211 protein-coding genes and 1 tRNA gene (1 of these 212 cut by a window edge) are annotated in these 224725 nt (G+C 56.0%); 103 read left to right on the forward strand and 109 right to left on the reverse strand.

Annotated elements, in window-relative coordinates; translation table 11 throughout:
• From Q1K07_RS02295 to Q1K07_RS02305, 3 genes are all read right to left on the reverse strand, one after another.
• Positions 1–189 carry the beginning of an ABC transporter permease gene (locus Q1K07_RS02295; RefSeq protein ID WP_300307193.1) on the reverse strand. It extends 654 nt beyond the left edge of the window, so 189 of the gene's 843 nt are visible here — the first part of the coding sequence; it begins with the start codon at positions 187–189; the stop codon falls past the left edge of the window.
• A complete protein-coding gene (locus Q1K07_RS02300) occupies positions 189–1820 on the reverse strand; it encodes a polysaccharide biosynthesis/export family protein (protein ID WP_300307196.1) in 1632 nt (543 codons plus the stop codon). The genes Q1K07_RS02295 and Q1K07_RS02300 overlap by 1 nt, the downstream gene beginning before the upstream one ends.
• 92 nt (positions 1821–1912) lie before the next feature.
• Entirely contained in the window at positions 1913–2323 is a 411-nt protein-coding gene (locus Q1K07_RS02305) for a DVU3141 family protein (protein WP_300307199.1), read from the reverse strand.
• A gap of 1618 nt (positions 2324–3941) precedes the next feature.
• On the opposite strand from Q1K07_RS02305, the gene ahpC reads away from it, so the two are divergent.
• Positions 3942–4505, forward strand: coding sequence for an alkyl hydroperoxide reductase subunit C (gene ahpC, locus Q1K07_RS02310; RefSeq protein WP_149286953.1), 564 nt, complete (start codon positions 3942–3944; stop codon positions 4503–4505).
• A 189-nt stretch (positions 4506–4694) separates the two neighbouring features.
• The gene (gene ahpF, locus Q1K07_RS02315; protein WP_300307206.1) at positions 4695–6251 is read left to right on the forward strand and encodes an alkyl hydroperoxide reductase subunit F; all 1557 of its coding nucleotides are present in this window, start codon (positions 4695–4697) and stop codon (positions 6249–6251) included.
• 242 nt (positions 6252–6493) lie between these two features.
• Here ahpF and fliE read toward each other — a convergent pair whose 3' ends face one another.
• Positions 6494–6817, reverse strand: coding sequence for a flagellar hook-basal body complex protein FliE (gene fliE, locus Q1K07_RS02320; RefSeq protein ID WP_300307209.1), 324 nt, complete (start codon positions 6815–6817; stop codon positions 6494–6496).
• A gap of 234 nt (positions 6818–7051) precedes the next feature.
• Between fliE and fliF the strand changes: the two genes are divergently transcribed.
• From fliF to fliR, 13 genes are all read left to right on the forward strand, one after another.
• Entirely contained in the window at positions 7052–8782 is a 1731-nt protein-coding gene (gene fliF / locus Q1K07_RS02325; RefSeq protein WP_300307212.1) for a flagellar basal-body MS-ring/collar protein FliF, read from the forward strand.
• Positions 8769–9773, forward strand: coding sequence for a flagellar motor switch protein FliG (gene fliG, locus Q1K07_RS02330; RefSeq protein ID WP_300307215.1), 1005 nt, complete (start codon positions 8769–8771; stop codon positions 9771–9773). The genes fliF and fliG overlap by 14 nt, the downstream gene beginning before the upstream one ends.
• Before the next feature lie 27 nt (positions 9774–9800).
• The gene (locus Q1K07_RS02335) at positions 9801–10532 is read left to right on the forward strand and encodes a flagellar assembly protein FliH (RefSeq protein WP_300307218.1); all 732 of its coding nucleotides are present in this window, start codon (positions 9801–9803) and stop codon (positions 10530–10532) included.
• A gap of 4 nt (positions 10533–10536) precedes the next feature.
• Positions 10537–11946 carry a flagellar protein export ATPase FliI gene (gene fliI, locus Q1K07_RS02340; protein WP_300307221.1) on the forward strand — a complete coding sequence of 470 codons (1410 nt, stop codon included), beginning with the start codon at positions 10537–10539 and terminating at the stop codon, positions 11944–11946.
• Positions 11943–12401 (forward strand): flagellar export protein FliJ, encoded by a 459-nt coding sequence (gene fliJ / locus Q1K07_RS02345; protein WP_300307224.1) that lies wholly within the window; start codon positions 11943–11945, stop codon positions 12399–12401. Before fliI ends, fliJ begins: the two co-directional genes overlap by 4 nt.
• Before the next feature lie 17 nt (positions 12402–12418).
• Entirely contained in the window at positions 12419–13795 is a 1377-nt protein-coding gene (locus Q1K07_RS02350; RefSeq protein WP_300307226.1) for a flagellar hook-length control protein FliK, read from the forward strand.
• Between the two features lie 134 nt (positions 13796–13929).
• Positions 13930–14421, forward strand: coding sequence for a flagellar basal body-associated FliL family protein (locus Q1K07_RS02355; RefSeq protein ID WP_300307228.1), 492 nt, complete (start codon positions 13930–13932; stop codon positions 14419–14421).
• A gap of 12 nt (positions 14422–14433) precedes the next feature.
• Positions 14434–15468 (forward strand): flagellar motor switch protein FliM, encoded by a 1035-nt coding sequence (fliM, locus tag Q1K07_RS02360; protein ID WP_300307231.1) that lies wholly within the window; start codon positions 14434–14436, stop codon positions 15466–15468.
• Position 15469: 1 nt separating this feature from the next.
• Positions 15470–15979 (forward strand): flagellar motor switch protein FliN, encoded by a 510-nt coding sequence (gene fliN, locus Q1K07_RS02365; RefSeq protein WP_300307233.1) that lies wholly within the window; start codon positions 15470–15472, stop codon positions 15977–15979.
• Positions 15976–16419: a flagellar biosynthetic protein FliO gene (fliO, locus tag Q1K07_RS02370; protein ID WP_300307236.1), complete on the forward strand. Its 444-nt coding sequence runs from the start codon at positions 15976–15978 to the stop codon at positions 16417–16419. Before fliN ends, fliO begins: the two co-directional genes overlap by 4 nt.
• Before the next feature lie 65 nt (positions 16420–16484).
• Positions 16485–17186 (forward strand): flagellar type III secretion system pore protein FliP, encoded by a 702-nt coding sequence (fliP, locus tag Q1K07_RS02375; RefSeq protein ID WP_300307820.1) that lies wholly within the window; start codon positions 16485–16487, stop codon positions 17184–17186.
• Positions 17187–17255: 69 nt separating this feature from the next.
• On the forward strand, positions 17256–17525 hold the full coding sequence (gene fliQ, locus Q1K07_RS02380) for a flagellar biosynthesis protein FliQ (protein WP_149286940.1): 270 nt from the start codon (positions 17256–17258) through the stop codon (positions 17523–17525).
• 68 nt (positions 17526–17593) lie between these two features.
• Entirely contained in the window at positions 17594–18388 is a 795-nt protein-coding gene (gene fliR / locus Q1K07_RS02385; RefSeq protein WP_300307243.1) for a flagellar biosynthetic protein FliR, read from the forward strand.
• 132 nt (positions 18389–18520) lie between these two features.
• Here the strand turns inward: fliR and flgL are convergent, their stop codons facing one another.
• From flgL to flgB, 11 genes are all read right to left on the reverse strand, one after another.
• Positions 18521–19780, reverse strand: a complete 1260-nt coding sequence (gene flgL / locus Q1K07_RS02390) for a flagellar hook-associated protein FlgL (RefSeq protein ID WP_300307246.1) — start codon at positions 19778–19780, stop codon at positions 18521–18523.
• Between the two features lie 28 nt (positions 19781–19808).
• Entirely contained in the window at positions 19809–21458 is a 1650-nt protein-coding gene (flgK, locus tag Q1K07_RS02395) for a flagellar hook-associated protein FlgK (protein WP_300307249.1), read from the reverse strand.
• Between the two features lie 72 nt (positions 21459–21530).
• Positions 21531–22730, reverse strand: coding sequence for a flagellar assembly peptidoglycan hydrolase FlgJ (flgJ, locus tag Q1K07_RS02400; protein WP_300307252.1), 1200 nt, complete (start codon positions 22728–22730; stop codon positions 21531–21533).
• Entirely contained in the window at positions 22730–23866 is a 1137-nt protein-coding gene (locus Q1K07_RS02405) for a flagellar basal body P-ring protein FlgI (RefSeq protein ID WP_300307255.1), read from the reverse strand. Before Q1K07_RS02405 ends, flgJ begins: the two co-directional genes overlap by 1 nt.
• A 14-nt stretch (positions 23867–23880) precedes the next feature.
• Entirely contained in the window at positions 23881–24555 is a 675-nt protein-coding gene (locus tag Q1K07_RS02410) for a flagellar basal body L-ring protein FlgH (RefSeq protein WP_300307258.1), read from the reverse strand.
• A 12-nt stretch (positions 24556–24567) separates the two neighbouring features.
• Positions 24568–25350, reverse strand: coding sequence for a flagellar basal-body rod protein FlgG (gene flgG, locus Q1K07_RS02415; RefSeq protein WP_300307261.1), 783 nt, complete (start codon positions 25348–25350; stop codon positions 24568–24570).
• Between the two features lie 42 nt (positions 25351–25392).
• The gene (gene flgF / locus Q1K07_RS02420) at positions 25393–26151 is read right to left on the reverse strand and encodes a flagellar basal-body rod protein FlgF (RefSeq protein WP_300307264.1); all 759 of its coding nucleotides are present in this window, start codon (positions 26149–26151) and stop codon (positions 25393–25395) included.
• A gap of 14 nt (positions 26152–26165) precedes the next feature.
• On the reverse strand, positions 26166–27407 hold the full coding sequence (flgE, locus tag Q1K07_RS02425; RefSeq protein ID WP_300307267.1) for a flagellar hook protein FlgE: 1242 nt from the start codon (positions 27405–27407) through the stop codon (positions 26166–26168).
• A gap of 47 nt (positions 27408–27454) precedes the next feature.
• A complete protein-coding gene (gene flgD / locus Q1K07_RS02430) occupies positions 27455–28150 on the reverse strand; it encodes a flagellar hook assembly protein FlgD (protein ID WP_300307270.1) in 696 nt (231 codons plus the stop codon).
• Positions 28150–28554, reverse strand: a complete 405-nt coding sequence (gene flgC, locus Q1K07_RS02435) for a flagellar basal body rod protein FlgC (RefSeq protein WP_300307272.1) — start codon at positions 28552–28554, stop codon at positions 28150–28152. Before flgC ends, flgD begins: the two co-directional genes overlap by 1 nt.
• A 58-nt stretch (positions 28555–28612) precedes the next feature.
• Entirely contained in the window at positions 28613–29029 is a 417-nt protein-coding gene (gene flgB, locus Q1K07_RS02440; RefSeq protein WP_300307275.1) for a flagellar basal body rod protein FlgB, read from the reverse strand.
• A gap of 241 nt (positions 29030–29270) precedes the next feature.
• On the opposite strand from flgB, the gene flgA reads away from it, so the two are divergent.
• From flgA to Q1K07_RS02480, 8 genes are all read left to right on the forward strand, one after another.
• The gene (flgA, locus tag Q1K07_RS02445) at positions 29271–29993 is read left to right on the forward strand and encodes a flagellar basal body P-ring formation chaperone FlgA (RefSeq protein WP_300307278.1); all 723 of its coding nucleotides are present in this window, start codon (positions 29271–29273) and stop codon (positions 29991–29993) included.
• 85 nt (positions 29994–30078) lie between these two features.
• Positions 30079–30363: a flagellar biosynthesis anti-sigma factor FlgM gene (gene flgM, locus Q1K07_RS02450; RefSeq protein ID WP_300307281.1), complete on the forward strand. Its 285-nt coding sequence runs from the start codon at positions 30079–30081 to the stop codon at positions 30361–30363.
• Complete coding sequence (locus Q1K07_RS02455) at positions 30360–30809, forward strand: flagella synthesis protein FlgN (RefSeq protein ID WP_300307283.1); 450 nt, start codon at positions 30360–30362, stop codon at positions 30807–30809. Before flgM ends, Q1K07_RS02455 begins: the two co-directional genes overlap by 4 nt.
• Positions 30810–31312: 503 nt before the next feature.
• The gene (locus Q1K07_RS02460) at positions 31313–31840 is read left to right on the forward strand and encodes a fimbrial protein (protein ID WP_300307286.1); all 528 of its coding nucleotides are present in this window, start codon (positions 31313–31315) and stop codon (positions 31838–31840) included.
• A gap of 309 nt (positions 31841–32149) precedes the next feature.
• Complete coding sequence (locus tag Q1K07_RS02465) at positions 32150–34663, forward strand: fimbria/pilus outer membrane usher protein (RefSeq protein WP_300307289.1); 2514 nt, start codon at positions 32150–32152, stop codon at positions 34661–34663.
• Positions 34664–34727: 64 nt separating this feature from the next.
• Positions 34728–35462, forward strand: a complete 735-nt coding sequence (locus Q1K07_RS02470; protein ID WP_300307292.1) for a fimbria/pilus periplasmic chaperone — start codon at positions 34728–34730, stop codon at positions 35460–35462.
• A 153-nt stretch (positions 35463–35615) separates the two neighbouring features.
• The gene (locus Q1K07_RS02475) at positions 35616–36521 is read left to right on the forward strand and encodes a fimbrial protein (protein ID WP_300307295.1); all 906 of its coding nucleotides are present in this window, start codon (positions 35616–35618) and stop codon (positions 36519–36521) included.
• Between the two features lie 487 nt (positions 36522–37008).
• Positions 37009–37770, forward strand: a complete 762-nt coding sequence (locus Q1K07_RS02480; protein ID WP_300307298.1) for a fimbrial protein — start codon at positions 37009–37011, stop codon at positions 37768–37770.
• Between the two features lie 103 nt (positions 37771–37873).
• Here Q1K07_RS02480 and Q1K07_RS02485 read toward each other — a convergent pair whose 3' ends face one another.
• On the reverse strand, positions 37874–38971 hold the full coding sequence (locus Q1K07_RS02485; protein ID WP_300307301.1) for a FliC/FljB family flagellin: 1098 nt from the start codon (positions 38969–38971) through the stop codon (positions 37874–37876).
• A 346-nt stretch (positions 38972–39317) separates the two neighbouring features.
• On the opposite strand from Q1K07_RS02485, the gene fliD reads away from it, so the two are divergent.
• The 22 genes from fliD (at position 39318) to Q1K07_RS02595 (ending at position 60751) form a co-directional block, all read left to right on the forward strand.
• Complete coding sequence (gene fliD / locus Q1K07_RS02490; RefSeq protein ID WP_300307304.1) at positions 39318–40697, forward strand: flagellar filament capping protein FliD; 1380 nt, start codon at positions 39318–39320, stop codon at positions 40695–40697.
• A 54-nt stretch (positions 40698–40751) separates the two neighbouring features.
• Positions 40752–41168 (forward strand): flagellar export chaperone FliS, encoded by a 417-nt coding sequence (gene fliS, locus Q1K07_RS02495; protein WP_300307823.1) that lies wholly within the window; start codon positions 40752–40754, stop codon positions 41166–41168.
• Between the two features lie 28 nt (positions 41169–41196).
• Positions 41197–41553, forward strand: a complete 357-nt coding sequence (fliT, locus tag Q1K07_RS02500) for a flagellar protein FliT (RefSeq protein ID WP_300307307.1) — start codon at positions 41197–41199, stop codon at positions 41551–41553.
• Complete coding sequence (locus tag Q1K07_RS02505; protein ID WP_300307310.1) at positions 41550–42563, forward strand: flagellar hook-length control protein FliK; 1014 nt, start codon at positions 41550–41552, stop codon at positions 42561–42563. Before fliT ends, Q1K07_RS02505 begins: the two co-directional genes overlap by 4 nt.
• On the forward strand, positions 42550–42906 hold the full coding sequence (locus Q1K07_RS02510; protein ID WP_300307313.1) for an EscU/YscU/HrcU family type III secretion system export apparatus switch protein: 357 nt from the start codon (positions 42550–42552) through the stop codon (positions 42904–42906). Before Q1K07_RS02505 ends, Q1K07_RS02510 begins: the two co-directional genes overlap by 14 nt.
• Positions 42907–43251: 345 nt before the next feature.
• Entirely contained in the window at positions 43252–43569 is a 318-nt protein-coding gene (locus tag Q1K07_RS02515) for a flagellar transcriptional regulator FlhD (protein ID WP_300307316.1), read from the forward strand.
• A gap of 11 nt (positions 43570–43580) precedes the next feature.
• Positions 43581–44129 carry a flagellar transcriptional regulator FlhC gene (gene flhC, locus Q1K07_RS02520; RefSeq protein WP_300307319.1) on the forward strand — a complete coding sequence of 183 codons (549 nt, stop codon included), beginning with the start codon at positions 43581–43583 and terminating at the stop codon, positions 44127–44129.
• 113 nt (positions 44130–44242) lie between these two features.
• Positions 44243–45115, forward strand: a complete 873-nt coding sequence (gene motA, locus Q1K07_RS02525; protein ID WP_300307322.1) for a flagellar motor stator protein MotA — start codon at positions 44243–44245, stop codon at positions 45113–45115.
• Positions 45112–46041: a flagellar motor protein MotB gene (gene motB / locus Q1K07_RS02530; RefSeq protein ID WP_300307325.1), complete on the forward strand. Its 930-nt coding sequence runs from the start codon at positions 45112–45114 to the stop codon at positions 46039–46041. The genes motA and motB overlap by 4 nt, the downstream gene beginning before the upstream one ends.
• A 12-nt stretch (positions 46042–46053) precedes the next feature.
• Entirely contained in the window at positions 46054–48141 is a 2088-nt protein-coding gene (cheA, locus tag Q1K07_RS02535) for a chemotaxis protein CheA (RefSeq protein WP_300307328.1), read from the forward strand.
• Entirely contained in the window at positions 48138–48641 is a 504-nt protein-coding gene (locus Q1K07_RS02540) for a chemotaxis protein CheW (protein WP_300307331.1), read from the forward strand. Before cheA ends, Q1K07_RS02540 begins: the two co-directional genes overlap by 4 nt.
• Positions 48642–48739: 98 nt before the next feature.
• Positions 48740–50443, forward strand: coding sequence for a methyl-accepting chemotaxis protein (locus Q1K07_RS02545; RefSeq protein WP_300307334.1), 1704 nt, complete (start codon positions 48740–48742; stop codon positions 50441–50443).
• A gap of 2 nt (positions 50444–50445) precedes the next feature.
• On the forward strand, positions 50446–51396 hold the full coding sequence (locus Q1K07_RS02550) for a CheR family methyltransferase (protein WP_300307337.1): 951 nt from the start codon (positions 50446–50448) through the stop codon (positions 51394–51396).
• Between the two features lie 100 nt (positions 51397–51496).
• The gene (locus Q1K07_RS02555) at positions 51497–52555 is read left to right on the forward strand and encodes a chemotaxis response regulator protein-glutamate methylesterase (RefSeq protein ID WP_300307340.1); all 1059 of its coding nucleotides are present in this window, start codon (positions 51497–51499) and stop codon (positions 52553–52555) included.
• Between the two features lie 124 nt (positions 52556–52679).
• Complete coding sequence (locus tag Q1K07_RS02560; protein WP_300307342.1) at positions 52680–54356, forward strand: methyl-accepting chemotaxis protein; 1677 nt, start codon at positions 52680–52682, stop codon at positions 54354–54356.
• Positions 54357–54394: 38 nt separating this feature from the next.
• Positions 54395–54784, forward strand: a complete 390-nt coding sequence (gene cheY, locus Q1K07_RS02565) for a chemotaxis response regulator CheY (protein ID WP_149286908.1) — start codon at positions 54395–54397, stop codon at positions 54782–54784.
• A gap of 24 nt (positions 54785–54808) precedes the next feature.
• On the forward strand, positions 54809–55492 hold the full coding sequence (cheZ, locus tag Q1K07_RS02570) for a protein phosphatase CheZ (RefSeq protein ID WP_300307347.1): 684 nt from the start codon (positions 54809–54811) through the stop codon (positions 55490–55492).
• A gap of 119 nt (positions 55493–55611) precedes the next feature.
• The gene (gene flhB, locus Q1K07_RS02575) at positions 55612–56772 is read left to right on the forward strand and encodes a flagellar biosynthesis protein FlhB (RefSeq protein ID WP_300307350.1); all 1161 of its coding nucleotides are present in this window, start codon (positions 55612–55614) and stop codon (positions 56770–56772) included.
• Positions 56769–58859: a flagellar biosynthesis protein FlhA gene (flhA, locus tag Q1K07_RS02580; RefSeq protein ID WP_300307353.1), complete on the forward strand. Its 2091-nt coding sequence runs from the start codon at positions 56769–56771 to the stop codon at positions 58857–58859. The genes flhB and flhA overlap by 4 nt, the downstream gene beginning before the upstream one ends.
• On the forward strand, positions 58859–59308 hold the full coding sequence (locus tag Q1K07_RS02585; RefSeq protein ID WP_300307356.1) for a flagellar protein FlhE: 450 nt from the start codon (positions 58859–58861) through the stop codon (positions 59306–59308). The genes flhA and Q1K07_RS02585 overlap by 1 nt, the downstream gene beginning before the upstream one ends.
• Positions 59309–59338: 30 nt before the next feature.
• A complete protein-coding gene (locus tag Q1K07_RS02590; RefSeq protein WP_300307826.1) occupies positions 59339–60040 on the forward strand; it encodes an RNA polymerase sigma factor FliA in 702 nt (233 codons plus the stop codon).
• 243 nt (positions 60041–60283) lie between these two features.
• Complete coding sequence (locus Q1K07_RS02595) at positions 60284–60751, forward strand: Lrp/AsnC family transcriptional regulator (RefSeq protein ID WP_300307359.1); 468 nt, start codon at positions 60284–60286, stop codon at positions 60749–60751.
• 24 nt (positions 60752–60775) lie between these two features.
• Here the strand turns inward: Q1K07_RS02595 and Q1K07_RS02600 are convergent, their stop codons facing one another.
• Complete coding sequence (locus tag Q1K07_RS02600; protein ID WP_300307362.1) at positions 60776–61822, reverse strand: PLP-dependent cysteine synthase family protein; 1047 nt, start codon at positions 61820–61822, stop codon at positions 60776–60778.
• Between the two features lie 421 nt (positions 61823–62243).
• Between Q1K07_RS02600 and Q1K07_RS02605 the strand changes: the two genes are divergently transcribed.
• The 3 genes from Q1K07_RS02605 (at position 62244) to Q1K07_RS02615 (ending at position 65554) form a co-directional block, all read left to right on the forward strand.
• Positions 62244–63113: an MBL fold metallo-hydrolase gene (locus Q1K07_RS02605; RefSeq protein ID WP_300307365.1), complete on the forward strand. Its 870-nt coding sequence runs from the start codon at positions 62244–62246 to the stop codon at positions 63111–63113.
• Between the two features lie 56 nt (positions 63114–63169).
• A complete protein-coding gene (locus tag Q1K07_RS02610; protein WP_300307366.1) occupies positions 63170–64432 on the forward strand; it encodes an FAD/NAD(P)-binding oxidoreductase in 1263 nt (420 codons plus the stop codon).
• Between the two features lie 210 nt (positions 64433–64642).
• Complete coding sequence (locus Q1K07_RS02615; protein WP_300307369.1) at positions 64643–65554, forward strand: MBL fold metallo-hydrolase; 912 nt, start codon at positions 64643–64645, stop codon at positions 65552–65554.
• A gap of 105 nt (positions 65555–65659) precedes the next feature.
• Here Q1K07_RS02615 and Q1K07_RS02620 read toward each other — a convergent pair whose 3' ends face one another.
• From Q1K07_RS02620 to Q1K07_RS02630, 3 genes are all read right to left on the reverse strand, one after another.
• Positions 65660–66448: an META and DUF4377 domain-containing protein gene (locus Q1K07_RS02620; protein WP_300307372.1), complete on the reverse strand. Its 789-nt coding sequence runs from the start codon at positions 66446–66448 to the stop codon at positions 65660–65662.
• Positions 66449–66555: 107 nt separating this feature from the next.
• Positions 66556–67461 (reverse strand): cation transporter, encoded by a 906-nt coding sequence (locus tag Q1K07_RS02625; RefSeq protein ID WP_300307375.1) that lies wholly within the window; start codon positions 67459–67461, stop codon positions 66556–66558.
• 194 nt (positions 67462–67655) lie between these two features.
• Positions 67656–68972, reverse strand: coding sequence for a 2-hydroxycarboxylate transporter family protein (locus tag Q1K07_RS02630; RefSeq protein WP_300307378.1), 1317 nt, complete (start codon positions 68970–68972; stop codon positions 67656–67658).
• A gap of 262 nt (positions 68973–69234) precedes the next feature.
• On the opposite strand from Q1K07_RS02630, the gene dcuS reads away from it, so the two are divergent.
• Positions 69235–70872 carry a DcuS/MalK family sensor histidine kinase gene (gene dcuS / locus Q1K07_RS02635; RefSeq protein ID WP_300307381.1) on the forward strand — a complete coding sequence of 546 codons (1638 nt, stop codon included), beginning with the start codon at positions 69235–69237 and terminating at the stop codon, positions 70870–70872.
• Positions 70873–70882: 10 nt separating this feature from the next.
• On the forward strand, positions 70883–71605 hold the full coding sequence (locus Q1K07_RS02640) for a response regulator (RefSeq protein ID WP_300307384.1): 723 nt from the start codon (positions 70883–70885) through the stop codon (positions 71603–71605).
• Positions 71606–71747: 142 nt separating this feature from the next.
• On the opposite strand, the gene Q1K07_RS02645 is transcribed toward Q1K07_RS02640, so the two are convergent.
• Together Q1K07_RS02645 and Q1K07_RS02650 are read right to left on the reverse strand one after the other, a co-directional pair.
• Entirely contained in the window at positions 71748–72113 is a 366-nt protein-coding gene (locus Q1K07_RS02645) for a cupin domain-containing protein (protein ID WP_300307387.1), read from the reverse strand.
• A gap of 292 nt (positions 72114–72405) precedes the next feature.
• The gene (locus tag Q1K07_RS02650; RefSeq protein WP_300307390.1) at positions 72406–72831 is read right to left on the reverse strand and encodes a helix-turn-helix domain-containing protein; all 426 of its coding nucleotides are present in this window, start codon (positions 72829–72831) and stop codon (positions 72406–72408) included.
• 79 nt (positions 72832–72910) lie between these two features.
• Between Q1K07_RS02650 and Q1K07_RS02655 the strand changes: the two genes are divergently transcribed.
• A complete protein-coding gene (locus Q1K07_RS02655) occupies positions 72911–73846 on the forward strand; it encodes an aromatic alcohol reductase (protein WP_300307393.1) in 936 nt (311 codons plus the stop codon).
• An 85-nt stretch (positions 73847–73931) separates the two neighbouring features.
• On the opposite strand, the gene Q1K07_RS02660 is transcribed toward Q1K07_RS02655, so the two are convergent.
• Positions 73932–74008: transfer RNA gene (locus Q1K07_RS02660), tRNA-Arg, on the reverse strand.
• 254 nt (positions 74009–74262) lie between these two features.
• Between Q1K07_RS02660 and Q1K07_RS02665 the strand changes: the two genes are divergently transcribed.
• On the forward strand, positions 74263–74811 hold the full coding sequence (locus Q1K07_RS02665) for a c-type cytochrome (protein WP_300307396.1): 549 nt from the start codon (positions 74263–74265) through the stop codon (positions 74809–74811).
• 159 nt (positions 74812–74970) lie between these two features.
• Here the strand turns inward: Q1K07_RS02665 and Q1K07_RS02670 are convergent, their stop codons facing one another.
• On the reverse strand, positions 74971–75660 hold the full coding sequence (locus Q1K07_RS02670) for a GntR family transcriptional regulator (RefSeq protein ID WP_300307399.1): 690 nt from the start codon (positions 75658–75660) through the stop codon (positions 74971–74973).
• Positions 75661–75801: 141 nt separating this feature from the next.
• On the opposite strand from Q1K07_RS02670, the gene Q1K07_RS02675 reads away from it, so the two are divergent.
• From Q1K07_RS02675 to Q1K07_RS02685, 3 genes are read left to right on the forward strand one after another with little or no spacing between them, the layout of a single operon-like run.
• The gene (locus Q1K07_RS02675; protein WP_300307402.1) at positions 75802–76866 is read left to right on the forward strand and encodes an aromatic ring-hydroxylating dioxygenase subunit alpha; all 1065 of its coding nucleotides are present in this window, start codon (positions 75802–75804) and stop codon (positions 76864–76866) included.
• Positions 76863–77828 (forward strand): PDR/VanB family oxidoreductase, encoded by a 966-nt coding sequence (locus tag Q1K07_RS02680; RefSeq protein ID WP_300307405.1) that lies wholly within the window; start codon positions 76863–76865, stop codon positions 77826–77828. The genes Q1K07_RS02675 and Q1K07_RS02680 overlap by 4 nt, the downstream gene beginning before the upstream one ends.
• Positions 77829–77885: 57 nt before the next feature.
• The gene (locus Q1K07_RS02685; RefSeq protein ID WP_300307407.1) at positions 77886–79226 is read left to right on the forward strand and encodes an MFS transporter; all 1341 of its coding nucleotides are present in this window, start codon (positions 77886–77888) and stop codon (positions 79224–79226) included.
• 115 nt (positions 79227–79341) lie between these two features.
• Here Q1K07_RS02685 and rep read toward each other — a convergent pair whose 3' ends face one another.
• From rep to pyrE, 3 genes are read right to left on the reverse strand one after another with little or no spacing between them, the layout of a single operon-like run.
• The gene (rep, locus tag Q1K07_RS02690; RefSeq protein ID WP_300307410.1) at positions 79342–81417 is read right to left on the reverse strand and encodes a DNA helicase Rep; all 2076 of its coding nucleotides are present in this window, start codon (positions 81415–81417) and stop codon (positions 79342–79344) included.
• Positions 81414–81902, reverse strand: coding sequence for a tRNA (uridine(34)/cytosine(34)/5-carboxymethylaminomethyluridine(34)-2'-O)-methyltransferase TrmL (gene trmL / locus Q1K07_RS02695; RefSeq protein ID WP_300307413.1), 489 nt, complete (start codon positions 81900–81902; stop codon positions 81414–81416). The genes rep and trmL overlap by 4 nt, the downstream gene beginning before the upstream one ends.
• Positions 81903–81917: 15 nt before the next feature.
• Positions 81918–82616: an orotate phosphoribosyltransferase gene (gene pyrE / locus Q1K07_RS02700; RefSeq protein ID WP_300307416.1), complete on the reverse strand. Its 699-nt coding sequence runs from the start codon at positions 82614–82616 to the stop codon at positions 81918–81920.
• Positions 82617–82827: 211 nt separating this feature from the next.
• Between pyrE and Q1K07_RS02705 the strand changes: the two genes are divergently transcribed.
• Positions 82828–83595, forward strand: coding sequence for an exodeoxyribonuclease III (locus tag Q1K07_RS02705; RefSeq protein WP_300307419.1), 768 nt, complete (start codon positions 82828–82830; stop codon positions 83593–83595).
• Positions 83596–83705: 110 nt separating this feature from the next.
• Here the strand turns inward: Q1K07_RS02705 and rph are convergent, their stop codons facing one another.
• On the reverse strand, positions 83706–84446 hold the full coding sequence (rph, locus tag Q1K07_RS02710) for a ribonuclease PH (RefSeq protein ID WP_300307421.1): 741 nt from the start codon (positions 84444–84446) through the stop codon (positions 83706–83708).
• Positions 84447–84612: 166 nt separating this feature from the next.
• Here rph and Q1K07_RS02715 point away from each other — a divergent pair, with 166 nt between their 5' ends.
• A complete protein-coding gene (locus tag Q1K07_RS02715; RefSeq protein ID WP_300307423.1) occupies positions 84613–85476 on the forward strand; it encodes a YicC/YloC family endoribonuclease in 864 nt (287 codons plus the stop codon).
• Between the two features lie 124 nt (positions 85477–85600).
• Here Q1K07_RS02715 and Q1K07_RS02720 read toward each other — a convergent pair whose 3' ends face one another.
• The 10 genes from Q1K07_RS02720 to Q1K07_RS02765 form a co-directional block, all read right to left on the reverse strand.
• Entirely contained in the window at positions 85601–86365 is a 765-nt protein-coding gene (locus Q1K07_RS02720; RefSeq protein ID WP_300307426.1) for an SDR family oxidoreductase, read from the reverse strand.
• Positions 86352–87689, reverse strand: a complete 1338-nt coding sequence (gene hisD, locus Q1K07_RS02725) for a histidinol dehydrogenase (RefSeq protein ID WP_300307429.1) — start codon at positions 87687–87689, stop codon at positions 86352–86354. Before hisD (Q1K07_RS02725) ends, Q1K07_RS02720 begins: the two co-directional genes overlap by 14 nt.
• Positions 87690–87750: 61 nt before the next feature.
• A complete protein-coding gene (locus tag Q1K07_RS02730) occupies positions 87751–88557 on the reverse strand; it encodes an aldolase/citrate lyase family protein (protein WP_300307432.1) in 807 nt (268 codons plus the stop codon).
• Positions 88558–88686: 129 nt separating this feature from the next.
• Complete coding sequence (gene hisD / locus Q1K07_RS02735; protein ID WP_300307435.1) at positions 88687–90009, reverse strand: histidinol dehydrogenase; 1323 nt, start codon at positions 90007–90009, stop codon at positions 88687–88689.
• A gap of 351 nt (positions 90010–90360) precedes the next feature.
• The gene (locus tag Q1K07_RS02740) at positions 90361–91368 is read right to left on the reverse strand and encodes a LacI family DNA-binding transcriptional regulator (protein WP_300307437.1); all 1008 of its coding nucleotides are present in this window, start codon (positions 91366–91368) and stop codon (positions 90361–90363) included.
• 56 nt (positions 91369–91424) lie between these two features.
• Positions 91425–92522, reverse strand: a complete 1098-nt coding sequence (gene ugpC / locus Q1K07_RS02745) for a sn-glycerol-3-phosphate ABC transporter ATP-binding protein UgpC (RefSeq protein WP_300307440.1) — start codon at positions 92520–92522, stop codon at positions 91425–91427.
• A gap of 6 nt (positions 92523–92528) precedes the next feature.
• A complete protein-coding gene (locus Q1K07_RS02750; protein ID WP_300307443.1) occupies positions 92529–93419 on the reverse strand; it encodes a carbohydrate ABC transporter permease in 891 nt (296 codons plus the stop codon).
• Positions 93416–94462, reverse strand: coding sequence for a carbohydrate ABC transporter permease (locus Q1K07_RS02755; RefSeq protein ID WP_300307445.1), 1047 nt, complete (start codon positions 94460–94462; stop codon positions 93416–93418). Before Q1K07_RS02755 ends, Q1K07_RS02750 begins: the two co-directional genes overlap by 4 nt.
• A gap of 96 nt (positions 94463–94558) precedes the next feature.
• A complete protein-coding gene (locus Q1K07_RS02760; protein ID WP_300307448.1) occupies positions 94559–95893 on the reverse strand; it encodes an extracellular solute-binding protein in 1335 nt (444 codons plus the stop codon).
• Positions 95894–96084: 191 nt separating this feature from the next.
• Positions 96085–97251 carry an ester cyclase gene (locus Q1K07_RS02765; protein WP_300307449.1) on the reverse strand — a complete coding sequence of 389 codons (1167 nt, stop codon included), beginning with the start codon at positions 97249–97251 and terminating at the stop codon, positions 96085–96087.
• 313 nt (positions 97252–97564) lie between these two features.
• Here Q1K07_RS02765 and Q1K07_RS02770 point away from each other — a divergent pair, with 313 nt between their 5' ends.
• From Q1K07_RS02770 to Q1K07_RS02790, 5 genes are all read left to right on the forward strand, one after another.
• Entirely contained in the window at positions 97565–98536 is a 972-nt protein-coding gene (locus tag Q1K07_RS02770; RefSeq protein ID WP_300307452.1) for a cupin domain-containing protein, read from the forward strand.
• Positions 98524–99246 (forward strand): alpha/beta fold hydrolase, encoded by a 723-nt coding sequence (locus Q1K07_RS02775; protein WP_300307455.1) that lies wholly within the window; start codon positions 98524–98526, stop codon positions 99244–99246. Before Q1K07_RS02770 ends, Q1K07_RS02775 begins: the two co-directional genes overlap by 13 nt.
• On the forward strand, positions 99239–100606 hold the full coding sequence (locus Q1K07_RS02780; protein WP_300307457.1) for an amidase: 1368 nt from the start codon (positions 99239–99241) through the stop codon (positions 100604–100606). Before Q1K07_RS02775 ends, Q1K07_RS02780 begins: the two co-directional genes overlap by 8 nt.
• A 282-nt stretch (positions 100607–100888) precedes the next feature.
• Positions 100889–101965, forward strand: a complete 1077-nt coding sequence (locus Q1K07_RS02785) for a porin (RefSeq protein WP_300307460.1) — start codon at positions 100889–100891, stop codon at positions 101963–101965.
• Positions 101966–102584: 619 nt separating this feature from the next.
• Complete coding sequence (locus Q1K07_RS02790) at positions 102585–103352, forward strand: hypothetical protein (RefSeq protein ID WP_300307462.1); 768 nt, start codon at positions 102585–102587, stop codon at positions 103350–103352.
• Between the two features lie 114 nt (positions 103353–103466).
• Here Q1K07_RS02790 and Q1K07_RS02795 read toward each other — a convergent pair whose 3' ends face one another.
• From Q1K07_RS02795 to Q1K07_RS02810, 4 genes are all read right to left on the reverse strand, one after another.
• A complete protein-coding gene (locus Q1K07_RS02795; protein WP_300307464.1) occupies positions 103467–104981 on the reverse strand; it encodes a tripartite tricarboxylate transporter permease in 1515 nt (504 codons plus the stop codon).
• Between the two features lie 60 nt (positions 104982–105041).
• Positions 105042–105548 carry a tripartite tricarboxylate transporter TctB family protein gene (locus tag Q1K07_RS02800; RefSeq protein ID WP_300307467.1) on the reverse strand — a complete coding sequence of 169 codons (507 nt, stop codon included), beginning with the start codon at positions 105546–105548 and terminating at the stop codon, positions 105042–105044.
• Positions 105549–105682: 134 nt separating this feature from the next.
• Positions 105683–106633 (reverse strand): tripartite tricarboxylate transporter substrate binding protein, encoded by a 951-nt coding sequence (locus tag Q1K07_RS02805; protein ID WP_300307468.1) that lies wholly within the window; start codon positions 106631–106633, stop codon positions 105683–105685.
• A 73-nt stretch (positions 106634–106706) separates the two neighbouring features.
• Entirely contained in the window at positions 106707–108047 is a 1341-nt protein-coding gene (locus Q1K07_RS02810) for an enolase C-terminal domain-like protein (RefSeq protein ID WP_300307470.1), read from the reverse strand.
• A 427-nt stretch (positions 108048–108474) separates the two neighbouring features.
• On the opposite strand from Q1K07_RS02810, the gene Q1K07_RS02815 reads away from it, so the two are divergent.
• Positions 108475–109905 (forward strand): FAD-linked oxidase C-terminal domain-containing protein, encoded by a 1431-nt coding sequence (locus Q1K07_RS02815; protein WP_300307472.1) that lies wholly within the window; start codon positions 108475–108477, stop codon positions 109903–109905.
• A 48-nt stretch (positions 109906–109953) separates the two neighbouring features.
• Here Q1K07_RS02815 and Q1K07_RS02820 read toward each other — a convergent pair whose 3' ends face one another.
• From Q1K07_RS02820 to Q1K07_RS02835, 4 genes are read right to left on the reverse strand one after another with little or no spacing between them, the layout of a single operon-like run.
• Positions 109954–111249, reverse strand: coding sequence for an aminotransferase class V-fold PLP-dependent enzyme (locus tag Q1K07_RS02820; protein ID WP_300307475.1), 1296 nt, complete (start codon positions 111247–111249; stop codon positions 109954–109956).
• Between the two features lie 27 nt (positions 111250–111276).
• A complete protein-coding gene (locus Q1K07_RS02825; RefSeq protein ID WP_300307478.1) occupies positions 111277–112770 on the reverse strand; it encodes a tripartite tricarboxylate transporter permease in 1494 nt (497 codons plus the stop codon).
• Positions 112771–112794: 24 nt separating this feature from the next.
• Positions 112795–113229, reverse strand: a complete 435-nt coding sequence (locus tag Q1K07_RS02830; protein ID WP_300307481.1) for a tripartite tricarboxylate transporter TctB family protein — start codon at positions 113227–113229, stop codon at positions 112795–112797.
• Positions 113226–114269, reverse strand: a complete 1044-nt coding sequence (locus Q1K07_RS02835) for a tripartite tricarboxylate transporter substrate binding protein (protein ID WP_300307484.1) — start codon at positions 114267–114269, stop codon at positions 113226–113228. Before Q1K07_RS02835 ends, Q1K07_RS02830 begins: the two co-directional genes overlap by 4 nt.
• Before the next feature lie 127 nt (positions 114270–114396).
• Between Q1K07_RS02835 and Q1K07_RS02840 the strand changes: the two genes are divergently transcribed.
• Positions 114397–115317: a LysR family transcriptional regulator gene (locus Q1K07_RS02840; protein WP_300307487.1), complete on the forward strand. Its 921-nt coding sequence runs from the start codon at positions 114397–114399 to the stop codon at positions 115315–115317.
• Positions 115318–115349: 32 nt separating this feature from the next.
• Here the strand turns inward: Q1K07_RS02840 and Q1K07_RS02845 are convergent, their stop codons facing one another.
• On the reverse strand, positions 115350–116123 hold the full coding sequence (locus Q1K07_RS02845) for an aspartate/glutamate racemase family protein (RefSeq protein ID WP_300307490.1): 774 nt from the start codon (positions 116121–116123) through the stop codon (positions 115350–115352).
• A gap of 61 nt (positions 116124–116184) precedes the next feature.
• Entirely contained in the window at positions 116185–117090 is a 906-nt protein-coding gene (locus Q1K07_RS02850) for a LysR family transcriptional regulator (RefSeq protein WP_300307493.1), read from the reverse strand.
• 115 nt (positions 117091–117205) lie between these two features.
• On the opposite strand from Q1K07_RS02850, the gene Q1K07_RS02855 reads away from it, so the two are divergent.
• From Q1K07_RS02855 to Q1K07_RS02865, 3 genes are all read left to right on the forward strand, one after another.
• On the forward strand, positions 117206–117895 hold the full coding sequence (locus Q1K07_RS02855; RefSeq protein ID WP_300307495.1) for a pirin family protein: 690 nt from the start codon (positions 117206–117208) through the stop codon (positions 117893–117895).
• 278 nt (positions 117896–118173) lie between these two features.
• Complete coding sequence (locus Q1K07_RS02860) at positions 118174–119637, forward strand: oligopeptide:H+ symporter (RefSeq protein ID WP_300307498.1); 1464 nt, start codon at positions 118174–118176, stop codon at positions 119635–119637.
• Positions 119638–119646: 9 nt separating this feature from the next.
• Complete coding sequence (locus tag Q1K07_RS02865) at positions 119647–120936, forward strand: alpha/beta fold hydrolase (protein WP_300307501.1); 1290 nt, start codon at positions 119647–119649, stop codon at positions 120934–120936.
• A 54-nt stretch (positions 120937–120990) separates the two neighbouring features.
• On the opposite strand, the gene Q1K07_RS02870 is transcribed toward Q1K07_RS02865, so the two are convergent.
• Positions 120991–121185: a 2-hydroxymuconate tautomerase gene (locus Q1K07_RS02870; RefSeq protein ID WP_300307503.1), complete on the reverse strand. Its 195-nt coding sequence runs from the start codon at positions 121183–121185 to the stop codon at positions 120991–120993.
• Positions 121186–121703: 518 nt separating this feature from the next.
• On the opposite strand from Q1K07_RS02870, the gene Q1K07_RS02875 reads away from it, so the two are divergent.
• The 3 genes from Q1K07_RS02875 to Q1K07_RS02885 are packed head-to-tail and all read left to right on the forward strand — an operon-like array spanning position 121704 to position 125225.
• On the forward strand, positions 121704–123134 hold the full coding sequence (locus Q1K07_RS02875; RefSeq protein WP_300307506.1) for an AbgT family transporter: 1431 nt from the start codon (positions 121704–121706) through the stop codon (positions 123132–123134).
• 28 nt (positions 123135–123162) lie between these two features.
• Positions 123163–124347: an acetylornithine deacetylase gene (argE, locus tag Q1K07_RS02880; protein ID WP_300307509.1), complete on the forward strand. Its 1185-nt coding sequence runs from the start codon at positions 123163–123165 to the stop codon at positions 124345–124347.
• Between the two features lie 23 nt (positions 124348–124370).
• On the forward strand, positions 124371–125225 hold the full coding sequence (locus Q1K07_RS02885) for a phytanoyl-CoA dioxygenase family protein (protein ID WP_300307512.1): 855 nt from the start codon (positions 124371–124373) through the stop codon (positions 125223–125225).
• Between the two features lie 36 nt (positions 125226–125261).
• Here Q1K07_RS02885 and Q1K07_RS02890 read toward each other — a convergent pair whose 3' ends face one another.
• Entirely contained in the window at positions 125262–126203 is a 942-nt protein-coding gene (locus tag Q1K07_RS02890) for a zinc metalloprotease (RefSeq protein ID WP_300307515.1), read from the reverse strand.
• A 25-nt stretch (positions 126204–126228) separates the two neighbouring features.
• Positions 126229–126597, reverse strand: coding sequence for a hypothetical protein (locus Q1K07_RS02895; protein ID WP_300307518.1), 369 nt, complete (start codon positions 126595–126597; stop codon positions 126229–126231).
• 403 nt (positions 126598–127000) lie between these two features.
• Between Q1K07_RS02895 and Q1K07_RS02900 the strand changes: the two genes are divergently transcribed.
• Complete coding sequence (locus Q1K07_RS02900) at positions 127001–128218, forward strand: MFS transporter (protein ID WP_300307520.1); 1218 nt, start codon at positions 127001–127003, stop codon at positions 128216–128218.
• 35 nt (positions 128219–128253) lie between these two features.
• Here Q1K07_RS02900 and Q1K07_RS02905 read toward each other — a convergent pair whose 3' ends face one another.
• Genes Q1K07_RS02905 through Q1K07_RS02920 form a run of 4 tightly spaced genes read right to left on the reverse strand, consistent with a single transcriptional unit; the run spans position 128254 to position 130937 of the window.
• Complete coding sequence (locus Q1K07_RS02905) at positions 128254–128922, reverse strand: CDP-alcohol phosphatidyltransferase family protein (protein WP_300307523.1); 669 nt, start codon at positions 128920–128922, stop codon at positions 128254–128256.
• Complete coding sequence (locus Q1K07_RS02910) at positions 128909–129316, reverse strand: hypothetical protein (protein ID WP_300307526.1); 408 nt, start codon at positions 129314–129316, stop codon at positions 128909–128911. Before Q1K07_RS02910 ends, Q1K07_RS02905 begins: the two co-directional genes overlap by 14 nt.
• Positions 129313–130272, reverse strand: a complete 960-nt coding sequence (locus Q1K07_RS02915; protein ID WP_300307529.1) for a phosphatidate cytidylyltransferase — start codon at positions 130270–130272, stop codon at positions 129313–129315. The genes Q1K07_RS02910 and Q1K07_RS02915 overlap by 4 nt, the downstream gene beginning before the upstream one ends.
• The gene (locus tag Q1K07_RS02920; RefSeq protein ID WP_300307532.1) at positions 130269–130937 is read right to left on the reverse strand and encodes a 1-acyl-sn-glycerol-3-phosphate acyltransferase; all 669 of its coding nucleotides are present in this window, start codon (positions 130935–130937) and stop codon (positions 130269–130271) included. The genes Q1K07_RS02915 and Q1K07_RS02920 overlap by 4 nt, the downstream gene beginning before the upstream one ends.
• 154 nt (positions 130938–131091) lie before the next feature.
• Between Q1K07_RS02920 and gmk the strand changes: the two genes are divergently transcribed.
• The 5 genes from gmk to thpR all read left to right on the forward strand — a co-directional run bounded on the left by gmk (position 131092) and on the right by thpR (position 135600).
• A complete protein-coding gene (gene gmk, locus Q1K07_RS02925) occupies positions 131092–131709 on the forward strand; it encodes a guanylate kinase (protein ID WP_300307535.1) in 618 nt (205 codons plus the stop codon).
• Between the two features lie 207 nt (positions 131710–131916).
• A complete protein-coding gene (rpoZ, locus tag Q1K07_RS02930; RefSeq protein ID WP_149286848.1) occupies positions 131917–132174 on the forward strand; it encodes a DNA-directed RNA polymerase subunit omega in 258 nt (85 codons plus the stop codon).
• Positions 132175–132238: 64 nt separating this feature from the next.
• The gene (locus Q1K07_RS02935; RefSeq protein ID WP_300307540.1) at positions 132239–134374 is read left to right on the forward strand and encodes a RelA/SpoT family protein; all 2136 of its coding nucleotides are present in this window, start codon (positions 132239–132241) and stop codon (positions 134372–134374) included.
• Between the two features lie 92 nt (positions 134375–134466).
• The gene (locus Q1K07_RS02940; protein ID WP_300307542.1) at positions 134467–134856 is read left to right on the forward strand and encodes a RidA family protein; all 390 of its coding nucleotides are present in this window, start codon (positions 134467–134469) and stop codon (positions 134854–134856) included.
• Between the two features lie 213 nt (positions 134857–135069).
• Positions 135070–135600, forward strand: a complete 531-nt coding sequence (thpR, locus tag Q1K07_RS02945) for an RNA 2',3'-cyclic phosphodiesterase (protein ID WP_300307545.1) — start codon at positions 135070–135072, stop codon at positions 135598–135600.
• 62 nt (positions 135601–135662) lie between these two features.
• Here the strand turns inward: thpR and Q1K07_RS02950 are convergent, their stop codons facing one another.
• Positions 135663–136538 carry an SDR family oxidoreductase gene (locus Q1K07_RS02950; protein WP_300307548.1) on the reverse strand — a complete coding sequence of 292 codons (876 nt, stop codon included), beginning with the start codon at positions 136536–136538 and terminating at the stop codon, positions 135663–135665.
• An 81-nt stretch (positions 136539–136619) separates the two neighbouring features.
• Between Q1K07_RS02950 and Q1K07_RS02955 the strand changes: the two genes are divergently transcribed.
• Both Q1K07_RS02955 and recG read left to right on the forward strand, forming a co-directional pair.
• Entirely contained in the window at positions 136620–137537 is a 918-nt protein-coding gene (locus Q1K07_RS02955; RefSeq protein ID WP_300307551.1) for a hydrogen peroxide-inducible genes activator, read from the forward strand.
• Positions 137538–137625: 88 nt separating this feature from the next.
• A complete protein-coding gene (recG, locus tag Q1K07_RS02960) occupies positions 137626–139707 on the forward strand; it encodes an ATP-dependent DNA helicase RecG (RefSeq protein WP_300307554.1) in 2082 nt (693 codons plus the stop codon).
• Positions 139708–139948: 241 nt separating this feature from the next.
• Here recG and Q1K07_RS02965 read toward each other — a convergent pair whose 3' ends face one another.
• The 3 genes from Q1K07_RS02965 to Q1K07_RS02975 all read right to left on the reverse strand — a co-directional run bounded on the left by Q1K07_RS02965 (position 139949) and on the right by Q1K07_RS02975 (position 142078).
• Positions 139949–140305 carry a hypothetical protein gene (locus Q1K07_RS02965; RefSeq protein ID WP_300307557.1) on the reverse strand — a complete coding sequence of 119 codons (357 nt, stop codon included), beginning with the start codon at positions 140303–140305 and terminating at the stop codon, positions 139949–139951.
• 137 nt (positions 140306–140442) lie between these two features.
• Complete coding sequence (locus Q1K07_RS02970; RefSeq protein ID WP_149286840.1) at positions 140443–140718, reverse strand: HU family DNA-binding protein; 276 nt, start codon at positions 140716–140718, stop codon at positions 140443–140445.
• 199 nt (positions 140719–140917) lie between these two features.
• Positions 140918–142078 (reverse strand): FAD-dependent oxidoreductase, encoded by a 1161-nt coding sequence (locus Q1K07_RS02975; protein WP_300307561.1) that lies wholly within the window; start codon positions 142076–142078, stop codon positions 140918–140920.
• A 161-nt stretch (positions 142079–142239) separates the two neighbouring features.
• Here Q1K07_RS02975 and Q1K07_RS02980 point away from each other — a divergent pair, with 161 nt between their 5' ends.
• The 4 genes from Q1K07_RS02980 to phoR all read left to right on the forward strand — a co-directional run bounded on the left by Q1K07_RS02980 (position 142240) and on the right by phoR (position 146101).
• Entirely contained in the window at positions 142240–142761 is a 522-nt protein-coding gene (locus Q1K07_RS02980; protein WP_300307564.1) for a chorismate lyase, read from the forward strand.
• Positions 142762–143026: 265 nt separating this feature from the next.
• Positions 143027–143917 carry a 4-hydroxybenzoate octaprenyltransferase gene (gene ubiA, locus Q1K07_RS02985; protein ID WP_300307567.1) on the forward strand — a complete coding sequence of 297 codons (891 nt, stop codon included), beginning with the start codon at positions 143027–143029 and terminating at the stop codon, positions 143915–143917.
• Positions 143918–144053: 136 nt separating this feature from the next.
• Positions 144054–144743 (forward strand): phosphate regulon transcriptional regulator PhoB, encoded by a 690-nt coding sequence (gene phoB / locus Q1K07_RS02990; RefSeq protein WP_149286837.1) that lies wholly within the window; start codon positions 144054–144056, stop codon positions 144741–144743.
• 35 nt (positions 144744–144778) lie between these two features.
• The gene (gene phoR, locus Q1K07_RS02995) at positions 144779–146101 is read left to right on the forward strand and encodes a phosphate regulon sensor histidine kinase PhoR (RefSeq protein WP_300307572.1); all 1323 of its coding nucleotides are present in this window, start codon (positions 144779–144781) and stop codon (positions 146099–146101) included.
• A 98-nt stretch (positions 146102–146199) separates the two neighbouring features.
• On the opposite strand, the gene cysZ is transcribed toward phoR, so the two are convergent.
• From cysZ to hexR, 9 genes are all read right to left on the reverse strand, one after another.
• Positions 146200–146934, reverse strand: coding sequence for a sulfate transporter CysZ (gene cysZ / locus Q1K07_RS03000; RefSeq protein WP_300307575.1), 735 nt, complete (start codon positions 146932–146934; stop codon positions 146200–146202).
• A gap of 144 nt (positions 146935–147078) precedes the next feature.
• Complete coding sequence (phoU, locus tag Q1K07_RS03005; protein ID WP_149286834.1) at positions 147079–147810, reverse strand: phosphate signaling complex protein PhoU; 732 nt, start codon at positions 147808–147810, stop codon at positions 147079–147081.
• Positions 147811–147831: 21 nt separating this feature from the next.
• Positions 147832–148605 carry a phosphate ABC transporter ATP-binding protein PstB gene (gene pstB / locus Q1K07_RS03010; protein ID WP_300307579.1) on the reverse strand — a complete coding sequence of 258 codons (774 nt, stop codon included), beginning with the start codon at positions 148603–148605 and terminating at the stop codon, positions 147832–147834.
• A 94-nt stretch (positions 148606–148699) separates the two neighbouring features.
• A complete protein-coding gene (gene pstA / locus Q1K07_RS03015; protein ID WP_300307582.1) occupies positions 148700–150265 on the reverse strand; it encodes a phosphate ABC transporter permease PstA in 1566 nt (521 codons plus the stop codon).
• Entirely contained in the window at positions 150262–151470 is a 1209-nt protein-coding gene (locus tag Q1K07_RS03020) for an ABC transporter permease subunit (protein WP_300307585.1), read from the reverse strand. The genes pstA and Q1K07_RS03020 overlap by 4 nt, the downstream gene beginning before the upstream one ends.
• 279 nt (positions 151471–151749) lie before the next feature.
• Positions 151750–152796, reverse strand: a complete 1047-nt coding sequence (locus tag Q1K07_RS03025) for a phosphate ABC transporter substrate-binding protein (protein ID WP_300307588.1) — start codon at positions 152794–152796, stop codon at positions 151750–151752.
• Complete coding sequence (locus Q1K07_RS03030; RefSeq protein WP_300307591.1) at positions 152796–153893, reverse strand: TRAP transporter substrate-binding protein; 1098 nt, start codon at positions 153891–153893, stop codon at positions 152796–152798. Before Q1K07_RS03030 ends, Q1K07_RS03025 begins: the two co-directional genes overlap by 1 nt.
• Before the next feature lie 181 nt (positions 153894–154074).
• On the reverse strand, positions 154075–156276 hold the full coding sequence (uvrD, locus tag Q1K07_RS03035) for a DNA helicase II (protein WP_300307594.1): 2202 nt from the start codon (positions 156274–156276) through the stop codon (positions 154075–154077).
• Between the two features lie 247 nt (positions 156277–156523).
• Positions 156524–157384 (reverse strand): transcriptional regulator HexR, encoded by an 861-nt coding sequence (gene hexR, locus Q1K07_RS03040; RefSeq protein WP_300307596.1) that lies wholly within the window; start codon positions 157382–157384, stop codon positions 156524–156526.
• Positions 157385–157753: 369 nt separating this feature from the next.
• On the opposite strand from hexR, the gene Q1K07_RS03045 reads away from it, so the two are divergent.
• Positions 157754–157960, forward strand: a complete 207-nt coding sequence (locus tag Q1K07_RS03045; RefSeq protein ID WP_149286826.1) for a PA3496 family putative envelope integrity protein — start codon at positions 157754–157756, stop codon at positions 157958–157960.
• 285 nt (positions 157961–158245) lie between these two features.
• Here Q1K07_RS03045 and Q1K07_RS03050 read toward each other — a convergent pair whose 3' ends face one another.
• Together Q1K07_RS03050 and Q1K07_RS03055 are read right to left on the reverse strand one after the other, a co-directional pair.
• Complete coding sequence (locus tag Q1K07_RS03050) at positions 158246–159586, reverse strand: sodium-dependent transporter (protein WP_300307601.1); 1341 nt, start codon at positions 159584–159586, stop codon at positions 158246–158248.
• A gap of 308 nt (positions 159587–159894) precedes the next feature.
• The gene (locus Q1K07_RS03055) at positions 159895–160809 is read right to left on the reverse strand and encodes a DUF72 domain-containing protein (RefSeq protein WP_300307604.1); all 915 of its coding nucleotides are present in this window, start codon (positions 160807–160809) and stop codon (positions 159895–159897) included.
• A gap of 40 nt (positions 160810–160849) precedes the next feature.
• On the opposite strand from Q1K07_RS03055, the gene Q1K07_RS03060 reads away from it, so the two are divergent.
• Positions 160850–162277, forward strand: coding sequence for an MATE family efflux transporter (locus tag Q1K07_RS03060; RefSeq protein WP_300307607.1), 1428 nt, complete (start codon positions 160850–160852; stop codon positions 162275–162277).
• A 151-nt stretch (positions 162278–162428) separates the two neighbouring features.
• Here the strand turns inward: Q1K07_RS03060 and Q1K07_RS03065 are convergent, their stop codons facing one another.
• The 26 genes from Q1K07_RS03065 to erpA form a co-directional block, all read right to left on the reverse strand.
• The gene (locus Q1K07_RS03065) at positions 162429–163409 is read right to left on the reverse strand and encodes a fimbrial protein (protein ID WP_300307610.1); all 981 of its coding nucleotides are present in this window, start codon (positions 163407–163409) and stop codon (positions 162429–162431) included.
• A gap of 162 nt (positions 163410–163571) precedes the next feature.
• Positions 163572–166010, reverse strand: a complete 2439-nt coding sequence (locus Q1K07_RS03070; protein ID WP_300307614.1) for a fimbria/pilus outer membrane usher protein — start codon at positions 166008–166010, stop codon at positions 163572–163574.
• A 318-nt stretch (positions 166011–166328) separates the two neighbouring features.
• Positions 166329–167063 carry a fimbria/pilus periplasmic chaperone gene (locus Q1K07_RS03075; protein WP_300307617.1) on the reverse strand — a complete coding sequence of 245 codons (735 nt, stop codon included), beginning with the start codon at positions 167061–167063 and terminating at the stop codon, positions 166329–166331.
• Positions 167064–167136: 73 nt separating this feature from the next.
• On the reverse strand, positions 167137–167685 hold the full coding sequence (locus Q1K07_RS03080; RefSeq protein WP_300307620.1) for a fimbrial protein: 549 nt from the start codon (positions 167683–167685) through the stop codon (positions 167137–167139).
• A gap of 450 nt (positions 167686–168135) precedes the next feature.
• A complete protein-coding gene (gene glmS / locus Q1K07_RS03085; RefSeq protein WP_300307623.1) occupies positions 168136–169974 on the reverse strand; it encodes a glutamine--fructose-6-phosphate transaminase (isomerizing) in 1839 nt (612 codons plus the stop codon).
• Positions 169975–170061: 87 nt separating this feature from the next.
• Entirely contained in the window at positions 170062–171429 is a 1368-nt protein-coding gene (gene glmU / locus Q1K07_RS03090) for a bifunctional UDP-N-acetylglucosamine diphosphorylase/glucosamine-1-phosphate N-acetyltransferase GlmU (protein ID WP_300307626.1), read from the reverse strand.
• A gap of 70 nt (positions 171430–171499) precedes the next feature.
• On the reverse strand, positions 171500–172585 hold the full coding sequence (locus tag Q1K07_RS03095) for an FAD:protein FMN transferase (RefSeq protein ID WP_300307629.1): 1086 nt from the start codon (positions 172583–172585) through the stop codon (positions 171500–171502).
• A gap of 26 nt (positions 172586–172611) precedes the next feature.
• A complete protein-coding gene (locus Q1K07_RS03100; protein WP_300307632.1) occupies positions 172612–173409 on the reverse strand; it encodes an undecaprenyl-diphosphate phosphatase in 798 nt (265 codons plus the stop codon).
• Positions 173410–173530: 121 nt separating this feature from the next.
• Positions 173531–174907, reverse strand: coding sequence for a magnesium transporter (mgtE, locus tag Q1K07_RS03105; protein WP_300307635.1), 1377 nt, complete (start codon positions 174905–174907; stop codon positions 173531–173533).
• Positions 174908–175112: 205 nt separating this feature from the next.
• The gene (locus Q1K07_RS03110) at positions 175113–175541 is read right to left on the reverse strand and encodes a F0F1 ATP synthase subunit epsilon (protein WP_300307638.1); all 429 of its coding nucleotides are present in this window, start codon (positions 175539–175541) and stop codon (positions 175113–175115) included.
• Between the two features lie 66 nt (positions 175542–175607).
• On the reverse strand, positions 175608–176984 hold the full coding sequence (atpD, locus tag Q1K07_RS03115) for a F0F1 ATP synthase subunit beta (protein ID WP_149286813.1): 1377 nt from the start codon (positions 176982–176984) through the stop codon (positions 175608–175610).
• A gap of 91 nt (positions 176985–177075) precedes the next feature.
• Entirely contained in the window at positions 177076–177951 is an 876-nt protein-coding gene (atpG, locus tag Q1K07_RS03120; RefSeq protein WP_300307642.1) for a F0F1 ATP synthase subunit gamma, read from the reverse strand.
• A 71-nt stretch (positions 177952–178022) separates the two neighbouring features.
• A complete protein-coding gene (atpA, locus tag Q1K07_RS03125) occupies positions 178023–179567 on the reverse strand; it encodes a F0F1 ATP synthase subunit alpha (RefSeq protein WP_300307645.1) in 1545 nt (514 codons plus the stop codon).
• 16 nt (positions 179568–179583) lie between these two features.
• Positions 179584–180123: a F0F1 ATP synthase subunit delta gene (locus Q1K07_RS03130; protein WP_300307648.1), complete on the reverse strand. Its 540-nt coding sequence runs from the start codon at positions 180121–180123 to the stop codon at positions 179584–179586.
• Positions 180124–180133: 10 nt separating this feature from the next.
• Positions 180134–180604, reverse strand: a complete 471-nt coding sequence (locus Q1K07_RS03135; protein WP_300307651.1) for a F0F1 ATP synthase subunit B — start codon at positions 180602–180604, stop codon at positions 180134–180136.
• A gap of 63 nt (positions 180605–180667) precedes the next feature.
• Positions 180668–180916, reverse strand: coding sequence for a F0F1 ATP synthase subunit C (gene atpE / locus Q1K07_RS03140; protein WP_013334203.1), 249 nt, complete (start codon positions 180914–180916; stop codon positions 180668–180670).
• A gap of 88 nt (positions 180917–181004) precedes the next feature.
• Positions 181005–181868 (reverse strand): F0F1 ATP synthase subunit A, encoded by an 864-nt coding sequence (gene atpB, locus Q1K07_RS03145; RefSeq protein ID WP_300307661.1) that lies wholly within the window; start codon positions 181866–181868, stop codon positions 181005–181007.
• Between the two features lie 13 nt (positions 181869–181881).
• Positions 181882–182268: an ATP synthase subunit I gene (locus tag Q1K07_RS03150; RefSeq protein ID WP_149286807.1), complete on the reverse strand. Its 387-nt coding sequence runs from the start codon at positions 182266–182268 to the stop codon at positions 181882–181884.
• A gap of 336 nt (positions 182269–182604) precedes the next feature.
• Positions 182605–183516, reverse strand: a complete 912-nt coding sequence (locus tag Q1K07_RS03155; protein ID WP_300307698.1) for a ParB/RepB/Spo0J family partition protein — start codon at positions 183514–183516, stop codon at positions 182605–182607.
• Positions 183517–183565: 49 nt separating this feature from the next.
• Positions 183566–184336, reverse strand: a complete 771-nt coding sequence (locus Q1K07_RS03160) for a ParA family protein (protein ID WP_300307701.1) — start codon at positions 184334–184336, stop codon at positions 183566–183568.
• 180 nt (positions 184337–184516) lie between these two features.
• The gene (gene rsmG / locus Q1K07_RS03165) at positions 184517–185176 is read right to left on the reverse strand and encodes a 16S rRNA (guanine(527)-N(7))-methyltransferase RsmG (RefSeq protein ID WP_300307704.1); all 660 of its coding nucleotides are present in this window, start codon (positions 185174–185176) and stop codon (positions 184517–184519) included.
• The gene (mnmG, locus tag Q1K07_RS03170) at positions 185173–187086 is read right to left on the reverse strand and encodes a tRNA uridine-5-carboxymethylaminomethyl(34) synthesis enzyme MnmG (RefSeq protein WP_300307707.1); all 1914 of its coding nucleotides are present in this window, start codon (positions 187084–187086) and stop codon (positions 185173–185175) included. The genes rsmG and mnmG overlap by 4 nt, the downstream gene beginning before the upstream one ends.
• A 562-nt stretch (positions 187087–187648) precedes the next feature.
• Positions 187649–188437 carry an amino acid ABC transporter ATP-binding protein gene (locus Q1K07_RS03175; RefSeq protein ID WP_300307710.1) on the reverse strand — a complete coding sequence of 263 codons (789 nt, stop codon included), beginning with the start codon at positions 188435–188437 and terminating at the stop codon, positions 187649–187651.
• A gap of 49 nt (positions 188438–188486) precedes the next feature.
• On the reverse strand, positions 188487–189155 hold the full coding sequence (locus tag Q1K07_RS03180) for an amino acid ABC transporter permease (protein WP_300307713.1): 669 nt from the start codon (positions 189153–189155) through the stop codon (positions 188487–188489).
• A gap of 118 nt (positions 189156–189273) precedes the next feature.
• Positions 189274–190029, reverse strand: coding sequence for a transporter substrate-binding domain-containing protein (locus Q1K07_RS03185; protein WP_300307716.1), 756 nt, complete (start codon positions 190027–190029; stop codon positions 189274–189276).
• 142 nt (positions 190030–190171) lie between these two features.
• Positions 190172–190525 carry an iron-sulfur cluster insertion protein ErpA gene (erpA, locus tag Q1K07_RS03190; RefSeq protein ID WP_300307719.1) on the reverse strand — a complete coding sequence of 118 codons (354 nt, stop codon included), beginning with the start codon at positions 190523–190525 and terminating at the stop codon, positions 190172–190174.
• Positions 190526–190548: 23 nt separating this feature from the next.
• On the opposite strand from erpA, the gene Q1K07_RS03195 reads away from it, so the two are divergent.
• Complete coding sequence (locus tag Q1K07_RS03195) at positions 190549–190671, forward strand: hypothetical protein (RefSeq protein WP_300307722.1); 123 nt, start codon at positions 190549–190551, stop codon at positions 190669–190671.
• Here Q1K07_RS03195 and argC read toward each other — a convergent pair.
• Entirely contained in the window at positions 190661–191695 is a 1035-nt protein-coding gene (gene argC / locus Q1K07_RS03200; protein WP_300307725.1) for an N-acetyl-gamma-glutamyl-phosphate reductase, read from the reverse strand. The two genes, Q1K07_RS03195 and argC, sit on opposite strands and share 11 nt — an antisense overlap.
• 96 nt (positions 191696–191791) lie before the next feature.
• On the opposite strand from argC, the gene Q1K07_RS03205 reads away from it, so the two are divergent.
• Genes Q1K07_RS03205 through Q1K07_RS03225 form a run of 5 tightly spaced genes read left to right on the forward strand, consistent with a single transcriptional unit; the run spans position 191792 to position 197626 of the window.
• Entirely contained in the window at positions 191792–193735 is a 1944-nt protein-coding gene (locus Q1K07_RS03205) for a chloride channel protein (RefSeq protein WP_300307728.1), read from the forward strand.
• A gap of 9 nt (positions 193736–193744) precedes the next feature.
• Positions 193745–194176 (forward strand): protoporphyrinogen oxidase HemJ, encoded by a 432-nt coding sequence (gene hemJ / locus Q1K07_RS03210; protein ID WP_300307731.1) that lies wholly within the window; start codon positions 193745–193747, stop codon positions 194174–194176.
• A gap of 11 nt (positions 194177–194187) precedes the next feature.
• Positions 194188–195024: a hydroxymethylpyrimidine/phosphomethylpyrimidine kinase gene (locus Q1K07_RS03215; RefSeq protein ID WP_300307734.1), complete on the forward strand. Its 837-nt coding sequence runs from the start codon at positions 194188–194190 to the stop codon at positions 195022–195024.
• 55 nt (positions 195025–195079) lie between these two features.
• Complete coding sequence (gene hemL, locus Q1K07_RS03220) at positions 195080–196366, forward strand: glutamate-1-semialdehyde 2,1-aminomutase (RefSeq protein ID WP_300307738.1); 1287 nt, start codon at positions 195080–195082, stop codon at positions 196364–196366.
• An 18-nt stretch (positions 196367–196384) separates the two neighbouring features.
• Positions 196385–197626 carry a bifunctional aminoglycoside phosphotransferase/ATP-binding protein gene (locus Q1K07_RS03225; RefSeq protein WP_300307741.1) on the forward strand — a complete coding sequence of 414 codons (1242 nt, stop codon included), beginning with the start codon at positions 196385–196387 and terminating at the stop codon, positions 197624–197626.
• Between the two features lie 144 nt (positions 197627–197770).
• Here Q1K07_RS03225 and Q1K07_RS03230 read toward each other — a convergent pair whose 3' ends face one another.
• Positions 197771–198445 (reverse strand): LuxR C-terminal-related transcriptional regulator, encoded by a 675-nt coding sequence (locus Q1K07_RS03230; RefSeq protein ID WP_300307744.1) that lies wholly within the window; start codon positions 198443–198445, stop codon positions 197771–197773.
• Positions 198446–198785: 340 nt separating this feature from the next.
• Between Q1K07_RS03230 and rdgB the strand changes: the two genes are divergently transcribed.
• The 4 genes from rdgB (at position 198786) to rlmJ (ending at position 202489) form a co-directional block, all read left to right on the forward strand.
• Positions 198786–199409, forward strand: a complete 624-nt coding sequence (gene rdgB / locus Q1K07_RS03235) for an RdgB/HAM1 family non-canonical purine NTP pyrophosphatase (protein WP_300307747.1) — start codon at positions 198786–198788, stop codon at positions 199407–199409.
• Between the two features lie 28 nt (positions 199410–199437).
• Positions 199438–200625 carry a radical SAM family heme chaperone HemW gene (hemW, locus tag Q1K07_RS03240; RefSeq protein WP_300307750.1) on the forward strand — a complete coding sequence of 396 codons (1188 nt, stop codon included), beginning with the start codon at positions 199438–199440 and terminating at the stop codon, positions 200623–200625.
• Positions 200626–200702: 77 nt separating this feature from the next.
• Positions 200703–201401 carry an OmpA family protein gene (locus tag Q1K07_RS03245; RefSeq protein WP_300307753.1) on the forward strand — a complete coding sequence of 233 codons (699 nt, stop codon included), beginning with the start codon at positions 200703–200705 and terminating at the stop codon, positions 201399–201401.
• A gap of 230 nt (positions 201402–201631) precedes the next feature.
• Complete coding sequence (rlmJ, locus tag Q1K07_RS03250; RefSeq protein WP_300307757.1) at positions 201632–202489, forward strand: 23S rRNA (adenine(2030)-N(6))-methyltransferase RlmJ; 858 nt, start codon at positions 201632–201634, stop codon at positions 202487–202489.
• A 90-nt stretch (positions 202490–202579) separates the two neighbouring features.
• Here rlmJ and Q1K07_RS03255 read toward each other — a convergent pair whose 3' ends face one another.
• The 6 genes from Q1K07_RS03255 to rpmH form a co-directional block, all read right to left on the reverse strand.
• Entirely contained in the window at positions 202580–202933 is a 354-nt protein-coding gene (locus Q1K07_RS03255; RefSeq protein ID WP_300307760.1) for a DUF1428 domain-containing protein, read from the reverse strand.
• Between the two features lie 308 nt (positions 202934–203241).
• Positions 203242–203373: a GDCCVxC domain-containing (seleno)protein gene (locus Q1K07_RS21250; protein ID WP_366945021.1), complete on the reverse strand. Its 132-nt coding sequence runs from the start codon at positions 203371–203373 to the stop codon at positions 203242–203244.
• Between the two features lie 131 nt (positions 203374–203504).
• Entirely contained in the window at positions 203505–204875 is a 1371-nt protein-coding gene (mnmE, locus tag Q1K07_RS03260) for a tRNA uridine-5-carboxymethylaminomethyl(34) synthesis GTPase MnmE (protein WP_300307762.1), read from the reverse strand.
• A 121-nt stretch (positions 204876–204996) separates the two neighbouring features.
• Positions 204997–206673 carry a membrane protein insertase YidC gene (gene yidC / locus Q1K07_RS03265; RefSeq protein WP_300307764.1) on the reverse strand — a complete coding sequence of 559 codons (1677 nt, stop codon included), beginning with the start codon at positions 206671–206673 and terminating at the stop codon, positions 204997–204999.
• A 228-nt stretch (positions 206674–206901) separates the two neighbouring features.
• A complete protein-coding gene (gene rnpA, locus Q1K07_RS03270; RefSeq protein WP_300307767.1) occupies positions 206902–207312 on the reverse strand; it encodes a ribonuclease P protein component in 411 nt (136 codons plus the stop codon).
• A 14-nt stretch (positions 207313–207326) separates the two neighbouring features.
• Positions 207327–207461, reverse strand: coding sequence for a 50S ribosomal protein L34 (gene rpmH, locus Q1K07_RS03275; RefSeq protein WP_023005112.1), 135 nt, complete (start codon positions 207459–207461; stop codon positions 207327–207329).
• 624 nt (positions 207462–208085) lie between these two features.
• Here rpmH and dnaA point away from each other — a divergent pair.
• The 4 genes from dnaA (at position 208086) to gyrB (ending at position 214309) form a co-directional block, all read left to right on the forward strand.
• A complete protein-coding gene (dnaA, locus tag Q1K07_RS03280) occupies positions 208086–209561 on the forward strand; it encodes a chromosomal replication initiator protein DnaA (protein ID WP_300307770.1) in 1476 nt (491 codons plus the stop codon).
• 63 nt (positions 209562–209624) lie between these two features.
• The gene (gene dnaN / locus Q1K07_RS03285; RefSeq protein ID WP_149286779.1) at positions 209625–210728 is read left to right on the forward strand and encodes a DNA polymerase III subunit beta; all 1104 of its coding nucleotides are present in this window, start codon (positions 209625–209627) and stop codon (positions 210726–210728) included.
• 33 nt (positions 210729–210761) lie between these two features.
• On the forward strand, positions 210762–211877 hold the full coding sequence (gene recF, locus Q1K07_RS03290; protein WP_300307775.1) for a DNA replication/repair protein RecF: 1116 nt from the start codon (positions 210762–210764) through the stop codon (positions 211875–211877).
• Between the two features lie 11 nt (positions 211878–211888).
• Complete coding sequence (gene gyrB, locus Q1K07_RS03295; protein ID WP_300307778.1) at positions 211889–214309, forward strand: DNA topoisomerase (ATP-hydrolyzing) subunit B; 2421 nt, start codon at positions 211889–211891, stop codon at positions 214307–214309.
• 220 nt (positions 214310–214529) lie between these two features.
• On the opposite strand, the gene gmhB is transcribed toward gyrB, so the two are convergent.
• Together gmhB and Q1K07_RS03305 are read right to left on the reverse strand one after the other, a co-directional pair.
• The gene (gene gmhB / locus Q1K07_RS03300) at positions 214530–215096 is read right to left on the reverse strand and encodes a D-glycero-beta-D-manno-heptose 1,7-bisphosphate 7-phosphatase (RefSeq protein WP_300307781.1); all 567 of its coding nucleotides are present in this window, start codon (positions 215094–215096) and stop codon (positions 214530–214532) included.
• A 202-nt stretch (positions 215097–215298) separates the two neighbouring features.
• Positions 215299–216210 carry a LysR family transcriptional regulator gene (locus Q1K07_RS03305; protein ID WP_300307784.1) on the reverse strand — a complete coding sequence of 304 codons (912 nt, stop codon included), beginning with the start codon at positions 216208–216210 and terminating at the stop codon, positions 215299–215301.
• A 144-nt stretch (positions 216211–216354) separates the two neighbouring features.
• On the opposite strand from Q1K07_RS03305, the gene Q1K07_RS03310 reads away from it, so the two are divergent.
• On the forward strand, positions 216355–217455 hold the full coding sequence (locus Q1K07_RS03310; RefSeq protein WP_300307787.1) for an NAD(P)-dependent alcohol dehydrogenase: 1101 nt from the start codon (positions 216355–216357) through the stop codon (positions 217453–217455).
• 257 nt (positions 217456–217712) lie between these two features.
• On the opposite strand, the gene glyS is transcribed toward Q1K07_RS03310, so the two are convergent.
• Together glyS and glyQ are read right to left on the reverse strand one after the other, a co-directional pair.
• Positions 217713–219779 carry a glycine--tRNA ligase subunit beta gene (gene glyS / locus Q1K07_RS03315; RefSeq protein WP_300307790.1) on the reverse strand — a complete coding sequence of 689 codons (2067 nt, stop codon included), beginning with the start codon at positions 219777–219779 and terminating at the stop codon, positions 217713–217715.
• Positions 219780–219781: 2 nt separating this feature from the next.
• Positions 219782–220780, reverse strand: coding sequence for a glycine--tRNA ligase subunit alpha (gene glyQ / locus Q1K07_RS03320; RefSeq protein ID WP_300307793.1), 999 nt, complete (start codon positions 220778–220780; stop codon positions 219782–219784).
• Positions 220781–220888: 108 nt separating this feature from the next.
• On the opposite strand from glyQ, the gene rfaD reads away from it, so the two are divergent.
• Genes rfaD through Q1K07_RS03340 form a run of 4 tightly spaced genes read left to right on the forward strand, consistent with a single transcriptional unit; the run spans position 220889 to position 224274 of the window.
• Positions 220889–221845 (forward strand): ADP-glyceromanno-heptose 6-epimerase, encoded by a 957-nt coding sequence (gene rfaD, locus Q1K07_RS03325; protein ID WP_300307796.1) that lies wholly within the window; start codon positions 220889–220891, stop codon positions 221843–221845.
• Positions 221838–222893 carry a lipopolysaccharide heptosyltransferase II gene (gene waaF / locus Q1K07_RS03330; protein WP_300307799.1) on the forward strand — a complete coding sequence of 352 codons (1056 nt, stop codon included), beginning with the start codon at positions 221838–221840 and terminating at the stop codon, positions 222891–222893. The genes rfaD and waaF overlap by 8 nt, the downstream gene beginning before the upstream one ends.
• Positions 222894–223586 (forward strand): YafY family protein, encoded by a 693-nt coding sequence (locus Q1K07_RS03335; RefSeq protein WP_300307802.1) that lies wholly within the window; start codon positions 222894–222896, stop codon positions 223584–223586.
• A 55-nt stretch (positions 223587–223641) separates the two neighbouring features.
• Positions 223642–224274 carry a glutathione S-transferase family protein gene (locus Q1K07_RS03340; RefSeq protein ID WP_300307805.1) on the forward strand — a complete coding sequence of 211 codons (633 nt, stop codon included), beginning with the start codon at positions 223642–223644 and terminating at the stop codon, positions 224272–224274.
• Positions 224275–224282: 8 nt separating this feature from the next.
• On the opposite strand, the gene Q1K07_RS03345 is transcribed toward Q1K07_RS03340, so the two are convergent.
• The coding region (locus Q1K07_RS03345) for a VOC family protein (RefSeq protein ID WP_300307808.1) at positions 224283–224725 on the reverse strand (443 nt) is incomplete at its 5' end.

Consider the following 224725-nt stretch of genomic DNA (forward strand, 5'->3'; position numbering starts at 1 on the left):
GGTGAAGGCCATAGGTTCGGCAAGCATCCAGAACCAGCCCATGCGGTCCGACATGGTGCGGGAGATAGCCTCCCGCATGAACATGGCGTACCACACACTGCACGTGACAGCGAAGGAGGGGCGTGCGCCCCTCATCATGGCTCCCTTGCCATCGTGCATCACGCCGGATCGAGCCTGTTGCTGAGACATCAGAGATCGATCGCAACTTTGGTCGCAACAGCGATTTGATACAGGATCTGGCTGATGCTGGTGGCTAGCTGAATGTTCTTGGTGGGAACTTTCGGCATCACCAGAATTTCATCACCCGGACGCAGAACAACATCATCGGCATTACGCACCTCACCACTCTGGCGTACTACCAGAATATTGTCATCGTCAGCACGCTGGGTCAGGCCTCCTGCACCGTCGATGTAGTCACGCACACGTGAGCCGGGGCGGAATACTGCCGCCTGAGGAACGGTCACCTCTCCACTGACCAGTATGGAGTCGGTCACTTCTGGCAGGGTGACGACATCTCCATCCTGCAACCGGATATCTCTTATTTCCTGATCCGAGGCCACCACCAGGCGTCCACTGGGTTCCAGTACACGAGCACGCTCGACAAATTTCTGAATAAGCTCCGCCTCGCGCACACGAATCTCGGCCTCTTCCGGTGTCGAAGAAGATGCCCCAAGGTATGTAGTTTCCAGGCGCCTCAGACTTTCCTTCAGCGCTTCTCCCTGCTGTTTGGCCACGCTTTCACGTTTGATGGAGACGCTTTCCACCGCCGTCATATTGGCTGGGGTGGCAATGGCATCCAGGAATTCTCCCAAGCGCGCATCTCGAGGTAACGCATAGCGAGAAGGCCCAAAGTAGCTGCCCTCGAGGCTGACAACGATGGTCCCTGCACGAGCATCAGCACTGAAGGACACCTCATCGCCGCTATACACGTTCATCGCAGAAAACTGGCTAACCGGCACGTATGTTGCGAACGGGCCAGTGCTACGTGTTCCTCTCACTAGAACGTGAGACACACCACTTTTCAAACGCGCAAGCCTGACAATCTCGGAGCCTATCAGGTGGCTGCCCAACAGCTCGTAACGGTATTCACGATCGACATCCCCGGTGACCGCAATGGCTGGCCCACGTTCACCAACAACGATCGTATCTCCATCCCTGAATTGCTGTTGAGGGAGTTGGCCATGCAGTAGAAAGTCATAGAGATCGACATTGGCAACAAGGCTGCCACCACGCATCACGCGTACATTGCGATAACTGCCGAGTGAGTTATCGATCCCCCCCGCCTGATCAAGAAAATAGAGTACCGAGTCCGAGGGAGTACCGGCATAACGACCGGGATTAGTGACATAGCCAGTGACGAAGACACCGACCGGCTGCACACCCTGCAGGTTGGTATAGACATTCACTTGATCCGGGTAGACCCCCTGAATGGCCTGACGAACCTGGCCATCCAGCTCTGAATTACTCAAGCCCTGCACATGGAGCGGACCCACCGAAGGGATGAAGATATTGCCCTGGGCATCCACAGGCATCACACCATCAAACTCTACCGCTCCCCACGCTCGCACAGTGATCTGGTCGCCAGGCTTGATGCGATAGCTGGAATTCAGACCATCGGCCATGGTGCCGCGAAAGCCCCCTTCAAAGAGGTTGGCACCGAAAGGCGGCAGTGAGTCGATATTGACCTGGGGAGAAGAAGGTACCGGGCCATAACGATCATTGCTCCAGTCGGCTCGAGGCGACGTATCAATGGCGGTGGTTGGCGCTATTTGCTGTTGTTGCGGCAAAACTTCACCTGGCAGCGATAGGCTTTGTGCCATGACTGATTCGGACAAAAGCATGGCGGCAACAAAAATAATAAGACAGGCCGCTTTGCCGGCAATATGCGTACCGTACTGGTGTTGTCTTCCCTTCACCGGATGCCCTCCGCACCATTCATCAATGCAGTCACTCGACGGCGATAAACCCAACCGGTAGAGGCTTCACACACAACAATGGCTTGGCTTGTAGGGCTGCCCTGTCGCCAGACATCGGCATGACGACAAGTACGACCACTACCTGCATGATAAGGAGCACCAACGAGCAACCTGACATTGGGTCCCCATGGGCTGGACACCAGATTGAGTGCCTCACCAGCAGTCGCTCGTGCGATTGCGTCACTGAGCTCGACATCCAGAGGATATCCCTGTTGCCCTCCAACGATGATGACTGAGCCTTCCTGGTTCCCATTGTGAGGGCCGGGCACCACACAGCCACTTAACAGCAGTGCCAGTGCACTGGCCCAAGAGAGCTGGTGACGTGCAAGTGATCGGATGTAAGACATGTGGCTCCCTGAATGCACTGTCTGAACAAGGTATCTAGGCGTTATGTGGACACGACAGGAGCAGTGACATGGCGACTCCTTCCAGCCTTTGGAGTCGGCCTACCAGTACTGCAGTTGTTACCAGCGATTCTGCCAACGGCATCATGCCGTTGATGGTGATTACATCACGCTACCGCCCCAGGATTATGTCCGGGCGATTCCCTTACCCTGCACTTCGCCAAGATCAAATGTTGCCGAAGTTACCTGGAAACCTTTCTTCTGGTTATAGAGTCAATCCACAGAGGGATTTTTAGAGAGTCTCTAGTTTTATCTTCGGCTTAAAGCGCTTATACCAAGAAATTACAGCATAAAAAAATCACCCACATCCGAGTGACATTTATCGAAATTGATATACATAAAAAACAAAAAATTTCTTTAATTGCTCACCTTCTCCATACGATATACTAAGTATATTTAGTAACATGGATCTCCATTACTAGCAAAGAAATATATTAAATATCAGTCACTTATGATTTTTTCGCTTATGATTTTAGTTAATTCGATACTTTTTTTTCAGATAATTCTCACAGAATGTTAAAAATTCACCATGACTTGGAATTGGCTTTGGTTATTAATAATATATTAAAGATACCTCTTATCTTTTTGCTGAAAAACGCAAAAAGGAGGAAATTTATTTTTTGGTCATTAAATGTGAAAAATACATTAACATCAGCAATATATTACAGAAATATTTTCCGTATATGCGAGGAAAAATCAAAAGAAACATGATTTAAAGTATAATAAATACTATTTTGTGTTCTCCACGACATAAATTACGGCTTCTCATTAATGTATTTGTATTGCATATGTTCTATCACCAAAGGTCTATGGGTTTTCAAGAATAAAAAAACAAAATATCGAATCTAGAACACGACCATCCATGCCTTTTAATATTTATTAAAAATCAATCACATATGGAAAATTTCTGTGGTATCGGTTGTCTGCATGGCACTCGAAAAATGGCTATCGCCATGATGGTGCACCGACGTCGCTACTAAATTTGCATCATATTTGAGGCCACATGACGCACATGCATGATCATGAAGGCGGGGTGTCTGATCTAGCAAAATTTCCAATCAAATAAGGAGAATGAGCTGCAATAAATATGAGAAATGAGATAGCTATAATTGAAAGGCCGCATTTCAGTGAGACTTCTTTTTTACTGATGATCAGCCCATCGATTTCGGATGCCAGAAAAAGCATATTTTGCTCAAAAAAGAAAAAAATACATGGGAACCAACTCGTAACTTCGTCTAATCATGACGTATGGAATGCATGATATTTCCTGACGAAGCAAAGAAAAAAGCCCCTAAAAAGAATGAAAATTTTCTCATCCTGTAACCGAGATATGCCCCATAGCAGCTCGAATTCGCACAATTTATTCTTGACTTACCTCTCTTGTCAGAATTTTTCCTGGCGCCTCATACCAGGAAACAGGATTCGGCATGCTAATGGCAGAGATCGTGGCGATAGAGTCTAATTATCACAGCCATCATGTCACTCAATTTAGACTATCAGTACCAGAGCGATAAAGTGTCTTCCGTCTACGACACAAACTTACTGGTCTAAGGAGATGGGCATGTCCCTGATCAACACTCAAGTCAAGCCATTCAAGGCAACTGCTTTCCACAATGGCGAGTTCATCGATGTCAGCGAAGAAAGCCTGAAAGGCAAGTGGAGCATCTTCTTCTTCTACCCAGCCGACTTCACTTTTGTCTGCCCGACCGAGCTGGGTGACCTGGCTGACAACTATGCCGAGTTCCAGAAGCTGGGTGTTGAAATCTACAGTGTCTCCACTGACACCCACTTCACGCACAAGGCCTGGCACGACAGTTCAGAGACCATCTCCAAGCTGCAGTTCCCCATGCTGGCCGACCCAACGCTGCAGATTTCTCGTAACTTCGAAGTTCTGATCGAAGAAGATGGCCTGGCCGAGCGCGGTACCTTCGTCATCGATCCGGAAGGCACTATCCAGATTGTCGAGATCAACGCAGGCAACATCGGCCGCAACGCTGAAGAGCTGCTGCGCAAGGTGAAAGCCGCACAGTATGTGGCTGCTCACCCGAATGAAGTCTGCCCGGCCAAGTGGAAAGAAGGCGAAGAAACGCTGGCACCGTCTCTGGACCTGGTTGGCAAGATCTAAGCACCACCGTTATTTCCCATCTGAGTGTACTTGCCGTTCGACCTACCAGTCGTTCACGCGGGAACGGTATTCCTTTCACTCAGATGGGGATTCTCATCACCCCATACGATATTGAATGCAGACGCCGGCTGTCCGCACGGATGGCGTTCGTCTGTTCTCATTCCCCGAACATGAAGGATTGTCGCTGTCATGTTGGACGACTCTCTGAAGCAACAGCTGAAAGCCTATCTGGACAAGGTCACGCAACCGTTTGAGCTGGTCGCCACACTGGATGACGGCGCCAAGTCCAAGGAACTCCACGGTCTGTTGAGTGATATCGCCTCACTCTCAGACAAGATTGCCTTTTCCACGGAAGGTAACGACAAGCGCGTACCGTCCTTTGCCATACATCGTGATGGCAAACCCAGCGGAGTAGTGTTTGCCGGCATTCCCATGGGCCATGAGTTCACCTCTCTGGTACTCGCTCTACTGCAGGCTGGAGGCCATCCTCCCAAGACAAGCCCAGAGGTTCTCGAACAGATCCAGGCACTCGATGCGGATCTGCATTTCGAGACATATTTCTCGCTGTCCTGTCAGAACTGCCCGGATGTGGTTCAGGCTCTCAACCTGATGGCGATTTTCAACCCACGGATCTCTCACGACGCTATCGATGGTGCTCTGTTCCAGGACGAAGTCGAAGCTCGAGAGATCATGTCTGTTCCCAGTGTCTACCTCAACGGTCAGCTGTTCGACCAGGGCCGCATGAGCCTCGAGCAGATTCTGGCCAAGGTGGACACCGGCGCCGAAAAACGCGAAGCCGAGAAGCTCAGTGCCAAGGAAGCCTTCGACGTTTTGACTATCGGCGGAGGCCCTGCTGGCGCCGCTGCCGCTATCTATGCTGCCCGCAAAGGCATTCGCACTGGTGTTGCTGCGGAACGCTTCGGTGGCCAGGTCCTCGATACCATGGCAATAGAGAATTTCATCTCTATACCCGCAACCGAAGGCCCGAAACTGGCGACGGCACTTGAGGAGCACGTCAAGGAATACGACGTGGATATCATGAACCTCCAGCGAGCTGTCGAGCTGATTCCAGCTTCCCGCCCGGGTAGCGAGCACGAAGTACGCTTCGCATCCGGCGCCAGCCTCAAGACCAAGACGCTGATACTCGCCACTGGTGCACGCTGGCGCGAGATGAACGTTCCCGGTGAAGCCGAGTATCGCAACCGAGGTGTCGCCTACTGCCCTCACTGCGATGGCCCTCTGTTCAAGGGCAAGCGTGTTGCTGTCATTGGTGGTGGCAACTCTGGTGTCGAGGCCGCCATCGACCTGGCGGGTATCGTGGCACATGTAACACTGTTCGAATTCATGGACGAGTTGCGGGCCGACGCCGTACTGCAAAAGAAACTGTCCAGTCTGCCCAACGTTGACATCATCAAGGGAGCCCGGACTACCGAGATCCATGGCGATGGCAATCGAGTCAATGGCATCAGCTATGAAGAGCGCGCCAGTGGTGAGATGAAGCGTGTGGAGCTGGAAGGTGTCTTCGTCCAGATAGGCCTGGTGCCCAATACAGAGTGGCTCAAGGACTCCCCGGTAAAGCTGAGCGAGCGAGGGGAAATCATCACGGATAGCCACGGAATGACCAGCGTCCCCGGTATTTTCGCTGCGGGAGATGTGACGCACGTGCCCTACAAGCAGATTGTCATTGCGCTTGGCTCCGGTGCTACTGCTGCGCTAGGTGCTTTCGACTACATGATTCGTCAGTAACCTGCTGACACGCTCACCTCTCTGTGGAATACATCCCATTGCACAGAGCAGCGTGAGGAGGAGAAAGAAAATAATAACCAGCAAGACAAGCCAAAAGGCCTGCGATATCTCGCAGGCCTTTTTTATATACACTTTTTATATGCACCTTTCATATACGATTGTCACTTACATACGATTTCCATTTATATCAATAGCCACGTATATCAATAGCTACGTATATTAATAGCTACAACGCTGAACTCTTACACTTGCATATTCATCACATCATGATAGGCGCTGATCAGACGATTGCGCACCTGTTGCCCCATTTGAAAGGCCAGGCTGGCTTTCTGCATATTAACCATGACGTCATTCAGCTCTACACCAGGCACACCCACCTGGAAAGCCTGAGCCTGTGCATCGGCATTTACCTTCAACTCATTGATGCGCCGAATCGAGGAAACCAGTGCATCAGCAAAACCAGAATCAGGCTCTCCAGCATGCTGCTGCCTTCCTCCTATCTGACTGGCCTGATGGGACAGAACCTCCATCTGGGTAAAGGCTGACTGCATTGCGGAAGTAGCCATGACAATTTCCTGGAAGATCAAAAAGACCTGCTCAGCCTAACAGGCTCCTATCCTGACCATCGCCCCAATTGGCCACCAAAATCGTGGCTATTTCAACCTTTCACCTCAGTGATGCTGCGGATAATGGGTATCGTCATTGAACCCGATCCAGGGAACGGCCTACCGCACACGGACTGCCTCCATGTCATCCGAACATTCACAAGACCACTGCCTCCCCGCTATCAGGAGTGCCCGATGAGCACCGTGATTCAATCAGCGGGATCAGCACCATTGTCAAAGCTCATCACCAAGCTGCGAAATAATCCGCTGCTCGCTCTGATCATCGGTAGTGCCATGGCTATCGCTCTGATCGTTGCCCTGGTCATGTGGGCCACGCGCCCGCCATATCGAGTGCTGTTCAGCAACCTCTCAGAGACTGATGGTGGAGCCATCATCAATGAGCTGGACAGCCGCGGTGTCCCCTACCAATTTGCTGCTGGTGGGAACGCACTGCTGGTGCCCGGCGATCAGGTCCACACCCTGCGCCTGCAACTGGCGGAGAAAGGCCTGCCCCATGCCGGCAATGTTGGCATGGAATTGATGGAGCACCAGGCCTTTGGCATCAGCCAGTTTGCAGAACAAATCAATTATCAGCGTGGCCTTGAAGGTGAGCTGGCCCGCTCTATCTCCTCTCTCGGCCCTGTGGCCAACGCCCGAGTACATTTGGCTCTGGCCAAGGACTCAGTATTCGTTCGCGACAGAAAGCCAGCAAAGGCCTCAGTGGTGTTGACCCTGGAACCCGGCCGCACCCTTGGCGATGGGCAAATCGCAGCCATGATCCATCTGGTCTCTTCCAGCGTCCCGGACCTGACTGCCGAGGATGTCACGGTGATAGACCAACTCGGGCACCTACTCTCTTCCCCTGCGGGTCAAGGCAAGGGGCTTGACAGCACGCAGCTCGACTATGTCGCCACGGTGGAAAGCACGCTTCGTCAGCGCATCGAAACGATTCTGGCCCCTATCGTGGGATCCCATAACGTACGGGCCCAGGTGACCGCCCAGGTCGATTTTTCTGCCCATGAAGAAACTGCCGAGCATTTTGCCCCCAATCAACCCCCTAACGAAGCGGCTGTCCGTAGTCGCCAGACAAGCCTTGATGTCGACGGCAAGGGGAATCTGGCCAAAGGTATTCCTGGCGCCCTAAGCAACACGCCACCCGGCACGGCACCTTCTCCTGTCGAAAGCTCTCCAACCGAAGCATCCAAGGACGAGGCCACTGCCAATCAGCAAGGCACAGCCAACTCTCAGTCTGAACGCATGCGCCGTGATGACGTGATCAACTATGAATTGGACCATCAGGTATCACATATACAGCATCAGCAGGGGCAAATTGAGCGCCTGACAGCAGCCGTGGTCATCAACTATATCCTCGACGAGGCTCCTGCTGAGGCCAGCGGTAATACAGAAACACAGAAACCACATCCTTTGGACGATGCACAGCTAGCCCAGATCGAGAAACTGGTACGCCAGGCCATGGGGTATTCAGAAGATCGAGGCGATGATCTCGTGGTGGTCAACCGTCCCTTTATCACTCCTCCTGAAGAAGCTCCTCTACCCTGGTGGCAAAACTCCGATCTTCAACGCTTGGCCATGGAGATCGGGCGCTACTTGTTGATCGGTCTGGCTATCCTGTTCGTGTATCGTCGCCTGCTTCGCCCAGTGGTACGCCACTATCTGGAAACCACCGCGCCTCAGGCAAACCTGCAAACACAGGTGGGAGCAGGGGATGACTCCGAGATAGAGCAGACGGACGATGGAGAAGCCCCAGAGGAAGATGACGCCACTTATGCCAGGGCCCCATCGCACCGGCGCAAAGCCACGACCTATGAACAGCATCTCAATGAACTGCGCGAAATGGCTCAGGAGGACCCTCGCCTGGTCGCCATGATCGTGCGCGGCTGGATGAACGACAATGACCCATCCTGAAGCATCTCCTGGCCTACGACGCAGTGCTGTCCTGTTGCTGGCCCTTGATGAGGACAGCGCGGCGGAAGTATTCAAGTTCCTCAGTGCCAAGGAAATTCAGAACCTGTCTCGGGAGATGACACTACTCACCCAGATTTCCCATGACGAAATGCGCAAAGTGCTGCAGGACTTCCATAAGGAAGCAGGAGAGTTCATCGGCTTTAACCTCAACTCCAGCGACCACATTCGCGCTGTATTGACCAAGGCTCTGGGAAGCGAACGGGCTTCCAGCCTGATCGAAGACGTACTCGAGAGCACCGCTGGCAGTACGGGTATCGATGCCCTCAATTTGATGGATCCATCGATGGTGGCAGAACTCATCCGCGATGAGCATCCGCAGATCATTGCCACGGTACTGGTTCACCTGGAGCGCCATCAGGCTGCCGATGTGCTGGAGCTCTTCACCGACAAGTTACGTAACGATGTCGTACTACGTATCGCCACCTTCAATGGCGTTCAACCTGCCGCTCTGCAAGAGCTCACTGAGGTGCTGACCAATATGCTCGATGGCCAGAACCTCAAGCGCAGCAAGATGGGAGGGGTGCGCACCGCTGCCGAGATTCTCAACCTGATGAACTCCAACCAGGAAAGCGCAGCCATCGATACAGTCCGCGCCCACAGCGAAGAACTGGCCCAACGCATCATCGACGAAATGTTCCTGTTCGAGAATCTTGTCGACCTGGACGACCGCAGTATCCAGTTGCTGCTCAAGGAGATCGACAACAATAGCCTGGTGGTAGCACTCAAGGGCGCACCAGAAGACCTCAAGACCAGGTTCATGCGCAACATGTCCCAGCGCGCCGCCGACCTGCTGCAGGAAGAAATGGATTCCCGCGGCCCGATTCGGGTCTCGCAGGTGGAAACCGAACAAAAAGCCATCCTTCAGATTGTTCGCCGTCTGGCCGACAGTGGCGAAATCGTCCTCAGTGGAGGTGACGAGGCTTATGTGTAACCTCATCCATTCACCGAGGTCCTCAGAATGAGCCATCAACCCATCGCAACGCCTTCCACCTGGCGTCCATGGTGCATGGACGAGCTTTCCGTCGAGCGTTCCTGCACCGCTGGCGAACCATCTTGCGATGACGGTGACGAAGTCCTTCTCTCTCCCGACGAGCTATATCACAAGGCCTGGTTGCAAGGTATTGAACAAGGCCGTCGTGAGGGACATGCCCAGGGCCATGAAGCGGGCTTCGCGAAGGGAATGAATGAAGGGCTGGCCAAGGGGCGAAGTCAGGCGGATGCCGAGATAGCCGAAGCACTGGAAAAGCGGGCCCATGAGGTCTTGAGTCCGCTATCTGACTTGATAGAAAACTTTCACCGCGCCTTGCAGGATCTGGACACTGCCATTGCCGCGCAACTCATCGACCTGGCTCTGGCAACGGGTCGGCAGCTCGCGGGAGATGCGCTCAAGGCACGTCCACGCCAGATAGTGTCAGTGGTTGAAGACTTACTGCGTAGCGATCCACCACTGGTCGGTAGCCAGCGCCTCTGGCTGCACCCTCAGGACCTCACGCTCGTCGAGCGGCATCTGGGGGACACCCTGGCAAGCGCCGGCTGGACCCTGAAAGCAGACGACAGCCTGCACCGCGGAGGATGCCGGGTTACCAGCGAATATGGCGAAATCGATGCCACCTGGGAACAGCGCTGGCAATCAGTGAATTCACAAGTCCGCAGGCGCAGCAACAGCGCCCAACCGTCACCGAATGACTGATGCCATGCCTGATACAACACTGACATGTCCTCACCAGCAGCGCTGGCAACAAGCTTTGAATGCCGTTGCCCAACGCCTCGAAAAATTACCAAGCAAGCGCATCAGCGGTCGGGTCGTGCGAGCCACAGGAATGGTGATCGAGGCGGTAGGTATCCAGGTGGCATTGGGTGATGGCTGTCGGATCGAACTGCCGAAGAATGCCGTAGACGACCGAGCAAATTATGCTGAAGCACAGGTTGTAGGCTTTTCAGGCGAACGCCTGTATCTGATGCCACTGGCCGAGGTAAATGGCCTGATGCCTGGTGCAAAAGTGCTTCCTCTCGGCGCTGGAGCGCCCGGTAGTGCCCGGCGTTTCCCCCTGGGGCAAACACTGCTCGGAAGAGTGGTGGATGGTAGCGGTACCCCCCTGGATGATCTCGGCAGCCTGGATGAAGCTCCCCGGGCTCCCTTGTCCACACCACAGCTTAATCCATTAGCCAGAGCTCCTATAGAACAGCAGATCGATGTCGGGATTCGTGCCATCAACGCTTTACTATGCGTTGGTCGAGGCCAGCGCATGGGATTGTTTGCTGGGTCAGGTGTAGGCAAATCGGTTCTGCTTGGCATGATGGCGCGTTACACCCAGGCCGATGTCATTGTGGTCGGCCTGATAGGAGAACGAGGCCGTGAAGTACAGGACTTCATCGATAACATCCTCGGCAAGGAAGGCCTGAGCCGATCCGTTGTCGTCGCGGCTCCGGCAGACACTTCTCCCCTGCAGCGCCTGCAAGGGGCAGCCTACGCGACCCGTCTCGCCGAAGGCTTCAGGGATGAAGGCAAGAATGTCCTGTTGATCATGGACTCACTCACTCGCTACGCCATGGCACAGCGCGAGATTGCTCTGGCGATCGGCGAACCGCCCGCCACCAAAGGCTATCCCCCTTCCGTCTTTGCCAAGTTGCCCAGCCTGGTCGAACGTGCGGGTAATGCCGGTGTCGGAGAAGGCTCCATTACCGCGTTCTATACCGTGCTCACTGAAGGAGACGACCAGCAGGACCCGATTGCCGACGCCGCACGCGCGATTCTCGATGGACATGTAGTGTTGTCGCGCGCCCTGGCAGAAGCCGGCCATTACCCCGCCATCGATATCGAGGCATCCATCAGCCGAGTCATGAATGCCGTTGCCGATGATGACCAGTGCCGCCAGGCCCAGGTGTTCAAGAGCATGCTGTCCCGCTATCAGCGCAACCGTGACCTGATCAGCGTCGGCGCCTACCAGCCAGGCCACGATCCACGTCTGGACGAGGCCGTGCGCCGCTACCCGGAACTGGAGTCATTCCTGCAACAACGCATCGACGAATGCTCTAGCCTCGATCAGTCGCGCCAGGCGCTGAATACCGTTCTTGGAAATGCTGTCCTTGGAGGTAGTCCATGAGCAACAAGACGCCTCTCGACACACTGATACAACTGGCCCGGGAAGCTCGGGATCAGGTCGGCCAGCACTTGGCCAATGAGCGCAACACTGAACAGCAGGCACGCCAGCAACTGGAATCCTTGCAACGCTACCGACAGGAGTACGCCCGTTCCCTCAATGACGCGATACGCCAAGGTATCGCCACAGCCTCTTTGCATAACACCCAACGCTTCCTGGCCTCCCTGGATATTGCACTATGCAAAGCCCGTGATGGTGTTGAAGCACAGCGTCATAAAGTGGAACGCAGCCAACAGCGCTGGCAGCAGGAACAACGCCGCCTGAAAGCCTATGACACATTGACCAGCCGGCGTGCCAACGAACAGGCCCATCGCCTGTCACGCCACGAGCAACGCACCCTCGATGACCTGATCAATGGGCGTCAGCAACGCGAAGCTATTCTGCCTAACCGACTTTGACTCCATGGAGCCTGGAAATGGATCTTCTGCCCGCACTCCCTCCTAGCACTTCTTCAGCTACCACACATTCCTCGGTGCCAGCTTCGCAAGACAATGCCGGCCGCTCGCCTCAGAATGGTGAAAGCTTTGCCGAACAGCTTGAGGCTATCGTGTCACCTGCCGCTTCCGGTACAGACTCAGAGACACCTCCAGAAGGCAAGAGCAAGGACTCCGCAGACGATCTGCTGGCGCCCCAACACAACTTGGTTCCGAACGCCCATTACTCGGCCTTGCCTACTGACGCCAGTACTCTACCGCCGACCTATACCGGACTTGTCGTTCCAGGGCTTGCAGCGGTCACTGCCGAGCCAATCTCCAGTGAGCCACTCACCAATGAAGCACTCACCCATGAACCAATATCCGGTGGGATACTTCCCAATGAGCGCCTCATGTCTCCAGGTCAGGATGTCAGGCCACTCGACCAGGCCGGCGAACGTCTTTCCCAGATGATCGAAGCCCGTCAGGAACACCGGGGCGCTGCCACATCGTCAAGTGCTTTCCCGGCATCTCCCGACTTGCCACTCGCCAGGTCACTTCCTTCATCGTCAGAAAACGTCGTGCAAGTGGCGTCATCGAATCCCGCCGTTCTGGCTCTGACGGGGCGTGAAGAACAGGCAATACATCAGGCGCTCAATGACAGACAGCAGCATCCAGTGGAAACAGTAGAAGGCAATAAGTCTGCTGCCTCCTCTTATCCGGGTCACTTCGACAACCGTATACCCACCGCCTTACCCGATAGCATGACCCGTACAGAATATGCGGGGGGCCTAGAGAACAAAGAGACGGTGTCCACGCCTCCCAGCGCCAGCTCCCATGACTCAGGACTTGCCTCGGCTGGATCAACCATGACTTCCAGTAGCGCTCGCCTTCCGGGGGCATCAAGTGCCGGCACGTTTCAGGCCAGCATTGCCTTGCCCGTCAACCACCCGGCCTGGCCAGGACAGCTCAGTTCCACCCTGGCCCGCGTCAGCCAGACAAAGAGCACGGTCGAGGGCGATCATCGTGTCGAATTGCGCCTGCACCCCGCCGAACTCGGGCCGCTATCCATCAACCTGCGTCTTGGCGAGCATGGTGCCCAGGCCCAGTTCTTCTCGGCTCACCCCCAAGTGCGCCATGCCGTGGAACAGGCCATTCCACAACTGCGCGAAGCCTTGGCTGAGCAAGGTATCCAACTAGGCAATACTTCTGTCGGTAGCCAAGGGTTTGCCCAGTCTCAAGGAGAAACTTCTCATTCCAGCACATCTACAGGAACATCTGATACCGAAGGCCTTCAAATAACCTCGGTGGCAGAAGCCACCCAGGGCGCCAATACCCGTGCCAGCAGGATGGATGGCCGTATCGATCTATATGCTTGAGCAAAACCCTGAGATAGCAACAAAGTTCAGCCCTGTTCGGACCTTCGTCTCCCCTTCTACATGGCCATACTGAGCCTCCATGTACCCGTGTCCAACCCGGGGCCCAACGCCAGTAATGCTCGAAGGGGAGTTTCATGCAGATGGCAAAGTCACGTTGGCTGATAAGGGGCTTGATCCTCATAGTGGTGCTGGCTCTCGCCTCCACGGCAATAGCCGTCTACTTGCTCTTGCAAGAGCGGGCTGATGCTACCCAACCTCATGCCAGCGATTCACCGGTCATCACCGATAAAGCTATCGCGCCGCCTGCTGACCCTGTTTACCTGTCCCTCCAGCCAATTACCGTCAATCTGGCTGATGATGCGGATGGACCGCGCATGCTCTATGCCGGCATTACGCTGGAGCTGGCCTCCGAAGCCGATCGTGAAGCCCTGCAACAGCAACTCCCACAAGTGCAGGATTGCTTATTGAAGTTGTTGTCCGGGCATAAAGCCGGTGACCTGGTGACCCCACAGGGAAAACAGCAACTGGCTGACGACATCGCAAAACGCTTATGCAGCGACCTGGCTGAAAACAGCTACGAAGCCAAGATCATCAAGGTTCTGTTCACTCAGTTCATCGTCCAATAGGTCGGTATTACCATGTCCCACGACGATCATCTGTCCCAGGAAGAAATCGACGCCCTGCTCAAGGGCGTCGGAGATGATGAGAGTGAAAGCAAGGGAAGCACCACCCACAGCCACGCCCGCCCTTTCGATCCCGCCACCTTGCACCGTGTCATTCGTGAACGACTCCAGGCGCTGGATATCATCAACGAACGATTCGCCCGCCACTTTCGCATGGGCATGTTCAACCTGCTCAGGCGAAGTGCCGACATCACCGTGGAATCTGTGCAATACCAGAGCTACAGCGACTTCTCGCGCAATGTGCCAGTCCCCACCAATATCAACATGATCGCGATGAAGCCGCTGAAAGGGACTGCGCTGATCGTCTTTCCGCCGAGCCTGGTATTCATGGTGGTCGACAACCTTTTCGGCGGCGATGGCCGCTTCGTGACCAAGTCGGAAGGGCGCGAGTTCACGGATACCGAACAACGCATCATCCAACGCGTGCTGCAACTGGCCATCGACGGCTACAGCGAAGCCTGGAAGTCAGTCTATCCGTTGGAAATCAGCTATCTGCGTTCAGAAATGCAGTCAAAGTTCGCCAACATCACTAACTCGCCCAACGAGATCGTGGTCAATACCACTTTTCATCTGGAAGTCGGCAACCTGGCCTCGAACTTTCAGGTCTGCATTCCCTACACCATGATCGAGCCTCTGCGCGACCTGCTCAGCAATCCTCTCAGTGATGGCAGTCGTGACAAGGATGGCACATTCCATCGACGCATGGCGGGTCAACTGCGCAACCCCGTTATCGAGCTGGTGGCCGACTTTGCCACGATCGCCTCACGCATCGATGAAGTGATGCACCTTGCCATCGGCGACATTCTGCCTCTGGATCTACCGGAAACCGTTACCGCACGGGTCGATGGCGTACCGGTGATGGAGTGTGAATATGGTAGTCAGCACGACCTGAAAGCTCTGCGCGTCCTGAACATGTTCAATCATTCCGCCGGCCATGCCCCTGGCGGCACTTTTGTCAAAGACTCCTGCCTTTCACCCAAGGAAGCGTGACATGACTGATCTCAACAACCCAGAGCTCGCCGAATCCGACACTCCGCTTGCCGAAGATGATCCCTGGGCGGAAGCCATGGCCGAGCAAGCCTCCGAGGCATCCTCCAATACGGATGACAGCGATGCCCCAGACAACGATGCCTCGGACAACGAAACAGACGATGGCAACACGAGAAACGATGCAACAAGAGATAGCGTGTTTCGCCCCTTATCCGACTCCGCACAGATCAACCAGGAGCCAACCGGGCCTCGTGATCTTGAGATGGTCATGGATATCCCCGTCAAGCTCACGGTGGAGCTGGGACGAACCCGGCTGACCATCAAGCAGCTGCTGGAGCTCACTCAGGGTTCCGTGGTGGAGCTGGAAGGGCTGGCAGGGGAGCCAATGGACATTCTGATCAATGGCTACCTGATCGCCCAAGGTGAAGTGGTGGTGGTGGATGATCACTATGGTATCCGTATCACGGAGATCATCACACCTTCTGAACGCGTGCAGAAACTCAATCGATGACAGCCTCCGGCATTACACTGGGCACCGCCCAGGAAACAACGACCCAGACCCTCGCCACTCTCGGTGGCAGCGATCTGTCAGGGCTGGCCATGCTGGGCAAGACCACATTTGCCCTGGCGGTGGTGGTGATCTTGATCCTGACCTTGGCTGCCCTGTTGCGCCGTCGAAACCGTTCATATCAAGGAGCAGGTGCTCGCTTGCGCATCGTCGGCAGCCTGCCAGTGGGGGCGAAGGAAAAAGTCGTGGTCATGGAGGTTCAGGGCCGCTGGTTGGTATTGGGCGTAGGGGGCAGCCAGATTACCCTGCTCGACACCCTTGAAGCCCAGCCAGAAACATCTTCTGCAGAGGCTGGCACCCCGGCCGCCCACAGCAGCCGTTTCCAAGAGCACTTGGCTCGACTGTGTGTCGCGCCCCTTCGCAGCAAGGGCCGAGCACAATGACCCTTCTACGCGACACGGGGTTTTCAAGACGGCGTCTCGTCGGGTCCGTTTTCTTTCTGGCCCTGATGTTTGCTTCACCCACCATGGCTCAGCAATTGCCTGCCATCATCAGCCAACCACTGGCCGATGGTGGACAAAAGTGGTCCCTGTCGCTGCAGACCTTGATTCTGCTCAGCGCCATGGCCTTCCTGCCGGCCGCCCTGCTGATGATGACCAGCTTCACTCGCATCATCATTGTGCTGAGCCTGTTGCGTACCGCCATGGGCACCGCAACGACGCCTCCCAACCAGATCCTGCTGGGCATGGCACTGTTTCTCACTGCGTTCATCATGTCGCCAGTCTTTTCAGACATTTATCAACATGCCTGGGCGCCTTTGGCTGCCAACGAGATCGGCTTCGAGGAATTTCTGCAACACGCCCAGGCCCCCCTGAGAGAGTTCATGCTGGGCCAGACCCGACAACCCGACCTGGCGATGTTTGCACGTTTGGCAGATACCGCGCCCATGCAATCATCGAGCGATGTCCCATTTCAGGTACTGGTGCCGGCCTTCGTCACCAGCGAATTGAAGACCGCCTTTCAGATCGGCTTCACCATCTTCATTCCCTTTCTCATCATCGATCTGGTCGTGGCCAGTGTGCTGATGTCTCTGGGCATGATGATGGTGCCTCCTGTCACCATCTCGCTTCCATTCAAGCTGATGCTATTTGTGCTGGTCGATGGTTGGCAGTTGATCATCGGTTCGTTGGCACAGAGTTTCTATGTTTAAAGCATGGCTTAAGGTGACGCTGAAAATTCGGCCTGAATCGTTCAGTTCCATGCTCAAGAGGCACACGCCATGACTCCCGGATTCGTGATGGACCTGGCCCACCAGGGCATGAGAGTAACCTTGCTGCTGGGCGCCCCCCTGCTGCTGACTGCGCTGTTCAGTGGACTGCTGGTTAGCCTGTTTCAGGCGGCCACCCAGATCAACGAGATGACACTGTCCTTCATCCCCAAGATTCTCGCCGTGTTCACCGTGCTGGTACTGGCCGGCCCGTGGATGCTGCAATTGATCCTGGGCTTTACCCGGGAACTGTTCCAGCAGATCCCGGGCCTGGCTTCATAAATACCGGGTTTCATAAATACTGGGCTTCATGAACCTGCCGGTTTCATGAGCATGCAAGGCAAATACCAATGATCGAGCTCACCTCTGGCCAGTTGCAGCATTGGCTGGTTATCTTCCTGTGGCCCTTCTTCCGCATATCCTCACTGATGTTGAGCGCACCACTGTGGGGACATGGTGCGATTCCCACCCAGGTCAAGGTTGCCCTGGCGGCAGCCATCAGCGTGATGATTGCGCCTCTGCTCCCTCCGATGCCAGCCATACCGATATCGTCCTGGTCGGGATTTGGTCTGATTGTGGAACAAGTCATCATCGGAGTGACCATCGGTATGACGGTGCGTGTGATGCTCGGGGTGGTGCAGGCCAGCGGCGAGTTCATTGGCCTGCAGATGGGGTTGGCGTTTGCTACCTTTTTTGACCCATCCATCGGGGCCAACATGACAGTGGTGTCCCGTTACCTCTACATGTTCATGCTATTGATCTTTCTTTCTCTGAATGGCCATCTGATGGTTCTGGAAACATTGGTCAATAGTTTCATCACCCTGCCTATCGGTATCCAGCACTTAAACCCCGAGGCCTTCATTCTGGTCGTCCGCTACAGCGCCAGCATTTTTGCCACAGGACTACTACTGGCTCTGCCATTGGTCGCTTCACTGCTGACCATCAATCTGGCACTGGGAATTCTCAACCGCGCGGCGCCACAGCTGACGGTATTCAATATCGGCTTTCCCACCACCTTGACGGTTGGACTGATACTACTGATGGCGCTGATGAAAGAGTTTGGCCCATTCCTTGAACACCACATTCACCAAGGACTCAGCTATATACGCTGGATACTGGACAGCATGGCACCACTCAGCCGGTAATGCTTTTCTTACAATGAAGACCCTATCAACAAGCCCCTCGCGGTACATTCCCAGTCTTTTCGATGACAGCAACCCCGCTATTGCTGAATTGCTGCTGCCTCTTGCCAGCAGCAACCCAACGCAGGAGCTTTCTTACAGATAATTGAACAGCGATAGATCACGAATACCGATGAACGCCTGCTGGGCAGCCTGCATGCCGACTTTTCGCAAACTGTATTCTGAAATGGCCTGGTTGTAATCCAGATCGACCAGATCCGACATGGTCTGGGCATAGTTCAGTTCACGGTTTCCGCTGACCGAATCGATAACATCCAGTTCGTTGAGGCGCGCCCCCACCGAAGCCCGTGTGGTCAGCACATTATCCAGGCTGGCATCGAACTCACGCATCACCGTGCTCAGCGTGTTGCTCATGGTCGCCTGTTCAGCAGGTGTTTCTGCCGGATTCTCCAACACTGCCAGCGCTTTCTCGAAGGTATGAAACAGGTTGGTGTCCATTTCATTGGCTGGAGCATAGGTAATGGCATCTCCATCAGCAGGTTGGCCTTGCAGATCCAGGCGCAATCCGCCCACTTCCACACTCGTGCCTTTTGGATCATAGGGCTGATTGTCGATACCTGCGCTCTGCCAGCTGCCATCGGCCGCCTGCTGCTGGACACTATACGTCGCGTTGCCATCGGCATCTGTAGCGAACACCACCTGATAGCGTTGGCCATAACCAGGATCACCGGTGTCGATCACCTGTGGGCCCTTGAACGTCACATTACCGGTATTGTTGGTCTCGACATTGCCGTCGGCATCCACTCTTCCCTGCTGCGCGACATAATCTGCTCCGCTGGGCACACTGAGGAAGATATCCTGCCCACTGTCTCCAACACGCATTTCCCTTGAGGCATCAACGCGTTGACGTCGAACCTGATCATCACCGATATATTCGACACCATGACCATTGTCGATGAAGGGTTCACTGCCGTCCTGATAGCCGCCGAACAGGAAGCGGCCATTACCATCGGTCGCATTGGCCTGCCCGATGACACTTTCATAGATACCACGCAATTCACTGGCCACCGATTGGCGGTCAGCATCACTGAGCGTTCCATTGGCGGCCTGGACAATCAGTGCCTTGGCACTGGAAATCGCATCACTGACGCTGTTGAGCACGCTTTCTTCCTGAGACAAAGCATTGCGAGCGCTGACTCGGGCATCCGTGAATTGTTTTGTCGCAGCCTGAGCCTGGCTGACCGCAACCGCACGAGAAGCTGCTTGTGGGTCATCGGATGGAGTGACGACCCTCCGACCTGAAGCCATCTGTTCGCTCAGATGCATGAAGTCAGCCTGCTGACGGTTCATGGAGCTGACACTCTGCTCGAACATGGTGACGGTACTGATACGCATGACAATCTCTCCGCAATCAATCTATGGCTCAGGAACGCAACCCAAGGATGGTGTCCACCACGGCAGTCCCCGTATCAATCACCTTGGCGTTGGCCTGGTAATACTGCTGATAACGAATCAGGTTGGCCGCTTCTTCATCAAGATTGACCCCGGATTCGGACTGCTGGACCGCTCGCAGTTGCTCGCTCAGCCCCTGTTGGGCGGCCAGGTTGACCTGCACGACATTGGTGCGATTGCCCACATCACTGACTAGCGAGGCATAAGCCTGGCTGAACGTGGCACTGCCTCCGACCAGTAACTTGTCCTGCAGCTTCTGCATGGCCAGGGCATTCTCGTTGTCACCACTGCCACCACCAAGGCCCGCGGCGATCTCGTCTGGATCATCGATCGCACAGGCAAAGCCTCCCGCTGCACGCCGTACAGGCTGCACCTCGAAGCGATCACCGGTCGCAAGCTTCGCCGGGTCATCAATGCCGATCTTCACGCCAGCGAAGCTCAGCTCTCCACTCGCCACGTCATAACTGACGTCACTGCTATCCAGCGCTTTCCCCGTATCCTTGCGAATAATGTCGAACTTCGGTGGGCTGCCGTCCGCGTCGACGACCGTCACTGTATAATCGGCAGCCGTCAACGCCGCGATGTTGTCATTATCAAACGAGGCGCTGACCTCAGCACTGCCTTTATTGGAGTTGTTGGAGAACACCCGTGGCTGACCAATATCGAAGAAGGTGCCTCCCGCTTGTCCTTCAAGCGTCGTGCCTTGAGCGTGTTGCTCGTTGAAGGCAACGGCCAAGGATACGGCCAGTTGACCGATCTGGTTCTGGGTTCGATCCAGAGTCTCGGCGCGAAAGCGCATCGCCCCGCCAAGACTTCCACCTTTGATGGCTTCCTCATCCAGGATCTGAAGGCCACCGCCCGGGTCGTGATATCCCAGCACGATACGTTGAGGGTCATTGGCAGAGGACACGGCCTCCAGTTGATATGCTTGAGTGCCCGATACCAGAGGCTGGCCACTGGGTAGGCTGATCTGATAGGAGGAGCCATCCTGCACGGTCAGCTCGACATCCAGGCGTTGGCTGAGCTCCTGAACCAGTTGATCACGCTGGTCGAGCAGCGCATTGGGCGCTTCTCCTTGCTTGGCTCGCGCCAGGGTTATCTGGCGATTGAGTGATGCCAACTGTTCTGTGGCATTGTTGATCTGGGTGACTTCATCGCGAATCTGGCCATTGATCCCTTCTTGCATATCTTGCAAGTAAGAATCGAATGCGCGGAACTGGGCGGAAAGGGTATCCGCAGAACCCAGCACGCCTTGACGAGCTGCTGGGTCAGATGGCGCGCCGGCCAGGTCTTCCATGGCGGAGAAGAACTGTTGCATCAGCGGTGCAAGCCCTGCGTCCTTGTCGGCAAGCAGACTATCTATCTGCTCAACTTGGGTAGCATAGGTTTCCAATGCCGAGGTTGCGCTGGTGGCCCCATTGAGCTGATCGGCGACATAGCGATTGAACTGTCGCTGAATGTCATTGACCTGAACCCCCTGGGCCCCGCTACTTCCTTCACCGAGTACCGTGACCTGGCGATTGTAGCCAGGCGTATAGACATTGCTGATATTGTTGCCGGTGGTTCCCAGGGCAACCTGAGCGGCATTGAGACCACTCAGACCAATGGAGAAAATACTCATTTCTCAGCTCCTTGCGCCAATACAATCTCTATCGGCCTGAGACTGAGGAACTTTAGGAAAATACGGACTTTTTCAGCGTTTTCCTCCAGGGGAAATTGATTCAAGACCAGCCTCGGCCACCCAACGACTAGGCATATAAGACGAATGCGGAGCCTCATGAGGTTTTTCCACGGATAAATGCTTGTCCGACGCACTACCACGGGCCACCGCTGTATCACTGGCCGTCACATGGCTTTCCAAAGGCCCCATGGTGTGCATGATGGCAATCAGCTTGGCAGCGTAGGCAGGATCGGTAGCGTATCCTCCTCGCTGCAAGGCCCTCGCGGCTTCAGCACCACTCCCTGCCTTTACGACACCGGCATAGCGGGAATTACCGGTCACCAACCGTGCATAATCGGTGAAGGCTTCCTCGAATGAGCCATAGACCCGGAACTCGTCGCGGATGCGCTGCCGAGTTCCATTGACCACTTCATGTGTCGTGATGTGTGTCGTGGGACCATGCCACTGGCTGCCCGCCTTGATACCGAACAGGTTGTAGCTGTTTCCACCATTTGACGCCGCAATCTCGCGACGCCCCCAGCCGGTTTCCAGCGCCGCCTGGGCCAACATCAACTCAGCCGGCACTCCCGAGGCTCGGCTGGCCGCCTGAGCTGGCTCTGCCAGCCTGACCAGGAAATCCCGGACATGGGCGGGGGCTTCTCGCACATCCTGCCCAGCAATCTGCATGCTTGCCTGGGTAGCATTCATTCCTTGCTCTACCGCACCGAGCTCTTCCAGGAAGCTCTGCGGCATGGGTACCTCTTCCCTGCTCTCATCCATAGCACTACGCAGGGTATTGGTCAGCGGCCGGGGGGCACCACGCGGAATCCCCGCTATCAGATTCTCCACCTGTTCAGCACGCTCACTGGCTTGAGGAGCCCCCAACTGGCCAAGCAATTGATCGGCCAGGCCAATACCACGCCGGGCCATGACCTGTGACCATTGTTTATCGAGTAATGACTGATAGAACTGAGTGTCTCGGGAATCCGTCAGCCCAGAATCCGGCACTGCCTCACGCATGCTCTTCATCATCATGTCGATGAACAGCGCCTCAAGCTGACGAGCTACCTCGCCAGCAGCACCTTGCTTATCCACCCGGGCATCCGTCTTGAGCCTTTCCAGCCCATTGATATCCAAGGCGAACCCGGCCTGACCTGCGCTGCCGGTGGCCAGACTGGCACTGCTCAATGCCGTCGCCGATAAGCCTGAAATGCCGCTGACGCCGCTACTCATCAGATGATCTCCAGTTCAGCGCGTAGTGAGCCAGCAGCCTTGAGTGCCTCAAGGATCGCCATCAGATCATTTGGCGTGGCGCCCAGCGCATTGAGCGCATCCACCACATCCAGCAGACTGGCGCCTTCCACGACCCGTAGCGTGCCGGTTTCCTCGTTGATGGAAATATCGGACTTGGGCACCACACGAGTCTTGCCTTTGCTGAAGGGTGCGGGCTGGCTGACGCCAAGAGACGTATCGATGACTACGGACAGGTTGCCATGAGCCACTGCGGCCCGACTCAGGGTCACCGCACCATTGAGCACGATCGATCCCGTACGTGAATTCAGCACCACCCTTGCAGGCGGCGGTACGGGCGACACATCGACACTCTCGACCTGCGCCATGAAGTTGACGCGGGAGTTGGCATTGGTCGGCCCATTGAGCAGAATGACCCCGCCGTTGCGCGCTGAAGCAACGGGATAACCAAAATCCGTATTGATGGCACTGACAATGCGCTCGGCAGTACCGAAGTCCGCCTGCTTGAGATGCAACTCCAGGCCACCGTACTGGTCACCAAGAGACAACGGCACACTCTGCTCTACCGTCGCTCCGCCCGCAATGCGCCCACTGGCCTGATGCCCTGTCTGTGCACTGCTACCGGCGGACTGAGCACTCGCGCCATTGATCAGCAAATTGCCCTGAGCCAACGCATAGACATCACCATCGGCCCCTTTAAGAGGTGTCATCAGCAACGTTCCGCCCCGCAAGCTACGAGCATTGCCCACCGAAGACACCACAATATCGAGACGCTGTCCCGGCGTGGCAAAGGGGGGCAGATCGGCCGTCACCATGACGGCGGCGATATTACGCAACTGCATATTGGTGCCAGGTGGCACCGTGATACCCAGCTGCGAAAGCATGTTATTGAGGCTTTGCCCGGTAAATGGCGCCTGCATGGTCTGGTCGCCAGTACCGTCCAGGCCAACGACCAGCCCATAGCCGACCAAGGGGTTATCACGCACCCCGGCAAAGGATGCCAGGTCACGGACCTGCTCGGCCTTGGTCAAGGCGGAAAACAGCATCAGGCCTGTCAACAGCACCAGCATGAGGGAACCAAGGGTCAGAGTGGGACGACGATGAAGGGGGTTACGCATGCGGGGCCTGCCCATCAGAACGGCGATACATTGAGGAAGAAACGCTGCAACCAGCCCATGGTCTGCGCTTCGTTGATATAACCATTGCCGACGTATTCGATACGCGCGTCGGCCACCGCAGTGGAAGGCACACTGTTCTCGGCAGTGATGGTACGAGGATTGACCACTCCGCCGAAACGAATGAATTCGGTCCCCTGGTTGATGGCAATCTGTTTCTCGCCACGCACCCGTAAATTGCCATTGTTCATGACCTGGACCACCGAAACAGTGATGGTGCCAGTAAAGGTGTTATTGGCCCGGGATCCCCCTCCGCCCTCGAAATCCGCGTCGCCATCTACCTCGAGGTTATAGTCCAGCAAGTCCTCTGCACCTTTGGGCACTGTGATGAAGGTCAGGCTGGAACCACCCGAACGGGAAGCGTTGGAGGTGGAGTTCTTGCTCGCGCTGACCTCTTCATCGAGGACAATGGTGAGAATATCGCCGACACTCCGAGGACGACGATCCTCGAACAATGGCTGGTAGCCACGTGGCCTCTGATAAATGGAGCCATTGGCCACTGGCGCCGGGCGATCCGGAATCTCGATTTTCTCCTGCTCCCCGACCACCGAAGCGCGTGGTATCTGGGCACAACCACCCAACACAAGCAGTGGCACCAGAATCATGCCTGCGAGGCCAGCGCGACGATCCATGACGTTCTCCGTTTACAGCTGAGCCAGACGAGCCAGCATTTCATCACTGGTCTGCACCGCCTTGCTGTTGATTTCGTAGGCGCGCTGAGTCTGGATCATGCTGACCATTTCCTCGACCACATTGACGTTGGACGTCTCCACATAGCCCTGCAACAGACGGCCTGCTCCGTTCATGCCAGGAATACTTTCGTTACGTGGCCCAGAGGAGGAAGTTTCCACATAGAGATTGCCGCCAATGGCTTCGAGCCCCGTCGGGTTGATGAACGTGCTCAACGAGATCTGACCGACTTCATTGGTTTCACTGGTGCCTGGCTCCGTCACCGAGACGATGCCATCCTCGCCAATGGATACTGACAGCGCGTTGTCAGGAATGATGATCGCCGGCTCCAGTGGATAACCATTGGCCGTCACCACTTGGCCGTTTTCATCCAGCTGAAAGCTGCCATCCCGGGTATAGGCAGTAGAGCCATCCGGCATCACGACCTGAAAGAAGCCCTTGCCATTGATCGCCAGATCCCTGGAATTCTGGGTCTCTTCCAGGCTTCCTTGAGTATGCAACCGCTCGGTCGCAACGGGGCGAACCCCGGTGCCAACCTGCATGCCCGACGGCAGACGGTCCTGAACATTGTTCTGAGCACCCGGCTGGCGCAGGTTCTGATACAGCAGATCTTCGAAGACAGCCCGCGACTGCTTGAAGCCATTGGTGGAAACGTTGGCCAGGTTATTGGAAATGACATCCAGCTTGACCTGCTGCGCTTCCAGCCCCGTCTTGGCCGACCACAACGACTTGATCATGTTTTTTCCTTGTTCATCAGATGATTGGGCTTCAAGAAATCATCAGCCATTGAGCAGCAACAAGCTGTTGGCCTGCTGAGCGTTTTCATCAGCGTCACTGATCGCCTGGGTCTGCAACTCATAGCGTCTGGCCACATCGATCATGGCCACCATGGACTCCACCGGATTGACGTTACTGCCCTCCAGGGCACCAGCCACCACCCGCACACGTTCAGAAGCAGGTAATGGCGCACTTTGTCCTTGGGCATCCGGCGCGGTACGAAACAGCCCATCATCACCACGCACGACCCCGGCCTCGCCAGGCTCGACCAGCTTCAGGCGACCGACTTCAGCCAGGGCATCGGGATCTTCCCCCATGCCGATACCACTGATGGTGCCATCAGCGCCCATGAACAATTGCGCCCCCAGGGGCACCTGGATCGGCCCACCTTCACCGATCACCGGCCGGCCAGCCGACATCAGCTGGCCATTGCCGTCCACCTGAAAGTCGCCTTGGCGGGTATAGGCTTCCTGACCATCCTGCCCCTGCACGGCAAAGAAACCGGGGCCATCGATCGCCACGTCCAGGGTACGGCCAGTACGCGTAATCGGGCCGGGAGTGAAATCCGCTCCCGGAGTGGAAGCCGCCACTGAAACGCGAGTCGCCAAGCGCGCCTCTCCCTGTACAGGCACCGCGCGCATGGCATGCAGTTGGGCACGAAAACCTGCGGTAGAAGCATTGGCCAGGTTATGGCTGACCACCGCCTGCTGTTCCATGCTCTGACGGGCACCGCTCATGGCGGTGTAAAGCATGCGATCCATGAATCAGTACTCCGTCAACGCAGGCTGATAGCTGTCTGCAGGACTTCATCCTGAGTCTTGATGGTCTGCGAGTTGGCCTGATAGGCACGCTGGGTGACGATCATGTTGACCAGCTCACGCGCCATATCGACATTGGAAGTCTCCACCATGCCGGACTCGATGCCTCCCAGGAGCCCCGTGTTCGGCGCACCCACCAGCTCCTGACCAGAAGCATCGGTGGCTACCCAGGCATTGTTACCGATGGGATTGAGCCCTTCAGGGTTGCGGAAGTTAGCCAAGGCAATCTGACCGGCTGGCCGCGACTGCTCATTGGCATAATTACGCACCACCGTGCCATCGTCTTCGATGGTGATCCCGACCAGAGCGCCGGAGGTATAACCGTTCTGTGTCAGAGCCGTTGTACTGGCGTCGTTGCCAAACTGGGTGGAACCCGCAACATCAAATGTCAGTGGCATGTCCGCTGCAGCGCCATCGAAGAAGTCTGCACTGGCGAATGCCATGCTGAATTCAGCAGGTGAGGGAGACGTCAGCTGTCCATTCTGGTTGAAAGTCATGTCAAAGGATTGAGGTGCAGCGCCATCCATCAGCACCTTTCCATCCATAGCAATGTTCGCGCTCCAGGCATTGGGGCCCGTTTTCTCGTAATAGACGGTCACATTGCGCGGATTGCCCAACGAATCATAGGCGGTGAAATTATTGGAATAGTGGTAATCGATGCTGACATCATTACCGGAAGGATCATGCAGATCGACCTTGTTGAGGTCCTCGCCAACGACTGAGCGGGAGTCCAGATTGAAGGTTGTCGAGACTCTTGAGGTGGCACTGGCCGGCATTTCGTCAGCATCAATCTGGAGAACCGCTGGCTGCCCGCCTACCTGTACATCACCGGTAGCATTGATGCCATAGCCCATGATTCGGGCACCGGAAGCGTTCTGCAAATAGCCATCCGGCGTCAGGGTGAGTTGTCCATTGCGCGAATAGACCACCTGGCCGTTTTGCTCCATGCGGAAAAAGCCCTGGCCACTGATTCCCAGGTCCAGCGGCCGGTTGGTGGCTTCCAGGTTGCCGCCACTGAAATCCTGCAACACTGTGGATACTCGGGTCCCCAGCCCAACCCGAGAGTTGGCAAAGACATCGGCAAACTGCGCACAGCCACTCTTGTAACCCACCGTCTGGGAATTGGCGATATTGTTGCCCAGTACGTCCAGACTGTTGGCTGCTGCATTCAGGCCACTAAGCGCTTGTGAAAATCCCATTTCCTACTCCTGTTTTTTCGAATTACGACTTGTCATTCCCTGACGTATCACAGGATCTGACGCACATCCTTGAGTTCAACCTGTCCATATACCGCACCGAGGTCCAACATCACCTGACCACTGCTGTCGGCAGGTGTCACCGCACCGACAATGGCGTAGTTGAGCGTCGTGACATCAAGGGATTCACCTTCAGCTCCCGTGGCTTCCACACTGATGTGATATCCCCCTTCAACCGCCGCCTCACCACTATCGGACAAGCCATCCCACTGGAAGGACTCAACTCCGGCCGATACCGGGCCAAGGTCGTAACTATTGATGACTTCACCAGACGCATTGGTGATCGTGACCTTGACGTTTGACGCAGGTGTATCGAGCTCAATACCAAAGGGCGTTGCAACTTGTTCACCATCATCGGTGTGAGTCAGCAATATATTGTCGCCAGGTACCAGCACCCCTTTGCCGATCAGTGCCGCAGCCTGCATGGCTTGCCCTGCATCGATCTGATCATTGATCACCGCCAGAGAAGCATTGAGTTCTTCGATACCGGCCACGGTGTTGATCTGCGCCAGTTGCGACGTCATCTGGCTGTTATCCATGGGCTTGAGAGGGTCCTGGTTCTGCAGTTGCGTCACCAGCAAGGTCATGAAGTTGTCACTCAGCTCATCAGAAGCCTGGACAGAGCTGGCCTTGGCCGTGGTAGCGTTGACGCTGGTGTAGATCCCCGCATCGATGGTATTGGGCATTATCCTTCTCCGAGGGTGAGGGTCTTGAGCATCAACTGTTTACTGGTATTCATGATCTCGACATTGGCCTGATAGGAGCGCGAGGCCGAGATCATGTTGACCATCTCGCCCACCGGATCGACATTCGGCATGGTCACGTAGCCGGCGTCATCCGCCAGTGGGTGTCCAGGGTGGTATTCCCGGCGCATCGGGGAAGGGTCCTCGACCACCTGGCTGACCATGACACCGCCGACTCCGTTGGATGAAGCTCTCGATTCGAACATCACCTGTCGAGCGCGATACGGTTGACCGTCAGGACCTGAAACACTGTCGGCATTGGCAAGATTGCTGGCGGTGACATTCATGCGCTGAGCCTGAGCACTCATGCCCGAAGCAGCGATATCAAAAATGGAAAACATCGACAAAAGTGAACTCCTTTAAGCGCGCGATACTTGACTTGCAGTGGCTATCTACTAACCAGCATCAGCGTTCGGGCTGCATCGCCTGTCTCAGGCCTTGAAGGCGCTGATCCAGAATGGTCAGAGCCGCTTGATAACGCACCGAGTTGTCAGCAAAGGCGCTGCGCTCACGATCCATATCCACGGTATTGCCATCCAGGCTTGGCTGATCAGGGACCCGATACAGCAAGTGACGGTTATCCAGAGCCCCCACGGCACCTTGTCCCATCAAATGACGGGCAGAGGTACGGTTCAGCGCCAGGCCGGACTGAGGAACGTTGTGCATGGCATCTTGCAGCGCCCGGGAAAAATCCAGGTCTCGGGCCTTGTAGCCCGGGGTATCAGCATTGGCGATATTGCTGGCCAGTACCTTCTGGCGCTCCTCGCGCAGCGCCAGGGCCCGCTGGTGGAAAGCGAGAGAGGCTTCGATCTGATCGATCATCGTGCAGCGCTCCAACGGCATAAGTTCGACGATGGAGCATAAGCAGGGAGGCGTCATGACAAAGCCTCAAACAACCCACAATCCGTGTGGCAATTCAAAGCATGCCGCTTGCGGCCTAGGGATAGACTCATGTTGTGAACGGTGGCACAGGTCATCGACCACAGAACGACACCCATGAAACGACGTTACACGGCACCTGCCTCGTAAGATCAGACATCATCCGTGTGGAGGAAATGCCCCAGTGAAGACGGCCAGCCAATGGCGACCAGATTCTGTACCAAAAGTACTAAGCACGCTAATCCTTGTCTTTGCACTGCCTGCCATCGCCGCCACCTCCCCCAACGGAAATGCCATAGCGGAACAAGTTGAAGCGTTTCTCAGCACGCACTTGCAGGCGGAAGGGGTCACCTCTGAAGATATCGACATCCAGGTCTTCCCCCCCGCAACCCATCTTGATTCCTGCAACAGCCCTGCTCCATTCCTGCCCCGGCCAGACCAACCACTGTCGGGCCGAATCTCCATTGGCGTGCGATGTAAAGAAAGCCCTCAGAATGTTCGTTACTTGCAGGCTGAAGTGCATCGCTTCGGGAATCGACTGGTCATCACACAGGATATTGCTGTCGGAGAGCGCATTCGTCCGGAGGTGTTACGCCAGGAGCGGGTCGATTTGAGCCGCATGCCTGCCCAACTCCTGCACGACCCGATCAATGCGATTGGCCTGCAGGCCAAACGTCCTCTGCGAAAGGGGCATAGTCTCACCACGCGAGACCTTCAGGCTCCACGCCTGGTAGATCGTGACCAGACTGTCACTATCGAGGCTTCTGGCCAGGGCTTTCGTCTGCAGCGCCAAGGCAAGGCATTGGATGCTGGTGGGCTTGGCGACACAATTCGAGTGCGTGTTTCTCAACGCGACATCATCGAAGCCAGAGTGGCCGGGCCCGGTATTCTGAGTGTGACGTTTTAGGGTTTGTCTGAAGATATAAAGTTCTCACGACCGTGGCCGATAATTCAGGCAAGACTCCCATTCTCCAGCCCAGAGAGCTTCCATCATGAAAATCAGCCCCAACACACCACTGACTCACTCAGCGTCCATCGAGAAGAGCTCCACCACTCCATCGCAGAAAGTAACGCCCGGTCATCAAAGTGGTGAGCCATCCAGTCTGACGCACTTAAGCCAACCCCATGCGGATAGCAGCCAGGATATCGACATGGCCCGGGTGACAGAAATACGCAATGCCATTCGTGAAGGTCGCTTACACCTCTCTCCCGAGCGCATTGCTGATGGTCTGCTGGCCAGCGTACGTGACATGCTCGACAAGGATACAACCCAGTGAACCTGTCGTTATTACTTGAAATGCAACACCAGTACCTGAGCCAGTTGCTGGCGTTGTTGCAGGAAGAACAGGAATGCCTGGTTCAGGGACAGGTCGATGCAGTGCATCTCGTCCAACTGACGGATGCAAAGTCCTCGCTACAGCAGGCATTGGCAAAGACAGAAAGCAGGCGACACCAGATCCAATGTCACCTGAACTACAGCGATGATGATCATGGTGCACTTCAGGTTGCCAGGGACAATGACAGTGAAGCGACCTGGCTCAGCATCCGTCAAATCGCCCATGAAATCGCTCGAACCAACCGCCGCAATGGTGAGTTACTGCAATTACGCATGGATCACAACCAGCATATGCTCGATCATCTTCACCGCATCGCTGCAGCTAACGTCTACCACGCCGACGGCCGTGCCCCACTTCAATCTCCCCGGCTTGATATTTCTGCTTGATTCCATCACCTACCCCGGATCGCCAATGCCATCCGGGGCTCGCCAAATCATCCTTAAGGCTTATGCAACAAGATCCAAAAACAACAACATGAATAATGAGAATATAAAATTTTTTGATTAAAAAGATAAGAACAAATAATCAGAAAAATAACCTTATAGATTTAACAAAGATTAATCATTTAAACTAAAGTACTCATAGCTTATACCCATATCGGCACAGAATTGACATAGATCAATATCTCCACGCACTTCGAAACTTAACATTCACCCCACAAAGATAAACAGCAATATCTATAACCATCAGGTATGACCATATATCGAATAAAGTTAATACATATATGAGCACACCACATGATGTCGTGAAGCATAACCGAAACTGTCATATAAACGACACAAAAATGTCATAAAACCATAGTCGCACAATGGTCGTTGACTGCTGCGACAAGCCATGTGACTGAATAATTTAAAAATTCATTATCCAACCCTTCCCAAGGAGATGAGGAATGAAACTTTCGACAAAACTGCTCATGGCAGCTTGCTGCTCCGTGATGTCTGGCAGTGTCTTCGCAATCGATGGAACCATCGATATCTCGGGCACTGTCACAGACACGTCGTGCACCGTCACCATAAATGGAGGTAGTGCCAGCAGTAGTGTGGTATTGCCTACAGTCTCAACCGCTTCACTGACCAGCAACGGAGCGGTGGCAGGCGCCACGGCGTTTACTTTCAATTTGACAGAATGTCCGGCGACGGGCGGTGCTCGCGCTTACTTTGAGTCAACCAATGTCGATTCAAGTACCGGTAACCTGGTCAACAACTCAGCTACGCCTGCTGGTAATACTCAGGTCCAGATTATTGATGCTGGCGGAACGTCCATTGACCTGCGTAACAATGAAAACAACCCCTTTGTCAGCTTCGATACGTCTGGCAATGCCAATTTGACTTACAGCGCTCAATATATCGCTGTTGGTGGTGCAGCCACTCCGGGGGATATAGATACTCAGCTGGTTTATACCGTAGAGTACCAGTAAACAGGTATTTTTTATATAGGCCAGGGACGGCAATGACTGATCTATCTGAAGATAGATCAATTAATCACATTCAGATTAACAGGTCCTTGTCGTAGCTCCCGCTTTCGAGACTTTATTTCATGTTTCAGAAAAGCGGAGCCTTGGAGTGTTGTAGAAATGTCTGCTTTTTCTGGCTGTGTCAATTCCACACAAAAGGTCGTTAGACAACACTTAAGACTGACCCCTGCATCCTTAATAGAGCATATTAAATACGTCATTAAGGTTGCCGTTCATCGTTTCCTGCCATATATCCCACCCTTTCATTTTCCAATGATCCTGGCGTCATTCGTTTCATTGTCACTTTCTGGGCCTCCCTCTGCCCTTGCTCAAGAGGAAGATGAGGATGAAGCCATTCTCGAATTCGATCCTCGATTTCTGAGAGGCAATGGCAGCAACGTCAACCTGACGCATTTCGAACGCTCGAACTTGCTGGCCGATGGACGCTACGAACTCTCCGTGTGGCTGAATGATAAGGATGTCTTTGACCAGGAGATCATGGTCGTGACTCGTCCGGATGGGGAAACAACCCTATGTTTCAGCGAAAGCGCGCTACGACAGTGGGGAGTCAACCTGGAGGCACTGCCAGACCAACCCCTTTTGCAGCAACAGATTCAACAGCAATGCCTGGAGGTCAAGACGCTTATACCCAATGCGGCGGTAAGCGTTGATTCTGCCAGCCTGCGCGCAGATGTCAGCATTCCGCAAATCTATCTAGGCCAGGTGAAGCGCGGATACATTTCCCCTTCCGACTGGGATAACGGCATTACAGCTGGCTTTCTGGGATACATGGCCAACGCCTTCCATTCACGCCCAGATACGGGGGAAAGCTCAACGCGTTACAACGCCAACCTGGGGGCTGGCTTCAATGTAGGTGCCTGGCGATGGCGTCACAATGCCAACCTACAGGGAGGTGACGAGACAGGGTATGAAGTCATCAATACCTATGCCCAACGTGATGTGACGGCAGCGACAGCACAACTTACCGCAGGTGAATACTTCACGCCAGGCGACCAGTTCAATAGTGTGCCATTCACCGGTGTACAACTGGCCAGTGATGACCAGATGCTACCCGAGTCAGAGCGGGGCTTTGCACCGGTCATTCGTGGCATTGCCAATTCAAACGCGGTTGTTACTGTGCGCCAATCCAATGCCGTCATCTATGAGACATCCGTTCCCCCGGGCGAGTTTGCCATCAACGACCTGTATGCCACCAGCTTCGCCGGAGACCTGGAGGTAACCGTCACCGAAGCCGATGGCAGTGAACATAGTTTCACGCTTCCTTTTTCATCGGTGGTACAGCTGCTTAGGCCGGGAGCCTCACGCTTCAGTACAACACTGGGACAATATCGAAATACGGAGGGCAGTGATGGCCCTTTGTTCGGCCAGATAACCTATCGCCGTGGCATCAACAACTTCATGACGGTGTACGGCGGAGGCACTCTGGCAGAACAGTACGCAGCATCTATCATCGGTGCCGCCTTCGCGACCCCCATCGGAGCCCTGAGTGCTGATGCTACGGTATCGCGGGCTCAAGATGTACGAACGTCATCAAGTGAACGCGAAACACTATCCGGCGAGAGTTTCCGGATCAGTTACAGCAAGCGACTGGATGCCAGTGCCACCAACGTATCACTGGCAGCCTACCGCTTCTCGACGGACGAATTCCTGAATTTTGCTGATTATGCCCAACTTGAATCCGGCAATAGCAACTTCGATAGCCTCCGCCGCGAACGCGATCGCCTTCAGGTCAGTATCAGCCAGCCACTGGGGAAATACGGCAACCTCGGGGTCAGCGGCATCTCAAGCTCCTTTTGGGGTAATCGCGACGACAGCACCACTTTTCAGGCCAACTACAGTCACTCCTTTCACTGGGGCAGCCTTTCCCTGTCCGCTAGCCGCGACTTATCCGACGATATCGCCGAAACTCGCTATCTCGCCTCTCTTAGCTTCCCCATTGGCCAGGGTGCTCAACGTCCCAGGCTATCGCTCAGCAGTAATTATGAAGACTCGGACAACTATCAGTTACGTACCAGCATAAACGGAATTGCAGGCCAACGTGACCAAGGCAGCTACCAGCTCTATGCCACCCACAATACATTCATAGGGGACAGCTCCGGAGAGTTTGGCGGCTCCGTGCAATGGAATACGCCAGCAACGGCATTAGGTGTCAACGCCAATATCGGGGATGCATCCAGCCAGTACTCCGCCACCGTGAGTGGCACGGCGCTGGCACACTCCGAGGGCCTGGTATTCAGCCCCGAGCGCGGAGAAACCATGGCATTGATCAAGGCCGAAGGAGCCGATGGTGCTGCATTACGTTCATCACGAGGCACGTTTGTGAATGAACAGGGATACGCTTTGGCAGCCACCCTGACACCCTATCGATACAACCGCTTGAACCTTGATACCAGTGCTCTCGATAACAGTATCGAACTGAGCTCAACGGGCCAGAATGTGGTACCGACACGAGGGGCCATCGTGGCAGTCGAATATCCTACAGACTCCGGCTTGCCAGTACTGATATCGGTCACCAATCGTCATGAGGTTCCATTTGCTTCATCCGTCATTGACCCCCAAACAGGAAAGATGGTCACCATGGTCGGCCAAGGGGGACTGATTTATTTCCGTGGAACCTATCGGGTTCTGGAAGTGGAGCTGGAGCCAGACATCACCTGTCAACTGCAACTACCCGATATCGAATCTCTACCAGTGGATGATCACGGTTATCGCAGTATCGAGCTGCCCTGCTCCTCAGCCAGGCAGCGGCTTTCGATAGCGGGTTAACGAGACTTGCCAAATGTCATGCATGCGAGCAAGTCACCACATAGCCAACCAGCAGGGCCACCCCATGAAATCACGTCGGATCAGGACAGCTTTCTTTACCTTGTGCATACTGCTGCTCAGCATAGGGCAGACTCAAGCGGCGATCACCCTTGCTGGTTCTCGGGTTATCTATCCAGGCGAGCGCAAGAACGTCAGTATTGAGTTGACCAACAAAGGAGACACAGCAGTCCTTGTCCAGTCCTGGCTGGATAGCGGCGATGCCAGTCGTCAACCTGGAGAGGAGGCCCTTCCTTTTGTTATCACACCGCCGGTGACACGTGTTGAGGCTCAATCCGGGCAGACACTGCGGCTAGCCTATATCAGCCATATTCTTCCCCAGGATCGTGAATCACTTTTCTGGCTCAATGTATTGGAAATACCGCCAAAATTATCAGCAGCAGAAAACCTTAATACCATGCAGGTGGCGTTGCGCACACGAATCAAAATGCTGTTCCGCCCAGCAGGGCTAAAAGGAAGCGTTGCCCAAGGCGCCGAAAGTTTGCAATGGCGCTGGGGAAATACTACGCCTTCAGGACAGGAGTTGATAGCCGAAAACTCATCACCCTTCTATCTCAATTTTGCCAGTTTCCAGGTTTCATGGTCAGGGGGTAGCGATAACGTTGATATTGCCCCCATTCCACCGAAAGGACAGCATGTGTTCATTGTAAAACAGCTACGAAATACGCCATCGAATGCGAGCATCAATGGTAAATGGATCAATGACTATGGATCCTCTTCCACTATCCATTATTCGTTATAGTAGCGGAACAAGATGATACTTTTTCCTCACCTGCGCTATCTGATTGCCCTTGCTGGAAGCCTTGCTGTCAGCACGGCCAATGGTACCACTATTGTCAGAACGTCTCCTGTACCTGAAGGCCTGCCAGCCTGGCAGTGCTCCGGCCCAAGCATCGTGAATGCCTATGTAAACAAGCAAATTGATGGCTCCAGCCAACCCAGGTATAGTTCTTTGCATGCCTTCACCCGTTATTCCGGTGTATCTACCATCTGTAATTGCCCAACTTACTACAGTGGTGATTTATTCTTTACGGCGACTGCATCCCAGCCAGAAGCCGATGGTTGGCTCAAGCTAAACGACAACCTTTCAGCGCGAGTGATCATTGATGGCCATGGAATAAGCAATCAACAAGTACCTTTCTTTCAGGTCAGGAGTTCCCAATCAGGCTCATGCCCTTCGGGCACTACCTCCTATGGTCCTGATTCCCCAGGAACCGATGGTCAGATCGAGTTACGGGTCGACAGGAATTTTCTCGGGGAGTCTAATTTCTCTGGTGAGCTGGCCAGAATCTACCGGCAATATAATCGCGATGAGCCTTCCTATAGCCATCCTTTCATCAGGATAAATGGCAACTTTACGATCAAGACCACGCAAAACTGCTCCTTCCGTGTTGGGGATACCTTTACCGTGGACTTGGGAAGTACACCGATCAACCAACTCAACGTTGGTGCACCGCCAGATCTTGGTTATATCCCAAGGCAGATCGATCTGTCAGTGGATTGCGCCAATATCTCAGATAACGATGTCTCAGAGCTTGAATTCTTTGCCACTGCTGCCGGCACTCCCGATACCGATGGCCCCTATATCGCCACCAGCAAACCCGGTATTGGCGTGGCCATGATGGATACCTCTGGCAGCCTGATGAAGCTTGGGGTGGAGAATCGTGTGACTCAGCCTCTTCAGGGAGGCAGCGCCCAGAAACAAGTACGTTTCTATCCCACCATCGTTCCTGGTCAGAAAAGTGAGGTCACTCCTGGCCCTTATAATGCGGCAGTGACCATCACGGTTACCCTTCCATAGGTGGAACAGGGAAATGACATCAAGCCGGCATACACCCACTTGATGTCATTTTTGTGACAGAAACGTTGAAATAACGCTCGCCCCTCCTGGTAATAAATCTACACTTCCAGACACAAAGTCACCGACTGGCTTTTAATCGTAGATGACTCAATAGCGATAATTTCACCAAAAGTTTCATTAAAAATGATATAAGATGATGATATATTATCGAATTATTCAACGTCTACTTACCCTTGCTGGTGGAGCTGCTACGAGTTTGATGATTTGTAGCATGACGTCCTGGGCAGCCCCTGTGCCCACAGGCCTACCCGAATGGCAGTGCTCTGGCTCTGGCTCGATTCTTTTGCAAACGACGGAGCAGATTGATGGCTCTGGTCAGCCTGGGGATATCACTTCACTCCGCTTCTCCGAACGCCGGCTGGGAAGCGCGACTTGCCATTGCCCAAGCGATATCAGAGAGCTTTCGCTCTTTACTGTCGAACTGGCCATGCCTGACTCTGATGGTTGGATCAAGTTAAACGATCATCTTTCAGCGCGATTATCTGTTTTTGTCTTTGGCCACGGCAATCTAACCACTCCCTTCTTCCAGGTGCAGAATACTGGGCCTACCAATTGCTCCACCACCAACAACACTGTCACTAATGTGGCCTCGGGTACCCAAGGGCAGCTTGAGCTTCGTGTCGATCGGAGTTTTCTTGGGGAGTCTCATTTTTCAGGGGAACTGGCCAACGTTTACTGGCAGTTCGCCAACGCCACCGGTAACCCGGACCTTGATCATCCTTTTATCAGGATAGGCGCCGATGTTACGGTCAGGACGACACTAAGCTGTTCCTTCCGTGCCGGAGATAGCTTTACCGTGGATTTGGGAAGTACACCGATCAATCAACTCAACGTTGGTGCACCTCCTGGCATCGGTTATATACCGCGACAGCTCGACCTCTCAGTGGATTGCACCGGCGGAACAGATGGCGACACCTCGGGACTTGAGTTCTTTGCTACAGCAACAGGCGCTCCCGATGCCAACGGCCCCTATATCGCCACCAGCAAACCTGGTATCGGCGTGGCCATGACGGACACCTCCGGCAACCTGCTGGGTCTAGGGATGGAAAATGGCGTGATTCGCCCACTCCAGAATGGCGGTACCCAGACAAGATTACAGTTCTACCCCACCCTGGTTCCCGGACAGGAAAGCCAGGTGACTCCGGGGCCTTATAACGCGACAGTGACCATCACGGTAACCATTCCCTGATACAGGACGTATCGGAAAAAAATCGGGCCGGCATACGCCAGCCCGATAGGTAGTACCAAGGAAAACAGTACCAAAAGGGGTAATATCAAGGATCAAGGAAGCATCAGCGCAGCAGGGAGAGAACGCCCTGAGGCACCTGGTTAGCCTGGGCAAGCACAGAAGTGCCCGCCTGCTGCAGGATCTGCGCACGGGTCATGTTGGCCACTTCTACGGCATAGTCAGCATCTTCGATACGTGAACGTGCAGCAGACAGATTGGTTTCCGTGGTGCTCAGGTTGGTGATGGCGGACTCGAAGCGGTTCTGGATGGCACCCAGATCTGAACGCAGGGTGTCGACGGAGTTCAGGGCAGTATCCAGAGTCTTCAGCGGATCGGCTGTCTTGGCCTCTGTCAGCTCAGTATCCTTGGAGCTGAAGTTGACGGTCATGCTGCCTGATGCTGTGCCGTCGGCGCTGTCAGTAATGGCGAAGTCATTCTCGTCCACGGCAAAGGCCACCGTGGCACCATCAGCGTTAGTGCCCTGCACAAAGAAATTGCCAGCCTCGTCCTTCTGCAGGGTGGCATCGGAGATGGCACCTTCACTATCAGTAACGGTGATGTTGGCAGCAGCAATATCCACACCGGTGGAATCCTTGACATCACCATCTGCCGCAGCGCTCAGGGCGCCCTGATAAGAGTTGACGTTGAAGGTATCCAGGCCCAGGGTCTCGGCATTGATTTCCTTCAGGTTGAGAGTGATCTGCTCGCCATCGTTGGAGCCGACCTGAATGGACAGATCCTGGTCCTTGGCCAGCACCTTGACGCCGTTGAAGCTGGTTTCCTCGGAGATACGGTCGATTTCGTTGAGGCGCTGACCGATTTCCTTCTGAATGGAGTTCAGGTCCTTGGCAGAGTTGGTGCCGTTCTGGGCCTGTACCGTCAGCTCGCGAATACGCTGCAGGTTATCGTTGACCTGATTCAGAGCGCCTTCAGCCGTCTGTGCCACGGAGATGCCGTCATTGGCATTGCGCTGAGCCTGGTTCAGACCCGTGATCTGGGAACTCATGCGGTTGGCGATAGCCTGTCCGGCAGCGTCGTCCTTGGCGCTGTTGATACGCAGGCCGGAGGACAAGCGCTCCATGGCAGTCGTCAGCGAGTTCTGCGAACGGCTCAGGTTCTGCTGACCAATCATGGAAGTGATGTTGGTATTGATGACGGACATGGTGTCTTCCTTTCCAGGGATAAAAGTTAAGGCTCCATTGGCAGGCCTTGGGCCTCCCACAACGGCGCCATTGGCCGTTACCCCTGTTATCGGAGCCTGAATCAGAACCTTTAGTCTCCATGCAAAAAATTTTCCTTGTTCACCAACGAAGGCATCTCTCCGCCTTGCTTTCTTTCTGCCCTTCTTTCCCTTTTGTTCTTCGCTTTCTCCGCATCATGTCCTGCTTCCCTCAAGCCCAGAAGCATGGCGCCGATAAGACAGATATATCCCTGTCAACGGCCGTTGTTCGAGCCACTGGCTCTTCCTGACGCTGGCAGACTATGCCCACCTGAAAAGGAATTACGGTATGCCCTCTATCTCTAGTCTTGGTATCGGCTCTGGCCTGGATCTCAATGGGTTGCTCGACCAGCTCGAGGCCGCCGAACGAAAGCAGCTGGATCCCATCAAGGCCAGACAGGCAAGCTACGAAGCAAAGATTTCGGCCTATGGCAAACTCGACAGCGCCCTGACCACCTTTCAGGATGCGGTGAACAAGCTCAAGGATCCGGATCTTTTCAGCAGCCTGTCGAGCAATGTCGAAGGAGAAGGCATCACCGCCAGTGACAGTATCAGTGCTCAAGCTGGACGCTATAACATCAGTGTGAGCCAACTGGCTCGAGCCCAAAGCCTCGCTTCGGCAGGTTTCGACAAACGCGATGCCGAACTGGGCGGTGGAACGCTGTCGCTGACGGTGGGAGGTGAAAGCCTCGATATCGACATCAGCCAGGAAGATAGCTCACTGGAAGGCATTCGTGATGCCATCAATGCGTCCGACGCTGGTGTACGCGCCACTATCGTCAATAATGGCGACCCCGATGCCCCCTACCGCCTGGTGCTGACAAGCAAGGAAACAGGTACCGAGGCCACCATATCGGATCTGTCATATACCGCATCGGGTAGCGATACCACCCTGGAAAGCACGTTTGACCTGGGCAACATGGAAGAGACCGTCAGCGCTCAGAACGCAGAAATGACGGTCAATGGCATTGCCATCAGCAGCACCTCGAACAAGGTCCAAGGCGCCATCGAAGGTGTCACTCTGACACTCAGTGACACCGGTGACAGTACCGTCACCGTAGAAAACGACAACTTTGCCTTGCGTGATGCCATCACGTCCTTCGTTGATAGCTACAACGATCTGCAAGGCACTATCGGCGAGCTGACCAGCTTCAACTCGGATAGCGGTGCAGCTGGCGAGCTATTGGGCGATGCAACATTGCGCAGCATCGATGAACGCCTACGTGGCGCACTTGCCTTCACTCCTGATACCGAAGGTATGGGGTCTCTCAGCGATATGGGCATTACCTTGCAGCTTGACGGTACTCTCGAACTCGATGACAAACGCCTGGATGATGCCATTACTCATCAGCGCGAAGACCTGGTGACCTTCTTCAGTGGAGGCAGCACCGAAGAAACCGCCAAGTCCGGATATGCCGATCAACTCGCCACCACTCTCGACAACATCCTGGATGACGATGGTCTGCTGGAAAACGCCACCACTGGCCTCGAAACACGCCTCAAGACAGTCAATGCGCAATATATGCGCACCGAGCAGACCATCAACGACACCATAGAACGCTACCGCAAGCAGTTCAGCCAGCTCGACAGCATGATCGCCAGCATGAACCAGACCAGCAATTATCTGACGCAGCAGTTTGATGCTCTCAATGCCCAGACAGGTCAATAAACCAAACCGCCTATCTACCATGACCCAACTGACAGGAACCTCCAGATGGCCATGATGACCAGCTCCCCCGGGCACGGACGGGGAGCATATACCTATGCCCGTATCGGCATCGAAACCAGCACAATGTCAGCCAGCCCTCATCAACTGATCGTCATGTTGTTCGACGGCGTTCTGATGTCGATACGAACGGCTCGCCTGCACCTCAAGGAAGGCCATACGACGGCCAAGGGAGAAGCCATTGCCAAGGCGCTGGATATCGTCAACAGCGGACTACGAGCAGCGCTCGATCATGAACGCGGAGCAGATATCGCCCACCAGCTCGATACGCTTTACGAATACATTGCACGTCGCCTGATCGAGGCCAATCTTCACAACGATACTGCCGCTCTCGATGATGCCGAACACTTGCTCGAAACCATCGCCTCAGCCTGGCGTGAGATTTCACCTGACAGAGATCCCCATGCCTCCTGAAGCCAAACATTGCCCCGCAGGAAACTTCATGCCACTCGTCAACCGCTACGAAATGCTGCTTGAAATGACCTGTCGCATGCTGGAACTTTCCCGCAATGCCTCATGGGAAGAGCTGATTGCCCTGGAAACAGACTATATGGAGAAGACAGCAAGTCTCCCTGCTGTGAACCCGGGCCAACTCGATCAAACCTCTCAGAAGCGCCTGCGGGAATTGATCGAGGCCATCCTTGCCAATGACCAGGCGCTGCGCCAACAACTCATTGAGCACCGTGATGCGCTGGGACACCTGATCCAGGTTTCACGCTGCAAGCAGGACCTCAATCGCACTTATGCTGGCGGCAGAATCATCAATGCTGGCAACCGATTCCGGCAGAAAACATCGTGAGCGGTCTGACCCCTCTCATCGATACGCTGCTACATCAGGTGCTCGGCAAACGGGTGGATGTGCCGGTGTCACGGGACCCGCATGCGCCGGTGACACCTGTCGACCCCAGTCGCTTCACACGTCCGGCACACAGCGACTCACGCTTGCAAGGCGAACCCTCCAGCACCAACACTGAAGCCCTCGCAACAAAACAAACGACAGGTAACCTGTCCCGACCGGCCGCTGCCGCATCATTGTCTCGGTCTGGGGAACCCGCCAATGCATCGACGGTATCCCACCTAAGCAAGTCCGCGTGGCGCATTGCCGAATTGCTGCAACGGTTTCCTGCAGTGCCTTCGCGGCTTGTGCCACCTCGGCCGCTGTTGGATACCATGCCCATGCGCCTTTCCACGGCCCAGGCATCTGGCACCAATTCTCTCTTCAGTGACGAACATGCCAATATCGTGCATGAACTATCTGGACGACTGAACGGCAGCGTGCGTGACAGTGGTCTGTTCTATGAAGCGCACCTGGCGCGCTGGTTCAAGGGCGACATGGATATCACGCAACTCGCCCGGGAACCGCACAACCAACTTCCCTCGCCAACCACAAATGCCCTGGAAGCCCTCATGCGCCATCAGCTGGAAATGCTGGTGACGCCTCAACTGCGCTGGGAAGGGGAAGCCTGGCCAGGCATGTTCATGACCCTGTTGATGCAGCCAGCAACATGGCCGTGCCTGGATCATGACACTCACCCTGCTACCTCGGAAGACGATGCCGAACAGGAGAATGACTGGGATACCCAATTACACCTCGACCTGAATACGCTAGGTTGCATCAGCGCCCACCTGTACATGACGAAATCTCGTCTGGATATCACATTGACCAACTTTGACGAAGCACGCAGGCCATATTTGGAGCAGCACAAGGCTGCACTCGAGGCACGCTTGCGTGCACATGGTCTTGAACATGTTCAGGTGGCACTTTCATCGCCAGCGGAAGACGGGGAACCCTGCCATGACATACCCTGACAGTCCTCCCAACGAATCTCGGTCTTCACCCCAGCAACATCTTTCACCACCGCCTCGTCAAGCCCTGGCACTGGGTTATGCCCCCGACAAAGACGATGCGCCGAGAGTACTTGCCAAGGGTTATGGAGAACTGGCTGATCGCATCATTGCCGAAGCCAGGCTTCATGATATTTACGTTCATGATGAACCGGAACTGATGGGGCTTTTAATGCAGCTGGATCTGGATGAACAGATTCCTCCTCATCTTTATCATGTCATCGCTGAAATACTGATATGGGTTATGGAGCTGGACAGCGCTGCCTCAGGCTTTCAAGACAACAATAAACAAACAAAAAACACGTAATATTTACAAATAAAAACACACAGACACTAGATAAAACCACATGAAAAGAACAACTAAATAAGTAATTAAATTTCAGAAAAATACCTCTTTATTCGTATTATACATTTAATGATTTTCGTCATGGATATTTACCATAACGATTGGACAATGGTGACTTTGATCATAATATTTTATGTCGCGACTTGTGCGTATTATTCATTAATAGACACTAGCTCTACGACAAGCATACGGCATGAAATGTATTAAAAATCTCATCTGTATACACCTTGCCTTTGCCTTGTCCAAGACTCGGTTATAGACCGGCGTTCATTACTCAAGTCAATTCAGGTATTGAGGCAAGCAAAGATGAGTTCTACCACACTAATCAACGAGATTCAGGAACTGAACCTCGCTTATCTTCTTCTCGCTCAGCGGCTTTTGGCAGAAGATCGAGACACCGCCATGCTTCGCTTGAATATCGATCCACAGCAAGCCAGCCTGTTGGCCAACCTGAATGCTCGTCAGCTCACTCGGCTATCCCGTACCACGCAGCTGTTATGTCATCTGGGAGTCGGTTCTGCAGAACAGCTCCGCCAGATCACCGACAATCCTCGGGAGCAAGGGCTCAGTCATATTCACTCATCACTACTGATGGCAAACCCTGGCGCCACTCCAATATCTTAGGAACTCCGAGCATGGTATCCACCAAGAGTCTTGTCGATGAGATGCGCCAGGTTCAATTGGCCATCGACCTGATCGTGCTGGGTGCCCGACTCCAGGTACTGGAAACCGAGACAGGCCTGAGCCGCGCCCGATTGATCCGCCTGTTCAAGGAGGTGCGGGGCAAATCCCCTCCCAAGGGCATGCTACCATTCTCCACCGACTGGTTCATCACCTGGCTACCCAATATTCATTCATCGCTGTTCTATGCCTACTATCAGCGCCTGAGAATACAGGGTTGCGTGCGAATGGAAGCCTTTGTCAAAGGTTACCGGCTCTATGCTGAACAAGTCGCCACGGGGGATGAAGAAGCAGAGCCCGTACTGGGACTTACGCGGGCATGGACCCTGATTCGCTTCTTCGAGAACGACTTGCTGCAACTCTCCAGCTGTACTCGCTGTCAGGGTCGCTTTGTTGCCCATGCTCACACGCCGGATCATGACTATGTATGTGGCATCTGTCAGCCACCATCACGGGCAGGAAAGACCCGACAACGTAGAGAAGCCGAAGCCAAGCGGGCCTGAGGGCCCGCTTCATTTTCTTGTCCACTTTTCTCTATGACCATTTCCTCAAGTTTCTGCGTTTACGGTCGATAACTTCAGCACATCTTCTTCATGGCCTGTAAAGGATCCCGGACGTGCTGATACCCATTGGATTTGTGATCGTTCTAGCGTCGGTATTCGGCGGTTATGTACTTTCGGGTGGCAGCCTGGGCCCCCTCTTCCAGCCGCTGGAACTTCTGATGATCGGTGGCGCTGGCCTAGGTGCTTTCGTTGCTTCCAATCATGGCAAGGCGCTCAAGTCCACCTTCCGCATCTTCTCCCGTTTGCGTCGCTCCAATCGCTACAACAAAGACATGTACATGGAGCTGATGGCTCTTCAATACCGCTTGCTGTCAAAAGCCCGCAAGGACGGCATGCTCAGCATTGAACGTGACATCGACGACCCTTCTTCCAGCACCTTGTTCAGTGATTATCCCAAGGTGCTTGCCGATCCCATGATCATGAATTTCCTCACTGACTATCTGCGCCTGATGGTGACAGGAAACATGGACCCAATGGAGGTCGATGAACTGATGCTGCACGAAATCGAGATGTTCGAGCAGGAAGCCCACATGCCCGCCGATGCCATCAATAAAGTGGCAGACGCTATGCCTGCCTTTGGCATCGTCGCCGCTGTCATGGGCGTAGTGAAGGCACTCAGCTCAGCAACAGCCGATCCAAGCGAAATGGGAGAAATGATTGCTCATGCTCTGGTTGGTACTTTCCTTGGCATTCTGCTGGGTTACGGCTTCATCAGTCCACTGGCTTCACGTATCGAACGTCAGACCAATGAAGCCTTGAAAGTCTTGCAATGCCTGCGTGTCACCCTGCTGACCAGCCTGCACGGCTATCCACCTCAATTGGCAGTGGAGTTTGGTCGCAAGGCTCTGCATAGCAGCGAGCGCCCCAGTTTCAGCGAGCTGGAAAGCCATGTTCGTGACGCCAAGTCCCAAGGGGGGGGCTCATGAGTGCACCAGACAAGTCTCGCCCCGTCATCATCCGTCGCAAGAAGGTCGTGCACGCGCATCATGGCGGTAGCTGGAAGATTGCCCTGGCCGATTTCATGACCGCTCTGATGGCGCTGTTTCTGGTGATGTGGATCCTTTCATCATCCAGCCCCGAGACCCGTGAGGCCATTGCTGACTACTTCAGTACACCCTTGATCACTGCACTTTCCAATGGTGACAGCCAGGCGATCAGCTCCCAGGTCATTCCCGGAGGAGGCCCCGACCCGACGTCCATCGAGGGAGAGAAATCTCGCCTCAATCCTCGCATGCAGCATCGGCCAAGCGAGCAACAGAGACGGGCCTTTCGTGAACTGCAGCGGCGAATTGAACAGGCGCTGCTGAAGCATCCTGACTTGAAGGATCTACGCAATCAGCTGCGCTTCGATATCACCCAGGAAGGGTTGCGCATTCAATTGCTCGACAATGCCAAGCGTCCCATGTTCGAGCTTGGTAGCGATGATGTTGCCCCCTATCTGCGCGAACTGCTGCAGGCCATGGCGCCTCTGCTCAATGACCAACCCAATGCCATCAGCATCAGTGGTCACACCGACAGCCTGGCCTACTTGAATGGGCGCATGGGCTACAGCAACTGGGAACTCTCGGCTGCACGAGCCAATGCATCACGACGGGAACTGGTGGCCCATGGCCTTGATACCGACAAACTGTTGCGAGTGGCAGGACTGGCCGATCAGGTCGCGATGCCAGGCACCACAGCAGACAACCCCATCAATCGGCGTATCGAACTGGTCGTACTGTTCCCGAGTATAGCGGAATCGATCCGCCACCCAGGCACTCTGGATCTGCCTGCATCACAGCAGAACCAGGCCAAGGACCACATGCTTGCTGGCCCGGTTACGCCGCCTTCCCGTCCCACGAACACTCCTTGAGCCCACACCGATATGGATATCCAAGATTTCAGCGATACCTTTTTCGAGGAAGCCGAAGAACTGCTGGCAGACATGGAAGGGCACCTTCTGGCCCTTGACCCTGCCGTGCCGGACATCGAGCAGCTCAATGCCATCTTCCGCGCTGCTCATTCAATCAAGGGGGGTGCCGGCACTTTCGGCTTTGAAGCACTTCAGCGCACCACCCACATTTTCGAGAATCTGCTCGATCACGCCCGACGTGGCGAACTGAACCTGCGGGGGGAAATCATTGATGCCTTTCTTGCCACCAAGGACGAACTTAGTGACCAGTTGGCCGCTTATCGCAATGGCACCACCCCTGATCAAGCGGCCTTCGAGCAAGCCTGTCATGTCCTGAACAGCATCGCAGACCAGGAAATTGGCGACGGCCAGAAAACCTCCGGCACTTCGGTACCCGAAGGTAGTGCCGCCACCCAACCTTCCTCACAAGCCTCACAGGCCATGCAATCCCTGATGGTCACGCTGAAGAACGTCAGCGAACAGGATAGGAGTCTGCTGATAGAAGAGCTGGGGCAGTTGGGAGACATTGTTGAGCAACACAGTGATGCAGGCCAATGCCGAGTGATATTGGCCACGACAGAGGGTGCCGATGCCATCGAGGCAGTGATGTGCTTCATTGTCGAACCGGAGCAGGTCAGTATCGCGCCCGTGGCCAGCACTACCCCACCATCCGTTGACAAGGCTTCAATCGCAGGCAAGGCGCCCGCTACTGACACGCTTTCAGCAAAGAAGGCCAGCCCTCCTCCCGTCCGGCCTGCAAAAGCAAAGTCCACCCAGGAAAATGGCTCCATTCGAGTTGCGGTCGACAAGGTCGATCAGATCATCAATCTGGTCGGTGAGCTCATCATCACACAGTCGATGCTTGACCAGACCGTCAGCGAATTGCAGGGCAGCGAGCATGCCGCGCTACTCAGTGGAATGAGCCTACTCCAGCGCAATGCACGAGACTTGCAGGAAGCCGTGATGTCCATTCGCATGGTGCCCATGGACTATGTCTTCAGCCGCTTCCCTCGCTTGGTTCGCGACTTGGCCGGCAAGCTCGGCAAACAGATCGAACTGGTCACCGAAGGAGAGTCCACCGAGCTCGACAAGAGCCTGACCGAACGCATCATTGACCCCCTTACCCACCTGGTACGCAACAGTCTCGATCACGGTATCGAGCTCCCCGATACACGGGTAGCCGCTGGCAAACCCACTACGGGACGCCTGACGCTGTCGGCCCAGCACCAGGGTGGCAACATTCTTATCGAGGTAATAGATGACGGCGCCGGGCTGAATCGAGAACGTATTCTCGCCAAAGCCAATGAAAATGGGCTGAACGTCTCGGACGCCATGAGTGACGAGGAAGTCTGGCAGTTGATCTTTGCCCCGGGGTTCTCCACCGCAGCAGAAATCAGCGACGTCTCAGGGCGCGGAGTGGGCATGGATGTGGTCAAGCGCAACATCCAGGCCATGGGAGGCCATGTCGAGATTCTCTCGCGCCCCGGACAGGGTACGACCACTCGAATCGTGTTGCCGCTGACGCTCGCCATCCTCGATGGCATGTCGGTCAAGGTCGGGGCAGAAATGTTCATTCTTCCGCTATCGACAGTCATCGAGTCTCTGCAGCCGACGCATCAAGATCTCTACACCATGGCCGGTGACGACCTGGTGCTCAGGGTACGCGAAGAATACCTGCCCGTCGTCGCCCTGCATGAAACCCTGGATGTGGCCAATGCCTGCCATCAGCCCACCGAAAGCATTGCCGTCATCGTACAGGGAGAAGGACGCCGCTATGCGCTGCTGGTCGATGATCTGGTCGGTCAGCAACAAGTCGTGGTCAAGAACCTCGAGACCAACTACCGCCGCGTACCGGGCATCTCTGCCGCCACCATTCTCGGTGATGGCAGTGTGGCACTGATTCTCGACATTGCCGATCTGCATCGCCTGCACCAACGCAAGAGACGCGATGCATGCTCAGTCCTGACAGACGGCGCACAGCAACTCTCTTCATCGGGCCATCCCACTACTGAATCCACCTCTGAAATTCTCACCACCACAGCGGAGGACATGACGCCATGACCGACTTAAGCCAGAGCAGTGGCCCAGCCGCCACAGACCTCAACCAGAGTCAGTTCCTGATCTTCTCCCTTGGCGACGAAGAGTACGCCATCGACATCCTCAAGGTGCAGGAGATTCGTGGCTACGAGAATGTCACTCGCATCGCCAACGCTCCAGCTTTCATCAAAGGAGTGACCAATCTGCGCGGAGTGATCGTTCCCATTGTCGATTTGCGCCTGCGCTTTGCACTCGAGAATGCCGAATACAACAGCCAGACAGTGGTCATCGTCGTCAATGTCGGCCAGCGCGTGATCGGTATCGTGGTGGATAGCGTCTCCGACGTGATGGCGTTACTTCCCGAGCAGATTAAGCCGGCTCCCGAGTTTGGCGCCACCCTGTCGGCAGACTATCTGAGCGGGCTTGGCAGCGTAGGCGACCGCATGCTGGTGCTGGTCGACATCGAGCGCCTGTTGACCAGTGAGGAAATGGCACTGGTGGAGCAAGTCAGCGATGGCCATTAAGGAAACAACAATGCCATTGCACCACATTCTTTCACTTTCAATACATGTTCACTCTCAACCCATGAACTTCCCAACGGGTACTTGAAAAGGGCAGATCCGTGAATATTTTCCGTAGCATGAGCATAAAACTGCGTTGGTCATTGGTACTTTGCCTATTTGCCACATTGGTCGCCATTCTCAGTGGCCTTGGGCTTTATACCGCCGCCATCAGTGAATCATCCATTCGCGAGTTGAACGAAGTCAATGTCGATCAGCGCACCATGCTGAACCGCGCAATATCGACGCAATTGGTCATCCAGGTTGGTATGCGTAATATTCGAGCAAGACTGCTGGCCGACGACTGGAGCAACAAACCTGAGGAGCTTAAGCAGGACATCAGCAACCTGGACAAGAAGATCGACGAGTTCAACCAGCTCATCGACGATTTCTTTAAGCTGCCGACACAGCCAGACCAGACCGAATTGCTCAGCAATATTCGCCAGACCTACGATACCCTGCTCAATGATGGCTTGTTGCCACAGCGCCAAAGACTGGCCAATGACAGTGTCGGAACCTTCACCCTCAATGCTGCTGACGTTCAAAAGAAGGCCGACGACTTTGAGCAGGCCTGCCTGAACTTCTTTCACACTGCCACAGAACAGGGCACCCAGCTATACCAGGACTTTCTTGCCCAAACGGAATTGATGCAGTGGTGCATCGTCGCCGTGCTGAGCATCGCCATCATCACCATCATTGGCATGCTATGGGACACGACAGTCAACGTCGCCCGGCCACTCACTGGCCTGATCACCTACTTCGGAGCTGTTGAGCAAGGCGATCTGTCTCGCGAGATTCCCGAGCACGAAAAGAATGCGCTCATTCCCATCTGCATTGGCCGCCTCTACGCTTCGCTGAGCAAGATGCAGAGTGGCCTGGTCAGCATGGTCGGCGGGGTGCGCAATAGCGGTGACTTGATCTATCAGGGATCCCAGCATATTGCCGCTGGCAACGGTGATCTATCGGCACGTACAGAACAGCAGGCGGCCTCGCTCGAGGAAACCGCTTCGAGTATGGAAGAGCTGTCATCGACCGTCAGTCAGAACGCCGATAACGCCCGCCAGGCCAGCCAACTGGCACGCGAGGCCAGCAGTGCAGCCAGCCGTGGCGGAGAAGTTGTCAGCGATGTCGTCAAGACGATGCAGGATATCCGAACCGGATCCCATCATGTTGCCGACATCATCAGTACCATTGATGCCATCGCTTTCCAGACCAATATTCTCGCCCTCAATGCTTCCGTGGAAGCTGCCCGTGCCGGCGAGCATGGACGTGGTTTCGCTGTAGTGGCAGAGGAAGTCCGCAAGCTGGCCAGCCGTTCCTCCGATGCCGCCAGCGAGATACGTGAACTCATTGATGCCTCACTGAAGCAAGTCGAGGCAGGCACATTACGTGTCGATGATGCCGGGTCGGTAATGAAGGAACTGGTTGGCGCCGTGGCGAATGTCAGCGACATCATGGATGAGATCGCATCAGCTTCCGTCGAGCAAAGTCATGGCATTCAGCAGATCAACGAAGCCGTGACCCAGATGGAGCAGGTCACCCAGCAAAATGCTCAGCTGGTACAACAATCCGCGACCGCTTCCACTCAACTTGAAGCCGAAGCCCGCCGCCTGACAACCGCCATGGGGCACTTCCGTCTGGCGGGTACGGCCACCTCGTCTCATGCTCCGATGACATCACCACAGCATTCTCCATCACCTTCACCGATTCCTTCTTCATCCGCGACTTCCGTACAACGCGAGCCTGAGGAATGGGAGGCATTTTGAATATGCACGCCACCCTCCCGCACTTGCCCCAGAACAGTCTTCCCAGCGATGCCAAGGCATCGCTGGGAAGGGATCTGATTCTGACAGAAGATGATTTCAATCGCATACGCGCGATGATTTATCAGCGCGCAGGCATCGTACTTGCCGAACACAAGCAGGAAATGGTCTATGGACGTCTTGCCAAGCGCCTGCGAGATCTTGGTCTCCGACATTTCGGAGATTATCTGAGGCTCCTTGACGGGCATCCAGACAACAGTGAATGGGAGATTTTCATCAATGCTCTGACCACTAACCTGACAGCCTTCTTTCGCGAATCACACCACTTTCCATTACTGGCGAAGCATGCCCGGCAATGCTCTGGGAAGGTGCGCGTCTGGTGTGCGGCCTCATCCACTGGAGAAGAGCCCTACTCCATTGCCATGACCCTCAACGATGCCCTGGGGTCGAACAGCCTGACGCAGCAACGCTTCGAAGTCATCGCAACGGATATCGATACCGAGGCGCTGACCAAGGCTCGCGCCGGTATCTACCCATCGGAGCGCCTTGCACAACTGGATGATGATCTGGTCCATCGTTACTTTCTGCGCGGCAAGGGCAGTCGCCAAGGCATGGTCAGGGTCAATCCAGGCCTGGCCAATCACTTGAGTTTTTCCTCGCTCAACCTGCTGTCTTCCCAGTGGGATCTGACAGGTCCTTTCGATGCCATTTTCTGTCGTAACGTACTGATCTATTTCGACGAAGCTACCCAGCAGCGCATCCTCGGGCGCTTTATTCCCCTGCTCAAGCCCGATGGGCTGCTGTTCCTCGGCCATTCAGAGCATATTGCAGCACAGAGCACCGCCTTGGTGCGCTGTGGTCAGACCGTCTATGGGCTTCCGACAGGAAACAAGGGAAAAGTCCATGGATTGACGACAGAAGTCAAAAAAACATCTGAAAGGCTCAAAGGCTCCTAAAGCCTACCGTAACCACGTCGATAACACTGCCATCAGGTTGTGTACGGCCGCAGTTTGCGTACACAACCTGCACTTGCTACCGGTTTTCCAGGAGAGTCGTTTGAGCACGCCGAAAATAAAGGTGCTGTGTGTCGATGACTCGGCGCTGATCCGTAACCTGCTTCAGGAGATCATCGATGCCGAGCCCGACATGGAGGTCGTGGCGGTAGCGCCAGATCCTCTCATCGCCCGCGACCTGATCAAGCAGCACAACCCGGATGTACTGACGTTGGATGTCGAAATGCCGCGGATGGATGGACTCGACTTTCTCGAGCGCCTGATGCGACTACGTCCGATGCCAGTGTTGATGGTGTCATCACTGACCCAGGCCGGTTCCGAGGTTACCTTGCGTGCCTTGGAGCTGGGGGCAGTGGATTTCATCGCCAAGCCGTCGATGGGGATCCGCAACGGCATGCTCGATTATGCCGAAGAGATCACCGGTCGGATTCGCGCTGCCGCACGTTCACGGCCCCGCCAGCGTCCCCCGTCCAATACTCCGGTCACGGCTCTTGCCGCCCCCATGGTATCCAGCGAAAAGCTGATCATCATCGGCGCTTCCACCGGTGGTACCGAGGCCATTCGTCAAGTGCTGGAGCCACTACCCGCCAACAGCCCGGCCATTCTGATCACCCAGCATATGCCCGGCGGCTTCACTCGCTCCTTTGCCGAGCGACTCAACCGCTTGTGTCGAATCACCGTCAAGGAAGCCGAGAACGGCGAGCGGGTGCTGCCCGGCCATGCCTATATCGCACCGGGTGATCATCACCTCGAGCTGGCCAGAAGCGGGGCCAACTACATCACTCGCCTGCACGATGGTCCCCCGGTCAACCGTCATCGGCCCTCGGTCGATGTGTTGTTTCGTTCAGCTGCACGTTGCGCCGGACGCAACGCCGTAGCCGCACTGCTCACCGGAATGGGCAAGGACGGCGCAGCCGGACTACTCGAAATGCGTCAGGCCGGTGCACCGACATTGGCACAGGACGAACAGAGTTGCGTGGTATTCGGCATGCCCCGCGAAGCCATTGCCTTGAACGCAGCCACGGAAGTGACCGCACTGGATGACATTGCATCACGCTTGATTGCGCTGGTCGCGGCGTCGGGACGGGCCCAGCGGGTGTAGCGCTTCCAGGTGTAGCGCTTCCAGGTGCAGCTCCGGGTATAGCGCTCTCAAACTTAGCACTTTCGAACACAGCACTCTCAAACCACACCTGGCGCTCCAGGTGTGACTGACAAGGATCGCTCAAATGTTCAAGCAACTTCGTAATGTAAGTGTTCATGCACTGATCGTCGTGCTGCTGCTGTTCCTGATACTTCTTACCGGCACGATCGTGGCCATCGGCACCAAGACCAACAGCGAAGCCAAGCAGACCATGGCTTCTATCGACGCCGTCAATATACAGCAACTCAATCAGCTCAATCGGGCCAGTGCCGCATTCTCGAGCGCGTTGTTCGACATGGAAGTCTATCGTGATACCGGCGAACCCAAGTTCCTGGACAAGGCAGCATTACGCATCGAACAGTCCGACCAGCATTTTCAGATCTTCGCCGCCTCCAAGCGGCTAGGAGACGGCATCGCACTCGGGGATGCCTTTACCGAGGCTTATCATGCTGTCGCCCAATCGACACCACTGCTGGTGGAAGCATTGAAGAAGGGCGATGTCGAGGACTACGACAAACTGCGCGATGCTCTGGCCCCGGATATCCTCGAGCTCAACCATACAGTGCGACATTTCGCGGAGTATGGTGATCGTCGCAGCGATGCGCTCATGACGTCATTCGAGAACGTCAGTGCCGACTTCTCCATGCTGAGATACATCGCCCTGGCCACCATCATACTGGGTTATGGCATCGTCTATCTGTGCATACGGCGTCTGATCGTGGTGCCACTGAAACAGTCTGTACTCACCCTGGAAAACATCGCGCGATGCGACCTGAGTTCAGACATCAAGGTGGAAGGCCGTAACGAACTCAGCCGTCTGTTCAACGCCATGCGCGACATGCAGAGCAGCCTGACCAACACCGTCAGTGGTGTGCGTCAGAGCAGTGTTCAGCTCGTCAGCGTCAGTCAAGAAATCGCCACCGGCAATACTGACCTGGCGTCACGCACCGAACAACAGGCTGCCTCTCTGGAAGAGACTGCCTCCAGCATGGAAGAGATCACTACCACGGTCGCACAGAACGCTGACAATGCCGGTCAGGCCCGGCACCTGGCAATGGAGGCGTCTCACACGGCAGAGAAAGGTGGAGAAGTGGTCAGCCAGGTCGTCGACACCATGGGGCGCATCAGTTCGAGCTCCCGGGAAATTGCCGAAATTACCGGCATGATCGACTCGATTGCTTTCCAGACCAACATCCTGGCCTTGAATGCCTCGGTCGAAGCCGCTCGCGCCGGCGAGCAGGGCCGTGGCTTTGCTGTGGTGGCGGGAGAAGTTCGTAGCCTGGCCAGTCGCTCTGCGGAAGCCGCACGTCAAATCAAGGCATTGATCGAGACATCCGCCAGCCAAGTGGAAGATGGCGCCTCCCTGGCCCGCCAGGCGGGCGACACCATGCGAGACGTCGTGGCTTCAGTGCGTCGAGTCAGCGATATCGTCGACGAAATTGCCGTGGCTTCACGCGAGCAGAGCGATGGCATCATTCAGATCGGTCAGGCCGTGATGCAGATGGATCAAGCGACACAGCTCAATGCCTCTCTGGTCCAGAAGGTCTCCCGAGAGGCCGAAAGCCTGTCACGACAAGCCAACTCTCTGGAAGGCGCCATGGCCGTCTTCCGCCTATCACAATCTTCCCCTGGGGCAGGTCCTCTGGCCAATCACACGACCGCGCTCCTGCCACATGCCAAGACTGACGATTCATCAGGGCAATCCCTGAACCCCAGCAAGACACCTTCCTCGGAAGACACCGATAACTGGGAAACGTTTTAACACTAGACACATCAATCCGGATCAATAGAGGACACCCAATGGCCGACAAGAACATGCGCATTCTGGTGGTGGATGACTTTCCTACCATGCGTCGTATCGTGCGCAGCCTGCTCAAAGAACTGGGCTACACCAATGTCGAGGAAGCCGAAGATGGCGAAGAAGGTCTGGCCCGCTTACGTGCCGAAGCTTTCGATTTCGTGGTATCCGACTGGAACATGCCCAACCTTGATGGCCTGGAAATGCTCAAGCGCATTCGCGCTGATGATGGCCTGAAGTCCTTGCCGGTATTGATGGTCACCGCCGAGGCCAAGAAGGAAAACATCATCGCTGCCGCCCAGGCAGGTGCCAATGGTTATGTGGTCAAACCTTTCACTGCCGCCACACTTGAGGAAAAGCTGAACAAGATATTCGAGAAGCTTGGCATATGAGATCCAGGACACCACCAGGAGACAATGATGAGCGAACCACGGACGATCGATCCCGGCCATGTGTCCACTGCATCCAACGATGACATGGTGCAGCGCATCGGCCAGTTGGCGCGCATGTTGCGCGACAGCATGCGTGAACTGGGCCTGGACAAGGAAGTCGAACGTGCCGCCGAGGCGATACCCGATGCACGAGACAGGTTGAGTTACATCGCTACCATGACCGAGCAGGCTGCAGAGCGTTCTCTCAATGCCATCGACCGCGCCCAGCCCCTGCAGGACCTGATGAGCGAGAGAGCCAATGCGCTTCAGCAACGCTGGACAACCTGTCAGGAGACCCTTCCGTTGGTACAAGGGAGCACGGAAGTCGCCAGGCTGATTCACGATACCCAGACCTATCTCGCCGAAGTACCGGAACATACGCAAGCCACCCGCCAGGAACTGCTGGAGATCCTGATGGCGCAGGATTTCCAGGACCTGACGGGGCAGGTCATTAAACGCATGATGGATGTCATCCGGGAAATCGAGCAGCAATTGGTCCAGGTCCTGCTCGATAACGTACCTGCAGGCGAAGCCCGGGAAAACCGACGACAGAAGGCCCAGGAACGCGATCAAGGCCTGCTCAACGGGCCACAGATCGATACCAGCCACGCCGATGTCATGGCCAATCAGGACCAGGTCGACGACCTGCTTGATGAGCTGGGCTTCTGACGCCTTCACCTTACCGATCCTGAAGGCCGGAGAAGACAGACCTTTACTGTCTTTTTCCGGCCTTTGACCAGCATGGCTCGACGCACAATGGGCAATGAAAATCTCGCCCGAAAACCGTCATGGCCGACCACAGCAGCGATCAGGAAAAAACCGAAGATGCCACCCCTCGACGCAAGGAAAAAGCTCGGGAGGAAGGCCAGGTAGCGCGCTCCAGAGAGCTTGCCACCTTTCTATTGCTTCTGGCTGGTGTCATTGGCCTATGGTCCTTGGGGAGCCAGCTGTATGACCTGCTGAGTTCCGTCATGGAACAAGCCTTTCTGTTCGAACGCAGAGAGGCGATGGAAACCATGCCGATGCTTGACCAGGCCCTGTCACTCGGTCAGCGCAGCCTGTTCAATCTGATACCTCTTTTTATGTTGCTCAGCGTGGTCGCGTTGGCAGCGCCAGCACTGCTTGGCGGCTGGCTGCTATCGGCCAAGTCCCTCAAGCCTCAACTGTCAAAGCTCAACCCCGTCAAGGGATTATCACGCATGTTCTCCACACATGCCCTGGCCGAACTGGGCAAGGCGATTGCCAAGGCAGCGCTGGTGGGTGGTCTCGGGTCAGTCCTCCTTTTCCATCATCGTGGCCAGACCATGGACCTGATGAGTCTGCCACTGACCGCCGCTTTGTCTGAGGCTGTACGGCTGATCTCCAAGGCTTGTGGGTTGATGGTGATGACCTTGGTCGTGGTGGTCCTGATCGATGTCCCCTATCAGCTATGGAGCCACAACAAGAAGCTGCGCATGAGTAAGGAAGACATTCGCCAGGAGCACAAGGAATCCGAAGGAGACCCCCACATCAAGGGCCGCATCCGTCAACAGCAACAGGCCATGGCCCGTAGCCGGATGATGAGTCAGGTCCCCCATGCCGACGTGATCATTACCAATCCCTCTCACTACGCGGTGGCACTGAGTTACCGCGAGGACAGCATGGGAGCTCCGAAAGTCGTGGCCAAGGGTATGGACCACGTGGCGGCAAGAATTCGAGAGCTTGCCTGCGAGGCTGGCATTCCTCTGTTATCCGCGCCTCCCCTGGCCCGAACGCTCTACCACCACGTTGACCTGGATCGAGAAATCCCAGTCGAGTTGTACAACGCAGTCGCCGAGGTTCTGGCCTGGGCCTTTGGACTTAAACGCGCCATCCATGAAGGCGCAGAGCCACCTCCCGATCCAGCCTCCATTGATGTGCCAGAACACCTGGCCATCCCAGCCTCCCCATCCCAGGAACACCGGTCATGAAAGCCCTTCTGAATCAAGGCGGCCTGTTCGGCGTGCTCAAGCAGCTACCGATGAAGGTTCTCGCTGGTCCGCTGCTGATCATCATGATCATGTCGATGATGATCCTGCCGTTGCCACCTTTCATTCTGGATGTGCTGTTCACATTCAACATTGCCTTGTCTGTCATGGTACTGCTGGTCAGCATGTTCTCCGAAAGGCCTCTGGATTTCGCTGCCTTTCCTGCGGTACTGCTGTTCACCACCCTGTTGCGGCTATCGCTCAACGTGGCATCGACCCGGGTCGTGCTGATGCATGGCCACGAAGGGGGAGACGCCGCTGGCAAGGTCATCGAGGCGTTCGGTCAGTTTCTGGTCGGCGGCAATTTCGCAGTCGGGCTGGTGGTCTTCCTGATCCTGGTGATCATCAATTTCATGGTCATCACCAAGGGCGCTGGTCGTATTGCTGAGGTGGGTGCCCGCTTCATGCTCGACTCCATGCCGGGCAAGCAGATGGCCATCGATGCCGATCTCAATGCAGGCCTGATCGGAGAAGATGACGCCAAACGCCGGCGTGCAGAGGTTTCCCAAGAATCAGACTTCTACGGCTCCATGGATGGTGCCAGCAAATTCGTCCGCGGCGATGCCATGGCGGGCCTGGTGATCATGGCGGTCAATATACTCGGCGGCCTGATGATTGGACTGCTCCAGTATCACATGGCCTTTGCCGATGCGGCCCGCACCTATGTACTGCTCGCCATCGGTGATGGCCTGGTGGCACAGATACCGGCCCTGGTGATCTCCACTGCCGCTGGTGTCACCGTCTCTCGGGTGAACACTGAACAGGATGTCGGCGAACAGATGATCAGCCAGCTGTTCGTCAATCCCAAGGTCCTGTGGTTGGCTGCCGGAGTCCTGGGATTACTTGGCCTGGTACCTGGCATGCCCAATCTGGTGTTCCTGATGTTTACCATCCTGTTGGGCGGCCTGGCCTGGTGGCTAACGCGAACATCCGAGCAGCGCCTGGTGGAAACCCAGGAGCAGCAGGCAGCCCCCGCCGAACCAGAAGCGCCAGAGGCCAGTTGGGACGATGTCAGCCTGGTCGATACTCTCGGTCTTGAGGTCGGTCATCGCTTGATTCCTCTCGTCGACTCACGCCAGAAAGGCGAGCTGTTGGGAAGAATCAAGAATGTGCGCAAGAAGTTCGCCCAGGATGTCGGCTTTCTACCTCCTGTCGTACACATTCGCGACAACCTGGAACTCGGCGCCAACAGCTACCGAGTCACGCTCAAGGGGGCTGAGGTAGGACGCGCAGAAGCCTGGCCCGGACGTTGGCTGGCCATCGATCCCGGACAGGTATCCGGCCAACTCGACGGCAGCCCAACCCAGGACCCTGCTTTTGGCTTACCAGCTTTATGGATCGATGCCGAACAACGTGAACAGGCACAGGTGTATGGCTACACCGTGGTCGATGCCAGCACGGTGATCGCCACGCACCTCAACCAGCTGCTGCACCGCCACGCCGCAGAGATGCTGGGTCGACATGAGGTGAAGAGACTGCTCGACAAACTGGCCAAAGACAGTGATGACAAGTCACTGATCGAAGATGTGGTACCCAAAACACTGTCTCTGGTGGCCTTCACGCGTATTCTTCAGCAACTGCTGGATGAAGACGTGTCGATCCGCGACCTGCGAACGCTACTCGACACTCTGGCTGAATATGCTCCTCACCAGCAGGACCCTATGGAATTGGTTGCCATGGTGCGTGTAGCACTCGGCCGGGCCATCACTGAGCAATGGTTTGCTGGCCAGGAGACACTCCATGTCATCGGCCTGGCGCCCTCGCTCGAAAACGTGCTGACCCAGGCTATGAGCGGTAATGGAGCGCTGGAGCCTGGCCTCGCTGAAACATTGCTGACGCAAACCGAAAGCGCCCTGCGGCAGCATGATGCCAGCGGGGAGCCGCCTGTCATGGTAGTCCAGCATTCCCTGCGCCCCCTGCTGGCTCGCTTTCTGCGCCAACGTTTGCACCACCTGGTCGTAATGTCCCAGGCCGAAATCCCCGACGACCGTATTCTGCGCGTCACTACCGAGGTCGGGGGAGCTCTCTGATGGCCAACGTCCAGACAAGCATGGTCTCATGCAGAATTCGGCGCCTTCAGTCCACCAAGATCGCTCAGGTGGTTCTGCTGAACGCCTGTCTCATTGTCTTCGCCAGTTCAGCCACGGCCACGCCTGGGGCCTGGAGCGCAACGGCTCCACGCCTGAATGTCGCCTCCAGCGAGATACCACGACGCTCTGCTCTTCTCCGACCGTCTTCTGCTCCCATCAAGGGCACGATCACTCGGGTGTCCTGGCATTACCGCGCGCCTCCCGGCAGCCGACTGTCCGCTTACCTCTGTGCAAACCAGCACTGCCAGTACCTAGCCGCAGAAGGTGGGGCCAGCAATGCCTTCCACGGCCTGCCTGCCTCCGCCCCACTACAGTTCCGCTTTCGTCTTCACCCGGGCCAACGCCCCGTGACGATCGAAGCACTGGGCGTGCTCGTCAACCACCGCTGAGGCATATCCTCCATGTCACAGGGAACCGCCATGTACACAGCCCAAGGCAAGATAGATCCACAAGCCCAGTTGGAAGCCTATCTCCCCATGGTCCGCCGCCAAGCACTGGCACTGCAGGTACGCCTGCCCGCCGGAGTCGATCTCGATGATCTCATTCAAGCCGGCATGCTCGGACTGATCGAGGCTTTGGGGCGCTATGACCCCAGCCAGGGAGCCCAATTGTCAACCTATGCCAGCCAGCGCGTACACGGGGCCATGCTGGACGAGCTTCGCAGTCGTGACTGGTTGCCTCGCAGGGTACGACGCCAGGCCCGAGCCCTGGAAACCACTATCCGCGAGTTGCAACAGAAACTGGGACGAGTTCCCGAAGAACGTGAAATAGCGGCCACCATGGACATGGATCTGGTCAGCTACCGACAGCTGCTCGGCGACATCAACAATGGGTTGTTATTGCCATTCGAAGACATTCTGGAAGAAAAGGGAGAACAGAGTTTTTGTGACCAACAAAGCTCCTGTCTACTGAGTGAGCTGATCGAAGGCGACCAACGCCAAGCCTTGATTGACGCTATCACGGAACTGCCGGAAAGAGAAAAGCTGCTGATGGGTCTGTATTATCAGGAGGAGTTGAACCTCAAGGAAATCGGTGCCGTATTGGGCGTCAGTGAATCACGCGTATGCCAGCTTCACAGCCAGGCCATACGGCGTCTGCGCAGCCAGTTGTGTGAGTACTAGATCCTGCACAGGCATGTTCCCTGGAGGCCAATTTCTCGCATGCATTCCGCATGCTGTTATGAATCAGTATTTAGAATGAACTTGCAATCCTGCTTATTTACTACCACATATTACTGATTTAAATGCAATTTTACACAACATCTCTTGAACTTGATGTGATTATGAACACAGAATAGGCATTAGAAATATATATTTATAGAAGTAAAATTATCATTCTCGCTTCCGATATGTAGGAGGAGGGTTATGCCTTCCGGCCTGGATGGCTTTGATCGTCATATTCTCTTTCTCCTGCAGCGCGATGCCTCTCTTTCCATCAAGGAGCTCGCGGAAGCGGTAAATCTTTCAACCACGCCATGCTGGAAACGCGTCAAGCGTCTGGCGGAAAGCGGCTATATCCGAAGCCGGGTTGCGCTGCTTAACCCGGAAAAGCTGGGCCTTGGTCTCTCGGTCTTCGTGCAGATCAAGACACAGCGTCATGACAAGGGCTGGCTGGAAACATTCGCCAAGACGGTGATGAGCTTCGAAGAAGTGGTGGAGTTCTACCGCATGTCAGGTGAATGGGACTACATGCTACGCGTCGTTGTACGCGACATTAGCGCCTATGACGCCTTCTACAAGAAACTGATCAACAGCACCGAGGGCCTGACCAACGTCAGTTCAAACTTCGCCATGGAGCAGATCAAGTACACCACTGCATTCCCGATAGCATGATGCGCGAGGCTTAGAGCGAATGAGCTAGAGGAAGCTGTTCAACCATGTCGTCGGTTGTTCCAGGGAGCCAAACTGCCGCTTGATCCAGTCGACATCATAGTAGGTATCCAGATAACGCTCACCACCATCGCACATCAAGGTCACGATGGAACCCTGGTGGCCGTCATGGCGCATGCGTTCCGCAATTGTCAGAGCTCCCCACAGGTTGGTACCCGTAGAACCGCCCGCCTTACGGCCCAGGCGTTGTTCCAGCCAATGAATAGCCGCAATGGAGGAGGCATCCGCAACCTGCAACATCTCGTCGATGACCTCGGGCAGAAAGGAAGGCTCCACACGGGGTCGGCCAATTCCCTCGATCCGGCTGCTGGCTTCGATCGTCAGGCTCGGATCCCGCTGCTGGTAACTGTCATGAAATACCGAGTTTTCCGGGTCGACCACCACCAGCCGGGTCGCATGGCCACAATAGCGGATATAGCGCCCGATGGTCGCAGACGTACCTCCAGTGCCAGCACTCATCACTACGGCATATGGCGTGGCATGACGTTCCTTTTCCATCTGACGAAAGATGCTTTCAGCGATGTTGTTGTTGCCTCGCCAATCTGTCGCACTCTCGGCATAGGTGAACTGGTCCATGTAGTGCCCTTCCCGCTCCTCGGCCAGCTGCCGGGCCGCCATATAGACCTGAGAAGAGCGCTTGACGAAATGGCAGGTGCCGCCAAGTCTTTCGATCTGTGCAATCTTGCTGCCTGCGGTACTGGCCGGCATGACAGCCGTGAATGGTAATCCCAGCAACCTGGCAAAATAGGCTTCGGAAACCGCTGTGCTGCCCGAAGAGGCTTCGATGACGGGCGTGCCTTCCTGGACCTTGCCGCTGCAGATGGCATGCAGGAACAACGACCTGGCCAGGCGATGCTTGAGACTGCCGCTGGGATGCGTGCTTTCATCCTTCAGATAGATATCGATACCTGCCGCCTCGAGCCCGGGGATATCCAGTCGATACAAGTGTGTATCAGCGGACCGGCGCTGATCGCTGTCCAGCAGCCGCATGGCATTACGTACCCATTCACACATGGCATTCGCACCTGGCTTTCATACAGGGAAATTCATACGGAGAAATTCATACATCGAGCGCATACCGGATAGCCCCATGACATAGGGTGGCGGCATGGAACATATTAAGCGTAGAGGGGGGAAACAAGATTTCATAATCATCACCCACTGACGCCAATACAAGAATATTTTCCCACCATAAGGCTTATTGAGGAGAATATTATTCCATCAGAAAGCCATGCCCTACCTGTTGATATTGCTTGATTTGATGCCTCCGTCCTCCCTGCCGGGGTCGGAGAGACGAGGCCGGGCAAACATCTTATTCAAAATAAGTATATGTTTATATAAATACAGAGGTCTATGATGAGGATCTGCGACGTCGCCGGAGCGACCTCGGCGCTCCCGGTACCCCACTCGTTTGTCACCATCGGAGGCAACTCAGATGTCCGGACAGCCCATCGTCAGGGCTTTCTTCAACGAGCCCACCAACACGTTCAGCTATGTGGTGCGCGACCCCGATTCGACCGCCTGTGCCATTCTCGACTCAGTACTGGACTTCGACTATGCCGCTGGGCGCATCGATATGGACTCTGCTGCCGACATCATCGACTTCATCAAGCATGAAGGCCTTGAAGTCGAGTGGGTTCTCGAAACCCATGTGCATGCAGACCACCTCTCGGCAGCCCCCTACCTGCATGAAAAACTGGGAGGCAAGACCGCTATTGGTGCCCACATCACCACCGTTCAGGAAACCTTTGGCAAGGTGTTCAACGCGGGCAGTGAATTTGCCCGTGACGGCAGCCAGTTCCACCGTCTCTTCACTGACGGGGACCGCTTTCATATTGGCCACCTTGAGGGGTACGTACTCCACACCCCCGGCCATACCCCTGCGTGCCTGACCTATGTGATCGGCGATGCCGCCTTTGTCGGTGACACCCTGTTCATGCCTGATTACGGCACAGCACGTTGTGATTTTCCTGGCGGAGACGCGCGCATGCTCTACCACTCGATTCAAAAAGTGCTGGCATTGCCCGACGAGACACGTCTCTTTCTGTGTCACGATTACAAGGCTCCCGGACGCGATACCTACCAGTATCAGACCAGCGTGGCCGAACAGCGCCGCCATAACATCCATATCGGCAATGGCGTGAGCGAAGAGGCCTTTGTCAGGCTACGCACCGAACGCGATGCCTCCCTGGGTATGCCACGCCTGTTGTTGCCATCGGTGCAGGTCAACATGCGAGCAGGCCACCTTCCGCCAGCAGAAGATGATGGCAATGTCTATCTCAAGGTATCTATCAACCGTTTCTGACCTCTTCTCGGCGAATCCTGCATAACGGACGTATCTCTACCCCAATGGAGTCTTTCATGAGCCATACGACAGCCACACCCCACACGTCCCCGAGCCACCATGATGTCGTGATCATCGGAGGCGGTGCAGCGGGCATTGCTGTCAGCGCAAGCCTGCTCAAACGGCGTGGCGATCTGGACATCGCCATCATCGAGCCTGCCACATCGCATTACTATCAGCCTGGCTGGACACTGGTAGGCAATGGCGTGTTTTCCGCCGCGGATACCCGGCGCGACATGGCTGCCATCATTCCTTCTCAAGCAACCCGCTATACCACTCATGCTGAGCGAATCGATCCACATGCCCATGAGGTCACGCTCGCTGACGGTCATCGCCTGGGCTACACCCGCCTGGTGGTCGCCCCCGGGCTTGTGCTCGACTGGGGGGCGATAGAAGGGCTCGAAGCAACGCTCGGCCAGCATGGCGTGACATCCAACTATCGCTATGACCTGGCGCCCTACACCTGGGAGCAGGTGCAGGCATTGAAGAAAGGGCGCGCACTGTTCACCCAGCCTCCCATGCCGATAAAGTGTGCCGGTGCTCCACAAAAGGCCATGTACCTGTCCTGTGATCACTGGCGCCGTCAGGGGCACTTGGCCGATATCGATGTGAGTTTCTGCAATGCCGCGCCGGTACTGTTCGGGGTACCGGCCTTTGTCCCGGCTCTCGAGCGCTACATCTCTCGTTATGACATCGGCGTGAACTACCAGCATCGCCTGATCGCCGTGGACGGTCCGTCGAAAACCGCCTGCTTTGCTGTCACGGGAGAAGATGGGGAACACCAGCAGGAACGCTCCTTCGATCTGCTTCACGTCGTGCCGCCTCAGCGGGCTCCCGCATTCATTGCCACATCTGGCCTTGCCGACGCCGCAGGCTGGCTCGAACTGAATCCGGAGACACTGCAACACGTCCATCACCCTGACATCTTCGGCCTGGGGGATATCAGTGGGACCAGCAACGCAAAGACCGCCGCCGCCGTACGCAAGCAGGCACCCGTCGTAGCGGAAAACCTGCTGGCCTCCCTCGACGACCAGCCGCTGACCGCAGCCTATCTTGGTTATGGCGCCTGCCCGCTGACCGTGGAGCGAGGGCGCGTCGTGCTGGCGGAGTTCGGCTATAACGGCCAACTGCAGCCGACCTTCCCTCGCTGGGTGAATGAAGCGACACAAGCGACCCGGCTTGCCTGGTGGATCAAGGCTCGCCAGCTGCCGTGGCTGTACTGGAATGCCATGCTCAAGGGCCACGAGTGGCTGGTAAAACCGGCCCGACGCGATGCCTGACAATCTGCACTGATCGACACCCTCATCGCGCCACCTGTGGAACGACAGTGACAACACTGCTCTGCAGGTGGCTCGAAACAACACTCTCGATACCTTCCCACCAGCTCCCTCGACTTAAGTGCCATTCCCACTCGATTCAGATATCCCTACGCTCTTTTGTACGCATGCCACAAAAATGTCCGCATAACGAACAAGGAGTGTCATCACAGCATGTCCAGATTCAAGGTCCTCCTGGCCGCCTCTTTCGCTTCACTGGGTATTGCCGTATCCATATGTGCCAATGCCGAAACGCACGTTGTGGTGCTGGGCACCGGTACGCCAGTACCCAATGGCGAGCGTGCCGGTTCCAGCATTGCCGTCATCTATAACGATGAGGCCTATGTATTCGATATGGGGGCAGGAGTGGTACAGCGCGCGATCCAGGCTTACGAAAAGTATGATATTGACGCGCTGTATCCCACTAGGATCAATCATCTCTTCCTGACGCACCTGCACAGCGACCATATTCTCGACTACCCCGAGCTGATTGGTACCTACTGGTGGCGTCGCGAACAGCAAATACAGGTATTTGGGCCAGCCGGGACTCAAGCGATGAGCGAGGGTGCCAATGCCATGCTCGCGGAAGACACCCAAACTCGCCTGAAAGATAAAAGCCCGATCACCAACCGGGAAGCCTACCGGGCCAATGTCACCGAAATTGACGCCCCTGGCGTCGTACTCGCAGAGGGCGGTATCAGGATCGAGGCTTTCCCGGTGTCACACGGCGACTGGGATCAGGCCTATGGATACAAGATCACCACTCCCGACAAGACCATTGTCGTTTCGGGAGATACATCCTCTGATGAAGAAGTCGCGCGGCAGGCGGAAGGTGCCGACCTCCTGTTCCATGAGGTCATCAGTCATGAAGGCTGGCAGGAACTTTCCGAAGACTGGCAGGCCTACCATCAGTATGCTCACACCCTGACCACGGAACTGGCAGAATTGGCCCAGCAGGCCCAGCCCAAGCGTCTGGTGCTCTACCATGTGCTGCATTACGCAGCCCCGATAGAGGGCGTCGTCGACGAGGTGAAAGCACACTATGACGGCGATGTCGTGCTCGCCAATGATCTGGATGTCTACTGACAGATCGGGATACTCGCTCTGCAATGATGACAGGCCAGGAGATGGGGCAACCATCTCCTGGCCTGACGCGTTATGCCACCTGCCCGGCTCTCAAAAAGTGCCTGGCTAGTCCACTTCAGCGCTGCCCACCTGCTGTTCAACCACCATGTCGAGCACATATACGGTGGAAGAAACATCCTGGGGAGGGTTCTTCCACTCGTACTGTTTCGTTCTCAGTACCGTGCTCTGACCATCCTGATGTTCGTAACCCTGAATGGGCTGATACAGCAACTGCCAGTCACCTTCGGTCGGCATCTTGATGCCGGAGTCATCATACTGACGCTCGCGCACCTTGAGGCATTGATAATCAGGAATCCCCGGATGGCTGCACGGTACAGTTTCGGCCGCCACTTCCAGGAAGACCGTCTTGCCTTCACTGCCGTAGAGCGTTTCAGGAGTCGGCTCTCCGGAGAAGGTCAGCTCATCACCACTGGCTGTCGTCAGTGTCAGCACGGGCTGGTCGCTATCTTCCACTATCGATGCCTGCAAAGGATCTTCCATGCGCTTGGCCACTTCTGCATCGCGCTTCATCAGCTCAGCGGAGCAGGCCATCAATGTGGCGCGCAACGGGCTGACACTCAGGCTGCCCTGATCGTACTGATAGGCTCCCGACTGATGGTTGCATCCGCCCCGGATACTCAGTGCTTCATCCGAGAAGGACAGCGCCAGCGGAGTCTCCGCTCCCAACTGGATAGCTGAGACAGGCTGGCCAGCAGAATTCACCGCAGAGATCAGATTCCAGTCATAACCTTCCAATGTTGCCTGGTCAGGATGCTGGGACATTTGCGTGGCAGAAGAGGATGCACAGGCCTGGAGCAGCAAGGCACAGACGGCAGTGGCATAAACCTTTTTCATTTTAACGCCTTAACAGATAAGCCAGCGCGCAATATATCACGCAAAAGAAAAGAATCTTTATACACCTCTGTATATGACGATTTTTTCCTTATCTTCCGTTATATGGATTAAAGCCAACGCTTATCGGCAGTGAAAGCGACCGTGAACCAACGCCGCTCAGGAGGAATATTGATACTTGAACTAATCTGTTCTCGTATCTCATCCATGACTGCCACACCTTGATACATTGCGAACTCTGGTGTCGTAAGAACATGGATTTCAATGACATGGTTTCTGCCACTCTTAGCGACATGGCTATAATATTCCAATAATCCTTCACGTTTCATGACCGGCTCCATGGCGTCATGTACCTCCTGATCCAGAAAGCTCGGCGCCATGAGAAAAATCTCCTTGAATGCCCGTCGAATGGTTGCCATGGGCACGGGAATGAAGCAAAGCGTCAATATGGTCAATAGAAAAGAGTCTGCATAGCGCGTCAGGTATGCATAGGAAGTAGATTCCAGTATCCAGGCCAGGACAAAAGCCCCTAGCAGTGCCGACGTGATCAGCCCGGCCATCAGCCAGCTTTGGGTATCAATGCGCAGGAATTCAGAGTCCACACGCTTGTTGATACGCCTTTCGTATCCGTACATGCCAAAGCATATCGTCGCCACAATCACGGCATAGACTGTCGCAGGGCCAAAATCCAGCTCATGACCACCCCCGATCAATCCACGCACGGCATTAATGAGTGCGTAAAAGCATAGAACAAGAAGAATCGTGCCATTCAGCGCCGCTACCAAAGGTTCCAGATGCCAGTAGCCATGCTGGAAGCGCTGACTTGTCTCACGCACAAGCAGTCTCGCCACGAATAGCGACAAGGCCGATATGGCCGAATCAATCGCCGAAAAGACACCATCAAAAATGATCGACTGCGCTCCCGAAACCAAGCCAAACATAATCCCGAGAGAGGCAACAGTCAAAGTTGTCGCGATGGATAGTTTAAGTGTACGTTGCTCCAGTCTGGCTGACATGATGCCTTCCCATGAACAATGATTGACCTGATCCGCAATACTTGCAGACAGCCAAACATACATTGGCATGACCTCTTATTCTTTTCCAGTGATTTCCCAGACAAGCTTGAACATGGAATAAATTAAAAAAAACATGAAAAAGCGCCCTTCAGGGCGCTTTTTCATCGAGCATTTCGGCAATAACAATGATCACTCTATCCTGCGAAGAACATCGGCACGATGATGCTTGAAATCAACAGAATCAGTGCGCCACCAAGACGTGATGAAATCTGTGCAAACGGCATCAACTGCATGCGGCGTGCTGCCGAGAGAACCGCAACATCACCCGTTCCCCCCATGTTCGCCATGCACAGCCCAGCCGTAATCGCAGACTCGATGGGATAGAAGCCCACCAGCTTGCCGACAATACCTGCACCAAAAGCCGCGCCAGCCACGACAGCGAAGACGATAAGCACATAAGTAAGAGAGATGGCATCAATGACCTGTCCCAGATCGGTGTAGGCGATGCCGATGCCGAACAGCAAGGCAAAGGTCCAGTTCTTGGCCACAAACTGGAACCATTGGGATGCCGCTTCGTTGACACTCTCTGGTACAACGTTGGTTATCTTCAGCAGCGCGACCAGGATGATCATCAGAGCGTAGGGATGCAGGGGAACCACATCACCCAGAATCTCCCCTCCGGCGAAGAACGTCAGTGCAGCGACCAGACCAATGCCCAGCTTGGAAAGATCGAAAACACTTTCACGCTCCTCGATCTCCACCCCAGGCATCATCTGCCCATTTCCGGTCCAGCTGGGAAAGCGTTTAGCCAGCCCATTGAGCATACCGGCAATGATGATGGCAAAGACATTACCCAACGCCAGTGCCGGCACCAGAATCGAAATGTAGTAACTGGCCGGTTGCCCCAGCAACTGCTCATAAATCTGGCTCATCGGTACCGCACCCGCACCCATGCCACCGCCCATGATGGGCAAGGTAATGACGACCAGGGCATCCTGCGGAGAAAAGCCGAGCAAGGCACCCACGGCCATCGCGAACAGTCCCGCAAAAGCCACAGAGCACAGCAACGGCAGTGCATAGCGGGATCCCACCTTGACCAGGACCTTGGAATCCATGCCCAGAATGCTGCCGGTGATCAGTGCCGCGATGTAAAAGTTGAGGAAGCCCCCATCTTGCATGAAGGTCGTGACATTATTGGTAACGCCTGCCGGAAGCCAGTTGAGATACACCAGCGCAGCCGCACCGAAAATGGCCACGATGGCTCCTCCCCCCAGATAGGTCTTGACCAGGGGCAGGCGATCACCGATGAAGCCGAGTAACTCACCCAATATGACCATTACCAGTAACGCGCCGATCATGCCTGTCGGCAGGGTATCCGTCACAATGGCAACAGCCATGACGGCAAAAGCAATGAAGAAAAGAGGCAACGGCAAGCCGAAGATGCGCAGCGAGCTTGCGGTCTCTGAAACGCACTGCGTGTCTTGCAGTGTTTGTGTCGAGGCACCGTTCATTGGCGTGTTCCCCTATGCTATGGACCCGCACGACGAGGCGGAAAGAGTGGACGCTGCCGAGGATAAGGCCCACACCGCAATGACCAAGCTTTGCCAAGTTTCTAAATCGTTTTGTAATTAATGAAAACGAGACACCATGAATCGGCACAGCGGTGCTGTATTGGGTATTGCACGAAGGTAGAATTCTGCACAACGCGCTGGCTTTCCAGAGCGGTATCATTGCGCCAGGGCTGTACCATACGCGGGCGGCAACAACACCAAGGTGCCACTATTGCGAAGACTCCCTTCCCCACGCCTGAATGTGCTGATCTCATTGCTGGTCGCCAGCAGCATTACCGTGACCCTGGCCATTGCCCTGTGGTTGTTCGATGCCACACTGCGCAACGCTCAGGAAGAGGCGCAATCTGCACGTGTGATCAATATTGCCCAGACAGTGGCGGCACAACGTGACGTCGTACTTGCATTGCAGAGCGCAAATCAGCCCGATGCCATTCTCTCTCCAGACAGCACGCTGGAACACGATATCAACCAGCTGCGCCAACGCCTGGACATCGATTTCATTTCCATCTTCAACCTGCGTTCCCTGCGCCTGACGCACCCCGACCCCAACCAGGTAGGCCATCGCTTTCGTGGCGGCGATGAAGGGCCTTCTCTGCAGGGCGAAACGTACGCCTCGCGTGCTGAAGGCACCTTGGGCACCAGCATCCGTGGTTTCTCCCCGGTTGTGGATAATGAAGGACAGGTGCTCGGCGCTGTAGCGGTCGGCGTGACACTGGGCACCCTGGGCGACAGGTTGGCTGAGAACCGCCAGATCGTGCTGTTTGGTGTCGTACTGCTCATGCTGTTCGGCGCATTGGGCGCCAGCTGGCTGGCACGCTATCTCAAGCGTGTCCTGATGGGACTGGAGCCACACCAGATTGCACGCCTGGTAGAAGAACGCCATGCCATTCTCAGCTCCGTACATGAAGGTATTCTGGCGATCGATAGCCAAGGCCACATCTCCTTGGTCAATACGGCGGCTCACCGTTTGCTGCAACGTGCGGGGCTGGAGATACCGGCCTACGGCACTTCGATTGACACCTACCTGCCCCAGAGCGGCCTGATGGAAGTGCTGCAAAGTGGTCAAGCATCACTGGATAAGGAAATGTTCATCAATGGCCTGTCGCTGCTCACCAATCGCATGCCGATTCAACATCAAGGCCATATCATCGGCGCTGTCGCCACCTTGCGTGATACCAGCGAAGTGCACATGCTGGCCGAGGAGCTGACCGGCGTCCGCCGCTATGCAGAAGCACTGCGTGCTGCCACCCATGAGTTCAAGAACAAGCTGCATGCCATGCTGGGCCTGGTGCAGATGCAGGAATACCCGGCATTACACCGCTACCTGCGCGAATTGGCAGATCACCATATCGCCCCGGGAGCGGCACTGGTCAAGGACATTGAAGAACCCGTATTGGCCGGGTTTCTGCTAGGCAAGCAAAGCGAGGCGCGCGAGCGTGATATCGTCCTTTCCATTGAGGTGGAAGAACCGATTCCCGCTCCCGAGGCTCCCGCTCTGGTCCATACCCTGATCATCATCCTGGGCAACCTGCTGGAAAATGCCTTCGATGCGGTAAGCGAGCAGGATGAGCGCTATGTCACCCTGACGCTGGGATACGACGAGTCCCTTTTATCGCTGCATGTTCAGGACACCGGAATCGGCATTTCCGATACCCTTCAGCAGCGTATTTTCCAGCACGGCATGTCGACAAAAGGCCAACACCGGGGCTTGGGGCTTGCGATGGTGCGCGAACAGGTCGAAGCGCATGAAGGTAGCCTGGCCCTTTATTCAGAGCCACAGCGCGGTACTCTGATAGAGGTCACTCTACCGTATGCGGCGTATCCTGGCGCCGATGATTGAGGAGTTCCCCATGGCTGATGCCCCATTGCGCGTATTGATTGTCGAGGATGACCCCATGGTCATGCGCCTCAACGTCGAATACCTCAATCGGCTCGACAACATCAGCCTGGTCGCCCAGTGCAGTGATGCCCCCAGCGCTCTGGATGTACTGGAGCACGAAGAGGTGGATGTGGTCCTCCTCGATGTCTATCTGCGTAGCCGCAGCGGCCTGGATATCCTGCGCCACCTGCAACGCACCGGCCGCAATGTGGATGTGGTCCTGATCACGGCTGCCAACGAAGTGGATACCGTACGCACGGCCCGCCGCCTGGGTGTACGGGACTACCTGGTCAAGCCCTTCGAGTTCGAGCGCTTCCAGATTGCCGTAGAAGCCTGTCGCCAGGCCCGCCACACCCTCAAGCACGTCAGCGAATACGCCACCCAACGCGACCTTGATCACCTCTTCCAGCCCATCAAGGCCAACAAGCCGGTGGGTAGCGATGGCCTGCCCAAGGGGCTCACGGCCCCATCCCTGGCACAGATCGCCCGCGCCATTCTGGCGCTGGAGGAAGACACCTTCACCACAGAAAGCCTGATACCAGCAACAGGCATGTCACGCGTCTCGATTCGCAAATATTTGAAATACCTGACCGAAAGAGGGGTACTGGGCGAATCCTTCCATTATGGCCAGGTTGGCCGGCCGTCCTTCACCTACCGCTGCCTGGACCAGGACGAACTCACGGCGCTTGTTTGAAACGAAAAACGGCCACTGCGACAATTCGCTAAGCGGCCGTTTTTAATGATGTTTATGGCGCGTCCTATAGAATTCGAACATCAAGAACAAGCTCTTTTATGTGTTCGACAACAGCATTTCATTGGCAAAAGATGAGCAACCGCTAGACCCAGACATCATTCTTGGCTTGAAGCTCACCGCCCGAGTCTCCGGTATTAATGACACCTCGGGGCTCAATTAGGAGAACATGGCACTCACTTTCAGCAAAGGGCTTATGTTCTACGCCTTTGGGAACGACATACATTTCACCCTCGGATAAATAAACGACACCATCCCGAAGATGGATGCCCATCTTTCCCTTGATCACCAGGAAAACCTCATCTGTATCCTTATGATCATGCCAGACAAAGTCGCCCTGGAATTTTGCCAGCTTGAACTGATAGTCATTCATCTCAGCGACGACACGGGGCGACCAATATTCAGAAAACTTTCTGAATTTTTCGGCTAAATTAATTACGTCTGATTGCACTGGTACCTACCTCTATCTTCTTGTTAACAGTTCCCATCTAGGCAGCTCGTTCATCAACTTGAATGCACTGGTCTGGTCATCCGGTTACACCATACATTCTGCCCACCTCCGTTCCATAGAAGTTCAAGTATGATTTGGCCGCATAACACGAATGGATACGCTCCCGTAATCGCGCGTGCTTGGTGGCCGATGCATGAGAGTTACCGTTTTAGCAGGCAGGACGGGGTATCGACAGTGTACCGAGGAGCAGCGGAGCTCAGAGAGACAGGAGCTGGCCGCAAGGAGGGATAAGCTAGCCACCTGGCTGCTCGCTGGATGCCACCAGATAAGCTTCCCGAGCCTTGCGGAAATCTCCAGCATGCTCAAAGATCCAAAGCCACATCGGAATGATGTGCAGCAGGAACGCTTCTCCCAACGATGTCAGTTCGTACTCGACTCGGGGAGGGACTTCCTGATGATCCTGGCGAAGGATCAGCCCATCTCGTTCAAGCTGTCGTAGTGTCCTCGTCAGCATCCGTTGTGTGACCCCATCGAGCTTTCGGCGAATCTCGGCGTGCCTGAGTCTACCGCTCTCCTTGAGCGCGTAGATAACTCCGAAAGCCCAACGATTGCCGGCGTGAGACAACACTTCTCTTTTCAGCCAGTCATCCTCGTCTGCCATTGCATCGCAGAGCGCCCGCGAGCGGGAAAACAGTTCGTCTTCGTCTTGCGGTATCACTGATGTACCTACTTATGTGGGGATTTCTTTCATGCAAACATCCTCTACCTCAAGCTAGGCAGTCAATGTTGGAGATAGCATGAATCGCACCGACAAGCAGGACGCCATACTGGTATTGGGCGCAGGAGAGTTGGGTTTAGAGGTTCTGCGCCATCTGGCCAATCACGCCCGCGATCATCACGCTACGCGAGTCCACGTGCTGTTGAGACCATCCACGATAGAAACAACGGAGCCAATCAAAAGACGGGAAATCGACGAACTGAGGGCGTTAAACATCGAGGTCGTTCCAGGCGATATCGTCTCCACCGAAAAGGACGCGCTTGCCACCCTGCTCTCTCCCTACGATACCGTCATTTCTTGCATTGGCTTCTCGGCTGGCTGCGGCACTCAGACAAAAATCACCGAGGCAGTGCTTCAAGCCGGCATCAAAAGGTATATACCATGGCAGTTTGGCGTCGACTACGACACGATTGGCCGAGGCAGCGCCCAGGACGTATTCGATGAACAACTCGACGTGCGAGATATGCTCCGCACACAGAGCCATACCGAATGGCTAATCGTTGCAACGGGCATGTTCACCAGTTTCCTTTTCGAGCCGGCTTTCGATGTCGTGGATCTCGAGAGAGGCGAAGTGCATGCGCTAGGCAGTTGGGATAATCAGGTCACCGTGACCACACCGGAAGATATCGGGCGTCTCACTGCGGCGATTCTGTTTCATGAACCTCGTTTTACCAACGAAACCGTATTTGTCGCGGGAGATACTATCAGCTACGGGGAGCTGGCGGATATGCTGGAGCAGCAGCTTGGCCGAGCGTTCAAGAGAGAAGAATGGTCGACTCACCACCTCAACAATGCACTGAAAGCCGATCCCGATAATAACTTGCTCAAATATCGCGCGGTCTTCGCGGCAGGCGTTGGCGTCGCCTGGCCAAAGGAAGCGACTTTCAATCACCTCCAGGGCTTCGAAACCGTCGATGTCTTGAACTGGATTCGCCATAACTTGATTGAGAGCTAGGCTGCGGAAAGAACAGGCAATACCAGGGACAACGAAAAACGGCCACCGCGACAATTCGCTAAGTGGCCGTTTTTACTGATGTTCATGGCGCGCCCTATAGGATTCGAACCTATGACCTTTGCCTCCGGAGGGCAACGCTCTATCCAGCTGAGCTAAGGGCGCCAAGCCACGAAAGCGCGTTTCGCGGCGAGCCATATCCTACCCTGCATGCCCTTTGCTGTCCACTCGATCCATTGGCTATCAGACGCTTGCCGACTGTGCATAACACGGCATCCAGCAACACGGTTCGTTTTCGCGGTGATAGTGATCTGTCTATACTGCCGCCATATGCGCCTGCCGATGTTGTAATGAGCTCTAGCATTATTCTACGAAGAAGGAAAGGCGAAATAATAAGCAGAATACAAGGAGTGGACAGCGTGACTATTTTCAAGGAATCCGGCACAGCAATCCTGGGTTGCCTGGTGGCTCTGGGACTGGCTTCCGGCCAAGTGATGGCGCAGGATGATACCGATATGGCCAAACGCCTGGCCCCCGTCGGCAAACTATGCGTCAAGGGTGAAGAGTGCCAGACAGGCGTCCCGGAACTTGCCAAAGAGGCTCCGGCCACGAAAAGCAGTACTGCCGAAGACACCGCCGCTTCAGGTGACAAGCAAGACAACGTCACTACTGAAGATGCAGCCCAAACGGCGGACAAGCAATCTACAGCTGCTGATTCAGAAGCGGAAATGGCTTCAATCGATGGTCAGACCATCTACCAACAAACGTGCATGGCCTGCCACGACACAGGTATCGCAAGTGCCCCCATTCGTGGCGATGCTAAAGCCTGGGAGCCACGCTTGGCCCAAGGCATCGATACACTCTATGACCACGCCATCAATGGGTTCAACATCATGCCTCCCAGGGGCGGCGATTCGTCATTGTCCGATGAGGAAGTGAAGGCAGCAGTGGACTATATGGTCCAATGACCTGACGACAATACATGCAGAAGCACAGGGGATGCTGCATATCCCCTGTGCTCTGATTTGGCATCGGTACCTATCGAACATGGCTCTTGTCGATGACGTTTCGTACCACCTTGCTCCATAGGCCACTAATGCTTTGGATCCAATTCAAGGCCTGAGAAATCACTCGGTGGCAATTGGATCCACTCCCAGCAGTTCAACATAGCGCAGTCCGATATAAGCATGCTCCCGCATCAGCATCTCGGCGCGGGCCCCCTCTCCATGATTCAATGCCTGATAGACTAGCCTGTGGTGCATCTGTGCCATGCGCAGCTTGTGATACTCGCTGTCCAATGCCTCGGTATCAATGATGATCGAGTCTGCAGAAGCAAAGGGTAAGTGGTTGTTTTTATTTATTGCATCCTGAATGACCTGGCTTCCGGTAGACGCCACCAGCGTCCCATGAAAGCGGCGATTGATATCGCTCCAGGTGGCAATGTCATCAACCGTGAGATACCCCTTTCCCAACAGCTCCTCCCCCTGGTGCAAACATTCCAGCAATCGCTTTGCGACTTCCTCAGACATACCGCGCTCTGCTAATCGCCGGGCTGCCAGTCCTTCGAGAGCACCCCGTACTTCTACCGCGATCTGTACATCTTCTTCGGTAAATTCGCGTACGACATAGCCACGTTTACCCGCTCGCTGAAGCAGTCCTTCCTGCTCCAGCGTACGAAAAGCAAGTCTCACCGGGGTTCGGGAAACTCCCAGTTTTTCAGCTACATGAAGCTCAGCCACACGTTCTCCCGGACAGTAGTGACCATCGCTGATGAGCTTCCTCAAGCTATTCACGATATCGGATGAACTGCGACTCACTGTCTTCTCCTATCCGGTTGCATTGGCTTCCTTCCATCAATTGGATCCAACCAATGTCTAAATTGACGAACCAGTACCCTCAGAGCTTAACTTTGGATCCAAAAGATAATATTTCCCGTGACGCTAATGAGGACAATGATAATGTTCCCCAAGAATACTTGGTATGTTGCCTGTACGCCCGATGAGTTCGAACAGGCGCCGCTGGGGCGGAAAATCTGCAATGAATCCATCGTCTTCTTCCGTGATGAGGAAGGCAGAGTAGCAGCCGTGGAAGACTTCTGTCCCCATCGTGGCGCACCCTTGTCATTGGGCTTCGTACGCGATGGCAAGTTGGTATGCGGCTACCATGGCCTCGAAATGTCCCGTACAGGTCATTGCTCCAGCATGCCGGGCCAACGCGTCAAGGGGTTTCCTGGCATCAAGGCCTACCCCGTTGTAGAACGCCACGGCTTTGTCTGGGTATGGCCGGGGGATGCCTCTCTGGCCGACCCCGAGAAGATTCCTCACCTGCACTGGGCAGAAAGCCCTGACTGGGCCTATGGCGGTGGCCTTTATCACATCCACTGCGGATTTCGACTCATGGTCGATAACCTCATGGATCTCACGCATGAAACCTATGTCCATGCCTCCAGCATCGGCCAGCCGGAAATCGAGGAAGCCGCTCCAAAAACCGCGGTCAATGGTGAGGAAGTCGTCACTTCACGGACCATGGAGAACATTCCTGCGCCACCGTTCTGGCAAGCCGCCTTGCGTGGCAATGACCTGGCGGACGATGTCCCGGTGGATCGCTGGCAAATCTGCCGCTTCACGCCTCCCAGCCATGTCATGATTGAAGTGGGTGTGGCCCATGCCGGTAAAGGTGGCTACGACGCCCCCGCGGATGCCAAGGCATCCAGCATCGTGGTCGATTTCATCACCCCGGAGACAGAAACCTCGATCTGGTATTTCTGGGGCATGGCCCGCAACTTCAAGCCTGAAGATGACCAACTGACAGCCACCATTCGTGAGGGCCAGGGAAAGATCTTTGCCGAGGATCTCGACATGCTCGAGGCCCAGCAACGTAACCTCTCGACCTACCCCGACCGCCAACTGCTGAAGCTCAACATCGACGGTGGCGGCGTGCAGGCAAGGCGCATCATCGAACGGCTGATTGCCGAGGAGCAAGCCACTGCCGAAACCACACTGAAAAAGGTAGGGTCAGCATGAGTCAGCCAACGCTTTCCCTGATAGTCGAAGTGGCACGCAAGGAAATGGGTGCCGAGGACATTGCCGTTTTCGAGCTTATAGATCCCCATGGCCGGCAACTGCCGGCCTTCAACGCCGGGGCGCATATCGATGTGCGCGTGAGCGACGACATCATCCGGCAGTACTCACTGTGCAACCGCTCTGAAACGCCCTATTCCTATCGAATTGGCGTGCTGAAGGACCCTGAATCGCGAGGCGGTTCGGTGGCCATGCACGACAGTCTCGAGCCAGGAGACCTCCTGCAGATCAGCGCACCGAAGAATCACTTTCCGCTGGAACCCGCCCCTCATACCCTGCTGTTTGCAGGTGGAATCGGTATCACGCCGATTCTCTGCATGGCTGAGCACCTGGCTCATGGCGCAACGGAATTCTCTCTGCACTACTGCACCCGTAGCCGACCGCGAACCGCTTTCGCAGAATACCTCGAGACCTCCGCTTTCTCTTCGCGAGTGAACTTCCACTTCGACGACCAGCCCGAGACCCAGTTGAACCTCGTAGAAACACTGCGTGATGCGCCCGACAACTCGCATGCGTATGTCTGCGGCCCCAAGGGCTTTATTGATGCCGTGCTGTCGGCCTGCCGTGAACAAGGCTGGGAGGAATCTCGCCTGCATTGCGAATACTTTGCCGGGGCAACGACGAGCAGCGATGACGATGGCAGTTTCGAGGTCGTCATCGCCAGCAGTGGCGACTGCTATACCGTGCCAGCTGACAAGACGGTTCACCAGGTGCTGGAAGAGAACGGCGTCGAGATCATGGTCTCCTGCGAACAGGGCGTTTGCGGCACATGTCTGACCGGTGTGCTCGAAGGCACCCCCGATCACCGTGACCTTTACCTCGACGATAGCGAGCATGCCGCCAATGACCAGTTTACCCCCTGCTGCTCAAGAGCCAGGTCGTCCCGGCTCGTCCTCGACCTTTGATCATGCCAGGTCACCAGCACACGGATAAGCGGCCGCTGACGGGAGAACAACAAGACAATGAACACCCAAGACCCTCGAGACAGCCTGCACTCAAGGCCCATGTCTCGCTATCAAATATGGATCATCACGCTATGTACTCTCATCGCAGCACTGGATGGCTTCGATGTGCTAGTCATGGCCTTTACCGCACCAGCTATTGCCGAGAACTGGTCTGTCAGTGCCTCTTCACTGGGAATTCTCTTCAGTGCAGGCCTGCTCGGCATGGGGCTTGGTGCCTTTCTGGTGGCGCCATTAGGAGACCGCTACGGCAGACGACCAACGGCATTACTCTGTGTCAGCCTGTTGATGGTATCCATGCTGTGCTCGGCTTTGGCCCAGAATGTCGTACAGCTGTTCATTACCCGTCTGTTCACGGGTATTGGCGTCGGAGCTGTGCTGGCTACGGTGAATATCGTGGTAACGGAGTACGCCAATGACCGCCGCCGCAGCCTATGCAATGCCATCATTTCACTCGGCTATCCGGTTGGCGCCACCCTCGGAGGGCTGGCATCTGTCGAGCTGATAGAGCACTTCGGTTGGCGAGCCCCCTTTGTGTTCGGCGGGCTTGCCGCGTTGTTGCTGCTGCCTCTCGTATGGTGGGGCTTTCCAGAATCGCTGGAATTCCTGATCGAGAAACGCCCACGCAATGCACTGGGCCGGCTCAATACCATTTTCCCCAGGCTTCACCTGGCCGAGTTGAAACAGCTTCCGCAACAACGTCAAGGCGGCGCAGAACGTTCCGGGCCGAAAGACCTCCTTGTCGGTGAGTACCGTGTTCCTTTTCTGGCGTCCTGCGGTCTCTACTTCTGCGTGATGATGAGCTTCTATTTCATGATCAGTTGGACGCCGAAGATCCTGACGGACGCAGGCTTGAGCCTTGGCGGAGGTATTTCCGGCGCCATGCTGCTCAATATTGGAGGAGCCATCGGTTGTCTGCTCTACGGGCTGCTGGCGACAAGACTCGGGGCACGACGCCTGGCCGTTGTCATCATGCTGGCCCTGTTCGCGACCATGGTGCTGTTCAGCAACATTCCTTATGAACCGCTTCTACTCACCACCGTTGCGCTCGCATTGGGCTTCTTTCTGTTCGGCGCCATCGCGGTGCTCTACGTCATCGTCCCTACCACCTTCCCGGCAGCATTGAGAAGTACCGGCACCGGACTGGCAATGGGGATGGGACGAGTCGGCTCGGTGATTGGCCCTGCTCTTGCTGGCGTACTCATGGACGAGGGCTGGCAGCGCCCCAGCTATTTTCTGGCGTTGGCTGCTCCGCTGTTGATCGCTGCGGCACTGGTAGGACTGCTGGCCACAAACACCCGTCGGCAATCTTGCAGGCAACCAGAAAGCTCAATCCAATAAAACCCATCCAACAAAATCAGTCTAATAAAATCGATCCGATAAGCAGAAACAGCAAGGGCGGGAGACCGCCCTTGTCTTATCCACACCCGGAGCAGATCAACCGACTGGGGATAACCTAATCCAGCAACGAACGCAGTCCGGCAATGGCGCTCTTGCCACGTTCCTGCTTACGTTCTGGATCTTCCCGATCAGCGCGCCCTTCCCACTCGAGGTCTTCCGGCGGCAGTTCATCAAGGAAGCGGCTGGGTACACAATCCAGCATTTCACCGAACGCCTTGCGCTGGCGAGCCAGGGTCATGGTCAGGGTCTGGCGTGCACGGGTGATGCCCACATAGGCCAGACGCCGCTCTTCCTCGACGGTACCCGACTCAATGGAGTTTCGATGCGGCAGCAGTTCCTCTTCCAGCCCCATCAGGTAGACATGCGGAAACTCGAGACCCTTGGAAGCATGCATGGTCAGGAGTTGCACACGGTCGGAGTCATCCTCCTCGGCCTGCTGTTCGAGGATGTCGCGCAGTACCAGGCGCGAAATCGCCGCTTCCACGCTATCGGTTTCAGTGTCCTCGCTGGCGGTACTCTCTTCCGGATCCGCCTGCATCGACTTCTCGAGCTGATCGATCAGGATCCACACGTTGCCCATGCGCCGTTCGGCGATAGTCGGTGCGCTGGCATTCTGGTAGAGCCAAGCCTCGTAATCCATCTCACGCATCATGTCGCGAATGGCGGCAATGGCATCGCCGCCGTCCATGCGTCGGCGCACCCCTTCGATAAAGTGGGTAAAACGCGTCAGGCGCTCCACGGCACGCGCAGGCAACTGCTCCGCCAAGCCCAGTTCCTGACAGGCCGCAAACAGCGATACATTGCGCTCAGTGGCGTAATTGGCCAACTTTTCCAGTGTGGTGGGACCGATCTCGCGGCGCGGCACGTTGACGATACGCAGGAAGGCGTTGTCATCGGCTGGATTGATCAACAGCCGCAGGTAGGCCATGGCGTCCTTGATCTCGCCACGCGAGAAGAACGAGGTGCCGCCTGAAAGCTTGTAGGGAATCTGGTAGTGCTGGAGCTTGAGCTCCAGCAGCCGCGCCTGGAAGTTGCCGCGATAGAGCACGGCAAAATCGCGCCACTCGGCCCGTTCCTTGATGCGGCGCGTCAGGATCTCACTGGCAACCCGCTCAGTCTCGGCTTCCTCGTGGCGGGTAACCACAATGCGGATCGGGTCGCCCTTGCCCATCTCCGACCACAACGTCTTGTCATAGACGTGGGGGTTATTGGCGATCAGGGTATTGGCGGCATGCAGAATGATGCCGGTAGAGCGATAGTTCTGCTCCAGCTTGATCACGTTGAGGCGCGGGAAGTCCTCGCCGAGAGTGACGAGGTTCTCCGGCCGTGCGCCACGCCAGGCGTAGATCGACTGGTCATCATCCCCCACCACGGTAAAGGTCTGACGCTCGGCCATCAGCATGCGCACCAACATGTACTGACTGATGTTGGTGTCCTGGTATTCGTCGACCAGCATGTAGTGAATCTTGCGCCGCCAGCGCTCCAGCGCCTCGGGGTTATCGCGCAGCAGCACCACTGGCAGCAGGATCAGGTCATCGAAGTCCACCGCGTTGTAGGCCTTGAGATGGCGCACATAGGCCTCGTAGACCCGGGCAGCATAATGCTCGTCCTCACTGGAGGCATGCGACAGCGCCTGACCGGGCAACACCAGGTCGTTCTTCCAGTTGGAGATAGCCGCCTGTACCTGGTTGATCTGATCGGCATCGACCTGGGCATCCTTGTTCATCAGGTCACGCAACAGGGCCTTGGCATCTTCCGGGTCGAACAGCGAGAAGCCCGGCTTGTAGCCGAGTGCCTTTAGCTCACCGCGGATGATGTTGAGGCCAAGGGTGTGGAAGGTGGATACGGTCAGGCCATGCCCTTCACGTCCCCTGAGCATGCCACTGACACGTTCCTTCATCTCCCGGGCGGCCTTGTTGGTAAAGGTCACCGCGGCAATGCGCCGTGCGCTCATGCCACATTCCTGGATCAGATAGGCGATCTTGGTGGTGATCACGCTGGTCTTGCCGGAACCCGCACCTGCCAGTACCAGGCAAGGACCATCGATATAGCGCACCGCTTCCTGCTGACGCGGGTTCAGCTTGCGCAGCCGCTGGGCGATGGTCAGAGGAGCAGGATCGGGGGCACTCATGGTTCATCCTTGGCTGCGGGCAAGGCCGCGCCATTGAAGTCGAGCTGTCGCCAGGCCTCATAGACCAGTACCGCACAGGCATTGGACAGGTTGAGGCTACGGCTGTCCGGCAACATGGGAATGCGTAGGCGTTGCTCGGCAGGTAGCGCATCAATCATGGCTTGAGGCAGGCCTCGGGTCTCAGGACCGAACACCAGCGCATCACCCGGACGATAGTCTGGCTCGTGATAGCCACACCGCCCCCGGGTGGACACGGCAAACACACGTGCGGGATTCACCTTGGCCATGAAGGCATCCCAGTCCTGGTGCACCTGAACCCGAGCCCACTCGTGATAATCCAGGCCGGCACGACGCAAACGCTTGTCATCCAGTTGAAAACCCAACGGCTCGATCAAGTGCAGGCGGAAACCTGTGTTGGCACACAGGCGAATCAGATTTCCGGTATTCGGGGGAATTTCCGGCTGATAAAGCACCACGTCAAGCATGGTAGATACCCAACGTCAGGCGCTTACGCCATAGCGATCACGATAGGTTCGGATAGCCTCGGCATGGACATTCAAGGTGTCCTCGGCCTGCTCTTCAAGGTAAGCAAGGACCTGTTCAAGGCTGACGATGCTGACGACCGGTATGCCATAGCGTGCTTCGACCTGCTGGATGGCGCTGGCATCGGTCTCTTCACTGGCACGCTCCTGGCGATCGAGTGCTACCACCACGCCCGCTGCCTGGGCATCAGCTGCGTCGATCAATTGCATGACTTCACCGATGGCCGTACCGGCAGTGATGACGTCATCGATGATCAGGATGCGACCTTTTAACGCAGCCCCGACGATGTTTCCGCCTTCACCGTGATCCTTGGCCTCTTTGCGATTGAACGAAAAGGGCATATCGCGGTCATGATGATCGGCCAGCGCGACCGCGGTCGCAGCCGCCAGAGAAATTCCTTTGTAGGCCGGTCCGAACAGTACATCGGCAGAGATGCCGCTGGCTTCGATGGCCTGGGCATAGAAACGTCCGAGGCGTGCCAGGGCCCGACCTGTCTTGAACAGGCCAGCATTGAAGAAATAAGGGCTCACCCGGCCCGACTTGAGGGTGAACTCACCAAAACTGAGTACGCCTTGTTCGATGGCGAATTCGATGAATTCCCGCTGATAGGATTCGAGGCGCGTCGCGCCTGACGGTTGAGTTGCCTTGTCAGCCACTAGGCCTCCCGACTGCAATACCTTGATTTATGGCTTTTCGACGCGGAGCTCTATCCTGACTAATGAGGCATGGCAAACCAAGTCGCCATCGTGAAAGAAAGGGGCCTCTCTCTATAAGGCGCGCCTATCTATCACGTTTATCGATTCTAGCCATTTACCCAAACGTCGAAACGTCAGGTATCATACACGCGCGACGCAAAAGGGACCATGTATGAAAATCGCCAGTATCAATGTCAACGGCATACGTGAGGCCGTCGGTCGAGGCTTTCTCGACTGGCTTGCCAATCAGGACGCCGACGTCGTCTGTGTACAGAACCTCAAAGCCAAAAGCTTCGAACTAGACGACAGTATCCTCTATCCAGAAGGCTACGAGGGCTATTTCCTCGATGCCGAACAGGATGGTTTCTCCGGCGTAGGACTTTACTGCCGCAAGATTCCCAAGGCCATCATGTACGGCCTGGGCTTCCCGCAGTGCGACCATGAAGGCCGCTTTCTGCAGGCAGACTACGACCGTTTCAGCATCGCCAGTTTCCTGATGCCCGACGGTAGCGACCCCGCTGCCAAGCAGGCCTTCATGGCGCAGTATCAGGAATATCTGGCCAAGATGGCGCGCAAGCGCCGCGAATATATCATTTGCGGCACCTGGCACATCGCCCACAAGACACTGGATCTGGCCAATTGGTCCGATAACCAGACGACGCCCGGCTTCAAGCCGGAAGAACGTGCCTGGATGGATCAGGTGTTCGGCCCTACCGGCTTCATCGATACCTTCCGCGAGATCAACCGCGATGGCGATGAGTACACCTGGTGGCCGAAACTGGATCAGGATGAGCCGCGCTCCCGTCAGGAAGGTTGGCGCCTGGATTACCAGGTCGTCGGTCCGAACTTCCGCCGTCACGTGAAGGACGCCTGGATCGACTACGACGCCACCTTCTCCGAGTTCGCGCCTCTGATCATCGAATACGACCTGCCATTGTAATCCCGTTCGCGTCGCCGTCTGGCCCGGATACGGGCCGGATAACTCAACGCCGGCCCGAGGGCCGGCGTTGTCGTTTCCAGGGAGACATGAGAGAGAGGAGAAGGTGGCTCTCAGCCGCGAACCCCCAGGGCTTCGCGCTGATGCTCGAACAGCTCGGTACCCGCTTTCTCGGCCAGGTCGAGCATGGCGTTGAGCTGTGACCGGGTAAAGGTACCGGCTTCAGCCGTTCCTTGTACCTCTATCAGCTCACCACTTTCGGCAATCACGACATTCATGTCGGTATCGGCCTTGGAGTCTTCCGGGTAATCCAGGTCGACAACGGGTTGTCCCTTGTACAACCCGACCGATACGGAACTGACCAGTTGCTTGAACGGATCGCTCTTAATCAGTTTCTTGCGCTGCAGATGGCGAATGGCGTCGACCAGCGCGACACAGCCTCCTGTGATAGAAGCCGTGCGTGTACCACCATCCGCCTGGATCACGTCGCAGTCCAGGGTGATGGTGAACTCACCCAGCTTTTTCAGATCCACCGCCGCGCGCAGCGAGCGGCCGATCAGACGTTGAATCTCCAGCGTCCGCCCACCCTGCTGGCCACGCGCCGCCTCACGCCCACTACGGGAATGAGTTGCCCGCGGCAGCATGCCATATTCTGCCGTCACCCAGCCTTGGTGCTTGCCGCGCAACCAGCGTGGTACACCCGCCTCGACAGAAGCATTGCACAGCACTTTGGTATCACCGAACTCCACCAGCACCGAGCCTTCGGCATGGCGGGTGTAGTCACGGGTGAGTCGGATTTCGCGGGTCTGGTCGAAAGCGCGTCCGCTGGGACGGCAAATGTCCGATGAAGACATGGCACCTCACTTGGCGCCCACCACCGAGCACAGGAAGACAAGTCCATGGGGTGGTAGACAGGAAAATTGGCAATGGGCCGCCATTCTACCGCAATCATTCCCCGGGTAGGCCAGCCAATCAGGTAAACTGGCCATAACCCCGATTTTTTTCATTCAGGAGCCCGCCATGGTTCACAGCATGACCGCCTTCTCACGCCAGGAACATGAAGCCGACTGGGGCAGCCTGCAGCTGGAGTTGCGCAGTGTGAACCAACGCTACCTGGAACCGCACTTCCGCCTGCCGGAAAGCCTGCGCGACCTGGAACCGGCATTTCGCGAGGCTCTGCGCCATCGCATCGCCCGCGGCAAACTGGAGTGCAGCCTGCGCTTCGAACCCAGTGAAGCCAGTGAAACCCTGACGGTCAATGCAGAGCGCCTCAAGGCCTTGTCCGGCGCCTTGAAGGAAGTGCGAAAAGCGCTCCCCGAAGCCCCCATGCCCGACGCCCTGGCCCTGCTCGATCATCCTGGCGTGCTGCAAAGCTCCGGACTGGACATGGAAGCCATCAAGCAGGCCGCTACCGAACTGTTCAAGCAATCTCTCAATGACCTGATCGAAGGTCGTCAGCGCGAAGGCCAGCGGCTCAGGGAACTGATCGAGGAACGCTTGTCCGCGATCAGCGAAGTCGTTGCCGAGGTACGCACCCGTATGCCCGAAATCCTCGAGCGCCAGCGCAAACAGCTGGAAGAAAAGCTCGAAGCATTAAGTGTGGAACTCGATCCCCAGCGCCTCGAAGCAGAAGTGGTATTGATGGCACAGAAGGCCGACGTCGCTGAAGAGCTCGACCGCCTCGACACCCACGTTGCCGAAGTGGCTCGCCAGCTCCAGCAGAAAGGCCCCGTAGGCCGCCGCCTCGACTTTCTGATGCAGGAACTCAACCGTGAAGCCAACACCCTGTCATCCAAGTCCGTGGTCGCCGACACCACCCGCTGCGCCGTCGAGCTCAAGGTGCTGATCGAACAGATGCGTGAGCAGATTCAGAATATCGAGTAGAGCTCCAACCCAGCCCAGGAAAACCCTATATTGCTGCAATATAGGGTTTCTGCGCGGAGGCTTATCGGCTGCTCAGTGATTATGAGACAGAATACGCGCATTATCCTGAAACACAGGTAGTTACCTACTCCGCTGTCCAACCACCATCGATTCTCAGCGACGTACCCGTTACCAGCGCAGAGGCATCAGACGCCAGATATACAGCGGCGCCCATGATGTCCTCGACCGTTCCCACTCGACCGAGCTTTATCTTTTCCATTAGCCACGAGACCTTTTCCGGATCGTCGAACGTCTTCTCGGTCAACGGCGTTCTGATGAAGGTCGGGCAAATGGTGTTGATGCGAATGCCGTGCCGTCCCCATTCGATTGCCATGGCCTTGGTAAAGCCCTCGACAGCATGTTTGGTGGCACAGTAAACCGCTCGATCTGGCCCACCGACATGCGCCATCTGGCTGGAGATATTGATCAGTGAGCCACCACGCCCTGCCGCAATCAGGCCTCGGGCAACCGCCTGACTCAAGAAGTACGCACCCTTGAGATTAACTTCGGCAACGGCGTCGAAGTCATCGCTAGCGGTTTCCAGAGCCGGACCATGCCGCGCCAACCCTGCCGAATTGACCAGGATGTCGTAAGGCCCACTGCGCTCGATTTCAGCTTGCATATGGGCAATATCCGCGACATCGAGTACCAGCGAATCTGCCTGCTGGCCACGCGCGCGAAGTTCACTGACGCAGGCATCGAGCTTTTGCGTCGAGCGCGCTGCCAGAACAGTGTGAGCGCCGGCATCCGCCAGCGCTACAGCACACCCCAGCCCAATGCCGGAAGAGGCGCCCGTCACCAGCGCCCGCTTGCCCGAAAGAGAGAAGGACGGTGGGTTAGGCAGAGACATTGGACTCCTCCAACTCTCCCGCAGGCTCACCGTAGCCAACCTCTTGCTTGCCATAGCGGCGAACACGAAGGTTGGCTTGCTCCGCATGACCCACAAAGCCTTCAAGCAGGCAGAGTCGGGAGCAGTATGCACCGATACTGGCGGCCGCCTCGTCGCTGGTGACTCGCTGATAGCTATGCGTTTTCAGGTATTTACCCACCCATAGTCCGCCGGTATATCGACCTGCCTTGCGAGTGGGCAAGGTATGATTGGTACCGATGACTTTGTCACCGTTGGCAACATTGGTGCGCGGACCAAGGAACAACGCGCCATAGGCCGTCATGTTGTCGAGGAACCAGTCATCACGATCCGTCATGACCTGGACATGCTCAGAGGCAAGATCATTAGCAACATCGAGCATCTCCTCGTAGCTGTCGCATACGATGACTTCACCGTAATCGCGCCAACTTACCGATGCGGTTTCTGCGGTAGGCAGGATCTTCAGGATGCGCTCGACTTCGCTAAGGGTATCTTCTGCCAGTTGCCGCGAGTTGGTCACCAGTACAGCGGGCGAATCGTAACCATGCTCCGCCTGCCCCAACAGGTCAGTGGCGCACATTTCCGCATCGACTGTCTCGTCGGCAATGACCATGGTCTCTGTCGGTCCCGCGAACAAATCAATTCCGACGCGTCCAAAGAGCTGACGCTTGGCTTCCGCGACAAAGGCATTACCCGGTCCTACCAACATGTGGACGGGATCAATGGTTTCTGTCCCCAGCGCCATGGCGCCGACGGCTTGAATGCCCCCCAGCACGTAGATTTCATGCGCCCCACCGAGGTGCATCGCGGCAATCACCGCGGGATTCGGTTCGCCATGAAATGGCGGTGTTGCTGCGACGATACGCGGTACACCCGCAACCGCTGCCGTTGCCACCGACATATGCGCGGAAGCCACCATCGGAAACTTGCCGCCGGGCACGTAACAGCCAACAGACTGAACCGGGATGTTCTTGTGGCCAAGAATGACACCGGGCAGCGTTTCGACTTCGACATCACGCATGGAGTCACGCTGAATCTGTGCAAACGCCTTCACCTGCTGCTGCGCAAAGCGAATATCATCCATCTGCTGCTTCGGAACCTTGGCAATCAGTTGCTCGATTTCCGAGTCCGATAGACGAAAGCTCTCCGGCGAGTATTTATCGAACTTCTCCGACATCTCACGGACTGCGATATCACCGCGCGCTTCAATGTCGGCCAGCGCGGACTCGACCGCCTGCCGAGTGTTGAGATGATTTGTGGAGCGCTCGGCTTCGCTTTTGCCACGCTTGAGGTAGGTTACTGCCATGACGTCAACTCCCGGTGACTGCACTCTATTTGTTGGATACTGATTATTCGTTGGATACTGGTTATTTATTGAATGCTGGCTGGGTGGATATGTCGTTAGTCGCTGCCTGATCGGTAGCGGCCTGAAAACGCTCAACCAATGCATCTGCACCCTGAGCCATGAGGGTATGGTCCGAGCCAACGACCATGAAACTGGCCCCTGCTGCCATCAACGGCTGCAAGTCTTCTCCTGGCGCACAATAAAGTCCGGTTGCCGCCTGTTCTGCACCAAGAATCTGTTGCACCTGTCCGACAATCTCCTCGGCGAAGAAGCTGTCATAGCCACTGGAAACAGCGAGATCCGCCCGGCCGATAAAGAGCGCATCCACACCGTCAACCGCGGCGATCTGCTGATACTCCTGCGCCCCCTCGACATCCTCGATCTGACAGATCAGGCAGGTTTCCTGAGCGGTATCACGCAGGTGTTCAGCAAAGGGACGGCGCCCATAGGATGCGGCTCGCGTGGTGCCAGCAAAACCGCGTCCACCAGGCCCATAGTGCATCGCTCTAGCCAGTTCTGCAGCCTGAGCTGCGGATAGCACGTGTGGCACGATGACACCGGCAGCCCCGCTGTCGAGCACCGCCAGCAGCCACTCAGGAGAGCCCGTCGGAACACGTACCAGCAGTGGGCATTGCACAGCACGGCCGGCGATCATCGCTGCATCCAGCGTCCCGCGATCAAAAGGTGCGTGTTCCATATCGAGTATCAGGAAGTCGAGACCGGACGCCCCCATCACTTCGATGATGATGGGGTGAGGTGTCTTGATGAAAGCACCAAGCAAAGGCTCACGACGCTGAAGCCGCGACTTGAAATCGCCAAGAACATTCATGAGAAATCCCTAAGTGAAGGCAGGTCTAGAGCGCTGGGGAACATTGCCTCCCGACAGGAGGCAATGACACTACGTATCAAAAGGTCAGGTATCAAAAGGTCAGGTACCAAAAGATCTCGCACCAGAAGATCAGGCCCCGAGTCGATCCAGTCGAATCTGCGCCGCCCTGCGATGTCCTTCTAGGCCTTCACTGGCGCTCTGACGTGCGGCCGGCGGAGCGACCTGCTTGATCCCTTCATCCGTCAACCACTGATGGGTCGCGGTCTTGATGTAGGTTCCTACCCACAGACCACCGGTGTAGCGACCTGCCGCCATGGTCGGCAGCGTATGGTTGGTGCCGGAACATTTGTCGGAATAGACGACACTGGCGGCCTCACCGATGAACAGTGAGCCATAGCTCGACAACTTTTCGGCGAGTGCTTGAGCGTCCTCGGTATGCACTTGGAGATGCTCGGCGGCAACATAGTCAGAATAGGCAATCATTGCCGTCTCGTCGGCGACCAGCGCAATTTCGCCATAATCCTGCCAGGCCGGGCCTGCGGTCTGAGCGGTCGACAGGCTCTCGAGCTGACGATCAACCTCGGCCAGAACGGCCTTCGCCAGGGCCTCGTCGGTGGTAATCAGTCCAACACGCGTTCTGACATCATGCTCAGCCTGGGCCAACAGGTCGGTAGCGATCAGCTCCGCATCACCAGTGTGATCGGCGAGAACGAAAATCTCAGAAGGTCCTGCCAACTGATCGATGCCGACGGGACCGAAGACCTGACGCTTGGCCTCGTTCACGAAGGCATTGCCAGGACCAACGATCTTGTCGACGCGCGGAACGCTCTGAGTACCAAATGCCATAGCGGCAATGGCCTGCGCGCCGCCGATGCGGAAGATACGATCGGCACCGGAAAGGTGGCAGCCCGCAATCATCGCTTCGTGGGCATTGGGCGGCAAACAGGCGATCACTTCGCCAACACCCGCTACCTTGGCCGGAACGATGGTCATGATGGGCGCCGAAAGCAGCGGATAACGACCACCAGGTACATAACAGCCCACACGCTCGATCGGAATGTTGCGGTGCCCCATATGCACGCCCGGCAGGATCTCGACATCGATCTCCGACAGCGACCCGAGCTGCGCTTTGGCAAAGGTGCGCACATTATTGATCGCAAACTCGGTGTCCTTGCGCGTCTGGGGATCGAGATTGACAACAGCTCGCTCTCGTTCGCTATCCGTAACCTCGAAGGCTTCAAGATCGGCATTATCAAACTGACGCGAGAACGCTCTGACAGCGTCATCACCCTGTTCACGTACGCGTGAAAGGATGTCTGCCACCAGGCGCTCTACCTGTCCGCTATCGGCCCCAGCATCGCTCTTGGGTGCTTTGATGAAGTTCGGTTTCAGCGTCCCGGCCTCTTGAACAACCTGTGCCTCTTGAACACCAGCGGCCTGATCAATGCTCATGATTTCTTCTCTTGCAGGAGGATTTCCCTTATAAGTACCAAGCATTGAATACGTTTTCAATTTTGTTCTTAAAACATCGCCTACGACCTTAGCCTAACGAGACGATCACAATATTATATATTTATGATAATCAAGGTTATTTTTGATAATGAGCGCCAACAAAGACACCGCATCATCCATTGCTTTCTAATGAATTCGTACCCAAAAAATTATGCAAAAGAATCATGCCCCCAGCAGCGTAGCCTGACTGCATGGGGAGCATTCGCAGGAAGCGAAGAGGGATATTTGGAAAGGGGGTCAACAACCCCCAGGGGTTGTCTCAAAAGTCGGCGAGCGATAGCCAGACAAGGCCTAGTCGCGAGTGGTGCCGCGCCGAACCAGAGTCGGCGGAATTCTCAGCTTGATCGGCAATGGCGTCTCGGGCTCTTCGATAGCAGTAATCAGCTCGGAGACCGCCTTGGATACCATCAGGTTGACGTGCTGACGAACCGTGGTCAGGTTGAAGCTGGGCCACGCCGCTTGAGGAACATCATCAAAGCCGACCACCGATACATCCTCCGGTATTCGCAGGCGGAACTCACTACGAATGACGTCCATGGCCGCAAAGGCCATATGATCATCGGTGACGAACAAGGCATCAGGCGGATCGGGGCGATCGAATAGCTCATGCGTGGCCTCGACCGCCTCGGCGTAATGAAAGTTACCAACAGCGCGAGAGTGCAACTCCTGACCTCCCGCCTTGAGCTCTTCCAGAAAGCCGCGCTCACGTTCGATCTGAGTCGAAGCACCTTCGTAACCCGCTAGATGGGCAATGCGCTTTGGCCGTGAGGCAAGCAGTGCCTGGGCGGCAAGAGAGCCACCACGCAGGTTGTCAGTCGTTACCGCCATCAGATCCAGGTCCGGCTGATCACGATTGAACAGCATCACCGGGATCGACAGATCGGCACAGCGCTGTGCCAATACCGAGGACATCGACACCGAAACCATGATGATCCCGTCGACTCGGTAATCCAGTATCTGCTGCATCACGGGCTTGACGTCACCGACAGTGCGCGAGGACATGAACAGGAGAACGTGATAGCCGCTCTCCTGCAGAGCAGCCGACAGCTTCTCGATGACTTCCGGGTAGAACTGGTTCTCCAGGTAATAGACCACCAGACCAATGATCCGGCTCTTGCCAGTAATCAATGAGCGAGCCAGAACGTTGGGGCGGTAGTCAAGCTCCTCTGCCGCCTTGCGAATCTTCTCTGCCATTTTGGCCGAGAGTGAAGCCCCCGGGGTAAAGTAACGTGATACCGCCGACTGGCTGACACCCGCATGGCGAGCTACATCCACCGAAGTTACGCTTTTACCCGCCATCAAGATCTCCGTTCATCAGTGCTCTTGTTCATCAATGCCTTTGCTCATCAATGCTATCAAGTTGCCATTGCCAAGGGAGTGCTTACATCACTGCATTCAGCCGATGTATAAATGGCAGCCCCTGTCTCATGGTCGAAAAGCTTGCATAGCGAAGGATCGAGACGCGCCGAAACATCTGTGCCAATTCGAGCCCGAAAGTCCTTGGGAGCCTTGAGATTGACCAACTCGTTCGCGACTCGCACCGCCACCATCGAAGAGTCCCCCAGCAACTCAAGGGTATAGATCGGAGCATTGATCTGCCCTTCCTTGGCAACCAGCTCGACATCCTCGGCCCTGAACCCCAGCGTCACTTTGCCGGAAACCTCCGTGGGAAGCCCGTCAATGCGCATATTCTCTGCAGTGAAAATACCCTGCGAGATGTCACCACTGACAAGATTCATGGCGGGAGAACCGATAAAGCTGGCCACGAAGGTATTGGCGGGACAGTCATAGATCTCCGTCGGCGTGCCCACCTGTTGGACCACGCCTCGATTCATGACCACCACACGATCCGCCAGTGTCATCGCTTCGATCTGGTCGTGGGTAACGTAAATGGTGGTGGTTTTCAGCCGATGCTGAAGATTCTTGATCTCCGCACGCGTTGTGACGCGTAGTTTAGCATCTAGATTGGATAGCGGCTCATCCATCAGAAACACCGTCGGCTCCCGAACAATCGCCCGCCCCAGCGCGACACGCTGACGTTGGCCTCCCGATAGCTCCGCCGGGCGACGCTCCAGCAATTCGGTCAAATCTACCATTTCCGCCGCTTCCATGATGCGTTCGTGATGCTCGTTTTTGGGCACCTTGCGCACTTTCAGTGGAAAGCGAATATTTTCGTAAACACTCAGGTTCGGATAAAGCCCATAACTCTGGAAGACCATGGCAATGTCTCGATCCTTGGGTTCAAGGTCATTTATGACACGATCCCCAATCAGAATCTCACCATCGGAGATACTTTCCAGACCTGCGATCATGCGCATGGTTGTGGATTTTCCACAACCTGAAGGCCCCAGAAGAACAATGAATTCCTGGTCGGCTATCTCGAGATTAAAATTATCGACGCCCACCACCGAACCCCAGCGCTTACATACATTCTTGAGATGAATACTGGCCATGATTTCTTATCCTTTTACCGCGCCGGCGGTAAGACCGCTGACAATATAACGTTGGAAAAACATCACGAGCATGAACAGTGGCACGGTGGCTGATACCACCGCCGCAACCGCGTACATGATGGCCCCATCAGACTGTACAGTGCCGAGGAATGAGTTGATTTTTGGCACCATGGTCTGGTTGTCCTGGCTAAGCAGCATCGAAGTAACGGCAAAGTCGTTATAGGAGAGCAGGAAACTGAACAGCCCTGTTGTGATGACACCGGGCCACATTACCGGCATCACCGCCAGCCGGAAGGCCTGAAAGCGTGTGCAGCCATCGACCATTGCACTTTCATCGAGATCCTTGGGTATCGATAGGAAAAAGCTGTGCAACATCCACAAGGTAAAGGGCTGATTGATAGCAACCAGCACGATGATGGAGGTCGGCAGCGCACCCCAGATATTCATTTCGAAAAACGGCATCAGGTAACCAGACACCAGCGTGATATGCGGCATGGCTCGGAACACCAGCGCTGCAATCAATATCCAGAAAACATATTTCTTCCTGGAGCGTGATAACGCATAGCCGCCAAGCGTACCGAACACCAGGCTGATGGCTGTCACACTCACCGTGACAATGGCTGTATTGAGGAATGCACGCCAGAATTCTCGATCAATCCAGGCACCCTCATAGCCATCCATGGTGAAGGCAGAGCCGGTCGCCTGAAGCGTCTTCACACCATAGAGAGCATTCTCCCAGGTTTGACGACTGAAGAAGTCCGCCTCTACCTTGAAGGACCCCCAGAGTGTCCACAGGAAAGGGAATGCTGCGACGACCAGCCATATCGCCAGCAGAGCAAAGGCAATGACTGACGTCTTGTTGCTTTTGGAGTCAGCAGGTGATGCCGCAATAATCATGATGCGCTCCCATCAGGATTCTTTTGTTTGAAGCTGCGCCAGGTTCTCAGAAGAACGGGGATCAAGAGGATAACGACGCAGATAACGGTGAGTACTGATGTCGATGCTGCCGATCCATAAAGCTTGTCGACCTGCCCATTCAAATCGTTGTAGATGGACCATGAAAGCGATGTCGCATTGGCTTCCGCAGAGAAACCAACAATAGGCTCGAAAATACGGAAATTATCCATCATCAATACCAACGCCAGGAAGGTTGTCAGTGGGAAAAGATGTGGAATTACAACATAGCGAATCCGTTCCCATTTACTGGCACCATCGATCATTGCGCTCTCCATAGTATCTTGCGGGATGGTCTGGAGGCCGGCGTAGTAGACGACGAAGGGAAAGGGCGCCATGTGCCATATCCCGTAAACAATCAATGTCACCCACGTCAACACAGGGGATGCCTTGAGCGACAGGTCTGGATCATTGAAGATGAACTGCAACGTAGCACCGATGATGCCATTGGAGTTGATCATCCAGAATAATGTCAGTGAGCCAATCAGCGGCGTAACGATATAGGGAAGCAGTGAAAGAAATATCACTGGCCCCTTGATCTTCTTCGGAATATTGTTGACCGCCATGGCAACCAAAAATCCAACCATCATGGCCAGCGGCGTCGCAAAGAAGGTATAGGCGATCGTAAAGGAAAGTGCCTTGTAGAAAGGCAGGTTGTAGATACGTGATACAACCTCACCGGCACTTTCACTTTCTTCGAATATCTTGCTGATCTCATCGACGGCCAGGTGAGCACGATCAAGATAGGTTCCAAGCCCGTTGAACTTCCCCAACGGGGCCTCTTCCCTCAGTTCTTCTGTTATTGCTAAATCAATATGCGTTGTCTGCTCACAACCGAAGGGGCCACAGTTCTCCGCCAGGCTCAGCGCCTTGCCATGCTCGGTATAGAAGGATTGAACGATGATCGATCCTGTTGGCAAGACGATAAAAAGAAACATGGCCAGCAATGATGGCAACATGAATGAAAAGAAGCTGCGATGCGTCATGGGGCGCCTCTAGTAGCAAGATGGGGCGAAGTCATCAGTCGATGTCCGTCGTCAGCATTTGTTATCGGTTGCTGGTGCTGAGGGTTGGCGAGTTTTCTAATCTAGAAAGCCCGATGCACGAGCACTGGTTCGATAAGCCGCTTCAACGTCGGCCAGTGCCTGTTCTGCGCTTTCCCGCCCTTGCATGAAATCGGTCAATTCCGAACCGAGCGCGGCATGCATGATCCCCATGAATGGGTTCATCGGATAAGGGCGACCACCGCTGCTGATGGTATCAAGCACACCTTTTGCCCCCTCCGGCGCCTGGTAGCCCTTGATCAACCATGTTGCGGCGTTCGGGTGTTCATTGGCGACGCTCGAGCGCATGCCATACATCATCGCCCGGAAGCTGGCTTCAGCATCCTCGTCAGAAACATTCTTCGCGATAGTGAACCCATCCCACCACAACGCTGCAGCAGGGATATCGTACCCACCCAGCGTAGGGGCAGGCGCAATCAGCGTCGCATCACTTATCTCCGGAGCTGCGCCATTGGGGTCAAGATGCGAGTTCACCATTGATCCCCACTGATTGATGATCGCGACCTTGCCATCCAGATACAGCTTCTTGAGGTCATCAGCCGTCAGGGTCAAATACTCCGGCGGCATGTATTCCGTCATCTCCTTCATGAGCTGCAACACCTGAACGCCCTTGGGATTATTGATCGAGGGTTCAGCGCTGCCGGGCTCGAAGAACTGGCCGCCCAGGCCCAGGTAGTTGTTTACAAATTCATTTCCGAGATACCAACCGGCCTCATAAGCCGCCGCCAGCGGGTACTTCATGATCCCCGCTTCCTTGATGGTACGGGCCGCATTGAGGACTTCCTGGTATGTCTTCGGTGGTGGGATACCAAGATCACTCAAGATATCGCCGCGCATGAACAAGTGCTGACTATTGGCCATGAAGGCGATAGCAACAGTCTTGCCGTCGATCTTGATCAACTGATCGGGCTTGAGATCCTGGCCATATTTCTCAACATACTCGTCGAGAGGTCTCACCAGCCCTGCAGACAGCAACGGTGGTAATGTGTTGGTTGATACCATCGCAACACTATAGATAGCGGGGTCTATCGCCAGGGCTGAAACTTGAATGCTCTTGTGCTCAGTCGTCCTGTTGATTCTGACATTTACCGTATCGGACACACATTGCCGGGCCTCATTCAGAACGACGCCCAATGAATCTATGTCATTCGACAGCACGCGTACCGAGCCGCTCTCGATACCACATTCGGCAGCAGCAAAATTTGAAGCGCATATCAGGGGTAAAAGGCAAACCGTCGCCAAGGCACATAATCTTGTCATGATATTATCTCCCTCCAGATCGTGCCGGATCATTCGGATATTTATATTTTTTTGCCTGCCAGCTTTTAGTCTGGCAATTCTTGTAATGTGCACAACGCAATTGATTCAGCAGCCCGATTCACTCAACAATGCTGCTGATCCGTCATTTTTTACTTAACAACGCTATTCTTCTGAAGGCTCTGTTGGCTTGACAGCGTCTTTTTCCAGCCGTTTTATTATCCAAGCTCTTTGATCCAGAAGCGCCTGACCGGGCCAACATTACAGGCCCGGCGTGGCGCATTTTCTCAAGGCTCGGCAGGTGCATCAGCCAGTTGGGCAAGTTTGATCTGAACCAGCATCGACAGCTCGTCATAGACCGTCCACTCATCCACGATACGGCCCCCCCTGTAATGATAATGAGAGATACCCATTACCTGGACGCGTTTGCCCGTCGGATCACCAAAGCTTTCGATGCCGCCATAACCGAGGTGATGACCTTCCATGACCCAGCGTACGGCAACCTTTGTCCCGCCTTCGACGCAAGGAACAGAGCAGATGTGCTGAGGTTCGAAGCGTGCATCAGGAAGTGATCCGACCAAGCCAATCACTTGATGGGTCACGGCATGAGTGCCGTACAGTTCTTTCATCAACGGGCCGTGATACATGACAGTTGGCGCGTAGACTTGGCGAATCTTACCGAACATCTTGCGGTTCCAGACATCGTGCAACCACTGCAATGTCTCGCGCTCGATATCATTATTGGCAATCGACAGATCGGCATGCTCGGCCGGCGGGTACTGGCCCAGCATCAGCCCGTTCTCACCGATATCAAGCGCCTTGACACCTTGCGCAAGCTTGGTGCTGGCGATCTTCTCGGCATATGCCTGAGGGTCGAGCCCCAGTTGCTGGACGATGGCCATCTGATCCGCAACGACCCACTCACGATAGATCTTGTTCTCGAAGATCATGCAATCGGCAACGGTTCTCGAAGTGAACGGCTTGCCATTGGCCGGGCCAAAGTGACCGTTCTGTGTATAGCGGCCGGAGCCTGTGACCAGATGCGAGGTGTAGAACCCGTCCTGATCATTACCGTTCCAGATCACCTGTGTGGCCATACCACGGCGCTCAGGAAAACTCACCAGCCGCTGGATGGTGTCACGTACGACGTCCTCGCGGTTATACATCGTGCCCATGGTGCCGTAGAGCACGCAGTTATTGGTGTAGTGGGTATAGATGAGTCCCACATCACGCTCATCCCAGATCTTGTGGGTGCAGCGAACGATGTAATCGACGATATCGGTGTAGCAATCATCGAACCCCTTCAGAGACTGTGAGCGCGGACGACTGTCGCTGACCAGATCCACGAAATCCAGACGCTCGCTCTGCAGCACCTGCTCGCTGGGTGCTGCCTTGGGGCGAGACGGAGTAGCCTCCTTCGGAGTCGCAACTGTCTCTTCTTGTTTACTGGCCATGATTCCTTCCAATGTTTGCAAATTTAGGCTGGCGTGCCACCGCAAAATGGCATGCACTGCATAAGTATGCAAATATTTTTCCTTCTCTTCTACCAAGGTATTATTCCGCCATATATCAGTAAACATGATGCTATCTGGCGGATCATCGGGAAGAAGCACGATACGCGCCAAGCGTCTTATTCAAGAATTTGTTGAAAATATCTGACTACGTATTCATTCTGAGGTAATACAAGCTCAATGCTTTGCCGCCACGACAACAAACTTGCTTCGTGACAACAAACTTTCTTCACGACAACAACAGGGAGCATCCGCAATGACTCTGAGCCCAGAACAGATGGAGGCGCGAATCGTCCGCTATGGCGATCTGAAGCCCTGCCGCAGCGCTTTCATCGACGCACATACTCCTGGCTCTAATCAGAAGGAAAACTTCACCATCGTCGGCGGTGGCGTGAGTGAAAGCGCTGACCAACATGTTCACATCAGTGACACGCCTGGCTTCAACATTGGTGCCGCAGGACAACCACCGAAATGCCTCAACAGCCTGCATACCCATCGCACTGCTGAAGTGTTCTTTGTTCTCAGCGGTCGTTGGCGCTTCTTCTGGGGGCGCTTTGGGGACGCGGGGGAAGTCGTGCTGGAAGAGGGCGACATCATTAATATCCCGACCGGCATCTTTCGTGGCTTCGAGAATATCGGCACCGACTACGGCATGATCATGGCGATTCTCGGTGGTGACGATGCCGGAGGCGGCGTGGTCTGGGCACCGCAAGTCATCGAGGACGCCAAGGAGCATGGTCTGGTACTTGGCGAGAACGGCAAACTTTACGACACCAAGGCTGGCCAATCACTGCCGGAAGGCGTGCAGCCGATGCCGCTTCTCACCGAATCGGAGTTGGTCCAGTACCCGGAACTTCCGGTAAGCGAAGTGGTACCCCACTATGTCGCTCGCTACTGGGACCTGATGGCCCTGGCATCCAGCGGCCCCGCCAAGGTCATCGGTGAAAATGCCCTGCTGCGTGACAAGCCCGGCTTCGAGGTCGAACTGCTGACGAGAGGCTCTGTTTCCACACAACCCGCCAGCAGCGATCAGCATGAAATACTGATGGTGATGCGAGGGCACTGGAAGCTGAGCTGGCAAGGCGGCACCAAGGTATTGGCCCCCGGTGATACCTGCGCGATCCCCCCTCAGTTGGCCTATGCCATCGAACCTTCGATGAGCGGAGAAGCCAGTCTCTACCGGGTACGCTCCACTGATGATCCGGCAGGCCCAACATGGCAAGGCTGAATCCGCAGCAATCGTGCCCTCCTCTGCTGATGCTTCCCGGCATGATGTGCGATGCTCGCCTGTTCACGCCACAGATTGCGGCGCTTTCTGCCGGGCGCAGCCTGATGGTGCCGGATTTGAGCGGCGAGAAAAGCATCGCAGCACTAGCGGAAAAAATCCTTGATGAGGCGCCGCCACGCTTTGCACTGGCAGGGCTTTCCATGGGCGGGATCGTTGCCATGGAAATGCTCGCTCAGCAGCCAGAAAGAGTAGCTGGAATCGCGTTGATGAATACCAACCCTCGCGCCGAACTGCCAGAGGTTCGCGCAGGTCGCGGACCGCAAATCGAAGCTGCGCATCAAGGACAGATGCTCGCGCTGATGGAAGAACGCATGTTTCCGCTTTACAGCGCCAGTGGTGATCCATCGATCTCCGCTATCGCACGAGATATGGCGGCATCACTCGGGCCAGAGGCCTTCATTCGCCAGTCGCTGGCCCTGCGTGACCGTGAGGATCTCAGCGACGTGCTGCAACGGAGCCATATTCCGACCTTGATCCTCGGCGGGCACAACGATCTGTTATGCCCGCCTGAACGGCATGAATACATGGCGTCGCTGATGCCACATGCAAAGCTGGTGATGCTCGCAGAAACAGCACACCTGTCGACACTGGAGCGGCCGGTCGAAACGTCTGCCGCATTGAATGAATGGCTGGAGACGTTGCATGACTGAACTTCTCGACCTGAGCATCCGTGAACAACTGCATGAGTTGAACGCAGGGCACACCACGGCACAAGAGATGCTGGATGCAACGCTTGAGCGTATCCAGGAGCGAAATCAACGCCTGCGTGCCTATGTTCACATTGATGAGAGCGGGGCCAGAGCTCAGGCACAGCGCATCGACCAGTTGCGGGCCGCCGGGTTGGATACGGGGCCTCTGGGCGGTATTCCTGTTGCGCTCAAGGACCTGATCAATGCCAAGGGACAGCCAGGATACTGCGGTTCTCATGCGTTTGATTCCAAACCAGCAGAGCACGATGCCGAGATCGTTGCTCGACTGCGCGGCGCCGGGGCCATCGTGCTCGGCAAGGTGGCCACCTATGAGTTCGCCTTGAATGGCCCTACCTACGATCAGCCCTATCCGGTAGCACGCAACCCGTGGAACCTTGAGCATATTACCGGAGGCTCCTCCTCGGGCAGCGCCTCAGCCGTTGCTGGCGGTACCGTCAGAGCGGCGATCGGAACCGACACTGGGGGCTCGGTCAGAAGCCCGGCAAGCTATTGCGGCATTGTTGGGCTGAAGCCCAGTGCCAACCGCTTACCGCTCGATGGTGTCTTCCCGCTCTCGCAGTCTCTCGACACCCTCGGCGTACTGGCCAAGTGTGTCGATGATGCCGCCTTGTTGCTCGATGCCATGTCGGCCCGGCAAGGCCAGGAGGCTGCCGCCAGCCGCATCAACCAGCCTGTCTCGGGGCTGACGGTCGGCTACGCGCGTAGTTGGCTGACCGACGATCCGCACACGCACCCAGCCGTTATCGAACTGCTCGACGCCGCCGCATCCAGCCTGTCACTACTCGGCGTGCGGATAGCCACCGTCACCATGCCAGACTATCCCGCCATCGAAGAGACCGGGCGCATCATCCTGCTGCACGAAGCGTTTCTGAACCACCAGCACGCATTGGAAGCACGCGGACAGGACTATGGAAAAACGACCCGCGAGGTATTGAGAGAAGGAGAGACCATCAGCACGACGGAACTCAGCCTGGCTCGTGAGGCGGCTCTGCGCCTGCGAACCGAGATTGATGAAGCACTTGGCGAGAGCGGCATTATCATGACCGCCACCACACTCGGCCCCGCTCCACCGCTGGGCGATGGTAAAGCCGCCTGGACCCCGATGCGCACCATCCCGTTCAACATTACCGGCCACCCCGCTATCAGCATCCCATGCGGCTTCATCGGTGGCTTACCTATCGGATTGCAATTCATCGGGCGCCATGGCGACGAAGCCAGCCTCTGTCAGCTCGCACATGCCTTTGAGCAAAACACGCTGCATTCCGTCCAGCACCCACCAATGTGGGATAGAGATTATTGAAAGGCGCTTTACTGGAAAGCTGAAAAATTACCACACAGTGTCGTCACGTACTGTTTCTATTCTTCGCCCACTTATCAAATTAACAACAAGTCAATAGCACATTAAGCGCTACCAAATATCTCTCTAAGAAAGGAGCCGTATAACCCTAGAAGCCCAACACTCTCACTAATATATGCTCGTACAATAAAGCACAGCGCGCAGCACTACTTTATTCATAAAAACAAACTCTCCTTGGCAAAACAGGCCAGCGGAGATTAACCAACATCATCTCAAAGGAACACAATGAACAACATAACAAAATTCCTGGTGATAGGAAGCCTTTCTGTCGCAAGCATACCCACCGCCCTTGCATTTAACCTCTATAAGGATACCGATACAGAGCTATCTTTCAGCGGGCGTCTTCAAGCGAGATACAACACCTACCAAGACGGCAGTAACATGTGGGATACAGGATCTACTCGCTGGGGACTTTACGCCAAACAGGGCATCAACGACGACCTGGATATCATTGCAGGCTCCGAATGGACGGTAACAGCCAATGAGGACAATTACGATGACGATCCTCATGTGCACCAACGCCTTCTTTATGCAGGGCTTGACCATGCAAGGTATGGGAAGCTGATCTTCGGGCAACAATTGAGCGTCGTGTGGGACGTTGCCTGGTGGTCAGACATGGGAATGAATTATGGCAGCCGGGCATTCGGTATTTATAACTATGCAGACTTTGGAGAAGCCAGCGGCACAGGCCGAGGGGAAAAAGCCCTTACCTGGCGGAAAGACTTTGGCGACTGGACGCTAGGCCTGCAGTATCAAGGAGAGCGTACAGATACCAAACTTGCTCAAGGTGTGAAGGCGAATTTGGGGGACGGAGGGGGAGCATCGCTACGCTACTCATTATCTGAGAACATCGAGATCGGCACTGCTTATTATCAAAATCGCTATGACAATGTCACCCCTGGCCATGGTATCTCTGCAGGTGACGATGCCCAGCTATGGCTCGCAGGCTTCTTGTATACTGATGACAACTGGCATGTAGGGGCGACACTTGCACACAGCAACAACTGGGAGATGTCAGAAAGTGGGCAAATTTTCGATGCTCAAGGCGTCCAAGCGTATGTTTATCGGCATTTTGACAATGGGATAAGGCCAACCTTCAACTATAACTGGCTGGAAGATAGAGATGGACGTAGCGAGGGTGAAAAACGCCATACCTACATCTACGGCCTTGAATATCACTTTGAGCGTGACAAATTCCTGGTGTGGGCAGAGTACCAGAACAACCACGGCACCAGCTGGAATGGCACCAGCTACGAAGATAGTGACGATGAATGGACAGCAGGTATTCGCTATTACTTTTAAATCAAGGTCCATATAAGAGTCGAAGCGCCTCGGAGCACCTCGCAGAACGGGCACGAGGGAGGGGCAATGCAGTTCCTCCCTCCTTTTTTCAACTGAAAGAATACAGGGTAAGAACTTAAAACGCCCACAGAGCTTCTAGCTCAGCCGCTGTCATATCGCTTCTTATGTAACAGATGCGCGAACAGATTCAGAATATTGAGTGATCGTTTCTGGTCCAGACATTTAGCAGGAAAAGCACTCATCAGGACAACACCTCGTCTATGGAGTGGGCATGCGCCCAGTCGGCAACTCTGGCTCGGCCAGGCCCTGTTGAACCTCGATGGCAGAAGCAGAGCATCGGATCATAAGCCAGCAATATAGAAACATTTATGTCCAAAATCTGCATGAAATAACATGTTTAGACATTATTGTGTCCAAAATACTATTCCGATGCCGAGTCGCTTCCAGGAATGGTCGTGCAAATTCTTCACCACATTTCGTACATCAGCATCAGGCCATGCCTACACACCTTCTGGCGTGGGCCTGATATCGTAGAGTCTGGATCAGCGGTCGTTAGCCCGTGTGCTGCTACCGCGCAGTCCAAAGTACTGCAGTTATTTCATGAATCTATGATTGTCAGTTGGATAAAATAAATTTCAAGGGAATTGAAATGTATAACTTTAAAATTTTTGCATTTTTATTTTCAGCAATAATCTTATTATCTGGGTGTGCTAATAAGCAACCTAATGTGCCAATGGAGAAAACTTTCTGGAGCCAAAAAGAGGAGCGGATTGGTATTGGAATGAATAGAGCCCCTACTCCTGGATATTACAAAGTTGGTGCACAAGGGTTATTGGACATGGCGATCAATAGCGCTGTAACATCAGAGCTTGGAGAAGCGGTGAAATCTTGGAATTCACCAGATATTGCTATGCTCGCAAATGAGATAAAAGAAGACCTTGAAGATAAAGGCTATCATAACGTTTCTATCATCTCTCAATCACTAAAACATGATGACTTCAAACCTTTCGATGGTTATAAAGAAGGGTATTCCGATATAGATCTAAGTCCGTTGAAATCACGCTACAATATTGACAAGCTTGTTTTGCTTACTATAGGAAGTAGCGGAATATCACGTAGCTATTATGGTTTCATACCTACTTCTGATCCAGCTGTATTTGTTAATTATGGTGGCAGTGTTATCGATCTTGATGACAATCGTTATATTTATTTCAAACATGGAGTTTCTCATCAGGCCATAGAAGGCGAATGGGATCAACCACCTGAATTTTCAAATTTGAAAGCTGCATATAATTCTGCTGTTGAAAAAGCTTTGAATCAACTTGCACTGCCTTACCGTGTATCAGAAAACGCATTGTCTCAGTCGGAAAGCTTGAGCCTGCAATAAAGTATCGTAGAAAAACTCTATGGGAAGGAGCTAAAGGCTCCTTCCATGTCGATGCTCATGAGCAAATTCCTCTACGGATAATACTCTGAGCAGAAATTCACAGGGTCATTACAATCATGCTTCATTACCGGAAGCGGTTTGAGGACGCCGGTTGGAGCGATGGTTCTGCCATAGTGTCAGCGCCAGCAACCCGACGGCGATGACCAGGAAGGTCACACTGATCGGGCGAGTGAAGAATGGGGTCCAGTCTCCTTCGAAGGCCTGCAACCCACGCCGCAGATTGGATTCCGCGATAGGCCCCAGAATCAAGCCGAGGATCACTGGCGCAGTACCGAACTGGTAGCGATTGAGGAAATAGCCAAGGATGCCGAATCCGAGCATCAGAAAAAGATTGAAGACATCGCCGTCGACGCCATAGACCCCGATGAAGCAGAACACCAGGATCGCCGCCAGCAACTGCTTGCGTGGCACCATCAGCACACGAATGAACAGCTTGATCCCCAGGCACATGGTCAGCAGCATGAAGACATTGGCGACCAGATAGGCCACAAAAATGCCGTAGACGGTGCCGCTCTGCCCGTCGAACAGAAGCGGCCCTGGTGTGACGCCCTGAATCATCAGGCCACCAAGCAGCACTGCGGTGGCCGCCTCTCCGGGAATGCCCAGTGCCAACGTAGGGATCAGTGCACCGCCCAATAACGCGTTGTTGGCGCTTTCCACCGACACGATACCGGGCGCATGGCCGGTACCAAACTTCTCCGGTGACCTGGAGAAACGCCGCGTCTGGTCATAGGCGACCAATGAAGCGATGCTGCCCCCCGCGCCGGGCACAGGGCCGACGATAGAGCCCGAGGCCACACCAGCAACGATGGCCTTCCAGTGGCGCAGTGTCTCGATGAAACGTGGCCGAGCAATATCGATACGATGACCACTATCCTGCATTCGCTGATGTGGATCGTACTCGAATGCATCCTTGAGCACTTGAGCGACCGCGAACAGCCCGATCAACACGGGCAACAGATTGACCCCTGTCAGCAATGACAGCTGACCGAAGGTGAACCGGTCAACACCGGTGATCGGGTCAGTACCGATAGTGGAGACGAAAAAGCCGATCAGGCCGGCAATCAACCCCTTGAGCAATGACTTGCCTGCCACCGAGGCAATGATCACCAAGCCAAAGATGCTGAGCGAGAAGTACTCGGCCGCGCCAAAGCGCAGCGCAAACTCAGCAATCGGCGGTGCCAGAAGACTCAGAATGACCATGCTCGCAACGCCGCCAAAAAAAGACGCGACAATAGCCAACCCAAGAGCACGCCCGGCCTCCCCCTTCTGGGCCATGGGAAAACCATCGAATGTGGTCGCCACGGAAGATGGCGTACCGGGGATGTTGAGCAGAATCGCGGGGATCGATCCGCTGGCACCTGCTCCGCACAACGCTCCCAGCATCATCCCAATGCCCATGACCGGGGGCATACCGAAAGTCACCGGCAACAGCAGCGCGACAGCCATGGCCGAGGTCAAACCAGGCAACGCTCCCATGACGATGCCAAGCAGAGTGCCACCAGCAATCGCCAGAAGCGTGCCCCATTGCAGTACCATCTCTAGGCCATCGAGATAACTGGAAATCATGATGTTCTCCTGAGCATGACGTTCTCCTGGAAGTCACTCGTCCGTCCGTTACCCTCTCCTTCAATCAGGCAGCGGTATCTCAAACAGCTCGGTGAAGACATAGAAGACGGCGACCGCCAGCGTCACAGCGAATACAGCCGCCAGGAGCACGCTCTTGAGCTGCGCCATTGCACTTAGTTGACGCCATGTTCCACTGATGACCGCCAGTCCGATGATGCAAAAGAAGGTGAATAACGCAGTGCTCGGGATATAGCCGAATGCTTCGAAGATCAGGATATAGCCGGCGGCGAGGACAATGATGAGCCCCCACTGCGCCACATTCCGAGCGCTTCCAGCCCCTTGGCTGGCCGGGGAACCGTCTCCGGTAGCTCGCCACTCGCGGATATCCTTGATCAAACAGGGGATCACCAACAGAAAGATCAGCCCGGATATCAGCTTGGGAAAGAAGGACGCAGAAAGGTCACCGACGATCTCGACATTCCGCAACGTCGTGGAGAGCGCGAAGGCGGCCGCCGACGTGACCAGCAGCACGAGATCAAACAGTGGCTTCCCGATATCACGTTGCATGTTTCAACACTCCCATGTTTCCCCTGTTTCCATGCTGTTCCTGCTCCCATGCTTCTCCTCAGGGCAGCAGCGACACATCGCCACCGCCCGGTCAAGAAGTGAGAGCATCCGTCAGGTCCGACTTCCCTGAAACATTACTGCGCCAGATCACCAGCGGCTTCGGCCATCACCTCAGATGACTGCTCAATGAAGGTATCCAGCTCGTCGCCATAAAGCGGTGCAAGCTGGGTGCCTAGATTGGCTGCAGTATCTGCATAAGAGCCGTCTTCAATGATTTGCTGAATCGCTTCGACCCACTTTTGCCTGACGTCGTCGGAAATGCCCTTGGGAGCAGCAATGCCACGCCAGACGGTCAGCGTCAGGTCATAACCGGACTCCTGGAAAGTCGGCACATCGGGCAGCGAGTCACTGCGTTGGTCATAGGTCATGGCTAATGCCTTGAGGCGCCCTGATTCCAGCGCAGAACGCAGCTCGGCTCCCCCCAGCACAACAGCATCGACGTGGCCGCCCATTGCCGCGGAAATTGCCTCGGAGCCTCCCGGGTAAGGGATGATGTTGAACTTGGCATCGGTACGATTGGCCATGGCGACCGCAGCAATGTGTGCTGATGAGCCAACACCGGAGACACCGACCTTGAGCGTGGTGCCGGAAGTGGCAGCCTGGACCAGTTCTTTGAGATTCGCGTACTGGCTATCGCCACCGACAGCGATGACATAGGGCTCTTCGACCACCTTGGCGATGAAGTCGAAATCATCATGGCTAAAAGCCACGTTGCCCATCGCCTCCAGTGTCAGCATGGCGTTACTGGCAGCGAGAAACGTGTAGCCATCAGGCTTTGATGCAACCGCGCGAGACATTCCGACGGCACCGCCGCCACCGGCAAGGTTGCGAATGACCAGGTCTTCGCCCAGCTTTTCCTCCAGCAGAGGTTGCAGGGCACGCACGAAGGTATCGTTACCGCCACCTGCCGAAAACGGCACGATCATGTCGATGCTCTTGGTCGGGTAATCGTCGGCTACTGCTTGTCCACCTACTGCCAGCGTCATGGCAACCGTCAACATGCCAAGGCCAAGTAGCTTTTTCATTGTGTTCTCCTTGTCTCTTGCTGAAGGAAAGTATCCTTGCTTCAGAAAATGCGGCATCCATCGTCGAATGGCCTCAGCGCACCAACGCCGGGCGCTTGGGGTCGAAGGTCCAGCCATCCATCAGGTACTGCATGGCCATGGCATCATTGCGGCCACCGGCGGGCAGGCTGCGATATAGCTGATGCGCCTTGTCGATCTGCTCGCGATCAATCTCGATGCCCAGTCCCGGTGCGTCGGTGACCGCAACCCGGCCATCGACGATCTGAGGAGGATTGCGGGTGAGGCGTGCATCGCCTTCCTGCCAGATCCAGTGGGTATCGAGCGCGGTGGTACGCCCAAGGGCAGCCGCGCCTACCTGGGCGAACATCGCCAGGGAAATATCGAAATGGTTGTTCGAGTGAGAACCCCAGGTCATCCCGTGGTCCTGGCACAGCTGGGAAACACGAACCGCGCCGGAAAGTGTCCAGAAATGCGGGTCCGCCAGCGGAATATCGACCGAACGCAGCATCAGGGCATGAGCCATCTCGCGCCAGTTGGTGGCGACCATGTTGGTCGCAACCGGCAGGCCTGTAGCGTGGCGAAACTCGGCCAGAATCTCGCGGCCGGAAAAGCCCTGCTCAGCCCCGCACGGATCCTCGGCGTAGGCGATCACGCCATGCAGGTCCTTGCACAACCGAATCGCCTCATCGAGTGACCAGGCGCCATTGGGGTCAATGGTCACGCGCGCCTCGGGAAAGGCTTCATGCAGTGCCGTGACCGCTTCGATTTCCTGATCGCCAGCCAGCGCGCCCCCCTTGAGCTTGAAGTCCTTGAAGCCATAGCGGTCATGGGTAGAACGAGCCAGCTCGACGATCTGCTGTGGCGTCATCGCTGCCTCGTCGCGCAGGCGATACCAGTCATGGTCGGCACCCGGCGTGCCACGGCGATAGTCCAGTGGTGTTGCATGGCCATCACCGATGAAGAACAGGTAACCCAGCACCTCGACACTATCGCGTTGCTTGCCGTCGCCCAGCAGCTCGGCCACTGGCACATCGAGGAACTTGCCCATCAGGTCGAGCAGTGCCGCCTCAAGGGCTGCCACTGCATTGATTCGCAGTTCGAACGTCCAGGAGCCTTTACCGAAGTCCTCGAAGTCAGCACGCCGTCCGCTTGAATGCAGCGATGCCACCATGGAGCGCAACTTGCCGATTGGCTGTCCAAGAATCAGAGAACGCGCCTGCTCCAGAGATTGCTGGATCGTCTCTCCTCCAGGTGCTTCCCCAACCCCTACATGACCAGCGCTGTCCTCGAGAATGATCAGATTGCGCGTAAACCAGGGTGAGTGGGCGCCACCGATGTTGAGCAGCATGCTGTCGCGTCCAGCAACAGGAATGACCTGCATGTCGGTAATCGTGGGAGTTGCGTGGCTCGGCATATGCCATCCTCCATGGTCATTTCGAGGCGCAGTGCATCCGCTGTTCTTGGCCAGGTCTGCGCAGAAAAGTGTCAGGGCGGTACAGCCCACTCTCGAGAAGATCGCAACGAAGCCATGCAACCGACCTCCTCGATGAGCAGCTCACCCTCATGCCCATAGATTGTCATACATAATATAAATAAGACCGTTAGACCTTAGATGGAAATAGCCTCGGTAATGCCAGGATGAACATACAACAGCCCACGCCATGCTGTTACAACTGAACCCAGTGGCAACTGACCCAGTAATAACTGGCCCAGTGACGACGGATCCCTGTAACAGCGGGCATCCATCAGACACACCATTCGGTAGCCTGACGCTCATTGCGGTATGCTGATAGCATAATCAATAGCCTGCTTACTACTACCTTATATCTACAAGGTGCTTCATGTCCGACGCTGATGCCGCTTCCCCTGCCGAGTCATTCATCCAACTTCCTCCGCGACCGACGCCGAAGGTGATCGAAACACTGGTGACAGAGCTCGAACCACTGCTGGGCAAACGCATTACCACGGCGACAGGTATACGTGAGCAACACGGGCACGATGAGTCATGGCATACCCCCTCCCCGCCGGATGTGGTGTGCTTTCCACACTCGACCGAAGAAGTCGCCGCCGTGGTAAAGACCTGCGCAAGGCTTGACGTACCGATCATCCCCTATGGCGTCGGCACCTCGATTGAAGGCCAGGTCATTGCCCAGCATGGTGGCGTCTGCGTGGATCTTTCAGCGATGGACCAGGTTGTCGAGGTGCGCCCTGAAGACATGGATGCGACGGTTCAACCGGGCGTGACACGCACGCAGTTGAATGCCCATCTGCGCGCCACCGGCCTGTTCTTCTCCGTCGACCCTGGTGCCGATGCCAGCATGGGCGGCATGGCCTCGACCCGCGCCAGCGGTACCAACACCGTGCGTTACGGCACCATGCGCGAGAATGTGCTGTCGCTGACCGCCGTCATGCCGGATGGACGCATCGTGCGTACTGGCGGAAGAGCCAGAAAGTCCGCCGCCGGTTACGACCTGACACATCTGCTGGTTGGCGCGGAAGGTACGCTTGGCATCATCACCGAATTGACCGTCAAGCTGCATGGCCTGCCGGAAGCCATCTCATCTGCCACCGTGGCCTTTGAGGACGTGTCCGGAGCGGTCAATACCGTGATCGCCTCGATTCAATACGGCATTCCCATGGCCCGTATCGAACTGCTTGATGCGCTATCCATGCAGGCCGTCAACCGCTTCTCAGGGCTCGACTATGCAGAGAAACCCACTCTGTTTCTGGAATTCCATGGCACCCATGCCAGCGTAAAAGAGCAGGCCGAAACCCTGGCGGAACTGTGTCATGACTTTGGCGGCAGCGATTTTGCCTGGGCCACCCAGGAAGAGGAGCGTCAGAAGCTGTGGCAAGCCCGCCACGATGCAGCCTATGCCGCCAAGCAGTTGCGCCCGGGAATGGAGTTTCTGGCAACCGACATCTGCGTGCCGATCTCGAAGTTGGCGGAATGTATCGAAGCGACTCAGCAGGATGTTGAAGAAAGCGGTCTGGTCGCACCACTGCTCGGTCATGTCGGTGACGGCAACTTCCACCTGGTGGTCGTGATCGATCGCAACAGCGACGAAGAAATGGCCAATTTGAAGGCTTTCAACGAGCGCCTGGTGCAACGCGCGCTAGCAGCCGGAGGCACCTGTACCGGAGAGCATGGTATCGGACTGGGCAAACGCCGCTACATGGCCAGCGAACACGGCGAGGCCCTGAACGTCATGCGTGCCATCAAGGCGGCGCTGGACCCACAGGGCATCATGAACCCGGGCAAAATGGTCTGATTCAAATCGGCTGCCCTGTCCGTGCCCCTGGACAGGACAGCCCTCGACTCAGCCGGTGACCAGAATCGCCTTCAATGCCACCAGACATGCATCCACCTCGGCGATGGTGTTGTAGTGGGCCATGGAGATACGCGTTACCGAGGACAACCCAAGGGGGCGCAGGATGTTGCCAGAAAAGGCGTCGTTCTTGCGTGCATGGGTGCGAATGCCATGTTCCCCCAGCTTGGCCACGACGGTTGGCGCATCCATGCCATCCATGGCAAACGATGCCACTCCTTCCCGCCAAGGCGCATCAGTGCCACCGATCAGGCGCACACCAGGGAGTGCTCCAAGCCCTTCCACTTGTGGTGACCCCTGGATCAAGCGGGTTACCAACGCCTGCTCCTGGGCATGCATGGCCTCGCCTGCCGCCAATAGCCGCTGTCGACGTGATGTCTCCGCGGTGAACTGTGCGCCTAGCCACTCCAGGTATGCGACCATTTCCGACACTGCGGCAAAGGCCGAAGGGTCGCGACTACCCAGCTCCCAGGCATCATCCGGCTTGCCCAGCAGGCGATCGTGATCGACACAGGCCAGGCGAGGCGACAACCAGGCATAGCCGTTGTTGAACTGGCAGAACGTCTTGTACATCGACACCACATAGCCATCGACGTCATAGTTCGCCACATCCAGAGCGCCATGGGGAGCATGCTGAATACCATCGACAATGATGAAGCAGTCCGGAGCGATGGCACGAATGGTCTCGGCGATGGCAGCGACATCCTGGGCCATGCCTGTCACGGGGCTGGTATGCAGAATCGTCGCCACCCGGGTATCCGGGCGCACTACCTCGGCATAGTGCTCGGCGGTAACGCGGCCGCTGGTGGTATCGAACGGCACTGTCAGCCACTCGCGGTGGGTGCGGCGCGCCCATTGGGCGGTGCCATCGAAGCTGGAGGGGTGCTCCAGCTCACAAGCGACGATGCTGCCACCTTCTTCAGCCGCCGTGGCAGCGGCGCGGATCAGACGAAACAGGCACTCACTGCCGGTTTCACCACTGAAGATCACCCCATCCTGCGCGCCGAAGAAATCGGCCAGAGCCTCGCGTCCGTCATCGACGATTTGTTCAATGGCACGGGAAGCGGCGTTGTCACGGTGAGCGTTATCCGGGACAGAAGCCACTTCCGCTACCCGCTGTACCACAGCCTTCAGCGTCAACGAACCACCGGCATTCTCGAAGAAAACTCGCTTGCCGGAATAGGGACATTGATCAACGTGGTGAAAGCGCTCACGGATCTCACCCAGCAACTCGGTAGAAAAGGCATTGTCCACTACGTCATGTGCGGACGTCAGGGTCAGCGTCATATAGAAGTTCTCCAGTAACCTGAATGATCAAGCGGCAACTCGGCGGCTCATCCGCCAGCGGCGCCACAAGGGAACGAGCAGCGACAGCACCACGAGCAGACACAGCGCCACAGACAACGGGCGGGTGAAGAAAGTGGTCAAGTCCCACTGTGCAATCTGCATGGAGCGACGAAAATTGACTTCCAGAATCGGCCCGAGGATCAACGCAATCACCAGTGGCGCAGCAGGATAACGCCAGCGTTCCATGAAATACCCCACCAGCCCGAAGGCGATGGTGAGCCACACATCAAACATCTCGTTGCGCAGGGCATAACTGCCGACAACGCTGAACAGCAGGATCATCGGACCAAGAACCGCCCCTGGCACCCGCGTCACTGCCACCATATAGCGGCACAACCACAACCCCAGGACAGCGAACATCAGGTTGGCGAACAGCAACGATACGATCAGCGTGTAGGTGCTTTCGGCATGTTGAGTGAACAGCGACGGCCCCGGAATCATGCCGTGAATGGTCAGCCCGCCGACAAATACTGCCGTTACCGCATTGCCGGGAATCCCCAGCGTCAACGTCGGGATCAGGGTGCCGCCGGTCACCGCATTATTGGCCGACTCCGAAGCGGCAACGCCTTCAATCTCCCCTTTTCCATAGCGTTCAGGAAAGGCAGAGTGACGACGCGCCTCGTTGTAGGAGATAAAAGCGGCGATGCTGGTCCCTGCTCCGGGCAGAATGCCGACAATGGAGCCGATCATCGAGGACCGCCACAGTGTACGCAGGCAACGCTTCAGGTCCGCCCAGTACGGCAGGCTACGCCCTTGCAGGTTCTGTGCCTCACCCGAGAGCACACCGCCATCCCGGGGTATGCAAAGGTTGAAGGCCTGAGAGACCGAGAACAGGCCAATCAATACCGGCAGCAGCGGTACACCATCGAACAGTTCATTCTGGCCGAAGGTAAAGCGCTGCAGGCCAGTGAAGGCATCCAGGCCAACACAAGCAAGGGCCAGGCCCAATGCCGCGGACAGCACGCCCTTCACCGGTCGCTCGGAGACCACCCCGACAATGGTGACCAGGCCAAAGATCGCCAGCCAGGTATATTCCTGAGGCCCGAAGGCCAGGGCGATGGTCGATAGCGGCGGGGCAATGGCCAGCAGAACAAAGACACTGACCAAGCCGCCGAACAGCGACGCCAGGGCCGCCATGCCAATGGCCTCCCCTCCTCGCCCTGCCACAGCCAACGGGTAACCATCCAGAGCCGTGGCAATAGACGCATCCGTACCCGGTGTGCGCAGCAGGATCGCCGTCACTGATCCACCGAACACTGAACTGACATACACAGCGCCCAGCAGGATCAATGCCAGATCCGGCGGCATATTGAAGGTGATGGGAATGCATAGCGCCACGCCCATGGTTGAGGAAAGCCCCGGTAGCGCACCGATCAGCATGCCCGCCAGCGTGCCCAGCACCAGCGTCAGCAACGCCATCGGCGTCAGCACATTGGCAAAAGCCGTCAATAGAATATCCATGCGATATCTCCAGAAGTTCTGGACTCAGCTAGCCAATACGCCCATCGGCAATGGCACCGCCAGCAGCCGGGCAAACACCAGATAGATGACAAGACTGAAGCTTCCCGCCAGCACCACTGCCGGTAGCCAACGCAGCCTTGCCAGCCAGCGCAGGTTGAAGACCAGGAACAACGGCAACACAACGAAGGTACCGAGCGGCTCCATCAACCCCAGCAAGGCCAGCAGGCTCAGGCACCATAAGGTGAGACGAGGGCCATCCAGCGGCGCAGGCCGCTCGTCCGGCGCTTCCTGGCGGCGGGTAAGTGCCAGCCAGAGGCATGCCACGATCCCCAGCGATGCACTGATGATGGGGAAAAGCCCGGCATCGCCACGCATTCCCCAACCGATGGTGATCACTGCCAGGCAGAGAACGCCTCCCGCCAGGGCCACCGCACGGTCAATGCGTTGCAGCATCATCATTGCTCGATCCACGGGTTCTCGTCCCAGAGCGCCTTGAAGCGTTCCTGGCTAGCCTCCAGCGACTTGACATATTCCTCGCCATACAGCGGGTCGAGCGGCATGTTGAGCCTGGCAAGCTCGGCTTCGAACTCAGGGTTCTCGATGACCTTTCGCGTCGCTTCAAGCAGTTGGGCGTAGACCTCGTCCGGAACACCAGCAGGCAGCGCCAGGCCACGCGAAGCCGAAGACATCACGTCATAGCCCAGCTCCTCACCGGTCGGCACATCAGGAATCGCCTCCATCCGCTTGCTTGACCACACCGCCAGGCCTCGAACATCACCCTCACGGATATGAGCAGCGGCTTCCGACATGTTGCCTTCGAAGGCGTCGATATGACCGCCGAGCAACGCTGCTGTCGCCTCGGCATTGCCATTGAAGGACACGAAGTTGAGTTCGATACCGGCATCACCGGCAAAGTTGAGCGCGGCAAGGTGATCATCGCCACCAACACCTTCGTGGGAGACGGTAACCGAGCGCGGTTCGGCCTTCACCGCTTCGACCAGCTCATCGAGCGTCTGCCAAGGACTGTCTGCAGCCACTGCCAGCACGCCGGGGTCGGTAACCACATTGGCCAACGGCTGGAGGTCATCCATTGAATAGGCCACGGTTTCTGCACGAGTGAAGGGGTGAGTTTCCACCGAAGGCGAATTGATCAGGCCAATGGTGTAACCGTCGGCATCGGCATTGGCCAGATAGGTCCAGCCCAGCTCGCCGCCCGCCCCCGGCTTGTTGACCACCACAACGCGCTGCCCGAGTTCTTCTTCAGCATATTTGGCGAAGATGCGCGCCATGGTATCGGTGCTGCCACCCGCACCGTAGGCCACGATCATCTCGATAGGTTTGCTGGGGTAGTTGTCTGCAAGAGCCTGCTGGGAAACCCCCAGCACCATACCCAAAGCGACCAGGGCCGCTCTTGCGTGATAGCGATTTCCACGATAGTGGCTTTCGCGGCAGGCACTGCTGCGATGGGGAATGCCGCGAAAGGTCATCGAATGTCTCATCTTGACGCTCCTGATTGGTGTTATTGGAAGGAGTCTTGTGCTGATTCACTATAAAAGCCCTGGAAAGATGAAAATAAGCGAATTAATTTCACCTACATACATTCGATAAATTCATCAAAGGTGTTTCATGCTGACTCTGAAGCAACTGGAAAGCTTCGTGCAGATCGTCGAGCTGGGTACCTTCGAGCGAGCCGCGCAACGGCTCAACACCACCCCTTCGACCATTTCCAAGCGCATTGGAGAGCTTGAGGACACTACTGGAATGATCCTGTTCGACCGGTCACGGAGAGGAGCACAGTTGACCGAGGATGGCGAACGCCTGCTCGAGCATGCCCAGGCCACAGTCCAACAGGCTCAGCGCATCCTCGAACTCAAGCGTCAGCCGACACAATTACGCCGTATCAGGCTGGGGTTGACCGACCTCACCGCACTGACCTGGCTACCCGGCTTTCTCGGCTCCTTCACTCAGGAACGCCCCGACATACGCCTGGATATCACCATCGACATGAGCCGAACCCTGTATCAGCAATTTCAGGACGGAGAGCAGGATCTAGTCGTCATTCCCTCGGCACCCGATGCCTTTGCCCAGCCAGGTATCGTGTCGCGACTGGTGGGAGAGGTGGAAATGGCGTTCATGGCACGCCAAGGGCTGGTTACCGATGCACGCCCGGTCAGCTTGCGAACTCTGGAGCGCTACCCGCTGGTAGGGCAAGGCAAGCGCTCTGGCTATGCCCAGCATGTCAATCACTGGCTGCATCAGCAGGGTGCCGCTGGCCCCAGCCTGACCGCCGACAACCTGCTGGCATTGGTGGGCCTGATCAGTGCAGGCCAGGGTATCAGTGTGCTGCCTCACCGGTGTGTGGAACACCTGACGAGAGGCAACTCATTGGAAGTCATCGACACGGCGCCATCGTTCCCCTCTCTGGGCTACTACGCCGTATTTCGCGATGGTTCGCGTCTCAAGCTGATGGAAATGCTGGCCCAGTGCCTGACAGAAGCTGCCGACTTTACCCAGCCTTTCTTTGTGGCTCGCCAGGGAAATGCATGAGCGGGAGGTGACATGCGAGTGGCGTTCTGGCACTACTGGCCCTGAATCGCAGCTACAGCAGCACGTGCGGCGGCACTGACTGCCACGACCAATGGCACCTCGAAGCGTGGTTGCAGGCGGAGAGCCGAGGCGGAAAGAGGTCCTCCGCCCATGATCACGGCCTCGGCGCCATCCTCATCAATGGAGATCTGAACCGCCTCGGCCAGGGCTGCATCAAGTGCCTCTGGAGATTGCACCAGTTGTGTAGGGTCGCCCGGTGTTACCCGGGTACCGAGATAAAGGTCCGCATAACCGAGGTCGGCCGCTTTCTGGCGGAAGGATTCGATCAATCCCTGATCCGGGGTAACCGTCACGATGCCGAATGCACGCCCACCACGGGCAGCCTCATGAAAGACTTCTTCGCCAATGCCAAATACGGGGATATCGACAGCCTCTCTCAATGCTTCGAGTCCGGGGTCACTGAAGGCCGAGACGATGATGGCGGCCACTCTTTCATCCTTGGCAGCTTCAACGCCAATGGCAACGACACCTGATGCTGCCCTGGTCATGTCTTCCGGTGTCGTCAGCAAGGGGGGAGCCGAGCTATTGCTGCGTTCGATCACATTGGCCACACCGATGGTTTCATGACGGGCCAGGTTGGCCATCGAGTGAGTCGCCTCGGCGTTCGAATTGGGATTGATCAGGACAATCGAGGGCAAGCTATCGTCATTGCTCAGAGGCAGTGTTGGATCATCGGACGCCAGGGCGATACTGGACAGAAGACATACGCCAAACAGGCCACCACTGGTGAATACGTTGCGCATCATGGCACTACACATACTGGAGAAGAACTGTCTGGGCATCACGGGGATACTCCATTTATTGTCATTATGTTCGAGAAATGCGCCGGCATACGCTATGCAGTGCAGCAGCCAGAGCCTGGGTGGCCGGGCCCGCATCATCACGCCTGGCATAGACCAGGAACAGTTCCTCGTGCCGACGGCCACCTTCGTTCAAGCATAGCGGCTTGAGGGTCCCAGCTTCGAGCTCTTCCTGAATATGTTCGCTGGGTAGCCAGGCGAAGCCCAGACCATCCTTGACGAACTGAATGGAAGTCCTGAGGTGGGATACCGTCCAGCGCTGCTCGGCCACCAGCCAGCCGGCATCCTGACGACGCTTGATGCCAGTATCACGCACTACGAACTGGCGATGCTCACGTAGGTCATCTGGCGTCAGTTCCCGCCCCAGTTGGTGCAGAGGGTGGTCAGGATGGGCCACGGCGATGAATTCCACTTCCAACAGAGATTGCCCCAGATAGCCCGGCGGCAAACGATTGGTAATGATCAGGTCAGCCTCGCCATTGAACAGGGCCTCATGGGTACCGGAAAGCACCGATTCAATCAGTTGCACTCGGGTGGAGCGGCTTTCAGGAACAAAGGCGGCCAGGGCGCGACTGAGCAATACCGGAGGAAAAATGATCTCCACCGCCAAGCGCACTTCGGTTTCCCAGCCTTCTGCCAGATCGTGCGCCAGCCGCTCCAGAGCGAGCGCTTCGTCGATCAGTACTCGCGCACGACGCAGCAACACCTCTCCCGCAGGAGACAACTCGGCCTTGCGCCCACGCATGGTCAATATCTCGACAGGCAGTTGCTCCTGCATGCCCTTCAATGCATAGCTTACCGAAGACTGGCTCTTGTTCAGCGCCTCCGCCGCCTGGGCAAAACTACCTTCATCAACGACAGCCTGAAGCGCAGCCCACTGTTCGAGGCTGATCCGGGGAATCCTGTTGGTCATGGGGTTCATCCATCGGATTTTCCGTTCATCATGCGCTAAAACCTTCAACCATTCCTCTACTGGCCTTCGGTAAGCTTGCTTCAACACTGAAGAACATCCAACGAGGAGGTTCACCATGATGCTTCGTCGTGCCAACGAACGCGGTTATGCCGACCACGGCTGGCTGCGTTCTTTCCATACATTCTCCTTTGCCAACTACTACGATCCGCAGCATATGGGCTTCCGCAAGCTGCGCGTGATCAACGAGGATCGGGTCAAGGGAGGCCATGGCTTTGGCGCTCATCCGCACCAGAACATGGAGATCATCTCCTACGTGCTGGAAGGTGAAATGGCTCACAAGGACAGCATGGGCAACGGCGCCACCATGCAACCAGGCGATGTCCAGCGCATGTCGGCAGGTACCGGTGTGGTGCATAGCGAGTTCAACCACTCGGACGATCAGGGTCTGCATTTCCTGCAGATCTGGATCGAACCGAAGGCACTCGACATCGCTCCGGGTTATGAGCAGAAGACCTTTCCTGTCGCAGAGCGTCAGGGTAACTGGCGTTTGTTGGTGTCTGAGGATGGGCGTGATGGATCGGTCAGCATCAACCAGGACATCAATCTCTACGCAGGCATCTTCGATGCGGGCGAAAAGGCGGAAATACCGACGCTGCGTCATGCCTGGCTGCATATTGCCCGGGGTGAGGCAGAGGTCAACGGCCAACGGCTCAGTGCAGGGGATGCCGCTGCCTTCGAGCCCGGTGAGGCCATCGAGGTGACTGGCAAGGACAATGCCGAAGTCCTGCTGTTCGACCTGGCGTAGCTATTTCATGTGAGTAAAAGTCAATGTGAGTAAAAGCCAAACAGGGCCGGGGATACCCCGGCCCTGTTCTTTGCTGTGCTTTGTCTTTGCTGTGCTTTGGCAGGAGATATATCACTGACACATTTCATACAGATGTTTGCCTTTAGCGGACAATCATTTTGCCTGCACATTTGAAGCTGGTAGGGTGCTGCCACTCGCCGCGATGGACTGCGGCGCCCTTGTTCGACACAGCTCTTATTCGACATAGCCCTATTCGGCGCAGTATTGAGGCAAACACGATGACGACCGAAAACGTCTCACGATCCGCCCCGGAGAAGCAGTTCTTCGGCCACCCACGATCCCTTGCCACGCTGTTCGGCATGGAGATCTGGGAACGCTTCTCCTTCTACGGCATGCAGGCCATCCTGCTGATCTATCTCTACTACGAAGTCAGTCGTGGGGGCCTGGGCATCAGCCAGCCGGTCGCCATAGGCATCGTCGGTGCCTACGGCAGCGGTGTCTATCTGGCCTCGATCCTCGGCGGCTGGTTCGCTGACCGAATCTTTGGTGCAGAGCGCACCCTGTTCTATTCCGGCCTTGTGGTCATGCTGGGCCACATTGCGCTGGCGGTTCTGCCTGGCGTACATGGCGTTACCGCTGGCTTGATCTGCGTGGCGTTGGGCAGCGGTGGGGTCAAGGCCACCTGCTCCTCACTGGTGGGGGCATTGTACGAACCTGGCAGCGATCGCCGCGACGCCGGTTTCTCGATCTTCTATCTGGGTATCAACGTCGGGGGCTTTGTCGGCCCGCTGCTGACAGGACTGCTGCAACAGAACGCCGGGTTCCACTATGGCTTCGGCATCGCCGCCATCGGCATGGCGCTTGGTCTGACCCAGTATGCCTTCGGGCGCAAGCAGCTACCGGCGTCACAGAAGACTGCTCCCAACCCGCTGGAAGCCGGAAGGCTCAAGTATTATGGTCTGGCCGTTATCGCCCTGGTCGGCGCGCTGTTGGGGGCTGTTGCGCTGGGCTGGGTGCGCGCCGACAACCTGTCTGACGTACTGCTGGTGGTCATCGCCATCGCCGCCGTCGCCTATTTCGCCATCATCCTCAGCTCGCCCCGCATCAATGCCGAGGAGCGTCGTCGCGTACTGGCATTCATTCCGCTGTTTCTGACCAGCGGCGCCTACTGGGCCCTGTACAGCCAGTCCTATACCGTCATTACCGCCTTCTTCGACCAGCGTGTGGACCGCAGCGTGTTCGGCTGGGAAGTGCCTGTCGGCTGGCTGGTCTCTGCCCAGGCGTTGACCGTGATCGTCCTCTCCGGTGTCTTCGCCTGGCTGTGGACCACTCTCGGCAAGCGCCAGCCCAGCTCAGCCAGCAAGTTCGTCATCGCCATGTTCGTCATCGGCCTGACGTTCCTCGGCTACCTGCCCTACCTGGGCGCCGAAGGTGCCGCCATGCCGTTATTCATGCTGGTATTGCTGTTGCTGGGCTTCACTGCCTCCGAGCTGTGCCTGTCTCCCATCGGGCTGTCGGTGACCACTCGTCTGGCGCCAGCTGCCTTCCAGACCCAGATGATGGCGCTGTTCTTCATGTCTCTGGCGTTGGGTTTCGCCGCTGGTGGCTCACTGGGCGCCTTCTACACTGAAGCCAATGAAGTGAACTACTTCATCGCCATGGCTGGACTCGGTATCGTCACGGCGGTATTGCTGATGCTGTGCCTGCCGTTCATCAAGCGGGCCTCTCGCGGTACGGAATAAGGACACATCATGCGACTCCAGGATCACCACCTCCCCGGCCTGCATCTCGTCGATCATCGTATCGAGGTCCCTCTGGACTGGTCACGGCCGGAGAGTGGCAAGACCATCGAGGTATTCTTCCGCGAGGTCTGTCACATCAATCAGCGTGATGCGGATCTGCCGTTGCTGGTCTACCTCCAGGGCGGCCCTGGAGGCAAGTCACCCCGCCCTTCCGAGAATGGGCCCGGCTGGCTGCTGGAAGCGGTCAAGCACTTCCGGGTGATACTGCCTGATCAGCGCGGCACTGGTCGCAGTTCTCGGATCACGGCTGCCACCATGGCAGCCTTCGACAGCCCCGAGGCCGGGGCCGACTACCTGGCCTGCTTCGATACCCATGCCATCATCGCCGACCTCGAACACATTCGGAACGAGGTCTATGGTGGTGTGAGCTGGCACACGCTGGGGCAGAGCTATGGCGGCTTTCTCACGCTCAGCTATCTGTCCTGGGCACCGCAAGGCCTGGAGAAGTGTCTGGTCACCGGTGGTATTCCGAGCCTCACACCGGATGCCGATGAGGTCTATCGCCTCACCTACCAGCGAGTGCTGCGCAAGATGTCGGCATTTCGCGCCCGCTTCCCGGAGGACGGCCACAAGCTGGATGCTATTGCCGATTTCATCCAGCAGCATCAGCCACGTCTACCCAATGGCGACCTTCTAACCATCAGGCGCTTCCAGACACTGGGAATGCTGCTGGGCATGGGAGATGGTGCCGAACGCCTTCACTGGCTGTTGGAAGAAGCCTTCACCGATGACAGCCAGCAGGCGCTCAATCATCATTTCCTGGTGGAGGTGATGAACCACACAGGATTCGATGAGAATCCGCTCTATGCCGCCATCCACGAGCATATCTACGCGACTCCCGAGTCTTCCTGCGACTGGGCGGCACAACGCCAACGGGAGCAACACTCCGAGTTCGCGGAGTCGCACCGGCCACTGCAGTTGACCGGCGAGATGATCTATCCATGGATGTTCGACGAGATCCATGTCCTCAAACCGTTCCGGGATGCGGTGCATTGCCTCGCCCAGAGGCGTCTGTCCCGGCCCTTCTACGATCCCGAGCGGCTGGCAAATAACCAGGTCCCGGTCGCGGCCCTGATCTACTTCGATGACATGTACGTGGATGCAAGGCTGTCGGTGGCCAGTGCCGAAGCGATCGGCAACCTGCGCTACTGGATCACCAACGAGTACGAACATGACGGCCTGCGTCAGGATGCCGGCGTGTTCAAGAGACTTTGCGAACTCATCGCAAATGCATCATGAAAAGAGCTGGCGGATGACAACTGGTTTCATCTCAACTGCGAGATTTCAAATACGTCATCCGTCCGTTTTCTTCTTGTACGACACACCACCTGCGCCGTAATGCTGCTTGTCCATTTCACTGATGATGACATGCACACTTTCCTTAGATGAACCGAGAGCTCGCTGGCAGGCTTCCGTGAGCTCATGAATCAGGGCCTCCTTCTGCTCGTCACTGCGGCCTTTGAGAATATTGATGTTGATGATTGGCATGTTTTTACCCTTGATCATTCAATGTAAGACCAGTCGTCATGAAGCTTCTGGCATTGCGTCAGCCGATGTTACCTCACCCAGAGATACTTCCAGAGACACTTCTTAGAGGTACTTCTTAGAGATGCTTTTTATAGAGGCACCAAGGCTCGATACAGCACAGTTTGTGTTGGTGACGCATATATCTGAAGGCTCTTAAGCACATGTATGATGGCAAAGTACGTCTCGAGAAGGCCAGGACAGCGTCTATCAATCTCCAGCGTCTATCAATCGCCAAAATGTACATACATTTCCCCTCACCTTACTCTGCTATGTTCGCCACATTCAGAGTGTTTTGAAAGAAAGCACCTTGAGGAGATAAGAATAAAACCTAAATAATCAATCAATTAACAATAGGATGGTCATACTCCCGGTAAATCCGATAGTTTCTGCCTTGCACTAAAGGTGATGCAACCTCGCAAAATAATGTCTATACATAAAACTCAATAATCACAACGAACCATCACACAGTGGACGCAACAATGAAGAAAACCAGCGCCATGTCATCGGCAACCAGCGATGCGCCACGTCGCGAGCTTCCGCATCCCTTTGTCATTCTGTTCTTTCTTGCCATCTTGGCGACCCTGGCCACCTATCTGATTCCCAGTGGCGCCTATGAGCGCACGACCAACGAGCAGGGACGTAGCGTCATCGTCGATGGGACCTACCAGTTGATGGACAGCACACCCATTGGCCTGCTCGACTTCTTCAATGCCTTGTTCCAGGGCATGAGCGCTGGTTCCTCGATCATCTTCTACCTGATCATCATTGGCGGCACCTTCGGGGTCTTACGCCAGACCCGCGCCATTGAAGGCCTTGTTGCCTTGATTCTGCGCAAGCTTGCCGGTCGCGAGATTCTGATCATCCCGATCATGATGGTGTTCTTCGCCACTTGCTCCGCCACCTACGGCATGATCGAAGGCAGCATCATCTACATCTTCATCCTCTTGCCGCTGGTACGCCGGGCTGGCTACGACGCCATCGTTGCCGCCGCCATTCCCCTGATCGGCACTGCCATCGGCTATACCGGCTCTTTCCTCAACCCCTTCAACGTCGGGGTTGCCCAGACCATTGCCGGGCTGCCGCTGTTCTCTGGCATGCCCTTTCGAATTCTGTGCTGGGTGATACTGGTCAGTCTCAGCGCAGGTTATGTGATGCTCTATGCCCGCCGTGTGCAGGCCAACCCGCTACGTAGTCATGTTCATGACATCGTCCATGACACCGCGCCTGCGGATGGCGGCGACGCTCCTGTCACCGCTGAGCTCAATCGTCGGCATCTGTGGATTCTCGCTGCCTTCGCTATTTCCCTGGCTGTCGTGATCTATGGTTCCAGCACGCTCGGCTGGTACCTCAAGGAAATGGCAGGCATGTTCTTCCTGCTGGGCATCGTCACAGGCATCCTTGGCGGCATGAGGGCCAACGACATCGCCCGAGCCTTCTCCAATGGCTGCAAGGACATGATGGAAGGTGCTCTGGCAGTAGGCCTTGCCTACACCATCGTGGTGATCGTGCAGGAAAGCCAGACCATCGACACCATCATTCACTTCCTCTCGGATATCGTCAGCGGCGCATCTTCCACGTTGGCGTCACTCGGCATGTTCGCCGCCCAAAGCCTGATGAACTTTATTGTCACTTCCGGTAGTGGCCAGGCAGCGCTGACCATGCCGGTCATGGTTCCCTTGGCAGATCTCGCGGACGTCAACCGTCAGGTGGCAGTGCTGGCCTTCCAGTTCGGCGATGGCATCTCCAATGCCTTCACGCCTACTGCTGGCTGGTTGATGGCGGGGCTGGCCATTGCCGGTATTCCCTGGAGCCGGTGGATGCGTTTCATGTTGCCATTGATCGTTGTTCTCTATGGTACCTGTGCCGTACTGGTACTGATTGCCAACCAGTTCGTATGGCCTGCGGCCTGAACCACCCTCATTCATGATGGAGCTTTGCATGGTCGCGATGCCAACAGAAGAAAGCCTGGCGATGATAGAAAGGCTGATCGCCTTCGATACCACCAGCAGTCTCAGCAATCTTGAGCTGATTGACGATATAAAGACCATGCTGGAGGCAGAAGACATCCCTTGCACCCTGGTGCATAACGAGGCAGGCACCAAGGCCAATCTGATTGCCGAGATAGGCCCTCGGGATACCCCCGCCATCATCGTCTCGGGTCACACGGATGTGGTACCTGCTGATAGTGCGCAGTGGACTGTCACAGCTCCTTTCGAGGCCCGCCGTCTCGATGGCCGCCTGTACGGTCGAGGCAGTGCAGACATGAAGGGGTTCATCGGTATCGCTCTGAACAAGCTGATCCCCTTGCACCATCAACTGAAGACCTCCAGTGTGGTATTGGCCCTGTCCTTCGATGAGGAGCTCGGCTGTCTGGGAGCTCCGCTGATGATGCCGCACTTGAGAGACCTGGCTCCGCGCCTGCGCGGCGCCATCATCGGTGAACCCACTGAGATGCGTATCGGCAATGCCCATAAGGGACATATCGCAGCCCGTGCGACGATCATCGGGAAGGGCGGTCATTCGGGATATCCGGAGCGAGGCATCAATGCCATCGACCTGGCAGCGGAACTCATCACCCACTTGCGCCGCTTTGGCATTCAGAAGCGCCTGGACCAACGGGACTCACGCTTCGACCCTCCCTACTCCACCGTCCATACCGGCTTGATTCAGGGTGGCAGTGCGCTGAACAAGATTCCCGATCGCTGTACCTTCGATTTCGAAATGCGCACGTTGCCCGACCAGCGCCCTGATGAGTTGTTCGACCAGGTACGAGAGGCCTTTCCTGATGGGCTGGCTGAGGATATTCAGCCTCTGGCCCGACAGGCCAGCCTGGAGCTGGAATGCACAGGCCAATATCCCCAGCTCAATGAGACGTGCAGCAGCTATCTGCACTGGATCGCTGAGCTGACCCAAGGCGATGCCACGCCGATGCCTCTCGGTTTCGGCTGCGAAGCCGGACTTTTTGCTCAACAGGGCATTCCCGCCGTGGTTTGCGGGCCCGGAAGCATTCACCAGGCACACCTGCCTGATGAATACATCACGCTGGATCAGATCTCTGCCTGCGAGGCATTTTTCGAGCGCCTGATCACCCATTTGCACGCCGGTCTTCCTTCATTCAACTAGTGCTTCATGCGGAGAAATCGCCCATGTCTGCCACGCTTTCCTCGTCAACCACCTCTTTCGGGCCCGAGAGTGCGGGACAAAAAGTCACCCCGGAGATCAGTGCCGCCTTTCAGCGGGATGGCGCAGTCTGCATCCGTGGCCTGTTCGATGCTCGGCTTCTCTCCGAGCTTTCTGAAGGTATCGAGCACAATCTCAACAACCCCAGCCCCAGGGCCAAGGTCGCCAGCCAACCGGATGATCCTGGCTGGTTCTTCGAGGATTTCTGCAATTGGCAGGACAATCCGGCCTATCGCCGTTTCATTTTCGAGTCAGGATTGGGGGAAATTGGCGCAAGACTGATGAATAGCCGTCAGGTGCGTCTTTACCACGACCATCTGCTGGTCAAGGAGCCTGGCACCCGCCAGCGCACGCCATGGCACCAGGATCAGCCGTACTACAACGTGGAAGGGCAGCAGAACGTCAGCATGTGGATGCCCGTGGACCCGGTTTCCCGGAAAGCCACGCTGGAATTCGTGGCCGGATCACACAAGGGCCCCTGGCTGATGCCGCGTACCTTCATGGACAATGAAGCCAAATGGTTTCCGGAGGGCTCATTGGCCGACCTGCCGGATATCGAGGCCAATCGTGAGCGTTACGATATTCTTGGTTGGGAACTGGAGCCGGGTGATGCCGTATTCTTCAACATGCTGACCTTGCACGCTTCCGGAGGCGTGAGCGGTAACACCCGACGTCGCGCCTTTTCCGTACGCCTGCTCGGTGATGACATGACCCACGCACCACGCCAATGGACCACTTCCCCGCCCTTCCCCGGGCTCGACAAGGAATTGCCCGCGGGCGCCCCGATGGAGCACCCGCTGTTTCCTCTACTGTATGGCTGAGATGGATAGCGCAGGAAAAGCCAAGGCCTGCACGACCTAGGATGTGCAGGCTACCTGCTCACCGATGCTGCTACGAGCCCCATCAAGTGCAGCGTGCATTCTCTGCACCTGCCCACGGGTAAACATCACCATCGTATCGTCATCGACATAGTCCATGAAATTCATGAACATATCGCCATTCGGCCCGTTATCGCAGGAAATGCTGGGGAACGTCGGCTTGCCACTGTTGGGCCCCGCCTGATTCGGTGTGTCATCAACAAAGTCACTGCCTGAACAGCCGTCTCCATCGTCTCCCCAGATATGGCGCAAGTTCAGCCAATGGCCAACTTCATGGGTGGTCGTGCGACCAAGGTTGGAAGGGGCTCTGGCAGTCCCCGTGGTACCAAAGGCGGTATAGGTGATCACCACGCCGTCGGTGGCAGCTGGTCCACCCGGGAACTGAGCATATCCCAGTAGCCCGGCGCGCAACTGGCAGACCCAGATATTGAGATAGCGGTCCGCCGGCCAGGCATCCTGACCACCACTGGCACTGGATTTGACGCTATCGTCGACATCGAAGCTGTCATGCGATGTCTGGGTGCGGGTAATGCCCTCGGTGGGATTGCCATCAGGGTCGACCGTCGCCAGGGAAAACTGGAGCCTGGCATCACCTGCCAGTTCAGTGAAAGCTTCCGGGATCTGCTCACGATCAGGGTTCTGTTGGCGAAAATCCCGGTTCAACACGGCAATCTGGCTATCAACCTGTTCACGGGAGATGTTCTGCTCAGGCGTCTGGTAAACGACATGCACCACCACCGGGATCCTTGTGCACCCTTCACGTAATGGAGCACTTGTACGCCTGGCACGATAAGCCAGCTCCTCGAGCTGTGCCTGTCGCCGAACATAATCTGGATCACTATCGAGCAGGCGATGGTGTACCTGCATAGTGCCACAGCCACGGCAGACTGCCGCCGAAGATGTCTGCTGATTGTCAGCCATGATGATCCTCCTTTGATCTGCGTGTTCAGTGATCCCCACCGTCTCCTGGCTGGAGTGACTGTTGTTGTGACTGTTGTTGTGACTGCAGTACAAGGGTATCCGCTGTCGCCTGGATGATCTGGTAGTCACCTTCCCATCCCGGCAACGCCAACCTAAGCACCTGACCGACACAGCTCCAGTGTCCTTCAGACTCGCATTCAAGCCTATCGTCAGGAGCCCCTTTCAGCAGCATGGCATGACCATCGGCATTCAGGTACAGGCGTCGACGCGGTTGGCGTCGTGGAGCGATATTGGCGGATATCTCGCGCCATACCCAATGGCCAGGCTGCTGCTGCTCCTGAATCTCCACCCATTGTCTCGCCAGTTGCTCGGGAGAAAAGTGGTTATTGCTCATGCTCGGTCTCGCTGGTAGTGGAACTTTGCTCACTCAGCAGTGGTGACTCCTGCCAGCTTCCAGTGGTCTTCACTCCATGCGACTCATGTATCTGCATAAAAGTGCCTGAAAAAATCCACTTCATCTCGAGCGAGATTCCCCCTAATATTGCCAACCTGCTGCATCCAGCATGACTATTGCGGAATATTTCATGCTTTTCCAACCAAGCACTTCTCGGAACATCAAATACGGATACTGGCCACTTCCGTTCTGTTAACTGCTGATTACAGCTTTTTAGCCTGCAGAACGCGACAAGTTTCTTGCTCATCTCTCGCAATGGCATTCTTCATGCCTTATACTTTGGTCGTAAATTAACCACTTTCAATCATCATCTCTGGCCACCATCCTGCGCCGGGAGGTCATCATGCCGTTCAAGATTACTGCCATCCGAGCGCGCTACCCGCGCTTGGCAGAGCTCGCCCTGGCCCTCGGTGGGTTTGGTATTGGTACCAGTGAATTCGTCATCATGGGGTTGATGGAGCGCGTTGCAGGCGACCTTTCCGTCAGCGCTGCGGATGTCGGTTATGCCATTTCCGCTTATGCACTCGGTGTCGTGGTAGGTGCACCACTGATTTCAGCGCTCGCCGCCCGAGTGCCACGACGTACACTGCTGATATCCCTGATGCTGGTGTTTGCGCTTGGCAACATTGCCAGCGCACTGGCACCAGGCTTCTGGTCCTTCGTCGCGCTCCGCTTTATCGCCGGACTACCCCATGGCGCCTATTTTGGTGTTGCCGCACTGGTAGCCGCTGCCGCAGTCCCCATTGAAGAGCGTGCACGGGCTGTCAGCCGGGTCATGCTGGGCTTGACCACAGCGATTGTGATTGGTGCGCCACTGGCCACCTGGGCAGGTCAATGGATGGGGTGGCAGTTCGCCTTCCATGCCGTTGGGGTCATCGCTTTCATCACCATGGGCATGATCCGCCTGTTCGTGCCACGCCAGCCTCACGATGTCGAGGCCAGCCCAAAGCGCGAGCTGACTGCCCTGGTCAAGCAACGTGTACTCTTTACGCTGGGAGTGGCGAGTATCGGCTTCGGCGGCATGTTTGCCGTCTTCAGCTATGTCGTGCCGACCCTGCGCGCTCAAGCCGACATGCCTGAAGTGGTAGGTCCATGGGTATTGGCCATCTTTGGTATTGGCGGCATCCTCGGCAACCTGATCGGAGCACGAGCCGCAGACAAGAACCTGATGAAGGCTGTGCCACGCATTCTGCTGTGGTGCCTGATCGTACAGACAGGCTTTTATTTTGCTGCCAATAATCTCTATACCGGCATCCTGTTCGTCGGCCTGGTCGGTACCAGCATGGCTCTTGGCCCTGCCCTGCAGACCCGTTTGATGGATGTGGCCGGAGATGCCCAGACCATGGCTGCCTCCATGAACCACGCCGCCTTCAATTGCGCCAATGCACTGGGAGCCTACCTGGCTGGCGTGACCATCAAGGCCGGCGCCACCTGGTCATCCAGTGGACTGGTCGGCGCAGCTCTGGCTCTCGGCGGAATCGTGGTGTTCTACATTGGCTTGCGCATGGAAAAGCGCAGTGACCGGCGCAAGGCCCTGAAAATGAACAGTAATGCTGATTAGTCAGTAGCATTCATTCCCCACCTCAGATACCGCCATCAGGCGGTATCTTCATCGTGGCCCCTTGCCACTTGTTGCCGCAAATGCCGATGAAGGCGTCGCCCTCGCAGCAGAGACGTCAAGGCACTGCCCAGGATGACGACCCATAACGCCAGCCATAATGGTTCGTCACGCCAATCCCACATAGGCGCAAAGACAGCAATGATGCAAGCCGCTGTCAGCACCGCCATGCGTTGAGGTTTGGCCATGGGACCACCGAAATCGCCGCGATGACCGAGACTGTCGGCAAAAGCACGCGCATAGGCCGTCAGAATGGCCATCGCGGCGGCAGTCCAACCCAGGGCCGGAGAACCGATGGCCAGCCCCGCACCAACAAGAATGACGGCATCTGAGACCCGGTCAGGCACTTCATTCCACAGAGCTCCTGTCGGTGAAGCCTTGCCGGATTCGATGGCGATCATGCCGTCGAAAAGGTTGCACAGAAGCCGCCCTTGTATTCCCAGTACGGCAATCACCAGCAACAGGATTCTCCCGGCACCTTCTGCACCATGGGATATCCATAGTGCCAGCCCGGCTATCGTCGCCAGAACCATGCTCAGTTGCGAGACCTGATTAGGGGTAATGGATGTACGAGCGAGGCGCTGGCTGATGGCTCGAGCCCAGGAAGTATCGCGACTGGCCAGTGGTCGCCGATCACCGTTCTTCATCAAAGGATTTCCCCCGGGAGTGACGCTGGTTTCGTACCAACGTCAGGTTATACAAGGAGACATAGCTACTCGATACCAGCAGAGGCACCGCCACCGTAGCAACGATGGCAGGGGTTCCTGCTACCAGATGTAGAGCAATCAGCAAGGCCGCCGACCCTGTCACAGCAACCAGAGGTGGCAACCATAGTGCCATAGCACCTTCGTAACGCTGATTGATGGCCTCGACAACACGCTTGAGATACAGCGTCAGCAGTGCAGAAAGCGCACCCTGCAGCAATGCTGCCCGCCACATCTGTGCGCTTGCATGGTCATGGTTGGCCCAGGCCGCCCAGGCCCCCATGGCCATGAAGGCCACCAACATGTGCAGTGGCGTGCTCGAGAACCGAGCCTTCATGATATCGACCAGAAATAACGCACGACATGAAAGAAGATCGGTGCAGAAAACACAACAGAATCAAGACGATCGATAAAGCCTCCATGCCCTTCGATCAGGTGGCCCCAATCCTTGATGCCTCGATCTCGCTTGATCGCTGACATCACTAACCCTCCGAAGACGCCCAGCAGGGCAATCATCAGTGCCAATACCGCAGCTTGCAGCACACTGAAGGGGGTCATCCAGGCCAGGGCAGCACCCACCAGTGTGGCACTGAGAACCCCACCGGCAAAGCCTTCCAGGGTCTTGGATGGCGAAAGATTGGGCGCAATCTTGCGCTTACCCAATAGCTTGCCCCAAACGTACTGGAGAACATCGCTCAGTTGCACGACCATGATCAAGAAGGCGATAAGCAGAACATTGCGGCCCTCATACCCCGGAATATCCAGGCTCAATAGTGCCGGTACGTGGGACACACAAAAGACACAGATCATCAATGCCCACTGCACTTCACTGACACGTTCGAGATAACCCTGGCTATCCCCGCGCAATGTAGAAATCACAGGCAACAACAGGAAGGCATAGACAGGAATGAAGATCGAGTACATGCCGTAGTACTGCTGCCAGATGAATACATATTGAACCGGCAACACGACAAAAAATGCCAGGGCCAGCGTCCAGTGATCAGCGCGCCGCGCCGGTATCAGGCTGATGAATTCACGCAGGGCAGAGAAGGATGCAAAGGCAAACAGCAACACGACTCCCGTCCGCCCTCCTAGCAAGGCCACCCCCATCAGGATCGCCATGATCCACCAGGAATGAATACGTTGATTGAGGTTCTCGATCACCTCATTGTCACCCTGGGGCGAGAATCGCCGCTGCAGGACATAGCCGGTCACGCTAGCCAGCACCAGAATGCCCACGATCACACCAAGCAGGGTGACAAGCCCGGCGGGAACAATCACATTGCCCATCATTGGGTCCCCTCCCTGGCACTCGGATCAGACGAATTGGAAAGCGCAAGCAATGCCCGCTCAGCTCTGGCCAGAAAGACAGTCTTGTCCTCCCCTTCTTCAAGTGCCAAGGGGGCGCCATAGGTCACCGTGCACAACAACGGAATCGGGACTATCTCTCCCTTGGGCAATACGCGGTTGAGATTGTCGATCCACACGGGTATCAGCTCCACCTGTGGATGAGCCTTCGCGAGGCGATAAAGGCCAGACTTGAATGGCAGCAGCGGCGTATCGCCAGTATTACGCGTACCTTCTGGAAACAGTATCAAGGAATCCCCGCCTCCCAGGACCTTTCCCATCTGCTCAAGAGGATCGTCTTGGCGCTGCTCGGGACGACGGTCAATCAATACGGCGTGGAACACATCTTCAATCAGGAAACGACGGACAGCAGAGGTCTGCCAATAGTCGGCACCAGCCACAGGGCGAGTCTGCGCTCGCATGCGTGGAGGCAAGGTCATCCAGATCAGCACGAAATCCCCATGACTCGCATGGTTGGCGTAATAGATTCGCTGCTTCGGCAATGGCTCAATGCCCTGCCATACAGGCCTGGCAGCGGTCACCAGGCGTGCCAGCAGACGCACCAGCACTCCAACGCCTACCGCACTCCATCTTTGCAGAATCCCCTTCATGTGCTGTTCCCTGTGCATATCAGGCCTGGTTCTTGTGCCAGGGCTCTGAGCATGTCCGTTGTGACCAGCTCCAGGATAGCCTGGCTACAGTCTCTCAAGGTTTTATGCGATACTTCGCGCCCTTCACCACTAGCATCCAGCATGGACCCTGATCATGTCCCAAGGCACGCTGTTCATCGTTTCTGCCCCCTCCGGCGCCGGCAAGACCAGCCTGGTGCGCGAGCTGATCGAAAGCCTCGACGGCATTCAGGTGTCGGTTTCGCATACCACTCGTGACATGCGCCCGGGCGAAGTAGATGGAGTTAACTACCATTTTGTCGATATGACCACCTTTGACAGCATGGTGGAGCAGGGCGATTTCTTCGAACATGCTCGTGTATTCAACAACTGCTATGGCACTTCACGCAGTGCGGTGGAAAAGCTGCTCGCCGCTGGTCAAGATGTCATCCTGGAAATTGACTGGCAAGGTGCACGCCAGGTCCGCTCACAGGTTCCCGAGGCTGTCTCCATCTTCATTCTGCCCCCATCCAGGGACGAGTTGGAGCGCCGCCTGTCGAGCAGGGGAACCGACGACCATCAGATAGTGACGGCCCGTATGCGTGAAGCTGTCAGCGAAATGTCCCACTACGCCGAATATGATTACCTGGTGATCAACGACGACTTCACTACCGCACTGGAAGAACTGCGGGCCCTGGTCATCGCACATCGCCTGCGTACACCTCGCCTTGCCCTGCGCCATCAGCCACTGCTGAACGCCCTGCTCTCCGGCTGATCTTCTCCTTCCAAGTGCACCTGTGCTGAACAACACTCCGTCGACTGGCGTCAGAATCTTGTCAGAACCGCCTGAACTCAAGTAATCTAGACTGTCTCTTCGCAGGTGCAACCCCGGGCGCTGCGCGCCGCCGGGGCATAGCTCGTTAAGTTGCTCGTTAAATCGGCACCTGCCAGACACACTACATGTCACTTCAGGAAGGGCCCCATGGCGCGAGTTACCGTCGAAGATTGTCTGGAACACGTAGAAAACCGCTTCAAGCTGGTGATGATTTCCTCCCGGCGCTCACGTCAGCTGTCTCGCGGCTCCCGCGATGCTCTGCTGCCTTGGGAAAACGATAAGCCCACGGTCATGGCGCTACGGGAAATTGCCGATGGCCTGATCGATGACAGCGTTCTCGACGAACCTGTCGAAGCACCACGCAGCTTCCGCCCTGCCTATACGGCCTCGCCCGCCGAGGAGTGATGTCCACCATTTGTTCTTGAGTGAGAGCACTTGAGGGACCCTCATCTAGATCAGGGCACGCCGTATGTTCACCATCGATGATCTGTCCGACCGCCTCGGGGGCTACCTGCCCGCCGAAGAAATTCAGCAGGTCAGGCGTGCCTTCTATTATGCCGAGCAGGCCCATGATGGGCAGAAGCGCCGTTCTGGTGAGCCCTATGTGACTCACCCGCTGGCGGTTGCCAATATTCTGGCCAACATGCACATGGACCATCAGAGCCTGATGGCTGCCATGCTGCATGACGTCATCGAAGACACTGGAGTATCCAAGGAAGCTCTGTCTCAGCAGTTCGGAGAACCCGTGGCAGAGCTGGTCGATGGCGTCTCGAAGCTGACTCAGATCACCTTCGAGGACAAGGCCGTCGCCCAGGCAGAGAACTTCCAGAAGATGGTGCTGGCGATGTCACGGGATATCCGCGTGATCATCGTCAAGCTTGCTGACCGCTTGCACAACATGCGCACGCTGGGAGCGCTGCGTCCCGACAAGAAGCGTCGTATCGCCCGCGAGACCCTGGAGATCTACGCCCGGGTTGCCAGCCGCCTGGGCATCAACACCATCCGCGTCGAGCTTGAAGACCTGTCGTTTCAAGCCATTCACCCGATGCGGGCCGAACGTATCAAACGTGCGGTGGCCAGCGCCCGAGGCAATCGTCGCTCGGCCATTCGCCAAGTACAGAATGCGATCCAGTCACGCCTGGATGAACATGGGCTCAAGGGCACGGTCATCGGGCGTCAGAAGCATTTGCTGTCGATCTATCGCAAGATGCGCGATCAACGCAAATCCTTTGCTGAAATCATGGATGTGTTTGGCTTCCGCATCATCGCTGATGACGTGGATAGCTGCTACCGCATCCTGGGGATGGTGCACAACCTGTACAAGCCGGTACCAGGGCGCTTCAAGGACTACATCGCCATTCCCAAGGCCAACGGCTACCAGAGCCTGCATACCACACTGTTTGGTGCCAGTGGCATGCCGATCGAGGTACAGATTCGTACGCGGGAAATGGAAGCCATGGCCAATAACGGCATTGCCGCGCATTGGCTGTACAAGGCAGGCCAGACTGACAAGCCCATCGCGGAAGGCAGTCGCGCCAGGGCTCGGCAATGGGTCAAGGGCCTGCTCGAGATGCAGCGCCACGCCGGCGATTCCCTGGAGTTCATCGAACACGTCAAGAACGACCTTTTCCCGGATGATATCTACGTGTTCACGCCAAAAGGCGACATCATGGAGCTGCCTCAGGGCGCAACCGTGGTCGACTTCTCCTATGCCGTGCATACCGAGATCGGTAATAGCTGTATTGCCTGCCGCATCGATCGGCATCTGGCACCCTTGTCATCTCGCCTGGAAAGCGGCCAGACACTGGAAATCATCACTTCTCCGGGTGGCAAACCCAACCTGTCCTGGCTCAACTTCGTTGTCACGGCCAAGGCACGTTCGGCCATTCGCCATGCCCTCAAGCATCGCCAGCATACAGAGGCGGTTCAGTTGGGGCGGCGTCTGCTGACCAAGTCCCTGGCCGAATTCGACATCAATTTCGAAGAGATAACCGAAGCCACCATGGACCAGCTGCTTAGCGAGCTGGATCTCAAGGACAGTGATACGCTGCTGGAAGCCATCGGCCTCGGTAATCGCGTCACCCATGTGATTGCACGACATCTGGTCGAGCTACATCGTGGCGAAGCCATCGACGGTGATGCTACCCATCCAGCCGTTCATGGACCGATCACCATCAGTGGTACCGAAGGCCTGGTCATCAAGTTTGCTCGCTGCTGCCACCCCTTGCCGGGCGACCCTGTGGTGGGCCACTTGTCAGTAGGCAAGGGGATTGTGGTACATCGTGCCGAATGTCGTAACCTGCAAGAGCTCAAGGGCGATCCGGAAAAGCTGTTCTCTTTGAGCTGGTCCGACGATATTGACGAAGATTTCCCTGTCGCCCTGCGCCTGGAAGTCGAAGGCCGCCGTGGCCTGGTAGCCGAATTGGCAGGCTTGATCACCGATGCCGATGCCAACATCGAGAGAATCGGTATCGAAGAGCGTGACGCACGCTTGGCGATCGTCAATCTGACGCTTCTGGTTCGTGACCGCATTCATCTGGCTCGTATCATCAAGCGACTACGCAACTTGTCCCATATCGGCAAGATCACTCGATTAGGTAACTGATGAAACCACTGCCCCGGCTATCGTTGTGGCGATGGCCGGGGCAATGTTTTTTTCGCTGCCGATTTCCATCGGCATCCTTCAAGGAGCAAACAATGAGTAACAAGGCCATCATCAATACCGACAAGGCCCCTGCCGCCATCGGTCCTTACTCCCAGGCCGTGAAGGCCGGCAATACCGTGTACATGTCTGGCCAGATTCCTCTCGACCCTGCCACCATGGAAGTTGTCTCCGAGGACTTTGAAGCCCAGGCTCGCCAGGTCTTCGCCAACCTCAAGGCCGTCTGTGAAGAAGCCGCCGGTTCTCTGCAGGACATCGTCAAGCTCAACCTCTATCTGGTCGACCTGAGCCAATTCGCCATCGTCAACAAGATCATGGAAGAGTACTTCCAGCAACCGTATCCGGCCCGTGCTGCTGTGGGTGTCCGCGAATTGCCGAAGGGCGTTCAGGTGGAAGCCGAAGCGGTCATGGTCCTCGGCGACTGACTCTGTCGCTGACAAGCGCTGGCTGTCGACGGTACTCGCGGCCCTCACTGACAGGCATGCAAGTTTCTCCTTGCATGCAGGCTTCAGTCAGCTGTGTTCCGACGGCAACCAGCCTCCTGTTGATCCATCGCTGGTTGGGAATGGCTCGCGGCATCACGCCGCCGCCTTCGGCGCACAGGCCTTTGTCATATTCCTGGGTATCGAGTATTCCCCATGCGACTGTTTCTGGCCCTAACCCCACCACCTGAGTTTCGCCAACGCCTGGGAGCATTGGCGGACAGACTGCAGGCTGAATTGGGCGGGCGCCGCATGCCGGACGCCAATCTCCACCTGACCCTGGCATTTCTCGGCGAACAGGATAGCGAGACCTCAGAACGCCTCACCACCTGGCTGCACAACCTGGAAGTATTTCCCTCCAGCCTCGAGCTGGATCACCTGGGGCAGTTCACAAGACCTGGCATTGTCTGGATTGGCCCACAGCATCCACCCGATGCACTGTTGGAGCTGCGGGCCGGACTATCCAGAACGCTCAGCAGCATGGGCATCGCCCATCAGCCACATCATCGCTTCACGCCGCATATTTCTTTATTGCGCAAAGTGCATTCACCTGTGCTACAGGACACCCGCCTCCCCGAAGATGACCTGCGCTGGCATTACGATCAGGTACATCTGGTCCAGTCGACCCTGACAAGTGCAGGCAGTCACTATCAGTGCCTGGCGTCTTCAACACTATCTCGCAGATAATCCTTCATTCCGCAGATAGTCCTGTCGCGAGCCGAGTCAATGTGGCAAGTGAATGTGGCAACTCAGGCCCGCTCCGGATTGAGAAAACCGCCCATCTTGAGCACCTGTGCATAGCCGTCGCGATAGTTGGGATAACGAAAACGGTAGCCGCTCTCGATCAACAGGCTGGAATCACAACGCTTGCTGGCCCGACGCCGCAAGGGAGATTGGATGATCTCGGTGGTTTCGACCTTCAACTGCTTGGCCAGCCAGCTCATGACTTCATGCAAAGGAGCAGGGTCAGTGTCACTGGCCAGATACAGCGGCGCCACGCTCTCTCCATCGGCACATTTGCGAATCAAGTGCGCCAGTACGCCAGAGCAGTCATCACGGTGAATACGATTGGTGAACATGGTCGGAGAGGCAGGAGCGATACGCCCTTCACTGACCTGGCGAATCAAGCGATCGCGGCCAGGGCCATAGATGCCCGAGAAACGAACGACGGTACCGGGCAGAGAATGCTCCAGCAGTGCCTGCTCGGCTTCTCGCATCAAGGTCCCGGAGAAGCCGCTGGGTTCCGTTGGGCTCTCTTCGTCCACCACTTCGCCGTCCTGTTGCGCATAGACGCTGGTTGAAGATACGAAGAAGACGCGGCGTGGTGGCGCCTTGTGCTTGGCCAGCACTGCCAGCGCTGCCTTGAGCCCATCTGGATAAGCCGCACGATATGCCTCTTCCTCGAAATGATCGGCACTGACGACATAGACCACGAAGTCAGCAGAGGGTAGAGTTTCCAAGGCAACTGGATCATTGAGGTCCAGGCTCACACCCTCAATACCCGTATCCACCAGTCGTTCGGCATGACGACGTACGCCAATCACCCTGTGGCCCTGTTCGAGCAGTTCGCTTCCCAGCTGTATGCCAATATCACCGCAGCCGAGAATCAGTGTCGTTGTCTTCACCTGTACCTCGTCCCCTTGATATAAAATCCCTATTAGAAAAGACGCCCCAACCCTAAAACTTGAGATTGCCCTGGCGCCACCATGACTCTAACAGAACTCCGCTATATCGTAACCTTGGCTCAGGAGCGCCATTTCGGGCGTGCCGCAGAGCGATGCTTTGTTTCCCAGCCAACGCTTTCCGTTGCAGTGAAAAAACTGGAGGAAGAGCTTGATGTCGCACTCTTCGAGCGCTCCAAGTCTACGGTACAGGTCACCCCTTTAGGCGAGAAAATCGTTGAACAGGCTCAACGCGTGCTGGAACAAAGCAGCATCATCAAGGAACTGGCTACTGCCGGCCGTGACCAGCTGGCTAGCCCGTTGCGCATTGGTGCGATCTACACCATTGGTCCGTACCTGTTCCCGCATCTGATTCCGGAACTGAGCAGGAGTGCGCCCCAGATGCCTCTCTACATCGAAGAAGGGTTCACCGGTGTACTGCGCCAGAAGCTACGCACCGGCGAACTGGATGCCATCATCGTGGCTCTGCCATTCACCGAGACAGATGTCGTGACCAAGTCCCTTTACGATGAGGACTTCGAAGTACTGATGCCGGCCGATCATCCCTGGGCCAAGCGTGATGTCATCGACAAGGAAAACCTGCTCGATGAGCGTCTTTTGCTGCTGGGCGAAGGCCACTGCTTCCGCGATCAGTTACTCGAAGCCTGCCCGGCCATCAGCCGCAAGCTCAACAGCCCCGACTCGACCCTCACTGCTGAAGGCGGATCGCTGGAGACCATTCGCCATATGGTCGCCTCGAAGCTCGGCATCACGGTACTCCCAAAGTCCGCTATCGGGACCAGCCACTACGAGGATGGCTTGCTGACCAGCCGGCCGTTCATCGACCCGCCAGGACGTACCGTTGCCATTGCCTGGCGTGCCAGCTTCCCGAGGCCCAAGGCCATTGACGCCGTGACCGAGGCCATTGCCCGCTGCCGTGCAGCGGAGCCCAAGGCCGCCTGAAGTTTGAAACACGACGTTTGAAACGCGACGCTTGAGACGCAATACCTGATACGCCATACAAGGCAAGAAGCATGCACAAGGAGTCCATGTGAGCAAACTGAGCAGCCCGGTCACGGCGCTGAAGGGGGTCGGAGAGGCCTTGGCCCTCAAACTTGCCCGGCTCAAGATAGCGAGCATTTCTGACCTGCTGTTCCACTTGCCATTGCGCTATCAGGACCGCACTCGCATCACCCCCATTGCCACTTTGCGTAGTGGGCATGAAGCCGTCATCGAAGGAGATGTCGCCGCCGCCGAAGTGGTGCGCGGACGGCGGCGCAGCTTGCTGGTACGCCTGCGCGACGGTAGCGGCATACTCAGCTTGAGGTTCTTTCACTTCTCTCCCGCCCAACAGCAGCAGTTCCGGCCTGGAGTACGAGTACGTGCCTTTGGTGAGGCTCGCGCCGGGGCGACAGGGCTTGAAATCTATCATCCCGAATATCGCTTTCTGGGCCACGATGAGCCCCCGGTAGAAGACCACCTTACGCCCATCTACCCCACCACCGAAGGTCTCAACCAGGCTCGCTTGCGTGCCCTGATCGACCAGGCAGTGGAGATTCTGGAAGCGGCTCCCGATGCCTTGCCCGACCATATTCCTGAACATCTGCGTCAGCGCTTTTCTCTGCCACCGCTGCTGGAATGCCTCAAAACACTGCATCACCCTCCACCGGACAGCGATGCAGAAGCTCTCAGTCAGGGCTTGCACCCAGCCTCTCGCCGACTGGCCATGGAAGAACTCCTTGCCCACCAGTTGAGCTTGAGAGAAGTGCGCCTGCGCATTCAGCATGATGGAGCGCCAGCACTCCCCAGCGGACGCAGTCTCAAGACCCGCTTTCTCGCCCAGTTGCCATTCTCGTTGACTACCGCTCAGCGCCGGGTGCTTGATGAAATCGGCCAGGACCTGGCTCGCCCAGCGCCCATGCTGCGCCTGGTACAAGGCGATGTCGGCTCGGGTAAGACAGTGGTGGCAGCAATGGCAGCCTTGACCGCCATTGCCGGAGACTGCCAAGCAGCCTTGATGGCTCCCACGGAGCTGCTGGCAGAGCAGCACTATCGCACTTTCTGCAGCTGGTTCGAGCCGCTGGATATCGATGTGGCCTGGCTCTCGGGCAAGCTCAAGGGCAAGGCCCGCCTTGATACCAAAGCCGCCATCAGCGATGGTCGGGCACGCATGATCATCGGAACCCACGCCATCTTTCAGGATGATGTCAGCTTCCAGCGCCTTGGATTGGCCATCATCGATGAACAGCACCGATTTGGCGTGCATCAGCGGCTATCGCTACGAGAAAAGGGCGAAGCGGGCGGTCTTACTCCACACCAGCTGGTCATGACAGCCACCCCTATCCCGCGTACGCTCGCCATGAGTGCCTACGCGGATCTGGATGTCTCCGTCATCGATGAACTGCCTCCAGGGCGTACACCTGTCACTACCGCCGTGATCAGCGACGAGCGTCGCCCAGAGGTCATCCGCCGAATTCGCGCAGCATGCGCCGAAGGTCGGCAAGCCTATTGGGTATGCACCCTGATCGAGGAATCCGAAGTACTGACCTGTCAGGCTGCCGAAGTCACCAGGGAGGAATTGGCCGAAGCTCTCCCGGAGCTATCCATCGGTCTTGTTCATGGTCGTATGAAAGCCAGCGAGAAAGCCGAGGCCATGGCTGCCTTCAAGTCAGGGGAACTGGATCTTCTGGTCGCTACCACGGTGATCGAGGTCGGAGTGGACGTCCCCAATGCCAGCTTGATGATCATCGAAAACCCTGAGCGCCTCGGTCTGTCGCAATTGCATCAGTTACGTGGCCGAGTAGGGCGAGGAAGTACCGAAAGTTTCTGCGTATTGCTCTACCATCCTCCTCTGTCACAGACATCGAGACAACGCCTGGCCGTCATGCGTGAAACCACCGACGGCTTTCGTATTGCCGAGCGCGATCTGGAGATTCGCGGGCCTGGTGAAGTACTGGGAACTCGTCAGACGGGGCTTGCTCAGATGAAGATTGCCGATCTCGAGCGCGATGCCGATCTGCTACCACGTATCACACCACTGGCTGATGCCTTGCTGGCATGGGACGCAAATGCCGGACAGCCGTTGATTCGCCGCTGGCTGGGAGAAGAAGCGGGTCGTTACGGTCAGGTGTAGAGGCAAGCGGTAAGCGGTAAGCGGTAAGCGGTAAGCGGTAAGCGGTAAGCGGTAAGCGGTAAGCGGTAAGCGGTAAGCGGTAAGCGGTAAGCGGTAAGCGGTAAGCGGTAAGCGAGCGAACTATGAGCCCTGAATTTCGAGCTGTCCAGAGCATAGTCGGTAGTTCTGATCCCTTTGCCGAACTCTATATCTTCGGGTTTAGGGTTGCTTAGAGCTTGTAACTTCTAGCTTACAGCTGGTCCTAAAGATGCTTGAGCAAGCGCTGCAATCGATCCAGGTCCTTGGTATCCCCCACCACACGCAGACGATCATCGACCAGAGCATCGAGAAAAGCACGCTGGGTGGGACGCTTGAGTAGTGCGACTGCGCTCTGGGCATCACGAAAACGCAGTTCCAGATCAAGATCCACCGGAAGACCCGGCTTGCTGATCATCTCATCTTGACTCATTCGATAGTGGCGGGCGATGGAAAGGTCTTCGGTAGCAATCCCCCAATCCAGATCACCCATCTCTGCAAGCCGCTCACGGAAACGTGGCTTCTTTCGGTTAGCACGTTTCAGCATGACACCCAACAGCCACAGCATCAGTTTCAGCGTCATATCGCCTCGAAATTCCGCTCACTATCCCAAGATCACAATCCCAGAGGACATCATCCCAGAGGACACAATGCGCGGCCCGGTTTCCCGGGCCGCGATGTCACACGTCTCAGTAGCCGTGACTGTTACCAGCCGATAGCTTACTTCGCGACGGCGTCCTTAAGCCCTTTGCCAGGCTTGAAGGCAACAGTCTTGCTTGCAGGAATGGCCAGAGGCTGGCCGGTTTGCGGGTTCTTACCGGTGCGGGCGGCACGCTCGCGCACGGTGAAGGTGCCGAAGCCGATCAGCGCCACATCCTGGCCCTGTGCCACACTACCTGTGATCTCATCGAGAATCACGTTCAGCACTTGACTGGCCTTGTCCTTGGAAAGATCAGCACGCTCGGCAATCGCCGCAGCGAGTTCTGGCTTGCGCATACAGCCCTCCTGAGTTTGGCATCACCGGAAAAAATGTCACCGGTGTCATTCTTATACCTTCATATCCTTTATTAGATCCACCGTCCATTCATGCCACTGAGGCTTGATACGCAACTCAACGATAAAACATGACGGAAAAGTGGCACTTGCAACGACGCTACGTCCTGCGGTCCAGAGCCGAACGAAGGTGTTGACCCATCTAGCCTAGCAACGGCGGGGCTGAACGCGCCAGTTCGACTTTTCGACGAACACACCTGCCAGTCAACGCAAAACCCTGAAGTTGGCCAGTTTCATCCTCTGCTAGCGCTGCCATATCCTCGCCGTCGGCTTCGATACGCCACGTCACTCGTTCATGGATCGGAGGCAACGATACCACTGGCAGCAACGGCGTCTTGACCAGCACAGGCCATGGGCCGTAGCGAACCTGGGTAGGGTTGCCAGTGAGCGTTGCCGCCAGGGCTTTTACCGAGGCCTGCAATGGCTGGACATACATGGCGTTGATCCCATCCACTAAAGCCACATCACCCAGTGCATGAATATTTTCGACATTGGTGGCCAGGTAACGATTCACCCGAATGCCATCTGGACCAGCATCGATTCCTGCAGCTTCAGCCAGCTCAACCCGCGGTCGCAGCCCGGTGGCAATCAATACCAGATCAGCACCGATCCCTTCACCATCATCCAGGGTCAGATCGACATCCTCGCCCGCCGGGTGAATTGCTGTTACCAGACGGCCGTAATGCAGATGCATGCCAGCGCGCAGGAATGCCCGCCCCAGGGCCAGTCCCAGGGGTTCCGGCAACAGACGCGGCAGCAGGGCTCGTTCGGGGCCTATGAGAGACACGCTGTGCCCACCAGCATGCAGGTCGTTGGCAAACTCACAGCCCACCAGGCCGAGTCCGATAATGGCAATCCGGGCGGGTCGACCAAGGGATTCAAGTGCCGCATGGAAGACACGATAATCATCCAGATCATTGATCGAGAAGACGCGTCCCACCAGTTGCTCCGACCACGAGAAGGGCGGTACCGGCACCGCTCCGGTGGCAATGACCAGATTTCCGTACGGCAGCCTCTCAGGCCCCAGCATCAGCTCATTGGCAGCACAATCAATGCTGTCCACTCGCGTACTGGAACGCACCACCACACTCAGTTGATCGGCAAGTTCCAGGGCAGAGCGCGCCGCCAGCTTGTGGGGAGGTAAACGCTTGGCAAACCCCGTCGACAATAGCGGCTTGGAGTAGTCATCGGCGGAATCTGCACTGATCAAGGTGATAGGACGGCGGCTGTCCAGTGCACGTACCTGACGAGCAAGACCGATGCCAGCCATGCCGGTGCCGATGATGGTCAAGGGAGCTTGCATTGTGGTTCCTTCCTGTCCTGATGGCGCTGAAGCCGAGATGTTACACTATGCCAACGCTGGGACAGCTGACAAACTGCACTCAGTCTCACGCTGAATGGATCGTCCGCGGAGAGGACCGTCCTGTCGTATCGACCGCTTTTCACTGGAATCCCCGAAGCTCCATGGCACAAGACCCGCACTGGCATCCCGTGTCCACCGCCCGTCCTAGAATGAGTGTGGCCTGGTGGCATTGGGTCGCCTCCCGTGATTCTCTGACCCACCGTCTAATCCAAGCCGCTGGCGAGCATCCCTTTCGTGTCCAGTTGCTCAATGAAGGCCGCGACCAGCCCTATCGGGACGAGTCCATGGCGCTTCTGCTCCCTCCAGAGCGGCACACCTGGGTGCGCGAAGTAGCACTGTGCGTCGACGATACCCCTTGGGTCGTGGCACGCTCGATTGCACCGTTGGGTTCATGCCATGCAGCACCATTTCGGGGCCTGGGCGAGACTTCGCTAGGCAGTTGGCTGTTTCGCCAGCCAGACCTGGAGCGTGGCCCCATCGAAATCAGCCATGCGCCACGTTCGATCCAGGGACATACTGGCCTGTGGCAACGCCGCTCGGTATTTCGTCATTCAGGTTGGTCGGTGCTGGTCCAGGAAGCTTTCCTGCCACAGATGGCCGAGGCCTTGGGACTACCCTGCTGAATCATTGCCGAACTGGCAAAGCGTTGCCTGCCGCGCTAGTCTGGCCCAGCGCATTGTTATCAAACGTTCTTCTCAAGGAATCTCTCATCGAGTGTCCGCGCGGTCCCATCATGGCATCCTGGCCCGCTCGACGACTTACTTCAGAGATTCCCTAGCGCTCTTTTCAAACATTGTCATTCCATGCATCGTTCTTCGATGTACCGTTCTCCGGTGTATCGTGCTTCGATGCACGGGATGACACTGAAACAATCTACGAGAAAGCCCGATGGACCGATCCCTGCTGCGCCCGACTGGACTGCTGACCCGTTTACCCGACTTCCTCGCCCTGATGCGCCTGGATCGTCCTATCGGTACCTGGTTGCTGATGTGGCCCACCCTGTGGGCACTATGGATCGCTGCCGAGGGTGTTCCGCCGCGTGACATCCTGCTGATCTTCGTGGCAGGGGTATATTTGATGCGCGCAGCAGGTTGCATCGTCAATGACTATGCGGACCGTAACTTCGATGGCCATGTCAAGCGCACCAGGAACCGCCCATTGGCCACCGGACGCATCAGTGAGCGTGAAGCCAAGGTGCTGTTCGTCACTCTGTTGCTGGCCGCATTTGTGCTGGTCTGGTTCACCAACGGTTTCACGGTCTGGCTATCATTGATCGGTGCCGCCCTGGCCGCTACCTATCCGTTCATGAAGCGCTACACCCATTTCCCCCAGGTCGTGTTGGGTGCGGCTTTTTCCTGGGGTATTCCCATGGCCTTCGGCGCGGTACAGGAAACGGTGCCTCCTGTGGCCTGGTGGCTGTTCTTTGCCTATGTGCTGTGGACCGTGGCCTATGACACTCAGTACGCCATGGTCGACCGCGACGATGATCTCAGAGTCGGCATCAAGTCCACTGCCGTATTGTTCGGCAAATATGACTGTCTGATCATTGGCCTGCTGCAGATTGCCACACTGGTGTTGTTGATCATCGCCGGGAGCCAGATTGGACTGGGAGGGTTCTACTGGCTTGGTCTGGCCGGTATGGCTGCCACCTTCATCCATCAGCAGCGCCTTATCCGTGATCGTGATCGCGACCGTTGTTTTCAGGCATTCCTCAACAATCACTGGTCTGGCCTGATGGTCTTTGCAGGTGTCGCGCTCAGTCTCTATCCAGGGCTGTAAACGGAAAATATGGCTTCAAAAGGCCCTTTTTCTGGGATTTCTGCGCGTTTCACGCCAGACTGTAACGTGACTGTCATAAATACATGCTGTCATCTTCACCGTCCTGTCAAAAGTTCCAGATCACGAGGCCCCCAGGATGACTGCTAAAACCGTACTGATCGTCGACGATGAAGCGCCGATTCGCGAGATGATCGCGGTGGCCCTGGAAATGGCCGACTATCGCGTGATTGAGGCCAACAATGCCCAGTCCGCCCATGCCATGATCGTCGACCATCAACCTGACCTGGTGTTGCTGGACTGGATGATGCCCGGTACCAGTGGTGTCGAGCTGGCACGTCGACTCAAGCGTGAGGAAACCACGGCTGAGCTTCCCATCATCATGCTCACCGCCAAGGGCGAGGAAGATAACAAGATTCAGGGACTGGAGTCCGGCGCGGATGATTACATCACCAAACCGTTCTCCCCTCGTGAGCTGGTTGCGCGGCTGAAGGCCGTACTGCGCCGGGCAACGCCGCGTGGTGTCGAGGACCCGGTCGAAGTCGATGGTCTGATGCTGGACCCGGTCAGCCATCGGGTCAGCATCGATGGCAAGTCCCTGGAAATGGGTCCTACCGAATATCGCCTGCTACAGTTCTTCATGACACATCAGGAGCGTGCTTACACGCGCGGCCAGTTGCTCGACCAGGTATGGGGCGGCAATGTCTATGTGGAGGAACGTACTGTGGACGTGCATATCCGTCGCCTGCGCAAGGCACTCGGTGAGCCGCATCAGCAATTGATCCAGACGGTGCGTGGCACCGGCTATCGCTTCTCGGCCAAGGTCTGAAGAGGCCCTGGCGTTGGCTAAGGTGCAGATCTGAAGTGGGACGCTTGTGGCGACGTGAGTTCTGGCGACTGGCTATTCTGGTCGTCGTCGGCGGCATTCTTGGCTGGCCGTTTTCTCTGTCGACCATTGGCATCATCCTGGGTCTGGCCATCGCCTTGATCTTCCATTTGCGTCAGCTGCATGCCATGTATGACTGGCTGACTCACCGCCCGCAGCAGGAACCACCAACGGCCAGCGGACTTTGGGGTGAACTGTTCGATCGTCTTTACCGTTATCAGAAAGGCCAGCGCATCACTCAGCGACGCCTGCGTTCCACGCTTCAGCGTATTCAGGAGTCCTCAGAGGCCATGCGCGACAGCGTGGTCATGCTGGACCGCCATGGCGACCTGGAATGGTGGAACAGTGCTGCTGAGCGCATGCTGGGGCTCAAGGCTGCCCTGGATCGTGGCCAGCACATCACCAACCTGTTACGGGACCCACGCTTCGTCAGCTACTTCAACGCCCGAGACTATCGTGAGCCTCTGTCGTTACCCTCCCCTATCGACGAGAACATGATGCTGCAGTTCCAGATCACCCTTTACGGTGATGATGAACGCCTGCTCATGGCCCGGGACATCACTCGGCTGCATCGCCTTGAACAGATTCGCCGGGATTTCGTGGCCAATGTATCCCATGAACTGCGTACTCCACTGACCGTGTTGACCGGTTACCTGGAAACCTACAGCGATATGGCCGACATGTTGCCGCCCCGCCTGGGCCGAGGTATCGAACAAATGCAGGGCCAGACCCAGCGTATGCAGCACCTGGTCGAAGACCTGCTGCTGCTGTCCCGGCTGGAGAATGATCAAGGCGGTAGCGATCATGTGCACCTCGATCCCGCCTCACTTCTGAGTGCGGTCCAGCGTGATGCCCAGGCCTTGTCCAATGGCCGTCAGACCATCGAGGTCAGTATCGAGGATTCACACGGCCTGTGGGGCAGCGAGAAGGAAATCCACAGTGCCTTGTCCAATCTGGCCTTCAATGCCGTGCGCTATGCCGGTGATGATGCCCATATTCAATTGCGCTGGCGTAGTTGCCAGGGGGGAGCCTGCCTTGAGGTCGAAGATGATGGAGAAGGTATCGACCCACGCCATATCCCACGCCTGACCGAACGCTTCTATCGCGTCGACAAGGGCCGCAGCACTGCCACGGGTGGTACCGGCCTGGGCCTGGCCATCGTCAAGCATGTCCTGCTGCGCCACGAGGCTCGCCTGGACATCAGCTCCCAGCTGGGTGCCGGCGCCACCTTCCGCTGTGTGTTCCCGGCCAAGCGGCTGGTCGATGAAGCCGCCAACGATGCCCACGTCAATCAAGCCTAATGCTATCCATCAGACCGGCGAAAACACCTGACCATCGATGGCACAAAAACAACCAAGGCTCCTGACAGGAGCCTTGGTTGTCTACTGCTCAATGTATATCAGGAGGTCTTGGTAAGAGCAGGCAATTGCCGATAATGCTGATCCCACATCAGTACTGCTGCCACGACAGCACCCGGTATCAGGAACAGGTTGGCCAACGGAACCCAGGTAATCAGGGTCACCCAGCCACCAAAGGTCATGCTTGGCCACCAACGAGCTGATAAGCGTTTGCGCATATCAGCAAAGCTGACCTTGTTGTTATCCATGGGGTAATCAAGGTAGGTAATGGCCATCATCCAAGCGCTGAACATGGCCCATAGTATGGGAGCCGACAGGTTGATCAGCGGAATCCAGCTGATGATGAACAGCACCAGCATGCGCGGCAGAATATATACCAGCTTGACCAGCTCGCGCCCCAGGGTATCAATTCCTGTCTTGAGCAGACCGCGGTCGTCACTCGGTTCACGCCCAGTCAGCTCGACCTCAGCCTTGGCTGCCAGAAAGCCATAGAAGGGGGCGGCGATCAGATGGGTGACCAAGGTGAAGGAAAACAGCACGATCACCACCAGGCTGACCAGGAACAATGGCCAGATCAGCCATTCCAGCCAACTGAGCCAACCAGGCACCATGGCCATCCAACCATCCAGCCAGCCTCCGAAATGAGTCAGCACATAGCTAAGAGTACCGATATAGACCAGTAGATTGATCAGTATCGGTAGAAACACGTAGCGGCGTAGACCACGGCTGTAGACCGCACGTGTACCACGTCTCAGCGCGTCAAGCGCATTCAGCATGTCGCAATTCCTGTCATCGAGATTCCTGAATATGCCCCAATACCTGAATATGTCCCAATACACAGGGCCACCGTAAAGGTGGCCCTGAGGATCTTATCCAACCTCTTGCGGGCGGGATAATTGACGCCGCTGATGACGTTCAGGTCAAGTCTTCGGGCTGTTGATCATGTCCTGGTCCAGGTCATCAGGGTCGGTATGGCGAATATCCAGCCCCTTGACCAGGTAGATGACATATTCTGCCAGATTGTTGGCATGATCACCGATACGTTCCAATGCACGCAGCACCCACATGATCCCCAGAACAGGAGAAATCGAGCGCGCATCTTCCATCATGAACGTCATCAAGGAACGCATGGCGCTCTGGTATTCAGAGTCGACACGATCGTCTTCCTGCATCACTTCCAGAGCAAGCTCAGTGTCAAAGCGAGCAAAAGATGTCAGGGAGTCGCGCACCATGCGGCGCACATGCTCACTGATGTTGCGTACTTCGACGAACCCCTTGCTACCACTGTTGGATTCCACCAGATCGATGGCATTGCGCGCGATCTTGCTGGCTTCGTCGCCGATCCGTTCGAGGTCCGAAGCTGCACGAATCACCGCCAATACCAAACGCAGGTCTGAAGCGGCCGGCTGGCGACGGGCCAGCACACGAGTGCATTCATCGTCGATCTTGATTTGCATGTCATTGACAGCACGATCATTGTCGACCACCCGCTCGGCCAGCTCGGAGTCACCATCCAGCAAGGCGCTGACGGCATCCTGCACCTGCTTCTCGACAAGGCCTCCCATGGCCATCAGATGGGTCTTGAGCTCTTCGAGTTCGTGGTTGAACTGACGTGAGATATGCTGGCTATGGGTATCGCTGGTGATCTCCATGAGTCTCTCCTGACGGGGCGGTCAGCCGACCATGCGCCCGGTAATGTAGTTCTCTGTGCGCCTCAGGCGCGGATGCGTGAACAGCGTGTCAGTCGGGCCATACTCCACCAGTTCACCGTTGTGCAGATAAGCTGTGTAGTCGGAGACTCGTGCAGCCTGCTGCATGTTGTGGGTGACCAGGACCAAGGTCAGATGCGGCTTCAGTGTGCGGATCAGCTCTTCGATCTTCAGTGTGGAAATCGGATCCAGAGCAGAAGCTGGTTCGTCCAGCAACAACACTTCCGGCTCTACTGCCAGGGTCCGGGCAATCACCAGGCGTTGCTGCTGACCACCGGACAACGACCAGGCCGAAGCCCGAAGACGCCCCTTGACCTCATCCCATAGCGCTGCAGATTTCAGTGCCCATTCCACGACATCATCGATACGACGCTTGCTCATCCTTCCCTGCAGACGCAAGCCAAAAGCGACATTCTCGTAGATCGACATGGGAAAAGGGTTCGGTGCCTGGAACACCATTCCGACCCGACGACGCAACTCCGCCACCGAGACCCGGGGGTCATGAATATCGTGACCTTCCAGGTGAATACTGCCCTCGCGGGTAACATCCTCGTTAAGGTCATGGAGGCGGTTCAGCGAACGTAACAAGGTCGATTTGCCACAACCGGATGGGCCAATGAACGCCGTCACCTTGTTGCGAGGTATACGCAAGGTCAGGTCCTTCAAGGCTGGCTTTCCGGCATATGACAAGGTCAGCCCCTGGATATCCAGGCTGGCCTTCTCGCGGGCAAATTCCATGATTGCTCCACGAACCGGATGCTCCGGCGCTTCTTCATGTGCAGACGCTTGATGGACGGATGTGCTGTTGACCAATACGGACACTCTCCCAGCCTCAACGACGCACAGGCACGCCGTGACGCAAACGCAGATAATGACGCAAGAATATTGCAGTCAGGTTAAGGACAAGAATCACGAGTACCAACAATAGCGCTGTGGCATAGACCAGTGGTAATGCAGCCTGTACATCATTGGAATGAAAGGCAGCATCGTAGATGTGATATCCCAGATGCATGAACTTCCTTTCAAGATGGAGGAAAGGAAACTCTCCGTCCACCGGTACTTGAGGCGCCAGCTTGGCCACTCCGACCAGCATCAACGGTGCCACCTCACCCGCTGCTCGGGCCACGGCCAGAATCACCCCCGTCAGCATAGCCGGTGTCGCCATAGGCAGCACCACCCGCGTCAATGTCTCGAAATGGGTCGCTCCCAGGGCTAGCGCTCCCTCACGCTGATGTAGCGGAATCCGCGCAAGTCCTTCCTCCGTTGCCACGATCACCACGGGAAGCGTGAGCAATGCCAGCGTCAATGAGGCCCACAACAGGCCTCCGGTACCAAAAGTCGGCGACGGTAAGGTATCGGCATAGAACAGTCGATCCAGGCTACCGCCGATACCATAGACAAAGACCCCTAGACCAAATACGCCATAGACGATGGACGGCACCCCTGCGAGGTTACGTACGCCGATACGTACCCAGCGAGTCAGTCTCCCCTGATGAGCGACCTCATTGAGATAGACGGCTGCCAACACGCCAAAGGGAGTGACCAGCAATGACATCAGCATCACCATCAATACCGTACCAAAGATAGCCGGCCAGACGCCTCCCGCAGCGTTGGCATCACGCGGCCCTTCAGAAAGGAACTGCCAGACTCCCCTGGACCAGTGGGCCAGTTTCTCGACACTTCCCATGCTGTTGGGATGCCATGCATCCAGCACACTTTCCAGCGGTTGCTCAAAACGTTTGCCATCGGCGGTCTCAAGCACCAGTACCGTGCCCGTCATGGCCCGCTGCAATGTCAGTGCCTGCTGCTCCAACTCGGTGAGCTGTTCACTGAGACGTGAATGCTCCTTCATCCGCTCCATCTGCCGAATCAGCGGAAGGATATGGTCACGCCTCAGGGATTCACTCTGCTGGCGCAGCTCCTCAAGATGGTCGAGGCGTTGCCGCAATGCCTGCCAGGCCCGATCGCCTCCGAAGCGTTCCGTTTCTGTCACCACGGCCACCAGGCGTCCAAAGAAAGCGCCCCAGCGCCCACGCTGCAGAACAATCAGATCATTCGGCGTACGATCCTGTTCAATGGCATCCTCTGCCACCCAGGTCCAGATTCCGCCTTGATGGTCACGATTGGCAGTGAAATAGCGCCGTTCATACCCAGAATCATCTGGCAGCTGGCGTGTCTCTACAGGAACCCCTATCAGGCGCTGCCCATCGGCAAGCCTCAGTTGATGCAGATCCGCTGGCCAGAAGTGCCCCAACCCCCGAGTGGCCAGCAATACCAGCAATGCTCCCAGCATCAACAGTGAAAGCGCTACGGCTGCGGCAGACAACCAAGCCCAGGGCCCTTCACCCTGCCAGCGTCGAGACGCTCCCGTCGCTGCTGCATGGCCGGGAATCTTCATCGCATGCTCCGCTGGCGTACCAGACGCTGGCGCAGCCGAGAACGAACCACTTCAGCCAGGGTATTGACCACGAAAGTGAAGATGAACAGTGCCAGGGCCGCCAGCAGCAGTAACCGATAATGAGAGCTGCCCATTACTGCTTCAGGTAGCTCAATGGCAATGCTGGATGCCAGCGACCGTAGTCCGTCAAGCGGGTTGGCACTCATCAGGGCGGTATTGCCACTGGCCATCAGAACAATCATGGTCTCTCCGACGGCACGCCCAGCCCCGATCATGACAGCAGAAAAAATTCCGGGTAATGCCACTGGCAGCATCACCTTGGTCAGGGTTTGCCAGCGAGTCGCACCCATGGCCTGGGCTCCTTCGCAAAGCTCCTTGGGGACATCTGAAAGTGCATCTTCAGCCAAGGCATAGATCCCGGGCATCACGGCAAAGCCCATGGCCAATCCCAGAATCAACGCATTACGAGCCTGCACATCAAGCCCCAGATGTATTTCTATCCAGGCGCGCAAATCACCGTCAAACCATAGGTTTTCCCAGTATGATGCTCCCCACAGCGCAACGATGACGCTCCCTGCCAGGCATGGAATCAACCACAGCGCCGCCCAGCGCAACGAGAGCCAATGTCGAATTGCCCCCGGCAGGCAGCGTCGCAATCCTGCCACCAGCAATATTCCCAAGGGCAGAGCAGCAATGACCGTAAAGGTTTCGGCCAGGTGGCGTTCCACCCATGGGCCCAGAACAAGCCCGGCAATGAAGCCCAGGACCACACTGGGCATGGCTTCCATCAACTCCAGGGTCGGGCGAATGCGATGACGCAGCCTGGGCGACATGAAGAGACTGGAATGGGCGGCTGCCCCCAGGGCCAGTGGAATGGCCAAGACCAGAGCCCACAACGCGGCCTCCAGGGTCCCCCAGACGAGGGGTAGCAGATTCACCTGGGGAATCCCTCCCCCTTTCAGGCTTTCCGGTAACCAGCGATATTCGACCACACCATCGACATTGGCCTGTGGCTGCCATAATGCGGTCAGGCTTGGCCCGTTATCTGAGAGAAACAGCGGCAAGACTCCCGTCACTAGAAAGATGCCGATCGCCAGCACAGCTAACAGCACGCCGACACCTCCGGCGGTGATCAGGGCAGTAGCGAGTCGATCACGCCGCTGGCGATGGCGATGAAGCGAGCTGAATGGCACGGGTTCTGGCATGTACGAGTGTCCAACAGGAACGGCTGCAAGGCCGCAAGCAATGTACGACCCGGGATATGAGGAAATGTTGAATCAGCCTGCCACCGGGATAAACACCGCCACTTTCAGGCCACCTTTGTAGAAATTCTTGCTGTATTTCCCTAGCGTAAAGTTAAGACAAAATCATGACATTAAGATGACAGCGATGCCTGGAGCTTTATCTAATGGAGTTCTACCAAATGAAGTTCTATCCAAGACCGGATGGCGATGGAATCGCCTCATGTTCAACATGGCTCATCGTCAGCGTACATCATCCTTACTGCCCAGTTCAGGCAATCCTAATTGACGACGCTGCAGGTTCAACTGCGGTATGGACAAAGTGACAAAACCTAGCTCTTCCACGATTTCCTGCCCAGAAGGAGAAAGCACCAGGTCCAGGAAAGCCTGTTCCGTTGGCGGCAGGCTGCCACCGGGTGGCAGGTTGGCATAGATCAGCAGATGACGGGCCATCGGATACTGATTGTTGCGCAGTGTCTGACGACTAGGTACAACGGCCTGCCCTGGTTCTCCAATGGCCACCACATGCACATCCGCAGTGAGATGGTTCAGACCTGCATAACCGATTCCTAGAGGATCGCTGCCCACAGCGGAAACCACAGCGGCGGACCCCGGAAAGACATTGACCTTGTTACGAAAATAACCACCGCAGAGCGCAATGCGCCTGAACATTGCATGGGTCCCCGAAACACGGTTGCGTCCATACAGATGGATACGGCCCGGCGGCTCATCCTGACCGAGTTGCTGCCACTGTTCGATGGCTTCTTCGCCACCACACTGACGATTATCGGAAAAGATCGCGTCCAGTTGACGCAAGCTCAGGGATTCAATCGGATTGTGGCGATTGACCACGACCAGCAGAGCGTCCTTTCCTGCCGTAATGGCCGTTGGCGGATAACCGTAGCGTTCGGTGAAGCTGGCACGCTCTCTGGGCAACATCTGGCGTGACATGGGCCCCAGCAGGGTTGTTCCTGCTATCAGTGCTGCCGGCGCACTGGCAGAACCACTGGCCTGCAATTGCAGGCGAACACCGGGATGACTTTGCTCCAGGCGTTCGCCCCAACGCAGCATGAGTTCCGCCATGGTGTCGGACCCTACGGCATTGAGGTTACCCAACACATCATGGGCATGCGATACCGGCGGCAAGAAACCCAGAAGCCCCAGCACCAGGCCTTGCATCAGCCTGGAGAAACGACGGACAAACATGCCATGAAAAGCCACACGGCATTGCAGCAGAAGACACCGCCCCCAGCCGCGAACGACTGCCGCTCCCTCCTGCTGCATAGGCATCAGTCCGTTACCACCTTATCGCGGGCCTTCAGATAAGCGAACTCACTCACATCCGTGAACGGGCGCAACTTGGCCTGGAAGTTCTTGTAGGATTCATAGACCTTGGCAGAATCGGGGTCGTTATCGACCTGGGCCTGAATGACTTTCCTGGAAGCGGCATACAATGCTTCCATGACATCATCGGGGAAGGCACGCACTTCGACACCATGCTCGTCCACCAGCGTCTTCAGCGCTTCTGCATTGCGCATGGCAAACTCACTGATCATGGACAGGTTGGCAGCCTTGGTAGCCTCGCTCACCACTGCCTTGAGATCATCCGGCAGCGCATTCCAGGCATCCAGATTCACTGTCCCTTCAAGGATTGCACTCGGCTCATTCCAGGCCAGCGTGTAGTAATACTTGGCCACCTGGTGCAGTCCAAAAGCCAGATCGTTATATGGGCCGACCCAGTCAGCAGCGTCCAGCACTCCCGTTTCCAGAGAGGTGAATATCTCTGATCCTGGGGTGGTCATGGTCGTAACGCCAATCTCATTCATGGCTTCGCCAGCCAAGCCAGGCAGGCGTAACTTGAGACCCTGCATGTCCTGCAGCGACTTGATTTCCTTCTTGAACCACCCCGCCGCCTGAGCCCCGGTATTGCCTACCGCGAAGGGCTTGAGGTTGTGCTTGGCATACAGCTCATCCCACAATTCCATGCCGCCGCCGTTATACAGCCAGGCATTGGTCTCCGTGGTCGTCATGCCAAAAGGCACGGCAGTGAAGAACTGGGAAGCGGCAACCTTACCGCGCCAATAATAAGACGCAGAATGCCCCATTTCAGCCGTCCCTTGCGAGACGGCATCGAATACTTCCATTGCGGGTACCATCTCGCCAGCGCCATGTACCTTGATCTTCAGGCGGCCACCGGACATCGCTTCGATCCGTTCGGCCAGTTGGCTGGCCCCTGTCCCTAGAGCAGGAAAGTTCTTGGGCCAGGATGTCACCATGTTCCAGGTAATCGTGTCCTGGGCATTGGCAGTTCTGGTATTGACGAAGGGGGCTGCAACGGCACCGGCCGCACCGAGACTTGCGGTCTTGAGGAAAGAACGACGCTGCATGAAAGCATGCTCCTGAGTTTATTATTTCCGCCCCGGGGTAAGGTCATGGCCTGCACCCGGTGCAATATCCGTCAGGCAGTATGCGGTATAGGTAAATTGCCGGGCAAGAAAACGGCCACAAGGCTACAGACAAACGACATTCGTGACCTTTGTCAGCAGTCTCGGGACTTCTCCCTGGTATTCATAGCGGTGTCAGTTTGGCAAACCCCAGTACCAGCCATTTATCTCCTACACCTTCGAAGCTGACATGAACTCTGGCACGCTCACCTTCTCCTTCAGCATTGAGAATGACGCCTTCACCAAAGACGGGGTGCATCACACGTTGCCCCAAGGACAGTGCTGGATGATTGTCACTGGCAGCCACTTCGGTCTGACGCCAGCGCGCAGGTTGAGGACGTGAACTGACAGGCCGCGAAATCTGGCCACGCAAGCGCACTTCCTCAAGCAGGGAGTCAGGAATTTCCCGCAGGAAACGCGAGGGACGCTGAAAGGTTTCCTTGCCATGCATGCGACGAATTTCTGCATGGGTAAGATAGAGCTTGCGCATGGCCCGAGTCACACCGACATAACACAGGCGGCGCTCTTCTTCGAGGCGCCCGTCCTCTTCGATGGACATCCGGTGTGGGAAGAGCCCTTCCTCGACACCAGCAATGAAGACCACTGGAAACTCCAGCCCCTTGGCAGAATGCAGCGTCATCAGCTGCACACAGTCCTCGAACTCGTCCGCCTCATGCTCGCCCGCATTGAGCGCTGCCTCGGCCAGGAAAGCTTCCAGGGCTGCCATGCCCTCACCCGCTTCAATGGTCTCCAGGCTCTCCCCTTGGGTGAAAGCACGAGCAGCGTTGATCAATTCTTCCAGGTTCTCTACCCGAGCCTGACCTTTTTCACCCTTTTCACTGCGATGGTGCTCGATAAGTCCCGAGTGTTCGTTGACGTGCTCGATAATTTCGTGAAGCGGCAGGCCAGACGTCTCGTTGTCCAGACTCTCGATCAGATCGGCAAAGGCCTTGACCGCATTGCCCGCCCGCCCCTTCAGCATTCCATCTGACAAGGCATCATGAAGCGCCTGCCATAACGACACCTCACTATGCCGGGCACGCTCACGCAAGACTTCCACGGTACGAGTGCCAATCCCGCGTGCCGGCACATTGATCACTCGTTCCAGAGAAGCATCGTCATCACGGTTGAGCAGCAGGCGCAGGTACGCGAGGGCATTCTTGATTTCCAGGCGTTCGTAAAAGCGTTGACCACCATAGATACGATAGGGCATGCCCTGCCGGATCAAGGTTTCTTCGATGACACGAGACTGGGCATTGGAACGGTAGAGAATGGCAATATCACGACGCAGGAAGCCTTCATCCACCTTCTCCTTGATGGTATCAACGATGAAACGCGCTTCCTCCATGTCGTTGAAGCCAGCGTATACGGAGATGGGCTCGCCATGCTCACCCTCGGTCCACAGCTCCTTGCCTAGTCGATCCGTATTCTGGCGGATCAATGCATTGGCGGCATCGAGGATGGCACTGGTGGAACGATAATTCTGTTCCAGGCGCACCACCTTGGTATTGGGAAACTCGTCTTCGAAGCGCCGGATATTCTCCACCCTGGCACCACGCCAGCCATAGATCGACTGGTCGTCGTCACCGACCACCGTCATCGGTGTCTTCTGCCCAGTCAAAAGCTTCAACCAGGCATATTGCAGCGTATTGGTATCCTGGAACTCGTCGACCAGTACATGGGCAAAGCGTTCCTGGTAATGCGCCAACAACGCAGGATTATCACGTAACAGCTCCAGACTACGCAGCAATAGTTCACCGAAATCCACCAAACCACCACGTTCACAGGTCAGTTGATAGATGTCGTACAGTGACACCATGGTTTCTACATAGGCATCGCCATGGGTGCGCACCTGATGTGGACGCAGGCCTTCTTCCTTGCACCCGGAGATGAACGATTGCACCTGGCGCGGTGGATAGCGTTCGTCATCGATGCTGTTGTCCTTGAGCAGACGCTTGACCAGCCTGAGCTGATCATCACTGTCGATGATTTGAAAGTGCTGGGGCAGGCGGGCATCTTGCCAGTGGGTACGCAGTAGACGGTGGGCAATGGAGTGAAAAGTGCCTACCCAGACGTGTCGCAGGGAAATATTGAGCAACGCCTCCAGGCGTGTACGCATTTCCCGGGCCGCCTTGTTGGTAAAGGTCACTGCCAATACGGCGTAAGGAGAAAGACCCTCGACCTGCATCAACCAGGCGATACGATGCACCAGCACCCGAGTCTTGCCAGAGCCGGCACCAGCCAACACCAGCATATTGCCCTGGGGGGCTCTGACCGCTTCGCACTGAGCTGGGTTGAGCGCATCTAGAATCGCCAAATCATCCATGGGCTGGCACCGCCATGATCACAAATGGAGGGCTAGTCTATCATAGCAATGCTGGATGAATGGACAGGGGAAAAGAAGCCGTAAGCCGTAAGCCGTAAGCCGTAAGCCGTAAGCCGTAAGCCGTAAGCCGTAAGCCGTAAGCCGTAAGCCGTAAGCCGTAAGCCGTAAGCCAGTGATTCAAAACGCTTCACAGAACCGTGTAAAGATTCCTTCGCTTATAGCTCTACAGCTTACCGCATGGTCTTTTTCAGCTTTCGTCTGGCTCGGGATAACGCAAGGGATTGAGGCTGCGCTTTACCGACTTCAACTGCTCGGCGAGTTTGGGGCCTCGTGTCTTGGCTACACCGACGGCAAGCACATCGATCAGCACCAGATGAGCGATGCGCGAACTCATGGGTGTGTAGATCTCTGTGTCTTCATGTACATCTATATACAGCGGTAAATTGACTTCTTCTGCCAATGGAGAGCCACTGGGACACAGGCCAATGACAGTGGCGCCTGCTTCCCGCGCCAGCTTGACACTGGCTACCAGCGCTCGGGTGCGCCCGGTCTGGGAAATCGCCACAACCACATCACCGTCGTTGAGGGTCACTGCTGACATATTCTGCATATGCGGATCAGCATAGGCCGCGGTAGAAATCTGCAGACGGAAGAACTTGTGCTGTGCATCGAAGGCTACGGCTCCGGAAGCACCAAAGCCATAGAACTCCACTCGATTGGCCATGGCCAGGGCGTTGATGGCCTTGCTCAATGCTTCATTGTCGAGGCGGTCGCGCACCGACAACAGAGTCCCTACCGTAGAATCGAAGATGCTCTGGGAAAATTCAGCGACAGAGTCACTATCGTTCATCGAGAACTGAGCAAACTGACTGCCCGAAGCCAGCATTTGAGCCAGCTTCAGCTTGAAATCCTGAAAACCACCGCAGCCCAGTGCACGACAGAAACGCACCACCGTAGGTTCGCTGACCTTGGCTTCTGTAGCGAGGTCAACGATACGCATATGGATCACTTCATCGGGGTTACGCAGCACGAAACGCGCTACCTTCTGCTCGGACCGCCGGAAGTGTTCCATGCGACGTCGCATTTCATCGAACAGCGCACGACTCACCCTAGACTCCTTTCTCTAGCTAATGGGGGGCTCTAGCTAATGGGGGCAGCTCCAGACCCGGCACTCGCCTGACCTTTGCCATTGCCTCTTTTCAGTATGCCCCAAGCCTGAGGGGAATGCGCGTTATCCCGCTTGTACGTCTACCTCATTTGGCTTTAGGCCACCAATGAAATCTTTGCAAAACCCAGAGCACATGGCACTTTTCGCGGTTTTACGGGTCACAGGGAACGATTCGTCATCTTTCTGTCAACTGGGGTATAGTAAAAAGTGCAGTGTCGAGCAGCGTCCTGGATGCCGGCACCCTGGAAACGTCGGAGATGCCGACAATATCGGCCCCGTTTCCCACTTCACTGCAAAGGAGAGTCGATCATGCGCAATGTCGAACGGTTAACCTCCGTCAAGAGTGAACTCCTCGACATTTTCATGAGTATGGAAGTCGTTGAACACGAGCAGCGCTCTCGTACCGCCGCCCAGCGCAACCTGCGCGCCCGTCGCGGTATCGAGCTTCACGAAGAATTCAAGCGCCTGTCCGAAGATATCGCAGAATTACCGGAAGATGACGAAGGCATGCACTGATGCTGGAATGACCAAAGTGCACTAACGCCAGCTCATCTCTACAAGCGGCGTAGACTTGGCGAGGAGCCCCACGAACACTCCCCGTCATATACAACGACACGCTACTGACTTATGCGGTCATCTACTTGCGCGGCCATCTACTTGCGCGGCCATCTACTGAGCGCTCGCCTGCAGGTGCTCCAACTCTTCGTCGCCGCATGATTTACTGTAGGAACAATGCCTCAGCAACAGCAAAAGGGCCCGGCCAATGCCGAGCCCTTCTGATTTTTCAGTGGCTTGTTGTTCCTAGAGGCTGGCGAAGAACACTACCAGCACACCAATCGGTGCAACGAAGCGGGTTACCAGGTTCCACACCTTGAAACCATTGGCACTCAGGCCCAGCTCTTCACGCACCACATCCTTGTCAAGCACCCAGGCAGCGAAGATGATCGCTCCCAGGCCTGTCAAAGGCAGCATGAACTTGCTGGTCAGCTTATCGAGAAGATCAAAGATACCCAGACCAAACAGCGTCAGACTGCTCCAGTCATTGAACGACAGCAGGGCAGCAATACCCAATGCCCAAGCGCCAATGCCAGCTACTATGGCAGAAGCAGCACGACTGAGCGGCGTACGTTCTTCCAGGAACTCGGTCACAGGTTCAAGCAAGGAAATAGCCGAGGTCAAGGCTGCGAAGGTCAACAACAGGAAGAACATCAAGCCAAGAATCGTGCCCCCTCCCATGTTGCCGAAGGCCAAGGGCAGAGTCACGAAGATCAGGCTTGGGCCTGATGCCAGATCCAGATCGTTGGCGAATACGATAGGGAAGATCGCCAGACCGGCACCAAGTGCAATGACAGTATCCATGATCACGACCGTCCGCGCAGTCTTGATCAGATTGACTTCCTTGCCAAGGTAGGACCCATAGGCCAGCATGATGCCCATGCCCAGTGACAGGGTGAAGAAAGCATGCCCCAGCGCTGCAAGCACGGTTCCGCCATTGAGCTTGCTCCAATCCGGCGAGAACAGGAATTCCACTGCCTGGCCGAAGTGGCCAGTGGTCATGCCATAGCCGATCAGAATCACCAGCAACAGTGCCAAGGCAGGCATCAATACATTGACAGCCCCTTCAAGGCCCTTGGTCACACCGCGAGCCACAATGCCGATGACCAGCAGCATGAAGATCGAATGCCACAGCAGCAACAAGCCTGGATTGGCCAGCATGCCGTTGAACAAAGCCCCGATGCCATCGGCATCCTGGCCGGAGAAATCACCAGTGACACTACCGAGCGTGTAATACAGCGACCAGCCGCCGATGACACTGTAGAAAGATAGAATAAGGAAGGCACCCAATACGCCTGCCACACCGACCAGCAGCCAGGCGCGGGATTTGCCCGCCTGCTCTGCCACTGTCGCCATGGTGTTGACCGGGTTACTCTGTCCACGCCGACCGAGCATCCACTCAGTCACCAGAATCGGCAAACCAATCAGCGCGATACATAACAGATAAACAAGAACGAATGCTGCGCCACCGCTCTCCCCCGTCATATAGGGGAACTTCCAGATGTTGCCTAGGCCTACCGCTGAGCCTGTCGCGGCAAGAATGAACGAAAAGCGCGAGGACCACTGCGCATGGTTGGTTTTCGACATATTTCACCCTTATGAGTACGTGTCGTCATCGATCGATCGGATGCGATAACGGCATTTGTGTTTATAGTCGCCACGTCCTCGACAGTCTGGTTCGCAGTGCTGTCGTCTAACAAGGGGTCTGACGGATGTCAGCAGGATCACTGCCGGTACACCTCTCGTTCCGATACGCAATGGCGAATCGGTCAAGACCGGTGAGTTCAGGCATCTGATCGGTTCAGATAGGAACAGAAAAGCGCCCATACCCATGGCAAGTGACGAACAACCGGACAAATTATCTGAAGAGGCATAAAAACGCCAGGGTTCTTTAGTTATAACAGACGATTCTGACGTTCACCTGAAAATGCTCCCAAAGCAGGAAGGCCAGCATGTTCTGTCAGCAGGGTATAGAGTCTACGAGCCAGCTCAGGAGCCGTTCGGTTATCCGCAGTATGAACAAATAGGAAAGGGGTTTTCCCCTGTTTTATCCACAGGCTGAGACGTTCACGCCAAGGAGCGAAGTAGCGCTCATTGATGCTGCTGTCAAGGTGGCCGATGAACCTGACAATAGGAAATTTTCCCGTGGAGATCACGTGTAGCGGGAGTTTTGGCTTTTCTCCCTGTGCTTTGATCATCCCAGGGTGGTTCCCAGCAGGTGTTGAAAACAAAGGGCGAACATCCAGCATCACTCGATCAGCCCCATGACTTATCAACAACCTGTTGAAAGCTTTCTCTGCTTCCCCCTTGTGGAAAAAATCACTATGTCTCACCTCAACCGCACATGGCATTTGCTTCGGCCAATGCTTTAGTAGTACTTCCAGCTTAGACAGCTCAGCATGGCCAAAATCTCTAGGCAGCTGAACCATCATCGGGCCAAGTCGTCCAACCAACGGTTCCAGGGCTTCCCAGAATGCTTCCAGTTCGGCTTCGATCCCCTTCAGGCGCTGAACATGGGTCAACTGTCGGGGCAGCTTGAAACAGAAGCGAAAGTCATCTGGAGCCTGACGCGCCCAGGTCTGTATGGTCTGTGCTTTAGGTGTTCCGCTATAGAAGGTGGTATTGCCCTCGACGCTATTGAACACCTGAGCATAATCCGCCAACCAATCTTCACGACCACCATGAGGAGGATAAAGGCCACCACGCCAATCAGGGTTGGCCCACATGGCAAGACCAAGACGCAACCGCGGCGTTACACGCGTAATACTGTTCATCATTCCCTTAAGTACTACATTCCTTATAAGTGCCATGGCTTAAATGCTATAGCTCAAGTGCTACGGAGAGCCTGCAATGCCCCCAACCCGGCCTAGTCTGACAGATGGATCGACTCTCTCCACTCTCATTCGCCTGGCCTTGCCTATCGTCCTGGCCAATGTTCTGCAGACTGCCTACCAGTTGATTGATGCTTTCTGGGTCGGACGCCTCGGTGCCGAAGCAGTGGCCGCGGTATCACTGAGTTTTCCCTTGATCTTCCTGCTGCTTTCGGTCGGCATCGGCCTGGCCGTAGCGGGAACAGTGCTGGCAGCCCAATATCATGGCAGTGGTAATAGAGACGCGGTTAATCGTGTATCCGCCCAGGCCATGCTCGGCATGATCGTGCTGTCGCTCATTCTGGGAAGTACCGGATATGTACTCAGCCCAATCGCAGTCGACTTTCTTGGCGCTGCCGATGATGTCCAACCATTGGCTGCTTTATACCTGAAAATCTCCTTCATTGGTCTGCCATTCATGTTCATCTACGCCATCTTCCAGTCACTGATGCGTGGTGTAGGCGATGCTAAAACGCCTCTAGTTATCGTCTTTGTCACGGTGGTGCTGAATTTCATCCTCGACCCGTTGCTGATTCTAGGCTGGGGTCCTGTTCCAGCTATGGGGGTCAGTGGCGCGGCAATAGCCACCGTCATCACCCAAGGACTATCTACCATCGCCGGTTTGTACATTCTGTTCTCGGGACGCTGGGGCATTCAGTTGAAATTGAACCAGCTAAAACCTGATCACCACCTGTTATGGCGCTTGTTTGCTCTAGGCGGCCCTACAGCGGTAGAGCAGAGCACCCGAGCCTTGGGCATGATGCTGATGACCACCTTAGTGGCAGGTTTCGGTACCGTAACCCTGGCAGCCTACGGTATTGGCACTCGCATATTCAGCTTCGTGATCATTCCCGCTCTTGGTCTATCCCAGGCAGCTTCGGCTCTGGTCGGCCAGAACATCGGGGCAGGCAAGACCGAGCGTGCCGAGAAAACCGCCTATGCCAGCGCTGCCATCGCCTTCGTCTCACTGACCGCTGTCGGCATCCTGTGCTTCTTTTTTGCTGATCCGCTGGTGACCATCTTCGTGCCAGATGCCCACAAAGTCATTGAAGAAGGTGCTCTCTTCGTGCGCATTACTGCCCTTACCTTTGGCCTGATGGGGGCCCAGATCGTCATCGCGGGAGCCTTTCGCGGTGCCGGTGATACCGTGATGGCCATGGCCATTGCCCTGGTTTCACTATGGGTGCTGCAATTTCCCTTGGCCTGGATTCTGGCAGAACGCACATCCCTGCAGGAAATCGGTATCTACTGGGCTTACCCGATCCAGAACATCATCACTGCCGTGGTGGCCTGGATGTGGTTTCGTAGTGGCCGCTGGAAGCACCATCGCCTGATAGATAGCGAGGCTTCATTGAAAACAGCGACCACACCCGTTCCTCCAATCGACAGTGCGAACAACCGTCCTTGAACTCCTGAAGAGAAAAAAGGCCAGCATATACACTTCAGAGAGAGCGTATGCTGGCCAGTCATGTTTCATAGTAGTTGCGTGTCAACCTGGAGGGGGTGTCTCGAGAGAATTACCCCCGCCAACCTGCAATGTTGCCTGGTCGACACGCATTTCAGTCATAGGCAATGGTGACCATGGCCTGGGCTTCCAGTTTTCCCGCCGTCACGCTGTTGCCGCTCTGGATGTATTCGGCTTCAAGTGGAATCAAGACATGCTCGCTGCCATCAACGGCATTTACATTGATGAAAGTCCCACTTGAGTTCGCCGCACCACCAGGCACCAGCATGACCGGCTCTCCTGCATGGCGCATCTGAAAGGAGATCCCACCGGCAGTGGTATTCACCCCCGGAGCAAGAATGGAACTGCCATTGGGCAGATCGTTGACATCGGAGAAAAACACCTTCGCCCTTGCATCCTCCATGCAGTTCAACTTCAAGGCAAAGAGAGTGCTGCCCCCAGTATCCCCCACGGAACTGAACTGCCCGCTGCTGATGGTCGGCAAGGTGACCTGGATATCCGAGTTTTCCAGCTCACAAGTCTGGGTCACGGTGGTCAAGTGTGCATTGACGTAGATCTTGCTCTGGTCAATATCGATATTGGCATATTCATTTCCCTCACAAGCCACCCTGAACTGAAACCGAAAGTCGCTGGTTAGAGGCGTTGAACCATCCAGTTTGACCAGACGAAAGGCCAGTGGAACCTGCTGATACCCCTGCTGAATATGCACCCTGGTATCGTGCCGATCATGATTATCCCCCACCAGTGGCATGGGGTTACCGTTGAGATCCAACGCTTGATAGCCCACACCTGGCGGAAAGGTCGAGAAACGATAGGTATTGGGTATCGAGGTATTGCTCGGAAGGCCACCCTCAGGGATAAACGCCCACCCTTGAGTGGTGGTGCAGTAATTACGGTCATCGTCATAATGCCCATTGCAACTGATGCCTAGAGTGGCCGACTGACGGGAACCTGGTATTTCCAGCCCGACACCTGCACTGCCAGTGATATTGGCCTGAAGGTTGAGCGTTGCCGGCAGCTGAGATGATGTGCAGTTGTCGGTTCTTCCCTGATACGCCATACAGACTGAGGACATAACCAGCTGGACACAGACCAATATCAGCAGCATTCCCATCGCACCCCACCCGCCTCGCGTTTTCGTATGAATTACCCGGCTCATATCATTTCGTCCTCGTGGTCTTCCCGCACTAACGCTGAACATGGTGGCACTGAATGGCTTCGATGCCGGCCAGATCCACTACAGAGGGGTACATAACGCCTCAACCTGTTGATAACCTGCTGTGCTGACATCATCATTCTTCTGGGGTGTCGGGAACTGCAGTCGGCAGAACTGATCGGAGCCTTCACCCCACACCACCCTCAAGTCATCATAGTCACCGCGCAGGAAGATCATCCGCCCCTGCCCGACCAGTGAGACATGTTGACCACCACCATCAACGACTTCGGCACCGAAAGGCACGGCATCGTTGTCCACATGCACCAACACCGGGTGTCCGAGGCGAGTCTCATAGTCGATACGTACCACGGCACCACGACGCGGCGTCACTGTCTGCGAAGTGGACTTCAGTTCCACATCCAGCGGTAGCCCTTTGGGACTGATGGCAACAGTGTTGTGGCGATAGGGCGTCAGCCCTGCATCCAATGCATCTCCATCGCGATCCAGATGATTACCCATGCCGTTGCTCAATGAAGCTCCAGCAGCCCCATCGGCGTGTATCAACGCCATGGTCTCCGCCCGGTCGGGACTGAACACCACGCCACCTGGATAAGCAACAATGACGCCGGTCGCTGACGCCGAATACTGCTCGAAACCTTCGCTATGACTGTAAGTCGTACCCAGTTGAGTGCCCGAGGTACGATAGTTGAGATCACCACCAAAGGTGGTGCTGGTATCGATGTTATTGTCGGCACGCGATACATAGGCGTTGTAATTCAATTGACTCTCATCCCCCGCCGTACCCGACAGGTTGGTGCGCACGGTACTGCTGTGATCATCGTCGAAGGTCGCCGTCGCACTCAGCGTTGGATGATTAGTACCATCACCCAATGGAATGCTGGCAGTCAGCATGTAGGTATTGGTCTCGTCGTCATCCTCGATATCTCGAGTCGCCGACAGGCTCAGGCTCCCCCAATGGAAGCCCTTGCTGTAATCCAGTTGATAGGTGGTCTGATCCGGTCGACCGTTCCAGTAGTCATGGGTCAGCCCTGTGAGATTGAGATTGCCGAGTTCTCCCAGTGATTGACTGATGCTAAGTTGGAAACGATTGCGCTCACTCAGGCTGCTTGATGAGGCATCCCCATTCTTCAAGTACGCAAAGTCGGCGAAGGTAATGTATTCCTCACTGGAAAACCGGTAGGCGGCCAACGAGAAGTTGGTGCTGGTGGCATTGAGCATCTTGCTGTAACTCAACCGATAACTCTGCCCTTCCAGTTCACTATATGCGTAGGGGATTCCTTCGGTGCGGGTCAAAGTGGCATCAATGGCGACTGCTCCCAATGGCGTGCCGACGGCGGATCCCATCAGCAGAGAGTAGTAGTCCTCGGCAATCAGTCCTCCGCCATAGACGGTCAGGATATTGTTGATACCACGTCGCCAGGTGGCCTGAGCGAAACTAGGCTCATCGTGCAACTCGTCATCGCGGTAACGGCCGGCGACGACATTGAAACGAGATGAACCGGGCCGCAGCATCTGCACCACCGAGGCATAGGGGACAGTGAAAGATCTTTCACTGCCATCTGCTTCGGTGACCGTGACTTCCAGATCTCCGGCATATCCCGTTGCATATAGGTCATCAATGACAAAGGCTCCGGCAGAGACGCTTGTCTCGTAAACCACATTACCGCCCTGACGTACCGTAACTTTGGCATTGGTGTTGGCGGAACCACGGATCACCGGTGCATAACCACGCTCGCTTTCAGGCAACATGCTGTCATCGCTACCTAGCTGCACCCCCGTGAAAGGAAGACTTTCGAATTCACTGCCCGGAGTGAAATACTCACCAAAGGTGAGTTGTCCCCGCACAGCATCCACATCCGTCTGCACATAGGTGTTTTGTGCCTCATACTTCGGCCCGTCGATATCATCGCTGTAGTGATAGTTACCATTGTGCCTAAACCGCCAGCCAGCCAAGTTGACGCCGGCATTGAGGTTGGCGTTGTAGTCGGTGGAGCTATCGCCACTGTCCTGTTTGCTGTGGAAGGCATTAGCGTGGTACCCGAAAATCAATGCATTGATACCATCATCCCATTCCTCAGGATCAACATATCCGCGCTTGACGGTACCGGCATAGGCCTGAGGTATGCTCAGGTCAGCACGCAGATTGGCAGCGTCCATGCTGAACGATGCCTCGGGGATCAACGCATCGGCTTCAATACAGCCGCTTTCCAGCATACGTTGAGTATTCTGCTGATCGGGTAGTCGATCAATCATCACCCCCCATCGCTGTACGTCCGCCCTGGAGAAACAGAAATGTTGCTCTCCAGATGATTCGTCATCTTTGACATGCACTGTCTGACGCAGCATGTCCTTGCCGTTGATCAGTACATCCAGTTCATAATCACCGGCGATCACCATACCGGGCTGAGAATAATGAGACAGATCGACATCCTGACCCAGACCACGCAGAAACTGATTATCGAATTCGCTGGAAACGGCATCATGGCTCGTCGCTGCCATGCTAGAACTACTAGCTAACAGAGCCATTACCATGCATTGGACTCTGGAACTGAATGCCAAGGGCCATCTTCGCTGGAGCGAAAGCCACCCTTCCATTATCTGGATGGAACCTGAAAGACACATAAATAAGGAAGCCTGAATGCTCTACAAGGGCATCTACTTGCAAGGAACCAACCTCGAGACCCTTGCCCTTATTGGTCAGCCGATCCAACAGGTTAGGTTGGTGCCATGACAACCAGCCCAGCGGCTGATCATCTCTACGATATACCGCCGGTATTGGCTCACCTGTCGACATGGTATCTATCGCATCAATGACATCTATCGCATCAATGAATAGTTTTGTTCGACACTGGCACCAAAATCATTGAGCCAATGCCCGACAATATCTCCAGAAACTACCGCAGATGTCAGACCTTTCAGCGGAAAGTCTGCTGTCGCATAGGGATCGACCATGCCACTGTCAATACTTGGGTAGGTGTGCCCACCAGATGTCAGTGCCAGGTCTCGAAAGCTGACGTGATAGGGAGAGTCATTGGTTGCACGCAGTGCGTAGCCATTACCAACGGGCTGTAGGCTCCAGCTCATATGTTCTACTGCTTCTTCAAGGGATCCCTGAAGCCCACCAGGGCGGAAGAACATCTTGACACGAGTACGGAAGGCTAGACGCATGACGTTCTGTTCCTCACCGTCATTTGCCTGCGGTTTGGGAGGAACATCCAGCACATTGAGCCAAAATACCGATTCCCGATCTTCGGGCAGACTCTGGCCGGTATAGGCAATACGCAGAGTTTGCCCGACCTGAGGCTCCACCCGGACAAGCGGCGGTAGAACCACAAATGGTAATTGCTCGGCCCCTGGTTCCGAGGATGGATTACCACTGTCCAGCCAGGATTGCACCAAGGCAGCCCGATCTGCTTCATTGTGCAGATCCACCGTGATCTCACGAACATTACCAGGGTAGATAAAACGGGTTCCCTGCACCTGAATACTTGCTGACGCCAGCAGCGGTACCAGCAGAGCAACAAGCAGTGCACCACTTGCCAGTTTCTTCATCACCGTCATCACCTTGACTCTCTAGCCTACTGCGATTTGCAGAGGGAGGGCCCCTCTGCAACAGAGTGATGCCTTACAGGTAGTCCAGGGTGTAGACCAGAGCTGTTTCGACGCCACCAGAAGATGCTGCACCGTTCACGGCGATGTATTGCGCTGCATAGTTCAGTGTCGCAGAGCCTGTCGTACCGCTTCCATCATCCACGAAATCGACAGAATTGTTGCCTTCGTTGTTGGCCAGGTTGATAGGCTTCCCATCAAAGCCATTGATGATCTGAACCTGAACGTTATCAGCACCGGACTTGGCGTTGTTGACCAGGAAGCCAGTGGAGACATCCACATTCTGAGGTTCGAAGTAGGCACGTACGTGTCCGGTGGAAGGGCAACCAGTCAAAGACATGACGATCGGCGTGGCACCTGCGACATCACCATCGGCAGCCAGTGAGCTGGTGGAGACAGTGGGTAGAATTACAGTGGTATCAGCATCACCGCCATTGACGGCAATCTGGCAAGCAGAATCCGTGACTAGGCCTTGGATGGTGATAGTGCCATCAGCAGCCAAAGCGCTTGAAGCGGTAAAAAGACTTGCGGCCAGAAGGACAGGCATCGTCAATACTTTCTTCATGATGTTATCCATATATCAATGCATAAATAAAAAGCATCTAGTCCTCTCCAACATTATTAGAGAGTTAGTCTGCTAACAAATATTATATGACATCTTGCCCCCTTCATATCAATGTCATATAGAACATATACATTGCTACTTAACATCACGATATTGAAAAATAACCCTTTATTTATATATCCTTTACCACCATTGGATATTTCATTTCCCTGTAAAATCATATCCATAAGAAATTATAAAACATAAGACATTGTTATTTAACAATAAAAAATCTCAAAAAAGTCATAAAAAGCCGACTTAGAAAATATTGAAATCATTCGATGATAAATACAAACATATGATCAAGATCACAAATATCGATAGAAAAAATCAGGAGAACTATCCAGCCAGACCATAACAACAGCGCCCGCATTTGCGGGCGCTCCACAGTCCAGCCGAGATGAATTCTGACTACTCTACAGTGACTGATTTGGCAAGATTACGAGGCTGATCCACATCAGTGCCCTTGAGCACGGCAACATGGTAGGACAGTAGCTGTAACGGCAAGGTATAAAGAATTGGTGCCAAGGCTTCATGAATATGTGGCAAATGTAACACCTGAATACCTTCTGCTGGCACCAGCCCCACATTCTCATCAGCAAACACGAATAGCTCGCCACCTCGTGCACGCACTTCCTGCAGGTTGGATTTGAGCTTATCCAGCAACTCATCGTTAGGTGCAACCGAAATGACCGGCATCTCGGCATCCACCAGCGCCAGAGGGCCATGCTTGAGCTCTCCAGCCGGATAGGCCTCGGCATGGATATAGGAAATTTCCTTGAGCTTGAGAGCGCCTTCCTGAGCGATAGGGAAGTGCGCGCCGCGGCCCAGGAACAAGGCATGCTGCTTCTCGGCAAAAGCCGTAGACAACACCTCGATGGCATCATCCAGCTTCAGCACTTCAGCACATTGCCCAGGCAATATTCGCAATGCCTCGACCAGTTCGGACTGCTCAGACTCAGGCATCCCTTTGACCCGCCCCAATGCCAGAGTAAACAGCATCAGTGCCGTCAACTGAGTAGTGAAGGCCTTGGTCGAGGCCACTCCAATCTCCGGACCGGCCTGGGTCATCAAGGTCAAATCAGCTTCACGTACCAGAGAACTGCCGGGAACATTGCAGATACCCAGGCTACCAAGGTAATTACCTTGTTCCATGGCAAAGCGCAGTGCTGCCAGGGTGTCAGCAGTTTCACCGGATTGTGAGAGCGTGACGAACAGGGTGTCCTCAGGAACCACCACCTGGCGATAACGATATTCCGAGGCCACTTCAACCTGCACTGGCACACCGGTATAACGCTCGAGCCAGTAACGGGCCACCATACCAGCGTGATAGCTGGTACCACAGGCCACGATATGGATATTGCGCACCCGCTGGAACAGCCCTTCCGCCGACGGTCCGAAGCTTTCCACCAGTACTGCATACTCTGCCAAGCGGCCTTCCAGGGCAGCGGCAATTACCGCAGGCTGCTCGTGGATCTCCTTGAGCATGTAGTGACGATACTGGCCCTTGCTGGAAGCCCCGTCGCCATGCTCGAACGTCTGCATCGGACGCTCAGCAACAGTACCACTTGAGTCGAAGATTTCGATTCGGCCACCCTCGGAAAGGCGCACCACATCGCCTTCCAGCAGATAGATGAAACGATCGGTAACTTGCAGCAGCGCCAGTGGGTCCGATGCCAGGAAAGCTTCATCAATGCCGACACCCACGACCAGAGGACTCCCTTTGCGTGCGCCGACCACCACATTGGGTTCATCTACCGCCATTGCCGCAAGTGCATAGGCGCCATCCAGCCCAGCCACCACCTGCTTGAAGGCAGTCAACAAATCGCCTGTCTTACGAGATTCACGCTCCAGAAGATGAGCAATGACTTCCGTATCCGTTTCGGACTCGAAATCATACCCTTCAGCTGACAGTTCCTGACGCAACGCCTCGTAGTTCTCGATGATGCCGTTATGTACCACCGCCAGGCGATTACGAGATTGGTGAGGGTGCGCATTAGGCTCGCTAGGACGTCCATGTGTGGCCCAACGGGTATGAGCAATGCCACTGGCACCGACCAGTGATTCGCCTTGCAGCCGCTCGGCCAATGCAGCTACCTTGCCCACGGCACGCTGTCGCTTGAGCTGCCCCTTGCCATCACGGACAGCCATGCCAGCAGAGTCATAGCCGCGATACTCGAGACGCCTCAGGCCCTCAAGCAGGATATTCTGAACATTACGCTGGGCCACAGCGGCAACAATGCCACACATACACTAGCTCCTGAAAAATACATTGGCTCGTAGCTCGTAGCTCGTAGCTCGTAGCTCGTAGCTCGTAGCTCGTAGCTCGTAGCGAGCCTAATTGTCCTTGGTAGGACGTGGCCAATTATCCTTGCCAATCTGGCGTGAGCGACTTACCGCCAGGCTGTGATCGGCAACATCACGACTGATGGTGGAGCCAGCGCCTACCGTTGCTCCCTTGCCCACACTGACAGGGGCAACAAGAGCACTGTTGGAGCCAATGAAGGCCTCATCTCCGATTTCTGTGCGGTGCTTGTTGGCACCGTCGTAGTTACAGGTGATGGTACCTGCACCGATATTCACATCGCGGCCCAGACGCGCATCACCGATATAACTCAAGTGATTGATCTTGGTACCTTCACCCACCTCGGCATTCTTGGTCTCGACGAAGTTTCCAACCCTGACACGTACTGCCAGCCGAGAGCCAGGACGCAGACGAGCGAAGGGGCCAATATGGTTGAGCCCGGCAAGCACAGCACCATCGACCACACTATGGGCATCAATGACACTTTCGGCACCAATACGGCTGTTGCGCACAATACAATAGGGGCCAATACGCACCCCTTCTCCCAGTTCAACATCGCCTTCGAACACACAACCCACATCGATATGGACATCGTGTCCGCAGATCAGGCTGCCACGTACATCGATCCTCGTCGGATCCGCCAGTGCCACCCCCTGAGTCATCAGATGTTCGGCGATATCCCGCTGATAGGTGCGTTCCAGCCAGGCCATCTGCTGTCGGTTGTTGACCCCCTCGACTTCCATGGCCCGAGCCGGTTGAGCTGTCGAGATGGTGATACCTTCGGCAGCAGCCATGGCGATGATATCCGTCAAGTAGTACTCGCCCTGGGCATTGTCGGCAGACAATTGTGGTAGCCAGCGCCTCAGTTGGTTGGCTGTCATGGCCATGATGCCGGTATTGCATTCCTTGATCAGCAATTGTTCAGGGCTGGCATCCTTCTGCTCAATGATCGCGACCGCCTGGCCTCCTTCGTCCCGCACAATACGCCCATAGCCACCTGGATCGTCCAGCGTCACGGTTAACAACCCCATGTGCTTTTCGTCGACCTGGGCCAGCAGCGCCTCCAGGGTAGCCCGGCGGATTAATGGAACATCACCATACAACACCAGCACCTTTCCCTGCCCCAAGCCATCAAGTGCCTGTGCCACGGCATGGCCAGTCCCCATCTGTTCAGCCTGAACAGCAAAGTGCAAAGGGCGGTTACAATCAGCCAACGCCTCGCGAACCATGTCACCACCATGGCCGATGACGACATGAATACGATCCGCATCAAGACCACTGGCAGTATCGATGACGTGGCGTACCATAGATTTACCGGCCAGCTCGTGCAGCACCTTGGGCAGACGCGAGCGCATACGAGTACCTTGTCCGGCAGCGAGTATCACCACATCCAGGCTCATCGTAATTCCTTGTCGTTCAAAAAATTCATGGGCTCTATTGTAGGCCATTCAGGTAAACACCTACTCGCGCCTACTCGGTAACGACTTTCAGCCCCAAAGCATCGACCATTTCTTCACCAAAACGTTCGACGAAGGCCGGGCTCACCCAACTCTCCCAGCCATCACCATTCCGTACCAACAACATCACAGCCAGGTTTTCCTCAATGGCCAGGGTCATGCCTTCCTTTTCCCCCAGTACATTGATAGCCGTCGCCCATGCATCCGCCCACCCATTCGACGAGTGGAAAACCGTCACGGAAGCCAGGCGATGCGTGATCGGGCGGCCAGTGCGAGGATCGATAGTGTGGGAATAACGCTTGCCGTCCTGCTCGAAGTAATGGCGATAGTCACCCGAGGTGGCAACTGTCACATCACTCAATCCAACAATATGCTGAGCCTTGGGAGTGTTATCTTGCGGTACTTCGATGCCTATGCGCCAAAGGCCAGACTCTCCGTTACGATGCCCCTTGGCCTTGATCTCTCCCCCCAGATTGACCATGTAGTCGCTGATGCCCTGGCTCTCCAAGTATTCGGCCACTTTATCAGTGGCATATCCCTTGGCGACACCAGACAGGTCCACATAGACATCACGCAAGCGGCGTGCCTCAAGCTTATCCATATCCAGCTCCACAGCATCCATGCCGACCTCGGAAAGACGCTGCTCCAACGTTGCCTCATCGGGGATTTCCTTGGGCCGCGCTTCCGGGCCAAAGCTCCACAGGTTGACCAGGTCGCCAACCGTGACATCGAAGGCACCACCACTTTTTTGATACACCGAACGGCTGATGTCCAGAACCTCCATCAGTTCAGCGGAAAGCGGCTGCCATTCTCCTATAGGGGAGCGATTGAAGGCCGACAGCTCCGAGTCTTCTTTCCAGGTGGACATGGACATGTCGATGCCATGCAGCACATCGAGCATGCCCTGCTCGATTTCTTCAACCTTTCCGGCATCGACAGGATCCGCAATGGTGACCTGATAGAAAGTACCAAATATGTCACCTTCCAGCGTCACATTCTTGTGGGTTTCCTCATCACTGCAACCAGCAAGCGACACAACCAGCAAAAATAGTAATAAATATAGGGGAAACAATAGATTGCGATGATATGCCACAGGCATGAAACGTCTCCTCAAGAAAGTTTCAGTCAAGCGAACAGCCATAGCAGGGCAATGCCGAGCAGGATGCGATAGATCACGAAAGGCTGCATGCCAATGCGCTTGATGAATGACAGGAAGAAATGAATACAGAGAAAGGCGCTGACGCCAGACAGTACGGTGCCCAGTGCCAGGTCGCTCCAGTTCACATCAATGCCGGATTCCACCAGGTCCAGGGTTTCCAGCCCACCGGCAAGAACAATGACCGGAATCGACAGCAGAAAGGAAAAGCGCGCTGAAGCTTCACGGCTCAATCCCAGCATCAACGCCATGGTCATGGTGATACCTGAGCGAGACGTGCCAGGAATCAGCGCCAAGGCCTGAGACAGCCCAATCAGCAAGGCATCGCGCCAGCTCATCTGATACTCGCTGCGCGAACCACGAAAGCGCCAATCAACCACGCCAAGCACAATTCCGAACACAATCAGGCCAAAAGCCAGTAATACAGGAGAGCGGGCATATTGTTCGATCAAATCCTTGCATGCCAGCCCCACCACTCCCACAGGAATAGTGGCCAGGATCACCCACCAGGCCAGCCGCGCATCCTCATCGGTACCTTTGCCGGTTGCACTCTTGAACCAACTGCCGATCATGCGTAGCAGCTCTTCACGGAAATAGATGATCACGGCAGCAAGACTGCCGACGTGCAAGGCGACATCGAAAGCCAGCCCTTGATCAGGCCAGTCACTGAATACGGGAACCAGAATCAAGTGTGCTGAACTGGAAACTGGAAGGAACTCAGTCACTCCTTGAATCAATGAGAGAACAACAATCTGAAGCCAATCCATGGTGTAACCCGTAGTAGAAGCAGAAAATAAGCGTCCGTTGAACTAAACAAAGCGCCCCCGTGGCGTGCAAAATCATACATGCCACAGGAAAAATTGTCCGCTGCCGACAGTTAGAGGAAGCTTAAATCCCGGCAAGAATGGCAGTCGCGATGGAGAAATAGATGATGACCCCGGAAGCATCGATCAACGTCGTTACCAAGGGTGCCGATGCAGTGGCCGGATCCCATCCCAGCCGATTGAGGACAAAAGGCAAGCACATCCCCAACAGACTGCCAAACAGCACGATACTGACCATGCTGATGGCAACCACAATCGCGATAGCATCGCCGCCCCGCATGACACCAATGGGCGCCACTGCCAGCGCCATGGTCAGACCAAGCGAACCAGCGACCAGAAGTTCACGCCCAAGCAACTTGCCCCAGTCCTTTACTCCGACATCACCAGTGGCCATACCGCGGACCATCAAAGTAGCCGCCTGGGCACCTGCATTCCCACCACTGCCGATCAGCAAAGGCAGAAAGAACACCAGACTCACCTGGGCAGCAATGGTGTCTTCGAAATAGGCGATTCCTGCCCCCGAAAACAGGTTGCCGAACACCAGCAGAACCAGCCAGGTCACTCTCTTGCGGTACAGGCTCCATAACGGTACCCGGGAAACCCCATCTTCCAACTGACCAATCGACATCCCCTTGTGGATATCTTCAGTTGCCTCGGTCTCCACGACGTCCATGGCATCGTCGTGTGTCACGATGCCAATCAGTCTTTGTTCAGCATCAATCACCGGCAAGGCCAGGAGATCATAACGGGCTACGACCCTGGCGACTTCCTCCTGTTCGGCTTCCACGCCAATCTTGATGACATCATGGATCATCAGATCGTCAATCAACGCTTGAGGACGTGCCACCATCAGCTGTCGCAAAGACATGGTGCCAATCAGACAACCTTGGTTGTCGATGACATAGATCTGGTAGACAGTTTCTGCATCCGGTGCTGTCTGGCGAACTCTCATGATCGCCTGAGCCACAGTGAGTCCAGAGGGAATCGCAACATAATCCGAGGTCATCAAGGCCCCAGCCGTCCCTTCCTCATAGCTGGCCAGGCGCTTCAATGCCTCGCGTTCACGGTGTGCCATACGCCGCAACAGAGCTTCCTTGCGATCATCATCGAACAGCTTGAAGACATCGGCACGCTCATCCGAGCCCATGCGATCCAGGATACGAACCAGGTCGCCATCGCCAATGGAAGCACTGAGCCTTTCCTGACCATCACTGGGGATATGGCCAAACACGCTGGCCTTCCGCTCAATCGGCAAGCACGCAAACAATGCCAGGGCGGTGTCCAGATCATCATCCTCGATCAGTTGATCGAGAATTTCCGCCAGGTCCGCTGAACGTATTTCAGGCAAGCGTTCATCCAGCAATGCCTGGTCCTTCACGGCCAGCGCTCGAATCAACACGTGCTTATGGGTTTCCAGTGTCGGTGAAAGGTTCATCGACATCTCCTGATTCTGCCGCGGTTCCTACGGCATGGAAGGGCTGTCAGAGAAGATTTGCCCAGGATTGGGCACATCAATGGTAAGCAATGATGCCATGCTGGCAACAGGCAACGAAATTACCCATGAAAAGCCAGATAAAAAAACGCCCCCGAATAGCGTATTCGGGGGCGTTTGTCCTCATGGAGGATCTGCTCTTGGTAATACAAGATCAGCTCTTGCTACGAGCCTTGCGACGCAGTTGATTGATGGTACGCAACTGAGCCGTGGCTTCGGCAAGCTCGGCAGTAGCACGGGAATAATCCAGCTCCGCCGATTTTTCTTCCATATTCTTGAGGGCATGCTGACGAGCTTCCTCGGCAGCGGCTTCATCCAGATCTGCTGCACGTACCGCAGCATCGGCGAGCACAATCACTTTGTCGGGCTGCACTTCAATGAAGCCGCCAGAGACATAGAAATGTTCTTCACCTTGCTCGGTAAGCACCCGGACAGGGCCAGGAGCCAGCTCGGTAAGCAGCGGCGTATGGCCAGCCAGGATGCCGAGATCCCCCATGATGCCAGCCGCCACTACCTGCTCAGCGCTACCGGAGTAGACGGAGCTTTCAGCACTGACGATCTCGCATTGAATGGTCTTCGTCATTGAGACGTCTCCCAGTAAGAAGGAAACACCGATGTGACTCGATCACATCCGGCATTTCCTAAGGGATTACTTCATCTGGTTGGCTTTCTCGACAGCTTCGTCGATGCTACCGACCATGTAGAAGGCCTGCTCAGGCAGCTCGTCATAGTCGCCATTGAGGATGCCCTGGAAGCCACGAATGGTTTCCTTCAGCGACACGTACTTACCCGGCGAACCGGTGAAGACCTCGGCAACGAAGAACGGCTGGGACAGGAAGCGCTGGATCTTACGCGCCCGGGCCACGATCTGCTTGTCTTCATCAGACAGCTCGTCCATACCCAGGATCGCGATGATGTCCTTGAGCTCCTTGTAACGCTGCAGCACGCCCTGAACACCACGCGCGACCCCGTAGTGCTCTTCCCCTACCACCAGCGGATCAAGCTGACGAGAGGTGGAGTCGAGCGGATCGATGGCCGGATAGATACCCAGCTCGGCGATGGAGCGCGCCAGTACCACGGTCGCATCAAGGTGCGAGAAGGTCGTCGCCGGAGACGGGTCGGTCAAGTCATCCGCGGGCACGTAGACGGCCTGCACGGAAGTGATCGAGCCAGTCTTGGTCGAGGTGATACGCTCCTGCAGAACGCCCATCTCCTCGGCCAGTGTCGGCTGGTAACCCACCGCAGACGGCATACGGCCGAGCAGTGCAGATACTTCGGTACCGGCCAGGGTGTAACGATAGATGTTGTCGACGAACAACAGAACGTCACGACCTTCGTCACGGAACTTCTCGGCGATGGTCAGGCCGGTCAGGGCCACGCGCAGACGGTTGCCGGGCGGCTCGTTCATCTGACCGTAGACCAGTGCCACCTTGTCGAGAACGTTCGACTCCTGCATCTCGTGATAGAAGTCGTTACCCTCACGAGTACGCTCACCGACACCAGCAAATACGGAGTACCCGCTGTGCTCGGTGGCGATGTTACGGATGAGCTCCATCATGTTGACGGTTTTACCCACGCCAGCACCACCGAACAGGCCGACCTTACCGCCCTTGGCGAAAGGACATACCAGGTCGATGACCTTGATGCCGGTCTCGAGCAGTTCGTTGGTAGCTGCCTGGTCCGCGTAGCCCGGAGCCTTGCGGTGGATCGGCATGCGTTCCTGCTCACCGATCTCGCCAGCCTCATCAATCGGCTCACCGAGAACGTTCATGATCCGACCCAGGGTCTCCTGGCCTACCGGCACAGAAATCGGAGCGCCGGAGTCAGTCACTTCCAGTCCACGTTGCAGACCTTCGGTGGAGCCCATGGCAATGGTACGAACCACGCCGTCGCCCAGCTGCTGCTGGACCTCGAGGACGGTCTCCTTGCCAGAGACATTCAGCGCGTCGTAGACCTTGGGCACGTCGTCCCGCGGAAACTCTACGTCAATCACCGCGCCGATGATTTGTACGATACGTCCGCTCATCTTGGTTCCTCTCAATAACCTGTCATTGAAGCCTGTGTGCCTGGTTCCGACCAGCGCCCGATGTGGCGCCCAGGTTCAGAACCAACCGACGCTATACCGCTGCAGCACCACCAACGATCTCGGAGATTTCCTGGGTAATGGCCGCCTGACGGGCCTTGTTGTACACCAGCTCCAATTCATCGATGAGGTTGCCAGCATTGTCGGTGGCGCTCTTCATCGCGATCATGCGTGCCGCCTGCTCGCAGGCCGCATTCTCGACCACAGCCTGATACACCTGCGCTTCCACATAGCGCACGAGCAGGCTATCGAGCAGCGCCTTGGCATCCGGTTCATACAGGTAGTCCCAACTGCTGGGACGCTTGTTCTCGTCATCATCCGCAGCGGAGTCCATGGTCAGCGGTAACAGCTGACGGACGACCGGCGTCTGCGTCATGGTATTGACGAATTCGTTGTACACCACGTAGAGACGATCGATGGAGCCTGAGTCATAGGCATCCAGCATCACCTTCACGTTACCGATCAGATCATCAAGTCTAGGCGCTTCACCCAGGCCACTCTTGGAGGCGACCAGGTTTCCACCGTACTTACGGAAAAAACCGCCGGCCTTGCTGCCAAGGGCACAGAAATCGAGCTCAGCGCCCTTGTTGTGCCATGCCTGGGCGTCGTTGACCACAGCCTTGAACAGGTTGACGTTCAGGCCGCCGCACAGACCACGGTCAGTGGAAACGACGATGTAGCCAACACGCTTGACCTCACGCTCTTCCAGCCACGGATGCTTGTACTCCGGGGTAGCCTGGGAGAGGTGACCAACGACGGCACGGATCTGCTGGGCGTAAGGCTGGGTAGCCTTCATCCGATCCTGGGTCTTGCGCATCTTCGACGCCGCCACCATCTGCATCGCATTGGTGATCTTCTGCGTGTTCTTGATGCTCCCGATCTGGGTGCGAATCTCTTTTCCGACTGCCATGGCGATCTACCTTTGTTCGTGACCCTCAGAATGTTGTCCACACGGCCCGCCCGAAGGCGGGCCCGAGGGGATTACCAGCTCTGAGTGGCCTTGAACTTGTCGAGACCCTGCTTCAGACCGTCCTGGATCTCGCTGCTGTAGTCGCCGGACTCGTTGATCTTGTCGATCAGCGCGCCATACTCGGACTTCATGAACTCATGCAGAGCATGTTCGAAGTCGAGTACCTTCTTGACTTCGACATCGTCCAGGTAGCCTTCGTTAGCGGCGTACAGGGAGATAGCCATTTCGGCCACGGACATGGGCGCATACTGAGCTTGTTTCATCAGCTCGGTGACACGCTGACCATGCTCCAGCTGCTTGCGGGTAGCTTCATCCAGATCGGAAGCAAACTGGGAGAAAGCTGCCAGTTCGCGGTACTGGGCCAGGGCCAGACGCACGCTACCACCAAGCTTCTTGATGATCTTGGTCTGAGCAGCACCACCCACACGAGATACCGACAGACCAGCATTGATGGCCGGGCGGATACCTGCGTTGAACAGGTCGGTCTCGAGGAAGATCTGACCATCGGTGATGGAGATCACGTTGGTCGGAACGAAAGCGGAAACGTCCCCAGCCTGAGTCTCGATGATCGGCAGAGCAGTCAGAGAGCCGGTCTTGCCTTTCACTTCACCGTTGGTGAACTTCTCGACATAGTCAGCATTGACGCGGGCTGCACGCTCGAGCAGACGAGAGTGGAGATAGAAGACGTCACCCGGATAGGCTTCGCGGCCCGGCGGACGACGCAGCAGCAAGGACACCTGACGATACGCCACAGCCTGCTTGGACAGGTCATCGTAAACGATCAGGGCATCTTCACCACGGTCACGGAAGTACTCGCCCATGGTGCAGCCGGAATAGGCAGCAAGGAACTGCATCGGAGCCGGATCAGCGGCACCAGCAGCAACCACGATAGTGTGATCCATGGCGCCATGCTCTTCGAGCTTGCGCACCACGTTGGCAATGGTCGACTGCTTCTGGCCGATGGCCACATAGACGCAGGTGACGTCCTTGCCTTTCTGGTTGATGATGGTGTCGATGGCGATGGCCGACTTACCAATCTGACGGTCACCGATGATCAGCTCACGCTGACCACGGCCGATCGGCACCATGGCATCGATGGACTTGAAGCCTGTCTGGATCGGCTCGTCGACCGACTGACGGGTGATAACGCCCGGAGCAACCTTCTCGACTGCATCAGTCAGGGAAGTGCCCAGATCGCCCTTGCCATCGATCGGGTTACCGAGGGCATCAACTACGCGGCCGCGCAGCTCAGGACCCACCGGCACTTCAAGGATACGGCCAGTACACTGGGCAGTCATGCCCTCTTCCAGCTGCAGGTAGTCTCCCAGGACCACGGCGCCGACACTGTCGCGCTCGAGGTTCAGGGCCATACCAAAGACGCCGCCGGGAAATTCAATCATCTCACCGAACATTGCGTCGGCGAGGCCGTGAATCTGCACGATACCGTCAGACACGCTGACGACCGTGCCCTGATTACGGGCTTCAGAAGCGACATCCAGCTTTTCGATACGCTGCTTGATGATGTCGCTAATCTCGGAAGGATTCAGTTGCTGCATGCCATGTCCCTCAGACTCAGGCGGAAAGGACGTCCTGGAGACGGCTCAATCGACCACGCACCGAACCGTCAATGACGGTATCACCGGCACGCAGGATCACGCCGCCCAGAAGCGATGGGTCCACCTGAGTGGTAATGGAGATTTCGCGGTCCAGACGCTTGGCCAGTGCACTCGCGAGCGATTGTTCCTGTGCCTCGGAAAGCGCGAAGGCGGACAGGATCTCCACCTCCATGCGCTTCTCCTGCTGAGCCTTCAACGCCTCGAACTGCTCGGCGATGACGTCGAGCGCTGTCAGGCGACCTTTCTGGCCTACCAGACGGATGAAGTTCTTGAGATCGTCATTGACGGCTTCACCACAAACGTCGACGACAACATCAGCCTTCTGTGCGCTGGACAGCTTGGGATTATCGAGCACTCGGGAACGCAGTTCGTCATCACTGACGACCTGCGCCACAAGGGCCAACATGCCGGACCAGTCGTCGAGCGCGCCTTTCGCCAGGGCGTACTCGAAAGCAGCCTTGGCGTAGGGGCGAGCGATAGTTGACGCTTCCGCCATGGTCACCTCCTCAGAGCTCTTTGGCGAGTTTGTCGACGATGGAAGCATGCTGCTTCTCGTCGATGGAGGACTCCAGGATTCGCTCAGCACCGAGGACCGCAAGGCGTGACACTTGTCCGCGCAGGTCTTCCTTCGCACGGGTCACTTCCTGCTCGATCTCGGCCTTGGCCTTGGCGATCATGCGCTCGCCTTCAAGGCGGGCATCCTCGCGAGCCTGCTCAAGCTTCTGGTTAGCTTGCTTCTGGGCCTGCTCCAGAATCGCAGCCGCCTCTTCCTTGCACTTGCGCAGTGTCTCGCTGGCCTCTTGCTCGGCCACTTCAAGATCACGCGCCGCACGGCTGGCAGCATCCAGACCATCGGCGATCTTCTTCTGACGTTCCTGCAGAGCTTGCATGACCGGCGGCCAAATAAACTTCATGCAGAACCAGACGAAGAACGCAAAGGCGATAGCCTGGCCGACTAGGGTAAGGTTCAGGTTCACGCCAGCACCTCTCGCGTTACGGGTTTGGGGTTAACGGGTCGATGGCTCTCTCGAGCCAGCGCATTAACCGACAAACGGGTTAGCGAAGGTGAAGAACAGCGCGATACCTACACCGATCATGGTCACGGCGTCGAGCAGACCAGCAACGATGAACATCTTGACCTGCAGCATCGGGATCATTTCCGGCTGACGAGCAGCGCCTTCCAGGAACTTGCCACCGAGGATACCGAAGCCGATAGCGGTACCGAGGGCACCCAGGCCGATCAGCAGGGATACGGCGATGGCGGTCATACCCAGAACTTGTGCTTCCATGTTGGTCTCTCCAATTTTCGAGTTAGTGGTTTAGTGGGTTAAGGGTTGATTAAGGGTTAGTGGTTAGGGTGTTCTAAGGGTGAAGCGGTTAGTGCTTCTCCACCGCCATGCTCAGATAGACGATGGTCAGCATCATGAAGATGAAGGCCTGCAGAGTGATGACCAGGATATGGAACACTGCCCAGGTGAAGTGCAGAGGCAGCTGCCACAGACCGATCATGGCAATCAGGATGAAAATCAGCTCGCCAGCGTAAAGATTACCGAACAGTCGCAGCGCCAGAGAGATCGGCTTGGCCAGCAAGGTCACTGTTTCGAGCAGAAAGTTGACCGGAATGAACAGCGCCTGGACCAGCTTGTTCGGTGAGTTGAATGGATGCAGAGTCAGTTCACCAATGAAGCCACTGAACCCCTTGGCGCGAATGGTGTAGATGATGATCAGAGCGAATACAGAGAGAGACATGCCAATGGTGGCATTGACGTCAGTGGTCGGTACGACCTTGAAGTAGACATGGGCAGGGTCAGCACCGAACAAGGAAGCAATCTTCGCTGCCAGCATGGGCAGGAAGTCCACCGGCACCAGGTCCATGAGGTTCATCAGGAACACCCAGCAGAAGATCGTCAGCGCCAGCGGAGCAATCAGCTTGCTCTTGCCATGGAACGTGTCCTTCACCGAGTTATCGACGAATTCGACCATCAGCTCGACAAAGTTCTGCAATGCACCAGGAACGCCTGTTGTCGCTGCATTGGCTGCTTTCTTGAACACCCACAGGAAAATCAGGCCAAGACCAATGGACCACCCCATGGTATCCAGGTGAATGGCCCAGAAGCCCATTTCGGAAGCTTCTTGAGCGGAGTGCGCGATGCTCCAGCCATGATCCGGATGCAGACCAAACGTCAGATTCTGCAGGTGGTGCTGGATATATTCCGTCGGAGTCGGATTCGTGCCTGCCATGCGAGCCTCTTATTTATGTGTGCGACGGACGTTTCACCAGCCAGGGACCCAGCCAATGAACGAACAACGTCACCACGTAAGCGCCAAAGAAAAAAGTTGGGTTTGAAGGAGGCACTGCGATGAACACCAGGGTGAACAGCGCCGCCGTCAAACCGAACTTGCCGGCTTCCGCACGATAGAAACTATTGACGATGGCTCGGGAGTATCGCGCTCCCTGATAGCGAAATACGCGCCAGGCAAAGAAAGCATTGGGCAAAAAGGCAACCAGCCCTCCCGTTGCAGCCGAAGCGGCACCGGATACGCCAAAACCAATCCCTGCAAGTGCACTCAGCAGTGCCACCACGGCCAATTGCACTTGCAGCAGTCGTTTTACCTGGGGTCGTTGAATACTGGCCGCCAAGGGTCTCTCCTGCTGCGCCGCGTGGTCTGTGCAACTTCGTATCACCAGTAACTCACTGATCAACCTACCGGTGATGCCTTTTCGTGCAAGCGTGTTTTCCATCGTCTTGCTGCCAGTGGATGCCAAACCACTGACAGACTTCGGCGCGATTATAGGGAAGGGAACTTACTGCTTCAACCGAAGTAGCATGTATTTGCGCGTACTTGTCGCAAGTTTTCGACTAAATGCGCAGAACTTGCCGTTATATTAATTAGCAAGCAAATAGAATAATACGCCGATTTACTACTTCATCTTTTCATCATAAAAACGGTAGAACACTCCACATTCCCGCTCTTTTCAGCGAATATGCGCGAGGATTCCATCAAGTTCGTCAAGACTGGAGTACTGAATCATCACTTTTCCCTTGCCAGCCTTTCCATGCTGAATTTTCACCGGCGCCCCCAACACTTCGGCCAGGCGTGTTTCCAAGCGCGCGACATCCTGGCTTGGCGGAGAAAGTTTAGTGGCCTTGGGTTTATCGCTGGTCAGTTGCTTGACCAAGGCTTCAGTGGCCCTCACGGTAAGATCCTTGTTGACCACTTCATGGGCTGCCTTGCGTTGCTTGAGTGCAGGCAAGGTAAGCAGCGCACGAGCATGTCCCATGTCCAGATCACCTCGCTCAAGCAAGGTCTGAACTTCAGGATCCAGAGATAACAGACGTAACAGGTTGGCCACCTGGGCCCGGGAGCGTCCGACAGCATCGGCAACCTGCTGCTGAGTCAACTCGAACTCATCGATCAGACGCTTGAGCGCCAGTGCCTCTTCAACTGGATTGAGATTTTCACGCTGAATGTTTTCGATCAGGGCCAGAGCCAGGGCAACTTCATCGGTAACGTCACGCACCACTGCTGGAATAACATCCAGCTCGGCGAGTTGGGATGCGCGCCAGCGTCGCTCACCTGCGATGATTTCATAACGATCGGGCCCGATGGGACGGACCACAATCGGCTGCATGACCCCCTGAGCACGGATGGAGTCCGCAAGCTCTTCCAGAGCTTCAGGACGGATGTCACGACGCGGCTGGTACTTTCCCCGACTCAACTGGCCAAGAGGCAGGCGTTCAAGACGATCCTGAACGCCAAGTGCGGCATCGACTGCGCCTTCGTTGCCATCAAGTCCGCTTTCGGGCAAGTCCAGGCTTTCGCGACGGCGAGCTCCAGCACCGATCAGAGCATCCAGGCCACGTCCCAAGGCGCGTTTACGGGTCATCGACTTCCCCTCATCTCACAAAGCAGACACTGCATCAAAAAAACGCTTACTACAGAGACAGCCGGCGAATCAGTTCCTTGGCCAGCACTCGATGAGCCTGACTGCCCCGCGAGAAACGTGCGTACTTGGTCACTGGAAGACCATGGCTGGGCGCTTCAGCGACTCGCACATTGCGTGGAATCGTGGTCTTGAGCAGTGCGTCACCGAAATAATCTCGCAGCTGCTTGCTGACATCGCGCGTAAGGCTGTTACGAGAATCGAACATGGTGCGCAGGATACCGTAGATCTCCAGAGAAGGGTTCACGCTATCCTTGATCTGTTCGACGGTATCAAGCAACGCGGACAGGCCCTCGAGGGCATAGAACTCACACTGCAGGGGAATCAGTACGCCATTGGCGGCAGTCAGGGCATTGACGGTCAACATATTGAGTGACGGCGGGCAATCGATCAATACGACGTCATACTCATTGGAGACCTCACCAAGCGCCTGAGCCAGACTGCGTTCTCGGCCATCTTCGCGCTCGAGCAGTTCGACTTCGGCTGCAGTAAGGTCACCATTGCCAGGCATCAAGGCATAACCGGCCTCAGGACAGTCGAGAATCACCTCGACAGGACGTTTCTCACCGAGAATCACGTCAAGCACGCTACCATCCAGGCTATGCTTGTCGACCCCACTCCCCATGGTGGCATGGCCTTGAGGGTCAAGATCGACCATCAGCACTCGACGATCCAATGCCGCGAGACTCGCAGCCAAGTTGACGGCAGAAGTGGTCTTTCCGACTCCGCCCTTCTGGTTGGTCACGGCGATGATTTTGGTCACGTCGTCATCCTTGTTCGGTGTTCTCGGGCGACAGATGGCCGAACAGCTCGGCCTCTGGCCAGGCATTGTACGAAAATTGTCTGCTCTCGCTGAGACCTTTCATGCCAAACCTGGAACTTGGGGATAGAGACTAGCGGCCTGAGGCGTCAGGTTCCAGCGCTAGATGTTTCTTCCCTGTTTCTAAACTGATGGTTCCAAAATGACCAATTCACGATTGCCGGGCTCGAAAGGGACTTTCAGCGAATGACGCGATACCTGATGAACATTGGTGGCCAGCCCCGCCAGTTCATCATCCACGGCCGGCCCTTTCATCGCCAGCCATTGACCATCGTCAGCCACAAGATTCCGGGTCAGTTCAATAAAATCTGACAGGTTGGCAAAAGCCCGGGAGACAATCTGATCGAAACCACCAGGAGGCGCCTCGAAGGATTCGACCCGGGCTTGAACAGGCGAGGCATTGGTCAATCCCAGTTCCATGACTGCCTGACGCTGGAAGCGTACTTTCTTGCCATTGCTGTCAAGCAGGGTGACCTGCAGAGACGGCTCCAGAATGGCCAGTACCAATCCCGGAAGGCCAGGCCCCGCACCAACATCGAGAACTCCCGGCCCCTTGACCCAGGGCAGGATGGAAGCACTATCGAGCAAATGCCGCGACACCATGTCCAACGGATCTCGAACAGCAGTGAGGTTATAAGCGCGATTCCACTTGTGTAACAACCCCACCAACGCCACCAGCTTGTCCTGTTGGCCGGCATCACAGGCAACCTCCAGCTCCCCGAGCCCCTGAGCGAGGCGATCAGCGATCTGTTGTTCCAGTGCAGAAGTCAAAGCTGGCGTCATCCGGTCACCTGCTCATTGTTCGGTGTTGTTGCCACTTCCTTGATCAGATGACGTTTCTTCAAATAAATCAAAAGAATGGAAACAGCAGCAGGTGTCACACCAGAAATGCGTCCAGCCTGAGCCAACGTTGCAGGACGGGCATCGTTGAGCTTCTGGCGAATTTCATGTGACAACCCTTCGATCGCGTTGTAATCCAGATCCCCGGGCAAGGCCATTGATTCATGGCGCTTGAGTTTGTCGATTTCGTCCTGCTGACGATCGATATAGCCCTGATACTTGGCCTGGATCTGCACTTGCTCGGCAACTTGCTCGTCAGCGACAGCTTCTCCTACCAGACCAGCTACATCGTAGTAGGCCAGTTCCGGTCGCTTGAGCAGGTCCATCAGGTTGTATTCCCGAGACAAAGGCTTTCCTGTACTTGCTTCAACCTTGGCTGCCGCTGCCGTTCCCGGTTGAACCCAGGAAGCCTTGAGACGTGCGCTCTCGCTTTCAACCGCTTCGCGTTTGGCAGAAAAACTGGCCCACCGTTCATCATCGATCAAGCCCAGTTTGCGACCCTGTTCCGTCAGTCGCATGTCGGCATTGTCCTCACGCAGCAACAAGCGGTATTCCGCACGTGACGTGAACATGCGGTAAGGCTCTTTGGTGCCGAGAGTGATCAGGTCATCCACCAGCACGCCGAGATAAGCTTCGTCACGACGTGGACACCAGGCATCCTGCTCCTTGGCACGCAAGGCGGCATTGAGACCAGCAAGCAGGCCTTGAGCTCCTGCTTCCTCGTATCCTGTAGTGCCATTGATCTGCCCTGCGAAAAACAGGTTGTGGATAAATCTGGTTTCCAGTGAATGCTTCAGATCACGGGGATCGAAGAAGTCGTACTCGATGGCATAACCCGGTCGGGTAATGTGCGCATTTTCCAGCCCCACCATAGAACGTACCACCTTGAGCTGCACATCAAATGGCAATGACGTAGAGATACCATTTGGGTATAGCTCATGTGTATCAAGGCCTTCAGGTTCGATGAACACCTGATGGCTGGCCTTGTCGGCAAAACGATGCACCTTGTCCTCGATGGATGGGCAATAGCGCGGACCGACACCTTCGATGACACCGGAAAACATCGGTGAACGATCGAGGTTATCGAAGATGATCTGGTGAGTCTGCTCATTGGTGTGAGCAATATGGCAACTGACCTGACGTGGATGCATCTCCCGCGAGCCGATATAGGACATCACCGGAGTCGGAGTATCCCCTGGCTGCTCCTCGAGCCTGGAGAAATCCACGCTCTTGGCATCAATACGAGGAGGAGTCCCTGTCTTCAGACGATCGACCCGGAACGGCAGTGCGCGCAGACGCTCAGCCAAGGCATTGGAAGGCGGGTCACCAGCACGGCCTCCCCGACTCTGCTGCAGGCCGATGTGGATAATCCCGCCGAGAAAGGTCCCTGTGCATAACACGACGGTTTCACTCATGAAACGGATGCCGGTTTCAGTGACTACGCCCCGCACAGTGTCATTTTCAACGACCAGGTCTCCAGCCGCCTGCTGGAACAGCGTCAGGTTGGGCTGGTTTTCCAGGATGTGGCGAATGGCTGCCTTGTAGCGAATGCGATCGGCTTGAGCCCGAGTAGCACGTACAGCAGGTCCTTTGCGCGCATTGAGCACACGAAACTGAATGCCCCCGAGGTCCGTTGCCAGACCCATGGCACCACCAAGCGCATCGATCTCCTTGACCAGGTGACTCTTGCCAATCCCGCCAATGGCAGGATTACAGGACATTTGGCCCAGGGTTTCGATGTTGTGTGTCAGCAGCAGGGTCTGGCAACCCATGCGGGCAGAGGCCAGGGCAGCTTCCGTTCCAGCATGGCCACCGCCGATGACGATGACGTCAAAGCGGTCGGGATACTCCAAGGTTCACCTCGTTTGGCGCTCAGGCGCCAGCGCAAAAATTAATAGTACATCAGGGATGTTCTGAAGATCAGCCGGCCAGTATACGCCCCTTGTGGGTAAACGTCAGGGTTTTCCACACCCAGGTTAGCCAGTTCCTCTCCTCTCTAATTAAACAATACGTATAAAAAGAAAGAAGTTCTGTTATGGTAGTTACTACTGTTGTGGGTAATTTCTGTGGAAAATCTAGTTTTTCCATTTAAAAACATAAAGATGAATTGTTTACAAAATTCTGGAGAAGAGGCCTATGAGCTGCGGACTCCCTGTCTTGATGCTGTGGATGAAACCCTTGGTTACCCACATCCGATAGGGTCCACCAGTTATCCACCGACCTCATGAGGACTTGTCACCGCAGAGGTGAACAAGAGACGAATTTGCCTGAAACCCGCATGATAACTGGGATGGAGGAATAATCCCGGTTTTCTTATCCACAGGCAAAAAAATCCCCTGTCGATAATCTCGCCAGGGGATCGAGGGGCTGCAGAGGTGGGTTTCACGTTCAATCCAGAGTGGGCCGACACTTCATCTAATGTTTCAATACCCGGGAAAGAAAGGATTGTGTTCTTTCATTCTGGGGGTTGTCGAAGACTTCATCAGGGCGCCCCTGCTCGACAATTTCACCCTGGTGGATATAGATCACTCTGTCGGCGACTTCCCGGGCAAACCCCATCTCATGGGTAACGATTATCATGGTCATGCCATCCCGAGCCAGCTCGCGCATGGCATCAAGCACTTCCCCTATCATCTCTGGATCCAGCGCCGAGGTTGGTTCATCAAACAACATCAGCCGCGGTTCCATGGCCAAGGCCCGGGCCAGGGCGACGCGTTGCTGCTGGCCTCCTGAAAGCTGAGAGGGGTACTTGTCCGCCTGGTCGCGAATGCCAACCCTATCCAGAAGCCGTTCGGCAATTTCCATTGCCTGCGGCATAGCCATGCCTTTCACCTTGGTAGGAGCCAGGGTGATGTTGTCGCGCACGTTAAGGTGAGGAAAAAGGTTGAACTGCTGGAACACCATGCCAACTTCCGTGCGAATGGTCTGCAGAGCACGGCTGGCCTTGCCATAGGGCCGCAGGTCGTGGCCATCGACACGCAACTGGCCTTGCTGGAACTCTTCCAGGCCATTGATGCAGCGGATCAGAGTGGATTTACCGGAGCCACTGGCGCCGATGATGACGACAACTTCACCGTGGCTGACGTCGAGATCGATATTCTTCAATACATGGTGGGCACCATAGTACTTGTTCAATTTGCGCAGTCTGACGATGGATTCACCGTCTCTGTGAGCTGTTGCGCTAGTGCTGAGTGCATGACTCATGTCGTGTTGTCCTGTCGTTGAGACCGTTGAAGTAGTGAGGTCCAGTGGGTTATTGGCCGACTAATCCCCTGCGTTCCAGCAAACGCAGGAGCAAGGACAGGGTTAAGGTGATGGCCAGGTACATCAGAGCCACCATCAGGTATACCTCCAGAGCAGTGAAGGTGGTGGCAATATAGATCTGGCCTTGGCGAACCAGCTCCCCTACGCCTATGACGGCGAACAGAGAGGTGTCCTTGATGCTGATGATGCCTTGGTTTCCCAATGCGGGAATCATGCGTCGGAAAGCCTGGGGCCAGATGATGTAACGGAAGGTATTCAAGCGCGACAGGCCCAGAGACAGGCCCGCCTCACGTTGACCTCGTTCGATGGATTGGATGCCTCCACGCACGACTTCAGAGATATAGGCTCCGGAATTGACGGCAATGGCAGCAATACCGGCTGTAAGCGGGCCAATGTGACCGATCACGTCGGAAAGGCCGTAGAAGATGAACAGGACCTGGACCAGCACCGGAGTGCCACGGAATATTTCGATATAGACGATGGCGGGAACACGTAGCCAGCGACTGGGAGATATTCGCAACAGGCCAAAGAAGATGCCGATGAAGAAGCCGATGGCCAGACCGACGATGGAGATCAGCAGTGTATAGGGAATGCCTGTCAGCAGATGGGGAATGGAGGACAATGCTGCCGACCAGTCGAATGTAAAGTTGGAGTTCACTCAGGATCTCCCTCGAGCAGTAGAGTCAGGGAAAATGCAAAGAGGGCCGGATGATGATCCGGCCCTTTCGCTTCTTTCACAGGTATCACGTTAGAACCTCGATGTGACGAGAGTGGAATCACTCGTCGCCAGAGGAACCAAACCACTTGGCGTGTATGCTGTCGTAGGTACCGTCTTCCTTCATGGACGCCAGGGCCTCGTTGACAGGCTTGACCCATTCGCTGTCCTTGGTGAAGACGATGCCGTATTGCTGCCCCTCGTAGAGAGGGCCTACGACCTTGACCTTGTCCTTGCCTCGTGTCTGGGAGAAGTAGCCGACATTGGGAGCATCATAGAAGACGGCATCGACACTGCCGCCAAGCAAGGCCATGTACATGTCAGCAGAGCCTGGGTAAGGCGTGATGGTCGATGTTTCTCCGAGCGTTTCCTGCAGGTAGTCGAAGCTGGTGGAGCCAATCTTGGTGCCCACGCGCATGCCTGACAGGTCATCTATGCTGGTGACATCCTCCTGGTCGGCCTTGACCAGGATTTGTAGACCACTGTCGTAATAAGGATCGGAGAAGTCGACGATCTTGGCTCGTTCATCGGTGATCGTGATACCGGCAATGGCAATGTCCACGTTACCGGTTTGAACTGCGGGAATGATGCCATTGAAATCCATGGTGCGGACTTCGTAGTCGAAACCGGCCCGTTCGCTCAATTCCGCAATGATATCCATGTCAAATCCAACCATTTCGCCGGATTCCTGGTCCATCATCTCGAAGGGGACGAAGCTGGGATCAGTGGCGACGGTCAGGGTTTCGGAATGTGCAAGGCCAGCGCCCGCGATCATCATCACTGCTGCGAGAGCCGTGGAAGTCAGTGCGGTTTTCATGGGGGGTCCCCTGTTGGAGTTATTGTCGAATACCCCAACTACCATGGCTGACTTGAGATAAAAGGGTCAAGTTACATAAATTTTCAATAGGGCGAAAATCGTGGCCATTTCAAGGCCAGAAAGCCAGCAAGTAAGTACTCGCTTACACCATGAAAGAGGCGCCGCAGCCACAAGTGCTGGTGGCATTGGGGTTCTGAACCAGGAAGCGTGCGCCTGCGAGGCCTTCTTCATAGTCTATGGTGGAGCCGACAAGATACTGGTAGGAAAGGGGATCGATCACCAGTGACACATCGCCAAAAGGGATTTCGGTATCATCGTCATTGATGGCATCGGCTACGTCGAAGCCATACTGAAAACCAGAACACCCCCCTCCTGTGACGTAGACACGCAGGGAAAGACGGTCGTTGCCTTCATCGGCCTTGAGGGCCTGCAGGCGGCGACGTGCGTTGTCTGACAGCATCAGAGGCGTGGGAATGAAGGATTCGGCACCGCTCATGGTCGAGCTCCGGAAATCGGTGAATGGCGATCAACACCGTATTATCCGGAATTCCCACTAATTTGGTCAACTTTATCCTGCTGATCGCCTCCTATCAGACGACAGGAGGCGGCCAGGCCCGGCGTGATCGCTTGATCAGGGCATGATGGCCGGAGCATCGAGACCTGCAGTCTCATCGAAGCCAAACATCAAGTTCAAGTTATGCACAGCCTGACCTGAAGCTCCCTTGACCAGATTGTCGATCACTGAAAGCACGATCACGGTATCGCCGTCGCCAGGGCGGTGAATGGCCAGGCGGCACATGTTGGCACCCTTGACGCTACGCGTTTCCGGGTGACTGCCGGGAGGCATCACGTCGACAAAGGGTTCATTGGCATAGCGTTCTTCGAAGTGTTTCTGCAAGTCTTCGGGTTCACTGGTCAGACGCCCATACAGCGTCGCGTGAATACCGCGGATCATCGGCGTCAGGTGAGGCACAAAGGTCAGACCGACTTCATTGCCAGCCGCATCTCCCAGGCCTTGACGAATTTCCGGTAGATGCCGGTGCCCCGATGCACCATAGGCCTTGAGGGACTCACTGGCTTCAGCCAACAGAGATGGTACCTTGGCACCTCGCCCGGCACCTGTGACGCCGGACTTGCAGTCGGCGATCAGGTGTTGTGGGTCGATCAAGCCGGCCTCGAGCAATGGCAGGAAGCCGAGCTGCACGGCAGTGGGATAACAGCCGGGAACCGCGATCAGGCGTGAAGAGCGGATACGTTCACGATTGACTTCAGGCAGGCCATAGACAGCTTCCCCAAGCAACTCAGGAGCGCCATGAGGCTGGCCGTACCACTCAGCCCAAAGCTTCGCATCGCGTATACGGAAGTCGGCTGACAAGTCGATGATACGAGTGCCCTGCTCCAGCAGTTCTCCAGCCAGAGCATGAGCAACGCCATGAGGCGTGGCAAAGAACACGGCATCGCACTTGCCCAGGCGTACCGGGTCGGGCTCAGAGAAGCGCAGTTCATCGTAGTGACCACGCAGGTTGGGATACAGATCGCAGACCCCCAGGCCCGACTCGCTTCGGGAGGTGATGGCCTCGACTTCGACATGGGGGTGACGTGCCAGAAGCCTGAGCAGTTCGACGCCGGTATAGCCAGTACCGCCGACAATTCCAACCTTGATCACTTGGGTGCTCCTGTATATGGGGACATCATTCGCTCTATGATACACAAGGGTAACACCGCTTAAGGAAACTCTTGTTCTTAGATCAAGGAAAGTTCTGTGCCACGTATCCGTCTGTCGGGCTTCAGTCTTGATACCTTCCGTCGACAATTGGCAAATGTCGACGCGCTTCCGCAGCTATGCGTTCTAGGCGTATTGAGTGGATTGATCACTGGTAGCTTCATGGTGTTGTTTCGTTCCTTGCTGATGCTGGGAGCTGTCGTTTTCATGCCCCATGGCGATCCGGAAGCCTTCGAGCAACTGTCAAGAACGGTACGTGTGCTGCTGCCGATCCTGGCGGTCTTCGTGATCGGTATACTGCTCTGGCGGCAACCTGCTGCTGCTCGCAAGGTGGGAGTAGGCCATGTCATCGAGCGATTGACCGACCATCAGGGACGCTTTCCCATGCGTAACTGGATCAACCAATGGTGGATCGGTGCCTTGTCAGTGATGGGGGGACTTTCCGCGGGGCGAGAGGGACCGGCGATTCATCTTGGTGCAGCGGCTTCCAGCGGCATGGGGGAACTGCTCAGGCTACCGCATAACAGTCTTCGGGTCTTGGTGGCCTGTGGCACTGCGGCAGGCATTTCGGCCTCCTTCAATACCCCGATTGCCGGGGTCATCTTCGCCATGGAAGTGGTGATGATGGAATACACCATCGTCGGTTTCATGCCTGTCATTCTGGCCGCTTGCATGGCCGCAGTGATATCTCAGCTGGTCTATGGTTCTGAGCCAGCCTTCGCTGTACCCGAATTGGCGATGGGGTCGCTGTTCAATTTCTACTGGATCGTCATCATGGCCTTTGGCATAGGCCTCCTGGCAGGATTGTTCCTGCATGTCGCGCGCAGTGCGCGCGTTGCCAGCTTGCCCATGTGGTTGCGCTTTGCCCTGGTGGCAGCGATGGCTGCTGCATTGGCCTGGAGTTATCCCCAGGTACAGGGGATTGGCTATGACAGCCTTTCTGATGCCTTGTTTGGCAAATTGACCGTGGATGTATTGGTAGCCTTGGCGTTAGGCAAGCTGTTGCTCACGGCCTTCTCTGTGGCTTGTGGTGTACCGGTGAGCATCATAGGGCCAGTACTAGTGATAGGCGCTGCTGCCGGGGCACTGATGGGGCTGTTTGGCGTCTGGCTATGGCCGGGTAAAGCTGCCGATCCCGGGCTCTTCGCCATGATCGGCATGGCGGCGATGATGGGAGCCGTATTGCAGGCACCTTTGGCAGCACTGATGGCGTTGCTTGAATTGACACACCATCCGCATATTCTCTTGCCTGGCATGTTGGCTGTGGTGGTTTCTGGGCTTACGACACGTCAACTGTGTCGTTGTGATGGGATATTTATCAACATCAAGCGCAAGGGCATGCATCCGTTGCAACACCCTTTGATGCAGGCTTTGTCTCGAGTATCGGTGCCTGCGGTCATGGAACGCAGCATTGTGCGCACCCGGCGTCGGATCGACAGGGGGCAGGCCAAGTCTTTGCTTGAAAGCAATCCCATGTGGATCCTGATCGAGCGTTCCACTGATGACAAGCCTACCTTGGCACTGAAAGCGGCAGATCTGGCGCTATGGTTGATGGAGCTGGAAAACAAGCATGCCATCCCTTCTTCTGAGCAGGGACATGGGCAGAAGAAGGATTCCAGAGAAAAGGCCAGGCCGCCCCTGACATCTGCGGAGGATGAGGAGATCATGGACATTGTCTCTCACGATGAGAGCGAAGATAGGAGTGGGAATCAGGAGCGTGCCGAAGATGGGGAAGGCGACGAGAGCAAGGACAGCGAGGCCGAGACGTTGGATCTGCTGGAAATCCCTGGGCACCGTATGGACCTGGCAGCCATCTCTCTGCAGGCAACACTGTCGGAGGCTTTGATTGTACTCAATGAACGCAAGGTAGATGGGCTATACGTAGAGCACGGTTATCATGCTAGGCAGAAGAGAATTTCCGGTATCATCACTCGAGAGGCAATCGAGGCGTACTATCGCATTTCTGATTCATCCACAGCCTGAGGAGCCAGTATGTACCTGTGGATAAAAGCTTTTCACCTGATGGCCGTGGTAGCTTGGTTTGCTGCCCTGTTCTATCTGCCCCGTCTGTTCGTGTATCACGCCATGGCTCGGGACAAAGGCGAATACACCAGCATGGACACTTTCAAGGTCATGGAGCGCAAGCTCTATCGCGGCATCATGACGCCCTCCATGGTGGTGTCTCTGCTCCTTGGGATCGCTCTACTATGGCTCAATCCGGCATGGCTACATATGGGCTGGTTGCATGCCAAGCTTTTCGCTGTCCTGCTGCTGATTGCCTATCATCACGTCTGCTTGATCTACATGAAGCAACTAGCGGAAGATCGCTGCCAGCGAAGCCACAAGTTTTTTCGTATATTCAATGAGTTACCGGTTTTAATGCTGGTGGCTATTGTCATCCTTGTTGTGGTGAAGCCGTTTTGACTGCTCTTAACATGAACTGGCAACCCAACCTACCCGGGGTCCTGGTATTGGCCGGACATGATCCCACGGGAGGAGCAGGGATTATTGCAGACTCCGAAAGCGTCTCTGCTTGCGGTGGTTGGGCCTTGACGATTCCGACCGCTCTGACCGTACAGGACTGCGATAATGTATTGGCGGTTTCGCCGGTACCCGCAGAAGGTATTCTGCAGGCTGCTGCGGCACTGGAGGCCATTCCGGTGTCTGCCATCAAGATAGGATTGATTGCTGATATTGACGTGCTGGATGCGGTGGTCGATGTCGTACGTACTCGCCCGGGCATTCCTGTCGTGGCAGACCCGGTATTGCGCGCTGGAGGTGGCTGCGATCTGGCAACTCAGGAACTGATCGATGCTTATTGCGAGCGCTTGTTGCCTTGGGTCGACATCCTGACACCCAATCGGCACGAATTGGCGCGTCTGGCTGGAAAGGATTATCACGACGATACCGAGCGTGCGGTGAGCTTGATGCGCCAAGGCTGTCAGGCCCTGTTGGTGACGGGGACCGATGAGCCTCTGGAGCAGGTGGCGAAGGACAAGGTAGCCCACACGCTGCATGCACCTGATGTGGATCGTCAATGGACCTGGCCGCGTCTCGATGGCCGCTACCATGGCTCTGGTTGTACCCTGGCGTCTGCGCTGGCTACACGCTTGGCCGCGGGTGAATCCCTGATTCGGGCCTGTGAACAGGCCCAGGTGTTTACCTGGCAAGCGTTGGCCCACGGCTGGCAGGCTGGCAGCGGGCAATACCTGCCTCGTCGTTTGTGGCAGATGCCTGCTCCATGCTTTTCCATGGACGAGGTCGGGTTATGATGAGGCCAAAGAATTATCCCGTGCTTTTCACAGAGTTATCCACAAAGAGGTTTTCATGACCACATCTGCTGAGCTCTTCGAACAGGCTTGTCGGCATATTCCAGGGGGGGTCAATTCACCGGTACGAGCCTTCAAGGGGATGCACCGCCCTCCCGTGTTCATGGAGCATGCCAAGGGAGCCTACCTGTATGATGTGGAGGGCAAGCGCTATGTCGACTATGTCGGCTCCTGGGGGCCGATGATTACCGGTCATGCTGATCCCGAAGTACTTGCCGCCGTGCGTGAAAGCCTCGACAAGGGGCTATCCTTCGGTACTCCGACGGCCGTGGAAACCACCATGGCGGACCTCATCTGCGAGATCATGCCCAACATCGAAATGGTACGCATGGTCAACTCCGGTACTGAAGCCACCATGTCAGCGATTCGACTGGCCAGGGGGTATACCGGTCGCGACAAGATCGTGAAGTTCGAAGGTTGCTACCATGGCCATAGTGACTCGCTGCTGGTGAAAGCCGGCTCTGGAGCGCTTACCCATGGTGAGCCAAGCTCGCCTGGGGTGCCTGCTTCTCTGGCAGACCACACCATCACACTCTCTTTCAATGATATCGATGCTGTCGAGCAGTGTTTCGAGGAAGTTGGCAGCCAGATCGCATGCATTATCGTTGAGCCTGTGGCGGGCAACATGAATTGTATTCCCCCTCAGCCAGGATTCCTGCAAACCCTGCGCAAGGTCTGTGATCGCTATGAAAGCATACTGATCTTTGATGAGGTAATGACGGGCTTTCGGGTAGCTCTCGGGGGAGCTCAGACCTATTTCGGCGTCGATCCTGACCTGACTTGCCTGGGCAAGATCGTTGGCGGTGGTATGCCGGTCGGCGCCTTCGGCGGCCGTCGCGAGATCATGTCTGAACTGTCGCCGCTGGGGCCGGTATACCAAGCGGGTACCCTGTCCGGTAATCCCCTGGCCATGGCCGCTGGTGTCGCGTTATTGAACAAGGTGAGACAGCCTGGTTTCCATGATGCGCTGGCACAGCGGGTCGATACCTTGTGTAATGGTCTAGAGGCGCGAGCTCAGGCAGCCGGTATCGATATGATCACTCAGCGTGCCGGAGGCATGTTTGGTGTGTTCTTCACTGCCCAGAGTCGGGTCGACAATTTTGCTCAGGCCATTGCCTGTGATGATGAAGCGTTCCGCCGCTTCTTCACTGCCATGCTTGATCGTGGAGTATATCTGGCGCCGTCTGCCTATGAGGCAGGCTTCATGTCCAGCGCCCATACTCCAGAAGACATTCAGGTGACGCTGGATGCTGCTGAGCATGCCTTTGCTCAAATGACGTCTTAGGTCTGACAGGAGCCCACCATGACTGGCAATGACGCCTCAGTGAAGGAAACCATTCTGGACCCCTTCACCCTTGATGAACTGCTGGATGCGGTGGCCGGGTTCCATGCCGAACCCATGGAGCCAGATGCAGAACTGCCCGATCCCATGGAGGTTCTGCAGCAGCGTATCGAGTCCGAATATGCTGTGTGCAGTGCCCTGCTCACGACTGAGGATGATGTGCAGCGCTTGGCTGCCTTGAAACAATGGCTCGACCAGGACCTTCAGCGCTTGGCGCCGATTATCGAGGCCCGTCGCGATCGTTTGCGTCCCAGCCGTTGGTACATGGAATATGCCGATGTGAGGTTGACCGACAATGGTCGCCTGGTCATCACTCAGAGTGCCGCTCAGGATCCTGAGCCTTTTGACTATCCTGTCCTGGCCGATCCAGGACATGATTTGGCCAGCCTGCGTGTCGAGCTGGAATTGAGAAATGAGATGAGCTTGTCTCATCAGGCGCTGGATGGCTATCTGCGGCGCAGTGGCGATTATGAACTGGCACGAGTGCTGACAGTTCTTCAAGTGGTGGAAGCCATGGCCGGAATGCGTCGTGCGCTGCAACGGCGTCAGGCTGGCGGCAATGAGCGCCCGTCCCTGGCGGCAGAAACCATGAAGACGTTTCGCCGTTACCTTGGGTTGGCCGAGCGACACGCAGAATTCCGTTTTCCTCCCTTGATCATCGGTGTGGGAGTATCCGGTAGCGGTAAGAGTCGGTTCACGAAAGCCATTGTCGGGCGTCTTGGGGCTGTGCGCTTGAGTTCCGACTCGCAGCGTCTTGCCTTGCATGGACTGAATCCACTGGAGCGTGATTCGCATACGTCTGTGGATATCTATAGTCGTGAAGCTACCGAAAAGACATACCAGCGCCTGGCCGCCTGTGCCGGTATCCTGCTGGATGCAGGGTTCATGGTGTGTGTCGATGGGACTTTCCTTGAACGCAAGCAGCGTGATCTGCTGCGCTGGCAGGCGGAAGCCAGGGGCCTGCCAGTATTGATTGTCAGTTTCGAGGCTGATGAAGAGACGCTACGTCAGCGTATCAGCAAGCGTGCCCGCCGCAATCAGAAGAATGAATCGTTGAGTCTTGCAGTACTTGCTGCTCAGCAGGATTCCTTCGAAGCTTTCACTGAAGAAGAGCGTCTGCATCTGGTGCATCTCGACAGTACGGCCAATAATGCGGCCGAAACACTGGCCAGTCTGATCGAAGAGCACATTCGTATGCTGTGATCGCATGACGTTGACGTGCACACAAGAAACCGGGATCTGGGATCCCGGTTTTCTTATGCCTGTGGATAAGTCATTGTTCCAAGAACACTGTCGTCATCCATACTCGAACCATCGATGAGATGGAGATGGTTCAAGCCCTATCCGTCAACTGCCAGTGCTGGTGTGGTGGCGCGGAGGTGGTGTTCCCAGGTTTTGGCGGGCCCAGTTGACGGCTTGAAGCCGGTTGCTGACACGGATTTTCTTGAACACATTGTAAAGATGAGACTTCACGGTGTGTTCGCTGACACACAGGCGTTCGGCGATTTCCATGTTGGAGGCTCCCGAGCCAAGCAGCCCGATGATCTCCATCTCCCGCTGCGTCAGGCCACAGGCAGGACGATAGGCATTCAACTGCTGGCGCCGGGAGAACTCGATCAGACGGGTCATCAGTGGCCGGGACATCCACAGCTCATCGCTTTCGAACAGTCGGGAAATTCCCTTGCAGATACGCTCCAGGCTGTCCTGACGATAGAAAACACCGCGCAGATGCATGAAGGAGAGAACCTCCAGAGCATGTTCCTCATCACGCAGGTTGAAGGCCGTGAGAATCAATTCAATGCTCTGGGCCACCTGGTCCTGCCAATGCTGCATGGCATTGTCATCAACATGATCAGCATCCATCAGTACCAGTGTCCTGGTGGCCGCATTGGCATCAAGAACATCTATAGGTGCTGCGATGGATACAGGGCAGTGGAACTGCTCCTGAATGTAGTTGATGAACAGCAGTGACTGGGGATTGTGGTCCGTTACCAGTACGATCTGCGCAGTAGTGTCATTCATCTCAGCCGCCTCCTTACCATCCTACGATCTCCGCCTGTCAGGGATGGTCTGACACAGGGGGAAGAGAGGATCATTCTGGACCTTCCTTGGTCATTGTGTAAGATTATGTAACCAATTCACAGTGCCATTAGGAAAAATCTATCCTTAATGATGAATATTCTAGTTCTTATGCTTTGATTCTAAAGAATTAGCATGCTGATGAATCTCTCCTCTATTCAAGTCATGAGGGAATGTCAATATCGAGACTTGCGCGGGACAACGGAGAGGCATGCTAAAGTATCGCCAGCCGAGGCGTTCTGCCGTCGGCATCATCCACCGGTCATTCCAAGAAAGCGCTCTCATGTCCCAATCCTTTCCCTCTTCCACAGAACTTGTCCTGGCCAGCGGCAATGCGGGCAAGCTGAAAGAACTCTCGGCCCTGCTCCGCCCTCTGGGTATAGATGTTCGAGCTCAGTCTGAATTCAATGTTCCCGAAGTCGATGAAACCGGGGCCACTTTCGTCGAGAATGCCTTGCTCAAGGCTCGTGAAGCCTGCCGTATCAGTGGGCGCCCCGCATTGGCAGATGACTCTGGTCTGGCGGTAGACGCATTGGGGGGCCAGCCAGGTATCTATTCCGCGCGTTATGCCGGCGAACCGAAGAGCGATGAGCGCAACAATGCCAAGTTGCTCGATGCACTGCGTGATGTGCCGGAGGGGCAACGTGGTGCCAGTTACTGGTGTGTGCTGGTATTGCTGCGCCACGCCGAGGATCCTGTTCCGCTGATTGTTCAGGAACATTGGCATGGCGAAATTCTTGCTCACCCGCGTGGTGATGGTGGTTTTGGCTATGATCCCTTGTTCTGGATACCGGAGAGTGGCATGACAGCGGCTGAGCTCAGCGGTGAAGAAAAAAATCGTCTCAGTCATCGAGGGCGTGCAATGGCGACACTACTGTCGCGCCTCGAAGGTATCTCCGCTCTGTGATGGCCGGATAATGTGCGATGATCAGGCAATGAACGCTACCCTCCCCCCTCTGGCTTTGTATGTTCACGTACCTTGGTGCGTGCGCAAGTGCCCTTATTGTGATTTCAATTCCCATGGTATCGGGCGTTCTGACGGCAAGGGCCGGGAGGCGTTACCGGAGCAGGACTATCTGGCCGCACTGATTGCTGATCTCGAGGCCGACATGGCGTTGGCAGGCAATCGCCACTTGCGCAGCATCTTTATCGGTGGAGGGACGCCGAGCCTGATGTCGGGGGATTTCTATCGTCGATTATTGGCGGCAGTCGCGCAGCGGATCCCCTTTAGCGACGATATCGAGATTACCCTGGAAGCCAACCCCGGGACTTTGGAGCGCGGACGCTTTGCGGCCTATCGCGAGGCGGGTATCAATCGTCTGTCGTTGGGAGTGCAGAGCTTTCAGGATGCTCAACTGAAAGCGCTTGGACGCATTCATGATGGGGATGATGCATTGCTGGCAGTGGCCGAGGCGCGCGAGGCCGGTTTCGATAATATCAACCTGGACCTGATGCATGGTTTGCCAGGGCAGACGCCAGAGTCTGCCCTGGCCGATCTTGACCAGGCTCTGGAACTGGCACCAGAGCACCTGTCCTGGTATCAACTGACGGTGGAGCCCAACACCGAGTTCCATTCCCATCCGCCAGTATTACCCGATGATGAGATTTTGTGGGATATACAGGACCTGGGACATGCCCGCCTGGAGCAGGCAGGTCTGCGTCGTTATGAGATTTCCGCTTATACCCGGCCCGGGCGGCATGCCCGGCATAATCTCAATTACTGGAATTTTGGCGACTACCTAGGCATCGGCGCTGGAGCCCATGCCAAGCTGAGCCGATGGGATGCCGACAGACTGTACATCGAGCGGCGCTGGAAGACCCGCCAGCCTGATGCCTACCTGCGCCGTCTGCAGGACCCTCGTGGTTTCGTTGCCGGGGCTCGAACCATCGGTGACGATGACATCTTGATCGAGTTCGCCATGAATGCCTTGCGTCTGGTCGATGGAGTGGCACTGTCCACTTGGCAGGCACATACCGGCCGGCCGCAGGGTGAGCTGGAAAAGTGTCTCCATGTAGCGAGAGAAAAAGGACTTCTTGTGCAAGACCGCGAGAGACTGCAAGCTACGCCTCAAGGTCTATTATTCTTGAACGACCTTCTTGCGCTGCTCTCTGAGGATGAATAATCGAGCAGCTTCACTATCGAGCTAACATCATCGCGTTTAATACCATCGCGTTTAATAAAGTCAGGAGACGTTGACGCATGAGCCGTACCACCCGACTGATTGCCCCCCTGGCCGCCGCTGCCCTTCTTGCTGGTTGTGCTTCATCATCCCCCTATTCTGGACAGCAGACTGATCGCAACAATACCGGTATTGGCGCTGCTGTAGGTGCTGTTGTAGGTGCTGCCGCTGGAGCCATCAGTGGTGATGGCAGCACCAGCAAGCGTGACCGTGCCCTGATCGGTGCTGCTGCCGGCGCTGCCGTAGGCGGTGGTATCGGCGCTTACATGGACAAGCAGGAACGCGAGTTGCGCCAAAGCATGCAAGGCACCGGTATCGAGGTTGATCGTCAGGGCGATAATATCGTGCTCAACATGCCGAGCAGCGTCACCTTCGGCTTCGACTCATCCGATCTTACCGGTAATGCCACCACGGCATTGAATGATGTGGCCAACGTTCTGACCCAGTATCCGGAAACCACCATCAACATTGCAGGTCATACCGATTCCACAGGGGATGCCGGCTACAATCAGAAATTGTCCGAGCGTCGTGCCCAAGCTGTAGGCGGCTACCTGCAGGGACGTGGTGTGGCTGCCAACCGTCTGGCCATGATGGGGTATGGCGAGAACCAACCCATTGCCAGCAATGACACGGAAGAAGGGCGAGCTCAGAATCGTCGCGTCGAAATCACCCTGACCCCGACTGGTCAGCAGCCGCAACAGCAAACCACCACTGGCTGATGCCTGGTTGCCAGGATCTCCTGGCGCTGTGTTGAACGCTCTCCGCCCGTCACTTACCGGTGACGGGCTTTTTCATTTCACAGCCTTGGCGTTGCTGTTTCTGCCCGCGGTATTGATGTAGCTCCCAGGGGCGAGTTTTTCTGTCATCCACACGGGACGAACCTCCTGAAACCCGCTATCTTTTCGTAATCCCGTCATTATTGAATTATCACGGCCGACTATAATCCCCCATGCTTTCATATCAACATGCCTATCATGCCGGCAACTTCGCCGACGTTCACAAGCATATCTGCGTTTATTCTGTATCTGATTATCTGTTACGTAAAAAATCGTCCATTACGTTTGTTGATACTCACGCAGGTCGTGGCAGTTATCCTCTTGATGCAGCTGAAACAGAGAGGCTGCAGGAGTATCGAGAAGGGATCGAGCGGTTATGGATGACGCGAGGTCAGCTGAACAATCCATTATTGATGGAATGGCTGGATGCCATTGCTAGCTTGCAGAGAGGCGTGAAGCTTGAGCGCTACCCAGGATCGCCCTGGTGGTTGGGGCATCGACTCAGGGAGCAGGATTACCTGACAGTGTTTGAGCTGCACCCTGGCGAACATCGTCATCTCAGTGAGGAAAGTGTGGTTCCGAAAGGGCGAGAAAAAGCGTTACACAGGGTATATGGAGATGGTCTGGCAGGGTTGGTCAAATCATTGCCGGTGACTACGCCACGGGTCTGCGCGTTGATCGATCCTTCATTCGAGCGCAAGGACGAATACCAGGAGGTCGTTGAAGCGATCATTCAGGCCATGCGCAAAGCACGCCACGCGGTGGTCATGCTGTGGTATCCATTACTGCCGGCAGGGCGTCATCATGCCATGCTGGAGACGCTTGGAGACAGCGGTATCCGCAAGATCTGGCGTAGTGAAATCCTGCGTGAGCCAGTGGGGGAGTCCGCCCATGGCATGTACGGCAGTGGCATGCTGGTGATAAATCCACCGTGGGGGCTCGATGAGCGCCTTGGCCAGGCCTATGAACACTGGTTGCCGCTACTGGGGGATCAGGCGCAGCACCGAGCCGAATGGCTGGTGGAAGAATGAACAGCGATCACGATGATCCTCATGGATGTGGGAACGGCGATGGTTCGTCTGCAACGAGCATCGCCATTCATGAGGTGTTTCCCTGGATGTTCAAACATCCAGAATGGTTTCGAATCCACCGAAAATCATGCGTTTTCCATCGAACGGCATTTCGTCCATGAAGTCGTCCATTGCATTCTCGGCTTCCATGCGGGCAAAAGTATCGTCTCTGGCTTGCTTCGATGGAAACTCGATCCAACTGAACACTACCACTTCTCCGGGCTCGCTCTGTACAGCACGGGGAAAGTCGGTGATCTTGCCCTCGGGAACGTCGGTTCCCCAGGCCTCCACTATCCGTGTTGCTCCGTAACGCTTGAATACCTCCGCGGCACGAGCGGCAAGATCCCGGTAGGCCTCCCGGTTTTCTTCGGGTACTGCAACCACGAAACCTTCTACATAGGCCATGACAAGGCCCCCCATGGAATGTGAATTTGGACGCTACAGAGAGTGTAGTTGCTATTGGCCTCTAGGCTCTGTCTGAAAAGTGTCTGTGCTCAGTCATGCGGCGTTGAGCCAACAGCCGAAGGCTGGCCAGAAGGGCGAGCGAAGCGAGTCAATCGGCCTCAAAATGCTCATTTACGATCAGTAAACTGCGCTTTTTCACCCGATTCTGCCTTGCCTGATCATCGCTCGCCGACTTTTGAGACAAGCCCTAGTACCTTGGCGTCTGGCTGGTTGCTTCATTCCTGAAAGGGGATGACTGGCCATTCTTGTCACTGGTAGCCATCACCCTGGCCATGATCATGTTGTCTGGAGGGGCAGGGGGAGGAGCCATACGAGCAGAATACGCAGCAGTTGCCAGGTTTTGGGCTCAGCGTCTGACAACTGCTGGGGGCCGCAATCATCCTGGCTGGCGTATGGCTAGGCCAGAGAGCAGGGCGATATGCCCTATCCAGAAACAGCCGGGGAGAGGCTGCATGATGCACTTTGCTCCTCACGGCAGGATGGGCCTGAGTCGGGCATGAGCTTCTATCGGTCACTTGCCGATGCAGAAGCTACCGAAGATTTCGCCCAACAGATCGTCTGCACTGAATTCCCCGGTGATTTCACCGAGGGCATGCTGAGCATCGCGCAGATCCTCTGCGAGCAACTCCCCAGCACCGTAGCCATGTAATTGAGCTTCGCCATTGTCCAGCGCTACTCGGGCGCGGTCGAGTGCATCGAGGTGGCGTCGACGGGCAGAGAAACGACCTTCTGTGGTGGACTGAAAGCCCATCACGGCCTTGAGATGCTCCTTGAGACTATCCACACCCTCTCCTGTATGCGCGGAGAGACGTACCGTTGGAGAGGTTGTGGATAAGTCAATTCCAGAGGACTCTCCACTTTGGTCCACCTTGTTGCGCACTAGGGTCAAGCGTTCTGGCGCGGGGAGGCGTTCGACGAACTCCGGCCAGATGGCCATGGGATCGGAGGAGGAGGTGGTGTTGGCATCGACCAGCAGCAGCACCCGGTCAGCCTTTTCGATCTCGGCCCAGGCGCGGGCGACACCGATGCGCTCGACTTCATCAGGCGTGTCACGCAGGCCAGCGGTATCGATGATATGCAGGGGCATGCCATCGATATGGATATGCTCGCGCAGTACATCCCGGGTGGTGCCTTCAATATCGGTGACGATGGCGGTCTCCTGCTCGGTCAGCGCATTGAGCAGGCTCGACTTGCCGGCATTGGGGCGGCCGGCAATGACCACGCTCATCCCTTCCCGCATCAAGGCTCCCTGTCCGGCACTGGCACGAACTTCAGCCAGCTCCGCCATCAGGGCTGCGAGTTTGGCAGCGACGTGGCCATCGGCGAGAAAGTCGATTTCTTCTTCGGGAAAATCAATGGCCGCTTCCACATACATGCGCAGCTCGATCAGCCCTTGAACCAGGTGATGAACACGGGTGGAGAATTCACCCTGCAGTGAGCGCAAGGCGTTTTCTGCGGCTGTTCGTGAGCTGGCATCGATCAAGTCCGCAATGGCTTCGGCTTGGGCCAGGTCGAGCTTGTCATTGAGAAAGGCGCGCTCGGAGAACTCGCCAGGGCGTGCCAGGCGGGCTCCTAGCTCGATGCAGCGTTCCAGCAGCATGTCCATGATCACAGGGCCGCCATGTCCCTGAAGTTCAAGTACATCTTCGCCGGTGAAAGAATGAGGGCCCTCGAAGAACAGGGCAATACCCTCGTCGATGACGCCCTCTGCGCCCAGGAAAGGTCCGTAATAGGCTCTGCGTGGCTGGAGGGAATACCCCAGCATGGCGTTGGCAATCGTCGCGCAGGCGGGCCCTGAGACGCGAATGATGCCGACCCCGCCGCGTCCGGGAGGCGTAGCCAGGGCGGTGATGCTGTCCTGAGTGTAGAGAGGCTGGGGCATGGAAGAGGATTCCTTGAATACTGTGCCTATTTTCCTGGGGGAGGGGATTTTTTGCCAGTCCGGAGTGGCCTAGAAACGAAAACCCCCCGCTAGGCGGGGGGCTGGAGCGTGCGGGGAAGGGTTACTTGGCTACCCCTTTGCCGACACTCGGGTCACTCTCGATCTTGCGGGTGATCAAGTACTGCTGAATGATCGAAATGCAGTTGTTGCATACCCAGTAGATCACCAGACCTGCGGGGAACCACAGGAAGAAGAAGGTGAAGACGATGGGCAGCAGCTTCATGATTTTCGCCTGCATGGGATCAGGAGGCGTCGGGTTGAGCAGTTGCTGAACGTACATTGAGACGCCCATCAGGATCGGCAGGATGAAGTAAGGGTCCTTCACCGACAGGTCCTGAATCCACAGCATGAAGGGAGCATGGCGCAGCTCGACGGATTCCAGCAGCATCCAGTAGAGAGCGATGAACACTGGCATCTGTACCACGATCGGCAGGCAGCCACCCAGGGGGTTGATCTTTTCCTTCTGGTAGAACTTCATCATCTCCTGGGACATCTTCTGGCGATCATCGCCGAAGCGTTCCTTGAGACGCTGCATTTCCGGGCCCAGTTTGCGCATGCGCGCCATGGAGCGGTAGGCCTTGGCCGACAGTGGCCACAGTGCCGTCTTGACCATGATGGTCAGGATGACGATGGACCAGCCCCAGTTACCGATCAGGCTGTGGATATGATCAAGCAGCCAGAACAATGGGTTGGCGATGAACCATAACCAACCGAAGTCGACCGTCAGCTCCAGGTTCGGGGCAATGGCTTCAAGGCGCTCCTGGACCTTGGGGCCCATGTAAAGCGTTGCGCCGAGAGTAGTATCTGCACCTGGTGCGACGGTTTCTGTCTGACCGGCGAAGGCGGCGACGTTACGATTCTGAGAATCGGTGGTCGCGTAGAACAGGTTCTGCTGTTTCTGGGAAGGAACCCAGGCAGAGGTGAAGTAGTGCTGGATGATGGCTACCCAGCCTCCTTCGGCTTCACGATTGCTGAACTTGTGCGCCTGGATATCTTCGAAGCTGACCTTCTCGTAACGGTTATCCGGTGAAGAATAGGCTGCTCCGAGGAAGGACTTCATCCCCATCTTCGGACCAACGGATGGATCCGGCTGGCTGTCACGCACCAACTGGCCGATGAAGCGGGCCGTCACTGGCTTGTCACTGCCATTGTCCAACAGGTAAGAGACCTTCACCGCATAGTCATCACGATTGAAGGTAAAGCGCTTGATGACGTCGACGCCATTGACCGTGGCCTTCATGTCCACGTTCATGGTGTCCTGGCCGTCAACAAGGCGGTATTCCGTCTTCTCGGGCGTGAAGGCGATACGGCCTGAGTGACCATCAATCTGCAAGCCGGAGCGCGCTACATAGTTGAGCGTATTGGTGCTGGCCAGCAGGACATAAGGTCGGTCACCATCCTGGCTCATCAGGTGCTCGGGCAGAGCGGCATAAACAACATCACCCCCCTGGGGGTCGATGCGCAGATCAAGCACATCAGTGACGACGGCGACAAGATTACGCCCGTTGCTGACTGCTGCGTTGTCGGTAGTTGGGAGTTCTGCTGCGACGTCCTTATCGGCGCTTGGTGCGGCCAAGCCTTCGCCCGCATTATCTGAGCCATCCTGGGAGGCATTGCTGGTGATCGCTGGAGCCTCCGGCGAACTGGGAGTCTGACCATAATCCTGGTTCCACTGCACCATGATCAGGTAAGCAAGCACCGCCAGGGGGATCAGTAGGAGTAGTCGTTTTACGTCCATGAGGGGTCTGCCCGATGGGAAGTGAACAATCCAGTGGCGTCATGCGGGACGCCTACGTGAGATATGCGAAAGCCTGCCGGAGGCAGGCTGAATTCCGTACGCAGACATTCCGCGATAAAAGGTGAGACGTCAATGCTTGAAGCATCAGGCCCAATCATGCGCATTCAGATCACCAATGGCATCGAAGGAGCCCGGCAAGATCTACCCGCAATGCTATCTACCCCGATACTAGGAGGCTGCGGGTGAGCGGGGAGCCGTCGAGGGGCGAGAGGGTCGGGTCGACTTCTCGGCCTCGCGCTCGAGGCGGCGCCACATGCCGAACAGCTGACGATGCAGAGTGTCGTTATCGACCTCGTTAACACCACGTCTGGCCAACAAGACGATATCCACAGCGGGTAGTCGATGCTGAGCATGGCGTACGGATTCGCGAGCCAGCCGTTTCAGGCGATTACGATCAACGGCGCGGCGTACGTTCTTCTTGCTGAAAACAAGGCCCAGGCGCGGGTGACCCACTTCATTGGGGGTCGCCAACGCCATCAGGCCTTTGCCGTGGACCTTGTAGACCGCCTTATCAAAGACACGGCGATACTCCCCGGCAGTCAGCAAGCGGTAATGCCGGGGAAAGGCCAGACAGGTCACAGATGACCTGCTGATCAGGCGCTCAGGCGCTTGCGGCCCTTGGCACGACGGCGTGCAAGAACGGCACGGCCGTTCTTAGTGGCCATACGGGCACGGAAGCCGTGCGTACGCTTACGCTTGAGAACGCTCGGTTGGAAAGTGCGCTTCATAACTCATTAATCCCACAGTGGTTTTTTGGAACGGATAGATATCCAGATATGCCCGGAATCCGCTCAGGCCTCCGGGGGTATTCGGCTCAAGACCGGACATTCTAGTGATTTCAAACCATCCGCGCAATTGTCGAAAGCACTTTTTCCACAGGAGGTTTGAATCGGCGGGTTGTCTTGGTCGGGGCCGCTGCAAATGATCAGGAGAGGACAGTTGAAGAAACGAGGCCTGAAAGGATCGCTTTGGTGGCGTGTGGTACTGACGTTCATTTTGAGAAATGACCGGTCTCTTCAATAACTATTACTTAAAAGCTTTTCAAATAAACCTGTTATTATTACTGGGGATAATGATTGTGGATAAGTTGTTTTTCACTATTTCTTTCAACTCATTATAGAAATATTAAAAGTGTGGAGAACAGGTAGATCAATGGTGGAAGCAGCGTGGACGGCTTGTGTACAGTAAGCTTTTTTATCCACATCCGTTGGAGTGTCCTGGTTTTGTCCTCATGTTTCCAGGCCATCGAACAAGAAGTTGTCCACAGTAGTGAAAAGGTACCTTGGTCATGTGGATAACCCGGGCCTTGGGCGCTACAATGTGCGGTCGTTCTTCCAATCAAGGTAGCTCGTGTGTCGCTCGCTCTCTGGCAACAATGTCTGGAAACCCTTCAGGACGAATTGAATTCTCAGCAATTCAATACCTGGATCCGTCCGCTGCAAGCGGAAGAAGGTGATGCCAACCAGCTTCGGCTCTTGGCCCCCAACCGTTTTGTACGTGACTGGGTCAGTGACAAGTACGCCAAGCGCATCAGCGAATTAATGCGTGAGCTGTCTCCAGCCAAGCCGCCCAAGGTCATGCTGAGCGTTGGTAGCCGCCGAACGATGGCTCCTCAGCCTCAGACACGAGAGCTGGGCAATCCTGTTTCTGCGGGTGCAAACCGTGCTCCTGCCGTACGTACCTCTCCACGTGGCAATGACCTGGCGGATGAGCAGGAAATCGAGCAATTGCGTGAAGAGGCGGGTGAAACGCTGCGCTCACCAGCGGGCAGTGAGCGCCAGGTTCAGGTGGAGGGCAGTCTCAAGCACTCCAGTGGTCTGAATCCCAGTTTCACGTTCGAAACTTTTGTCGAGGGTAAGTCCAACCAACTGGCTCGTGCGGCTTCTCGTCAGGTGTCAGAGAATCCTGGCGGAGCCTATAACCCACTGTTCCTCTATGGTGGTGTTGGTCTGGGCAAGACGCACTTGATGCATGCGGTAGGCAATGCCCTGGCGGGAAGGCGGGAAAATGCCCGAGTGGTATACCTGCACTCGGAACGCTTTGTGGCAGACATGGTCAAGGCGTTGCAGCTCAATGCAATCAATGACTTCAAGCGTTTCTACCGTAGTGTCGATGCATTGCTGATCGACGATATTCAGTTTTTCGCCGGCAAGGAGCGCTCTCAGGAAGAGTTCTTCCATACATTCAATGCGTTGCTTGAAGGCGGTCAGCAGATGATATTGACCTCCGACCGCTATCCAAAGGAGATCAGCGGGGTGGAGGAGCGTCTCAAGTCCCGCTTTGGCTGGGGGCTGACTGTCGCCATCGAGCCGCCCGAGCTTGAAACTCGGGTCGCTATCCTGATGAAGAAAGCGGATCAGGCCAAGGTCGATTTGCCTCATGACGCTGCCTTCTTCATTGCCCAGAAGATCCGCTCCAATGTGCGGGAGTTGGAGGGTGCCCTGAAGAAGGTCATTGCCGATTCCCATTTCATGGGGAGGCCGATTACTCAGGACTTCATTCGTGAGTCGCTGAAGGATCTGCTGGCATTGCAGGATAAGCAGGTGGGGGTGGATAACATCCAGCGCACCGTAGCGGAATACTACAAGATCAAGCTGGCTGATTTGCTGTCCAAGCGGCGTTCGCGCTCTGTGGCAAGACCGCGTCAGGTTGCGATGGCTCTGGCCAAGGAACTCACCAACCACAGTCTTCCCGAGATTGGTGATGCTTTTGGTGGTCGTGATCACACCACCGTGCTGCATGCTTGCCGCAAGGTTCAGGCCCTGCAGGAAGAAAGCGCCGATATTCGTGAGGATTACAAGAACTTGCTGCGGCTGTTGACCAGCTGAGCCTCACTCTGAGAGCAACAGGTCAAAGGTCTCAATCACTCCAGGACAAGAAGTGGAGCCGACATGAAATTTTCCATCTCCCGCGAAGCCTTGCTGCGCCCACTGACACTGGTCGCCGGCGTGGTGGAACGTCGCCAGACGCTGCCGGTGCTCTCCAATGTATTGATCAAGGTTGAGCAGGACGAAGTGGCCTTGACCGGCACCGATCTGGAAGTCGAACTGATTGGTCGCACGGTGGCCAGCCAGGTTGACGAGGCCGGAACGATCACTGTTCCGGCGCGCAAGCTGATGGATATCTGTAAATCGTTGCCCGATCAGTCCGAGCTGCAGATCGCACTGGAAGGGGATCGTGCTGTGTTGCGCAGTGGACGCTCACGCTTCACGTTGTCCACGCTGCCAGCAGCAGAATTTCCCAATATTGAGGATAACCAGGGGAGTGTCGAGCTTGCCCTGCCGCGCGGCACCCTCAAGCACCTGATTGATGCCACTTCCTTTGCCATGGCTCAGCAAGATGTGCGCTATTACTTGAATGGCTTGTTGCTGGAGTTTGCCCCGAACCTGGTTCGCACAGTGGCGACCGATGGTCACCGTCTGGCGGTTTGTTCGCGTTCAACGGAAGTCAGCCTGGATACAGCGCAGAAGTTGATTGTGCCGCGTAAGGGTGTGCTTGAACTGGTACGCCTACTGGATGATTCCGATGAGCCGGTCAGCCTGACCCTGGGCTCTACCCATATTCGTGCCCATACCGGTGACTTCACCTTTACTTCCAAGCTGGTTGATGGAAAGTTCCCGGACTATGAGCGGGTGGTGCCTCGCAATGGCGACAAGGTGTTCATCGCCGAACGTTCTGAGTTGCGTCAGGTGCTTTCTCGAACCGCCATTTTGTCCAATGAGAAGTACCGAGGTGTACGCCTGAACCTGGAAGAGGGCAACCTCAAGGTCATGGCCAATAACCCGGAGCAGGAAGAAGCGGAAGAGAACATCTCCATCGAGTACAGCGGTGCTGCCATGGAAATTGGCTTCAATGTAGGTTACTTGATTGACGTGCTTAATGTGCTGGGGCAGGAGCGTGTACAGATGACGCTGGGTGATGCCAACAGTAGTGCGTTGATGGAGGAGCCGGGTGGCGGAGATGCGCTTTATGTGGTCATGCCGATGCGTCTGTAAGGCGCATTTCATCAAGGGCCATTGAGTCTATTCATGCCTCTCGATCGTCTTGTTTTCAAGGGCCTGCGTAACCTGCAGGCCCTTGATATTTCTCCTGGTCCCCGTATCAACTTGATTACGGGTGCCAACGGCAGTGGCAAGACTAGCCTGCTTGAAGGTATCCATGTGCTGGGAATGGGGCGCTCATTTCGTGCGCGCAGGCTTGCCCAGGTCATTGCCCATGGCGCAGGGGATATCACCTTGCATGGGCGCCTGGAAGGAGACCCTCCAGTAGCGATCGGAGTGCGACGCCAACGCGAGGACAGTGACCTGACCTTGCGCATTGGCGGGGAAAAGGTGGATCGCGTGGCTCGGCTTGTCGAGACATTGCCACTGCAGCTGATTAACCCTGACGCTTTTCGTCTCCTTGAAGGGCCTCCCGCCGGACGCCGAGAGTTTCTCGATTGGGGAGTGTTTCACGTGAAACATGACTTCATCGATGTCTGGCGTCGTTTTCGTCGGGCTCTGAAACATCGGAATGCCTTGCTCAGGCATGGTAGAATGGAGAATGCTTCTCTGGACGTATGGGAGCATGAGCTGGCTCAGTGGGGCGAACAGCTAGATGCGATGCGTGATGCTTGGGTGACGGCTTTCCGTCCGGTGTTTCAAGACACCCTTGATGGTTTGCTTCCGCTGCCTGGCTTGCGCATACGCTATTCGCGTGGCTGGGACCGTCAGCGCCCTCTGGCGGAAGTGCTGCACAGTGCGCGCGGTACGGATAGCCAGATGGGGTTTACCCAACAAGGACCTCAGCGTGCTGACTTAAGTATACGTCTAGATAGGTATCCAGCGGTGGAGGTGCTTTCACGAGGACAGCAGAAACTCGTCGTGAGTGCATTGAAGCTGGCACAGGGACGGCTGTTGGAACAGATGACAGGGCAGACCTGCCTTTATCTGATCGATGACCTACCTGCTGAGCTAGACCAGCACCATCGAGCAGTTTTCTGCCAATGGCTGGAAAGGATGCAGTGTCAGGCCTTTATCACCAGCGTGGATCACGAGGTGCTGGCCGACCTGTGGCAGCCTGACACTCCAGTAGCGATGTTTCACGTGAAACATACGGATGCTGGAAGTGGGCAGTTACAGGCAATAGACAGACAGACTTCATGACGGAGCGGTCAATGAGTGAACAGGCTTACGACTCATCGAGCATCAAGGTACTGAAAGGCCTGGATGCCGTACGCAAGCGGCCCGGGATGTACATCGGTGATACCGACGACGGTACTGGCCTGCACCATATGGTGTTCGAACTGGTGGACAACTCCATCGATGAAGCCTTGGCTGGCCACTGCACCGAGATCAAGGTGATCATCCATCCGGATGAATCGATTACCGTAAGCGACAATGGTCGCGGTATTCCTACCGACATCCATGAAGAAGAGGGTGTGTCGGCTGCAGAGGTCATCATGACCGTGCTGCATGCCGGTGGTAAGTTCGATGACAACTCCTACAAGGTCTCCGGTGGCCTCCATGGTGTAGGGGTGTCAGTGGTGAATGCGCTTTCGGAAGAGCTGAAACTGACCATCTGGCGTGCTGGTAAAGTGCACGAGCAGATCTATCGCCATGGTGAGCCTCAGGCTCCCTTGGCAGTGGTCGGTCAGACAGAGCAGACCGGCTCTCGCGTGCATTTCCGCCCATCTCCAGATACTTTCGGCAATATCGAGTTCCACTACGATATTCTCGCCAAGCGTCTGCGTGAACTTTCGTTCCTCAACTCTGGTGTGGCCATTCGCTTGCTGGATGAGCGTAGTGGCAAGGAAGAGCTGTTTCACTATGAAGGTGGCCTCAAGGCCTTTGTTGACCACCTGAACACCAACAAGACAGTTCTCAACCCGGTATTCCACTTCGAAGCCCAGCGCGAAGATGGCGTGGGTGTCGAAGTCGCCATGCAATGGAATGATACCTTCTCCGAGAATATTTTCTGCTATACGAACAACATTCCTCAGCGTGATGGTGGTACCCACCTGGCCGGTTTCCGCGCAGCTCTGACGCGCACGCTGAACCACTATATCGAAGCCGAAGGTCTGCTGAAGAAAACCAAGGTCAACACCTCTGGAGATGATGCACGTGAAGGTTTGACCGCGATCATTTCGGTCAAGGTGCCGGATCCCAAGTTCTCATCCCAGACCAAGGACAAGCTGGTTTCCTCAGAAGTAAAAACAGCGGTAGAGCAAGAACTTGGAAGATTGTTTGCCGAATATCTGATCGAGAAGCCTAGCGAAGCCAAATCCATCGTCAACAAGATGCTGGAGGCTGCCAGGGCCCGTGAAGCCGCGCGCAAGGCGCGTGACATGACGCGCCGCAAGGGTGCCCTCGATATTGCAGGCCTGCCCGGCAAGCTGGCAGATTGCCAGGAAAAGGATCCAAGCCTCTCTGAACTTTATCTGGTGGAGGGTGACTCGGCAGGAGGGAGTGCCAAGCAGGGACGCGATCGACGTACTCAGGCGATTCTTCCTCTCAAGGGCAAGATCCTCAACGTTGAGAAGGCTCGCTTCGACAAGATGCTGTCCTCGGCTGAAGTTGGCACCTTGATTACCGCCTTGGGTTGCGGCATTGGCCGCGAAGAGTTCAATCCTGACAAGCTGCGCTACCACTCCATCATCATCATGACGGATGCTGACGTTGATGGTTCCCACATTCGTACTCTATTGCTGACATTCTTCTTCCGTCAGATGGGAGAATTGATCGAGCGTGGCCATGTGTATATTGCTCAGCCCCCGCTATACAAGATCAAGCGAGGCAAGCAGGAGAGCTATATCAAGGATGAGCAGGCGATGGAGGAGTATCTGACCTCCACGGCATTGGATGGTGCTCGTCTGTGTGTAAATGCAGATGCGCCAGGCATTGCCGGGCTGCAACTTGAGACATTGGTCAATCAGTTCCGTGACGTCATGCGCCGTATTGACCGCCTGTCACGAGTCTATCCTCATGAAGTGCTTCGCAAGATTGTGCACGTCAGCAGGATTGATGGGGAGGAGAACCTGCTCGATCAAAGTGCCATGCAGGCCTGGATTGACAAGCTGCAGGAAAAAATGGATGAACTGGTGGCCTATGAAGGCGGCCCGCGTTATACCTTTTCCCTGCATGAAGATACTGAGCGAGGCTTCTTCTTGCCTGCTGTGGCGCTGAATGCTCATGGTGTCACTACTGACTATATATGGGGCGTGGATTTCTTCACCAGTGCGGATTACCGTGCCATGGCGGCCCTGGGAGAAACCCTTGACGGTCTGCTGGAAGAAAGTGCCTTTGTGGCCCGTGGTGAGCGCCAGAAGCCCGTTAGTACCTTCTACGAAGCGCTGGACTGGCTAATGGGCGAAGCTCAGAGAGGACTTTCCATACAGCGCTACAAGGGGCTGGGTGAGATGAATCCGGAGCAGCTGTGGGAGACAACCATGGATCCCAATACCCGCCGTATGCTGAGAGTGACCATTGAAGATGCTGTTGCTGCCGACATGATGTTCAACACCTTGATGGGTGATGAGGTCGAACCTCGCCGTGACTTTATCGAGCGCAATGCACTGGTAGCCAACCTGGATGTCTAGTGGTCTGCCAAGCAAGATGTTTCACGTGAAACACTCGCGTTGGTGACTAAGTCCATTGAATCCAGGAGTATGGGCTCTAAAACATGAGTTCTTGAATATGAACGCAAAAAATAGTTGAAGCGTTGAATATCTGATGCTCAAGCAAGAAAAAGCCTGACGGCAACGTCAGGCTTTTTCCTTATGTAGATCAGTTGCCTAGTGGGCATGAACAACTTGCTGTTTAAGCGGTGTTCTCTCCAAGCAACCAATCCACAAAGGCTGCCAGATCATCAAGTATCAACGTCGGGTCAATTTCTTCTTCCAGTTCAGGATGTTTGATCAAGGTGCGTTCTCCCTTGCCCGTGCGCACCAGCACGGGGCGGCAACCAGCTACATTACCTGCTTGCAGGTCACGCAGACTATCGCCGACCATCCAACTGCCTTCCAGACTATCGAGACCAAGAGTATCGCGAATCTCTTCGAGCAATCCTGGTAGTGGCTTGCGGCAATGGCAGCCATCCTCGCTGACATGAGGACAGTAAGCGATATGATCAATATGCCCACCCGCATCTTCAACCAGTGACAGCATTCGCTGATGCATGGCGGAGAGAGTGGCTTCGTCGTAATAGCCTCGGGCAATGCCAGACTGATTGGTAGCCACCGCTACCTGCCAACCGTTCTGGCTGAGCCTTGCAATAGCCGCAATGGAGGAAGGGTAGGGGATCCATTCATCGAGAGACTTTACATAGTCATCCGAGTCCTGGTTGATCACGCCGTCGCGATCAAGAATGACGAGTTTAGGGGCCATGTTCGTTGCCGGAGTAAATTCTTGGATGGCCCAGTGTAGAGCAAGTTTTCACATAATTCAGTGTCACCATGTTTCACGTGGAACATCACACAGGCAACGAGCAATGGTCATTTTTCCAGGTTCACGTGTTTCACGTGAAACACTCTTAAGGTTGGGAAGGAGGGCGAGAGCCAAGAAGGAGTGATGACCTCCATATTTATTCTCATGCATCGGGTAGGCGCTGTGAAAGAAAATCGATCAATACCTGTACTCGTAAGGGCATGCCGTTGCGGGATGGAGTGACCGCATAGACACCGATCTCGGGTAATACCCAGTCGGTAAGGATTTCACATAGATTTCCTGCTTTCAGCGCATCGAAGATAATGGCACGAGAGCTCTGAACGATCCCTAAACCTTGTTCTGCGGCTAGTGTCAGTGCATGGCCATAGTTGGCTCTGAACCTTCCATTGATGGGAATGGAGAGTTGCTCACCGTCCTTGCGGAATATCCAGCGCTGAGAGCCACGAAAATGGGTGTAATGCAGGCAGTCGTGGTGCAGCAAGTCCGTCGGGTGGCGGGGGATACCGTGCACGTCCAGATACTCTGGAGAGGCAGCGATGATACGTTGGTCCGTGGCGATGCGCCGTGCCACCAGACGTGAGTCTTCGAGATGACCTATGCGGATGGCAAGATCGAAGCCGTCGCCTACGATATCGCTGAAGCTGTCATTGAATACGGCGTCCAGGCTGACGTTCGGATGCAGGTTCAAGAATTCCGGGAGACAAGGCGCGATATGCAGACGTCCATAATTAACGGGCAGAGAGATTCTGATCTCCCCTGAGAGAGCTCCTTCGTGTTCGGATAGCCGCTGACTGGCGATGCTGATTGCCTCAACAGCTGGCAAGACGTCTGCCAGGTATTCACTACCCGCAGTAGTGAGTGATACGGAGCGGGTGGTGCGATGCAGCAGGCGAACACCGAGGCGTTGCTCAAGGGCATCCAGGCGACGGCTTACCGCGCCAGTGGTGAGATGGAGGCGCTCACCTGCCTGACGCAGGGAACCTCGGCGAGCGACTTCTGCAAAGGTGACAATGTCATCCAGGCTGGTGCCTGGGCTGGGGTAGTTTGAGGACACAGCCGCTCTCCGTTTGAGGTGGGCATTACCCTTTACTGTTGCATAAGTCTCAAGACTGTTTCGATATCTTTTCGATGGCTCCTGAGGATGGCAAGAGAGGAGGATGTTGAAAACGCATTCGGTCTATCTACAGGAGAAGTGTCAATGCAACAGCCGTCATTCGAGAAGCAAGCAGGAGAAGTCGAGACGTTCTGGGCGTATCAATCGACAGGACTTGGAATGGACCGCCTGACAAGGACTGAGATAAAGCGGCGACCACTGGCCGAGGATGAAGTCCGTATCAGGGTTGCAGCAGCGGCCACGAACTATCGTGATCTGGCGTTGGCCAAGGGTGAGTACTTGCCGCACATGAAACGACCCTTTGTCCCACTTTCAGAGGGAGCCGGTATTGTCACAGAAGTCGGCGGCAAGATAACCGATCTCAAGGTAGGGGATGCTGTGCTGGGTCACTACACTCGCGATTGGCTGGAAGGTGAGTTTCACGCTCGTTATCACGATAGCAAGGTGGGTGGCCCTGTCGATGGCTGGCTGGCACAGGAAGTCATCATGCCCCGCAGGGCCTTGCTCGAAGTGCCAGAAGGCTGGACATTGGAACAGGCTGCGAGCCTGGCGATTTCCGGAGTGACGGCATGGAGAGCTCTGGGAGGCAGCATGGACTCGCTTGCGCAGCTCGCTGGCCAATATGTTCTGATTGAAGGTACTGGCAATGTCTCGTTGCAGGCATTGGACATTGCGGCTAAAGCCGGTGCATTCCCTGTTGTTCTGACATCACGACCCCAGTACCAGCAGGCATTGCTTGGAATGGGGGCTTGCGCTGTTATCGGGCCTGGCAGTCTGGAGCAACGGCGTCAATGGATCATGGATGCAACTCAGGATCAGGGGGTGAGTCTGGCCATTGATGTCATCGGTGGGGATACCCTGCTGTCCTTGATACTGCCTCTGATGCGTGAAGAGGGCAGGGTGGCCATTGTCGGCTTTCTTGACAGCCCGAAGGTGAGTGGAGACCTGATTGGCCCCATGCTGAAGGGAATGCTACGACTGGAGGGCATCAGTGTCGGTAGCCGCCAGAATTTCGCAGACCTTCTGGAATTCATGCAGCACCACAACCTACGACCCAAAATTGCCGCAAGGTATTCTCCCGATGAAATACAACAGGCATTGACGCAGCGTGTTGATGGGTTGGGCAAGGTCGTTATCGTTGTTGATCCTTCCATTGCGGGCAGCGTGGTGGGAGAGAATGCATGATGATGTTCCGGCTGTTGTTGAGGCCTGTTGTTGAAACTTAGTGTTGAGAGTGGAAGTTGAGAGTGGAAGTTGGAAGCCGGTGTTAGAGTCAAGGTTGAGAAGCGTATCGAGGAATGAAAGGAAGTTGGAACAACACCGAGGCGAGTGTACGACGAAGCGAAGGTGTTTCACGTGAAACATCATCGCTGAATATCCCAAAGCAAAGGGCCGATCCCAGGATCGGCCCTTTGTTCAGGCGATAAACCGTAGAAGGCTGCTTATTGCTGCAGTTCTGCGATATCCGCGACTTCCAGGAACAGAGCCTGGAGACTGGCCAGCAATGCCAGGCGGTTGTTGCGAACGGCAGTGTCATCCGCCATGACCATGACCTGGTCAAAGAAGGCATCAACAGGTGCGCGCAAGCTGGCGAGAACGTCCAGAGCGTCGCTGTAGCGAGCGTTCTGGAACAAAGGCGTCACTTGGTCACGGCAACGGGTGACGGCCTCGTACAGCGCTTTCTCGGCATCTTCCGAGAGCAGGCTGGCATCAACGCTGATGCTGCCATCGTGTTCCTGTTTGGACAGGATGTTGGAAACGCGCTTGTTGGCAGCCGCCAGAGCCGCCGCTTCTTCGCGAGACGCGAAGAGATGCACGGCGCGTAGACGACGAGCGAAGTCCAGTGGCGTAGTGACTGGACGGGCACGTACCGCGAGATAGACTTCTGCGCCGATACCTTCGTCGTGAGACCAGGCACGGAAGCGTTCCAGCATGTAGTCGAGCACTTCCTGTACCAGGCCTTCAGCCTTGGGTAGCTCCTTATGCTGAGCTACTGCCAGCTCAAGCAGTTGGCGCAGATCCAGGTCCAGTTCACCCTTGATCATGATGTTCAGCGTACCGATGGCAGCACGGCGCAGAGCGAAGGGGTCTTTGGTGCCACTTGGACGCTGGCCGATGCCGAAGATACCAGTCAGCGTGTCCAGGCGGTCGGCGATGGCCAGTGCCTGACCAGTACGAGTCGCAGGGATCTCGTCGGCAGCGAAGCGTGGCAGGTACTGCTCTTCCAGGGCCTTGGCGACTTCGGCGTCCTCGCCATCGTGCTCGGCGTAATAGCGTCCCATGATGCCCTGCAGTTCAGGGAACTCCAGCACCATCTCGGTAACCAGGTCGCACTTGGCCAATTGTGTGGCACGGCGGGCCTTGTCCTCGTCACCACCAATCTTCCTGGCGATGTGGGCGGCGATATTGGCACTACGGGCGGCTTTATCGGCAAGAGTCCCCAGCTTCTGCTGAAAGACGACATTGGCCAGGCCGGAAAAGCGGTCAGCGAGCTTGTGCTTGCGGTCGGTCTCGTAGAAGAAGGCGGCATCGGCCAGGCGGGGGCGAATCACTTTCTCGTTACCGGCAATGACCTTTTCCGGCTCGCTGCTGTCGATATTCGAGATGGTAATGAAGGCCGGCTTGAGCTGGCCTTCGCTATCCAGCAGGTGGAAGTATTTCTGGTTGGCCTTCATGGATGAGACCAGGCATTCCGCCGGCACTTCCAGGAAGCGCTCATCGAAGTTACCTGTCAGTGCCACGGGCCACTCCACCAGGCCGTTGACCTCATCGAGCAGGTCTTCGTCGATCACGGCAGTGGCGTCGAGCAGTTCAGCTTCTGCCAGCACCTGCTCAAGAATGCGACTACGGCGCTCTGCGCGGTCGGCGATGACCCAGGCATCGGCCAGGCTCTTGAGATAGTCATCGGCATGTGCGAGCTCAATGGCCTGCGGCGCGTGGAAGCGATGACCGAAGGTGGTGCGGCCGGAGTCCAGGTCAAGCACGCTGGCAGGTACGACCTTGTCTCCGTATAGCACGACAAGCCAGTGTGCCGGGCGGGAAAACTCGGTACGTGAAGCCCCCCAGCGCATGTTCTTGGGCACCGGCAGGGAGGCCACAGCCTTCTCCAGGATGGCGGGCAGCAGGGAAGTCGTTGCTTCCCCCTGCTGTTGCTCGCGGAAGCCGAGCCAGGTGCCCTTGTCGGTTTCCAGATGGATCAGTTGATCCACGCTGACACCGCAGGAACGGGCAAAGCCTTCGGCGGCCTTGGTCGGTTGACCGTCCTTGAAGGCGGCTGCCAGCGCGGGGCCTCGTTTCTCGACTTCGCGATCGGGCTGCTTGTCGCTCAGGCCTTCCACGCGAACTGCGAGGCGACGCGGTGTGGAATAGGCGGTGGTGCCTTCGAAAGCTACGCCTGCTTCATCCAGGCCACGGCGAATACCATCAGCGAGGCTGTCGGACAGGGCATTGATGGCGCCCGGCGGAAGCTCTTCTACGCCGAGTTCGACCAATAGGGTTTGGGCTGCCATGCTTATGCGTCTCCCTGTTCTGTCTGCGTTTCGTTATCGAGAAGTTCACGCCGTAATGCCTCGGGGGCCAGCGGGAAGCCGGCAGCCTTGCGTGATTCGTAATAGGCGTGAGCTACGTCCCGGGCCATGGTACGTACGCGCAGGATATAGCGCTGGCGTTCGGTAACCGAAATGGCATGACGGGCGTCGAGAAGGTTGAAAGTGTGGGAAGCCTTGAGTACCTGCTCATAGGCGGGCAACGGCAGTGTTGCTGCCAACAGTTTCTGGCACTCGGATTCCTGATGGTCGAAGTTGCGGAACAGGGCGTCGACGTCGGCGTACTCGAAGTTGTAGGTGGACTGTTCGCGCTCGTTCTGCAGGTAGACATCGCCGTAGGTGACGATGCTGCCATCGGGTGCCTTGGTCCATACCAGGTCGTAGACACTGTCCACATCCTGCAGGTACATGGCAATGCGCTCCAGGCCATAGGTCAGCTCACCGGTGACCGGGAAGCACTCGATGCCGCCGGCTTGCTGGAAGTAGGTGAACTGAGTCACTTCCATGCCGTTGAGCCAGATCTCCCAGCCAAGGCCCCAGGCACCGAGGGTAGGGGATTCCCAGTTGTCCTCGACAAAGCGAATGTCGTGAACCAGCGGGTCAAGGCCGAGGCGCTTCAGAGAACCGAGGTACAGCTCCTGAAGATTATCCGGTGATGGCTTCATCACCACCTGAAATTGGTAATAGTGCTGTAGGCGGTTGGGGTTCTCACCGTAACGGCCATCGGTGGGGCGACGAGAAGGTTGCACGTAGGCCGAATTCCAGGTCTCGGGGCCGATGGAGCGCAGGAAGGTTGCCGGGTGAAAGGTACCTGCGCCCACCTCCATGTCCAGCGGCTGCATGATCACGCAGCCTTGTTCTGCCCAGTACTGTTGCAGAGCGAGGATCAGGCCCTGGAAGGTTGTCACGTCGGGTGTCGACGGAGATGTCGATGACGTCGTCGACTGGGTTGCTGAATGAGTCATTGGATGAGCACCGTTGGCCATGAATTCACAAGCCGTCAAGTATACAATCAGTGGCAATTAGGTTATAGGCGCAGGCTTCACGCTGCTGCCAAAGTAAAGGGGATTCCCATGATCGTAGTTACAGGCGGAGCCGGCTTCATCGGCTCGAATCTGGTCAAGGCGCTCAATGAGCGCGGCCGTACCGATGTGCTGGTGGTGGATGACCTGAGTGATGGCACCAAGTTCATCAACCTGGCGGATCTGACGCTGGGCGATTACATGGACAAGGATGAGTTCCTGGCTCGGGTCAAGGCCCACATGCGAGGTGAACTCAACCAGTTGCCACCCATCGAGGCGATCTTCCATGAAGGCGCCTGCTCGGATACCACCGAGTGGGATGGCAAGTTCATGCTCGAGAACAACTTCACCTATTCCAAGGAGCTGTTGCACTTCTGCGAGCAGGAAGGCATTCCATTCCTGTATGCGTCATCGGCAGCGACCTATGGCGGTAGTGAAGTGTTCGTCGAATCTCCCGAGCATGAGAAGCCGCTCAATGTCTATGGCTATTCCAAGCTGTTGTTCGACCAGTATGTACGCTCTCTGGAGGGCAAGCTGACGACTCAGGTGGCGGGGTTCCGTTACTTCAACGTCTATGGCCCCCGTGAGCAGCACAAGGGCAAGATGGCCAGCGTGGCCTTCCATAACCATACCCAGGTGCGGGCAGGTGACAATCTGCGCCTGTTCGGCGCTTACGACGGCTATGAAGCGGGCATGCAGAGCCGTGACTTCGTCTACGTGGGAGACGTCGTCAAGGTCAACCTGTGGTTCCTTGATAACCCCCAGGCTCGCGGTATCTATAATCTGGGAACTGGCCGTGCCGAGCCGTTCAAGGCCATTGGCGAGGCTGTGATCGACTATTACGGCACAGGCAAGATCGACTACATCGACTTCCCCGATGAACTCAAGGGGCGCTATCAGAGCTACACCCGGGCGGATATTTCCCGCTTGCGTGAAGTTGGCTACGACGAGGAATTCCGCACCGTGGCTCAAGGGGTGCGAGAGTACCTGGAGTGGTTGAATGCCTGAGGCAGCCATGGCTGAAGTCAGCAAGCTTCAGAAAGAACGTCTTGCTGGTCAGCGCATGTTGGTGATTGGCCCCAGCTGGGTGGGTGACATGGTCATGGCCCAGAGCCTGTTCAAGACGCTCAAGGGTCAGGGGGCTGGCTATCTTGCCGTGGTAGCTCCTGCCTGGTCTCGGCCTATCATCGAGCGTATGCCGGAAGTTGACGAAGTGGTCGAGTTGCCGGTGGGGCACGGTCAGTTCGGCTTTTCTTCCCGTCGGGCACTGGCCAGAGGGCTGCGTGGGCGTTTCGATCAGGCTGTGGTACTGCCGCGTTCCTGGAAATCTGCCCTGGTGCCGTTCCTGGCCAGGGTGCCTCATCGGGTGGGCTTTACCGGCGAGCAGCGCTATGTGCTGCTCAACGAGCGCCGTATCCTGGACAGGACGGTGCTTGACCAGACCGTGAAGCGTTTCGTCTCGCTTGGGTTGCCCGACGTCCAGGCCAGGCTCGGCGGTTTCTTCATTCCGCAACCCAGCCTGCGGCACGATGAGCAGAACCTTGCCCGTCTGCTGGCCAGCCATGGGCTTGGTGAACGTCCAGCCATTGGCATGATGCCAGGAGCGGAATATGGCCCTGCCAAACAGTGGCCTCTGGCGTATTTCCATCAACTGGCAGCGGCCCTGGTCGAACGCGGCTTTGAGATTCGCGTCTTCGGCGGCCCAAAGGACAAGCCAGCAGGCGAGGAAATTGTCTCCGGCCTTGAGCACGCCTATAACCTGTGTGGGGAAACGCGTCTGGAAGATGCAGTGGACCTGCTCGGCGATTGCCAGCAAGTCGTCACCAATGATTCTGGTCTGATGCATGTGGCGGCAGCCGTAGGCACCCGGATTCAGGCCATCTATGGATCCTCCAGCCCATCCTATACGCCTCCTTTGACGGATAATGCCCAAGTGCACTATCTGGCACTGGAGTGCTCCCCTTGTTTCGAGCGCAACTGCCCTCTGGGCCATACCAACTGCCTCAAGCAGATCACGCCCGAGCGTCTTCTGGCAGCCATCATCGATGGTGCTTGAATGTCTCGCACCACTCGCTTGTTTGTCCTGATGCAGACACTGCGCCGCCATCGTTATCCGGTGAGTGGGCAGGCCTTGGCCGAAGAATTGGGTGTCTCGTTACGGACGCTGTATCGTGATATTGCCGAGCTCAAGGTACTGGGCGCCGATATCGAAGGTGAACCCGGCATGGGCTATGTGCTCAAGCCGGGTTTCCTGCTCCCCCCGCTGATGTTTTCCAACAGTGAGATCGAAGCGTTGGCCCTGGGACTGGACTGGGTGGCCCGACGAAGTGGCGACGACCGATTGGCAGTATCTGCCAGTGAAGTACTGACCAAGGTTGCCGCGGTGCTTCCGGGAGAACTGCGCCATCAGTTGGAAGACTCTGCCATGTTGGTGGCGCCTGCTGCCAAGCCTCCCCAGACAATAGAGCTGAGCGTGTTGCACCGTGCCATACGTGAGGAACGCAAGCTCACGATTATCTATCGCGATGCAGAGAAACGCGCGACGACTAGGACCATCTGGCCTTTTATCATTGCTTTCTTCGAGTCTGTCTGCATCGTTGCTGCCTGGTGTGAGCTGAGGCAATCCTTTCGCCATTTCCGGGTCGATCGAATGACCCACGCAACGGTACTGGAACAGCGTTATCCTAGGCGCAGGCAAGCGTTACATGCTGCCTGGCGCAAGACACTTCACACTGCTGACAAGAACTGACAGCATTCCGGACTATGCTGCATGAGTGATTACCTAGTCATGCAGGAGAAACCCGATGCAAGAACCGCTCGTTTTCTATACCAACCCCTTGTCACGCAGCAGCATTGTCCATTGGATGCTGGAAGAGGTTGGCGCTCCCTACAGCATGGAAATCATTGAATTCGGTGATGCCATGAAATCGCCGGAATACCTGGCCATCAATCCCATGGGTAAGGTACCGGCGCTGCGCCATGGCGATGTCGTGGTGACCGAAGCGGCAGCTATTTGTGCCTATCTGGCCGACGCCTTTCCCGAAGCTGGACTCGCACCCCCCCCAGCCGAACGGGGAGACTACTATCGCTGGCTGTTTTTCTCCGCAGGGCCGGTAGAAATGGCCGCTTCACTCAAGAACACGGGGTTTCAGCCCACCCCGGAACAGCAAGTTGCCCTCGGCTATGGCTGCTATGAACACGTAATAGAGGCCCTGGTCTCCGCTGTGAAGGGCAAGCGCTACATTGCTGGCGATAACTTCTCGGCAGCGGATGTCTATGTTGGTTCTCACCTGCGCTGGGGCATGCAGTTTGGTTCTCTGGAAAAGCGTCCAGAGTTCGAAGCCTATTGTGAAGGCCTGGCTCAACGCCCTGCGCAGCAAAAGGTCATGGCTTTCATTCAGCAGGCCATGGCGGAAAAGGAAAGCGGCGCGAACTGAAGGTCAGCCTAGGGGCACCCCGCCTGTTCGTCGACTTGGAATAGACCAAAGGTATTGCCTTCGGTATCGATGAAATAGCCCTGCCAGCAGGTTTCTGGAACCGGAAAAATTGGTAGGGCTATCTGTCCTCCCAGGCTGACGATGAGCTCGGCGCTGGCCTTGATATCCTCGACCTCGAAGGAGCAGGTGAAGGCGTTGGTGCCACAGGCCTCGGGAGGCCTGGCTGCAGGACGCTGCAGCAAGCCTCCTGTTATACCGTCGCCATCAATGCGCCAGTAGGCCAGTGGTAGACCGTCAACGTGAGTGAAGGTCCAACCGAATAACCGGGAATAGAAGTCTCGTGCACGTTCCGTGTCATCGGCCTGAATTTCGAAATAGATACCGGTAGTCATGACAGCGGATGTCCGTGATGGGCTTACCTGCAGGTATAGCCTAAAACTCGGCGCAGGGC

The sequence above is a fragment of the Halomonas sp. genome, from assembly GCF_029263665.1.
Classification (GTDB): domain Bacteria; phylum Pseudomonadota; class Gammaproteobacteria; order Pseudomonadales; family Halomonadaceae; genus Halomonas.

What these genes read in the sequence shown, in the direction of transcription:
- flgK (WP_300307249.1), bottom strand. Translation starts at nt 21,458, where the DNA reads ATGAGTATTTTCTCCATTGGTCTGAGTGGTCTCAATGCCGCTCAGGTT.
- Q1K07_RS02720 (WP_300307426.1), bottom strand. Translation starts at nt 86,365, where the DNA reads ATGTCTCTGCCTAACCCACCGTCCTTCTCTCTTTCGGGCAAGCGGGCG.
- Q1K07_RS03045 (WP_149286826.1), top strand. Translation starts at nt 157,754, where the DNA reads ATGCGCAATGTCGAACGGTTAACCTCCGTCAAGAGTGAACTCCTCGAC.
- Q1K07_RS02610 (WP_300307366.1), top strand. Translation starts at nt 63,170, where the DNA reads ATGAGCCATACGACAGCCACACCCCACACGTCCCCGAGCCACCATGAT.
- fliF (WP_300307212.1), top strand. Translation starts at nt 7,052, where the DNA reads ATGAGCACCGTGATTCAATCAGCGGGATCAGCACCATTGTCAAAGCTC.
- Q1K07_RS03080 (WP_300307620.1), bottom strand. Translation starts at nt 167,685, where the DNA reads ATGAAGAAAGTATTGACGATGCCTGTCCTTCTGGCCGCAAGTCTTTTT.
- glyS (WP_300307790.1), bottom strand. Translation starts at nt 219,779, where the DNA reads ATGGCAGCCCAAACCCTATTGGTCGAACTCGGCGTAGAAGAGCTTCCG.
- glyQ (WP_300307793.1), bottom strand. Translation starts at nt 220,780, where the DNA reads ATGACTCATTCAGCAACCCAGTCGACGACGTCATCGACATCTCCGTCG.
- flhA (WP_300307353.1), top strand. Translation starts at nt 56,769, where the DNA reads ATGAAAGCCCTTCTGAATCAAGGCGGCCTGTTCGGCGTGCTCAAGCAG.
- mnmE (WP_300307762.1), bottom strand. Translation starts at nt 204,875, where the DNA reads ATGCCCCAGCCTCTCTACACTCAGGACAGCATCACCGCCCTGGCTACG.
- Q1K07_RS02335 (WP_300307218.1), top strand. Translation starts at nt 9,801, where the DNA reads ATGAGCCATCAACCCATCGCAACGCCTTCCACCTGGCGTCCATGGTGC.
- atpG (WP_300307642.1), bottom strand. Translation starts at nt 177,951, where the DNA reads ATGGCAGTCGGAAAAGAGATTCGCACCCAGATCGGGAGCATCAAGAAC.
- uvrD (WP_300307594.1), bottom strand. Translation starts at nt 156,276, where the DNA reads ATGGATGATTTGGCGATTCTAGATGCGCTCAACCCAGCTCAGTGCGAA.
- Q1K07_RS03060 (WP_300307607.1), top strand. Translation starts at nt 160,850, where the DNA reads ATGCCCCCAACCCGGCCTAGTCTGACAGATGGATCGACTCTCTCCACT.
- ugpC (WP_300307440.1), bottom strand. Translation starts at nt 92,522, where the DNA reads ATGGCCAGTATTCATCTCAAGAATGTATGTAAGCGCTGGGGTTCGGTG.
- Q1K07_RS02625 (WP_300307375.1), bottom strand. Translation starts at nt 67,461, where the DNA reads ATGTCAGCCAGACTGGAGCAACGTACACTTAAACTATCCATCGCGACA.
- Q1K07_RS02715 (WP_300307423.1), top strand. Translation starts at nt 84,613, where the DNA reads ATGGTTCACAGCATGACCGCCTTCTCACGCCAGGAACATGAAGCCGAC.
- ubiA (WP_300307567.1), top strand. Translation starts at nt 143,027, where the DNA reads ATGGACCGATCCCTGCTGCGCCCGACTGGACTGCTGACCCGTTTACCC.
- Q1K07_RS02300 (WP_300307196.1), bottom strand. Translation starts at nt 1,820, where the DNA reads ATGGCACAAAGCCTATCGCTGCCAGGTGAAGTTTTGCCGCAACAACAG.
- flgM (WP_300307281.1), top strand. Translation starts at nt 30,079, where the DNA reads ATGAAAATCAGCCCCAACACACCACTGACTCACTCAGCGTCCATCGAG.
- Q1K07_RS03230 (WP_300307744.1), bottom strand. Translation starts at nt 198,445, where the DNA reads ATGAATGACACTACTGCGCAGATCGTACTGGTAACGGACCACAATCCC.
- recF (WP_300307775.1), top strand. Translation starts at nt 210,762, where the DNA reads ATGCCTCTCGATCGTCTTGTTTTCAAGGGCCTGCGTAACCTGCAGGCC.
- Q1K07_RS03095 (WP_300307629.1), bottom strand. Translation starts at nt 172,585, where the DNA reads ATGCCTGTGGCATATCATCGCAATCTATTGTTTCCCCTATATTTATTA.
- Q1K07_RS03215 (WP_300307734.1), top strand. Translation starts at nt 194,188, where the DNA reads ATGAACTGGCAACCCAACCTACCCGGGGTCCTGGTATTGGCCGGACAT.
- flgJ (WP_300307252.1), bottom strand. Translation starts at nt 22,730, where the DNA reads ATGAGTAGCGGCGTCAGCGGCATTTCAGGCTTATCGGCGACGGCATTG.
- Q1K07_RS02550 (WP_300307337.1), top strand. Translation starts at nt 50,446, where the DNA reads ATGCACGCCACCCTCCCGCACTTGCCCCAGAACAGTCTTCCCAGCGAT.
- Q1K07_RS02405 (WP_300307255.1), bottom strand. Translation starts at nt 23,866, where the DNA reads ATGCGTAACCCCCTTCATCGTCGTCCCACTCTGACCCTTGGTTCCCTC.
- Q1K07_RS03020 (WP_300307585.1), bottom strand. Translation starts at nt 151,470, where the DNA reads ATGCCAGAACCCGTGCCATTCAGCTCGCTTCATCGCCATCGCCAGCGG.
- ahpC (WP_149286953.1), top strand. Translation starts at nt 3,942, where the DNA reads ATGTCCCTGATCAACACTCAAGTCAAGCCATTCAAGGCAACTGCTTTC.
- gyrB (WP_300307778.1), top strand. Translation starts at nt 211,889, where the DNA reads ATGAGTGAACAGGCTTACGACTCATCGAGCATCAAGGTACTGAAAGGC.
- Q1K07_RS02780 (WP_300307457.1), top strand. Translation starts at nt 99,239, where the DNA reads ATGACTGAACTTCTCGACCTGAGCATCCGTGAACAACTGCATGAGTTG.
- Q1K07_RS02885 (WP_300307512.1), top strand. Translation starts at nt 124,371, where the DNA reads ATGTCTGCCACGCTTTCCTCGTCAACCACCTCTTTCGGGCCCGAGAGT.
- Q1K07_RS02890 (WP_300307515.1), bottom strand. Translation starts at nt 126,203, where the DNA reads ATGGCTGACAATCAGCAGACATCTTCGGCGGCAGTCTGCCGTGGCTGT.
- fliR (WP_300307243.1), top strand. Translation starts at nt 17,594, where the DNA reads ATGATCGAGCTCACCTCTGGCCAGTTGCAGCATTGGCTGGTTATCTTC.
- Q1K07_RS02305 (WP_300307199.1), bottom strand. Translation starts at nt 2,323, where the DNA reads ATGTCTTACATCCGATCACTTGCACGTCACCAGCTCTCTTGGGCCAGT.
- rlmJ (WP_300307757.1), top strand. Translation starts at nt 201,632, where the DNA reads ATGCTTTCATATCAACATGCCTATCATGCCGGCAACTTCGCCGACGTT.
- Q1K07_RS03050 (WP_300307601.1), bottom strand. Translation starts at nt 159,586, where the DNA reads ATGTCGAAAACCAACCATGCGCAGTGGTCCTCGCGCTTTTCGTTCATT.
- rdgB (WP_300307747.1), top strand. Translation starts at nt 198,786, where the DNA reads ATGTCCCAATCCTTTCCCTCTTCCACAGAACTTGTCCTGGCCAGCGGC.
- hisD (WP_300307429.1), bottom strand. Translation starts at nt 87,689, where the DNA reads ATGGCAGTAACCTACCTCAAGCGTGGCAAAAGCGAAGCCGAGCGCTCC.
- Q1K07_RS02850 (WP_300307493.1), bottom strand. Translation starts at nt 117,090, where the DNA reads ATGACCAACAGGATTCCCCGGATCAGCCTCGAACAGTGGGCTGCGCTT.
- Q1K07_RS02900 (WP_300307520.1), top strand. Translation starts at nt 127,001, where the DNA reads ATGCCGTTCAAGATTACTGCCATCCGAGCGCGCTACCCGCGCTTGGCA.
- Q1K07_RS02825 (WP_300307478.1), bottom strand. Translation starts at nt 112,770, where the DNA reads ATGGATATTCTATTGACGGCTTTTGCCAATGTGCTGACGCCGATGGCG.
- Q1K07_RS03075 (WP_300307617.1), bottom strand. Translation starts at nt 167,063, where the DNA reads ATGAAGAAACTGGCAAGTGGTGCACTGCTTGTTGCTCTGCTGGTACCG.
- Q1K07_RS02910 (WP_300307526.1), bottom strand. Translation starts at nt 129,316, where the DNA reads ATGAAGGCTCGGTTCTCGAGCACGCCACTGCACATGTTGGTGGCCTTC.
- rfaD (WP_300307796.1), top strand. Translation starts at nt 220,889, where the DNA reads ATGATCGTAGTTACAGGCGGAGCCGGCTTCATCGGCTCGAATCTGGTC.
- hemL (WP_300307738.1), top strand. Translation starts at nt 195,080, where the DNA reads ATGACCACATCTGCTGAGCTCTTCGAACAGGCTTGTCGGCATATTCCA.
- Q1K07_RS02895 (WP_300307518.1), bottom strand. Translation starts at nt 126,597, where the DNA reads ATGAGCAATAACCACTTTTCTCCCGAGCAACTGGCGAGACAATGGGTG.
- Q1K07_RS03025 (WP_300307588.1), bottom strand. Translation starts at nt 152,796, where the DNA reads ATGCCTATGCAGCAGGAGGGAGCGGCAGTCGTTCGCGGCTGGGGGCGG.
- Q1K07_RS02965 (WP_300307557.1), bottom strand. Translation starts at nt 140,305, where the DNA reads ATGACGCTGAAACTGATGCTGTGGCTGTTGGGTGTCATGCTGAAACGT.
- Q1K07_RS02815 (WP_300307472.1), top strand. Translation starts at nt 108,475, where the DNA reads ATGTCCGACGCTGATGCCGCTTCCCCTGCCGAGTCATTCATCCAACTT.
- Q1K07_RS03245 (WP_300307753.1), top strand. Translation starts at nt 200,703, where the DNA reads ATGAGCCGTACCACCCGACTGATTGCCCCCCTGGCCGCCGCTGCCCTT.
- Q1K07_RS21250 (WP_366945021.1), bottom strand. Translation starts at nt 203,373, where the DNA reads ATGATTGCGGCCCCCAGCAGTTGTCAGACGCTGAGCCCAAAACCTGGC.
- atpD (WP_149286813.1), bottom strand. Translation starts at nt 176,984, where the DNA reads ATGAGCGGACGTATCGTACAAATCATCGGCGCGGTGATTGACGTAGAG.
- fliT (WP_300307307.1), top strand. Translation starts at nt 41,197, where the DNA reads ATGCCACTCGTCAACCGCTACGAAATGCTGCTTGAAATGACCTGTCGC.
- Q1K07_RS02935 (WP_300307540.1), top strand. Translation starts at nt 132,239, where the DNA reads ATGTTCACCATCGATGATCTGTCCGACCGCCTCGGGGGCTACCTGCCC.
- cheZ (WP_300307347.1), top strand. Translation starts at nt 54,809, where the DNA reads ATGATGAGCGAACCACGGACGATCGATCCCGGCCATGTGTCCACTGCA.
- Q1K07_RS03030 (WP_300307591.1), bottom strand. Translation starts at nt 153,893, where the DNA reads ATGCAGCGTCGTTCTTTCCTCAAGACCGCAAGTCTCGGTGCGGCCGGT.
- Q1K07_RS03185 (WP_300307716.1), bottom strand. Translation starts at nt 190,029, where the DNA reads ATGAAAACCGCACTGACTTCCACGGCTCTCGCAGCAGTGATGATGATC.
- rpoZ (WP_149286848.1), top strand. Translation starts at nt 131,917, where the DNA reads ATGGCGCGAGTTACCGTCGAAGATTGTCTGGAACACGTAGAAAACCGC.
- fliG (WP_300307215.1), top strand. Translation starts at nt 8,769, where the DNA reads ATGACCCATCCTGAAGCATCTCCTGGCCTACGACGCAGTGCTGTCCTG.
- fliQ (WP_149286940.1), top strand. Translation starts at nt 17,256, where the DNA reads ATGACTCCCGGATTCGTGATGGACCTGGCCCACCAGGGCATGAGAGTA.
- Q1K07_RS02465 (WP_300307289.1), top strand. Translation starts at nt 32,150, where the DNA reads ATGATCCTGGCGTCATTCGTTTCATTGTCACTTTCTGGGCCTCCCTCT.
- Q1K07_RS02600 (WP_300307362.1), bottom strand. Translation starts at nt 61,822, where the DNA reads ATGTGTGAATGGGTACGTAATGCCATGCGGCTGCTGGACAGCGATCAG.
- Q1K07_RS02765 (WP_300307449.1), bottom strand. Translation starts at nt 97,251, where the DNA reads ATGGCCAGTAAACAAGAAGAGACAGTTGCGACTCCGAAGGAGGCTACT.
- Q1K07_RS03225 (WP_300307741.1), top strand. Translation starts at nt 196,385, where the DNA reads ATGACTGGCAATGACGCCTCAGTGAAGGAAACCATTCTGGACCCCTTC.
- Q1K07_RS03175 (WP_300307710.1), bottom strand. Translation starts at nt 188,437, where the DNA reads ATGAGTCATGCACTCAGCACTAGCGCAACAGCTCACAGAGACGGTGAA.
- Q1K07_RS02640 (WP_300307384.1), top strand. Translation starts at nt 70,883, where the DNA reads ATGGCTGATGCCCCATTGCGCGTATTGATTGTCGAGGATGACCCCATG.
- Q1K07_RS02875 (WP_300307506.1), top strand. Translation starts at nt 121,704, where the DNA reads ATGAAGAAAACCAGCGCCATGTCATCGGCAACCAGCGATGCGCCACGT.
- phoB (WP_149286837.1), top strand. Translation starts at nt 144,054, where the DNA reads ATGACTGCTAAAACCGTACTGATCGTCGACGATGAAGCGCCGATTCGC.
- Q1K07_RS02865 (WP_300307501.1), top strand. Translation starts at nt 119,647, where the DNA reads ATGCGACTCCAGGATCACCACCTCCCCGGCCTGCATCTCGTCGATCAT.
- argE (WP_300307509.1), top strand. Translation starts at nt 123,163, where the DNA reads ATGGTCGCGATGCCAACAGAAGAAAGCCTGGCGATGATAGAAAGGCTG.
- Q1K07_RS02810 (WP_300307470.1), bottom strand. Translation starts at nt 108,047, where the DNA reads ATGCCGAGCCACGCAACTCCCACGATTACCGACATGCAGGTCATTCCT.
- Q1K07_RS02975 (WP_300307561.1), bottom strand. Translation starts at nt 142,078, where the DNA reads ATGCAAGCTCCCTTGACCATCATCGGCACCGGCATGGCTGGCATCGGT.
- Q1K07_RS03110 (WP_300307638.1), bottom strand. Translation starts at nt 175,541, where the DNA reads ATGACGAAGACCATTCAATGCGAGATCGTCAGTGCTGAAAGCTCCGTC.
- Q1K07_RS02800 (WP_300307467.1), bottom strand. Translation starts at nt 105,548, where the DNA reads ATGCAACGTGATATCGGGAAGCCACTGTTTGATCTCGTGCTGCTGGTC.
- fliE (WP_300307209.1), bottom strand. Translation starts at nt 6,817, where the DNA reads ATGGCTACTTCCGCAATGCAGTCAGCCTTTACCCAGATGGAGGTTCTG.
- Q1K07_RS03310 (WP_300307787.1), top strand. Translation starts at nt 216,355, where the DNA reads ATGCAACAGCCGTCATTCGAGAAGCAAGCAGGAGAAGTCGAGACGTTC.
- Q1K07_RS02685 (WP_300307407.1), top strand. Translation starts at nt 77,886, where the DNA reads ATGAACACCCAAGACCCTCGAGACAGCCTGCACTCAAGGCCCATGTCT.
- Q1K07_RS02590 (WP_300307826.1), top strand. Translation starts at nt 59,339, where the DNA reads ATGTACACAGCCCAAGGCAAGATAGATCCACAAGCCCAGTTGGAAGCC.
- cheA (WP_300307328.1), top strand. Translation starts at nt 46,054, where the DNA reads ATGGATATCCAAGATTTCAGCGATACCTTTTTCGAGGAAGCCGAAGAA.
- Q1K07_RS02980 (WP_300307564.1), top strand. Translation starts at nt 142,240, where the DNA reads ATGGCACAAGACCCGCACTGGCATCCCGTGTCCACCGCCCGTCCTAGA.
- fliP (WP_300307820.1), top strand. Translation starts at nt 16,485, where the DNA reads ATGTTTGCTTCACCCACCATGGCTCAGCAATTGCCTGCCATCATCAGC.
- phoU (WP_149286834.1), bottom strand. Translation starts at nt 147,810, where the DNA reads ATGGAGATCACCAGCGATACCCATAGCCAGCATATCTCACGTCAGTTC.
- trmL (WP_300307413.1), bottom strand. Translation starts at nt 81,902, where the DNA reads ATGCTTGACGTGGTGCTTTATCAGCCGGAAATTCCCCCGAATACCGGA.
- Q1K07_RS02595 (WP_300307359.1), top strand. Translation starts at nt 60,284, where the DNA reads ATGCCTTCCGGCCTGGATGGCTTTGATCGTCATATTCTCTTTCTCCTG.
- Q1K07_RS03340 (WP_300307805.1), top strand. Translation starts at nt 223,642, where the DNA reads ATGCAAGAACCGCTCGTTTTCTATACCAACCCCTTGTCACGCAGCAGC.
- Q1K07_RS03155 (WP_300307698.1), bottom strand. Translation starts at nt 183,516, where the DNA reads ATGACCCGTAAACGCGCCTTGGGACGTGGCCTGGATGCTCTGATCGGT.
- Q1K07_RS02560 (WP_300307342.1), top strand. Translation starts at nt 52,680, where the DNA reads ATGTTCAAGCAACTTCGTAATGTAAGTGTTCATGCACTGATCGTCGTG.
- rep (WP_300307410.1), bottom strand. Translation starts at nt 81,417, where the DNA reads ATGAGTGCCCCCGATCCTGCTCCTCTGACCATCGCCCAGCGGCTGCGC.
- Q1K07_RS02620 (WP_300307372.1), bottom strand. Translation starts at nt 66,448, where the DNA reads ATGAAAAAGGTTTATGCCACTGCCGTCTGTGCCTTGCTGCTCCAGGCC.
- hisD (WP_300307435.1), bottom strand. Translation starts at nt 90,009, where the DNA reads ATGAGCATTGATCAGGCCGCTGGTGTTCAAGAGGCACAGGTTGTTCAA.
- glmU (WP_300307626.1), bottom strand. Translation starts at nt 171,429, where the DNA reads ATGAGCCTGGATGTGGTGATACTCGCTGCCGGACAAGGTACTCGTATG.
- Q1K07_RS03195 (WP_300307722.1), top strand. Translation starts at nt 190,549, where the DNA reads ATGGCGATCAACACCGTATTATCCGGAATTCCCACTAATTTGGTCAAC.
- hemW (WP_300307750.1), top strand. Translation starts at nt 199,438, where the DNA reads ATGAACGCTACCCTCCCCCCTCTGGCTTTGTATGTTCACGTACCTTGG.
- Q1K07_RS02515 (WP_300307316.1), top strand. Translation starts at nt 43,252, where the DNA reads ATGAGTTCTACCACACTAATCAACGAGATTCAGGAACTGAACCTCGCT.
- Q1K07_RS02915 (WP_300307529.1), bottom strand. Translation starts at nt 130,272, where the DNA reads ATGATGGGCAATGTGATTGTTCCCGCCGGGCTTGTCACCCTGCTTGGT.
- gmk (WP_300307535.1), top strand. Translation starts at nt 131,092, where the DNA reads ATGTCCCAAGGCACGCTGTTCATCGTTTCTGCCCCCTCCGGCGCCGGC.
- Q1K07_RS03065 (WP_300307610.1), bottom strand. Translation starts at nt 163,409, where the DNA reads ATGTCCTCAGTCTGTATGGCGTATCAGGGAAGAACCGACAACTGCACA.
- fliN (WP_300307233.1), top strand. Translation starts at nt 15,470, where the DNA reads ATGACTGATCTCAACAACCCAGAGCTCGCCGAATCCGACACTCCGCTT.
- atpB (WP_300307661.1), bottom strand. Translation starts at nt 181,868, where the DNA reads ATGGCAGGCACGAATCCGACTCCGACGGAATATATCCAGCACCACCTG.
- Q1K07_RS02355 (WP_300307228.1), top strand. Translation starts at nt 13,930, where the DNA reads ATGCAGATGGCAAAGTCACGTTGGCTGATAAGGGGCTTGATCCTCATA.
- Q1K07_RS03255 (WP_300307760.1), bottom strand. Translation starts at nt 202,933, where the DNA reads ATGGCCTATGTAGAAGGTTTCGTGGTTGCAGTACCCGAAGAAAACCGG.
- dnaN (WP_149286779.1), top strand. Translation starts at nt 209,625, where the DNA reads ATGAAATTTTCCATCTCCCGCGAAGCCTTGCTGCGCCCACTGACACTG.
- flgE (WP_300307267.1), bottom strand. Translation starts at nt 27,407, where the DNA reads ATGGGATTTTCACAAGCGCTTAGTGGCCTGAATGCAGCAGCCAACAGT.
- Q1K07_RS02605 (WP_300307365.1), top strand. Translation starts at nt 62,244, where the DNA reads ATGTCCGGACAGCCCATCGTCAGGGCTTTCTTCAACGAGCCCACCAAC.
- Q1K07_RS03130 (WP_300307648.1), bottom strand. Translation starts at nt 180,123, where the DNA reads ATGGCGGAAGCGTCAACTATCGCTCGCCCCTACGCCAAGGCTGCTTTC.
- Q1K07_RS02680 (WP_300307405.1), top strand. Translation starts at nt 76,863, where the DNA reads ATGAGTCAGCCAACGCTTTCCCTGATAGTCGAAGTGGCACGCAAGGAA.
- Q1K07_RS02675 (WP_300307402.1), top strand. Translation starts at nt 75,802, where the DNA reads ATGTTCCCCAAGAATACTTGGTATGTTGCCTGTACGCCCGATGAGTTC.
- Q1K07_RS02860 (WP_300307498.1), top strand. Translation starts at nt 118,174, where the DNA reads ATGACGACCGAAAACGTCTCACGATCCGCCCCGGAGAAGCAGTTCTTC.
- fliM (WP_300307231.1), top strand. Translation starts at nt 14,434, where the DNA reads ATGTCCCACGACGATCATCTGTCCCAGGAAGAAATCGACGCCCTGCTC.
- Q1K07_RS02740 (WP_300307437.1), bottom strand. Translation starts at nt 91,368, where the DNA reads ATGGCGGGTAAAAGCGTAACTTCGGTGGATGTAGCTCGCCATGCGGGT.
- Q1K07_RS02480 (WP_300307298.1), top strand. Translation starts at nt 37,009, where the DNA reads ATGCCTGACTCTGATGGTTGGATCAAGTTAAACGATCATCTTTCAGCG.
- erpA (WP_300307719.1), bottom strand. Translation starts at nt 190,525, where the DNA reads ATGAGCGGTGCCGAATCCTTCATTCCCACGCCTCTGATGCTGTCAGAC.
- fliI (WP_300307221.1), top strand. Translation starts at nt 10,537, where the DNA reads ATGCCTGATACAACACTGACATGTCCTCACCAGCAGCGCTGGCAACAA.
- ahpF (WP_300307206.1), top strand. Translation starts at nt 4,695, where the DNA reads ATGTTGGACGACTCTCTGAAGCAACAGCTGAAAGCCTATCTGGACAAG.
- Q1K07_RS03070 (WP_300307614.1), bottom strand. Translation starts at nt 166,010, where the DNA reads ATGGCAGCGACGAGCCATGATGCCGTTTCCAGCGAATTCGATAATCAG.
- flgG (WP_300307261.1), bottom strand. Translation starts at nt 25,350, where the DNA reads ATGATCAAGTCGTTGTGGTCGGCCAAGACGGGGCTGGAAGCGCAGCAG.
- fliO (WP_300307236.1), top strand. Translation starts at nt 15,976, where the DNA reads ATGACAGCCTCCGGCATTACACTGGGCACCGCCCAGGAAACAACGACC.
- Q1K07_RS02485 (WP_300307301.1), bottom strand. Translation starts at nt 38,971, where the DNA reads ATGTCCGTCATCAATACCAACATCACTTCCATGATTGGTCAGCAGAAC.
- Q1K07_RS02750 (WP_300307443.1), bottom strand. Translation starts at nt 93,419, where the DNA reads ATGATTATTGCGGCATCACCTGCTGACTCCAAAAGCAACAAGACGTCA.
- flgL (WP_300307246.1), bottom strand. Translation starts at nt 19,780, where the DNA reads ATGCGTATCAGTACCGTCACCATGTTCGAGCAGAGTGTCAGCTCCATG.
- Q1K07_RS02795 (WP_300307464.1), bottom strand. Translation starts at nt 104,981, where the DNA reads ATGATTTCCAGTTATCTCGATGGCCTAGAGATGGTACTGCAATGGGGC.
- Q1K07_RS02870 (WP_300307503.1), bottom strand. Translation starts at nt 121,185, where the DNA reads ATGCCAATCATCAACATCAATATTCTCAAAGGCCGCAGTGACGAGCAG.
- Q1K07_RS02615 (WP_300307369.1), top strand. Translation starts at nt 64,643, where the DNA reads ATGTCCAGATTCAAGGTCCTCCTGGCCGCCTCTTTCGCTTCACTGGGT.
- Q1K07_RS03055 (WP_300307604.1), bottom strand. Translation starts at nt 160,809, where the DNA reads ATGGCACTTATAAGGAATGTAGTACTTAAGGGAATGATGAACAGTATT.
- Q1K07_RS02970 (WP_149286840.1), bottom strand. Translation starts at nt 140,718, where the DNA reads ATGCGCAAGCCAGAACTCGCTGCGGCGATTGCCGAGCGTGCTGATCTT.
- Q1K07_RS02410 (WP_300307258.1), bottom strand. Translation starts at nt 24,555, where the DNA reads ATGGATCGTCGCGCTGGCCTCGCAGGCATGATTCTGGTGCCACTGCTT.
- atpA (WP_300307645.1), bottom strand. Translation starts at nt 179,567, where the DNA reads ATGCAGCAACTGAATCCTTCCGAGATTAGCGACATCATCAAGCAGCGT.
- Q1K07_RS02770 (WP_300307452.1), top strand. Translation starts at nt 97,565, where the DNA reads ATGACTCTGAGCCCAGAACAGATGGAGGCGCGAATCGTCCGCTATGGC.
- motB (WP_300307325.1), top strand. Translation starts at nt 45,112, where the DNA reads ATGAGTGCACCAGACAAGTCTCGCCCCGTCATCATCCGTCGCAAGAAG.
- Q1K07_RS03335 (WP_300307802.1), top strand. Translation starts at nt 222,894, where the DNA reads ATGTCTCGCACCACTCGCTTGTTTGTCCTGATGCAGACACTGCGCCGC.
- Q1K07_RS02830 (WP_300307481.1), bottom strand. Translation starts at nt 113,229, where the DNA reads ATGATGATGCTGCAACGCATTGACCGTGCGGTGGCCCTGGCGGGAGGC.
- Q1K07_RS02845 (WP_300307490.1), bottom strand. Translation starts at nt 116,123, where the DNA reads ATGATGCGCAACGTATTCACCAGTGGTGGCCTGTTTGGCGTATGTCTT.
- Q1K07_RS02470 (WP_300307292.1), top strand. Translation starts at nt 34,728, where the DNA reads ATGAAATCACGTCGGATCAGGACAGCTTTCTTTACCTTGTGCATACTG.
- yidC (WP_300307764.1), bottom strand. Translation starts at nt 206,673, where the DNA reads ATGGACGTAAAACGACTACTCCTACTGATCCCCCTGGCGGTGCTTGCT.
- rph (WP_300307421.1), bottom strand. Translation starts at nt 84,446, where the DNA reads ATGTCTTCATCGGACATTTGCCGTCCCAGCGGACGCGCTTTCGACCAG.
- Q1K07_RS02920 (WP_300307532.1), bottom strand. Translation starts at nt 130,937, where the DNA reads ATGAAGGGGATTCTGCAAAGATGGAGTGCGGTAGGCGTTGGAGTGCTG.
- Q1K07_RS02785 (WP_300307460.1), top strand. Translation starts at nt 100,889, where the DNA reads ATGAACAACATAACAAAATTCCTGGTGATAGGAAGCCTTTCTGTCGCA.
- mgtE (WP_300307635.1), bottom strand. Translation starts at nt 174,907, where the DNA reads ATGTCGATGAACCTTTCACCGACACTGGAAACCCATAAGCACGTGTTG.
- Q1K07_RS03100 (WP_300307632.1), bottom strand. Translation starts at nt 173,409, where the DNA reads ATGGATTGGCTTCAGATTGTTGTTCTCTCATTGATTCAAGGAGTGACT.
- fliJ (WP_300307224.1), top strand. Translation starts at nt 11,943, where the DNA reads ATGAGCAACAAGACGCCTCTCGACACACTGATACAACTGGCCCGGGAA.
- thpR (WP_300307545.1), top strand. Translation starts at nt 135,070, where the DNA reads ATGCGACTGTTTCTGGCCCTAACCCCACCACCTGAGTTTCGCCAACGC.
- Q1K07_RS02705 (WP_300307419.1), top strand. Translation starts at nt 82,828, where the DNA reads ATGAAAATCGCCAGTATCAATGTCAACGGCATACGTGAGGCCGTCGGT.
- rpmH (WP_023005112.1), bottom strand. Translation starts at nt 207,461, where the DNA reads ATGAAGCGCACTTTCCAACCGAGCGTTCTCAAGCGTAAGCGTACGCAC.
- Q1K07_RS02820 (WP_300307475.1), bottom strand. Translation starts at nt 111,249, where the DNA reads ATGACGCTGACCCTGACGTCCGCACATGACGTAGTGGACAATGCCTTT.
- Q1K07_RS02730 (WP_300307432.1), bottom strand. Translation starts at nt 88,557, where the DNA reads ATGAATGTTCTTGGCGATTTCAAGTCGCGGCTTCAGCGTCGTGAGCCT.
- Q1K07_RS02955 (WP_300307551.1), top strand. Translation starts at nt 136,620, where the DNA reads ATGACTCTAACAGAACTCCGCTATATCGTAACCTTGGCTCAGGAGCGC.
- cysZ (WP_300307575.1), bottom strand. Translation starts at nt 146,934, where the DNA reads ATGCTGAATGCGCTTGACGCGCTGAGACGTGGTACACGTGCGGTCTAC.
- flgB (WP_300307275.1), bottom strand. Translation starts at nt 29,029, where the DNA reads ATGATCGATCAGATCGAAGCCTCTCTCGCTTTCCACCAGCGGGCCCTG.
- fliS (WP_300307823.1), top strand. Translation starts at nt 40,752, where the DNA reads ATGACCAGCTCCCCCGGGCACGGACGGGGAGCATATACCTATGCCCGT.
- glmS (WP_300307623.1), bottom strand. Translation starts at nt 169,974, where the DNA reads ATGTGTGGCATTGTTGCCGCTGTGGCCCAGCGTAATGTTCAGAATATC.
- pstA (WP_300307582.1), bottom strand. Translation starts at nt 150,265, where the DNA reads ATGAAGATTCCCGGCCATGCAGCAGCGACGGGAGCGTCTCGACGCTGG.
- flhC (WP_300307319.1), top strand. Translation starts at nt 43,581, where the DNA reads ATGGTATCCACCAAGAGTCTTGTCGATGAGATGCGCCAGGTTCAATTG.
- Q1K07_RS02655 (WP_300307393.1), top strand. Translation starts at nt 72,911, where the DNA reads ATGAATCGCACCGACAAGCAGGACGCCATACTGGTATTGGGCGCAGGA.
- flhB (WP_300307350.1), top strand. Translation starts at nt 55,612, where the DNA reads ATGGCCGACCACAGCAGCGATCAGGAAAAAACCGAAGATGCCACCCCT.
- Q1K07_RS02460 (WP_300307286.1), top strand. Translation starts at nt 31,313, where the DNA reads ATGAAACTTTCGACAAAACTGCTCATGGCAGCTTGCTGCTCCGTGATG.
- gmhB (WP_300307781.1), bottom strand. Translation starts at nt 215,096, where the DNA reads ATGGCCCCTAAACTCGTCATTCTTGATCGCGACGGCGTGATCAACCAG.
- Q1K07_RS02630 (WP_300307378.1), bottom strand. Translation starts at nt 68,972, where the DNA reads ATGAACGGTGCCTCGACACAAACACTGCAAGACACGCAGTGCGTTTCA.
- Q1K07_RS02940 (WP_300307542.1), top strand. Translation starts at nt 134,467, where the DNA reads ATGAGTAACAAGGCCATCATCAATACCGACAAGGCCCCTGCCGCCATC.
- cheY (WP_149286908.1), top strand. Translation starts at nt 54,395, where the DNA reads ATGGCCGACAAGAACATGCGCATTCTGGTGGTGGATGACTTTCCTACC.
- fliD (WP_300307304.1), top strand. Translation starts at nt 39,318, where the DNA reads ATGCCCTCTATCTCTAGTCTTGGTATCGGCTCTGGCCTGGATCTCAAT.
- Q1K07_RS02840 (WP_300307487.1), top strand. Translation starts at nt 114,397, where the DNA reads ATGCTGACTCTGAAGCAACTGGAAAGCTTCGTGCAGATCGTCGAGCTG.
- waaF (WP_300307799.1), top strand. Translation starts at nt 221,838, where the DNA reads ATGCCTGAGGCAGCCATGGCTGAAGTCAGCAAGCTTCAGAAAGAACGT.
- flgD (WP_300307270.1), bottom strand. Translation starts at nt 28,150, where the DNA reads ATGCCCAATACCATCGATGCGGGGATCTACACCAGCGTCAACGCTACC.
- rsmG (WP_300307704.1), bottom strand. Translation starts at nt 185,176, where the DNA reads ATGACGCCAGCTTTGACTTCTGCACTGGAACAACAGATCGCTGATCGC.
- pstB (WP_300307579.1), bottom strand. Translation starts at nt 148,605, where the DNA reads ATGGAATTTGCCCGCGAGAAGGCCAGCCTGGATATCCAGGGGCTGACC.
- Q1K07_RS02835 (WP_300307484.1), bottom strand. Translation starts at nt 114,269, where the DNA reads ATGAGACATTCGATGACCTTTCGCGGCATTCCCCATCGCAGCAGTGCC.
- Q1K07_RS02755 (WP_300307445.1), bottom strand. Translation starts at nt 94,462, where the DNA reads ATGACGCATCGCAGCTTCTTTTCATTCATGTTGCCATCATTGCTGGCC.
- hemJ (WP_300307731.1), top strand. Translation starts at nt 193,745, where the DNA reads ATGTACCTGTGGATAAAAGCTTTTCACCTGATGGCCGTGGTAGCTTGG.
- Q1K07_RS02350 (WP_300307226.1), top strand. Translation starts at nt 12,419, where the DNA reads ATGGATCTTCTGCCCGCACTCCCTCCTAGCACTTCTTCAGCTACCACA.
- Q1K07_RS02585 (WP_300307356.1), top strand. Translation starts at nt 58,859, where the DNA reads ATGGCCAACGTCCAGACAAGCATGGTCTCATGCAGAATTCGGCGCCTT.
- Q1K07_RS02905 (WP_300307523.1), bottom strand. Translation starts at nt 128,922, where the DNA reads ATGAAGAACGGTGATCGGCGACCACTGGCCAGTCGCGATACTTCCTGG.
- Q1K07_RS02855 (WP_300307495.1), top strand. Translation starts at nt 117,206, where the DNA reads ATGATGCTTCGTCGTGCCAACGAACGCGGTTATGCCGACCACGGCTGG.
- Q1K07_RS02805 (WP_300307468.1), bottom strand. Translation starts at nt 106,633, where the DNA reads ATGAAAAAGCTACTTGGCCTTGGCATGTTGACGGTTGCCATGACGCTG.
- atpE (WP_013334203.1), bottom strand. Translation starts at nt 180,916, where the DNA reads ATGGAAGCACAAGTTCTGGGTATGACCGCCATCGCCGTATCCCTGCTG.
- Q1K07_RS02775 (WP_300307455.1), top strand. Translation starts at nt 98,524, where the DNA reads ATGGCAAGGCTGAATCCGCAGCAATCGTGCCCTCCTCTGCTGATGCTT.
- flgF (WP_300307264.1), bottom strand. Translation starts at nt 26,151, where the DNA reads ATGGATCGCATGCTTTACACCGCCATGAGCGGTGCCCGTCAGAGCATG.
- Q1K07_RS02540 (WP_300307331.1), top strand. Translation starts at nt 48,138, where the DNA reads ATGACCGACTTAAGCCAGAGCAGTGGCCCAGCCGCCACAGACCTCAAC.
- Q1K07_RS02510 (WP_300307313.1), top strand. Translation starts at nt 42,550, where the DNA reads ATGACATACCCTGACAGTCCTCCCAACGAATCTCGGTCTTCACCCCAG.